Source organism: Aeribacillus sp. SP014, assembly GCF_054055575.1.
Map to the genome: position 1 here is coordinate 3,618,866 of NZ_JBSRXI010000001.1, position 230,686 is coordinate 3,849,551.

Annotated in this window: 188 protein-coding genes, 5 pseudogenes and 2 riboswitches (1 of these 195 only partly in view); of the genes and pseudogenes, 33 read left to right on the plus strand and 160 right to left on the minus strand. The window is 37.9% G+C overall.

All coding sequences use genetic code 11. The features are described from left to right. Together ACVIJU_RS17785 and ACVIJU_RS17790 are read right to left on the minus strand one after the other, a co-directional pair. Positions 1-2,068, minus strand: a pseudogene (locus ACVIJU_RS17785) (hydantoinase/oxoprolinase family protein) (it extends 81 nt beyond the left edge of the window). 552 nt (positions 2,069-2,620) lie between these two features. Continuing rightward, positions 2,621-3,502 (minus strand): LysR family transcriptional regulator, encoded by an 882-nt coding sequence (locus ACVIJU_RS17790; protein ID WP_063389239.1) that lies wholly within the window; start codon positions 3,500-3,502, stop codon positions 2,621-2,623. A gap of 116 nt (positions 3,503-3,618) precedes the next feature. Here ACVIJU_RS17790 and ACVIJU_RS17795 point away from each other — a divergent pair, with 116 nt between their 5' ends. Genes ACVIJU_RS17795 through ACVIJU_RS17805 form a run of 3 tightly spaced genes read left to right on the plus strand, consistent with a single transcriptional unit; the run spans position 3,619 to position 6,167 of the window. Then, positions 3,619-4,314, plus strand: a complete 696-nt coding sequence (locus ACVIJU_RS17795; protein ID WP_094245162.1) for a CoA transferase subunit A — start codon at positions 3,619-3,621, stop codon at positions 4,312-4,314. 17 nt (positions 4,315-4,331) lie between these two features. After that, positions 4,332-4,985, plus strand: a complete 654-nt coding sequence (locus tag ACVIJU_RS17800) for a 3-oxoacid CoA-transferase subunit B (RefSeq protein ID WP_456687827.1) — start codon at positions 4,332-4,334, stop codon at positions 4,983-4,985. After that, on the plus strand, positions 4,986-6,167 hold the full coding sequence (locus ACVIJU_RS17805) for an acetyl-CoA C-acetyltransferase (RefSeq protein WP_456687828.1): 1,182 nt from the start codon (positions 4,986-4,988) through the stop codon (positions 6,165-6,167). A gap of 290 nt (positions 6,168-6,457) precedes the next feature. Here ACVIJU_RS17805 and ACVIJU_RS17810 read toward each other — a convergent pair whose 3' ends face one another. The 13 genes from ACVIJU_RS17810 to ACVIJU_RS17870 all read right to left on the minus strand — a co-directional run bounded on the left by ACVIJU_RS17810 (position 6,458) and on the right by ACVIJU_RS17870 (position 22,566). Then, positions 6,458-8,107 carry a ribulokinase gene (locus ACVIJU_RS17810; protein ID WP_456687829.1) on the minus strand — a complete coding sequence of 550 codons (1,650 nt, stop codon included), beginning with the start codon at positions 8,105-8,107 and terminating at the stop codon, positions 6,458-6,460. Positions 8,108-8,132: 25 nt separating this feature from the next. Beyond that, positions 8,133-9,920, minus strand: coding sequence for an L-fucose isomerase (locus ACVIJU_RS17815; RefSeq protein ID WP_456687830.1), 1,788 nt, complete (start codon positions 9,918-9,920; stop codon positions 8,133-8,135). Between the two features lie 23 nt (positions 9,921-9,943). Beyond that, positions 9,944-11,416: a rhamnulokinase gene (locus ACVIJU_RS17820; protein WP_063389245.1), complete on the minus strand. Its 1,473-nt coding sequence runs from the start codon at positions 11,414-11,416 to the stop codon at positions 9,944-9,946. A 30-nt stretch (positions 11,417-11,446) separates the two neighbouring features. Continuing rightward, entirely contained in the window at positions 11,447-12,097 is a 651-nt protein-coding gene (locus tag ACVIJU_RS17825; protein WP_063389246.1) for a class II aldolase/adducin family protein, read from the minus strand. Between the two features lie 146 nt (positions 12,098-12,243). Next, positions 12,244-13,200 carry an ABC transporter substrate-binding protein gene (locus tag ACVIJU_RS17830; RefSeq protein WP_066246995.1) on the minus strand — a complete coding sequence of 319 codons (957 nt, stop codon included), beginning with the start codon at positions 13,198-13,200 and terminating at the stop codon, positions 12,244-12,246. A gap of 104 nt (positions 13,201-13,304) precedes the next feature. After that, positions 13,305-14,303: an ABC transporter permease gene (locus ACVIJU_RS17835; protein ID WP_063389247.1), complete on the minus strand. Its 999-nt coding sequence runs from the start codon at positions 14,301-14,303 to the stop codon at positions 13,305-13,307. Between the two features lie 66 nt (positions 14,304-14,369). After that, positions 14,370-15,875, minus strand: coding sequence for a sugar ABC transporter ATP-binding protein (locus tag ACVIJU_RS17840; RefSeq protein ID WP_066246787.1), 1,506 nt, complete (start codon positions 15,873-15,875; stop codon positions 14,370-14,372). A gap of 60 nt (positions 15,876-15,935) precedes the next feature. Next, positions 15,936-16,604 (minus strand): transaldolase family protein, encoded by a 669-nt coding sequence (locus tag ACVIJU_RS17845; protein ID WP_456687831.1) that lies wholly within the window; start codon positions 16,602-16,604, stop codon positions 15,936-15,938. 35 nt (positions 16,605-16,639) lie between these two features. Continuing rightward, the gene (gene xylB, locus ACVIJU_RS17850; RefSeq protein ID WP_456687832.1) at positions 16,640-18,184 is read right to left on the minus strand and encodes a xylulokinase; all 1,545 of its coding nucleotides are present in this window, start codon (positions 18,182-18,184) and stop codon (positions 16,640-16,642) included. A gap of 52 nt (positions 18,185-18,236) precedes the next feature. Then, positions 18,237-18,665 carry an RbsD/FucU family protein gene (locus ACVIJU_RS17855; RefSeq protein ID WP_063389250.1) on the minus strand — a complete coding sequence of 143 codons (429 nt, stop codon included), beginning with the start codon at positions 18,663-18,665 and terminating at the stop codon, positions 18,237-18,239. A gap of 126 nt (positions 18,666-18,791) precedes the next feature. Continuing rightward, positions 18,792-19,562 carry a DeoR/GlpR family DNA-binding transcription regulator gene (locus tag ACVIJU_RS17860; RefSeq protein ID WP_066246791.1) on the minus strand — a complete coding sequence of 257 codons (771 nt, stop codon included), beginning with the start codon at positions 19,560-19,562 and terminating at the stop codon, positions 18,792-18,794. Positions 19,563-19,981: 419 nt separating this feature from the next. Beyond that, positions 19,982-22,051: a bifunctional aldolase/short-chain dehydrogenase gene (locus tag ACVIJU_RS17865; RefSeq protein ID WP_066246794.1), complete on the minus strand. Its 2,070-nt coding sequence runs from the start codon at positions 22,049-22,051 to the stop codon at positions 19,982-19,984. 431 nt (positions 22,052-22,482) lie between these two features. Further along, positions 22,483-22,566 carry a putative holin-like toxin gene (locus ACVIJU_RS17870; protein WP_375338799.1) on the minus strand — a complete coding sequence of 28 codons (84 nt, stop codon included), beginning with the start codon at positions 22,564-22,566 and terminating at the stop codon, positions 22,483-22,485. Between the two features lie 205 nt (positions 22,567-22,771). Between ACVIJU_RS17870 and ACVIJU_RS17875 the strand changes: the two genes are divergently transcribed. Continuing rightward, a complete protein-coding gene (locus tag ACVIJU_RS17875) occupies positions 22,772-24,397 on the plus strand; it encodes a methyl-accepting chemotaxis protein (protein ID WP_456687833.1) in 1,626 nt (541 codons plus the stop codon). Between the two features lie 274 nt (positions 24,398-24,671). On the opposite strand, the gene ACVIJU_RS17880 is transcribed toward ACVIJU_RS17875, so the two are convergent. The 19 genes from ACVIJU_RS17880 to ACVIJU_RS17970 form a co-directional block, all read right to left on the minus strand. Next, complete coding sequence (locus ACVIJU_RS17880) at positions 24,672-25,925, minus strand: ABC transporter permease (RefSeq protein ID WP_456687834.1); 1,254 nt, start codon at positions 25,923-25,925, stop codon at positions 24,672-24,674. Then, positions 25,918-26,817: an ABC transporter ATP-binding protein gene (locus ACVIJU_RS17885; protein WP_327862558.1), complete on the minus strand. Its 900-nt coding sequence runs from the start codon at positions 26,815-26,817 to the stop codon at positions 25,918-25,920. The genes ACVIJU_RS17880 and ACVIJU_RS17885 overlap by 8 nt, the downstream gene beginning before the upstream one ends. 781 nt (positions 26,818-27,598) lie before the next feature. Continuing rightward, positions 27,599-28,117, minus strand: a complete 519-nt coding sequence (locus ACVIJU_RS17890; RefSeq protein WP_456687835.1) for a DUF7878 domain-containing protein — start codon at positions 28,115-28,117, stop codon at positions 27,599-27,601. A gap of 277 nt (positions 28,118-28,394) precedes the next feature. Beyond that, complete coding sequence (locus ACVIJU_RS17895) at positions 28,395-28,913, minus strand: DUF7878 domain-containing protein (protein ID WP_456687836.1); 519 nt, start codon at positions 28,911-28,913, stop codon at positions 28,395-28,397. Continuing rightward, positions 28,889-29,797 (minus strand): SAR2788 family putative toxin, encoded by a 909-nt coding sequence (locus ACVIJU_RS17900; RefSeq protein ID WP_456687837.1) that lies wholly within the window; start codon positions 29,795-29,797, stop codon positions 28,889-28,891. The genes ACVIJU_RS17895 and ACVIJU_RS17900 overlap by 25 nt, the downstream gene beginning before the upstream one ends. Before the next feature lie 11 nt (positions 29,798-29,808). Next, positions 29,809-30,720, minus strand: a complete 912-nt coding sequence (locus ACVIJU_RS17905) for a S8 family serine peptidase (protein ID WP_456687838.1) — start codon at positions 30,718-30,720, stop codon at positions 29,809-29,811. A gap of 361 nt (positions 30,721-31,081) precedes the next feature. Continuing rightward, positions 31,082-32,854, minus strand: a complete 1,773-nt coding sequence (gene atzF / locus ACVIJU_RS17910; RefSeq protein ID WP_456687839.1) for an allophanate hydrolase — start codon at positions 32,852-32,854, stop codon at positions 31,082-31,084. Next, on the minus strand, positions 32,851-36,489 hold the full coding sequence (gene uca / locus ACVIJU_RS17915; protein ID WP_456687840.1) for an urea carboxylase: 3,639 nt from the start codon (positions 36,487-36,489) through the stop codon (positions 32,851-32,853). Before uca ends, atzF begins: the two co-directional genes overlap by 4 nt. Before the next feature lie 43 nt (positions 36,490-36,532). Continuing rightward, entirely contained in the window at positions 36,533-37,183 is a 651-nt protein-coding gene (locus tag ACVIJU_RS17920) for an urea amidolyase associated protein UAAP2 (RefSeq protein ID WP_094245131.1), read from the minus strand. Positions 37,184-37,283: 100 nt separating this feature from the next. Next, positions 37,284-37,997 carry an urea amidolyase associated protein UAAP1 gene (locus tag ACVIJU_RS17925; protein WP_094245130.1) on the minus strand — a complete coding sequence of 238 codons (714 nt, stop codon included), beginning with the start codon at positions 37,995-37,997 and terminating at the stop codon, positions 37,284-37,286. 62 nt (positions 37,998-38,059) lie between these two features. Then, positions 38,060-38,182: riboswitch (guanidine-I (ykkC/yxkD leader) on the minus strand. Between the two features lie 136 nt (positions 38,183-38,318). Beyond that, on the minus strand, positions 38,319-40,010 hold the full coding sequence (locus ACVIJU_RS17930) for a methyl-accepting chemotaxis protein (protein ID WP_456687841.1): 1,692 nt from the start codon (positions 40,008-40,010) through the stop codon (positions 38,319-38,321). Positions 40,011-40,044: 34 nt separating this feature from the next. Beyond that, positions 40,045-40,839, minus strand: a complete 795-nt coding sequence (locus ACVIJU_RS17935; RefSeq protein ID WP_186439255.1) for an ABC transporter ATP-binding protein — start codon at positions 40,837-40,839, stop codon at positions 40,045-40,047. Continuing rightward, on the minus strand, positions 40,840-41,658 hold the full coding sequence (locus ACVIJU_RS17940) for an ABC transporter permease (RefSeq protein WP_130156694.1): 819 nt from the start codon (positions 41,656-41,658) through the stop codon (positions 40,840-40,842). Positions 41,659-41,671: 13 nt separating this feature from the next. Next, a complete protein-coding gene (locus tag ACVIJU_RS17945) occupies positions 41,672-42,697 on the minus strand; it encodes an ABC transporter substrate-binding protein (RefSeq protein ID WP_339229664.1) in 1,026 nt (341 codons plus the stop codon). A 140-nt stretch (positions 42,698-42,837) separates the two neighbouring features. Further along, positions 42,838-42,968, minus strand: a riboswitch (guanidine-I (ykkC/yxkD leader). Between the two features lie 351 nt (positions 42,969-43,319). After that, on the minus strand, positions 43,320-45,257 hold the full coding sequence (locus tag ACVIJU_RS17950; RefSeq protein ID WP_456687842.1) for a beta-glucoside-specific PTS transporter subunit IIABC: 1,938 nt from the start codon (positions 45,255-45,257) through the stop codon (positions 43,320-43,322). A 175-nt stretch (positions 45,258-45,432) separates the two neighbouring features. Beyond that, complete coding sequence (locus ACVIJU_RS17955) at positions 45,433-46,845, minus strand: glycoside hydrolase family 1 protein (protein ID WP_144598069.1); 1,413 nt, start codon at positions 46,843-46,845, stop codon at positions 45,433-45,435. A 56-nt stretch (positions 46,846-46,901) separates the two neighbouring features. Continuing rightward, entirely contained in the window at positions 46,902-48,365 is a 1,464-nt protein-coding gene (locus ACVIJU_RS17960) for a glycoside hydrolase family 1 protein (protein ID WP_063389269.1), read from the minus strand. A gap of 256 nt (positions 48,366-48,621) precedes the next feature. Beyond that, positions 48,622-49,452 carry a BglG family transcription antiterminator LicT gene (gene licT, locus ACVIJU_RS17965; RefSeq protein WP_063389270.1) on the minus strand — a complete coding sequence of 277 codons (831 nt, stop codon included), beginning with the start codon at positions 49,450-49,452 and terminating at the stop codon, positions 48,622-48,624. A 312-nt stretch (positions 49,453-49,764) separates the two neighbouring features. Then, positions 49,765-50,757: a Gfo/Idh/MocA family protein gene (locus ACVIJU_RS17970; RefSeq protein WP_063389271.1), complete on the minus strand. Its 993-nt coding sequence runs from the start codon at positions 50,755-50,757 to the stop codon at positions 49,765-49,767. Between the two features lie 604 nt (positions 50,758-51,361). Here ACVIJU_RS17970 and ACVIJU_RS17975 point away from each other — a divergent pair. Next, positions 51,362-52,540, plus strand: coding sequence for an MFS transporter (locus ACVIJU_RS17975; RefSeq protein ID WP_235600502.1), 1,179 nt, complete (start codon positions 51,362-51,364; stop codon positions 52,538-52,540). 350 nt (positions 52,541-52,890) lie between these two features. Next, positions 52,891-53,016, plus strand: a complete 126-nt coding sequence (locus tag ACVIJU_RS17980) for a hypothetical protein (RefSeq protein WP_268753486.1) — start codon at positions 52,891-52,893, stop codon at positions 53,014-53,016. 243 nt (positions 53,017-53,259) lie between these two features. Here the strand turns inward: ACVIJU_RS17980 and ACVIJU_RS17985 are convergent, their stop codons facing one another. From ACVIJU_RS17985 to ACVIJU_RS18000, 4 genes are all read right to left on the minus strand, one after another. Beyond that, on the minus strand, positions 53,260-54,699 hold the full coding sequence (locus ACVIJU_RS17985) for an NAD-dependent succinate-semialdehyde dehydrogenase (RefSeq protein ID WP_094245122.1): 1,440 nt from the start codon (positions 54,697-54,699) through the stop codon (positions 53,260-53,262). Continuing rightward, positions 54,696-56,096 carry a hypothetical protein gene (locus ACVIJU_RS17990; RefSeq protein WP_063389297.1) on the minus strand — a complete coding sequence of 467 codons (1,401 nt, stop codon included), beginning with the start codon at positions 56,094-56,096 and terminating at the stop codon, positions 54,696-54,698. The genes ACVIJU_RS17985 and ACVIJU_RS17990 overlap by 4 nt, the downstream gene beginning before the upstream one ends. A 20-nt stretch (positions 56,097-56,116) precedes the next feature. Continuing rightward, complete coding sequence (locus ACVIJU_RS17995; protein WP_063389274.1) at positions 56,117-57,262, minus strand: iron-containing alcohol dehydrogenase; 1,146 nt, start codon at positions 57,260-57,262, stop codon at positions 56,117-56,119. A gap of 238 nt (positions 57,263-57,500) precedes the next feature. Then, a complete protein-coding gene (locus ACVIJU_RS18000) occupies positions 57,501-59,093 on the minus strand; it encodes a sigma-54 interaction domain-containing protein (RefSeq protein WP_063389275.1) in 1,593 nt (530 codons plus the stop codon). Between the two features lie 679 nt (positions 59,094-59,772). Here ACVIJU_RS18000 and ACVIJU_RS18005 point away from each other — a divergent pair. Together ACVIJU_RS18005 and ACVIJU_RS18010 are read left to right on the plus strand one after the other, a co-directional pair. Next, complete coding sequence (locus ACVIJU_RS18005; protein WP_063389276.1) at positions 59,773-60,411, plus strand: Bax inhibitor-1/YccA family protein; 639 nt, start codon at positions 59,773-59,775, stop codon at positions 60,409-60,411. A gap of 416 nt (positions 60,412-60,827) precedes the next feature. Further along, positions 60,828-61,133, plus strand: a complete 306-nt coding sequence (locus ACVIJU_RS18010) for a hypothetical protein (RefSeq protein WP_339198783.1) — start codon at positions 60,828-60,830, stop codon at positions 61,131-61,133. A gap of 150 nt (positions 61,134-61,283) precedes the next feature. Here the strand turns inward: ACVIJU_RS18010 and ACVIJU_RS18015 are convergent, their stop codons facing one another. The 7 genes from ACVIJU_RS18015 to ACVIJU_RS18045 form a co-directional block, all read right to left on the minus strand. Continuing rightward, positions 61,284-62,165 carry a LysM peptidoglycan-binding domain-containing protein gene (locus ACVIJU_RS18015; RefSeq protein WP_456687843.1) on the minus strand — a complete coding sequence of 294 codons (882 nt, stop codon included), beginning with the start codon at positions 62,163-62,165 and terminating at the stop codon, positions 61,284-61,286. Between the two features lie 629 nt (positions 62,166-62,794). Continuing rightward, positions 62,795-63,505, minus strand: a complete 711-nt coding sequence (locus ACVIJU_RS18020; RefSeq protein ID WP_456687844.1) for a hypothetical protein — start codon at positions 63,503-63,505, stop codon at positions 62,795-62,797. Positions 63,506-63,518: 13 nt separating this feature from the next. Further along, a complete protein-coding gene (locus ACVIJU_RS18025; RefSeq protein WP_456687845.1) occupies positions 63,519-64,196 on the minus strand; it encodes a fluoroquinolone export ABC transporter permease subunit in 678 nt (225 codons plus the stop codon). Next, positions 64,193-65,047, minus strand: a complete 855-nt coding sequence (locus tag ACVIJU_RS18030) for an ABC transporter ATP-binding protein (RefSeq protein ID WP_327856581.1) — start codon at positions 65,045-65,047, stop codon at positions 64,193-64,195. The genes ACVIJU_RS18025 and ACVIJU_RS18030 overlap by 4 nt, the downstream gene beginning before the upstream one ends. Next, a complete protein-coding gene (locus ACVIJU_RS18035; RefSeq protein ID WP_277986846.1) occupies positions 65,044-65,649 on the minus strand; it encodes a TetR/AcrR family transcriptional regulator in 606 nt (201 codons plus the stop codon). The genes ACVIJU_RS18030 and ACVIJU_RS18035 overlap by 4 nt, the downstream gene beginning before the upstream one ends. A gap of 311 nt (positions 65,650-65,960) precedes the next feature. Then, the gene (locus ACVIJU_RS18040; protein WP_340854793.1) at positions 65,961-66,707 is read right to left on the minus strand and encodes a YkgJ family cysteine cluster protein; all 747 of its coding nucleotides are present in this window, start codon (positions 66,705-66,707) and stop codon (positions 65,961-65,963) included. A gap of 255 nt (positions 66,708-66,962) precedes the next feature. Further along, positions 66,963-67,550, minus strand: a complete 588-nt coding sequence (locus ACVIJU_RS18045) for a TetR/AcrR family transcriptional regulator (RefSeq protein WP_456687846.1) — start codon at positions 67,548-67,550, stop codon at positions 66,963-66,965. A gap of 131 nt (positions 67,551-67,681) precedes the next feature. Here ACVIJU_RS18045 and ACVIJU_RS18050 point away from each other — a divergent pair, with 131 nt between their 5' ends. Further along, positions 67,682-68,674 carry an NADPH:quinone oxidoreductase family protein gene (locus tag ACVIJU_RS18050; RefSeq protein WP_456687847.1) on the plus strand — a complete coding sequence of 331 codons (993 nt, stop codon included), beginning with the start codon at positions 67,682-67,684 and terminating at the stop codon, positions 68,672-68,674. A gap of 440 nt (positions 68,675-69,114) precedes the next feature. On the opposite strand, the gene ACVIJU_RS18055 is transcribed toward ACVIJU_RS18050, so the two are convergent. The 5 genes from ACVIJU_RS18055 to ACVIJU_RS18075 all read right to left on the minus strand — a co-directional run bounded on the left by ACVIJU_RS18055 (position 69,115) and on the right by ACVIJU_RS18075 (position 74,082). Beyond that, positions 69,115-70,455, minus strand: a complete 1,341-nt coding sequence (locus ACVIJU_RS18055) for an MFS transporter (protein WP_456687848.1) — start codon at positions 70,453-70,455, stop codon at positions 69,115-69,117. A 321-nt stretch (positions 70,456-70,776) separates the two neighbouring features. Next, complete coding sequence (locus ACVIJU_RS18060; RefSeq protein WP_456687954.1) at positions 70,777-71,664, minus strand: DUF1932 domain-containing protein; 888 nt, start codon at positions 71,662-71,664, stop codon at positions 70,777-70,779. Between the two features lie 77 nt (positions 71,665-71,741). Further along, positions 71,742-72,452, minus strand: coding sequence for a 4-carboxy-4-hydroxy-2-oxoadipate aldolase/oxaloacetate decarboxylase (locus tag ACVIJU_RS18065; protein ID WP_456687849.1), 711 nt, complete (start codon positions 72,450-72,452; stop codon positions 71,742-71,744). After that, positions 72,452-73,183: a PIG-L deacetylase family protein gene (locus ACVIJU_RS18070; protein ID WP_201108629.1), complete on the minus strand. Its 732-nt coding sequence runs from the start codon at positions 73,181-73,183 to the stop codon at positions 72,452-72,454. The genes ACVIJU_RS18065 and ACVIJU_RS18070 overlap by 1 nt, the downstream gene beginning before the upstream one ends. Next, the gene (locus ACVIJU_RS18075; RefSeq protein ID WP_063389287.1) at positions 73,180-74,082 is read right to left on the minus strand and encodes a DUF6282 family protein; all 903 of its coding nucleotides are present in this window, start codon (positions 74,080-74,082) and stop codon (positions 73,180-73,182) included. Before ACVIJU_RS18075 ends, ACVIJU_RS18070 begins: the two co-directional genes overlap by 4 nt. Before the next feature lie 281 nt (positions 74,083-74,363). On the opposite strand from ACVIJU_RS18075, the gene ACVIJU_RS18080 reads away from it, so the two are divergent. Further along, a complete protein-coding gene (locus tag ACVIJU_RS18080) occupies positions 74,364-74,798 on the plus strand; it encodes a helix-turn-helix domain-containing protein (protein ID WP_456687850.1) in 435 nt (144 codons plus the stop codon). Further along, positions 74,782-74,946 (plus strand): IS3 family transposase, encoded by a 165-nt coding sequence (locus ACVIJU_RS18085; RefSeq protein WP_327856593.1) that lies wholly within the window; start codon positions 74,782-74,784, stop codon positions 74,944-74,946. The genes ACVIJU_RS18080 and ACVIJU_RS18085 overlap by 17 nt, the downstream gene beginning before the upstream one ends. A gap of 75 nt (positions 74,947-75,021) precedes the next feature. Here the strand turns inward: ACVIJU_RS18085 and ACVIJU_RS18090 are convergent, their stop codons facing one another. Continuing rightward, positions 75,022-75,663, minus strand: coding sequence for a GntR family transcriptional regulator (locus tag ACVIJU_RS18090; protein WP_063386285.1), 642 nt, complete (start codon positions 75,661-75,663; stop codon positions 75,022-75,024). A 302-nt stretch (positions 75,664-75,965) separates the two neighbouring features. Here ACVIJU_RS18090 and ACVIJU_RS18095 point away from each other — a divergent pair, with 302 nt between their 5' ends. Next, positions 75,966-76,946 (plus strand): catechol 2,3-dioxygenase, encoded by a 981-nt coding sequence (locus ACVIJU_RS18095; protein WP_456687851.1) that lies wholly within the window; start codon positions 75,966-75,968, stop codon positions 76,944-76,946. 243 nt (positions 76,947-77,189) lie between these two features. Here ACVIJU_RS18095 and ACVIJU_RS18100 read toward each other — a convergent pair. The 19 genes and pseudogenes from ACVIJU_RS18100 to ACVIJU_RS18190 form a co-directional block, all read right to left on the minus strand. After that, positions 77,190-77,613: pseudogene (locus ACVIJU_RS18100) on the minus strand (polysaccharide biosynthesis protein); the annotation flags it as partial. Positions 77,614-77,627: 14 nt separating this feature from the next. Further along, positions 77,628-78,995 (minus strand): motility associated factor glycosyltransferase family protein, encoded by a 1,368-nt coding sequence (locus ACVIJU_RS18105; RefSeq protein WP_456687852.1) that lies wholly within the window; start codon positions 78,993-78,995, stop codon positions 77,628-77,630. Then, entirely contained in the window at positions 78,992-79,354 is a 363-nt protein-coding gene (locus ACVIJU_RS18110) for a hypothetical protein (RefSeq protein WP_063386288.1), read from the minus strand. Before ACVIJU_RS18110 ends, ACVIJU_RS18105 begins: the two co-directional genes overlap by 4 nt. A gap of 2 nt (positions 79,355-79,356) precedes the next feature. After that, positions 79,357-81,093 (minus strand): motility associated factor glycosyltransferase family protein, encoded by a 1,737-nt coding sequence (locus ACVIJU_RS18115; RefSeq protein WP_063386289.1) that lies wholly within the window; start codon positions 81,091-81,093, stop codon positions 79,357-79,359. A gap of 504 nt (positions 81,094-81,597) precedes the next feature. Beyond that, the gene (gene hag, locus ACVIJU_RS18120; protein ID WP_456687853.1) at positions 81,598-82,425 is read right to left on the minus strand and encodes a flagellin Hag; all 828 of its coding nucleotides are present in this window, start codon (positions 82,423-82,425) and stop codon (positions 81,598-81,600) included. 209 nt (positions 82,426-82,634) lie between these two features. Further along, positions 82,635-82,865: a carbon storage regulator CsrA gene (csrA, locus tag ACVIJU_RS18125; protein ID WP_063386291.1), complete on the minus strand. Its 231-nt coding sequence runs from the start codon at positions 82,863-82,865 to the stop codon at positions 82,635-82,637. 4 nt (positions 82,866-82,869) lie between these two features. Further along, positions 82,870-83,304, minus strand: a complete 435-nt coding sequence (gene fliW / locus ACVIJU_RS18130) for a flagellar assembly protein FliW (protein WP_339194229.1) — start codon at positions 83,302-83,304, stop codon at positions 82,870-82,872. A gap of 13 nt (positions 83,305-83,317) precedes the next feature. Then, a complete protein-coding gene (locus tag ACVIJU_RS18135) occupies positions 83,318-84,019 on the minus strand; it encodes a DUF6470 family protein (RefSeq protein ID WP_456687854.1) in 702 nt (233 codons plus the stop codon). Between the two features lie 188 nt (positions 84,020-84,207). Beyond that, positions 84,208-85,080: a flagellar hook-associated protein FlgL gene (flgL, locus tag ACVIJU_RS18140; protein WP_063386294.1), complete on the minus strand. Its 873-nt coding sequence runs from the start codon at positions 85,078-85,080 to the stop codon at positions 84,208-84,210. Positions 85,081-85,250: 170 nt separating this feature from the next. Next, positions 85,251-86,756: a flagellar hook-associated protein FlgK gene (flgK, locus tag ACVIJU_RS18145; RefSeq protein WP_456687855.1), complete on the minus strand. Its 1,506-nt coding sequence runs from the start codon at positions 86,754-86,756 to the stop codon at positions 85,251-85,253. A 14-nt stretch (positions 86,757-86,770) separates the two neighbouring features. Then, the gene (locus ACVIJU_RS18150; protein ID WP_066246862.1) at positions 86,771-87,250 is read right to left on the minus strand and encodes a flagellar protein FlgN; all 480 of its coding nucleotides are present in this window, start codon (positions 87,248-87,250) and stop codon (positions 86,771-86,773) included. Between the two features lie 241 nt (positions 87,251-87,491). Beyond that, positions 87,492-87,761, minus strand: coding sequence for a flagellar biosynthesis anti-sigma factor FlgM (flgM, locus tag ACVIJU_RS18155; protein ID WP_063386297.1), 270 nt, complete (start codon positions 87,759-87,761; stop codon positions 87,492-87,494). Positions 87,762-87,851: 90 nt separating this feature from the next. After that, complete coding sequence (locus tag ACVIJU_RS18160; protein ID WP_063386298.1) at positions 87,852-88,274, minus strand: TIGR03826 family flagellar region protein; 423 nt, start codon at positions 88,272-88,274, stop codon at positions 87,852-87,854. 65 nt (positions 88,275-88,339) lie between these two features. Next, positions 88,340-89,038 carry a ComF family protein gene (locus tag ACVIJU_RS18165; RefSeq protein ID WP_314736872.1) on the minus strand — a complete coding sequence of 233 codons (699 nt, stop codon included), beginning with the start codon at positions 89,036-89,038 and terminating at the stop codon, positions 88,340-88,342. After that, the gene (locus ACVIJU_RS18170; RefSeq protein WP_063386299.1) at positions 89,038-89,313 is read right to left on the minus strand and encodes a late competence development ComFB family protein; all 276 of its coding nucleotides are present in this window, start codon (positions 89,311-89,313) and stop codon (positions 89,038-89,040) included. The genes ACVIJU_RS18165 and ACVIJU_RS18170 overlap by 1 nt, the downstream gene beginning before the upstream one ends. Before the next feature lie 138 nt (positions 89,314-89,451). Continuing rightward, positions 89,452-90,828, minus strand: coding sequence for a DEAD/DEAH box helicase (locus ACVIJU_RS18175; protein ID WP_456687856.1), 1,377 nt, complete (start codon positions 90,826-90,828; stop codon positions 89,452-89,454). Between the two features lie 301 nt (positions 90,829-91,129). Continuing rightward, positions 91,130-91,969 (minus strand): DegV family protein, encoded by an 840-nt coding sequence (locus ACVIJU_RS18180; RefSeq protein ID WP_066247016.1) that lies wholly within the window; start codon positions 91,967-91,969, stop codon positions 91,130-91,132. 695 nt (positions 91,970-92,664) lie between these two features. Then, a complete protein-coding gene (locus tag ACVIJU_RS18185; protein WP_063386301.1) occupies positions 92,665-93,342 on the minus strand; it encodes a response regulator in 678 nt (225 codons plus the stop codon). A 68-nt stretch (positions 93,343-93,410) separates the two neighbouring features. Beyond that, on the minus strand, positions 93,411-94,568 hold the full coding sequence (locus ACVIJU_RS18190; RefSeq protein WP_130158076.1) for a sensor histidine kinase: 1,158 nt from the start codon (positions 94,566-94,568) through the stop codon (positions 93,411-93,413). Positions 94,569-94,739: 171 nt separating this feature from the next. Between ACVIJU_RS18190 and ACVIJU_RS18195 the strand changes: the two genes are divergently transcribed. Continuing rightward, on the plus strand, positions 94,740-95,372 hold the full coding sequence (locus tag ACVIJU_RS18195; RefSeq protein WP_327847928.1) for a YigZ family protein: 633 nt from the start codon (positions 94,740-94,742) through the stop codon (positions 95,370-95,372). Between the two features lie 21 nt (positions 95,373-95,393). Beyond that, entirely contained in the window at positions 95,394-96,380 is a 987-nt protein-coding gene (locus ACVIJU_RS18200; protein WP_063386304.1) for an LCP family protein, read from the plus strand. Between the two features lie 214 nt (positions 96,381-96,594). Here ACVIJU_RS18200 and ACVIJU_RS18205 read toward each other — a convergent pair whose 3' ends face one another. The 3 genes from ACVIJU_RS18205 to ACVIJU_RS18215 all read right to left on the minus strand — a co-directional run bounded on the left by ACVIJU_RS18205 (position 96,595) and on the right by ACVIJU_RS18215 (position 98,911). After that, positions 96,595-97,680, minus strand: a complete 1,086-nt coding sequence (locus ACVIJU_RS18205) for a glycosyltransferase family 4 protein (protein WP_327856585.1) — start codon at positions 97,678-97,680, stop codon at positions 96,595-96,597. A 108-nt stretch (positions 97,681-97,788) separates the two neighbouring features. Then, entirely contained in the window at positions 97,789-98,166 is a 378-nt protein-coding gene (locus ACVIJU_RS18210) for a glycosyltransferase (protein ID WP_456687857.1), read from the minus strand. Further along, a complete protein-coding gene (locus ACVIJU_RS18215; RefSeq protein ID WP_456687858.1) occupies positions 98,144-98,911 on the minus strand; it encodes a glycosyltransferase in 768 nt (255 codons plus the stop codon). The genes ACVIJU_RS18210 and ACVIJU_RS18215 overlap by 23 nt, the downstream gene beginning before the upstream one ends. 91 nt (positions 98,912-99,002) lie before the next feature. Here ACVIJU_RS18215 and ACVIJU_RS18220 point away from each other — a divergent pair, with 91 nt between their 5' ends. After that, positions 99,003-99,158, plus strand: coding sequence for a hypothetical protein (locus ACVIJU_RS18220; RefSeq protein ID WP_456687859.1), 156 nt, complete (start codon positions 99,003-99,005; stop codon positions 99,156-99,158). Then, on the plus strand, positions 99,133-100,227 hold the full coding sequence (locus tag ACVIJU_RS18225) for a glycosyltransferase family 4 protein (RefSeq protein ID WP_456687860.1): 1,095 nt from the start codon (positions 99,133-99,135) through the stop codon (positions 100,225-100,227). Before ACVIJU_RS18220 ends, ACVIJU_RS18225 begins: the two co-directional genes overlap by 26 nt. A 13-nt stretch (positions 100,228-100,240) precedes the next feature. On the opposite strand, the gene wecB is transcribed toward ACVIJU_RS18225, so the two are convergent. The 7 genes from wecB to ACVIJU_RS18260 all read right to left on the minus strand — a co-directional run bounded on the left by wecB (position 100,241) and on the right by ACVIJU_RS18260 (position 112,484). Continuing rightward, entirely contained in the window at positions 100,241-101,389 is a 1,149-nt protein-coding gene (gene wecB / locus ACVIJU_RS18230; protein ID WP_456687861.1) for a non-hydrolyzing UDP-N-acetylglucosamine 2-epimerase, read from the minus strand. Between the two features lie 1,251 nt (positions 101,390-102,640). Next, the gene (locus ACVIJU_RS18235) at positions 102,641-105,430 is read right to left on the minus strand and encodes a M14 family zinc carboxypeptidase (protein ID WP_456687862.1); all 2,790 of its coding nucleotides are present in this window, start codon (positions 105,428-105,430) and stop codon (positions 102,641-102,643) included. Positions 105,431-105,552: 122 nt separating this feature from the next. Continuing rightward, positions 105,553-108,312 (minus strand): glycosyltransferase family 4 protein, encoded by a 2,760-nt coding sequence (locus tag ACVIJU_RS18240; RefSeq protein ID WP_456687863.1) that lies wholly within the window; start codon positions 108,310-108,312, stop codon positions 105,553-105,555. Positions 108,313-108,408: 96 nt separating this feature from the next. Beyond that, a complete protein-coding gene (locus ACVIJU_RS18245; RefSeq protein ID WP_456687864.1) occupies positions 108,409-109,665 on the minus strand; it encodes a nucleotide sugar dehydrogenase in 1,257 nt (418 codons plus the stop codon). Positions 109,666-109,736: 71 nt separating this feature from the next. Further along, the gene (locus ACVIJU_RS18250; RefSeq protein ID WP_456687865.1) at positions 109,737-110,966 is read right to left on the minus strand and encodes a glycosyltransferase; all 1,230 of its coding nucleotides are present in this window, start codon (positions 110,964-110,966) and stop codon (positions 109,737-109,739) included. Beyond that, complete coding sequence (locus tag ACVIJU_RS18255; protein WP_063386314.1) at positions 110,963-111,697, minus strand: ABC transporter ATP-binding protein; 735 nt, start codon at positions 111,695-111,697, stop codon at positions 110,963-110,965. Before ACVIJU_RS18255 ends, ACVIJU_RS18250 begins: the two co-directional genes overlap by 4 nt. A 1-nt stretch (position 111,698) precedes the next feature. Continuing rightward, complete coding sequence (locus tag ACVIJU_RS18260; protein WP_063386315.1) at positions 111,699-112,484, minus strand: ABC transporter permease; 786 nt, start codon at positions 112,482-112,484, stop codon at positions 111,699-111,701. A gap of 328 nt (positions 112,485-112,812) precedes the next feature. On the opposite strand from ACVIJU_RS18260, the gene ACVIJU_RS18265 reads away from it, so the two are divergent. After that, a complete protein-coding gene (locus tag ACVIJU_RS18265; RefSeq protein WP_456687866.1) occupies positions 112,813-114,531 on the plus strand; it encodes an IS1182 family transposase in 1,719 nt (572 codons plus the stop codon). Between the two features lie 60 nt (positions 114,532-114,591). Here ACVIJU_RS18265 and ACVIJU_RS18270 read toward each other — a convergent pair whose 3' ends face one another. From ACVIJU_RS18270 to ACVIJU_RS18300, 7 genes are all read right to left on the minus strand, one after another. Beyond that, on the minus strand, positions 114,592-116,202 hold the full coding sequence (locus ACVIJU_RS18270; protein ID WP_456687234.1) for an IS1634 family transposase: 1,611 nt from the start codon (positions 116,200-116,202) through the stop codon (positions 114,592-114,594). A 260-nt stretch (positions 116,203-116,462) separates the two neighbouring features. Next, on the minus strand, positions 116,463-119,957 hold the full coding sequence (locus tag ACVIJU_RS18275) for a glucosaminidase domain-containing protein (protein ID WP_456687867.1): 3,495 nt from the start codon (positions 119,955-119,957) through the stop codon (positions 116,463-116,465). A gap of 296 nt (positions 119,958-120,253) precedes the next feature. Next, complete coding sequence (locus tag ACVIJU_RS18280; RefSeq protein ID WP_456687868.1) at positions 120,254-124,186, minus strand: heparinase II/III domain-containing protein; 3,933 nt, start codon at positions 124,184-124,186, stop codon at positions 120,254-120,256. Between the two features lie 331 nt (positions 124,187-124,517). Further along, entirely contained in the window at positions 124,518-125,435 is a 918-nt protein-coding gene (locus tag ACVIJU_RS18285) for an NAD-dependent epimerase/dehydratase family protein (RefSeq protein ID WP_063386316.1), read from the minus strand. A gap of 75 nt (positions 125,436-125,510) precedes the next feature. Beyond that, positions 125,511-127,637: a glycosyltransferase gene (locus tag ACVIJU_RS18290; protein WP_063386317.1), complete on the minus strand. Its 2,127-nt coding sequence runs from the start codon at positions 127,635-127,637 to the stop codon at positions 125,511-125,513. 245 nt (positions 127,638-127,882) lie between these two features. After that, a complete protein-coding gene (locus ACVIJU_RS18295; RefSeq protein WP_456687869.1) occupies positions 127,883-129,976 on the minus strand; it encodes a CgeB family protein in 2,094 nt (697 codons plus the stop codon). Positions 129,977-130,819: 843 nt separating this feature from the next. Beyond that, positions 130,820-131,614, minus strand: a complete 795-nt coding sequence (locus ACVIJU_RS18300) for an SGNH/GDSL hydrolase family protein (protein WP_456687870.1) — start codon at positions 131,612-131,614, stop codon at positions 130,820-130,822. Between the two features lie 193 nt (positions 131,615-131,807). Between ACVIJU_RS18300 and tagU the strand changes: the two genes are divergently transcribed. Continuing rightward, positions 131,808-132,758 (plus strand): polyisoprenyl-teichoic acid--peptidoglycan teichoic acid transferase TagU, encoded by a 951-nt coding sequence (gene tagU / locus ACVIJU_RS18305; protein ID WP_063386321.1) that lies wholly within the window; start codon positions 131,808-131,810, stop codon positions 132,756-132,758. Between the two features lie 100 nt (positions 132,759-132,858). Here tagU and ACVIJU_RS18310 read toward each other — a convergent pair whose 3' ends face one another. After that, positions 132,859-133,389 carry a competence protein ComK gene (locus ACVIJU_RS18310; RefSeq protein WP_063386322.1) on the minus strand — a complete coding sequence of 177 codons (531 nt, stop codon included), beginning with the start codon at positions 133,387-133,389 and terminating at the stop codon, positions 132,859-132,861. A 332-nt stretch (positions 133,390-133,721) separates the two neighbouring features. Here ACVIJU_RS18310 and ACVIJU_RS18315 point away from each other — a divergent pair, with 332 nt between their 5' ends. Then, complete coding sequence (locus ACVIJU_RS18315; RefSeq protein WP_456687955.1) at positions 133,722-134,447, plus strand: alpha/beta hydrolase; 726 nt, start codon at positions 133,722-133,724, stop codon at positions 134,445-134,447. 100 nt (positions 134,448-134,547) lie between these two features. On the opposite strand, the gene manA (ACVIJU_RS18320) is transcribed toward ACVIJU_RS18315, so the two are convergent. The 3 genes from manA (ACVIJU_RS18320) to ACVIJU_RS18330 all read right to left on the minus strand — a co-directional run bounded on the left by manA (ACVIJU_RS18320) (position 134,548) and on the right by ACVIJU_RS18330 (position 138,731). Beyond that, a complete protein-coding gene (manA, locus tag ACVIJU_RS18320) occupies positions 134,548-135,498 on the minus strand; it encodes a mannose-6-phosphate isomerase, class I (protein WP_066247027.1) in 951 nt (316 codons plus the stop codon). Positions 135,499-135,683: 185 nt separating this feature from the next. Continuing rightward, a complete protein-coding gene (locus ACVIJU_RS18325; RefSeq protein WP_311066839.1) occupies positions 135,684-136,970 on the minus strand; it encodes a dicarboxylate/amino acid:cation symporter in 1,287 nt (428 codons plus the stop codon). 711 nt (positions 136,971-137,681) lie between these two features. Then, positions 137,682-138,731, minus strand: coding sequence for a DctP family TRAP transporter solute-binding subunit (locus ACVIJU_RS18330; protein ID WP_130157764.1), 1,050 nt, complete (start codon positions 138,729-138,731; stop codon positions 137,682-137,684). Between the two features lie 133 nt (positions 138,732-138,864). Here ACVIJU_RS18330 and ACVIJU_RS18335 point away from each other — a divergent pair, with 133 nt between their 5' ends. Continuing rightward, positions 138,865-140,442 (plus strand): ATP-binding protein, encoded by a 1,578-nt coding sequence (locus tag ACVIJU_RS18335; RefSeq protein WP_130157762.1) that lies wholly within the window; start codon positions 138,865-138,867, stop codon positions 140,440-140,442. Positions 140,443-140,463: 21 nt separating this feature from the next. Continuing rightward, positions 140,464-141,156: a response regulator gene (locus tag ACVIJU_RS18340; RefSeq protein WP_257790166.1), complete on the plus strand. Its 693-nt coding sequence runs from the start codon at positions 140,464-140,466 to the stop codon at positions 141,154-141,156. Between the two features lie 615 nt (positions 141,157-141,771). Here ACVIJU_RS18340 and ACVIJU_RS18345 read toward each other — a convergent pair. The 18 genes and pseudogenes from ACVIJU_RS18345 to ACVIJU_RS18430 form a co-directional block, all read right to left on the minus strand. Continuing rightward, on the minus strand, positions 141,772-142,719 hold the full coding sequence (locus ACVIJU_RS18345; protein WP_066246910.1) for a sugar-binding transcriptional regulator: 948 nt from the start codon (positions 142,717-142,719) through the stop codon (positions 141,772-141,774). Positions 142,720-143,931: 1,212 nt separating this feature from the next. Then, a complete protein-coding gene (locus ACVIJU_RS18350) occupies positions 143,932-144,684 on the minus strand; it encodes an SDR family NAD(P)-dependent oxidoreductase (protein ID WP_066246911.1) in 753 nt (250 codons plus the stop codon). Beyond that, positions 144,681-145,376, minus strand: coding sequence for an SDR family NAD(P)-dependent oxidoreductase (locus ACVIJU_RS18355; protein ID WP_165381940.1), 696 nt, complete (start codon positions 145,374-145,376; stop codon positions 144,681-144,683). Before ACVIJU_RS18355 ends, ACVIJU_RS18350 begins: the two co-directional genes overlap by 4 nt. A 21-nt stretch (positions 145,377-145,397) precedes the next feature. Continuing rightward, complete coding sequence (locus ACVIJU_RS18360; protein ID WP_144597208.1) at positions 145,398-146,423, minus strand: zinc-dependent dehydrogenase; 1,026 nt, start codon at positions 146,421-146,423, stop codon at positions 145,398-145,400. A 14-nt stretch (positions 146,424-146,437) separates the two neighbouring features. Then, entirely contained in the window at positions 146,438-146,866 is a 429-nt protein-coding gene (locus tag ACVIJU_RS18365; protein WP_133309084.1) for a hypothetical protein, read from the minus strand. A 77-nt stretch (positions 146,867-146,943) separates the two neighbouring features. Next, positions 146,944-147,228: a PTS sugar transporter subunit IIB gene (locus tag ACVIJU_RS18370; protein WP_066246917.1), complete on the minus strand. Its 285-nt coding sequence runs from the start codon at positions 147,226-147,228 to the stop codon at positions 146,944-146,946. Between the two features lie 25 nt (positions 147,229-147,253). Further along, positions 147,254-148,639 carry a PTS galactitol transporter subunit IIC gene (locus ACVIJU_RS18375; RefSeq protein ID WP_456687871.1) on the minus strand — a complete coding sequence of 462 codons (1,386 nt, stop codon included), beginning with the start codon at positions 148,637-148,639 and terminating at the stop codon, positions 147,254-147,256. Between the two features lie 54 nt (positions 148,640-148,693). Next, positions 148,694-149,161 (minus strand): PTS sugar transporter subunit IIA, encoded by a 468-nt coding sequence (locus ACVIJU_RS18380; protein WP_144597206.1) that lies wholly within the window; start codon positions 149,159-149,161, stop codon positions 148,694-148,696. Between the two features lie 230 nt (positions 149,162-149,391). Next, positions 149,392-150,774 (minus strand): dihydrolipoyl dehydrogenase, encoded by a 1,383-nt coding sequence (gene lpdA / locus ACVIJU_RS18385; RefSeq protein ID WP_456687872.1) that lies wholly within the window; start codon positions 150,772-150,774, stop codon positions 149,392-149,394. Positions 150,775-150,788: 14 nt separating this feature from the next. After that, entirely contained in the window at positions 150,789-152,120 is a 1,332-nt protein-coding gene (locus tag ACVIJU_RS18390) for a dihydrolipoamide acetyltransferase family protein (RefSeq protein WP_340807240.1), read from the minus strand. A 16-nt stretch (positions 152,121-152,136) separates the two neighbouring features. Further along, positions 152,137-153,120 carry an alpha-ketoacid dehydrogenase subunit beta gene (locus ACVIJU_RS18395; protein WP_063386333.1) on the minus strand — a complete coding sequence of 328 codons (984 nt, stop codon included), beginning with the start codon at positions 153,118-153,120 and terminating at the stop codon, positions 152,137-152,139. A gap of 20 nt (positions 153,121-153,140) precedes the next feature. Then, positions 153,141-154,121: a pyruvate dehydrogenase (acetyl-transferring) E1 component subunit alpha gene (gene pdhA / locus ACVIJU_RS18400; protein WP_456687873.1), complete on the minus strand. Its 981-nt coding sequence runs from the start codon at positions 154,119-154,121 to the stop codon at positions 153,141-153,143. Between the two features lie 354 nt (positions 154,122-154,475). Then, on the minus strand, positions 154,476-155,399 hold the full coding sequence (locus ACVIJU_RS18405; RefSeq protein ID WP_232515658.1) for a sugar-binding transcriptional regulator: 924 nt from the start codon (positions 155,397-155,399) through the stop codon (positions 154,476-154,478). A gap of 68 nt (positions 155,400-155,467) precedes the next feature. After that, positions 155,468-155,827 carry a PTS glucitol/sorbitol transporter subunit IIA gene (locus tag ACVIJU_RS18410; protein WP_063386335.1) on the minus strand — a complete coding sequence of 120 codons (360 nt, stop codon included), beginning with the start codon at positions 155,825-155,827 and terminating at the stop codon, positions 155,468-155,470. Between the two features lie 28 nt (positions 155,828-155,855). Then, a complete protein-coding gene (srlE, locus tag ACVIJU_RS18415; RefSeq protein WP_063386336.1) occupies positions 155,856-156,890 on the minus strand; it encodes a PTS glucitol/sorbitol transporter subunit IIB in 1,035 nt (344 codons plus the stop codon). Positions 156,891-156,941: 51 nt separating this feature from the next. Continuing rightward, a pseudogene (gene srlA / locus ACVIJU_RS18420) lies at positions 156,942-157,470 on the minus strand (PTS glucitol/sorbitol transporter subunit IIC). A gap of 25 nt (positions 157,471-157,495) precedes the next feature. Continuing rightward, positions 157,496-157,921 carry a transcriptional regulator GutM gene (locus tag ACVIJU_RS18425; RefSeq protein WP_456687874.1) on the minus strand — a complete coding sequence of 142 codons (426 nt, stop codon included), beginning with the start codon at positions 157,919-157,921 and terminating at the stop codon, positions 157,496-157,498. Positions 157,922-157,957: 36 nt separating this feature from the next. Beyond that, on the minus strand, positions 157,958-159,205 hold the full coding sequence (locus tag ACVIJU_RS18430) for an NAD(P)H-dependent oxidoreductase (RefSeq protein WP_456687875.1): 1,248 nt from the start codon (positions 159,203-159,205) through the stop codon (positions 157,958-157,960). 333 nt (positions 159,206-159,538) lie between these two features. Here ACVIJU_RS18430 and ACVIJU_RS18435 point away from each other — a divergent pair, with 333 nt between their 5' ends. Further along, the gene (locus tag ACVIJU_RS18435; protein ID WP_063386339.1) at positions 159,539-159,886 is read left to right on the plus strand and encodes a hypothetical protein; all 348 of its coding nucleotides are present in this window, start codon (positions 159,539-159,541) and stop codon (positions 159,884-159,886) included. A 632-nt stretch (positions 159,887-160,518) separates the two neighbouring features. Here ACVIJU_RS18435 and manA (ACVIJU_RS18440) read toward each other — a convergent pair. From manA (ACVIJU_RS18440) to ACVIJU_RS18465, 6 genes are all read right to left on the minus strand, one after another. Continuing rightward, positions 160,519-161,466, minus strand: a complete 948-nt coding sequence (manA, locus tag ACVIJU_RS18440; RefSeq protein WP_456687876.1) for a mannose-6-phosphate isomerase, class I — start codon at positions 161,464-161,466, stop codon at positions 160,519-160,521. Between the two features lie 174 nt (positions 161,467-161,640). After that, on the minus strand, positions 161,641-162,846 hold the full coding sequence (locus ACVIJU_RS18445) for a glycerate kinase family protein (RefSeq protein WP_456687877.1): 1,206 nt from the start codon (positions 162,844-162,846) through the stop codon (positions 161,641-161,643). Between the two features lie 45 nt (positions 162,847-162,891). Next, positions 162,892-165,507, minus strand: coding sequence for a mannosylglycerate hydrolase (gene mngB, locus ACVIJU_RS18450; protein WP_456687878.1), 2,616 nt, complete (start codon positions 165,505-165,507; stop codon positions 162,892-162,894). A 62-nt stretch (positions 165,508-165,569) separates the two neighbouring features. Beyond that, a complete protein-coding gene (mngA, locus tag ACVIJU_RS18455) occupies positions 165,570-167,513 on the minus strand; it encodes a PTS 2-O-a-mannosyl-D-glycerate transporter subunit IIABC (RefSeq protein ID WP_456687879.1) in 1,944 nt (647 codons plus the stop codon). 126 nt (positions 167,514-167,639) lie between these two features. Continuing rightward, complete coding sequence (locus ACVIJU_RS18460) at positions 167,640-168,389, minus strand: MurR/RpiR family transcriptional regulator (protein ID WP_456687880.1); 750 nt, start codon at positions 168,387-168,389, stop codon at positions 167,640-167,642. A gap of 214 nt (positions 168,390-168,603) precedes the next feature. Beyond that, positions 168,604-171,033, minus strand: coding sequence for a PBP1A family penicillin-binding protein (locus tag ACVIJU_RS18465; RefSeq protein WP_456687881.1), 2,430 nt, complete (start codon positions 171,031-171,033; stop codon positions 168,604-168,606). 536 nt (positions 171,034-171,569) lie between these two features. Here ACVIJU_RS18465 and ACVIJU_RS18470 point away from each other — a divergent pair. After that, positions 171,570-172,946, plus strand: coding sequence for an amino acid permease (locus ACVIJU_RS18470; RefSeq protein ID WP_456687956.1), 1,377 nt, complete (start codon positions 171,570-171,572; stop codon positions 172,944-172,946). Between the two features lie 221 nt (positions 172,947-173,167). On the opposite strand, the gene ACVIJU_RS18475 is transcribed toward ACVIJU_RS18470, so the two are convergent. From ACVIJU_RS18475 to ACVIJU_RS18540, 14 genes are all read right to left on the minus strand, one after another. Continuing rightward, positions 173,168-173,809 carry a class D sortase gene (locus ACVIJU_RS18475; RefSeq protein WP_240326764.1) on the minus strand — a complete coding sequence of 214 codons (642 nt, stop codon included), beginning with the start codon at positions 173,807-173,809 and terminating at the stop codon, positions 173,168-173,170. 1 nt (position 173,810) lies between these two features. Beyond that, positions 173,811-175,217 (minus strand): processed acidic surface protein, encoded by a 1,407-nt coding sequence (locus ACVIJU_RS18480; RefSeq protein ID WP_066247040.1) that lies wholly within the window; start codon positions 175,215-175,217, stop codon positions 173,811-173,813. 144 nt (positions 175,218-175,361) lie between these two features. Continuing rightward, entirely contained in the window at positions 175,362-175,799 is a 438-nt protein-coding gene (mntR, locus tag ACVIJU_RS18485; protein WP_063386346.1) for a transcriptional regulator MntR, read from the minus strand. A 112-nt stretch (positions 175,800-175,911) separates the two neighbouring features. Continuing rightward, positions 175,912-176,799 carry a metal ABC transporter permease gene (locus ACVIJU_RS18490; protein ID WP_066246941.1) on the minus strand — a complete coding sequence of 296 codons (888 nt, stop codon included), beginning with the start codon at positions 176,797-176,799 and terminating at the stop codon, positions 175,912-175,914. Between the two features lie 2 nt (positions 176,800-176,801). Then, positions 176,802-177,722: a metal ABC transporter permease gene (locus ACVIJU_RS18495; protein WP_066246943.1), complete on the minus strand. Its 921-nt coding sequence runs from the start codon at positions 177,720-177,722 to the stop codon at positions 176,802-176,804. Next, positions 177,700-178,461: a metal ABC transporter ATP-binding protein gene (locus ACVIJU_RS18500; RefSeq protein WP_063386349.1), complete on the minus strand. Its 762-nt coding sequence runs from the start codon at positions 178,459-178,461 to the stop codon at positions 177,700-177,702. The genes ACVIJU_RS18495 and ACVIJU_RS18500 overlap by 23 nt, the downstream gene beginning before the upstream one ends. A gap of 1 nt (position 178,462) precedes the next feature. Then, positions 178,463-179,407: a metal ABC transporter solute-binding protein, Zn/Mn family gene (locus ACVIJU_RS18505; RefSeq protein WP_456687882.1), complete on the minus strand. Its 945-nt coding sequence runs from the start codon at positions 179,405-179,407 to the stop codon at positions 178,463-178,465. 984 nt (positions 179,408-180,391) lie between these two features. Further along, entirely contained in the window at positions 180,392-181,015 is a 624-nt protein-coding gene (locus tag ACVIJU_RS18510) for a nucleotidyltransferase family protein (protein WP_456687883.1), read from the minus strand. Between the two features lie 24 nt (positions 181,016-181,039). Further along, positions 181,040-182,305 carry a molybdopterin molybdotransferase MoeA gene (locus ACVIJU_RS18515; RefSeq protein WP_456687884.1) on the minus strand — a complete coding sequence of 422 codons (1,266 nt, stop codon included), beginning with the start codon at positions 182,303-182,305 and terminating at the stop codon, positions 181,040-181,042. 146 nt (positions 182,306-182,451) lie between these two features. Next, positions 182,452-183,474, minus strand: a complete 1,023-nt coding sequence (gene moaA, locus ACVIJU_RS18520; RefSeq protein WP_456687885.1) for a GTP 3',8-cyclase MoaA — start codon at positions 183,472-183,474, stop codon at positions 182,452-182,454. Between the two features lie 501 nt (positions 183,475-183,975). Continuing rightward, positions 183,976-185,187: a dihydrolipoamide acetyltransferase family protein gene (locus tag ACVIJU_RS18525; protein WP_456687886.1), complete on the minus strand. Its 1,212-nt coding sequence runs from the start codon at positions 185,185-185,187 to the stop codon at positions 183,976-183,978. 101 nt (positions 185,188-185,288) lie between these two features. Beyond that, positions 185,289-186,290 carry an alpha-ketoacid dehydrogenase subunit beta gene (locus tag ACVIJU_RS18530; RefSeq protein WP_339212195.1) on the minus strand — a complete coding sequence of 334 codons (1,002 nt, stop codon included), beginning with the start codon at positions 186,288-186,290 and terminating at the stop codon, positions 185,289-185,291. After that, on the minus strand, positions 186,280-187,278 hold the full coding sequence (locus ACVIJU_RS18535; RefSeq protein WP_082829359.1) for a thiamine pyrophosphate-dependent dehydrogenase E1 component subunit alpha: 999 nt from the start codon (positions 187,276-187,278) through the stop codon (positions 186,280-186,282). Before ACVIJU_RS18535 ends, ACVIJU_RS18530 begins: the two co-directional genes overlap by 11 nt. A gap of 476 nt (positions 187,279-187,754) precedes the next feature. Beyond that, the gene (locus ACVIJU_RS18540; RefSeq protein WP_456687887.1) at positions 187,755-188,255 is read right to left on the minus strand and encodes a (2Fe-2S)-binding protein; all 501 of its coding nucleotides are present in this window, start codon (positions 188,253-188,255) and stop codon (positions 187,755-187,757) included. Between the two features lie 189 nt (positions 188,256-188,444). On the opposite strand from ACVIJU_RS18540, the gene ACVIJU_RS18545 reads away from it, so the two are divergent. Next, positions 188,445-188,663: a hypothetical protein gene (locus tag ACVIJU_RS18545; protein WP_456687888.1), complete on the plus strand. Its 219-nt coding sequence runs from the start codon at positions 188,445-188,447 to the stop codon at positions 188,661-188,663. Between the two features lie 200 nt (positions 188,664-188,863). On the opposite strand, the gene ACVIJU_RS18550 is transcribed toward ACVIJU_RS18545, so the two are convergent. The 8 genes from ACVIJU_RS18550 to ACVIJU_RS18585 all read right to left on the minus strand — a co-directional run bounded on the left by ACVIJU_RS18550 (position 188,864) and on the right by ACVIJU_RS18585 (position 198,464). Beyond that, complete coding sequence (locus ACVIJU_RS18550; protein ID WP_327873641.1) at positions 188,864-189,805, minus strand: FAD binding domain-containing protein; 942 nt, start codon at positions 189,803-189,805, stop codon at positions 188,864-188,866. 20 nt (positions 189,806-189,825) lie between these two features. Next, positions 189,826-190,212: a VOC family protein gene (locus ACVIJU_RS18555; RefSeq protein WP_327873640.1), complete on the minus strand. Its 387-nt coding sequence runs from the start codon at positions 190,210-190,212 to the stop codon at positions 189,826-189,828. Then, the gene (locus ACVIJU_RS18560; protein WP_456687889.1) at positions 190,202-191,014 is read right to left on the minus strand and encodes an N-acyl homoserine lactonase family protein; all 813 of its coding nucleotides are present in this window, start codon (positions 191,012-191,014) and stop codon (positions 190,202-190,204) included. Before ACVIJU_RS18560 ends, ACVIJU_RS18555 begins: the two co-directional genes overlap by 11 nt. Next, entirely contained in the window at positions 191,001-191,159 is a 159-nt protein-coding gene (locus ACVIJU_RS18565; protein ID WP_456687890.1) for a hypothetical protein, read from the minus strand. Before ACVIJU_RS18565 ends, ACVIJU_RS18560 begins: the two co-directional genes overlap by 14 nt. Further along, positions 191,120-193,405: a xanthine dehydrogenase family protein molybdopterin-binding subunit gene (locus ACVIJU_RS18570; RefSeq protein WP_456687891.1), complete on the minus strand. Its 2,286-nt coding sequence runs from the start codon at positions 193,403-193,405 to the stop codon at positions 191,120-191,122. Before ACVIJU_RS18570 ends, ACVIJU_RS18565 begins: the two co-directional genes overlap by 40 nt. A 157-nt stretch (positions 193,406-193,562) precedes the next feature. Beyond that, entirely contained in the window at positions 193,563-194,699 is a 1,137-nt protein-coding gene (locus tag ACVIJU_RS18575; RefSeq protein ID WP_066246965.1) for an XdhC family protein, read from the minus strand. Beyond that, positions 194,689-195,495, minus strand: a complete 807-nt coding sequence (locus tag ACVIJU_RS18580; protein WP_063386360.1) for an IclR family transcriptional regulator — start codon at positions 195,493-195,495, stop codon at positions 194,689-194,691. The genes ACVIJU_RS18575 and ACVIJU_RS18580 overlap by 11 nt, the downstream gene beginning before the upstream one ends. Positions 195,496-196,508: 1,013 nt before the next feature. After that, a complete protein-coding gene (locus ACVIJU_RS18585; RefSeq protein WP_456687892.1) occupies positions 196,509-198,464 on the minus strand; it encodes an electron transport protein in 1,956 nt (651 codons plus the stop codon). 609 nt (positions 198,465-199,073) lie between these two features. Here ACVIJU_RS18585 and ACVIJU_RS18590 point away from each other — a divergent pair. Next, a complete protein-coding gene (locus ACVIJU_RS18590) occupies positions 199,074-199,976 on the plus strand; it encodes an AEC family transporter (RefSeq protein ID WP_063387889.1) in 903 nt (300 codons plus the stop codon). Between the two features lie 55 nt (positions 199,977-200,031). Here the strand turns inward: ACVIJU_RS18590 and pdxR are convergent, their stop codons facing one another. After that, positions 200,032-201,486 carry a MocR-like pyridoxine biosynthesis transcription factor PdxR gene (pdxR, locus tag ACVIJU_RS18595; RefSeq protein WP_130158426.1) on the minus strand — a complete coding sequence of 485 codons (1,455 nt, stop codon included), beginning with the start codon at positions 201,484-201,486 and terminating at the stop codon, positions 200,032-200,034. Positions 201,487-201,611: 125 nt separating this feature from the next. Between pdxR and ACVIJU_RS18600 the strand changes: the two genes are divergently transcribed. Further along, positions 201,612-202,547 (plus strand): DMT family transporter, encoded by a 936-nt coding sequence (locus ACVIJU_RS18600; RefSeq protein ID WP_130158424.1) that lies wholly within the window; start codon positions 201,612-201,614, stop codon positions 202,545-202,547. 497 nt (positions 202,548-203,044) lie between these two features. On the opposite strand, the gene ACVIJU_RS18605 is transcribed toward ACVIJU_RS18600, so the two are convergent. The 11 genes from ACVIJU_RS18605 to ACVIJU_RS18655 all read right to left on the minus strand — a co-directional run bounded on the left by ACVIJU_RS18605 (position 203,045) and on the right by ACVIJU_RS18655 (position 213,463). After that, positions 203,045-203,353, minus strand: coding sequence for a hypothetical protein (locus ACVIJU_RS18605; RefSeq protein WP_130158422.1), 309 nt, complete (start codon positions 203,351-203,353; stop codon positions 203,045-203,047). Between the two features lie 243 nt (positions 203,354-203,596). Next, the gene (locus ACVIJU_RS18610; protein WP_165381964.1) at positions 203,597-203,758 is read right to left on the minus strand and encodes a hypothetical protein; all 162 of its coding nucleotides are present in this window, start codon (positions 203,756-203,758) and stop codon (positions 203,597-203,599) included. Then, positions 203,755-204,426 (minus strand): ABC transporter ATP-binding protein, encoded by a 672-nt coding sequence (locus ACVIJU_RS18615; RefSeq protein WP_456687893.1) that lies wholly within the window; start codon positions 204,424-204,426, stop codon positions 203,755-203,757. Before ACVIJU_RS18615 ends, ACVIJU_RS18610 begins: the two co-directional genes overlap by 4 nt. A gap of 440 nt (positions 204,427-204,866) precedes the next feature. After that, positions 204,867-205,058 (minus strand): hypothetical protein, encoded by a 192-nt coding sequence (locus ACVIJU_RS18620; protein WP_456687894.1) that lies wholly within the window; start codon positions 205,056-205,058, stop codon positions 204,867-204,869. 76 nt (positions 205,059-205,134) lie between these two features. Next, entirely contained in the window at positions 205,135-206,631 is a 1,497-nt protein-coding gene (locus ACVIJU_RS18625) for a hypothetical protein (RefSeq protein WP_456687895.1), read from the minus strand. Positions 206,632-207,416: 785 nt separating this feature from the next. Next, a complete protein-coding gene (locus tag ACVIJU_RS18630; RefSeq protein WP_456687896.1) occupies positions 207,417-207,791 on the minus strand; it encodes a hypothetical protein in 375 nt (124 codons plus the stop codon). Positions 207,792-207,993: 202 nt separating this feature from the next. Then, positions 207,994-209,064 carry an ABC transporter ATP-binding protein gene (locus ACVIJU_RS18635; RefSeq protein ID WP_063387896.1) on the minus strand — a complete coding sequence of 357 codons (1,071 nt, stop codon included), beginning with the start codon at positions 209,062-209,064 and terminating at the stop codon, positions 207,994-207,996. Beyond that, on the minus strand, positions 209,061-210,803 hold the full coding sequence (locus ACVIJU_RS18640; protein WP_456687897.1) for an ABC transporter permease: 1,743 nt from the start codon (positions 210,801-210,803) through the stop codon (positions 209,061-209,063). Before ACVIJU_RS18640 ends, ACVIJU_RS18635 begins: the two co-directional genes overlap by 4 nt. A 17-nt stretch (positions 210,804-210,820) precedes the next feature. Beyond that, entirely contained in the window at positions 210,821-211,864 is a 1,044-nt protein-coding gene (locus tag ACVIJU_RS18645) for an ABC transporter substrate-binding protein (protein WP_117017240.1), read from the minus strand. Further along, complete coding sequence (surE, locus tag ACVIJU_RS18650) at positions 211,857-212,672, minus strand: 5'/3'-nucleotidase SurE (RefSeq protein WP_066248180.1); 816 nt, start codon at positions 212,670-212,672, stop codon at positions 211,857-211,859. Before surE ends, ACVIJU_RS18645 begins: the two co-directional genes overlap by 8 nt. Then, positions 212,669-213,463 (minus strand): sugar phosphate isomerase/epimerase family protein, encoded by a 795-nt coding sequence (locus ACVIJU_RS18655; RefSeq protein WP_066248178.1) that lies wholly within the window; start codon positions 213,461-213,463, stop codon positions 212,669-212,671. Before ACVIJU_RS18655 ends, surE begins: the two co-directional genes overlap by 4 nt. A gap of 795 nt (positions 213,464-214,258) precedes the next feature. On the opposite strand from ACVIJU_RS18655, the gene ACVIJU_RS18660 reads away from it, so the two are divergent. The 3 genes from ACVIJU_RS18660 to ACVIJU_RS18670 all read left to right on the plus strand — a co-directional run bounded on the left by ACVIJU_RS18660 (position 214,259) and on the right by ACVIJU_RS18670 (position 217,288). Next, on the plus strand, positions 214,259-215,464 hold the full coding sequence (locus ACVIJU_RS18660) for a methyl acetate hydrolase AcmB (RefSeq protein WP_066248177.1): 1,206 nt from the start codon (positions 214,259-214,261) through the stop codon (positions 215,462-215,464). Positions 215,465-215,816: 352 nt separating this feature from the next. Beyond that, the gene (locus ACVIJU_RS18665) at positions 215,817-216,494 is read left to right on the plus strand and encodes a helix-turn-helix domain-containing protein (protein ID WP_456687898.1); all 678 of its coding nucleotides are present in this window, start codon (positions 215,817-215,819) and stop codon (positions 216,492-216,494) included. After that, entirely contained in the window at positions 216,452-217,288 is an 837-nt protein-coding gene (locus tag ACVIJU_RS18670; protein ID WP_456687957.1) for an IS3 family transposase, read from the plus strand. The genes ACVIJU_RS18665 and ACVIJU_RS18670 overlap by 43 nt, the downstream gene beginning before the upstream one ends. Before the next feature lie 165 nt (positions 217,289-217,453). On the opposite strand, the gene ACVIJU_RS18675 is transcribed toward ACVIJU_RS18670, so the two are convergent. The 4 genes and pseudogenes from ACVIJU_RS18675 to ACVIJU_RS18690 form a co-directional block, all read right to left on the minus strand. Further along, positions 217,454-218,254, minus strand: coding sequence for an ExeA family protein (locus tag ACVIJU_RS18675; RefSeq protein ID WP_063389145.1), 801 nt, complete (start codon positions 218,252-218,254; stop codon positions 217,454-217,456). Next, a pseudogene (locus ACVIJU_RS18680) lies at positions 218,247-219,499 on the minus strand (IS481 family transposase). The gene ACVIJU_RS18675 and the pseudogene ACVIJU_RS18680 overlap by 8 nt, the downstream one beginning before the upstream one ends. A gap of 140 nt (positions 219,500-219,639) precedes the next feature. Beyond that, entirely contained in the window at positions 219,640-219,843 is a 204-nt protein-coding gene (locus tag ACVIJU_RS18685; protein WP_235600483.1) for a hypothetical protein, read from the minus strand. A gap of 87 nt (positions 219,844-219,930) precedes the next feature. Next, positions 219,931-220,203 (minus strand): annotated as a pseudogene (locus ACVIJU_RS18690) (DUF6431 domain-containing protein); the annotation flags it as partial. 137 nt (positions 220,204-220,340) lie between these two features. On the opposite strand from ACVIJU_RS18690, the gene ACVIJU_RS18695 reads away from it, so the two are divergent. Beyond that, positions 220,341-220,433, plus strand: coding sequence for an IS3 family transposase (locus ACVIJU_RS18695; RefSeq protein WP_456687899.1), 93 nt, complete (start codon positions 220,341-220,343; stop codon positions 220,431-220,433). Positions 220,434-220,752: 319 nt separating this feature from the next. Here ACVIJU_RS18695 and ACVIJU_RS18700 read toward each other — a convergent pair whose 3' ends face one another. The 7 genes from ACVIJU_RS18700 to ACVIJU_RS18730 all read right to left on the minus strand — a co-directional run bounded on the left by ACVIJU_RS18700 (position 220,753) and on the right by ACVIJU_RS18730 (position 225,624). Further along, positions 220,753-221,049 carry a hypothetical protein gene (locus tag ACVIJU_RS18700; protein ID WP_063387903.1) on the minus strand — a complete coding sequence of 99 codons (297 nt, stop codon included), beginning with the start codon at positions 221,047-221,049 and terminating at the stop codon, positions 220,753-220,755. A gap of 49 nt (positions 221,050-221,098) precedes the next feature. Next, a complete protein-coding gene (locus tag ACVIJU_RS18705; protein ID WP_456687900.1) occupies positions 221,099-221,590 on the minus strand; it encodes a stage II sporulation protein M in 492 nt (163 codons plus the stop codon). After that, positions 221,591-222,295: an ABC transporter ATP-binding protein gene (locus ACVIJU_RS18710; protein ID WP_063387905.1), complete on the minus strand. Its 705-nt coding sequence runs from the start codon at positions 222,293-222,295 to the stop codon at positions 221,591-221,593. Further along, positions 222,292-223,917, minus strand: coding sequence for a hypothetical protein (locus ACVIJU_RS18715; RefSeq protein WP_162877050.1), 1,626 nt, complete (start codon positions 223,915-223,917; stop codon positions 222,292-222,294). The genes ACVIJU_RS18710 and ACVIJU_RS18715 overlap by 4 nt, the downstream gene beginning before the upstream one ends. A 173-nt stretch (positions 223,918-224,090) precedes the next feature. After that, positions 224,091-224,432, minus strand: coding sequence for an uberolysin/carnocyclin family circular bacteriocin (locus ACVIJU_RS18720; RefSeq protein ID WP_162877051.1), 342 nt, complete (start codon positions 224,430-224,432; stop codon positions 224,091-224,093). A gap of 33 nt (positions 224,433-224,465) precedes the next feature. Continuing rightward, on the minus strand, positions 224,466-225,122 hold the full coding sequence (locus ACVIJU_RS18725) for a YIP1 family protein (protein WP_162877052.1): 657 nt from the start codon (positions 225,120-225,122) through the stop codon (positions 224,466-224,468). A 349-nt stretch (positions 225,123-225,471) separates the two neighbouring features. Next, complete coding sequence (locus tag ACVIJU_RS18730; protein WP_205419950.1) at positions 225,472-225,624, minus strand: hypothetical protein; 153 nt, start codon at positions 225,622-225,624, stop codon at positions 225,472-225,474. 141 nt (positions 225,625-225,765) lie between these two features. Here ACVIJU_RS18730 and ACVIJU_RS18735 point away from each other — a divergent pair, with 141 nt between their 5' ends. From ACVIJU_RS18735 to istB, 3 genes are all read left to right on the plus strand, one after another. Beyond that, complete coding sequence (locus tag ACVIJU_RS18735) at positions 225,766-226,497, plus strand: SAM-dependent methyltransferase (RefSeq protein WP_456687901.1); 732 nt, start codon at positions 225,766-225,768, stop codon at positions 226,495-226,497. A gap of 119 nt (positions 226,498-226,616) precedes the next feature. Next, positions 226,617-228,146 carry an IS21 family transposase gene (gene istA, locus ACVIJU_RS18740; protein ID WP_066251714.1) on the plus strand — a complete coding sequence of 510 codons (1,530 nt, stop codon included), beginning with the start codon at positions 226,617-226,619 and terminating at the stop codon, positions 228,144-228,146. Beyond that, complete coding sequence (gene istB, locus ACVIJU_RS18745) at positions 228,143-228,901, plus strand: IS21-like element helper ATPase IstB (RefSeq protein WP_066251710.1); 759 nt, start codon at positions 228,143-228,145, stop codon at positions 228,899-228,901. Before istA ends, istB begins: the two co-directional genes overlap by 4 nt. Positions 228,902-230,686 lie beyond the last annotated feature (1,785 nt).

Genomic DNA, 230,686 nt, shown 5'->3' on the forward strand with positions numbered 1-230,686 from the left:
AGATTCTAAAATTGAAAATGCACCGATTTTGTTCCCTGGCTTCAATTTTTCCATTTCCCAAATGTTTGCTTTGATCCACTCGCCCTTCCAATACACATCACGCTGGCCAAGAAACGCTTCTGACGGCGGAGTTTCTCCAGATAAAGGCTCCTCAGGAAATTTTCGGTTTTGCCACTTCAACAATACCGCGTACGATTGCTCCTGTGATGCTGTAACCGAGTTCAGGCGATTTGGCCGCTTTTGCGTAAATTCTCGCATACGTTTCTTCGAATGCTTTGACAAGCTCTTCCCAGTCGTTAATATCCTTAAACTTTTGAATCGGCGATTCAATTTCAAGGTCGTTTAACTGACCTTGGTACTGCATGCGGAAATAAAGACGGAAACTCACATCTTGTCGTTTAAAGTTATTTTTCTCAAATTCAGCTGCCACTTTTTCGATTAGTTCATCCCAAGCATCCTGCAATTCTTTACCTGCCTTCAGCTTACTGCTGTCTTCATCCCCGTTGTTTACATTGATATCAAGTGTTTTATCATAGCGGTATTCAAAGTCTGCCGCACCGCAGCCAAAAGCAGAAAATCCAGCTGCCCACGCCGGTACTAGAACATCTTCAAAGCCAAGACCTTTTGTGTAGCCGGCAGTATGAAGCGGACCGCCGCCTCCATAAGAGAAGCATACATATTGAGATGGCGAATACCCTTTTCCAAGGATCATAGATTCAAGATAATTGCGCAGTTGCGACTCAAGCAGATCGATAACACCGTATGCTGCGTCTTCAACAGATAATCCGAGCGGATCGGCGACCTGCTTCTTCAATGCTTCATAAGCTCTTTCCGGATATAGCTTAACCTCGCCGCCAAGGAAATTATCCGGGTTGATTAGTCCAAGAACAACGTGGCAGTCGGTTACTGTTACCGTTTCTATGCCGCCCTCCGGATAACAAACGCCGACTCTCGAACCTGCGCTGTCCGGTCCAAGTGTTAATGATTTGAAGTTCGGATCCACTCGCACAAAGCTGCCGGCCCCAGCTCCAACAGTATCCATGGAAACAAGCGGTAATGATAGTACAAGCCTTGCCATATCTGGGCTTGTATTAATACTCAAATCCCCTTGAGTAATAAGAGCCATATCAAAACTTGTTCCGCCGATATCCGAGCATGCAATATTGCGAATACCGAGTTGTTCACCAAGATATTTCGCGCCAACTACTCCCCCAATCGGACCTGAAACGAGCGTTCTTGCCAGTTCATTTGCACGCGTACTTATCGTTCCACCGTGGCTGGCCATGACCCGAAGATCAAATTTTGCCCCGTGATTTCTTAACATGTTATCAATTTTCGACAATGTCTCCCGAGACGGGTCTGCTGCATATGCTTCAATAATGGTTGTATTTGTGCGGTGAGACTCTTTTCTAACAGGGTAATAATCAACCGATGCAAACACAGGCACTTCTTTTCCGACTTTCTTCATGACTTCCTTTGCAATATCCCTAATTTTTCGTTCATGCTGCGGATATTTGTAAGAATGAAGCAAACTGATCACAATTGCTTCGACATCCTGTTCCAGAAGGTCCAATACTGCTGGTTCCACTTCATGTTCATAAAGTGGAATGACAACGTTTCCAAATAAATCGACTCTTTCTGTTACGCCTCTTGTCAATTCTCTCGGTACAAGTGGAGGATCGTAACGATGAGTATTCAAGTGTAAACGGTCTGAATAAGAATATCCTAGGTAAGCCTGGATCGCCCGGCCCATTCGATGGAAATCCTCCATCCCTTTATTAACGATCAGACCGACGCGGCGTCCTTTCCTTGACACGAGACGATTCAGCATCGCTGTTCCGGAGTAGACACCCGCAAGCAATTTAGGAAATTCTTCTTCTACTGTTGTGTTCCAGTAAGTTAGTGCATCCCTTGCAGAGTTGAGAAGACCAATTGATTCATCTTCAGGTGTGGATTGTGCTTTTCCGACGACAAATTCACCATTGTCGTCAATAATGAAGGTATCTGTCATCGTTCCCCCTGCATCGATAGCAAGTATTTGTGCATTGCGAGTTGTTACTGCTTCCATCCATTTCTCTCCTTTCTTTTTTCAAAAATTGATTTTGTTTTCGCTTTTTACTTTGCAACATTCGTGCCAATATTAAAAATTATCAAAAAATTAAGAAGAGAAAAGGCTTTCGAAAATTAGAGAATGGTGAAAGAGAATGATGAATTGTAGCGAATCGCTACACTGTTTCGCTACAATTTTTTCGTACAACAATACAGCTAAAAAAGAATTTGTTGCAATTCGCCAATAGAATTTTGTTGCTTGCTCCATGATATTCGACAGACAGCTTAAGCTCGATCAAGAGATTTTTTGTAAAAAAATAGACCATCTTTTAGTCTAGTAAACATAAAAATAACGACAAGGAATTTTCCAAGGGACAACAAAGACGACTTGAATGACAAAGCCACTATTGTACCGTCCTAATTTTATGATGGAAAATTTGATGAACAATAACTGCAGTTTCATTTTGTTTCAATGTAAAAAACAAGTTTGAATGTTCTCAAATTTTCACCGGAAACAGTTGATACTTTGATGAAAGTCCCCATTATCGAAACGATAAATACGTTTGAAAAATCATAATGGATTTTCTTTAAGCATTTCCAGCAATTTTTTTAAAGCAAATGAGTGATATCTGCCTTTTCTCGTAATGATGCCGAGTCTCCAAAGAAGAGGCGGATCTTTAAGCGGAACAATCGTGATGTTGGGGCTGTTCTGTTTATGAAAAATCATTTTCGGCATTAAAGTAATACCTAGTTTTGATGAAACAAGCTCAAGAATTAAATCCCATTGCGAGCTTTCATATGAAACAATTGGAGTAAAGCCTGCATTTTTACATGTGTTGATGATGTAATCGTGGAGTTTGAAGTTTTTCGAAAACAATATAAACGGTTCATCTTTTAATTCATGTACTGAAACTGTTTGTTTTTGTGCAATTGGGTGGTCACGATGAATAAACAAGACAAATTCTTCTGTAATAAACGGATGAATATGAAAAACGGATTCGTCTACAGGCAGTACAACTATGCCAATGTCAATCTCTCCTTCTTCCACTAATTGTTCGATGACCTTTGCCCCAAGCTCTATAAGTTCAAGTTTCACATTCGGATAGTTTTGATGAAACATTCTAGCAATAGAAGGAAAAAACAAAGTTCCAATGAGCGGCGGAACCCCCATCTTAATCTCTCCAGTCGCAAGATTAGAAAGTTCATCTAATAACATTTTCATTTCTTCCAACGTTTCAATCAATTTTTTTCCTTGCTGATATACAATTTGACCTGCATCTGTCAAACGGAGATGACGAGTTGACCTTTCGATCAGTTCAACATGCAGCTCAGCTTCAAGCTTTTTAACGGCTTTGCTCAATGAAGGCTGTGATAAGTAGGAATATTCAGCAGCCTTTGTAAAGCTGTTATGATTGGCAACATCAATGAAAGATTGAATATCACGAAATTCCACCATACTCCCCCCTTATTTATTCACTATTGGAATAAATTGTATTCTTTTTATCTATTTTACTTATAGATAATGGGAATGTAAACTCTTACATAAGACAAAGAAAGGAGGAGATGTTCATGAACAAAATCATGAATTCATTTTCGGAAGCGGTTTCAGACATTCAAGACGGTGCATCCATTGTTGTAGGCGGATTTGGGTTGTGCGGAATTCCAGAAAAGACTATTCAAGCTTTACGTGACAAGGGGACAAAGAATTTGACTATTTACAGCAACAATTGTGGTGTCGATGATTGGGGACTTGGTCTTCTACTCAAAAATAAACAAATCAAAAAAATGGTCGCTTCCTACGTCGGGGAAAATAAAATTTTTGAACAGCAATTTTTAAGCGGCGATTTAGAAGTAGAACTTATACCACAAGGTACTCTTGCAGAACGAATGAGAGCAGGTGGAGCAGGAATTCCGGCTTTTTATACCGCAACAGGTGTCGGAACGCCGATCGCAAAAGGAAAAGAAGAAAGAGAGTTCAACGGAAAAACATATTTGCTGGAGGAAGCCATCGTTGCAGATTTTGCTTTTGTAAAAGCGTGGAAGGCTGATACTTATGGGAATCTTGTGTATCGGAAAACAGCGCGAAATTTTAATCCGCTTGCCGCAATGGCAGGTAAAATCACCATAGCGGAAGTGGAACAAATTGTTGAACCTGGTGAACTTGATCCGGACGAAATTCACACACCATGTATTTATGTTCAACGCTTACTGGTAGGAACGAATTATGAAAAACGCATTGAGCGGAGAACAGTGGTTACTAAATAAAAGAAGGAGTGATCAGGATGTCTAACAATCGATTAAAGATTGTTAAGCGTGCGGTAAAGGAAATTGAAAACGGAATGATTGTCAATCTTGGTATCGGAATGCCAACACTTATTGCCAATGAGATTCCGTCCAATTTCAACATCTTATTACATTCAGAAAATGGGCTGCTTGGCATTGGACCTTATCCGGTTGAAGGGGAGGAAGATCCCGATTTGATTAACGCTGGTAAAGAAACGATTACTACAGTGCTCGGCGCTTCATTTTTTGACAGTGCCGAATCATTTGCAATGGTTCGTGGAGGACATATTGATCTTGCTATTTTAGGAGGTATGGAAGTTTCAGAGAACGGCGATTTAGCCAATTGGATGATTCCAGGGAAAATGGTCAAAGGTATGGGCGGAGCAATGGATCTTGTAAACGGTGCGAAACGTGTCATCGTCATTATGGAACATTTGAACAAGAGCGGGGAATCGAAAGTGAAGAAAGAATGTACACTTCCACTTACTGGAAAAGGGGTCGTCCATCGATTGATTACCGATTTAGCCGTGTTTGACTTTACAGATCAAGGGATGGTGCTGATTGAAACAATGGATGGTGTTTCAGTTGATGAAGTGATAGCAAAAACAGATGCAAAATTCACAGTTTCTCCTGAACTTTCGGAGGTGAATTAAATGGTAAAGACAGTTATTTTAGAAGGCGCGCGTACCCCGATTGGAAAATTTAACGGATCGCTTGCTCAATTAACAGCATCACAGCTTGGCGGTATTTCGATGAAAGAGGCTTTAATGCGAGCAGAAGTAAAGCCTGAAGATGTGAATGAAGTCATTTTCGGAAATGTTCTTCAGGCTGGACAGGGACAGATCCCGTCGCGCCAGGCAGCTCGTGAAGCAGGTATTCCTTGGAGCATTAAAACAGAAACAGTGAATAAAGTTTGTGCATCCGGTCTTCGCAGTGTAACAATGGCTGATCAAATCATTCGGGCAGGCGACGAAGAAGTCATTTTGGCAGGCGGCATGGAGTCAATGTCAAACGCTCCATATGCATTGAAGAACGCAAGATGGGGGTTAAGAATGGGTAATGCACAGATGATTGATTTAATGATTCATGATGGCCTGTCATGCAGTTTTACTGGTGTTCATATGGGGACGTACGGAAACAAAATTGCGAAAGAGTATGAAATATCGCGTGAAGAACAGGACAATTGGGCTGTGAGAAGCCATAAAAGAGCAATTGCAGCAATCGAAGAAGGCAAGATGGCAGAAGAGATTGCAGCGGTTGAAATTCCACAGCGTAAAGGCAGCCCGCTTGTCATTTATAAAGATGAATCACCGCGAAAAGACACAACGAAAGAGATTCTGGCAACATTACCTCCTGTATTTGACAAAGATGGAACGATTACAGCCGGCAACGCACCTGGAATTAATGATGGAGCTGCAGCGCTTGTACTGATGAGCGATGAACGGGCAAAAAGAGAAGGTAAAAACGTTCTTGCAACCATCATTGGCCATGCAGAAGTTGCGGTTGAAGCAGAAAATTTTCCAATAACACCGGGCCTTGTCATTCTTGAGCTATTGAAAAAGACGGGGAAATCTGTCGATGATATCGACTTGTTCGAAATTAATGAAGCATTCGCAGTCGTTGCACTCGCTAGTATAAAAATTGCGGGAATCGATCCGGAAAAAGTGAATGTAAATGGCGGTGCTGTTGCCCTTGGTCACCCAATCGGCGCAAGCGGCGCGCGTATTCTTTTGACACTAGCGTACGAATTACGCCGTCGCGGAGGAGGGATTGGAATCGCAGCGATCTGTTCTGGAAGCGGTCAGGGAGATGCCGTGATGATTGAAGTAAAATAAAATGGATATAATTTGAAACCTATAAACAAAAAGAGTGAATTTGACCAAACTAATTATTATATTGATTTAATAGAAACATAATCGCCATTTTGCATCAAGCTTTGATTCTATTAAAACATTTAGCATCAGTAGTTTTGTGCGCCAGTGCAAAATAAAAAAAGAAGCCTCCATAAAATCAGGCCCCATTGAAAGCAAAAAATCATAAACATCGATATATCAACGTTTCAAAACATTAAAGGGGGCATCAATAAGCCGTAAAAGCGACTTATTAGACACCCCCGTATTTTGTATTAATTTTTTATTTTTTTCATCACATTGTTCGTTCCGCGGCCGAAATAGTTTACCAATTTTTTATACTCTTCATAATACAAATTATATTTTTCTACGTGATCCTGTTTCGGATAAAAAACTTTGTCTTTTAATTTGGCCATATTTGCTGCTGCTTCTTCGATCGTATCGTATCCACCTAGTTTTGATCCTGCAGCAACAGCTCCGAACATTGCAGCTCCGATGGCTGATGTGATTTTGTTAGATGCGATCTTGATTGGTCTTGCCGTTACATCTGCATATATTTGCATGAGCATTTCATTTTGATGAGGCAGTCCGCCGCATGCAACCAATTCATTAATTTCGATTCCTGCATTCTCAAAGCTTTCAATGATCAAGCGTGTCCCGAATGCTGTTGATTCAATTAATGCACGGTAAATTTCTTCAGGTTTTGTATTCAGCGTAAGACCGACTAATAAACCTGACAAATTGGCATCAACTAACGGAGTTCTATTTCCATTATGCCAATCCAATGCCAGCAATCCTTTTGATCCTGGAGGCAATGTGCTGGCTTTTTGCTCCAAATATTGATGAATGGATAGATTTTTGGCCTCCGCTTCTCTTTCGACATAACCCGGCACAAGCTCTTTAACAAACCATGCAAAAATGTCGCCAACAGCAGCCTGGCCTGCCTCATATCCGTAGTAGCCAGGGATTATTCCATCTTCGACGACTCCGCTGATTCCTTCGACAAACTCTTCTTTTGTGCTTAACAGCATATGACAGGTGGAGGTTCCCATAACCATAACCATGCTTCCAGGTGCGGTAACTCCTGCACCTGGAACAGCAGCATGAGCATCTATAATTCCAATGGCAACCGGTGTTTTTGGTTTTAGTCCAATTTTTGCTGCAAACTCTTCCGTCAGCTCGCCAGCCTTGCTGCCGATCGGAACCACTTCACCCGACAGTTTTGTTTCATAAATATTTTCCATCAATGGATGAAGTCTTTTTAAAAATTCTTTTCTTACATAGCCTTCCTGTTTATGCCACATTCCTTTATAGCCGGCAGAACAGCTATTTCGTTTCACTTCACCGACCATCAGCGACGTCAGCCAATCAGCTGCTTCAAGGAACAATGCCGCTTCATGATAGAGCTCCTCACGATCATGTATAATTTCTAATATTTTCGGCAGCATCCATTCTGACGAAATTTTTCCACCATAACGCTTTAACCATTCTTCATTCGACTCGCTTGCTAATTGATTAATTGTATCTGCTTCTGGCTGCGCTGCATGATGTTTCCATAATTTTACCCATGCATGCGGCTCATCTTTCCATTTTTCCTGAAAACATAATGGTGTTAATTGTTCATCGACAGGCAGAATTGTACAGGATGTAAAATCAATTCCTATGCCGACGATATCATCTTTGCTCACCCCGGAATCCTCTAACACTCTCGGGATGGACGTTTCCAGCACATCTAAATAATCTTGCGGGTGCTGAAGAGCTGTACTGTTTTTCAGCTTCACCTGCTTATGAGGAAGAGTTTCCGTTATGACTCCATGTTTATATTGTGTGGAATGAGTACCAGCAACCTCACCAGTTGCAACATCTACTAAGACAACTCTTCCAGATTCAGTCCCAAAATCTACTCCGATTGCGTATTTTTTCATAAGCATCCCGTTCCTTTGTTACTTGTTATTTATAGATCGGCCCAAAGTTTTTACATGCTCTGTAATCAGCGCCTTCAAGATCTTTTGTTCCAAACATGCTCCAAGCATCTGGTCTGAATATTTTTTCCTCAGGTACATTGTGCATATTTACCGGAATGCGAAGAATGGATGCCAGCGTGATTAAATCGGCTCCAATATGACCATAGCTGATGGAACAATGGTTGGCTCCCCAGCTATTCATAACCGAGTAAACATCTTTAAATGCACCTTCTCCGGTTAGATTCGGAACAAACCAAGTGGTAGGCCAAGTTGGATCGGTCCGTTTGTCAAGCACGTCATGAACTTCTTCCGGCAAATCAACCGTATATCCTTCTGCAATTTGCAGAACAGGACCCAGCCCTTTAACAATATTTAAGCGCGAAATCGTTACAGGCATGCCGCCTTTTGTTAAAAAGTCAGTTGAATATCCGCCGCCTCTGAAGTATTCAGTTGAAGCAGGTCTAAATTGTGTTGCTTCCAAGCATTTTTTTATATCTTCATCTGTCAATTCGTAGTATGGTTTAATAACTGGTTTGCCGTCTTTTGTTTGTTCTCCTGTTCCATCCAATGCAGCCGCTCCAGAATTAATTAAATGGATGATTCCGTTTGCCGCTCTCCCTTCAAGAGTATAGCCAGTTACCCGCTTGACAGCCTCCGGACTCCAATAAGTTCTCACGTCGGCAAAAATTTGCGCCGTATTAGTTAAAAGGTAGCCGAACAACATGGAAATTCCGTTCAAGTTATCATTTTCCGTTGCAAAAATATATGGCGCTCTTTTTCCGTTCCAGTCAAAAGATGAATTTAAAATCGTTTCCATAAAATCTCCATTTGGGAAATAGTCGGTCCATTGACGCTGTCCTTGGAAACCAGCAACAATGGCGTTTCTTCCTAGAGCTTCTTCTCCATATCCCATTTCTTCTAATTTTTTATTGCCAACCATTAAGTCGCGTGCGATAAGAGCCATTTTTACGCTGATTTCCCAATCTTTTTCCTTTTGCTCTTCTGTTCTTTTAAAGCCGTCGCGATTGTTGTCCGGTCCAACTTTACAGTTTTCCTTCACCCATTTTAAGGCTCTTTCATATTCCTCTTTATCGTAAATTTCCAGTTCAATTCTGCGCACGAATTCGCTCATATCAACATATTCATTTCTCATTCCAAGATAGTTTTGGAAAAAGTCTTCTTGCACAACACTTCCTGCAATTCCCATTGATACAGATCCAATGGAGAGATAAGATTTACCCTTCATCATAGCAACAGCCAGTCCTGCTTTTGCAAAACGAATGAGCTTCTCTTTTACATCTTCAGGTATATTCGTATCTCCTGCATCTTGAACATCCTTACCGTAAATTCCAAAGGCAGGAAGTCCTTTTTGGTTATAACCTGCTAGAACCGCAGCTAAATAGACTGCGCCAGGTCTTTCTGTTCCATTGAATCCCCAAACTGCTTTCGGAATGTGAGGATCCATATCCATTGTTTCAGTTCCATAGCACCAGCATGGAGTAACAGTAATCGAAACGCCAACGCCTTCTCTTGCAAACTTTTCAGCTGCTTCTGCCGCTTCTTTTACTCCTCCAATACATGTATCTGCAATCACACATTCCACTGGCTGTCCATTATAATAAAAAACATTTTCCTCCAGTAATTTAGCTACAGCTTTTGCCATGTTCATTGTTGTTTCTTCTAATGATTCACGAACTCCTTTTCTTCTGCCGTCGATCGTCGGGCGTATTCCTATCTTTGGTAGATTTCCTACATATCGTGGATCTTTTGCCATCTTTCATTCCTCCTGTATGTTATTTATTTAATGATTGCTAGAAATGATTTATAATGTTTTTCCCAATGATCACAGTTTTCGGGTTCATATGTTTTAAAGCTAAAGGAGTTGGTAACAATTTTTCTTGCTTCTTCTAAGTCTGCAATTTCTCCAAGGGCAATTAATTGAGAAAGCATATTGCCGATTGCGCTGGCTTCCACCGGCCCTGCATAAACGGTACGCTTTGCGGCGCCAGCAATAAATCGACAAAACCATTTGTTTTGTATTCCCCCGCCTCCCATATGAATCGACCGGATGTTATGGTGGATTAAATTTTCCAGCCGTTCGATCACGAAACGGTATTGAAAAGCTAAGCTTTCCAATATACATCTCAAAAATTGCCCTTTCGTTTCCGGAATAGGCTGTAAAGTTTTTTGACAATAATCTTGAATAGCTTTCAGCATGCTTGGCGGGTTAAAAAACGATGGATCATTTGGATTTATAAAAGAACGGAACGGTTCTGCTTCTTCTATCAGCCGGCTTTCTTCTTCATAGGAGATGCCTTCGCCATTATCGTTCCATTCTTTTTTACACTGTTGAATAAACCATAAGCCGGTATTGTTTTTTTGCAAACGGAACTTCCCGTCAAATGTCCCTTCATTTGTGAAGCCCCATTCATAAGCTTCATCTGAAACAACCGGCTTTTCAACCGTCACACCGATCAGCACCCATGTTCCGCAGCTCATAAAACAGCTTGTTTGATCATTTTGAATCGGCATGGCACCTAAAGCACAAGCTGTATCGTGTCCTGGAACCGCGATGACATTGGCCGGATCGATCCCTAATTCCTTATTAATAGATGCTTTCGTTTTGGCCAAAATGCGATTCGTTTCTGCCAGAGGTGCAAAATTCACCTTATCTGCAAACAGCTTATTTAAAATCGTCTCATCCCAATCTTTTTTTTCCCAATTTAATAGTTGAGAAGTCGACGAGATTGTAAATTCATTTTTGATTTCCCCTGTAAACAAATAGGCGAACAGACTCGGTGTCATTAATATATATTTTGCCTTTTCTATTAGCTCAGGCCTTGTTTTCAAAATTGCATACAGCTGATAAAGCGTATTGATGGCAGCTGGCTCTACGCCAGTCATTTGAAAAAGTTTTTTCTTATCTATCTTCTCATGGACTTCATCCATAAAGAGAACGGTATGTGTATCCCGATAAGAATACGGGTTTTCTAATAGATCTCCTTCCTCAGAAATGAGACCGAAATCTACTCCCCATGTATCAAAACCAATTCCATCGATCCTTTTTCCATAAACCTCGACAAATTTTTTTATTCCTTTTTTCATTTCAGTAAATAAGTAGTTTAAATCCCAATGCAAATGATCTCCGATCGTGATGGGGTTATTTTGAAAACGGTGAATTTCTGTTATGTTTAATTTTTTATTTTCATATTCTCCGAGTATTAATCGACCATTCGAAGCACCCAAATCAAAAGCTAGTACTCTTTTCATGTCATACGCACTCCCGTAAAATAAGCCTGTTTATGACTTCTTCTTTAACAGACTGGCCCGATACTTTTCGGATGATAAATTTCGTAAATCTTCGCACTCTTGTTCCGTTAAAATTCTCGGAGTACCGACAGTTGAAGCGATGGTAAATACTTTTGCTGATTCTTCGGTTAACTGCATATAAAAAAATGCTTCTTTCATCGTTTTGCCGACTGTGAGCACCCCATGATTCCTCATCACAATGACATCGCTGTCATGGATGACTTCTCCAACAGCTTCTGCTAAAAGATTGGTTGTAGGAATAATATAATCTAAGTAGGAAACTTTCTTTACCATTGCAGGAAAATCGGGGAAAAGCATTGGGATATCTTTCCCTGCACTAGAGACTCCAACAGAGTAGCTAGGATGCGCATGCAACACTGCATTGATTTCTGGATTTCGCCGAAAGCATTCTAAATGCATGAGCAATTCGGAGGAAGGTTTTAAATCTCCAAAAACTTCTCCAGTGTCAATTTTTACTTTAACCCATTGATCATCTTCAATCTCCTTTAAATCAAAGCCGCTTGGTGAAATGTACATATATTCACCATCACGCATGCTAAGATTTCCACCGGCTCCAACAACTAAACCAGCATCTACAATTTTATGTGCATATTTTTTTAGTTCTCCGATTACTGCTGACATTAAATTCCACCTCTAGTATATGTTTATCATCTTGAAAACAATTTTTAAGTTTCGTTTCACCCTGTTTTTATGAGCTGGTTAATCTTTTTCCCCTTCAAGTATTTTTATAACTGGGGCTGCAAAATGCATCCCCAGCTTTCAGGTTATTATTCGTAAATGGCAGATTTAATTTCTTCATTATCAAGATTGGTTTTGTCATACCAATAGAATCCTGTGTCAATAACCTTTTCTACTTTCTCGCCATTGATTGCTTGAACAGCAGCTTTTACTGTTTCATAGCCGATACCGACCGGATTTTGTGTAATGGCTCCTGCCATTGTACCGTCTTTAATCGCTTCAATTTGCTGTTTACCAGAGTCAAAGCCGATGACAACAATTTTGCCTTGTTTATTCATTTCTTTTACTGCATTAATTACACCGATAGCTGAACCTTCGTTTGCACCATAGATCCCTTTTAAGTCAGGGTGCGCTTGGATGATTGCTTTCGCTAAGTCTGTAGATTTTAATTGGTCACCGCCGCCATATTGAATGTCGACAATTTCAATATCTGGATATTTTTCTTTTATTCTCTCAACAAATCCATCTCGGCGGTTAACACCAGTTATACTTGTTTGGTCATGAACAATTAGCGCAACTTTTCCTTTGCCTCCAATTTTTTCAGCCATTTTGTCTGCCGCTAACGCTGCAGCAGCTTTGTTATCTGTAGATGCAGTTGCCAAAGGAATATCGCTGTCAACCCCTGAGTCAAATGCAATAATCGGAATACCTTTTTCATCCGCTTCTTTTAATAAAGGAATTGATGCTTGGCTGTCTAGAGCTGCAAAACCAATTGCATCCGGCTTTTTATCAATAGCTGTTCTTAACATTTCAATTTGTTTGTCGACTTGAGATTCACTTTCTGGACCTTCAAACGTAATTTCTACGTCAAACTCTTTTGCTGCTTGTTCAGCACCTTTTTTAACAGCTTGCCAGAATTGATGCTGGAATCCTTTAGAGACAATAGCGATATAGGGTTTTCCACTGTCGCCTCCTGCGGATTCAGAGCTTCCTTCGCTCTCGTTTTTCGAGGAGCTTCCGCATGCTGACAAAATGAGCGACAACATTAAAATACCGCATAGAGTTAACAACCATTTCTTCACTGAATTTTCCCCCTTATAATTTTTTTATTTTTTAACTCTAGTTTGTAACTAGAGATAAAAAACGGAATTTAACTGCTTTTGCCTCGACGGATAATATCGATATAAACTGCAACCAAAATGACAAATCCAACAACAACTGTCTGCCATTCTTGAGGGATTGACATAATTCTCAAACCGTTTGTTAATACGCTCATAATTAGAGCCCCAATAACTGTTCCTAAAATAGTTCCTTTACCACCACTTAACGAAGTCCCTCCGATAACGACAGCTGCAATTGCTTCCAACTCATACCCGGCTCCCAAAGCAGGCTGTGCTGAATTAAGCCTTGAAGCCATTAAAACTCCTGCTATTCCTGTAAACACACCTGCAACCGTGTAAATGATGATTTTCCATTTATCCGTATTGATACCGGATAATCTTGTCGCTTCTTCATTGCTTCCAATAGAAGTTGTAAAGCGGCCAAAAATAGATTTCGTTAATAAAATTCCTGCAATAATTGCCATAATAATGAAAATTAGGACACCGTTAGGCAAATTAAATCCTGGTATAATTGAACCTAATGCAATTTCACTGAAGCTAGGTTTATCACTAAAATAAATTGGAGTTGCATCTGAAATAACAAGTGCTAATCCTTTCGCGATCATCATCATCGCCAATGTTGCAATAAATGGAGGAATTTTTAATTTTGAAACACTGAATCCGCTTATAAATCCCATTAAAGCACCAGTCAAAATTCCGCCTAAAATGCCGACTATAATTGGCAAATCCCAAAAGACGATAAATACCCCTGTCATAACAGCACATAGCGTCATTCCTGTACCAATGGAAAGGTCAATTCCTCCAGTCATAATAACAAATGTAGTTCCTAACGCCATGATTCCGATAACTGTCGTTGATAATAATATCCCGGTAATATTAGTCCAATTTAAAAAGTTATCGGAGGAAATGGTAAAAAACAGAATAAGTACAATTAAACTAGCAAATGCCAATATTTGTTGCAGTGCATTGGATTTTAATAGATTTCCACTCTTTTTTGTTTCTGTGTTAGGTGCAGTTCCTGTACTCATATTGATCCTCCTCGTTTTGTATTCCAAATCCTTTTGACATAAATGATACTTAAATCGGACTCCAATTTATGATCTAGTTCGTGTTGCATAATCCATAATCTTTTCTTGAGATGCTTCCTCGTTCGTCAACTCTCCGGTGATTCTTCCTTCACACATGACGATGATTCGATGGCTCATTCTTAATATTTCCGGTAATTCGGAAGAAATCATAATAATGGATTTTCCTTGCTGAGCCAGTTCATTTAGCAGCTGATATATTTCAGTTTTCGCTCCAACATCAATTCCGCGTGTAGGTTCATCAAAGATTAAAATGTCACAGTTTTTAGCAAGCCATTTGGCAATGACAATTTTTTGCTGGTTTCCTCCCGATAAATTCTTCGCTAGCTGTTTGATGCTTGGCGTTTTAATTTTCAGCGACTTTACATACTCTTCTGATGTTACATATCCTTTTGAGTCATTGACAAAGGTCAGCCAATTCACATAATTGCTCAGTGAAGAAATTAATATATTCGAATTCACGTCCATTTCAAGCATTAAGCCGTATCGCTTTCTGTCCTCAGACAAATAGGCAATTCCGTGTTTTACTGCATCTTCAGGCTTATTGATTTTCACTTCTTTTCCATTGATAAAAATTTGCCCTTCATCAATTTTGTCAGCACCGAAAATGGCTCTTGCTACTTCTGTGCGTCCAGCTCCCATCAAACCGGCAAAGCCCAAAATTTCTCCTTTTTTCAAAGTAAAGCTGATATTTTCTAAAAAGTTTTTGGTCGATAAGTTTTTCACTTCCAGGACTGTTTCAGCCTCTTTTGAAACCGTCGTTGTAGGACGAGATTCATCCTGGATTTGACGGCCTACCATTAACGAAATTACCTTTTTCATATCTGTATCTTTCGTATATAACGTGTCGATGTATTGACCGTCGCGCATGACTGTTATTCGATCAGAAATGACTTTCAATTCTTCCATTCTGTGTGAAATATAAATGATGCCAACACCTTTGTTTTTTAAATTTTCAATTAAATCAAATAATGTTTTAATTTCAGATTCCGTCAAAGCGGCAGTTGGTTCGTCCATCACGATAATTTTCGCATTGTAAGATAACGCTTTCGCAATCTCCACCATCTGCTGCTTTGCCACTGTTAAATCTGATACTGTTTCTTTAGGATTTAAATTAATATTGAGTTTCTCAAGCAACTCGGCTGTTTTTTCATTCAATTCCTTTTCCTTCAAAAAGAAATTAAATCCGGTGCGAGGCTCCCTGCCAATAAAAATGTTTTGGGCAACCGTTAAATCAGGCATTAAATTTAGTTCTTGGTGTATAATGCTAATGCCCATTTCCTGTGCTGCTTTCGCATTAGGAATTTCAACTTTGTTGCCTTCTAAGTAGATTTCACCTTCATCTTTTTGATAGACTCCAGACAAAATTTTCATTAAAGTCGATTTCCCAGCACCATTTTCGCCAACTAATGCTAGAACTTCCCCATAATTTAAATCCAGTCGAACTTTTGATAATGCCTTTACTCCAGGAAAACTTTTGCTTATCCCTTCCATTCTTAATAATTGAGCTGACATCCTATCACCTACTTTACGTAACTGTCATTATCCGTCCTGAATTTTTGTTCCACTTTTACATTAATAAGATTTTTCAGATTTTTTCGCGGATTGGTACTGCTTCCAATCTTTTAAAAACCCTTTTAACCCGATATTTGTAAGATCTGACGCAAACATTTTCTTAAAAATATAAAATGGCATCGTTACAGCATCTGCGCCTGATTTTGCAAGATCAACGACAACCTGCGGATTTCGGATGCTTGCTCCAATAACTTTCGTTTCCGCATGCATTTGATGAATAATTTCTTTTGCCTCTTTAATAAATTGCAGCCCGTCAATCGCATGATCATCCATTCTTCCGATGTAAGGGCTTATAAAATCCACCCCTGCTTTGGCAGCTAATACAACTTGAGGCAGTGTATAAATAAGAGTCATATTCACCTTTATGCCTTCCTGTTTCAATTGATAAGCTGCGGATAATCCTTCTTCAGTCATCGGGAGTTTAATGACAATATCTTTTCCCCATGTGGACATTTCTCTCCCTTCAAGGATCATTTCTTCAGCTGTTTCTCCTGTTACCTGGCACCAGACTTCTCCATTAATTTTGGAGGAAATATCCACAATAATTTGCCGAAACTCTCTATTTTCTCTTGAAATAATGCTTGGATTTGTTGTAATCCCTGCTAAAAAGCCATATTTTGAAGCAAATTCTATTTCTTGTTCATTTGCGGTGTCTAAATAAATGTCCATGATTTTCCCCCTTTCTCGCACAATTGTTTGTACATTTATTCAACCCCGTTCCATTGATTAAAAATCGGCTCCACTTGTTTATAAACTTGTTCAAACGCTTTCAAAGCTGTTTGATAAGATTGATGGTTGCGTTGATCTGGTTCAAATGATTCAGCTTCAACACACCAAGCTTTCGCTGCTGTCAAATCTTTCAGAAGGCCTACTCCTACACCGCCTGCAACCGCAGCGCCCATTGAGGTCGTTTCATCCAAAATTTTCGGTATACGGATGGTAACACCGAAAAGATCAGCCAGCATTTGCCGCCATATTCTGCTTTTCGCTCCGCCTCCAAACAGCCATATGTCTTGAAATGGCCGATCATAATTTTCTTGCAGAGCATCGAAAATAAGTTTTAAATTCATTGAAATCCCTTCCAAAACAGCACGAATCAAATCAGAACGTTTATGATTGATCGTTAATCCTATGAAACTGCCTTTTGCGTTTGGATTCCACCAAGGAGACCGCTCCCCCATTAAATACGGAAGAAAAATCAATTGATTGGAGCCGATTGGTGAGCTTTCAGCCTCTTCATTCATCATTTCATAAATATTCTTCGCTGCATCCGTTTTCAAAACTTCTTGAAATAGTATGTCTCTTAACCATTGAAAGGAAGTCCCTGCTGCTTGCATCGTTCCGATGGGAATATATTTATTTTCATCCAAATGGATAAAATTGAATGTCCGCATTTCTTGATCAAAAACTGGACGAGATGACGAAAATGAGATCCAGGAAGAAGAGCCAATGTAATTAAAAATATCTCCCTCATCAATCGCACCTGCACCTAATGCAGCACAGCACCCATCTGCACCGCCCATTACAACAGGTGTACCAGGCATCAGACCTGTTTCTTCCGCCGCCTTTGAATGAACTTCACCAACAACCGCTGTTGAAGGCAAAATCTCAGGCAATTTTTCATCATCAATTTGCCATAATTTTATTAATTCTTCCGACCATTCTTTCTTTTTAATATTTAATAGATTCGTGCCGCTTGCATCAGAATAGTCGGTGGCAAATTTACCCGTTAGTTTAGCAATTATATAATCTTTTGCTTGTAAATATTTAAATGTTTCTTTATGAACAGATGGTTCATTTTCTTGAATCCAATTAATTTTTGCTGCAGAATAGGATGGGGATAATCTGTTTCCAGTAATTTCATAGTGTTCTTTCATTCCTATCTTTTCTGCAATTGCTTCTGTTTTTTGCGCCGAACGCATATCAGCCCAAATAATTGCATTTCTTACAGCTTCTCCTTTATGATTGACTGGGACAGCCCCCATCATCTGGCCGCTGAACGTAATGCATGCAATTTGTTTCGGATCAATTTTTGCTTCTGCAATAAGTTGTTTTGATGCATTTGCCACGGCATCCCACCAATCATTCGGATTTTGTTCAACCCAATGCTGCTTCAAAAAAATGGTGGAATATTGATAGGTAGTATGAGCTATGATTTCACCGTCCGGCGATATTAATGTGGATTTATTTCCGCTTGTCCCAAGATCATGAGCAAGAATAAAATTTTTGCACCATATTGTCTCCACCATCCTATCGCTTCCATCTTGAACGGAAAATGTACTAGTTTCCCAATGAAATCTATTATGAAATGACACCTTTTTTTAAAATGATATTGGCATAAAGCGCACTCTCGCTCGTTGCGATAATTGCATAAGCATTTTTGGCTCTTTCATAAAAGCTGAATCTCTCCATAAATTCTATATCCCATGGTTCGGAACATTTTTTCTCCAGAAGTTTTTTATATTCGTCCCAAATGGCCGGTTTGCTTTCATTTTGGTTTACTACTTGCATGAGAGCCACCGGTTTATCCACAAAAGTATCCAACGGAAACAAATCTAAGATAGAATCCAACAGCTCAGGAACACCATGTCCGTCAGCTCGAACCAATCTTTGAGCAAAATTTGCTGCCGGAAAATTCCCGTCTGCAATGACAATTTCGTCACCATGGCCCATTTCCATCAAAATTTTTAACAGCTCAGGAGAAAGATTCTTTGGAATACCTTTTAACAACGCTTACACAACCTTTGTTTATTTTTGTTTGTTTTTATATTATCAAATATACCAAAAAAAATAAAGAGTGTTATTATAAAAAATTTTTTGTTTTTTTTGTTTTATTTTGAAACAATTTGACCCCTTTTACGATAAAGGAACGATTGTGATTTTTGTGTTTTTTCCCTCAAACTCTTTTTTATATGCTGGATGGATATTGGAATCTGTAATAATTTCGTCTACTTTCTCAATATGATTGATTAAAGCGAACGTCCGAACGCCAAACTTGCTGGAGTCAACTAGTAAAATGGTTTTATCTGCTATCTCCATCATCTGCTTTTTTATTAATGCTTGCCATTCATTCGAATCGCTGAGTCCACCTTCAAGATGCACACCTTTACAGGATAGGAAAGCTTTATTGACATGGTATGTTTCCAAAGATCGTTCTGCGAGAGGACCAATATACGATAATGATTTTGAAGAGAGCATTCCGCCGGTTGACATTACTTTAATTTGATCTTTGACACTTAATTCAATTGCTACTCTAATGGAATTTGTTATAACTGTTAGTGGTACATTTGGCAGTTCCTTTGCCATATACCATGCCGTCGAACTTGCATCTAAAACAATCTGGTCTCCTGGCTGTATGAGCTTAACTGCTTCTGCAGCGATTGCTTTTTTTTCTTTGGCATTTGTGACTTCACGTTCTAAATAGGACAATTCGAGCTGCTGGTCTCTTTCAATGCTGACCGCTCCCCCGTGGCTGCGCAGAAGCCTCCCTTCCTTTTCCAGCTTTTCTAAATCTCTTCGTATCGTCTCCTCCGTGACTGAAAACATTTTGCTAAGCTCCGATACTCGTACACTTAATTTTTTGTTAACGATTTCAACTATTTTCCTATGTCTTTCGGCTACAAGCACCTTGCACGTCCCCCCAATATGTTCAAAAGTTTTTCAATAGTTATCAGAAAATAATATACCACATTACCACAATATGTCCTAAAGATTTCAAGCACTGCCAGAAAATAATATACCACATTATAAATAAAATGAATCATTAAATCATTGTCACCAATATTTTTAGCGCATCAGGCTCAAAGCGGTTTTCTCACAGCGCATCTATTATTTTTTAAAGCGGAAAAGGTTTTTATGCCCTTTTCCGCTTTCCGAAAGCCTCCTGATGGTTAAGTCTCCGTACGTTGTTGAAGGGGGATGACCTGCTGCAATGTTTAAATCTTTCTTATTCACGAATTCGTTATAATAACCGATAACTGTTATGTGGAGAATTTTCATGAAGAGCAATGGCCAATAGGCTATTGCTCTTTTGTATTGTTGAAAGATTATCTAGTAAATGCCGCTGGAACACCGCCGTCAACTGTGATCATGCATCCTGTTGTTTTTTCAGCTTTAGAAGATGCAAAAAATGCAATCGCCTCTGCAATGTCTTCAGGATACACATTTACTAATAATGTTGTTCGTTTTTTATAATAATCTTCTAATTCATCCGGTGAAATTCCATAAGCTCTTGCACGCTCTTCACGCCACTTAGAATCCCATATTGCAGAGCCTTGAAGAACGGCATCCGGAAGAACGGAGTTTACACGTATTCCGTATTGGCCGCCTTCAGCAGCAATACATCTTGCCAAATGAGTTTCAAGCGCCTTTGCAGCACTGTAAGCAGCCGCATTCTTTCCAGCATAAATTGAATTTTTCGAGCCAACAAATACCATATTCCCGCCAATACCTTGCGCCTTCATTTGTTTAAACGCTTCGCGAGCTACTAAAAAGTATCCTGTACCAAGAACGTTCATATTTAAATTCCATTCTTGCAAAGTTGTTTCATCGAACGGACTGGATGTAGCAAGTCCAGCGTTGTTGACAATAATATCGACTCCGCCGAAGGCAAGGGCAGCTTCTTTAAAGGCAGCTTGCACTTCTTCCTCTTTTGTTACGTCCATTTTGACGGCAATTGCACGATTTTCGCCATATTTTTCGTTAATTTCTTTAGCTTTTTCCTCTGCTCCTTCGATGTTTAAATCAGCAATGACAACATGTGCGCCTTCGCTGGCTAGACGTCGGCACGTCGCACTGCCAATTCCTCCTGCACCGCCTGTGACAAAAGCCACTTTGCGCGAAAATTCTGCTTCTGGCGGAGCAAGCGTTAATTTGTAGAGCTCAAGCGGCCAATATTCTACATTATAAGACTCATTTTCGTTTAATGAGACGAACTTCCCGAGCGCATCTGTCCCTTTCATGACAGCGATGGCGCGATGATAAAGAGCTCCGCTGATCCTTGACATTTTTTCGTTTTTCCCTGTATTCACCATTCCAATACCAGGAATTAAGATTACTCTAGGGGCAGCTTCAAACATTTTGTCCCCTTCGTTTTTGTTCCGCTCAAAATAAGCTTTGTAGTCTTTTTTATAATTGGAAACTCCTTCTTTTATTTTTTCCTTTAATTGCTCTTTATTTTCTGTTTGCGGATCCCATTCGATGTATAAAGGAACCCGCTTCGTGTGAACTAAATGATCAGGGCATGCTGCGCCTATTTGAGAAAGTTCCTTTGCGTTTCGGCTGTTAACAAACTGAAGAACATCCTCTCCGTCATCCCAAGTTAAAATCATTTTTCTTTCATCGCTTACAGCACCGCGAATAACTGGCAATATTTCCGCTAGAATTTCTTTTCTTTCATCTTTGGAAAGGGCTTTATATTTTAATCCGCCAAATGCTTTTTCTTCATCGATGCGCTCTTTAATATAGTTTTCAGCTTCATTAATAATAGAAATCGTTTTTGCATAGCATTCCTCTGAAGTATCGCCCCATGTGACTAAGCCGTGTTTTTCCATCAACACTAACTCTGCATTCGGGTTGTTTTTCACGCCTTCAGCAATCATTTTGGAAAGCGTAAATCCAGGACGCACGTAAGGCACCCAAACAAATCGGTTGCCGTAAATCTCCTCAGCAATTTGCTTTCCGTTGTCCGCACAGCAAATGCTGATAATCGCATCAGGATGCGTGTGATCAACATGCTTAAACGGAAGAAATGCGTGCAGCAAAGTTTCAATCGAAGGGCGTGGATGCTTGTGATCAATCATGCAATGAGATAAATAGGCAACCATTTCTTCATCGGACATTTCATCTCGTTCTATAAGCGGGCGGATATCTTCCAATTTAAGTCCTGTAAAATTGTGTGCTTTCATTGTCGCTAAATCTGAACCGCTTCCTTTTACCCACATGACTTCAATTTCACGGCCGCGGAAATCGCTTTCAATTGTTTTCATTGAAGTATTGCCTCCGCCCCAGTTACATACAGCGCGATCAGCTCCGATTAAATTGGAACGGTAGACTAACTGTTCTAAACCTTCCGACAATTTTTTAGCTTTTTCTGAATCCCACAAACTTTTGACCATCTGTTGACCTCCATTTTTGTTTTTATTTATTTTAAATATAACATATGATTGTTTATTATTGAATATATTTTTTTATTTTTGTTTTTTTGTTTTGAATATTTTATTTATAGCTAAGATTTGAAACGTATATTGTTTACTTGTTGATTTCACGTCTATTATTTTGGGATTTTTCAATCAAGGGAAAAATAAAAGGTAAATCAACATAAAAAAAAAGGATCAAAATATGAAGGGAATATAATCAAGCAGAATCATATAGTGGCTCTCTTTTACAAGGCGAAGGGAATAATGTATAATGAAGTTGAAAAATTGCATCAACAACCAGACGACCAAAGGTGCTGCGACACCCTTGGCCCTGCAACAGACGGTTCCCTTCAAGGGGATCAGGCAGCAGGTAAAAAATAATCCACCACTGCTATCAGCTCAAGGGTGGATTATTTTTTTTGCGGATTTGACAGCATTGTAATTATAAGGCTTGAAAAACTGATTGCAAACATTAACGCTTCGAATACTGTCATCGGCACACCCCCTTTCTGTACGGGGTAAATGCCAACCACCCTTGAGTCTACCGTTCTATTGCATTTTCATTATATCAAATACTAAATTTTGAATCTATAAAAATAGAACATTTGTTCCTTTTTTACTAGAAATTAAATTTTTAGTAAATAATTATTGAAAATTCTGTAAATGGGGTATACATTTGTAGTAAGGGGAGGGAGAAGTATGAGCCGTTTAATAAAGAAAAAAGCTGCTCAACAAGCACTCAAAAAAGTCATGCATGTAAGCGATATCATTAAGAAACAGCTAGATCCTCAGCTTCCGCTAACCGAACAGCTCGACAAAATTCGAAAAACGTTCGATGAAAGGCTGGGCCAAGACGAATATTTTTTGGTCGTAGATGAAACAGGATATTCTCCGCTACATACCAATCGCCTTCGTGAAGGAAGAGTATTTTCGGATGAGGTCGGCAAAAAAGCCGCTACAACAAAAGAACCGCTTTTGCAGCTGTATATCCGTGATACAGGAGAAATTCTTGTTGATGCGAGCTGTCCGCTCGTTACAGACAGTACTGGAAAACGTTATAATATCCGGTTAGGAAGACTCATTCATCGCCCGTACTTGCAAATGAATTTTGCCATGCTATCGTTTTTGCCAAGCTTTCTTTGCCTCATGACAGCTTTATTTATGCAATTATCTTTTCGTCAAGCAATTATTTTATTTTTCGTAACTATTTGCGCCAGTGCAGTAAACAGCTTCTTTGTTTACCGCTCGTTCACCTCTAATCTTAGACAATGGTATAACGTCACTCGTACTGTATCATCAGGCAACCTTCATGTCGAAGTAGATATTGTCGGCAAACGCAATGAGTTTCATCAAATAGGTTATGAAATTAATAAAATTATTTTTGGAATCCGGTCGATTTTAGGCGAGTTTGCCAATGCCGTCAAAACTGTCAAGAAGGTCAGTCAAGATCAAAAAAAAGAAGCGAATCGCTTATCGGAAATTTTTGATGAAGTTGCTGCAACAATGGAAGTGTTCCGCAAAGGCTCCAAACAGCAGACCGATTCGTTTAAAAAAGTTAGCGAACTGGCAAATTCGATGATAGATGGTGTATCAAATATGGGATCGGAAATTGAACGTGTTGTTGAATACGCTCAATCAACGATGCGTTCAGCAGATGAAGGACAACAAATGATTGAAAAAACGGAACAGCTTATGCTAAATATTGAAAATGACACGAAAAAGGCAACTTCCCTCATCCAAATGGTATCCAAAAAAGCGGATCAAGCGATGGAAATGGCTTCTGCGATCACAGCAATTGCCAAGCAAACGAACCTTTTAGCATTAAATGCTTCCATTGAAGCAGCGAGAGCAGGTGAATCTGGAAAAGGCTTTGCGATTGTAGCTGCAGAAGTGAGCAAACTGGCAGATGATACAAATTCTTTTGCGGCTAAAATTTTATCTTCGTTGGAAGAAACGAGAAATGATTTAGCTCATGCCGTTACTGCCGTCAAAAAAAATGAAGAAAGTGTTGATCAAGCTTCCTTGTCTATATCTGGAACAAAAGAAAGCATGCAGACATTTAAGCGAATGTTTTCAGACATTCATTCTCTGTTAAAGCATAATCGAGAAAACGTCATAAACATTCGTGAAAACGGCAACAATTTAAAAGGTTTAATAGAAAATGTAAACTTAATCGCACATGATTTCACCAACACAGTCAACGAAACAACGGCAGCATTAGAGGAACATATTGAAGGGATCCATGAGCTTGCAAAGGAATCGGTTATTCTTTCCGATGCTGTCATACATCTTCAAAAAATTTTAAACCGCTTTCAATTACAATAAATGTCTTGATTGACTGGGGGTTTTCTCTTTACTATTAAAAATCACATCGTCAAGAAGCGAATATTTGCAGGAATAATCGAAAATGCAAAAGGGAGATCCCCCAACTTCGGTAGTTGAGAAAAAATACTGCGCAGAAATTGACTCATTTTCATCATTATCAAAGCTTCCAAAAAATTAAGCAGCCAAACTCCTAGTATATAGGAATCGGGCTGCTTGCTACGTTTATTATTATCTGCTCAAAATCAAAAGAAAACCATTTTGCGTAATGTCTTCTTTATTTATTTTTCGATAGCTGCAAAGCTTTTTTAATATCTTTAAGCGCATTGGATTTTCCGTACATCAATACGCCGCCTTTGTAAACTCTTGCCCCGAAGACAGCTAATATAGCAATGGATGCTATTAATAAACCGATTCCTAAAAGCGGCTCCCAAATTGGAAGATCCAGCATTCCAACCCGCAAAAACATCAGCATCGGGGTAAACGGCGGAATGTATGATGTGATCGTAACATAGGAAGCTTCCGGATTGCTCAAACCAAATATCGCTAGCATAAAGCCCGCCACAACCGTTAAAATCATCGGAGTGATCAACTGCTGAACATCTTCTATACGACTGACCAGCGAGCCTAGAAAGGCAGCCATCGTCGCATATAATAAATAGCCTAAAATAAAGAAAATGACTGCATATAGAATGGTCGACAACGACGTGTTTTGGAATCCAAAGAAAGAGAAAAATCCTCCATCCATCGATTCTAAATTCTGTTTAATGGAAACGTAGCCGACAATAAGCCATAAGGCAAGCTGCGTTAAACTCAATAGAGCAACACCTAAAATTTTCGCAAACATTTGTGTAATAGGAGGAACACTGGAAATTAAAATTTCCATCACTCTAGAAGATTTTTCTACTGCTACCTCCATCGCAATCATATTTGCATACATGATCACTGCAAAATATATTACAAATAAAAGTACATATACGAGACCTCTCGCTTGATTCAATTCTTCCACCGTTTTTGCGTTGGCATTCAACGCTTCCATTTCAAAAGATACTGGCGCATTCAGCTTCATCAGTTCCTCTTGCGTTAATTTCAATTGACCTGCTGTCCATACCATGCTCACTTGTTGGAGGGCATATTGCAAATCGTTTGGAACGGTTGAGTCTGCAAGAGACGCTGCTTTATATACCGCCATCGGCCGGTTTTCATCATTTAAAGATAAAACGAGATACCCTTTGATCTCATCATTTAATACATTCTTTTTCAGCTCTTCTTCGGAAGCATTAGTTTTTTGCAATTGAATGTCCGGATTAACTTCTTTCAATTGCTTTTTAAACGGTTCAAATAAAGAATTTGATTGATCAATGACTGCAAGGCGTTCTTTATTTTCACCAGAATTAAAAAAATCAATAATTTTTGATATGTTTCCCAAAACTAGAATAATAAGCAATGTAATAACCGTGGAAATGATAAATTGCTTCGATCTTAGTTTGGTAAAATAAGTGTGGAACAAAACAGTCCAAAAGTTATGCATAGGCCGCACCCACTTTCTCTATAAAAATATCATGTAATGAAGGCTCTTCTATTTGGAATTTGCGAATAAATCCTTTATCGACAATCTCCTGTAACAATTGTTGTGCGGTCTCTTCTCTTTCAATTTGCAATTGAATCCCTTCAACTGTTGTCTTGGCTTTTACGACACCTGGGAAATTCTTCAAGAAATTGAGATCAAAATCCGCATGAATCACGAGATTTTTTTTGCCAAAGGAACGTTTAATTTCTTTGAGCGACCCATGAACTACAGGGCTTCCCCTATGTAATATGCATAAATGTTCACATAATTCCTCGACGTGCTCCATCCGATGGCTGGAAAACACAATGGATGTACCGGCATTTTTCAAATCAATGACAGCCTCTTTCAATTGCTCAACATTGACCGGATCCAATCCGCTAAACGGTTCATCCAAGATGAGCAGCTTCGGTTTATGTATGACAGCAGCAATAAATTGAATTTTTTGCTGGTTTCCTTTCGACAGCTCTTCGACTTTTTTTTCAGCGTACTCTGGCACTTTAAACCGTTCGAGCCAATTTGCCAGCTCCTTCAGCGCATCTTTTTTGTTCATCCCTCTTAATCTGGCTAAATAGACAATCTGATCCTTTACCTTTAATTTCGGGTACAATCCCCGCTCTTCGGGCAAATATCCGATATACGGGCTCGTGCTATAATCAATTTTTTCTCCATTCCATGTAATGGTTCCTTCAGTTGGTGCCAGCAGCCCTAAAATCATGCGAAATGTTGTCGTTTTTCCGGCACCGTTTGCCCCTAAAAAACCAAACATTTCTTTTTCCGGAATGGATAAAGACAGCTTATCCACAGCGGTGAAATCGCCAAATTTTTTCGTCACTTGCTCTAGCTTCAACGTCATGTATTTTCCTCCTCTCATCTTTTAATACGGATCAAACAAGAAAAAAGTTCAGTAATCGTTTTAAAATTCTGTCTAAATCACAAGTCAAACATCGTTAGTGACAATGATGATATGAAAACTATGTTAAAAATATTTATACCACATAATTAAAACAGGAGGATGCTTCACAAAAGTTGTTCAAACTTTTGGAAGCACCTCTCCATTTAATAAATGTTGAGATGAACAAAAAGGCAGAAACCTTTTTTTAAAGGTTCACTGATTTGATTTTAGAATCCGAACTGAGGATGGATTTTGAAGAAATGCCACTGTGAAGGACAAAAATAATCTAATAAAATTTATAAACGTCCTTTATGGAGGTGATGGAATCCAAAAAAAGGAAATTGCATATACTGAATGTCCGTCATAACTTTTGAAGGACAGAATGAAAATAGCACGCATAGAAAAAGTCCTTCATAAGATTCCCGAAGGACATAAACAAGATACGAAACATAGGAAAAGAAGTTGTCCAGAAGCCAAAATCTTTTGGAAACGAAAAACATAAACATTGAATATCGAAAGGGCACCTATAAGCCGAAAAAATCGACTAATTTGACAGCCACTTTTGCCATTATGATTCGGCTTCTTTTCGGCAATAGGAACGCCATCCTCCAAAATCTGTAATATCCTCGAATCGATTGGCGATATACGCCTTCCAAAAGAAAGCCCGACACTTTGTTTCCGTTGATCAGTTTTACTGTTCCTATACTCTAAAAGATTTGTATTCCTAATTTTTTACAAAATACTAAAACCATTTCGTCTTGCCTCTCTTTTTATCGACGACAGCTAAAGCTCTAATGGGAAATTTATCAATAAACGGTTCTACTGAAATGTTATAATGTGCCTCGATATCTTTTTTTAATTGATCGCGTAATTCTGTCAATTGGTTCACTATATAATCCATCTTAAATACAGGATCAAACGGTTCCTTTCTCCAAATAGAAGTGAGTCGAGCCTTATCGTTATTGTCAAAAGGAATGATTGAAATCAACGGTTCATCTTCGTCAATTTCAAGAGTATAATAATGAAATTCCGGGATATCATATTTGCCACTTTCGATAATGGCGAGCCATCTCTCTAGGTATAAATAAAACTCCAACAATGCGATATCATCTCGGAAATAGGAGATTCCATCTACTTTTATGTCAAAATCTCCACTAACTCTAAGCACAATGGCAGCATTTTTTTTCAACTTTTTAGGAATGTAAGATTCATCAGTTGTAAATTGATAGACAAACTCTAATTGATTGGATATGCTGTCCATATTTCACCATCCCATCCCCTATTACTCTTTTGTACCTATGTTTTACCGAGTGGTTATCACTACAATGATAAATCAGCATTCTTTGTTTCTACCTCTGGATTTATAGAATTGAATCCTTTTCATTCGATTGCGTACTTGGCTTTTATCAGTAGTGTTGAATTAGCATAATTCGGACACTTTTTGAAAAAATAAATGGGGCTTCAAAAATAATAGGCAGCCCCAAGAATGTTATCAACTACAAACATTGACATAGTCTTTAACAGGTAACGTTCAATGACTAAAGCCATTTCGTCTTACCCTTTTTTTTGTCTACAACTGCTAAAGCTTTTATCGGAAATTTATCAATAAACGGTTCTACTGAAATGTTATAATGTGCCTCGATATCTTTTTTTAATTGATCGCGTAAATCTGTCAATTGGTTCACTATATAATCCATCTTAAATACAGGATCAAACGGTTCCTTTCTCCAAATAGATGTGAGTCGAGCCTTATCGTTATTGTCAAAAGGGATGATTGAAATTAACGGCTCATCCTCATGCCATTCAAGAGAATAATAATGGAATTCAGGGATGATATATTTTTTACTCTCGATAATGGCAAGCCATCTGTGTAAGTATAGATAGAATTCTAATAAAGCAACATATTCTTGACAATATGATCTTCCATCTACCTTAATTTCAAAATCTCCATCAACTCTAAGTACGATAGCGGAATCCTTTTTCCACTTTTTAGGAATGTAAGATTCATCGGTTGTAAAGTGATAGACAAACTCTAATTGATTGGATATGCTGTCCATATTTTACCATTCCACCCTACTACTATTTTAATTTTTTTCTGACCTTTTGTACCTATTACTTTACCAAGGTTGGCTATAACTACAAATGACAAATCCGCATTTTTTGTTTCTACCTCTGGATTTAAAGAATACGATGCGTTCTTAGAATTTAATCCTTCTTTAACCCAATTATTTACTTGGCTTTTACTGGTAGTATTGAATTTAGCATAGGTTCCTCCAGTGCTTTTCAAATGCTTATCTTTTACCCGAAAACTAGAAACTTTACTTTTTGCTGCTTTAACGGCTGCCTTTGCAAATGTGTTAAGAACGGCTTTAGAGCTTTTTATCGACTTAACGATAAGTTTTTTTCCAAATTTTTTTATGGCATACTTGATTCCATGTTTTGCAACTACTCCGATTATAACCGCCGGCAGAACCGAAGCTTGAGCATCAATGGTATTGATCTGGTAAGATTCTCCAGTATCTTGATCAATGAGTGTTGCAATAAAATCGGTGCCGTCAATTTCTTGCAACACTACATCAAAATGTTGAGTAATGATTTCTCCATTCTCTAACTCTATATGACCTGAAAGCGTTATTTCACCAGATTCACTATTCACAAACAATTCGGTATCAATGGATGTATCTTCATTTTCTACTTCTGTAGAAACAACCACTTCCTCGTCAGAGATTTCTGTTGCTGTCATTTCAATATCTTCTGCTAAATCTAATCCAAGTTCTTCCTCAACATCTACTTCATACTCAACACCAGTATTGTCTTCAACTAATACAGTATTTGTGTCACTTACAGGTATATTTTCATTAGATTCAGCACTAGCAAATCCCGGTAATATTGCCGATATCGATAAAGTTACTATAAGTAACTTTAATATCAGTTTTTTCATACTTTTCCTCCTTATTTTCGATGATTTAATGTTAATAATCCACATCCATATAAATCATCACAGCCACTTTCACCCAAATCTTTCGAATATTCCAATAAATCTTTATGGACTGTTTCCTTATGAATTTCTTTATTGTTTAAGAGGCTCGCAATAATGCCTGTGGCATATGCCGTTGCAAAAGAGGTACCACTTAATTCTTTTTGATGTGATAGCTTTCCAGTCTTTATAGCAACAATATCTACACCTGGAGCAACAAAATCAATTTTTCCTTTCGCCGCGTATTTATAAATTTTCATATTTTTATCGATTGCTGAAATAGACAAAACACTTTCATATTTTGCAGGGTATTCAGTATATAAACCAAGTGTATTCCCAGCTGCAGCAACTATGATAATATTATGGTTAATGGCCTTTTCTACTGCAGCACGTAATCTTGCATCATCTTTTTGAATCCCAAAACTCATATTGATAATGTCTACATTTTGGTTAACGCACCATTCAATGCCTTCCGTAATATCGTCAATATCTCCGTTCCCATTAGCATCCAGTACATTGACATCGTAAATTTCAATATTTTTAATAACTCCTTCTACATGATCTTTTTGATTAGACTGAGCCGCAATGATACTAGCAACCGCTGTACCATGTCCGTATGAATCTATTTGATTATTTTTCTCGTTGAACCTTTTTGATACTTTGACACGAGCCTTTTCTTCATCAATTCCACTATCAATAATGGCAATTTTTATAGGTGTGTCTGTTAAAGAGTTAGGATCAGCATATTCCTTCTGTATGGAGCATAGAGCCCAATTCTGATTACAATCAATTTTTTGATCATAGGATAATTGATGATTGCATGAAGCTAAGAAGATGAAGAATATTATAAAAAAAATAGTTTTCTTAATTTTTATAAATTCCCACACCTCCTAGTTATTTTTACTATATATAGTAATTTTACCAAAATTGTAATTTAAATACAATATTTTAAAATTTTATGTATTGAATCTAAATAAGAGGAAATACTATTTTTTTAAGCAATTTGGAAATGAATTGATACATTGGTATTTTCAATATTCAAGTAACCAGCAGAGGCAAAAGTCGTATTTTACGGTTTAAAAAATAAACAGAACAGAAGCATGCAGCTAACTTTCTGTCTCCTAATACACTGTACGTACACGTCGATTTTATCTAAATAGTTCAGTCACTCCATCCTGTCAATCTCTTAAAATTAGAATTTTGCGCTTGAACGTGAAAAAGCCGCCAACATGTTTGACGGCTTTTGTATTATGAATTGAGTTCTTTCAGGCAATAGGAACGCCATCCTCCAAAAGCTGTAATATCCTCCGCTTGATTGGCTATATACGCTTCACAAAGAAAGCCCGGCACTTTGTTTCCGTTAATCAGTTCTACTGTTCCTATACTTAAAGGTTCTGGAATAGATGCTGTAAAAGCACCAAATGAAGCTAATGGCATTTCCCATATCTCCAATTGAATGGAGGCGCCATTGTGGTTTGTTTTGATAAGCCCAGGTTTGGCAGGATCCGTAGGCAGCTTATACAGCCGGTAATTAGGAGCAGTTGTTGCTTCACATACGAATTTGCCGCCGAATTGATGCATTTCATTTTCGAGCGGAAACCCTCTCATATGCAAACCGCAGACGGCAACAAAAGTCGTATTTTTTTGCGGTTGAAAATTTTCTGTTGGAATCTCTCCTAAAAATTGAGAAGCAAGTCCGAATATCAATCCTTCCTGTTCTGCCAGCGAAAACATCGTCATGCCAAAAGGAACATTTGCTTCCGCATCCTCTGCCGGAATGGCGATTGCCGACAGATCCAAAAGATTACAGTGGTTGGTGTATTTTCCCATTTCGTTATTTGTGCGAATCGGATCGAGCCTAACTTGTTCGCGCGTCCAAGTACCGCCACAAGTAGGCAAAACTAATACTGCATCTTTTAACAATTTTTTCACTTTATGCTTGATTGATTGGATCCTGTGCATCGCTTGAAAAGCTGATGCTGCCGTATGATCAGGAGAAGCTCCGGAAGAAAGGACTTTTTCCGTAACGGAAAACACATCTTCTGTATTTGCTTTCACAAAATCTCCTAAATCCGCCCATCTTTCCGCCACCCAAGGACCTTCATAAAGAAGAGACGCCGCTTCGGAAAACAAATCATAATCGATATACTCAATCGGAAGACGCAAACGTTCCAATCTTTTCATCGTTTTCATCCATGCATTCCTATATCCTTCACGAAATGGGCCAAAAAACGAAAGCGGTTGTTTCGGCAAACAAATTTTGCTCGGACTTTTCGGCGATACGTTCGGGAAATAGCGTGACCAAGGATCTGTTTCATCCTCGCCGCGCACAATTCGATCAACTTCCAATGCATCCTGCAAATTGTGCGCAAAAACTGTCACACAATCAAGGCTTGCGCAAGCCGGAACTACTCCAGCGGTCGGCCAGGCTCCCCTGCTCGGCTTAAATCCGACTAAGCGATTTAAGGCTGCCGGCACTCGTCCGGACCCAGCAGTGTCCGTTCCGAGTGCAAACGCTGCATGGCCTCGTGCAACGGCCACCGCAGATCCAGAGCTTGATCCCCCGCTGATCAGTTCTTCTTTTAAGGCATTTTTCGTTTCTCCATAAGGACTTCTTGTACCGACAAGCCCAGTGGCAAACTGATCTAAATTTGTTTTTCCTAATGGGATCGCACCTGCTGCGATTAACCGCTCAACCACTGTTGCGCTTTTTTCTGGTATATAAGCATATTGGGGGCAAGCTGCAGTTGTCGGAACCCCGGCTAAATCAATGTTGTCTTTAATAGCAAATGGAATTCCCCATAATGGCAAGCTTTTCCGATCCAGTGAAGCAAGCCTGTCTAGATAAGGCTGAATTCTTTCCATTGCCGGAGGGGTAATCCATATATTCATATCCTCATCTTGTTTAACTCGATGAATGATTTCAACGACTACTTCTTCGGGAGTCAATTCATTGTTAAGGTACATCTCTCTCAACCGCGCAATCGTCAAAGGTTGAGGAAAATGTTTGACCGATTTCATTTGAGAACCTCCTCTCGTTCTTTCTGCTTTAAAATGCTGACAATCAATTGTCCTGATTGCACCTCGTCCCCTGGTTTCACGTAAACATTTACTATTTGTCCATCGCACGGGGCCAGCTGCGGAAACTCCATTTTCATGCTTTCTTCAATCATCAGAACATCGCCTTTCTTAACTTGCTGTCCAGGAGACACAAGAACTTTCCATACACTTCCAGGCATGGAAGAACGAACAACCTCAGCACCTGGAGGGATATTTTCCTCTTGCCCTTCTTTCATTGGTTCATGCTCTGATATATATTCCGCCAATCCTAGCTGCTTCCACCGTTCTCGCTCTGCTTGAAAAGCTTCCTGCTGCCGCATGCGGAAAGTTTCGGCACTATCTTTGATCGAATCCAAGAATTTTAAATATTCGCCAAGATCAAACGCTGTTTCTGTTATTTCCACTTCAAACCTTCCTCTAAGAAAATCTTCCCGCAATTGCAGCAACTGTTCCGCATCTACTGGGTAAAACTGAATTTGATCGAAAAACCGCAATAGCCAAGGTTTTCCTTGTTCAAAACTCTTCGTTGTCCGGAATTTATTCCACATTTGAATCGTCCGGCCGACAAATTGATAGCCTCCAGGACCTTCCATTCCATATATACATAAATACGAACCGCCAATTCCTACCGCATTTTCAGGCGTCCAAGTCCGGGCAGGGTTATATTTTGTTGTGACTAAACGGTGCCGAGGATCAATTGGGATGGCTACTGGAGCGCCAAGATAGACGTCACCTAATCCTAAAACAAGATATTTTGCATCAAATACAATTTTCTTTACATCATCAATGCTTTTTAAGCCATTTATGCGCCTGATGAATTCCAAATTACTCGGACACCACGGAGCATCGGAACGGACGTTTTTCTGGTAGCGTTCAATGGCCAATTGAGTAGCCGGATCATCCCAGGAAAGAGGCAGCCGAACAATACGTGAAGGGACTTTTATCGATTCCAGCGGCGGAAGCTCGCGATCAATTTCTAAAATTTTTTGACAAGCCTCGCGAACGGACATTTTCGATGGGTCAATGTGCACTTGCAAAGACCGAATGCCCGGCGTTAAATCAAGGAAAGGGATGTTGCCTTTTTGTTGTATCGCTTGCATTAAAGCATGTACTTGAAACCGATACAGCAGGTCTAAATCCATTGAACCGTACTCAATCAGCAAATTTTCGTCGCCGCTTGAACGAATCGTAATTGGAATGTTTCGAGATGTTTGTTCTTGAGCCAAAATTGAATCGTCGGCTGTAATTTTTGGATTAATGGCAGGAAGTTGAGAAGGTTGAAATCCGTACAAACTGCCATTTTCAATTTTTTGCATAAACATTTCTTGTTTTTTTCGAAGTTCCTCCGCTTCTTCCAATGACAACAAATGAAACTTGACGATATCGCCCGGATGCAATTGCCCAATTTTCCAAAACTCAGCTGAAGCCGTCGTAACTGGGCAGACAAATCCTCCTAAACTAGGTCCATCAGGTCCCAGTAAAATCGGCATATCGCCTGTTAGATCAAGCGTTCCCACTGCATAAGCGTTATCATGAATATTTGATGGATGCAAACCTGCATCTCCGCCGTCTTCTCTTGCCCATTTCGGCGCTGGGCCCATTAACCGGATGCCTGTGCGCGAACTGTTAAAATGCACTTCCCATTCTGTTTCAGTTAATTGCTGCAAATAATCCGGCTGCAAAAATTCGCTTGTACAATGAGGGCCCGGAATGACGCCTATCGTCCATTTATTCGTCATGATCGGTCTATATTCAGCTGGAAGCCCCTTCGTTTTTTTGACAACAGCCCCCCGGTTGACCAAAAGCACATCGCCAGTGCGCAAAGCGCGTCCGCCATGGCCGCCGAATCCGCCGAGCGTAAATGTGGAGGAGCTTCCTAAAACTTCAGGCATGTCAAAACCTCCTGCTACTAATAAATAAGTCCGCATTCCCCTTTTCGCTTCTCCAAATGATAATACTTGGTTCTTTTTTGCCAAAACAGGTTCATACATCGGCACGGGCTGATCGTCAAGCTTAGCCTGCATATCGGCACCTGTGATACAAAACCATATATCATCTCGAAAACGATAAGATCCCCCGCGCAATGTCATTTCAAGACCAGGGGCGCCTTCTCTGTTCCCGAGAAGTTTATTTCCAATCCGGAACGAGAGCTGGTCCATCGGACCGGAAGGCGGCACACCTACGCTCCAATATTTAATGCGTCCGGGCCAATCCTGAACAGTTGTTTGAATTCCTCCGTCCAATACTTCCAGTGCATGTTCTCTAGGTTGAAAATGGTTTAATAAACGGGTGTATACATTTCCTTTTATAAAATCCTTTTCCTTCAATAAAGCTTTCAAGTAGTGGAGATTTGTTGTAATACCGTACAATTTCGTTTCGTTTAGCGCTTGTATGAGTTTTCCGATCGCCTCTTCCCTGTTTTTTCCACGAACAATCACTTTCGCCAGCATTGGATCATAAAGAGTCGTAACCGTGATTCCGTTTCTTACCCACGTTTCCGTTCGAGCTGTTTTAGGAAATTTTGCCTCATCAATCTGTCCGGCGCTCGGCCGAAACTCATGCAAACAATCTTCCGCATAAATACGCGCTTGAATGCTATGCCCTTTCGGCTCTTTAACTAAGGAATGCAATTCATGCAGATCATCTGCTGCTTCACGTATCATCCATTCAACAAGATCGATGCCAAAGACCTCTTCTGTTACACCATGCTCCACTTGAAGTCTTGTATTCACTTCAAGAAAGTAAAAGGAGCTTGTTTCAGGATCATATAAAAACTCAACGGTGCCTGCACTCCGGTATCCAACTTCTTCCGCCAATCGGATGGCGGCTGCGAACATTTCTTTTCTGACTTCCTGGGACAAAAGAGGGGCCGGACTTTCTTCCACAACTTTTTGATTGCGGCGCTGAATAGAGCAGTCTCGTTCGCCTAAAGCTACCACTTCACCAAATCGATTTCCAAAAATTTGAACTTCTATATGGCGTGCTCTAGCGATATATTTCTCCAGGAAAACGCCTTTATTTTTAAAATTTGTTTCAGCAAGACGACGTACCGCCTCAAATGCCGAGCGCAAATGCTGTTCATTTTCGCAAACGCGCATTCCGATGCCTCCGCCTCCTGCCGTGCTTTTTAAAATAATTGGATAACCAATATGTTCAGCTTGTTTTACCGCCTCATCCAAATCGGTGATGAGGTCCGTTCCCGGCAATAAAGGAACATTGGCTTTTTTTGCAATTTCTCTGGCAGAATGCTTTAATCCGAATATCTCCATCTGTTCAGGTGAAGGTCCGATAAACGTAATTCCATTTTGTTCGCACAAGCGGGCAAAATCTGCGTTTTCACTTAAAAATCCATATCCGGGATGAATGGCATCGGCTCCTGACTCAATGGCAGCTTTTATGATTAAATTTCCATTCAAATAGCTGTCTTTGACCGGGCCTTCTCCTATTAAAATAGCTTCATCTGCTTCGTCTACATGTAAACTGTCTTGATCCGCCTTTGTATATATAGCAACCGATAGAATTCCAAGCTTGCGAAGCGTCCGTTCAATCCGGACGGCTATTGCCCCGCGATTGGCAATCAGAATTTTTTTAAACATTTTGTACTCCCCCCTGACGCATCCGTATCCTAGTTGATTCTGTTTATTTATCCCAAATCAGCACTTGTATTTTTGTTGGATTGTAAGCATTGCAAGGATTGTTTAATTGCGGGCAGTTGCTGATCAGCACCAATGTCCGCCGAAGGGATAATAATTCCACATAACTTCCGGCATAAGAGATTCCATCAGCAAATTCTAAATGACCATCTTCTGTAACCGGAACATTCATGAAGAAGTTAATATTTGGAGCCAGATCCCTTTTTGTAAAACGCTCCCCATATTTCGACAACTGCAGCATAAACGTGTCGCGGCAATTGTGCATATGTAATTTATCATGTGCATATCGGACGGTATTGCTTTGTGCTGAGCAAGCACCGCCTAATGTATCGTGCCGCCCGCATGTATCCGCTACAATCTTCAGCAATTCATTTCCTGATTCAGAACGAAGCACCGAACCTGTTGTTAAGTAAATATTTTTCTGTCCTGTAATGGTGGCTGTTACACTGTAATGATCCTCCGGATTATCTGCATCGTAAAACAATGTATCTACTGCTTGGTTTCCTTCCAAGTCGACAATTCTTAGAACTTGCCCTGGCTTTAGTTCATGCATCCAGCCTTCCCCGGCAGGGATGATTTTGTTATAGATTGCATTTTCTTCTTTTCGAGGACTTTCTACTTTTTTAATATTTTCCATGTTCCTTTCCTCCCCATATCGTATTTTTAAATCGGTATTTTCTATAATGTTGATCTTTAAAGGCATCAGCCTGGGTACTCAAACAATTTCCTGCCCAATGCTATAAAAGCGCATAATATTCCCAAGTATTTTCAAATGCCCGGCGGTTTTCAGGACGATAATTTACACAATAATCGTTCAAATCGACAGGCTCTGCCGGAAGCATTTCCATTGCCACCGGAACGGACGGATAGTTGGTTCTTGGATCAAGCGGATTTGGTGTATTAGATACAATCAGCAAAATATCCATTTCTGTTCTTAATGTTACTGTGTCATTTTTTTTGCAATGATCCAAACAATAGGTAAGGTTGCCTTTGTCGTCGGTTTTCACTTTTGAAAACAGATTGACGACAGGAGCCATGTCGCGCAGGCTGAGCCCGTTTCTTACAAGTTCCATGGCAAAGTTCTCTTCTCCGCTTCTGAGCCAGTCATTTCTTAATTCTTGATAGCTTGTTTTTCCATATTTCTCATCTGTTCCTTCCCTTGTGGTATAGCCTGAAACAGTGTCGTGCCAGCCAAGGCTGTCGCTAGTGATGCTGGCCAATACTCGGCCGTTATCGCTCATCAATACGTTTCCCTTTGTCAAGTGAAATGTGTGCTGGGCTTTTAATGTATCCGGCATGTTATACCGCTCTGAAAGATCATGTACATGATACATCATAAGTGAAAGATTGGCTCCAGACTCCAAGGCTGTAAAACGAATAAGCTTTCCTTTTCCGATTTTTCCTGACCATTTTCCTCCAGGTACGATCGTTTTGCTGAAAATTTTAGTCATCCAAAATACCTCCCTTGAGACTTTTCTTAATGATCGTTGTAAAAAAATAAAAGCCTAGGGAAATCTCCCAGGCTTTTATCCTTCCGTGTTTATAGAAAGACATCTTTTGATGCTTTCTATACGCTCTCTCTCGGACCAGACCTGCTGCAAACTTAAGCAGCAGCGGAACCCTAGACAGCTTTTTTGTTCCTATCGATCAGGAACCTTTATGAAATTTTTATTTAAGATTAATATAGAAAGGAGTGCAGCATTGTTCAATGATTTTGTTAGATAATATAACATGAAACTTACAATGAATGCTGGAAATAGATAAAAACAATGTTAAACATTAAATTCCCCGATCATGTTTCTCAGTTTTTTTGCTACATTTGAGAGATTTTCTGCCGTTGCTGTAAATTCTTCAATTGCAGCCAGTTGTTCTTCCGTTGAGGCTGCCACATTTTGTGAATGAGCTGATGACTTTTTGGCGATGTCAGCCAATTGTCCGATAGAAACAGCAACTTGATCAGCTCCTGTTGACATTTGCTGGACAGATGAGGAAACCTCTTGTATTTGACATGTTACTTTTTCAACTGATGTTAAAATTTTATGGAAAGCACGCCCAGCATCATCAACAACCCTTTTACCCTCTTTTAGATCGCTTCTTCCTTTATCGATATTCTCCACGGCAGCAGCAGCAATGGAGAGGACATGCTGTATCATTTCATTTATTTGAATCGCAGATTGTTTTGACTCTTCCGCCAAGTTTCGAACTTCCGTTGCTACAACAGTAAAACCCTTGCCTTGTTCCCCTGCACGCGCCGCCTCAATGGCAGCATTTAGAGCCAATAAATTCGTCTGCTCCGCTATATTTGCCATGACATCTGATATTTTTTTTATCTCGTCGGTAAGCTTGCCAAGTTCCTCAATCTTAATAAACGCTTCATCAACGGATTTTTGTAAAAATTCCATCTGCTTGACTGCTTTGACAATTGATTTGTTTCCTTCTTCTGCGATTTTCGATGTGGTCAAGGCCGATTCTGCTGCGAAAGAAGATGACGATGCAATTTTTTGAACTTCATTGGCAATATTATTCACCGCATGTGAGCTTTCATCCGCCATGTCCCCTTGATCACCGGCTCCGGAAGCAATGTCTTGAACTGCCATCGTGATCTGTTCTGTACTTTCCGCAAAGTTTTTAGTACCTTCAGAAAGCTCGAGTGCTGAAGCGGAAACTTCATCTGTCGTTTCCTTTATTTTTAGCATCATTTTTTGCAGGTTCTCCAGCATTCTATTAAATGCCGTCGCCAGCTTTCCAATTTCATCTTTATTCGTGATATGGATTCTAGCTGTTAAATCTCCTTTATTTCTCGCCAATTCCTCTAATTTATTTGCCATTTGCCCCAATGGCCGGGTGGTTCTTTTAGAAATAAATATTGCAATTAAAATTCCTGCAAACAGTGCTGTGATAAATACCGCTGCACCCGCCATGATTTTTTTTCTTATTAATTTTTCATCTTCCGCAATTTTCTTGGTTATCCGTTCTGTCTCAATTTGTTTGAATTCTTCCAGTTTGGAACTAAAAATAGCGCGAATATCCGCATATTCACCATGAAAAATAGCAAGCGTTTTTTGGCGGTCTTCCCCGGCCAATTCCATCATCTGCGTTTCTAATTCAACTAATTTTTGATTATTTATATTTAGATCGTGGAAAATTTTTTTCGTCCTGGAATCATCCAGCATCGGAGTCACTTCTTTAATATGTTGATCAATTTGCTTTGCAAACTGATTGTACTTTTCCCTTTCGGCCGTATTATCCGGTTCGATAATCACCCCTCTGACCGCATCTGTTAACGCAAGGTCTTCAAATTGAATCTGGTGGGCAAGCTGCAATTTTTTCATATCGGTATTTGCTAAATTAAAATAGGATTTGGAAACGTCCTGCAAAGTAGAGTAAACAATAAGAAAGGCGAGCAGGACAATTAGCAAAACGGTTCCAAAGCTAAGGAGCAGTTTGTTTCGTATCTTCATCATCAACAGCCCTTCCGATCCTTCTGTATTTTTTTTACTAATGCTTTAATAAAGAAATGATATGTTTTTTTACGTTCATAAATTTCTCTACATCCACAAGCTCCCCATCTTGAAATAATTGCAAATCCGCATCAATCTCTTCGAGAATTCTCCCCGGTCTTGCTTCCATGACATATATTCGCTGGGATAAGAATAAGGCTTCATCGATGTCGTGCGTTATAAACACAATGGTTGTTTTTTCCTTCTTCCAAATATCCAACAATAATTGCTGCATGGATTGCTTTGTTTGTGCATCAAGCGCTCCAAAAGGTTCATCCATTAATAACACTTCCGGATTATTGGCCAACGATCTTGCAATAGCCACACGTTGTTTCATGCCGCCGGACAATTCTTTGCCGTAGGAATCCGCAAATCTTTCCAGTCCTACCAGCTCTAAATATCGATCGGAAATTTCTTTACGCTCTTTTTGTTTCATTCCTTTTAGCTTGAGGCCAAACTCTATGTTTTCTCTTACTGTCAACCAAGGAAACAACGTATAAGACTGAAAGACCATACCTCGTTTCGCACTTGGTCCTTTCACTTCTTCACCGGATACTTGCACACTGCCTGATGTCGGCTCCTCCAAACCTGCCAAAATTCTCAAAATGGTCGACTTACCGCATCCCGACGGTCCAAGAATGGAAACAAATTCTTCATTTTTTACGTACAAAGAAACATTCTCCAGCGCTTGAAAGGAGCCATTATTCGTTTTATACACTTTCGACAAATTTTGAATGTTTATTTCAATCTTCTCTTGACGAAGATTTTTTTCAGCTTTGATAGCATTCAACATTTAATTTCCTCCTTCCGCCCATGGAAATAATTTTTTATTAATGTAGGCAAAGCATCTGTCAATAATAAGTCCCAACAGCCCGATAACAATGATTCCGACAAAGATGGACTCGGTATCCATGAAACGCTGCGCTTTCATAATCGAATATCCAAGACCGTTGTTTGCCGCCACCAGCTCTGCTACAACTAAATACGTCCAAGCCCATCCCATAATCAGCCGCATAGTTGTCATTAATTTCGGAAGCATTGCAGGGATGATAACCTTTGAGATGACTTGCCAGCGGTTTGCTCCAAGAGTATAGGAGGCATAAAGTAGGTCTTTATGAATCCGGTTTGTGTCATCTGCCACCATTAAAACGAGCTGAAAAAAGCTTCCGATAAAAATCACTAAAATTTTTGCTGTTTCCCCAATTCCTGCCCAAACCATAATAAGTGGAATAAAAGCGGCTGCCGGCATATACCTGATAAACTCAGAGACGGGCAAAATAACCGATTCTGCAAGCTTAAAAGTGCCAGCCAATATTCCGAGCGGAATCCCTAACAGACATGCCAGTAAAAACCCCATAAAAACTCTGTAGACGCTAATCCCGATTTCTCCCCAATACTCCGGACTTGAAAGGGCAGCAAAGAAAGAGCCCACAACAGCTGCGGGAGTCGGAAGAAATACTTCATCCACAAGTTTTAAATTGCTCAGCAAAATCCAAATGAGCAATAACAAGATAAAAGCAGTTGATACCCCAGTAAAATACCATTTTTTCGGAATATCCTCGCGTATTTTGAATAATGTCCATTGATGCCTTTTTCCTTTTTGAAGCTCCATCCATTAATCCTCCTTACTTTGCCAGTTCAATTTCCGCTTTTATAAATGAGGTGTCAACGAAGCTGCTAAAATCAGGAATGTCTTTAATAAACCCTAACTCTTTTAAAAATTCAGCATTTTTTTCAGCTGTGTAATAAAAAGATTGATAGTTATCTCCCTCTTTAAAAGCGTTCAAGCTTTCTTCAGGAGAAAACAGCTTGAATCCTTTCATCCCTACATCCAGCTCTTCTTTTGAAATTCCCGCCTCGTCCGCTATTAGTTGAATCGATTGATCGTAATTTTGCGAAAGATAGTCAACCGCATCAAACCATGCTGCTACGATTTTTTGCACGTCCTCTTTTCTCTCTTTCGCAACATCTCCTCTTACAACAAATAAGTCGGAAATCAAGCCCGGAAAATCAGCGGATGTCACCAACTTATGTCCTTTTCCCTTATTCACTGCCATGCTTAAAAAAGGCTCCCACAAACCGGCTGCATCCAATTTTCCAGCTATAAATGAATTTCCCGCATCTTGAACAGATAAGTTTGTAAATTTCACATCGGACTCCTTTAATCCCGCTTCATGCAATGCCGTGAGCAGAAAAAAGTGTTCAATCGTTCCTATTTCCGTACCGACTTTCTTCCCTTTTAAGTCTTTAACCGAGCGAATATCATTTGAAGCAACAAGCCCATCGCCGCCAAGTGAATTATCTGTAATAAATACCGCTTTTAAATCAATTCCTTTTTCTAAAGGGGAGATCGAATCAAGCAAAGCTTGGCTGTTTCCATCAATTTCTCCCGTATTTAATGCAGAAAGGGAATCAGCATATACTGGAAACCAAACCAATTCGACATCCACTCCATGTTTTTCGAAAAAACCCTTTTTTTCTACGAGATGCCATAAATACCAGCTCGGCAAGGCGCTGAAACCAATCTTAATCGGTTCTTTTTTGCTGCTATTGCCGCCAGAAGTTTCATTTGCAGATTTACTTTCGCAAGCAGCCAACAACAAGCAAAAAATGATAGAAAGAACAAGTAGTGGAAGCTTCTTTTTCTTCATGTCTTTCACCTCGGCTTTATATTTTTCATCTCTTTTTGAATTTAGGTATTTCAAAATAGTACTTAAAGAAATTCTGTTATATCCCCCTCCCCAGATTTTTAAATTTTCAGCTTTAAAAAAATAAAAGCCAGAGAGAATAGATCTCCCAGGCTTTTATCCTTCCGTGTATATAGAAGTTGCAATCAAACGCAGCTTCTATACGCTCTCTCTCGGACCAGACTTACCGGCGGTGATACAGCCTGCCAGCAACGGAACCCTAGACAGCTTTGATTTCCCACTTATTTCGGGGAACGATATTCACTTTTCATCATTCCAAGATACGCTGGCAAATGTCAGCTTTTCACCTTCTTTTTCCGGTTGACAGAGAATGAGAGATCACTACAAACTCTTTAGGGGGATTTTTTTATTTATTAAGAATTATAGTTTATATGACTATATCTGCAATAAATATGTAATATTTTCTAACATAATTTCTCGAAATATTCGCATATTACGGAAACTATTTTTACATAAAAGAATTATATTTTTTCAAAAAAACAGCATGAAAAGCTGCAAAACGTTCAAAATCTTCTTAAAAAAAGCATCTGCCCTTAATCAGCAGATGCTTTTTTCTTGTGCAAAATCATTCCGAGTCATTTATAAGCGTCAATAAAGGTTCGCCAATTTTGATTTGTTTTTCTTTCGTTTCATTTATTTCTTTGTAGTGACTAGTGTTGGTTATAACAACCGGTGTCGCCAAATCAAAGCCCGCCGACTGAATTCCATTTATGTCAAATTCAATGAGCAGCTGTCCTTTCTCTACACGGGCGCCTTGAGTTGTATGAGCAGTGAAAAATTTCCCTTCCAATTGAACGGTATTCATGCCAATATGAATCAAAATTTCCGCACCTTGATCAGATGTTATTCCAATTGCATGTTTCGTAGGAAAAAGAGTCGTTACTGTGCCGGATACAGGCGCTACTAATTTTCCTTCCGAAGGCTCAATGGCTACGCCCGCGCCGAGGGCCCCGGATGAAAATGCTGCATCCTTGATGTCTGATAACGGCTTTACTTCGCCGTTAAACGGGCTGAAAATAATTTCTTTTTTACCTAATAATTCTTCTTCCGCGTCAGCCTCAGCTGTTGCTTGTTGGGATTGCCGCTCTGCTTCTGCTGCCGATTTTTGACTGAATCCAAAAAGGAAAGTGAGGATAAAACCAAGGATAAAGGCAACGGTAATGGCAATTAAAGTGCCCCACAAACCAAACGTAATGCCTTCAGTCGGACTGATAAAGGATGGAATACCAAAAATTCCGAGACCTCCCAGCATATACATTTTTGAATCAAATACTCCTATGAGTCCTCCGCCAATTGCCGCAGCAATACAGCTGATAATAAACGGTTTTTTGAGCGGAAGCGTAACACCATAAATCGCCGGTTCTGTAACCCCGAAAACTCCGGAAATAAATGCAGGAACACTAAGCGTTTTCAATTTTTGCTGTTTCGTTTTCACCATTACGGCAAGTACAGCACCTATTTGTGCAAAAGAAGGAGCAAATGCCATCGCTAAAATAGGATCCGCTCCCATTGTGCTCATATTGTTGATGGCAATCGATACAAGCCCCCAATGAAGACCGAAAATCACAAATACTTGCCAGAACCCGCCAAGAAGCAGCCCTGCGATAATTGGCGATAAATCATTGATGGCAACTGTTAGTTGACCTAGAAGCTTTCCTGCCCAAGTTGCAATTGGCCCAATCAATAAAAATGTTAAAGGAACTATGATAATCAGTGTAAAAAAAGGAACTAAAAATGTTTTCACGACATCAGGAATAACTTTCTTAAACCAATTTTCCACCTTCGCACTAAAATAAGCAGCCAAAATAATCGGAATAACGGAAGATGAATACGTCATTAAAATGACCGGAATGCCAAGAAATGTAATATAAATAGGCGACTCAAACATCGTGCTTGAAAACAAAGTGTAAAGCGCTTTTCCGCTAGTAAGATTAGATAGTGTCGGATAAACCAATGACGCCCCGATCGCCATACCGATGAATGTGTTGCCGCCGAATTTTTTGCTGGCCGTATAACCAAGAAAGATCGGGAAGAAGTAAAATAACGAATCGCCAATTGCATATAAAATTTGATAAGTTCCTGATTTATCTGTTATCCAGCCTAGTGATGCGAAAAGAGCGGCAAAACCTTTAATCATTCCTGTTGCAGCTAGAACGCCGAGAGTTGGTGCAAAAATTCCCGAAATAATGTCAATAAAGCGGTTGAATAAATTTTTATCCTTTTTTCCCGCTTCCGTATCGACAGGCTTTGCAGCTTCAAACCCGCCAATAGCAACGACCGCCTTATATACATCAGGCACATGATTGCCGATGACAACTTGATATTGTCCGCCGCTTTTCATAACGGTGACGACTCCGTCCATGTTTTTTAACACTTCTGTGTTCGCTTTCCCTTCGTCCTTTAATTGAAAGCGCAATCTTGTAATACAGTGAACAACACTGATAACGTTTTCTTTACCGCCGACATTTTCGATAATGTCTTTAGCCAATTGCTCATATTTCATGATTGACCCTCCCAAAAATATATTTGATATATAAAAAACCTGAACCAATTTGAACGCGCACGAATAAACGCACTGTGTTGTTCAAATCAGTTCAGGTTATGCCCGGATGGTAACATTCCTTCCTGATTTTTGACAGCTTCCCGAAAAAATTATGCAATTGTCGAATTTACTCTTTCTAATCTAAATTGGCTCCATTCGATGAGATGACTTGCTTATACCAATAAAAGCTTTGTTTTCGAATTCGGCGCAAATCTTTTAAATCAAATTCATCACGGTTAACGTAAATAAAACCGTAGCGTTTGCTTATACCTTGATGCGTGCTGACGAGATCAATAGCTGACCAAGGACAAAAACCGAACACTTCAACACCGTCACTAATCGCTAATTGCATTTGTTCGATATGGTTTCTTAAAAATTCAATTCGGTATGTGTCGTTTATAACATCGCCTTCTTCCAATTGATCGATGGCGCCTAATCCATTTTCCGTAACAATCAATGGCAAATGATAGCGGTCATATATTTCTCTTAATGTTGTCCGAAACCCGACTGGATCAATTTCCCAGCCAAATTCATTTTTCTTTAAATGCGGATTGGAGGCTCCTTTATAAACTCCCGGTTCCCCAACCGTAATATGCTGATCTCCTGTTTGGTTCACATCTTCTTCATTTCCTTCGCTTGCTGCTACTGTTTGCGAAGTATAATAGTTAAAAGCAATAAAATCCGGCTTGGCATTTTGTAAAATTTCCATATCGCCTTCAAGAATTGTTGGAGTATATCCCTTTTCCTCCAAGTAAGCCCAGGCAATATTGTTATAGCGCCCATATACAGCCATATCCAAATACAGCCAATTGCGGATGGCTGCGTAATTATTGGCAGCTAAAACATCTTCAGGTTTTGAGCTTGCCGGATAAATCGTCACAATATTCGGCGCCGGTCCGATTTTTGCATCCGGCAGCATTTGATGGCATAACGCCATTGCCTTCGCCTGAGCGACAAACATATGATGATTTTGTTGATACAATTCTTTTTTTGGATTTTTTAAGTTCGGATCAACGGTCCCGATCGCTTCGCCATGAAGGATCATCATATTTTGTTCATTAATCGTCAGCCAATATTTTACCCGATCGCCAAAATGCTCGAATAATGTTTTGCAATAATTTTCATATGCATCAATCGTTGCACGATTGGACCAGCCGCCTTTTTCCTGTAATGCATAAGGCAAATCAAAATGATAAATCGTCACAATCGGTTCAATTCCATGCTTTCTGATTTCATTGATAAGTTGATCGTAGAACTCTATCCCTTTTCGATTTACCTCTCCGTCGCCATTAGGATAAATGCGTGTCCAGGCAATGGAAAAACGATATGCTTTAAAGCCCATTTCAGCAAACAGAGCAATATCTTCTTTGTAACGGTGGTAATGATCGCTGGCTACTTTAAAATCAGTTGTGCCTTCGGGGTATTTGGCCATATCGATAACGGAAGGTCCCTTTCCGTCTTCATTCCATGCGCCTTCCACTTGATAGGCTGATGTGGAACCTCCCCAAAAAAAATCGTTTGGAAAAGGCTTGCGCCGCTCGTGTTTCATGCTTACTACCTCCCATTTCATTTTTAAACAGAGTGATTTCGACATCGCAATCGTTTTTACAATTCTTCTCCATTCGTTTCGATTACTTTTTTATACCAATAGAAGCTGTCCTTCCGGAGGCGTTTCAATGTTCCGTTGCCGAAGTCATCTTGATCGACATAAATAAAACCATACCGTTTGCTCATTTCTGAGGTAGATGCGCTTACTAAGTCAATAGGCCCCCAAGTTGTATACCCCATTAATTCAACACCGTCGCCAATCGCTTCTTTCATTTGCTCAATATGTTTGCGCAAATAGTCGATTCGGTAATCGTCATGGATGCTGCCGTCTTCCTCAACCTTGTCGTAGGCCCCTAATCCGTTTTCCACTATAAATAAAGGAACTTGATAGCGGTCATACAATTTATTTAACGTAATCCGCAAGCCGACCGGATCAATTTGCCAACCCCAATCAGATGATTCAAGATAAGGGTTTTTCACACCGCCGATTAAATTGCCTGAAACTTCTTCAGCATCATCCTTCGTGCTGGCTACAAGTGTCATATAGTAGCTGAACGAAAGGAAATCCACTGTATATTGTTTTAAAATGGCATCATCGCCTGGAAGTTTTTCAATGTGAATATTATTTTCTGCAAAATAGCGTTTCATATAACTTGGGTATGCGCCGCGAACTTGAACATCTGTGAAAAATAAGTTCAGCTGATCTTCTTTTAATGCTTTAAGTACATCGTCCGGGTTGCATGTTTCCGGATATACTTCCAATCTAGCCAGCATACAGCCGATTTTTGCATCCGGAATGATTTCGTGGCATGCTTTAACAGCTAGTGCACTTGCTACAAATTGGTGGTGTACCCCTTGGAAGGCAGCTTGTTTTACATTTTCAACCCGATCGGTTAAAATGCCGCCGCCGGTGTACGGACTGAAAGTAATCATATTGATTTCATTAAATGTCAGCCAATATTTCACCTTGTTTTTATACCGTTTAAATACGGTTTCAGCGTAGTGAACAAAGAAATCTATCACCTTGCGATTCGTCCAGCCGCCGTACTTTTGCACAAGCCCGAGCGGCATTTCGTAGTGGGAAAGTGTAACAAGCGGCTCAATATTATATTTCGCCAGTTCGTCAAACACTTTGTCATAAAAGGCTAATCCTGCTTCATTTGGTTCGGTCTCATCCCCATTCGGGAAGATACGCGGCCAAGATATGGATAAACGGAATACTTTAAACCCCATTTCTGCAAATAAGGCGATGTCTTCCTTATAGCGATGATAAAAATCGATTCCGAAACGTTTCGGGAAAATTTTATCTGATGCTGCTCCGCTTAAGATTTCCTCGATTTCTGCACTTGTCACATCTAATGAATGTCCGTTTTTACCACGTTTTTCTTTTGGTACATAAGCCACCATATCGGCAGTAGAAAGACCTTTTCCATCTGCATCAAAAGCACCTTCTAATTGGTTGGCAGCAGTTGCGCCGCCCCAGAGAAAGTTTTCCGGGAATTTCGCTTCGAAATGGCCCATTGTTCATTCACCCTCTCGTTATTATTAAAAAAATTTCCAATTTTATCCTGTCGCAAAGCGCTTATACGATCAAGAAAATAAAAAAACCTAAATTGCCCGCCATAAAAATGACGAAACAATTTAGGTTTTGCCTGCATGACCAGTAACAATCCTAAATGAAATGGTTTCTATTCGGTTGTTATTTACAAATTAGCATACGCTTTCATTTCCTGTCAACAGTTCATTTAAAAATTTTTACGAGAAGCTGAGATTTTGTTTAATTACGATTCACGACTCGATCAATATGAATTGTCAAATATAGTTTTTCTTCCGAAGTTATTTCATGGCCATGCACCTTTTGAATATAATCTTTTATTTTTTTCGTGCAGGCATAAGCTTCCGGATGCTTATTTTTTACGATTTCATACAATTCATCATCGTCGCTCTTCAGCAGCATGTTGTTTATGAGCCGTTGCGCGAAAAATTTCAAGTGGGTAAGGAAACGGAAATAATTTAATGAATCCTCGTCAAGCTCAATTTTAAAATGGTATTTTACAATATTCAGTATATCTTGAATAATCTTTGTCATATTGGCGACATCCGTCATTTCTTCATTCAGCTCAGCATTGACGAAATGCATCGCAATGAAACCGGCTTCATCTTCAGGCAGTTCAATCGCCAATTTGTCTTTAATCATTTTCAGTGCTTCCAAAGCGATTTGAAATTCATCTTTATATATCCGCTTGATTTCCCAAAGTAATGGATTCACAATCTTTATCCCTTGTTTTTGCCGTTCTATGGCGAAATTAATATGGTCTGTCAGCGATATATAAATAATATCATTCAGTTTTTTGCCAAGTTTATTTTTCGCGTATTGTATCATTTCCTCCGTTACTTTTACATATTCCATCGGAACCTCGTACAATAGCGATTTAAATTTACTGGCCATATCCTGATTTTCCAATTTAAAAATCTTTTCAATTCTGTCTTCATCAACCTCATCGCCAGGTCTTTTCTTAAAGGCAATCCCTCGTCCCATGATGACCAGCTCTTGATCATCTTGTATAACGCTGATCACGTTATTATTAATCACTTTTGCGATTTTCACGCGTACCCCCTGCCTTTAGTTTGATGCTATTATACCTATATATTGCAAAATGCACTCGATATTATTTATGAAAGAAGTCCTTAATTAAGAGAATTTACGATTTATTAGGATTTGTCAATACAAAAATTCGATTGCTAAAGCAGATTTTCGTTTTTTTTCATAGTAAGAGAGTTTCAAAAAACTCCCTGCCACCATGCGTTGGGTACAGCCCGATGATAAGGGGAGGTGAATTCACTTCTGTCCAGTACGCTTTCTATTGGTCAAAATGATAAAAAATAACGGCGAGAACACATGCCCCGCCGTTTTGTCATTTTATTTGAGCGAAATCTTTTTTCCATGTTTGATCGATTCATAGCAAGCTTCGATTACAGTCATATTTTGGATCATATTTTCGCTTGTGTAGGAAGGATTTTTTCCATGCAGCACCGCATCTGAAAAATGCTCAACTTGAAGAGCGTATTGATCCGCTACAATGCTTTCGATTCTCTGTTCATTTTCTTTTTCAACAATGACTAAGCCTTCTCCTCCTTGGCGGTCAGGTCGATAGGCTCTTGGAACGCGAATAGAACCTTTCGTTCCAACCACTTCATAAACATTTGAAAAACTCACGTTAAAACTGCAGTCAAAAACGGCTTTGACTCCATTGTCAAGCTCCATATATCCGACAGCCGTCGTATCAACGCGATGAACAGGATCTATTTCAGCATCTACTCTCACTTCAGCCGGTTCGGCTTGAATAATATTTCGAATCGAATGAATACAATAGCAGCCAATATCATAAATACTGCCGCCGCCCATATCAGAATTTAAACGAATATTTTGCGAGGCAGGATCCAAATAAAACGAAAAGTTGGCTCTCATTAATTTCACATCGCCAATTTCACCTGATGCGATGATGTCTCGAACTCTTTGATGCTGTGGGTGAAATTGGTACATAAACGCTTCCATAAACTTCACATTGTTTTTTTCACAAACGGCTGCCGCTTCTTTCGCTTCCTCAGCTGTCAACGTTGCCGGCTTTTCACATAATACATGTTTTCCTGCTTCAGCTGCCTTCACAATCCATTCTTTGTGCAAATGGTTAGGCAGCGGTATGTATACAACATCGATATCTGGATCCTTTAGCAAGTCTTCATAACTTTTATAGGCTTTCGGAATATTTAGTTCATCAGCCACCCCGATCACTTTATCGGATCGGCTTGCTATCGCCGCTACAACAGCATTTTTAGATCTTTGAATCGCAGGAATCAACTGCTTTTTAGCGATTTGTGCTGTGCTTATTATTCCCCAACGAGTTTTTTTCAATTTCTAAATCCCCTCCAGATCAATTTTGAAAAAACATAATCTTGTCAATTATTTTTGAAATTCTTTTGATTTTACATTAATATTTTTTGATTTTGAAAACGCTTTTTTATATTTTACCACATTTTCTCACATCGTCCATACAACTTTTCAGCAGATTCCTCCACAAGAATTCAAAACTCTGCTGCCACTGTCACGGAACATTGTCCGCCTGCTAACTTTTTATGTTTGAAGATGTTTGTTTGTACTTGCAATATTTTTGCCAATGACCAATTGGAACAATCGTATAAATTGTTTTCCCTTGATTGTGTGAACACATCAGGGAATCGGTGCTCAAATTCCTTCAGCAGCAAATACGGCAAATCACTCGGTTGCCGAGGGAATGTAGGCTTTGACATTTGCAAGTTTTTGAAAGAGGAATGCTGCTAGATTTAAATTTTTGTTTATGATTGAATTTTTGTGTTTTTTTCGACTAGTCGGCCCTTAAAAGTGATTTCGTACAGATTATCGTTCATTGTCATTCGCCTCTACTACATTCGTTGCATTAGACAGTTTAGCTTATTAGATGTATAGTATATTTGGAAATAATGGAAAGAGGCGAGTCCAATTGGTATACATAAAAATGAACAGTCCAGAATATGTAAAGGCCAGCATAGCTCTTTTTTTCGGCGGGTTTGTCACCTTTTCCATTTTGTATACAACACAGCCTTTACTGCCTGTTTTCTCAAAAGAATTTCATATCTCTGCCGCATCAGCCAGTTTAACCGTATCGGCTTCAACCGGAACACTTGCTTTTATGATGCTGATAGCTGCTAGTTTGTCAGATGTTCTTGGAAAAAAGAAAATCATGATCATCTCGATGCTGCTTACTTCCATGCTCTCTATGTTTATTGCTATGAGCCCAAATTTTCCTTTGCTTGTTGTATTCCGAACACTGCTTGGAATTTCTTCAGCAGGCATCCCCTCTCTCGCTATGGCGTATGTAGCAGAAGAGTTTCATCCAACTGCAATTGGCAAAGTGATGGGATTGTATATAAGCGGAACAAGCATCGGCGGAATGGCCGGCCGAATAATCACTGGCTTGTTGACAGATTTTTTTTCATGGAGGACCGCTTTATTTTCCATCGGAGCGCTAGCTCTTATTTTAAGCATCGTCTTTGCTATTATTCTACCGACACCAAAGAATAGCGAAAAAAAGCCGTTTAATATAGAAGCTGTTATAAAGGCATATACTGTACACTTAAAAAATAAGCCGCTTTTATCTCTCATTTTTTTGGGCTTTTTATTTATGGGAAGCTTTGTGACATTATACAATTATATTGGCTATTTGCTGAGCGAGCCTCCTTATTCATTCAGCCAATCATTGCTTGGCTTCCTTTTCATCGTCTACATTTTCGGAAGCTTCAGCTCTGTATTTTTAGGCAAAAAAGCTGATGAACACGGCCATTCAGCCACGCTAATTTTTGCCGTCGCTTTGACTATTTCCGGAGCCATATTGACTCTTTTTCCGCCAGTATTGGTGAAAATTATCGGCATTTCACTATTTACATATGGTTTTTTCGGCTGTCATTCCATTGCCAGCGCTTGGATTGGAGAACGGGCGGATAAGAATAAAGCTCAAGCATCTTCTTTATATCTTTTATTCTATTATTTGGGATCAAGCTTAGTTGGTACATTTGGGGGCTATTTTTGGATTCATTTCCATTGGGCGGGAGTCATCTTGTTTATCGCGACTTTATTGCTATTAAGCTTACCTTTTATTCGGTATGCTGAGAAACGTCTTTAACCGTCAGAAAGTATAATAGATTAGTGCAGAAAAAAACGCTTAGCCTGTCGGAAGAGCTGAGCGTTTTTTTAAGAAAAAATTTATGGTGTTCGGATAATCGTGCAAATTCCCATAAAAATTAGAGATAGATCAGCATGTCACAAGCAGAAAATTGCATGGAATTCCTGTAAACTGTCCACTGTTTTACACAGCCCATTTCACGTAAAATCCCTCAAAAAATGCCACTTTTCAAAATAAAAATATGGCAACTTTCATCTTTAAAAAAGCTCCAGAAAATAACATCTTTTTCTATTGACTTTTACGTTGCGTAACACCTTATAGTTGCTAACGCAGAGATGTAATAGGTGACAATGAAGGTAAAAGAAGCAGGGGCTTTTCAAATAATCAAAATTTGCAAGGTGGAAGCAATGAAAATAGTCATCGAAATTACAATCGAACAATATGAAATTGTTCGATTTCTTTCAAATCTTGCTTGATATATAAAACTTGTAGCAATTGATATGTGGAACTCTTATAAACTGTCAATTGTGATAGCTAAAATTCATATTGTTAAGTCAGCAAACAAAACCTGATAGAAAATTCGGAAGGCTGTCAGTTAAAATGGATTAGTCAATGAATGAGTTTATGAAAAAGTGTTAGATTACGATTTTTCTATTGTAGCTAAAAGCATGGAAGAGGGTGTTTTTACCCTCTTTCCACACTTTTTTGGATATCCAAAATTATATTAATTGAAGAGAAACGAACTTAATTTCTAGGAATTCGTCCAGCCCGTAGTGGCTTCCTTCTCTTCCAAGGCCGCTCTCTTTCATTCCGCCAAAAGGTGCTTGGGCGACAGACGGAAGGCCGTCATTGATTCCGACAATGCCGTATTCTAGATTTTCAGAAAACCAAACAGCCTTTTTGAGAGATTGGGTGTAAACATACGCAGCCAAACCAAATGGTGTACCATTTGCACGTTGGATAACTTCTTCATCATCTGAATATGTGCTGACCGGTGCCAATGGACCAAATGTTTCTTCCTGCATGCACAACATATCATCTGTTACATCAGAGATTACAATCGGCTTCATAAAATATCCTTTGTCCATATTCACGGCAGGTCCTTCATGGAGTTTCGCGCCTTTTTCGACTGCATCTTCTAATTGATGTTGAACTTTTTTGACTGCATTTTCGTCAATAAGCGGTCCAATGTCTACCTTCTCGTCAAGGCCATTCCCTACTTGCAGCGTTAAAACAGCTTCATGAAATGCTTTTAAAAACGGCTCCTTAATTGACTCATGGACATAAATCCGGTTGGCGCATACGCACGTTTGACCGGCATTTCTGAATTTTGATTGCACAACGCCCTTTACAGCTTCTTGAATATTTGCATCTTCTGTTATGATAAAAGGTGCCAAGCCTCCAAGTTCAAGCGATACTTTTTTTACAGTATCCGCTGCTTTTCTCATTAACAGCTTTCCAACTGGAGTAGACCCTGTAAAAGTAACCTTCTTAACGCGTGAATCTTCCATCCAAACATCAACGACTTCAGCTGGTTTTTCAGTCGTTATAACATTGATGACACCTGCTGGAAAACCTGCTTCATGAGCACATTCTGCTAATAAAAGTGCTGTAAGCGGTGTTTGTTCAGCCGGTTTTATGACAACTGTGCATCCAGCTGCAAGGGCAGGGGCGACTTTCCGTGTGATCATCGCCGCCGGAAAGTTCCAAGGAGTTATGGCAGCAACGACTCCAACAGGTTGTTTTTGAACGATAATTCTCTTCGAATGAACAGATGCCGGAATCGTTTCGCCATAAATCCGTTTCGCTTCTTCTGCAAACCATTTCACAAAGCTGTTTGCATATTGTATTTCGCCTTTCGCCTCGGCGAGCGGTTTTCCCTGCTCGATTGTCATCGTCGATGCCAACACTTCCAGCCGATCATTTATGAGCTTATACCATTTTTCCAGCAATTCTGCTCGTTCATAGGCTGTCGTTTTTGACCAAGTTTTAAAAGCTTCGTGAGCTGCATCGACAGCCAGCTTTGCTTCCTTGGCGGTTCCGTTCGGCACATAACCAACTGTTTCAAAAGTGGCAGGGTTTTGAACGGCAAAATTGTCATCCAACTGAACAAATTCTCCGTTAAGATACAGCCCTTTTGTCAATGGTTGTTCTTTCATACTGCTTGAATCTCCTCTCTTTCTTTTTCTTCATTCGAGTGGTGCGTAAATATGCGGTCGTTTTCTCCGCGCAGAAAATCTTTCCCATACAGCAGGATGCATAAAAGGATGCCGGCAGCAAAAGCCATTGTTGCTCCTTTTATGACGAGGATTGCACCAACAATCCCCGCAATTCCAAGATCACGCTGGCTGCGGGACTGCATGACACCGATACGAACGCTTACATAACCTTGTACCAACAATGTCAATGCTAAAGCTACCCCAAGTATCGGTTGTACTAAACTTACTATAGGCAGCAAAAATAATCCAGTATTTGTACCCCAACGGAACGATCCTGCTCCACCGAAAAACGAATGCATCGCTTCTTTACCTTTTTTAAACCGCTCAATCACGACCACTTGCATAGCAGCCCACATCGGACCGCACATCGTAATATCAGGGCCGATCATGCTCATCAGAATGTTTCGGCCACCAAATATTAAGTGGGCGCGGTTCGGATTGTAATCAACTTTTTCATCCGTACGTATGACATCAGATTCAGAAAGGAGAGCTTTCGTTTTCAGCACATCTCCAAACACAACTAAATACGTTGCAAAAACAGCAGGGACTGCCTTCACGAAAAACGATAACGCAGGGAAGCCCAGGCCAAATACCGTATATTCCGCCCAAAGTGTGGCGAAATCTGGTTTACTGAAACCCCATTGAATGTCCGGCCATTTCGCTTCTCCAACAAGAGGCGCTACAAAAACAGCTAGCAAAATAGCAGGTAAAATCCCTAAATTCCCCAACAAAGCCCAGCCTTTGTTTTTTTGCTTTAATTTTTCGAAATGTTTAGAGAATATTAGATAAAACGCAAAGCCAATGCAAATTGTGATCGTAATCGGGAATAATTCAAACTTTCCTCCGGCTTCAAAAATCGATACGACAGCTCCAATTCCGGCACCCAGTATAATACCTGATTTAATGGCGTCAGGCACTAAACGCACCACTTTGCTGGCAAGTCCCGTTACTCCTAAAATGATGGATAAAATTCCAAGAGTCAACTGAAATGCAATGAGTGCATATATTCGGTCCTCACCTTCTGGAAATTGTTTAACAAACAAAACAATCAATGGAATCGCGGGAGTGACCCAACCTGGAATGACCGGGTCACCAAGCAGATGATGCAGTAAATATAAAAGTCCATTCAATACAACAACAGCGAGAGCCACTTCAAACGGCATCCCTAAATGATCCGCTAAAAGAGTAATAGCCCCAAGGTCTACCGCACACATGAGCAAACCCTGCACATAATCGGGCCATTCAAACCGATAATGAATAAACGGCAGCCGTATTTTAAAGGGACCTGCAGGGATATATGGCGTTTCAGCGCCGTGCGGACGATTTTTCCATTTCATGATCATGATTTTCCCTCCTATCAATAGGCAGCACGGTATATTTGTTCAATATCTTTTTTGCTTAATTTTCGAGGGTTATTGCGCAGAAGCCGCGTTTGCTTTAAAGCTTCCTCAGCCATTTCAGAAATCGCAGATTCCGGAATATTAAATTCACGCAAAGATTGTGGAATTTCCACATAGCGGCATATCCGGATCATCGCTTCAATCGCTGCATCAGCCGCTTGATCATCGTTTAGATGATCTACTTTTTCTCCTAACGCTTCTGCGATATCACGGAATCTTTCTAAACAAGATATTTTGTTCCATTTCATGACGTATGGAAGCAGCAAGGAGTTGCTTACACCGTGTGCTATATGAAAACGTCCTCCAAGAGGATAAGCGAGAGCGTGCACTGCTCCAACGCCTGCATTACCAAAAGCCAATCCCGCCATGAGACTCGCTGTAATCATCGCCTCACGTGATTCGATGTTTTCCGGGTTTGAATACGCTTTCGGTAAATGGGTGGAAATAAGTTTCATAGCACCAATTGCCAGTGCATCCGTAATCGGAGAAGCAAACTTCGAAATATATGCTTCCACAGCATGAACCAATGCATCCACTCCGCTTGCTGCTGTCACGCTAGGAGGGCACGTAATGGTCATGATCGGCGAAACAATTGCGACATCAGGTAATAAGAACGGACTGACAATCCCTTTTTTCACCTGCTCTTTCGTATCCGACAAGATTGAAATATTCGTAACTTCGGAACCTGTTCCGGCAGTTGTCGGAATGGCTATTAAAGGCAGCCCTGGTGATTCCACTAAATTAATTCCAAAGTATTCTTCAATTTTCCCCTTATTCGTCGCCATGACAGAAGCCGCTTTGGCAATATCGATAGCGCTTCCACCGCCGACAGCGATCAGCCCGTCATGATTTCCTACTTTTATCGCTTGAAGACATTGTTCGACAATTTCAATTTCCGGTTCCGGATTTACATCCGAGAATACTCCCGGCTCCATCGGCAATAAATTTTGAACCTGTTTTACTACTCCTGCTTTGATAAGTATCTTATCTGTCACGATAAGTGGATTTTTTATCCCAAGCCGCTTCACTTCTTCAGGGAGTTGATTGAGAGAATCAGTTCCTGTAATTAATTTGTTCGCCATTGAAAATGTAGATATATTCATTTTTTCCTTCCTCTCCTTTCAAACTAGCGAGAAATGAATTGATTTTCCTGGTGTCACTCAAATATCTATGCAATTTTCGTGCCAACTCGAAAATGATTTGTGTATTTTTTATAAATTTTTTAATATCCGCGAATATTTGTAACAAAATCTTCAATGTTTTTTAGATCGTTTTTTATTCATTTGCTGATGTAAATCAGGAAAAATTGATTATAAAACGAATCATATCTAGGTTTTTTGATTAGTTTTCTAATCGTATGTGAAATTTTTTCATTTTTTGTACAATGGCACTTTGGCTAATTCCTAAAAATTTCGCTGCGGCTCTAGTCGTACCATGCTTTTTAAGTGCATCGATAATGAGGGAGCGTTCAAGCTCCGCCACAGCTTCCTTTAAAGTTTTAGGCTTTGAAGCCGGGAAAATCTGTTGTATGAAAGGAGGAAGGTCGCCTACATCAATTGTGTCGTGAAAGGTAGTCACAACTAGTCTCTCAACTAAATTCGCAAGCTCCCTTATGTTCCCAGGCCATGAATAGTTTGTCAGCCACTCAATGCATTCCGGGGTCATTTTTTTATTTTCATTATATTTTTTATTAAATTCCTTCAAATACATTTCTAATAAAGGAACAATCTCTTCCTTCCGCTCCCGCAAAGGGGGAACATCAAAGGTGACAATATTCAGTCGATAATATAAATCCTCACGGAACGCCCCTTCCCTTACTAGAGATGCAAGATCTCTATGAGTTGCTGTTATGAGTCGTACATCGACTTCTCTCATTTCAGTAGATCCTACTCTCATAAACCGGTTTTCTTCTACAACCTTTAGCAGCTTAACTTGTAATTCTAACGGCAAGTCTCCAATTTCATCTAAAAATAACGTCCCGCCGTTAGCCTTTTCAAAAATGCCTATTTTCCCTTCTCTCAAGGCTCCTGTGAAAGAACCGGGTTCATAGCCAAAAAGTTCAGCTTCTACTAAATGTTCAGGAATGGCGCCGCAGTTTAATTCCATAAAAATTTTATTGCTTCGGGAGCTTCTCGAATGAATATATTTCGCAATTAAGCTTTTTCCTACGCCGGTTTCTCCCTGCAGCAAAATTTTTGCGTCAGTTTTGGCGACTTTGTTCGCAAGCTGGAAAATTGGAAAAGTAGAAGGACCGATGACAAGATTTTGAAAACCCGTTTGTTCAGGAAAAAGCGAGTTTTGCGAAATTTTTTGATACGAAAGCTTTTGACTGTCCAATTCATGCTTCAAACGAATCAGTTCTGTTATATCTCTCACACTGTTAACGACATACATCACTTCATTGGAAGAAGAAAAAACAGGTGTTGCAGATACAATAATTTTCCTCTCATTGCGAATGGTCTGTATAAGAGTGACCGGCTTTTTCGTTCGAATCGTTTCTAAAGATGCAGATTTGGAAATAATCCCTTGCTCAACCAAATGGCTCATATGCTTCCCTTTCACTTCTTCTTCTTTGATCCCCGTAATCCGTTCATAAGCTTTATTGATAAACAGCGTAATCCCTGAACCGTCTGTTATATAGACACCGTCATATAATGAGTTAAGAACGATCCGGCACAATTTGCTCTGAAAAAAAGATTGGAATTGAGAGTAAGAGATCGAATGCTGCTCAAGACTTTGTACAGGAGCATTCGTTAAAATAAAATGACGAATCGGTTTTGTTAATTCTCCTTGCTGAACGGCTCCAAATAGCGACTCAAGTGTTAAATAGCCTGCAAATTCACCGGATTCGTTAAATACTTCCACTTCATTAACGCCAATAGGAAAAATTGAAATCGCTTCCTCAACTGACATATCGGGACGAAAGCTAGTCATAAAATTCCCTCCTAATGCCACTTTGCAACTGTTTACATTGATTAGTTTTAGTATAAACGATTAGAAAAATGATTGGTTGTTTTCTGACTTAGCAAAAAGCGCAAGCACATTCCAACTTATGGAAAAAGGCGTTTTTTGCCGCTGCGGCAACGGTTTGGTTTCGAGGGCTAATCGATGGGGCCAGCGTTTCGAAAAAGTTTCCGCAGCTTAAGTTTCTAGATAAAAAATTAAAAAACGTGCAGGTTTAATTGGACGCACGCTTTTATGCAATTCAACAGATCATGACAGGAAGGCTGAACAAAGCAAAAGCAGAAATCAGCCTTTTGTGCAATTACACAGATCAAAACAGTTTCTTAAAATATTAGAACCTTTCCTTGATTCGAAAAGCATCAGCAGAAACTTGCCGCTAAATCGTGTGAATGGCTCGATTCCATTTTCCAATATTGACATTTGCAAGCTCACAATGCTTTTCTTCGAGAAAGGTCGAGTCCAGTAGAATAGTTGATTTCTAACTTCCCGCTTCTAAAGGATGCAAAAAAATGAACATTGTTTAAACAAAATCGAATTTGCAAAGACTTGAATTAAAAAAAATGAATCCTTGCATAAAGTTAATCGTAAATTATATCAAAAGCATAAAACATTAACCGTCATATCGAAGATCAAATTTGCGGGGGAAACTATGTATACACACGCTACGAATAGAAGTCAAATGCCCAGTGTTTTAAAGGCGTTTGCCGTTTCTTTGGCTATCGCCATGCTAGGAATGGCAGCGGGAATATATGTGCCGCCATCACTGTTTTTGCCTCTTGCCATAATTGAACTTGGCATGATTATTTTTGCATTCTTTTTGCGCAGAAAAAAAGCTATTTCTTATACATTTCTATATAGTTTTACGTTTATTTCAGGGATTACAGCCTATCCAATGATCTCGCATTATGTTTCAACAATCGGCGCGCACGCGGTCATTATGGCACTAGCCGCCACAACCGCTGTTTTTACTGGATTAGCTGTATATGCAACTGCAACAAAACGAGATTTCTCATTTCTTGGCGGAATGTTATTTTCTGCCCTGCTCGCTTTTCTGATCATTTATGTTCTTAATCTTTTTTGGCCGTTGAACTCAGGCGGCATGCTCGCATTTTCCTTCATAGGAGTATTAATTTTCAGCGGCTACGTATTATATGACTTTAATCGAATGAAGCATTACGGTGTTCATCCAGAAGAAGTGCCGTTAATAGCCCTAAATCTATATTTAGACTTCATCAACCTGTTCATTCAAATTTTACGAATCTTTGGCATTCTTTCTTCAAAAGATTGAAGGAGAGCTAAAAAAAGAAAGCTGCTTGCAAAAATTTCGGGTATTTAAAAATTTGTAGAACCGGCGCAATTTTTATGTCAGAGTCATCTAGTGCCGGTTCTTCTTTTCACTCGTTAGGAAAGCTTTTACGGTTCCTTTTTTTTCATTTTACTTTTGCTTGCTGCTCACCTTTTTGTCCTTGCAACAAGCCTAATATTTCAGCATGTTTGTTCTTTTTGCCCGGCGTTTCACTGCAAGCTTCAAACGCGTTTGCCCTGTACGGCTGACGGTTACGTGCAACTGAAATTTGCTGTAATCAACTCTTTTTGACAAATACCCGATTTGAGTATTTTCCAGAATTATTCCAACTTACATTTTTACCTATAATCTTTTATAATAAAAAATATAGTGAAAAGAAAGGAGGCAGCCCTTTTAGTATGGAAGACGTTGCATTAAAAACAATTTTACAGGCGCTGAAAGAGCATTCTGAGCACATTGACTCAAGATTTGATCATCTTGAAAAAAGAATGGATGGCTTAGAGGCAAGAATGGACAAATTGGAATCAAGAATGGACAAACTGGAAAACGATTTGCAATCTTTTAGAAAAAACGTGGATGAACGCTTTACACGCTTAGAGAAAAAATTGGAAGGGATTCGCGCTGAATTAACAGACGCACAAGAAACCCTCGACTTCGTGTCCAGCAAAACATTGAAGCATGAAAAAAAGCTTAGACAATTATAGCTTAAGTTCTCATCTTCCAAAAATCGCTGCAATATTTTTTCCTTTCCTTTTCACCTTCAGTTTCTGCATCTTTAGCCTTTTTGACAAAACGTAATAATCAAAAAATAAAAAGGGCACCAAAAAGAAGCTTTCGGCACCCGTATTATCTAGTTATTTAATTGTTACTTTTACTTGCTTACGTCCGAATTGGATCGCATCTTGTTCAGTAGGCATATGGATATCAATTTTTTTGCCGCGGATTGCACTGCCCGTATCAGCAGCAGTATATGTTCCGTATCCTTCTATATATACTTTGCTTCCTAACGGTATAACACTTGGATCTACAGATACAACTTTTGAGTCTTTTGTTAATACAGTTCCATTTGCTGTTTTATTTCCTACTAAAGAATATGCGGTGGCTTCCATTGTAATCGTTCCGCCAGCATCTTTCGCTCCGTTATCTTCTTGAGCTTTCGTTACAGTTTCTCTCGCTTGAACTTCTTGCTTGCTGACAGTTTGATTAGAGCTGTTTTCCTCTTTAGGTGAAGAAGACGTTGCTTCTTCTTTTTTTAAACTCTTTTCATTCTCAGCATATGTACTGGTTTTATTTGCAGATGCTGTGTTTTTATCATTCGTCGTTGTTTCTTGCTGTGCGACTGGTTTGTTCACTTTCTTTTCTACTGTACGTTCCTCTTTCGCTGCTTGATCAATTATTAAAACATCACCAGCAAAAATTAAATCGGATGTTAAGTTATTCGCAGATTTTAGTGACGAAACGGTCACACCGAATTGATCAGCAATACTGCTTAACGTATCTCCAGATTTGATTGTATATTTTATTTTTTCACTTACGACTAATTCTTGATTTGGATAAATCGTTTCAGTCGTTAAGCCGTTCCATTCTTTTATATCTGCCACTGATACATTATATTCTTTAGAGATTTCCCAAAGAGAATCACCTTGTTTTACCTTATATGTTTCAGCAGAAGCTTGACCTACTAATGGAAGCGAAGTCGCTACTGCAGCTGTAAAAGCAATGATTGTTTTTTTCATGATGAAAAATCCCTCCTTTTCCCTACAACGACAATCATAGCAATTTTATGTAACAATAGCTTTGCAAAAAGATATTAAATAGATAACAGTTGCTTTTCAAAGAAGAAAAAACTGTAAAATTTCATACTAATATTTAGGAATTTTTCAATTCAGTTACTGTTACGCCAGTGCATAATTCCTTCTCTTCTGATTGCTCAGGCAAAATATAAGCCTTGCCATATTTTCGCTTAAACCTCGCTTCACTGCTATTCCATCCAGTCCTCAAATAAATTTGGTGTTATATATGGAGGGATTTTCAGACATGAATTGATAGCTTATCATTCTTGATCTACATTGCTTGGACAGTCGATCTTTATCCAAACCGATCTATATGTCGCACGAAATAGTATAAAATCTCGAAAACCAATCGTTATACACCATTCTAGAAAAACAAGGAGACGGTGCTCAGACCAACCGACTCAGTGCCATCATCATGGATATCTCTGTAAAATAACGAAAGACATGAACCTCCATTTTTGCTAGGAGATTCATGTCTATTTCGCTTTACTCTTTCGTTTAACTATAATTAACACAATATGCCGCCTGTCCTTTAAAAATTTAATAAAGCCCACCTGAACACCTATGCTTTTTTAATGAAACAATCTGTTAAATCTTGAGAAAAGTAACCATATTAAAAGAATATGATAAGCTGTACCCCCTAACCAAAAACCCCAAAACTTGACAACACTATCTGCGGACAAAGCTAAAATCCCTTCGGAAACCCAGTACGTTGGCGCGATGAGACCAAATATGCGCCATTTGTCTGCCAAAAAATACAAGATTATTGGCGGTAGTAATATGAAATTCAACATTTTTGCCACTGCTAAGCCTTCTAATCGATTCGCGGCAAAGGCAAGAATCGCAAGCGCCATCAGCGGTGTTTCTAAAGAGCTTGTGATAAGGTGCAAAAAAACTTCCCACCGCATTAATGCTGCATCATGAAATACGATCACAAGCACAATAGACAAAACAAAATTTATCAATAATGGAAAGCCTATACGAAATGCTACATATCGCCCTTTCCCAAGCGGTGTTATCGCAAAATACGTAACAAGTGACTCATCGCGCTCCTCTAACATCATTAAACCAACCATCATTCCAACCGTGATCGGTGTTAATAATAGAAAAATGCTTAGCAAATACGGAATGTGCGGTGTGATAGAAAATGGTGCTACTGATTCAAACCAAGGCAAGCCTTTTGCGATAAATAACATAAGCAATAATGGCAAGAGAATTGCCATAAAAAATATCGGGTCGCGAAGCAGCTGCTTCCGATCAAGTGAAAGCCAAGCTCGCCACATCATTTCTCCTCCCCTACTTGTATCCAGTATGTTCATATGCCTTGTACGCTAACTGAAATGCAATCACTAACCATAGACACAGGTTTGCTGCAGCCAAAATTCCTTCAAACAGCGAAAATGGTGCCGAACTGCTCGATAGCAAACGCAGCGCAGCGGCTGTCGGTAAAACGGAAAATATCGAATGGGAAACTAAATGAAAATAAGATAACAACGGCAGCAGCAGCACAATCATAGCGAGCGATGCTTTCATTAAAAATATATTGACTGTTTTCGCTCGTACAGCTAGCGCTAAGCCGAACAACGACATAATGACAGAAATCGCATACAATCCTATGCTTCCTAACCAATTCAACCTCCCAAGGGATCCAATCAACACCACCTCACCCGATACAAATCCTAGGATGGCAAGTGTTATCGCTTTTGACCAAATATAATCTTGCAGACGAATCGAGGTGACAAATATCGGGTCCAGTACGCCCTGACTCCGTTCCAGCAACACTCCAGCACCAACAATAAAAAATCCAACAGCTGCAGGATCCATGAGAACAATAACTGGGGCCACATCATCTCGAACATCAACCGGCATCCAATGAAGGATGATGATATAAAATAGGCTGACAAATGCGTAAACGATGTAAAAACCGTGCCGGGCTTGAAAACGGAAGTCTTGCTTCATGAGCTGCCAGATCATGCGATTTCTCTCCCTGTCACTCGAACGAAAATGTCTTCTAGCGTTGCTTCTTTTGTATGCATCGTCACAATTTCTTTTTCCTGAAGCAAGCGTAGAAATGCTTTATTTTTTCCTAATCCCGCTTGAACAAACTCTGTTGTTTTCATTTCGCCATTGTCCGAATATGTTACTTGCAGAACCGGCTCGCCCATTTTCACCTTCAACGCTTGCGGTGAATCAATCAGTGCAATATCGCCGTCCACCATAAATGCAACACGATCACAAAGATTTTCTGCAAAAGCCATATCATGCGTCGTAATAATAATTGTTTTTCCCTGTTCCTTTTGTTCCCGCAAAAAGGTTTTTATTTTCGTGACGTTGACTGGATCAAGACCGGATGTTGGTTCGTCTAAAAAAACAATGAACGGGCGATGTAAAAAAGCTCGGCAAAAATTCAAACGCATTTTCATTCCCTTAGAAAAATCACCGACCCTTTGGTGCATCGCCTCATTCAATCCCACCCGTTCCAGCAATTTTTCAATATCTTCTCCATCTGAACGATAAAGTGAACGGAAAAACGTTAAATTTTCATAAGCCGTCATTTTTATATAAAAATTAGGCATTTCAAACGCAACACCAATCATTTCCGCATATTCACGCCCATATGACGACAATTCTTTTCCATTCACTTTTACACTGCCTCTATATCCTTTTAAAAGTCCGATAAGAATTTTTTGCGTCGTGCTTTTCCCCGCGCCTGACGGCCCAAGCAGCCCGAAAATTTCCCCTTCCTTGACTTCAAAGTTAAATCCCTTTAATGCCGTTTTCGCTTGTTTTGGGTATGTGTAGGTTAATTGTTTGATCTCAATCATTCCTCCACCAATCCTTTCGCCAGCCATTTCGCTTGAAGCACTAACGCTTCGGCAAACTTCTCCCCTATCTCATCGCGGTACAAAAGCTGCAAAAAGAAGCTGCGTATGACCGCGACGATTGTACGTGGGTTTTCTTTTACCATAACTCCTTCGTCTTGCCATTTTTCAATAAGAGGCACAAGTGCATCTTCATCCTCTGTCGTATGATGGTCAGCATATTCCGGCGGTAACTTCCGCATTAAAAGTTCATATTCTTTTCGATCAATCATCAAGCGCAAAATCGGTTCTTGTTCGATCAACTTTACAGCTTGTACTAACAAATCTGCCAATCGTTCTTGCGTTAACGGCTTCTCTGTCCACTCAACTAGAAGTATTTCTCTTAATTTTCGTTCCTCCATTTGAAACACTTCATAAAACAACGCTTCTTTGGAGGGGAAAAATAAATAAAACGCTCCTTGTGAAATGCCAGCAGCTTCAGTCAAAGCCGCAACAGTTGTTTTTTGTATCCCGTATTGACGAAACATTGCTTTGGCTGTTTCTAATAATGTTTGACGTATCGTTTCCTTTTCTTCCTCACGAAATTTACGTGGGCATCGAATCACCTTCTTTATGTTTATATGAATATTTTTATTTTATATTCACATAAAGTGTGAAAAAAATCAAGAAAAATATTTCTTCAAGAATGGGGCTGTCTAATAAGTCGTTTTTTCGGCTTATTGACGGCCCCTTTTATGTTTTAGAAACGTTGATATATCATCGATGTTTATGATTTTTTGTTTTCAAAAGGGATTTGACTTTCTAAGACAGCTCCTTCTGTTTTTTTACCGTATTTACTAAATTCTATTTCATTTTTTCACCAAAGCATGCAGAAAATTCTCTTAAGCTGAATTTGTCCAAAATCTGACTTCTTTTTTCAAGACTTATTGCACAGCTCTTCTTTTAACAGCTTCGGTAAATAATCGATATGAAATACATCATCTGGAAAGGTGATTCCTAAGTCTTCATCTTCATATAAAAACTCTTGAAGCACCTCATTTAATGCCGTCATATAAAATTCATGCAAAAATTCGTAGCTGAAGGTTTCCCGAGGCATTAAAGATTGCGCACACACATTCGGATGGCAATAATTTAAATACGTGCGGCACGGAGTCGGTCTGACCTCGTAAACTTTGCAAGTATTGGACGACCGATCTAAAAATGGACAGCTCACTTGTTCAGAAATGTACTTGAATTTAAATTGGGGATCTTCATGAAAATCGATGGAGCATACTTTTTCCAATTGCTCCTTGTTCGATTCAAAATAATTGAACAAATGTCCAAGAATATCCTGTTTTTGTTCTTCTGGCAGGCTTTGAATATATTGCAAAATTAATTTGGCTTCCAAGCGAGTGGTAATAATCGGAAAATAACAACAATAAGCACAGCCTTTAAAACAGGAAGGTTGTATATTCACTTTTGTTTCAATTTCTTTAATTTGGGAATCTATTAATTTTAAGAGTGCTGTAAATGTTTCTAAAATAATTTCGGAAGCACTTTCGTTTTCTGGGTTTTCTAAAATATGATCAATCGTGTCATAAAACAGCTGCTCATCCGGAATATAATGTATATTAATTGTTTCACAGATTTTCAACATGTCTTCGTAGGTTAATCGATTATCCAAAAGACTTCGACTCCTTGCAACAATGTCTTTTCAAGATCGTAAATCATCGCCTGCAAAAAATCCATCAGGTACATCTTTTAAAATTTCAGCAACCAAAATGCACCTTTAGCCGTCAAACCGCTTCCAATCAGCCGCTTTCTACAAATGATTCGATAATTTTAACATTCGTTACAGTCCCAGTCTGTCTCAAGTACATTCAGGTGCTGAGCGCTGGAATATGTCTAGTTTCAGGAGATCATACCCAAAAGACTTTCCTTATTTTAAATATTTTAAAATTAGCTCATAGCAAGTTTTCTTATAAAACTCATGAAGGTGATCTTCATCACGCATTAACCACTGAATGAGACATCCATCGATGATCGAGCGAATCATCTTGGAAGCTGTATCGACATCAATGTCAGCTGAAAACGTTCCTTCCTTTTGACCAAGAGCAACAATGTTGCGGCCGATTTTCCAGCAGTTTTCGTAAAACTTGAGATTTATTAGCCTATATTGTGGATTTCGGCTCGCTTGTGCCATAAAATCAAGGTACACTTTGTAAAATTTTTTATTCTTTTTTGGATCGATAAAAACAGAATGGATATAAGCCTCTAATTTATTTATCGCTGCTGTCTGCTTACTAACCGCTTTATACTCATGTTGATAAATGCGATCCGTCACCCATTCCAGCAAGCTTAAAAAAACGTCCTCTTTATTTTCAAAGTAATAATTCGTAACCCCTTTGCTTACACCTGCATAATCAGCAATATCCTGCAATGTTACCGTTTCGTACCCTTTATCTGAAACAGCTTGAAAAGCAGCCCTTAAAATTTGTTCTCGCCTTTCTTCTGCTTTTTTCTTCATAAAAACACCCCTCGAACTTCGGTCATAACGATATTATACATGAATTTTTGACGATAAAAATATTTTGACCGGTCAGAATAATTTTGTTATCGTAAAAGCAAGAATATGAAAAACAATAAGGGGGATGTCGAGTGGAACACTTCAAAGCGTTAGTAGTGAACAAAACAGAGACAGATTTTTCAGTGAAAGTACAAACCATTTCCATGAATGACCTTCCAGAAGGAGATGTCGTCATAAAAGTTGCTTATTCCAGTGTCAATTATAAAGATGGATTAGCTTCCATTCCCAATGGGAAAATTGTAAAATCGTATCCGTTCGTACCAGGTATCGATCTAGCCGGCACTGTTGTTTCTTCTAAAGATCCGCGCTTTAAAGAGGGAGACGAAGTTATTGCAACAAGCTATGAAATCGGCGTGTCGCATTACGGAGGCTACAGCGAATACGCCCGCATTCCTGCAGATTGGATTGTCCCTCTTCCAAAAGGATTGACGCTAAAAGAAGCTATGGCTTTAGGAACAGCTGGTTTTACGGCGGCATTGTCTGTCCATCGTTTAGAAGAAAATGGATTAACTCCTGAAAAAGGAAAAGTACTCGTTACAGGAGCAACCGGCGGAGTCGGAAGCATCGCAGTTTCCATGTTGGCAAAACGAAATTATCATGTTGTCGCAAGTACAGGCAAAGAAACTGAACATGAATATTTACACGAGCTTGGCGCAAAAGAAATCCTTTCTCGCGAAGAAGTTTGTCCAGAACAGATCCGTCCGTTAGATAAACAATATTGGGCAGCAGCCGTTGACCCTGTAGGCGGGGAAACCCTTGCCGCAATCCTTAGCAGAATTCAATACAACGGCTCTGTAGCAGTCAGTGGGCTAACTGGAGGCAGCGACGTTCCAACGACTGTCTTCCCATTTATTCTACGCGGAGTCAACCTGCTTGGCATCGATTCGGTCTATTGCCAAATGGAATTGCGAAAACAAATTTGGGAGCGAATGGCCGCTGATTTAAAACCTGATAAATTACTAGAATCTATTGCACAAGAAATCACACTCGATCAGCTTCCTGACGCATTATCGAACATTCTAAAAGGCAAGCTGCGCGGCAGAACGGTTGTAAAGCTCTCATAATACTCGCAGCTTTTTCTGGGTTTTGATTGAAAATAGTTCCCTTTTTGAAACGGGAAATCGGTATTTAAAAAATTTTTTAGTGAATTGATGACAAAAAGCTCAGCATATGCCGAGCTTTTTGTCTGTCAACAGTTCTTAAAAAAGTTTGCAGCTCATTACTAGCAACTAATCCGCAGCTTTTTTTAGATAAATTATTTCTTTTAGTTCGGTCTCAGTCTTTTTCGTACATGGTATGCAACAGAAGATTCGACCCTAGCTTTACACCTTTGTTTACAAAGTCAACTTGTTTAAAACAGCGGAATAGGTTTAATCATTTGCTGTTTTTATCCTTAACTAGAGATTGCACAAGAGACTGAATATTCAGTCTCTTGTGTGAAAAATAGGAACCATTTTTTTACCTTAGTTAAGTCCAGCTAATTGTGCAAATTTTGTATGAATGATTATTGCAATGTCAATTCTGCTTCTGATTGAATAACTGTTGGATCATCATGCTTTTTTCGAACGAGAAGCAGTGCCAAGGCTGCGCAAATGCCCGGAGCTGCAAAGGCAATAAAGCATATGCCAATCGGTGCTTTCAGAGATAAAAGCATCCCGCCCAATGTAGGGCCAACCATGCCGCCGAGACGTCCTACACCATTCGCCAATCCAACCCCTGTTGAACGCACATGTGCGGGATAATACTGGGAAACAAATGCGTTTAATAAGCTTTGGTTCCCCATCGTACAAACACCAGCAATGGCGATGAGCAAATAAAGGAAGAAAATATTGCTTTTGATCCCAAGAAGAGCAAGACACACTGCGCCGAGAATATACAAACCGGTAATTAATGCTTTCGAACCTCTGCGATCCGCCAAAATACCAATGATAATAGTTCCAAGCAATGCACCGCCGTTTAAGAAGATCGCAAATCCGAGACTGGAGATAAGCGGATAGCCTGCTGTCTCCATTAATTTAGGAAGCCAAGTATTTAGGCCATAGATCATTAACAACCCCATAAAGTAAACAATACAGAAAAGAATCGTAGGCAATGCCAGTTTGTTTTGGAAAAGCCCAATAAATGGAATTTTCTCTGTTTTCATCTCAGGTTCCTGTTCGGTTTCAATCAACTGCTTTTTATAGTCGGGGTCAATTTTTCTTAAAGTGCGCTCTAAATCATCCAGTTTGCCTTTGCGAATTAAAAATTGTGGAGACTCAGGCAAAGACTTAAGCATAAAAGGGATGATGAACAAAGGAATAACAGAAAACCATAGAACAGGTCTCCAGCCGAATGACGTAATAAATAAAACTCCGACAAGCGGTGCAAGTATACCGCCGACTTGGTTTCCGCACAATGCCAATGTAATCGCTTTATTTTTACTGGATTTAGGAATATATTCTGTAAGAAGTGAGATCACTGAAGGCAAGGCGCCGCCAAAGCCAATTCCTGCTAAAAATCTGCACCATGAAAACAATGTTGCATTATCAACAAATCCCGATATTGTTGTCGCAAGACTAAAAATGATAATAGAGATGATGATAAGCGGCTTGCGCCCGAATTTATCTGCCAAAAGGCTGAGAATGATCGAACCGAACATCATGCCAAACAATCCATAGCTGCCAATAATGCCCGCCTGGATCGGCGACAGCTCCCATTCTTTCGATAATACCAGAACTACAGTACCATAAACAACCAAATCATACCCCTCAAAGCTAATCGTGAAAAGCCCCCAAAGCAATAAAACAGTGTGAAAGCGGTTAAATTTACTTGCGTCTAAAAAATTTTTTACGGAAAGGCTTGTCATGTTCTCACTTCCTCCTTTTTTCGGTAAGATATAATAATTTAGAAAGGAAAAACTTCTTAAATGAATTTCATAGTTTTGATTACTTGTTCTTTTCAATGAAATATCGCTGAATGATTTGGTCATGGCGGAGGAGAGCGCTCCGCCACCATGGATTGCAAAAATCAAATCATGCGGGTGGACTTTTTGTGATGCTCTCGTTCATGATCTTAAAATCATCGAGGGCATCCTTCTTCCACTCTTTTGCCAAATTCCTTCCTGAAACCTACGAAAAGCTTCAATCAAAATGCTGTGTGGAGCGGAAAGTAATGGCACTATATCTCGTTAATGTTCGCTAGAATCCAATAAATCAATTAATTGGCTATAATGACTAGGAGCTTTGTTGTTCAACTTTTCCCGAACTCCGCTGTCAACAAGTAATTGCAACTTCCTTTTCACAGCTTCAGACATCGTAGCATCCACATTTAACATACCGAGTGTGTCGATTACTTCATTCATCTCGGCCACCCGCCGTTCTGCATGGATGGCCGTTCTGGTCAACAACATATTAGCAGTTTCACCTAATGGTTTTCCTGTAACGGATTGATTCAATGATTCCATAACGATTTCTTCCACCCCGTATTTTCTGCTGGATTGAATGGTTTCCAACAGAAGTGCAGAAAACCCTTTCATAAAAATGCTGCGGAACATTTTGATGGCAGAAGAACTGCCGGCTTTTTCGCTAATAAATGTAAGATTCATTCCAAACTGTGTACCGATTTTTTGGAAATCTAGTGCACCTGAACCGCTTATATACATTGGCACTTTATGTTTTTTTAATGGTACGGAATCCATGACTGCCGCATCCACAAATTTTGCTCTTGTTTCAGCAACATAATCTGCAACCTTTTCCATTACCATTGGCGAAGCGGCATTTATATCAATATAGTAATGGTCCGGTGTTAAGTACGATTTGATATCTTTTGCGATAGGTTCGGCCGCTTTTGCACTCGTAGCGCAAAAAATGTACTCCGTTTTTTCACAAAGCTCTTCCAACGACGAAGCAAGTGGAATATGCAGCTTTTCCATTCGCTCCCGGATAGCCGGTCCAAATGTCGGATGGTTAGCGTTAACATCATACGCATAAATGATTTTTATTCCTTCTTGAAGCAGCCCTTCTGAAATTAAATTAGCTGCTTCGCCAAACCCTATAAAACCTACTAATTGGTGCAGCCATGTACAATCTCCCCATCTCTTAGTCTAATAAACAATTAAAAATGTCCCATAACGGAATCCTGATATAGCTTCGCCTACGACAGCAAAGATTTTTTAAATGTCTCTTCATCCTCATAATAAATAACATTTTCCTTTTGTAACGTTTCTCTCAGATTGTAAAAATCAACGCTCAATTCGCCGTTTTCGATTTTTTCTTTTGTCCCTTTTTCTTTTTCCACTCTATTTTTGGCTGCTTCTAACGACGATTTAACATCTTCTTTCCGGATGACAACAATACCGTCGTCATCTGCCATAATTAAGTCACCAGGATTTACTTGCGTGCCGGCGCATACTGCCGGAGCGTTCACCCAGCCTCCTCTTGTTTTGGTTGTGCCTTCTGAATAAACTGCTTTCGACCATACTGGAAAACCAAGTTCACGAATTTGTTTCACATCTCGGATGCCGGCATCAATGACGACACCTTGTACACCGCGTTTCATAAGAGCTCGGACGATCAGCTCGCCAATCATTCCATGAACACCTTCACCGATTGTCGTAATCACTAATATATCACCCGGCTTGCAAACTTCGATGGCCGCATGAATCATCAAATTATCACCGGCATAGCAAATAGCTGTCACGGCAGGTCCGCAAATTAGTTTTCCTTCTTGAACAGGCTTCAGTTGATGTCCCAAGAGTCCTTGTTTACCTTGAGCCTCATAAACCGTCGACACGTCATAGTTTTTAAATTCCTCAATTAATTTCGGATCAGGCCGTTGAATATTTTGAACCACATATTTTTCCATTATATCAATTCACCGCCAACGAGCGGGAAGAATCTGCTGAAAGCTTCCGCATATTTGTATTGTTGGTTGCCAGAGCATCTTCTTGCATGATTTCCACGCAGAGCTGCTTTAGCGGCATAATATTCAATCAAGTGCTTTTGAGCTTTAAAGCAGTTCATAGCTTCATATTTTTGTTCGTACGTATCAGTAATATCAACAATCACTTCCGGTTTAAAATCGCTGATTTCCGACTGATGCGGTTCAAAGCCGAAGATTTTCGGCTGTTTAATTTTTGGAAGTTCAACGTCGCGTACACCAGCCGAAGTTGCTAATACTGAAGCTTCAAATACAAACCGAGAAACGGTTTCATGGTCAGGATTAAACGCATCCCTCGGCCCATGAGTCAAAATCACCTGCGGCTGTACTTTCCTGATTTTCTTAAGCAATTGCAGGGTGCGTTCCGGTGTGATAGTCATATGATAATCTTGATAGTCCCAGATTTCATAATCTTTAACACCTAAGCATTTGATGGCTGCCTCGATTTCGCTTCTGCGGACAGATTTTACGTTATCCAATGTTTGCCCTTCGATTTTCCATAAGTCATTGGACTCTCCTCTTGCCCCGTAGCTTAAAATAACGAGAGAAACTTTTGCTCCAGCTTTTACATATTTTGCAATGGTGCCGCCGCCTCTCCAAACAAAGTCCCCTGCATGAGCACTTACAACTAATAGATTCGTATTTTGATCAATCATATTTTTACCCCCTGTTCTTCTACCAATAATGAGGTATTAATGGTTGTCATACGCTTCACTTCTTCTTTCGTAAAACTGCCGTTATCAATTAGTTGACGAACGAATTCCAATATCCCTTCATCGGGATAAACATTTTTTTGTTGGCCTAAGTCTGTTGATAAAATGCAATGTTCAGGTCCAACATAACGGATTTCTTCAAAAACAGATTCCCAAGTCGCTTTATTTGAATATGGGGTCGTAAAACAATGTTCCATAACCGCTCCCATATCTGCTAATTCTTTTTGCTCTTCTTTTGATAGATTGATAGATGGAAAGTTAGGATGTGTAATGACAATTTTTTTTACACCCAATTTTCCTGCTTCTTTTACTAATTCATAAATTTCTTTTTTTCCTAAATGTCCGGTAGCCAAAATTAAATCGTGTTCCTTGATTACTTCCAGACAATCATACATTTCCTTTTTCAATTGATTTCCGTCAAGAATGCTTATTGTAGGCAAATGCTTCCCTTGTTCCTCCAGCTTTTGTCGCAGTTTAGCCCAGTGCGGCAGTTTTGCAGGGCTGCTCTTAGCAAAATGTTCCTGTTCGTTCGCAGAATCGAACGTAGGCATCCAAACAATTTTTGCCCCATCCCTTGCAGCCATTTCAACCGCAATCGGGTTTAATCCACCGACAGTATTATTCAAACAAATGGCCCCGATAGCATGAAAACCCGGGAAGTTTTTATTGACTAAAGATGCTCTTTCAGCTGTGCAAAAATAATGGGACTTGATGCCATAGCCTTTCATGCCGATCCGTTGGAGACGTTCTGCCATTTCAAAATCATCCAATTTACGAGGCAAAACATCCGGTCCGGTATGGACATGTAGGTCATAGGCATCTTTCAATAGCTCTTCGTACATAGAACAGCCTCTCTTTCAGAAATATTTTTAACAAAATTGTTTAACAATATTGTTGATGGTTAAAGTATATAGTATCTTTTTTCTTTCTGTCAACTCAAATTGTTTAAAAATTTAAAATTTCTATAAAACAGGCGCTCGGTTAATGAAGCAGCTTCCTACTCACAGCTACTCGCATGTGCATTATTGAATATAAAAAATGGGCTGACTTTTGCTGATATGCTCCCCTTAAGGTAGACAGATTAAAATATAAAAAATCTGTTTTACCTTAGGGGGAGTTTTCTATGTATAAGCAATATACTACAGAGTTCAAACTTGAAGTTTTACTTGCATATGAAAACCGAGAATGTACTATTCAAAAGCTTTGTAAAAGGTATCAAATTACTAAATATTCTTTAAGGCAATGGATAAATGAATTTGAGGAATTTGGAATAGAGGGTTTAGAACGTTCAAATTCTTGGAAAGGTTTTAAGGAAGCAGCTGTAAAAGATTATTTATCTGGTGAGTTCTCACAGTACGAGATTGTCAGGACATATGGTATTTCAAGTAGATCGGTACTTCAACGATGGATGAAGAAGTATAATAGCCATAGAGATTTAAAGGATACGTCGAAAGGAAAGACAAGCTCTATGACTAAAGGAAGAAAAACGACTTGCAATGAACGGATACAAATTGTGCTTTATTGTTTAGGGAACGGAAAAGATTGGGGAACGCTTTAAATGCGAGAAGTATTATTTACATAAGTATCAGACATTTGAAGAATTAGCTCTTGCGATGGATGAGTACATCCGCTTTTATAATTATGAAAGGTATCAAAAAAGATTAAACGGCCTTAGCCCCATGGAATATAGAGCTAAAGCCGCTTAGGTATATTTTTATTATTTCTACTGTCTACTTGACAGGGGGCAGTTCAAAAAAGCCAGCCCATCAAAACTATATTTTTTATATAAGAAATGAGAAATTTTCCTCAATCGTTTTACGAATATTAGAAATATGTGTGCGGATCGCCTTCTCCGCTTCATCCGCATTACGGTTTTTTAATGCGAGATAAATACTTTTGTGTTCTTTTAAAGAATTTTCCTTCCTCCCTGGTATTAGAATTGTCCGGAGATGGTATCTTAACAATTGTACTTTGATCATGTTTACCATATCCACTGCCTGTTGGTTGTCGCTAGCTTCATAAATGATTTCGTGAAATCTTTTATTCATTTTCGAATAATCTTCAAAATTTCCAGAGTTTAAATATGACTCCATTTTATTTAAAATGTCTTCCAGCTCATTCAGTCTGTCATCTGTTATTTGTTTAACAGCACTGCGTATAATCAAACTTTCTAGTAATTCCCGGATTTCAAAATAGTTCACGACTTCTTTCACAGTAAAGGATTTTACCGTTGCTCCTTTATTTTCTTCCATATCAACTAAGCATTCCTGCTCCAGCTTAAATAAAGCTTTCTTTACCGTATTTCTGCTTACACCGATTTGATTAGAGAGTTCACTTTCATTCAATTTTTGTGAAGGCAAAAACGCGCCGTTCATTATTCGTTCTTTAATGTATTCGTATGCAATATCCATTGGTCTTTTCATATTCAATCGCCTCGTAAATTATAATCAATCGCAAATATATTGTTTAACAATATTATTACACATTAAATTTGATAAATTAGTCAATACTTTACAGAAACTTTTTGAGTTGTGATCCATTGCAAGTTGTTTAAAGAAAATGGTTCAACAAGCTTACTTGATTCTCCTTCCACATGATCTATATTTCTTCCTTCATTTTACCGTCTGCAAAATAATTTATGAAAGCGCTTATTGACAAACAATTCTTAAATTTGTAGAATAAAATTGTTCAACAATTATGTTTAAAAATAAGGAGAGGGGAACAAATGAATCGACCAAAGGAACTGGATTTTGACATTGCCCACCTCGGCCATGTGGAACTGTTAACTCCAAAATTCGAGGAAAGCGCCCTTTTTTTTAAGAACATACTCGGTTTACAGGAAGTATATAGTAATAATGAATCGGTTTATTTGCGCTGTTGGGGGGATTATGAAGAGTATTCGATCAAATTGACGAAATCTGATCAGGCTGGAGTCGGCCATACAGCGCTGCGGACAATAAGTCCGGAAGCATTGGAACGAAAAGCGAAGGCGATTGAAGCCGCAGGACGAGGAATTGGCTGGATTGATGGAGATAAAGGCCACGGGAGAGCTTACCGCTTTTACGGCCCGGATGGGCATATCATGGAACTGTATTATGAATCCAGCTTTTATCAAGCTCCTGATCATTTACGGCCTACACTGAAAAATCAACCACAAAAGTTCACTGGACATGGAGCTGCGGTAAAAACATTAGATCACATCAACTATTTATCCTCAAATCCGGAAGCAGATGGAGAATTTGCAGAAAATGTCTTAGGTCTCCGTTTAACCGAGCAAATCGTCATGAATGACGGCCATAAAGCAGCTGTCTGGTATCGAGCAACTAATAAATCGTACGATCTTGTATATACCGAAGATTCAACTGGATCAAAAGGACGCCTGCACCATATCGCTTTTGCCGTCGAGAGCATGTCGGACATTGTGAGAGCAGCAAACTTTTTTATTGACCATAATGTTTATATTGAATTTGCACCAAGCAAGCACGCCATCAACCAAACATACTTTGTTTACGTTTATGAACCAGGCGGAAACCGTATTGAAGTCTGTTCCGGCGGATATCTGATTCTTGCACCAGATTGGAAGCCAATTACTTGGACTGAAGAAGAACGCAAACGCGGCCAAGCCTGGGGAAATAAAACGGTTGAAACCTTCCATACTTACGGAACTCCAATTATTGCCGAACTGGATAAAGCGGGGAAAAAATAAAATGAAAGCCCTCTGCTCCTCTTTGAAGTATTGATCTTTTTCAAGGAGGAGCGATTATTTTCAAAATATAGAAGAAATGCTTCACATTTCTCTACGCAATTCTTCCACAGTTAACTATTCAGAATTTGTATCACTTGTACATTTGAATCCATCTGGTAAAAGGTTTTTCATGTTTTAAAACTTCTTCTAAAAATCAAGAATCAAACAATATGTTTTAAACTCTAAAGTGCATCTAAAAGCTTATTTTGTAGCACCATATAAATTAATCAAAGTTGCTTCTTTATCTGTGCTTAATGCAGTCGCCCGTTTTACACAGCGGGCAAAAGCAGCCTCAATAATGTTTTGAGGTCCTTAAATATTTATTTTTACTGCTTCAAATGGGTTGGATTCACATGCTTGCACTTGCTTCAAAGCTGCTTGCTGCATACACAACTACATCACACCATCAAACGCACGATATAAACGATATCTTTGTCTCGTACATCACCAATGAAAAATTGGATTCTTCGGTCTATATATATTCTTGTACCATTTCATACTGTTTTAATTTCTCACGGCTAATACGATAACCTTTTTTACATCATATCCAAAATCCTTCGAACAAATTTTTTCCCAAAAGGCCGGTTCCCCCCGTTATTAAAATCGTTTGATTTGTTAACCATTCCATCATAAATTGCAAAACTACTGATTGCCTAAGCTTTTTATTGTTTCATCAAATGGGAATTCTGTTAGTTTTTTTGCATTTGAAACAATGTCTGAAATCGGAACAAAATGTGCCCCTTTAATTACAGCACCTTGTTCAGCTGTATTTTTTACAATAATATGCTTCGTTTCAGCAATTTTTCGTTCAAACCATTTAAGGTAAACGAATAAATTTCTAGTGGTTTTGACAACTGAACCGTTATTCGAAGGGATGGAAAAAAGTCTTTTATCTGTGGCAACACGCACTCCTGATGTTGAGTGTGCAGCATGGCTGCGATCTTTTGCATAAGCCAAATCCTGCCCTAACAAAACAATTTCAGAAAATCCCATTTTTATTAAAATATCAAAAGCTGTTGTGGCAACTGAGCCACCGGTATCAACCAATTGACAGCCATTTTGCTTGGCATACATTTCTGCTTTTGGATATCCCTTTTGAAACGCAGCAATCTTTAAACCTTTATGATATCTCACTGCTCGGTAGCAAGCAGTTGACAAATATATCAGCGGTTTTGACAAATTCAATCCTGCCAATTGTCGATAAACCTCATTTTGAGGGTCTGAGATCACAACAGCATGAGGTTCAATTCCTTTCGTTTTAAGCACTTTGTATGCTGAACCTACAGCTAAAATAAAATATTTCTTTCTTAACTCTTTCAATGCATCAACAGTCTTATCCAAAGAGGGCCCAGAAGATACTAACACTGCCTTTTTTCCCTTGAACAAGTCAAATAGTTTATCAACAGTTATATCCATATAGTTCAAATTGTTCCGGAAGTTTTTTTCCATTAAAGAAGAAAATCGATGAAAAGACATCTCTTTTATTTTGATTTCTTCTAATATATGTTTTATTGGATTGTTATTGGGCAATGCTTTGACAAATGGATTAGGAATTAACCATTTAACTTTATATTCTAACAATTCATTTAAAAGATTATTTAATTTTGTTATATTCTCCAAAAAATAAATATTTACATTAGGATGAGAAAGAATATCAGTTAAATCTAATGTCTCTAGTGCTGCTTTAAAACACGTTAAATAAGGCTCTATTACAAACACACGTTTATTTGGCTCATTTTCCAACAAAACTTTCACATGATATCCTAGTCCAAATCCAAACAAACAATAAACATTTACATTTGGATCTAATTGCGATTTTATAAATGTTTCGGCATCTCTCATTGGATTGTATTGGCTATATAAATATTGACCATTTAATATTAAAGTTGGGAGACCATTAATTTTGGATTCTTGAATACTAATTTCAATTTTATCATTTGCGGATTTTAATAATTGTTTTTTCAATTGACCATTTTTAATTGAATTCACATTTTTTTTTAATAGATTCAATGGGGATCTTCCTCTATCATGCGAAATCTTTTTTTCTTTGCTTCCTCAAAGAAGGGCTGTATTTCATATTCAAACATATCCGCCACTATGACGTAGTCCTGGCGTTCGATCCCATTATTAATTTCATCCAAAAATGGATTAATATTACTAAAATTAATATCAATTGTGTATTTGTGATTCTCCATTAACTCCACTACTTTTGTCAACCAACTTACTCCTTCACTGAATTGTACAATAAGTTGTATGGCTTCGCCAATCTTATCTTCACGTAAATAATCTGCAATCGTTTGGGATCCTGTTGCTACTCTTTCGATATAGTGATAAAAGCTTTCTTGTGTTTCTAAAACAATATTTGTCATTTTCATCCCTCGTTATTAAATACTTTAATTTTCTTTTCAATTTTTTCTTTTAAAAATTGAAAATTTGATTTAGACTCCGCTGCTGCATGCAATAATTCAGAATATAAATTTAAAGAACGTTTATATACTCTTTGATAAGTTTCTTTCTCGGATTCATTTTCTTTCGGTAAATTATTATGGTAGATTTTGATTATAATTGGTTGAGCTATTATTGACATAAATCCGTCTTTAAAATACTTTTTTAATTTCTCATCAACTTTATCTAACTCTTTTAAAATTTTTGTTGAAAAATTAGATTTCGATTTATTTCTTTTTAACAATGAAATAGCATCTTTAACAAGTCGTTCTACGTTTTCATGCTTATTAATTTCCTCCCGAACAAGTTTTAGAAATTTTTCCCAATCATCTCTCGTTTTCTCTAAACAAAACTTTTTATTAAAAGAGACAGGTATTTTATTTCTATCAACAAATTTTTCACAAAATTGTTGAAAAGATATTTGTTGATAGCCTTCAATTTTTATTCCCCCTTCTGTACAATTATAAATCCTTTCTGGGTTTTTAAAGGTTTTAAGTAGATGTTCAAAATTATTTTTCATTAACAGAAAGGGGTAATCTGTAAGAACTTGGTCTTCAAAATATCCTTTAGTATAAAACATTCCTCTTTTTTTTATAACTTCGTCATCTATTACCTTAAAGTTTTTATTGTTTTCTGCATGAGATTTATTATCTGTATAAGCTAAATCTTGGCCAATTAAAGCAATTGCACCTGTTGTGATTTTTTCAGCAATGCTTAGCGCATAAGTTGCTACAGAAGCTCCACCTAAAATCGTATCAACATCTTTATTAATTAATTTTTGGACATACTTTTCTACTTCTTTATTTGTATTAAAAACAACAGATCGACTGTTAAAATGTTCTCGTATCTTATGATGATTAGATAAGGAATAAATCATTTGAGTATTTTTTAAATTTAGATCTTCAAAGTGTTTATAGTTATTAATGCCCCCATCTATTGTAACAACAAAATCTGGTTCTATATGATGACTTAGCAAAGTATTTATTGTAGAACCAGATGAAATCAATACTATATGATTCCTAATAGATTTTAATAAAGGAATTTGTTTTGTTAATGACGGACCGCCTGAAGCAACAACAACAGGCTCCTCATAAAAATTTTTCAATTCTTTAAAAGGTATATCATTGAAGGCATAAAATAAGTTAAGTGTAAAATTCCTTTCCCAATCCCTAGAAAAATAGTTTATAGTATTTATATTTACAACTTCCATATAAATACAGTCTTTCACTATTTTTAATAAATCATGGTAATAATCTATTGCAATATGATCATAATTTGGGGAAGTTATGAAGCATATTCTTTTTCCAAAAATACCAACAAATCTTTCCAACATTTGAGAAAATAATTCTTTCTTCTCTCCAATAATCAAAATCGTTCGATTGTAGTTTTCAATATTTTCAAATTGAAAGTTAATTATTTTTTCAAAAGGGTCGACAATTATTAAAAATTCATCTTCAGTTAATTTCTCGCTTAATTCTTTAGCAAAATAACCTGCGCCTATTCCAAACAATATATGTAAAAAATTCTTTTTAAAATGCTTTTCTGCAAATCGTTTTGCTTCCTTTATCGGATCATATTTACTATGTAAATAGTAATCATTAATTTTTACAATTTTATGGCCGCTTTTCGAAATTTCTTCAACCACTTTATAATTTTTTGACATATATCACACCTCAAATATAATATCGGCGTACACATTTTTTTTTTAATATTTTTGTTGAGATGAATTTCGTAAGTTAAAACCCTTTTGGTACATGAATTTGGATTACCTTCAAAACTAAATACATAGCCAGTTATAAAATGACAAAATTAGATATATCTCTCTATGATTTATTATATGTTAAGAATTGACAAAATGAATTTTATTATTTTTATAGTTCATTTCATCTCTATATTGAGTTTTTCTTACTCAAACTACATTTTTGGATCTGACAATGTTGAGAGGATCTTTGTTTTGTTGCTTGAATTTTCTGATATGTTCATCCCATTACAATTCTAAAACTATTTTAAAATTCATTTAAATCGTTTTTTCAATTCAATACCTTGATTGGTTTCTCATAATTAAATTTTTAAAAGTAACGATAAAAGGTCTAAAAATATTCACATGTAAGCATTCCAAAAAAATAACCAGACCCGAAAAAGGGTCTGGTTATAAAAATATTTAAAATTATCGAAGCAATTGAAGAACCCCTTGAGGTACTTGATTTGCCTGAGCAAGCATTGCTTGTGCTGCTTGTGTAAGGATGTTGTTTTTCGTAAATTCCATCATTTCTTTTGCCATATCTACATCGCGGATTCGGGATTCCGCTGCTGTCAAGTTTTCTGAAGTAGCTCCCAAGTTGTTAATAGTATGTTCTAAACGGTTTTGAATTGCACCAAGTTTAGAACGTTCTGTTGATACTTGTTCAATTGCTTTATCAATAGCTGTGATAGCTTTATTTGCATTTGTAACGGTATCTACTTTAACACTAGCAATTTTTAAAGATGTTGTTCCTAATGCATTTGCATTCATAGTTCCGATTGTTACTGTAATAGATTGCCCACTATTGGCTCCAATATGGAATTTTTTACCAGAAAAAGTACCGTCTAATAGATTTTGTGTGTTAAATTCTGTATTACCTGCTATACGATTGATTTCAGAAACAAGCGCATCAATTTCATCTTGAATGGCAGTACGGTCAGCTGTTACATTCGTATCATTCGCAGCTTGTACAGCAAGCTCACGCATACGTTGAAGGATGGCATGAGTTTCTGTTAGAGCTCCTTCAGCAGTTTGAATTAAAGAAATGCCGTCTTGAGCATTTTTTTGTGCCATTTCCAAACCACGGATTTGGCCGCGCATTTTTTCAGAGATCGCAAGACCTGCTGCATCGTCGCCAGCGCGGTTGATGCGGTAGCCGGAAGAAAGTTTTTCAAGGTTTTTCGCAGTTTGTGTGTTGTTAAATGAAAGTTGGCGGTAAGTGTTTAACGCCGAGATGTTGTGGTTAATTCTCATGATTTTTTCCTCCTTGAATTGTTGTTTTCCACTTCCATGTGGTTTTGTGCGAGCAGCGTCGGCCGCCGCTGCTCTTTACATGTTTTATATCGGATTGTTTTTTTGATGTTTAATAGGGTTTAAAGAAAAAATGGGACTTTTTTAATAGAAAAATAAAATGGTTGAACATCCTTGTTTGATTACGGTTTTTACAGTTTCAAACCTCAGGTTTATTTTTTGTTGAGCTTTTCTTGAAAATGTTTTAACAGGTCAAGGTCGGTGCAGGAAGCCGCGCTGTTTTCTGTTTGAATGGCGTCATATATTTCCTTTCGGTGGACATCGATTTGTTTCGGAGCTTTAATGCCGAGTTTGACTTGATCGCCTTCGATGGCGGTGATGGTTATTTCGATGTTGTCGCCGATAATGATGGATTCGTTCAGCTTTCTTGTTAAAATGAGCACGGCTTCACACCTCCTTCTGTTCCATAAGTGGATGCTTCGTTTTATAAGTAGTGCCTGTTAAAATCACTTGCTTGGCCCGTTTGTTTTTCTGGTTGATGATGATTGGTGCAAGCAGATTGGCGGTTGTGTTTTCGAACGGGTCTTCTAACGTTAAAATTACATAGACAGCGACATCTTGTTCCGACTCGATTTCCAGCTGCTCAATCGTGGCATCGTCTAAGTCGATAGCATAGTCTTTGAAAAATAAAAAAGGAATTGTCATGACAAAAGCAAGTTCCTTTGTGTTGACCGATTGCAAAATAAAAAATGGCGATTCGGCGCCAAATGGCAAAAGCACAAATTCCTTTTCATCTAAAAACCCCGGAATTCCCGATGGAAATTGGATGATGCTGTCGCTTGCGGCTTCTATTTCGCCATGATATTTTGTCTTAAGTCTCATGTTCTCACAACCTTCATATGTTCATTTCAAAGTTTTGTCCTTTAAAGGTGAGATTGGCAAAGCCGATTTTTAACTTTTGGTATTGGGCGATTTTTATATCGACTCTGCCACGGTCGTAATGAATGATCGGCTTATTGGGAATGGCGCGAAATTCAGCTTTTTTCAGATGCCAATTAATATCAAGCTTGCTTGGTTCGTAATCAAATTTCACACTGAACAATGATGGAATCCAGCCGACATTCACTTCATACATCGGGGATTCGCTGTTTTCTTTCGCTTGATCAGCCAGCGGGCTGCCGCCGTTTTCAATTTTCATCAGTTCATCTCCTTGCTCTGCGAGGCGGGCAATACCTTCAAGCCAAGCTTGATAGCCTTCCTCAGCTATTTTTTCAATGAAACGGAACGTGTCAGCTAAATTTCGATCTTCCCACGCTTTCGTTTGATCGATTGTCAATTTTCCAGGAGTGCGGTTGATTTCCATCGCTACTTTCGCCGGCTGCAAATCGATATCCGCTTTCGGCTGTTTGATTGACTGCTTTCCAGGAGTGGTGCTAATCGCAATTTTCGCCATTTGGCTTTCCATTCTAATTTGCGGCAGGAGCATTTCTCTCACCTCGACTGACAACAAAAGTTTTAAAGCAGAAAAGAAATTCTCTTCGAAGAAACAAAAATTCAACAGACAATAATAAGCAAGTGCTTCAACTATCCTATGCAATGGAAGTTCCTTCAAGGGGCTCTCGTCAAAAATATGAATGACTAACAAGACTATACCGTTCTAATCAACGAAAAGTGGAATTTCTTCAGTAAACTATGTACCTCTTTTAGCAGTCAAAAAACATGGAACAAAAGCAAGGCATAACGATGAACAAAAAGGACCTTTATGCAGGTCCTTTCGCTCTCACATTATCGCAAAAAATCAACTAAGTTTGGCTGAATGATGCGGGCGCTGACAGCAAGCGCTGCTCTGTGCGCGCTTTCTTGCTCTTTCAAGTCGATGATGACCCGTTCAATGTCGGCATCTTCATTGTCCGACAAAATTTTAGTAGAGATTACTTCCTGTTGACCGATTCGGTTTTCCATCTGCTCGATCCGGTTGTAGCGGGCGCCAAGCTCAGCCCGTTCTGCACTGAGAGCATTAATATGGTCATCAAGCTGGCCGAGCAGGTTGTCCAGGTTCGTTGTGTCGTTGTTTTCCAAAGCATTTTGAATGTCTTGAATTGTATCAAACAATGCTTGGTTAAAGACATTGTCAGGCGTTATATTCACTTGGATTTGAATGTTTTTTGAAAGCTCGATTTTAAACGGTTCATTGTTGTTATTAACGACAGGCGGGTCACCGCTGACAGGCGCTGAGTCTGTTTTCGTTCCATTAAAAATATAGCGGCCGGCCACTTGTGTGTTGGCAACAGCAACAAGGTCGTCTTTAATTTGTTTCAATTCGCGGGCAACCGCATCACGTTCGTCTTCTGAATTTGTATCGTTTTTTGTCCGAATCAAAAGCTCGCGTATTCGTTGCAGCCCTTGGTTGGCCTGTTCTAATCCCGCTTCAGAATTTTCGATCCAAAGGTAAGCCTCTGATAAATTTCGTTTATATTGTTCAACTTCCTTTAAGTTTGTCCGATAGTACAATCCTTTCATTGCTACAACGGGATCTTGGGACGGGCGGTTGATTTTTTTTCCTGTCAACATCTGATCTTGATATTTTCCCAGCAGCTCATAGCTTTTACTTAAATGGCGGAGTGAGTTTTGCGCAAGCATCGATTGAGTGACACGCATATGCTGCACCTCTCTTTCATTAAATAAATTTTTTGTATGAATTCATAACGTGCAAATAGTACATTTCTTATATGATTTGCACTTCATCGCCTTATTTCATTTCATACATTCTGAACCCGACAATTTTTGCTTTCATTTTCCACTATGGTTATTCAACAGTCAATTTTACTTTATCTCCCGACCAGTCCCATGCCGTTTATAATTCGGTCTAAAATTTCATCTTGCAAAGTGATCATTCTTGCTGCGGCGTTGTACATATGCTGAAATTGGATCATGTTTGTCATTTCTTCGTCTAATGAAACGGAGCTGACGGATTTGCGGCGTTGTTCAACAGATGAAACTAAGGTTTCTGAATTTTCCTTCATCCGCTCCGCTTCTTGTGTCATAACAGCCATTTCGCCGATAACAGCTTCAAAATAACTTTGAAACGAAGTATTTTTTACTTCTGCAAGCTTCAGCGCATTTTGGCCGTTGCCGATTTCTCCTGTAGCAGAAGCTGCAATTCGATCGCGATTCATATCATCCGATACTTTAATGGCAGCCGCAGCGCCTTTAGGAGAGCTTAAACCTCCGAGATCAAAGAAATCGCGTTGTGTTTGAACGCCGTTGTTTATGTCCTCAAGGCTCCATCCGTTTCTGTGGACAGTGTTAAATGCGTTCGCAAAATCATATGCCATTTGATCTAAATCTGACATCATGCTAGGATAGATGCCGCGTTCAATCGTGCTGCCTATGTTCGTATAGCCGTGCGCCTCGATTAAGCCTTTTAAACTTCCATTGATGTTTAAATTTTCAACAAAATCGTCTGCCCCTATCATTCTTCCACCAACAGAAATAGATTCGATAAGACCGTTCGTCTTGGATTCATTGAGGCTAAATTGTCTTACTTTGTATCTATTTCCGTCGACAAGGGTGATTGGCGGTTCGAAGCCAGCAAGCTCGACAGTTACTTTTCCTTCGGCTACTTTCAAAGCGTTGCCTCCGCTTTCAACCGGCGTCACTTTAATATCAATATAAGAAGAAAGCTCATCCAATAATCGATCGCGCTCATCATACAAATCGTTTGGCAAATAACCATTCGGTTCTACTTCGCCGATTTGTTTGTTAATTTGGTTGATTTGCTCAAGCAAAGAGTTGATCTTCGTTGTTGCGACATCGAGTTCGTTGCGTAAATCTTTCTGATTATGCTTTAATGATTCCGCCAAATAATTGAACGTTTCTGTAACAGCTCTTCCGCGCTCAAGGACAACAGAGCGGGCACCCAAGTTGGAAGGATTGGCCGCCAAATCTTGCAGCGATTGCCAAAAGATATCCATCGTTTCGTTCAAGCCTGTCTCGTTCAGCTCGTTCATCACATCTTCCATTCTTGATAATGCGTTGAATCTAGAGCTCCAGTAGCCAAGCTTAGAATTTTCGCCGCGATATTGTACATCAAGATAGCGGTCGCGGATCCGCTGCACTGTTTGTGTATCCACCCCTGTTCCAAACTGCCCAGGGATATCAGCTCGAAAACGACCTGGTGTCGGATACGCTTGCTTTTGCACAAGGTTTACTCTCTGCCGCGAATATCCAGGTGTCTCGGCATTTGCTACATTATGTCCAATTGTATATAAAGCGCTTTGTGCGGCATACAATCCGCTTCTAGCCGCTTCCAGTCCAAAAAATGTTGATACCATTGCGAATTCCCCCGTTAAATTTTTGAATCAAACCATGAACGCCGTTTCGATTGCTTCGATTCTTGATTCGGATTCGTGTAATTCGGCGATGCTTCCTCCGGCATGAAAAGATCAAGCGTTAAATTCACAACCTGCAATGCTTGCAATGCCAGTTGTTGATTGACAAAATTCGCGTTTTTCAAATTAGCCAATACGTTTGTCAATTTTTCTTTTAGATTTATCAACCGTTCTTTATCCTCATTTTCCGCTTTTTCAATACAGGCGGAAATCGTTAAATCGTCTTCTCTTTCTAAAAAGCAAGCCGCTGCTTTGATCCGTTCCTTTTCAGCATTTTCAAGCTGCATTACATATTTCTGCTCTTCCTTTAAAAGCTGCATTAATTGATTAACATCATCTTTTTTCAGCAAATCCGTTTTTTTTACTGCCAAGTTATACAATTGTTCATGAATGATTAACTGCTTTTCTAAAACGTTAATTAAATTGGCAAGAGACACGAAAACGTCCTCCCCGCAAAATTCAATACAATCATATTTACCGATACTTCGTTCAAAACATTGACAAGATGATCCAAAGCCGGACATGAAAAATAATTTTTTGTTGTAAAGATGAAGATGCTAAAAATGCAGAAATGTACAATATAGTTGCCCAGCACATTTTCATTCTGTTCCAAATCAAAAATCGAAACAGGCTGCTTCGTACGCAACCAAATCAAAAACCGAAACGGATTGGCGCAATTTATTCTTCATTTTTTTTCTTATAAAATTGGATCATGCTTTTCGCGATCAGGTCTGGGGCGATTTTGTAAGTCCCACTTTCAATTTCTTTTTTTATCGCCTGCACTTTTTCTTGGCGCTGAAGATCAAAACCGCTCGTCTGCTGAAGCTGTTTTGCCTGCTTGGATATTTCCACTCTATCTTTTTGGACTTCCACTTTCATCTGCTTGCTGGCATCCATTTGCTTTTGATAAGGATTAACGTTTGATGACCGATAGCTGTGAATCTTCATGGACACCGCCTCCTTTCCTGCTCTAATGGAACGATTGTTTCAGCTGGAAATCTATCTCTATATTCATTATCGGATCGATAGAGGGATTTGTTAACGTTTTTCATTATTTTTCGGTTGGATAGCGTAGTATGTTTGCATCTTCTCTTTCTCCTCCTGAAACTGCTCTTCTCTTTCCATTTGCTCAATTTGAGACTGTATTTCCTTTTTGCAAGAAACACAAAGTTTTCCCTCGCGAATAAATTTGCCGCACCGTGAACAAGGATAACCAAGGTTCGGGAAGTTCGCCAGTTGAATGCGTCCTTGATGAATAAACTTCAGTATTAAGTCCTCTTCCACTCCTGTTTTTTCCACAACTTCAGTAATGGTCGATCTGCGGTTTTCCTTTTTTCTCAAAAAGTTATATACTGTTTCAAATGCCTTTTCTTCCTCTTGGTAGCAAGCATCACATATTGAACGAAGCCGCGTTTTGACAAACAAGGAACCACATTTTGGGCAGTTTGCTAATTCCCCCATAAAAATCCACCTTTCAAAAATCTTCCTATTATTATTATTTTATATCGGAAAAACGGATTTGTCATTTAGCTGCGGACAAGCGTAAATGATTCGACACTTTTCGCACCAGCGTTCATCAGCTGCTTTGCAGCTTGGCGTACCGTTGCGCCTGTTGTGTAAATGTCATCGATGATAACAATATGTTGACCATGTACTTGTTTTGGATCTGTTACAGTAAACATATTTTTCGTCTTCATTCGGTCGATCCGTGATTTTTTTGATTGTTTTGCTGCATCTGTTTTGCGCAAAGGCTCAATAATCGGAAGCTGAAGGAGCTGGGCCAATAATTTTGCTTGATTAAATCCACGTTCCAAAAGCCTTTCTTCACCTAATGGGATGGGAACGAGAATCATCGATTTGTCGAAGTGATGGCGAAATGCTTTCACAAAAGGTTCGGAAAACATCTGCACCAATATCGCATCCCCGCGGAATTTAAACCTAGCAAGCACTTCTTTCATAAATTCATTATATTGAAAAACAGAGCGGTTTTTCTTTATCACTCCATGATAGTCAGGATGTTTTTCCCAAGCCGCGCAATCAGTACAATACTCGGCTTTTTCGCTTTGCCTCCCGCACATTGGACAAATGGGGCCTGATATAACGTTTAGCTTGCTGGAGCATTCTTCGCATAAAACAGGGTCTTTTTCGAGGAAAAAAAGCCGCCTCCAAGTCAAGCGGACATCTATACTTTTAAAACAATAAAGACATCTTCCCATATTTCGCATCAAGCCTTCCTATTATCACATCGTGGGTTTTCTGAAACAATTCTTGCGCATTCTGCCAGGCTGACAAGAAGAGATGTCATTTGCTGCCGATCAAAAAATTCCGCTCTTACATATGTAATTTTATCTTCACTCGTTACATAACGGGGCTGAACTCTATTTAACACTAGAGCTAAAACATCATTGCGGCAAGTTGGGCACGTGCATTCCATATGAAATTGGTCAATATATTCATCTAGCAATTCTTCCATAATTTTTTCCAGAGCGTTTACTATCATGTCCTCACCCCAAATATATGATCTCTAATCTGTATTATATTGGATCATACTGGAAAAAGGAATTTCTTTTTTCAGCCAAAATTGAAAATATTTTCCCAACTTTACACATTCTGTATCGTTTCCTTCATTTTCTAAATACTAACGCTTTAACAAATCTTCCTTTGCCGCTTCCCGATTCATAGCAAGAATATGGTGTTTCGCTGCAATCATTTCATTTGTTTTGCCATAATGGAAAAAGATAACGGAGCCTGTTGGATTGTTCATGCTCCGTCCAACACGGCCGGATATTTGAACAAGGGCACTTTCTGTAAAAATGGTTTCTTCTGCTCCTAAAACAGCTGCATCAGTTCCAGGAACTGTTACACCCCTTTCCAAAATGGTAGTTGTGACAATGATCGGAATCCGGCCATTTCGAAATGCCCGAACCTTTTCTTTCCTTTGGGGATCTTCGGCATGTACTCCTTCAACCGCTGAATTCAATTTTTTTAGTAACGGAACGACATCATGAAGCACTTTGATTTCCGGTACAAATAGAAAAGCTTGTCTTTCCTTTTGCATTTGTTCGGCTGCCCATGTGATGATATTTTTCGGCAGCTTTCCTTTCTCCAATCTTTTTTTCCAATTGCCGCACCATTTGAATTCAGGAACAGGTAGGGGATAACCATGGTATCGAGCAGGGATTTTCACAATTTCGGAAGGCTTAAAATGCTGCTTAATTGATGAGGAGGGAGTCGCAGTTAAATAAATAAGGGAGCTGTTTCGTTTGCGTGCTTTTTCAACCGCAAATTGCAAAGCAGAATCTACAGAATATGGAAAAGCATCCACTTCGTCAAGAATCACCACGTCAAAGGCTTCTTTATACCGAAGAAGCTGATGAGTCGTTGAAATGGTAATTGGGCTCAGCTTCAAACGATCTTCGCTTCCTCCGTAAAGCACTGCCACATCGATGCTCGGAAAAATGTTTTTCAAACGCGGTCCAAGCTCCAAAACAACATCCGTACGCGGTGCAGCAATGCAAACAAATAGCCCTTTCTGCAAAGCTGTGTTTATGCCGGCAAACAGCACCTCTGTTTTTCCTGCTCCGCAAACTGCCCAAATGAGACAGTCTGTACGCTGCAAAACGGACTCCGCAATCCGGTCAGATGCTCTTTTTTGCGCCGGAGACAGTTCACCATCCCATTGCAAAAAGTTTGTTTGATCCGATTGGATCGAATGTTTTTCCTCCTTCTCGCGTCTTGGAAAACTAACAAGCTTTGAGCATTCACTTACTCGCCCCATCATGATGCAGTTCCGGCAATAATGACAAAACTTTCCGCACTTTGCACAGTCAAAGCCTGCAAATAAAAAGGGCTGATCATTTCCACATCGATTGCAATAAAAAAAACCGGATTTTTTCACAACGCCTTGTGCTATTTCAACGAAGGGGGCATTTTGAACGGCATCCATTGAAAACGGGAGCTCATTTGAAAGGAGATGTCTTCCGAGAAGATGTTTTTGAAGATCATGATCATGCATATAAAACCTCCGCTTGTACATACCATATTGTTCCTTACTATTATTTTTTACCTTATATTTTCTGAAAAATCAATATATTTATTCAATTGATCTTATTGCTTTTCGTCCGAATGAAAGATGCTAGATGAATCATTTATATCCTTCATTTCTGTAAAAAATAAAAGGTGCTTTTTGCACCTTCAGATGGTCAGACACCGTTCCATTTTTTGGTGAATCGCACCTTTTCTCGTTTTGAAGGGGAAGTTCTTTTAAGAGGATGGATACAGCCATTTATCACAATGGGTTTAACGTTTTCTTGCAATTACTTTTTATACCAGCAGAGACCCATAGCTCCCTCTCCTAAATGAGTTCCAATGACAGCGCCAAAATAGCTGATAATAAATTCAGAATTTGGATATTTACTTTCGAGCTCCTCTTTCATTTTTTTGGCATCCTCCGGTCTGTTGGCATGAATGACAGCCGCCCGCACCGGATGTTTGCTTGCAGCTTCGTCAAATAATTGATAGATACGTTGGATTGCTTTTTTGCGCGTACGAATTTTTTCATACGGCACGATCACTTTATCAACAAAATGAAGAAGAGGCTTCAGTTGCAGCAGGTTCCCTATTAAAGCTTGAGCTCCGGTTAATCGTCCGCCGCGCTGAAGATGAGAAAGATCGTCCACCATAAAATAAGCATCCATTGATTTTTTAATTTCATCAAGGCGAGCGATGATCTCTTCCGGTTTTTTCCCTTCCTTTGCCATTTTCGCTGCTTCAATTGCATAGAATCCCTGAGCCATACAGCTTATTTCCGAATCGTAAGGATATACCTTAATGCTGTCTACCATTTGACCTGCTGTGACAGCACCATTGTAAGTGCCGCTGATACCGCTTGAAAGATGAATGCTGATGACTGCATCATATTCTTTCGATAAGCTTTCAAACAACTCGACAAATTCACCAACTGGCGGCTGAGAAGTTGTAGGCAGCTCTTTCTGGCGCTTTATTTCTTCCCAAAAACTCTCTGCTGTCATATCTATCTCTTCACGATAAGACTCGTCTCCAAAAATAACGCTAAGAGGAATCATATGTATGCCATGCCTCTTTCGAACTTCTTCAGGAATGTAAGCAGTACTATCTGTTACAATCGCAATTTGCATCATGTTTTTCCTTTCCTTTTAATAATTTCATTCTCTCCTTTATAAGACTATTTTATAAAAAATGCAAGCTTTTATCATTAACTTTGCCGGATTTCCATGAAACTGCAAGAGGATGAAAAATATTTTTTAGCTGTTTCAAAGTCTTTATACTGCCATTTATGCGGATTTCGTTTTGTCGATCGGCTCATTACGATTTTCGTTGAGGTTATTCTTATGAGGTCTACACCTTTTTAAAGGATTTTTGAGCAGCTTAAACGGAGCTTTTATGTGGATTCCAATTGCGGTTACCAATTTTACTGAATTTTTTCTTGTTTCTGAGCAAACCGGCCTCTTCCCAGCGCCTGTAGTTATTTGAAGAGGCCGTTATGCTTCCTGTTGATACATTTTCACCTAAGTTGATTCTGCAAAACCGGAACGTTGAATGTAATGCTTCCTATGATTCATTCTCGTAGCTTCTGATCAAAACATTTCTCTGGTCAGGATCCGAATAGATTGACAAGTTGCCAAATGATATTATGTTTCCAGCCGTAATGAAGAAATGCAATTGAATTCATTTATCAACGCTGGACAATCAGCCAAGTCGGAAAAAACAATATAGATACACCAAGCAAAATTGGTATTTAGAAATCAATCTCACTTTCACGGTTTGACGATTCAAATCGTTCAAAATTAATCGCCATGGAAAATATGTAACTTTACTTAACTTCCACCCAGCCGTTTTTAATGGCAAGAACTACAGCTTGTGTTCGATCGTTGCAATTTAATTTTTGCAAAATGTTGCTGACATGGTTTTTCACCGTTTTTTCGCTAATGAACAGCGTTTCACCGATTCTTCTATTGCTTTTTCCATCAGCAAGCATTTGCAAAACTTCACACTCACGTCGTGTTAAAATATGAAGAGGGCGCCGGACTGTAGCTGGAATTTGTCCATTATTGGCTGATGACAGACGGCGGAACTCATTGACTAGATTGTGAGTTACTTTTGGATGTAAATAGCTTCCTCCCTCTGCCACGATTTTAACTGCTTCTACTAAAGTGTCAGCATCCATTTCCTTCAATAAATATCCTCTCGCTCCGGTCTTCAAAGCATGTATCACATAATTTTCATCATCGTGGATCGATAATATAATAACCTTCGTATCCGGATATGAATTAACCAGCTGCTTAGTAGCTTCAACGCCATTTACACCAGGCATATTAATATCCATAATGACAACATCCGGCATATAGCTTTCAACAACTGTTAAAGCTTCACTGCCGTCATAAGCTTCCGCAACCACTTCAAAATTAGGCTCAAAATCAAGAATACGTTTTATACCTTCCCGAAACAGCGCATGGTCATCTATTATGACAATTTTAACTTGATTATTCATTTACAATCCTCCCCATTATTATTTTTTCAGTGATGTATGCATGAAGTCAATCAGACCATTTCTCTATTTCATAGATTAGTAGGCAATTGAATAATAATGAACGTTCCTTTTCCGGGTGCAGAATGGACTGCCATTTTCCCATTCAACAGCTCCACTCGTTCTTTCATTCCCATTAAACCGAATGACTCCTTTTTTTCTTTAAACACTTTCTTTACATCAAAGCCTTTGCCGTCGTCTTTTATTGCAACATTTACTTGGTTTGGACGGACTTCAAATTTAACGTCAATTTGCTTTGCTTCCGCATGCTTCAAAGCGTTCGTTACAGATTCTTGAACTAACCGGAACAAGGCCACTTCAAATTTCGCCGGAAGCCGTTTTTCTTCCACATCACTGATGTTTTGAAAATTGATTTTTATGTCTTTTTCATATTCTTGAATAGTAGAAAGGTACTTTCTAAGTGTTGGAATGAGACCTAAATCATCCAAAGCCATAGGCCTTAAGTCGTATATAATGCGCCGAACCTCAGATAACGCATTTCTCACCATTATTTTCAAATTTTGAACTTCCTGAAACCCTTCTGCAGTCCCTTTTTCCCGAAAAACTCGTTCAATCAGATCAGAGCGCATCAAAACATTTGCAAGCATTTGAGCTGGTCCGTCATGTATTTCACGTGACACCCGTTTCCGTTCTTCTTCCTGCGCTTCTATAATTCTTAAGCCAAAGGCTTGTTTTTTCTTTGCATCTTCCAGCAAATCGCCAACCTGCCGCAAATCTTGGTTTAAATATTGCAGCACAACAGTAATTTGACCTACTATGACCTCTGCTCGTTCAATCATTTCTTTTAATGATAAAAGCCGGCGGTCCAATTCATCCCGCCGTTTTCTTAATTGTTTTTCTTTTTCTTGGAGCATGGCCAGTTCAATTTGAATATTTTGCGCTTTTTCATAGGCATTCAAAATATCTTGTTCTGAAAACTTGTTGAAGTTGCGGCTGACTTCCACGAGGCGCTGCCGTGCGATTTTCGATTGAATCGTCAGCTTATCGGTTTGCTCTATCACCTCACTTACTTGCTCTTTCACTTCTTCCAATTCTTCTACTATTTTCTCATACTCTGTGCGGGATTTTTCACCGATTTCAAAAATTTGATCTTTGCTTGATTGGACGGTTTCGATCATTTTATTTAAAATATCGTCTATTACAGCAGAATCTATTTTTTTGGAGTTCACAGCCTTTTCCTCCATTTTAAAAAAGTTGTTACAAAAACTTTATCAGTTCATAATTGAAGTAAAAATTTTGTCGTTTTATAATATTCTAATGTGAGTGTTTTTTTATAAAAAAAGTCGATTTTTGTCAAAAAAAGTTATGCCGTTTTGTTTCTTCTGCGGAGGTGATACACAATGCTTTCCTCCTATTATACCGTAGCTGGCTTTGGAGAGCATGAAATCGTGATTCAAAAATCACGATTTATCTGCTATATTAATCGTGCCAAAACTGAGAAAGAAGCTCAAGAGTTTATTGATACAATCAAAAAAAAACATTGGGATGCCACACATAACTGCTCCGCATATTTAATTGGAGAGCATGACCAAATTCAAAAAGCGAACGACGACGGAGAGCCAAGCGGAACAGCAGGAGTGCCGATGCTTGAAGTGTTGAAAAAGAAACAACTAAAAGACACTGTCGTTGTTGTCACCCGTTACTTCGGCGGGATTAAACTCGGCGCCGGCGGGCTGATCCGTGCATACGGAAAGGCTGTTTCAGAAGCCATTGACCACGTTGGCATCATCGAACGCAAGCTAATGAAAATTATTCGCACTACATTCGATTACAGCTTTCTCGGCAAAATCGAAAACGAATTGCGCTCGTCTGTCTATAAGCTGAAAGACATCTACTATACCGATCATGTTGAAGTTGAAACATATGTAGAGGAAGGCCAGGTTCAAAGCTTCAAAGACTGGATGACCGATCTCACCAATGGGAAATGTGTGATCCAGGAGGGGGATTTCGTTTATTTGGAGGAGAAAATCTAATTTTTTTATGGAGGAAATTATATGAAACGTCAACAATTGAAAAAAACACGAAAGAGAAAAAAGAGAAAATTATTTAAACGAATTGTGCAGCTTTTTATTTTAATTTTGTTAGTGTTTGCCGGCTACACAGGATATACATTTTGGAAAGTTTATAATTCCGCTTATGACGATTTGGATCGGGTGAAATCAAAACTGCGCGATGCGGCGGTTACGATATCGAATGACCCTGTTTCCATTTTGATTATGGGTGTTGAAGACTACTCCAGCGGCGGCAAAGGTGGGCGGTCGGACACTTTAATGGTTGCCACGTTTAATCCAAAAGATGAAACGATGAAACTGTTAAGTATTCCAAGGGATACAAGAGTTTATATAAAAGAAAAGGATAAGAAAACAAAAATTAATCATGCATATTCCTACGGTGGCAAAGAGTTGACAATCGAAACAGTCGAAGACTTTTTAAACATTCCTATTGACTATTATGTGACAGTCAATTTTGAAGGATTTAAAAATATTATAGATATTCTTGGCGGAATTGAAGTCGATGTTCCATTTGACTTTAAACAAAACAGTGACGACAGAGTCGCAGAGAAGCTTGAATTTAAAGAAGGACCGATGACTTTGGACGGTCGTCATGCTCTTGCCTACGCAAGAATGCGGCTTGAAGATCCGCGCGGAGACCTCGGAAGAAATGAAAGACAGCAGCAGGTCGTAATGGCAGTAATTGATAAACTTTCCTCTATCGGAACTATTACGAAAATTGATAAATTAACAGATGAAATCGGCGATAACGTAGAAACAAATATGAAAGTAACCGAGTTGCTAGCTTTTTACAAAAAATATTCAGATTTTAATTCTTCCAAAATCGAGCAAGTAAAATTAGAAGGCACACCAGAATATATAAATGGCGTTTCCTATTATATCGTAGACGATGAATCCCTTGCGGAGGTACAACATGATCTGCAAGATCACCTAAATTTTCAATTGAATAATAGGGCTTCCCTCGAATAAATGAAAAAAGGGACGTCCGAGAAATCTTAAATAAAGCCAGTGGAAAAAATGAGCTGTTTTTTCCACCGGCTTTTGTAATTTTTTCGATTTTTTGCTGAAAACAGTCGCCGACTATTTTAAGATGTATATTGCCGAGCCGTGCAAACGTATAAGACAGATTCCCCTAAAGGAAAAAGCTGTCAATCTTTTGACAGCTTTTTATATTTGGCAAAGGTTATGAATTATCTTTTTGCGGTTTATTTAAAGAAAATATTTTTTTCAACATATTAAGAAAAGGTTTTTGATTTTCTCCGATTAACCCAACTATCTCAGCACCGATTTGAATTATAATAATCAGCACAATCATAATGATCAACGATGCCCATAATGTCGCATGAGTAAAGAGAATCGCTGAAACGCCGAAGCATGCGCTTATTAAATAAATGATTAGCACCGATGTCCGATGACTAAATCCTAAATCAACTAAGCAATAATGCAGATGATGTTTATCAGCCATTGTAATGCTTTGCTTGTTCAAAATTCTTCTAATGATCGCAAAAATAGTATCAAATAATGGGATGGCCAGCACAATAATCGGAATGACAAAACTGAACAGCGCAACATTTTTAAACAATCCTAACATCGAAATGATCGCGACCGAATAGCCTAAAAACATTGCGCCCGTATCGCCCATAAATATTTTGGCAGGATAAAAATTATGGACAAGAAATCCTAACGTGCTGCCGATGAGAATGACAGACAGAGCAACAACAACTAAACGGCCATCCATAAATCCCATAATCATAATGCTTGTCAAGGCAATCGCTGTGACTCCTGCCGCAAGACCATCTAATCCATCTATCAAGTTAATGGCATTCGTAACGCCGACAATCCACAAAATTGTCAAAGGATAGCTAAGATATTCTTCTATGTAAACCGTTCCAACAAACGGCAATGTTACTTTATCAATCAAAAGCCCTGATGTCACGACAACGAATGCAGCCAACAATTGCCCGCATAATTTCTGTTTCGGTGTCAAAGTAAAAATATCGTCTAAAATGCCAGTAATTAAAACTATAGTAGCCCCTAAAATAATTTTTAACATGTGAGGATCATCCGGCTGCAAGTACAGAAAACCGATCACCACTGCAAAAAAAATGGCGAGCCCGCCTAAACGGGGCATAACTTTTGTGTGAACTTTTCTTCCTTCTGGATAATCCACTGCATTTATTTTTAAAGCCAATTTTTTTACAAAAGGTGTAAGCAATGCCGCAATAACGAATGTTAAAATAAAGGCTATTATATATTGGGAATAATTCATATAATCCCCCACTCATTGCAAGAAGTATTCACTTCTTTCATCATAGCAGAAATGGCGAAACTTTCAACAATATTATTTTTAAATTTTTATAACTATTTTATGACTCATTTATTTTTGAAACGATTGGTAAAAATCAAGCAGTTTATTCCCTTCACTTTTCCAATTAAAGCTTTTTAAAAATTCGTTTCTCCCTCTTTCCCTCATTTGATTTAACTGGTCCTGACCGCATTGCAAAAAGAACAGAATGGCATCCGCTATCTCTTTCGGATTTTCAGGGTCGACCGCTCTACCGCTTCCTGCTTTTTTCAGCACCCGATCATAATGCGGAAAATTTGATGCAATTGGAATAACACCGCCTGCTAAATATTCAAAAATTTTATTAGGCAAACAAACAAGATGATTCGGAACAGGCAAATAAGGAATAATCCCTATCGATGCCTTTTCTAAATATGTTTGGATTTCCTCATATGAAACCTTTCCCAGCAAATTGAATTTGGCTCTCAAGTCCATATTGACGGATTTTATCTTTTATTTCTTTCTCAAAAGATTCTGCTTCAAACCCGCCGACAAACAGCAGCTTTGCATCCATTTTTTCAGAAACGATCTTGAATGCCTCAATTAATTCCCGAATGCCTCTTATAGGTGTAATCCCGCCTAAATATAAAATAAGTTTTGGATCCTTTTGATTGATGCTGAGTTGTTCAAACATTTCAAGCAAAGGGTAGTTTTCAATTTTGCAGCTTTTATATTTTTTATATCTTTCCCCTACTTCATCTGTTGTATAGATAACCCCGGAAATAAACTGCAAAGAAATTTTCTCAATAATCTCATATGCGATTCGAACAGGAATTTTGACCCATTTTTTTAAATATTTTTTGCTCATAATCGCATTCGGATAATGCTCATGAACATCAAAAATTACAATTTTACGTGTTATAAGCCTTAACAAAACCCCTACAGGGAGCAATTCCGGATCATGAAAATGATAAACATCTGCGTTCGTTTTTATTGCTTTTTTTATAATAGAAAATGTATGTAAAAAACGTTTCCATTCTTTCTTCGGTTTATCAATCGGAATCAGTTGTATATTATCATGTTCAATTATTTTTTCCGGTTTTGGAGCAATCAGCGTAACCTCGTAGCCGGCTTTTTGCAGCGTTTTGCACTGTTTATGATAAATTCTTCCATCATAAGCATGATGGACTGTTGTTAACACGCACACTTTTGTCATATTCTCCAACCTCTTTATGCATTGTCATTTTCATAATTTTACTTTACACTATTAGATTAGCGAATTCTATTTTCATATAGAGGGAATTAACATGAAAATCATTTACATTACACAGCATTTTCCGCCTGAAATAGGCGCTGCGCCTGCTAGGGCATACGATTTAAGTTATTATTTAGGAAATTTAGGACATAACGTTACTATTATAACAGCCTTCCCTAATCATGAAACGAATTTTGGCATTTTTTAAAAAAGAAACAATGGATCATGTAAATGTTTACCGTATGTTTCGGATGAAAGATACGAAACAAAGCGCATTGCGGCGTTTAATGAATTATTTTTCTTTTACTTTTTCAAGCTTTATTGGAGGGATTTTTGTTCAAAAGCCTGACATCGTTTACGCTACTACGCCGCAGCTTTTTCAAACTTTTTCCGGATGGCTTTTAAGCAAATGGCACAGAGCCAAATTTGTTTTGGAGGTCCGCGATTTATGGGTGGATTTTGCTGAGATTCTTGGCCAATTCAAAAATAAAAAACTTTTAAACCTTGCACGGAAGTTGGAAAAATTTTTATATAAAAAGGCTGATCTCATTGTCGTTGTGACCAATGGATATAAAGACAGATTAGTATCCGAAGGAATTCCGGAAGAAAAAATTATTGTCATTCCTAACGGCGTCAATCCTGCTTTGCTTAATGACACTTATGCTAATTATAAAGATATAAAAACAGAGTACAATCTTCAAAACAAACGAGTGATATTATATTCAGGGAATATCGGCTCGGCCCAAGGACTGGAAACCGTTATTCAGGCGGCAATCAAGCTTAAAGACAATTCTGATTATATATTTTTATTCATCGGTGAAGGGGTCGAAAAAAAACGGTTAAAAGAGTTAGCTGAACAAAATCAGTTATCAAACGTTCGATTTATCGATCAAATTCCGAAAGATGAGCTTATTTCCTATTACAAAGCAGCAGATATCGGTATTGTTAGTTTAAAAAAGCATCCTCTTTTCTCTATTACGATCCCATCGAAAATGTTCGATTACCTTTCCATGTCCATTCCTGTTTTAATCGGCGTTGATGGAGAGGCGAGACAAATTATTGAAAAATTAAATGGCGGTTACTTCTTTGAACCTGAAAATGCAGACGACTTTATCCGCGCTCTATTCAACGCCTTTGAAAATGAGGCGGAATTAAAACGAATGCGGAAAAATTTGAAGGAACGGCTGCTAGCACATTACAATCGAGAAATGTTCGCAAAAAAACTATCAGATCATATTGAATTACTTCATAAAAAGAAAGAAAGAGGGAATGCTTAAAATTCCCTCTTTCTTAATATGGTTGGAAAGATTGTGGTCTTTCTTCTCTTTTGCCAAAATGATATAAAATGGCCTCTACTATGCGCTTAGAAGCATTTCCATCTCCATATGGGTTCGACGCTTTCGCCATTCGTTCATACTCCTCTTTATTTGTAAGCAGCTCTTTGGCCATTTTGTAGATGGTCTCTTCGTCCGTCCCCGCTAATTTCAATGTACCCGCTTCAATACCTTCAGGTCTTTCTGTCGTATCTCTTAACACAAGAACAGGTTTCCCTAATGAAGGCGCCTCTTCTTGTACTCCGCCGGAATCGGTTAAAATAATGTGCGAACGGGCAGCGAAATTATGGAAATCAAATACATCAAGCGGTTCAATAAGATGAATCCGATCGTCGTCTCCCAAAATTTCATTCGCTACCTCACGAACAGCAGGATTTAAATGAACCGGATACACAACTTGTACATCATTATGCTCTTGAACAATTCTTTTAATAGCTCTAAACATGTTGCGCATTGGTTCACCCAGATTTTCCCTCCGGTGGGCAGTTAGCAAAATCATCCGATCCGAACCGATTTTATCGAGAATATCGTTTTGATAAGAATCTTTAATAGTTGTTTTTAAAGCATCGATCGCTGTATTTCCAGTAACAAAAATGGAATCTTCGTTTTTATTTTCTTGAAGAAGGTTTTGTTTTGACTTTGTCGTCGGTGCAAAATGCAAATCCGCAATGATACCTGTTATTTGTCGGTTTATTTCCTCTGGGAATGGAGAATATTTATTCCATGTTCTCAGCCCAGCCTCTACATGTCCGACAGCAATTTGATTATAAAAAGCCGCAAGACTGGCAACAAATGTTGTTGTCGTATCTCCATGTACCAACACAATATCAGGCTTGACATCTTTCATAATTTGATCAAGCCCCTCAAGTGCTCTCACCGTAACGCCTGTCAATGTTTGTCGATCCTTCATAATATTGAGGTCATGATCAGGCTTAATTTCAAACAGTTCAAGAACTTGGTCCAGCATTTGCCGATGCTGAGCTGTTACCGTCACAATCGATTCTATTTCGTCCGAATATTTTTTTAGCCCCAACACTAACGGAGCCATTTTAATCGCCTCAGGTCTTGTACCAAATATGGTCATTACCCTAATCTTTCGATCCATTCTGACGTCTCCTTTTTCGTTAATATGCACCAATTACTAAATTATCATAACCACAATCATTGTACAAACGAATTTCATATTTTTCACCAAATTGCTAGAAACTGTCCAATAAGTTCCTAAAATGAAACAAATGGAGAAAACTTGCTGCTTTTCTCCACTTGTTTTGTATACTTTCGATTTTTGTTTAAAGCAGCTTGGCGGATGACTGTTACTTCACTATGTTGTGAACCAATTCCGCAATTCTAAACTCGATGTGTACCTTGGTGAGTTCCCGCAAAAGTTCTTCGGAACGACCGATTGTCCTTAATGCAACCGCATTACGAACTAATGATACTTGGACCCTGTCACGATCTATTCTCCCCTTCTCCTTCTGCTATAAAAAAATTGTAGCACATACCTTGACCGTGGTCTGTGCTACTAATCTTAATAAGTTTTTTGCTTAATATTTTTTCATAGTTAAGATAAAAACAAGCGGTTCAAAAAGTTAGGGATCGCTTCAAAGAACGTTTCAATTCCTCATAGTTAAGATAAAAACAGTTGTTACTAAACTCGATAGATTCGCGCGATCAGGTTTCAATTCCTCATAGTTAAGATAAAAACCCCAAAAAATGTTGTTAGATCAGCATTCCGATTTAAATGGTTGATTGGTTAATTTCATTTTAGCCAATGAGTAAAAATTTATCAATCCTTTGATTTGCGCGGGCTCAATGGAGATTTAAAAGAGTCGTCGATCCCCTGGGATTTTTGCACGATTGGAGGTCGACGACAAATTTTATTATTTTTAAAACAGACGTATTCAGTTTGCGGCTCGATAACTCCATCCTTTATAAATATATGTTTTTCTAGAATGCTTTTACTGCTGCTTCTGTTTTTGTGCTGAATATCCATCGGCTTTTTCCATCCCTTTTTGAACCATTTTCACATTGATCCTTTTAAGACCCAAATATCTAGGATATTTGAAAAGATTGTTTAATTTTGCGATTGTCTTCGAACCAGCTAAAAAATACACCGTCAATCTCAATTTTTTGCGTTTTTTTCAATATAACTATATCTAAGAAGTGGAAAACCTTGAAGTGTTTTTTAAAAAAGAATGTCCCTAATTACTTTTAGGACACCCTCATTGTTTGTTATCGAGTATTTCTATTTTTATATGCTTCGTCAGCTAGCATAATGCCAATGGACTGATTTTTCTTCCAAATGGATGGGAAGTAAGATATCGGAACAGGACGATTGCCAACATATGGCGCGACCTCAGGAGTAAAGGCCGGGTTTTTTCTGTGTTGATATAAACCAGTCCGTAAAACCTCCCCCGCTAGGATTATTGCTCGGTGGAACGAGACGATAACCTGTTTTTGATGCTATCATACTCGCTATTTTTCTATCTCTTACTTCATGCTGTTTTGGTGTATTAAAGTGCCAATATATTATCTCGCCAGAAGAATGATAAGAAACCGCCGTTTTAAAATTTCTGCTTAGCGTAAAGTTAACCATTGCCTTTGCTTCCGGTTCATTTAATGGTCTAGGCCCTTTGTAATTTTGAGGGGATGGTCTTCCTGTATTCCCAGCAATTCTATACCAATCTGCTGGGTATTGCCGGTTTAAATCCACTCCCCGAATGTTTGCTTTCCATGCTGCAAAATTCGTGCTGCCACCGTTTAGTTTTAATACATAGGCAGGATTTTTAGCGCTTCTGTGCCCTTTTTGTACTAATGTCACCCCATCCGGATTTACCATCGGTACAAACCAAATGGAGGCATTATTTAAAATGCTTCTTACAGGATAGCCATCAACACGTAAATTTTTTGAATATGCGTAAGCATATACATCGATCATTTCCATCAGCAAGTTTGTCGTGATATATTCTCGCGCATGATGGGAACCGTTTATCATAATTTCCGTTTTGCCTTTTCCAAGCTTCACTGCATATATGTTTCGTCCATCAACCGATTGACCGATAATTCTCTTACTAATGAGATTAGGATAAGCTTTCTCTAATTCGCTAATATCATGGACCATCTCTTCATATGTGTAAACTTGATTCGGGTTTACAAGATTTCCAGGTTTCGCCTGTTTTTTTAACGAAACTTTTACATCACTCTTATGGACGTAGCCAACCCGATTAGCAATATGGATTTTTACCCAGTTGCCATATACCCCTTCAATCGGATATTCAATATTTTTTAACAATGTTACAATAGGTACAAGTGTTTTATTTGAATTATCATAAACCACAGCATCTCGTAAAATTGTTATTTTACCATTGTTTTTTAAAGAACTTATTTGAAAGTTTGGGTGGGATAACGGAACAGTTGAAAATTTATAAACATATCCCTTTGATAAACCAAATTGAATTTCATGCCAATTGCCCTTTCCCCCAGTTCTCAAATAGGACTGACCTTTTCGTAATGAACCGACTTTCACTAGCTTCCCACTTTTTTTAATAAATACATTCAAACTATCACTTGTAACTTTAAAATACTTAGTGTTTGAAGGAAACAAAACCTTAGCATTGCTTTTATGAATAAAGCCGATTCTTCCGACATAATCAATCATCCACCAATTGCCTGCATCTTTAATTACTGGATATTCAATCCCTTTTTGTATAACCCCCAATTTTTCCAATTTTCCAGATGAATTGTCGTATACATTAGCATCTTTAGTGATTTTAATAGAATAAGAGTCAAATTTAAGGGCTTTGTTTTCATTTTTTATTGATGGAGAGCTTATACCAACTGTCGAATCATTATGAATATATCCTTGAATTTTTCCAAATTTTACGATATGCCAATTGCCTTTTGCACTAATTCTCGGATATATTTGTCCTTTTTGCAATGAACCGACTTTTGTTAGTGACTTTCCTTTTATGTATAAAGGAACATTATCATCTGTTACTTTAAAATATTTCACATTGGATGAAAATAAAAGCTCTGTTCCATCTTTGTGGATATAGCCAATTCTCCCTAAAAAATCGACCATCCACCAATCTCCTACATCACGAATGACTGGATATTCAATGCCTTTTTGAATAATCCCAAACCTTACTAGTTTTCCAGATGAATTATCATAGACAACAGCATTATTTGTAATCTTAATCGTAAACAAACTGTTTGTAAATTTTTTATTTTCATTTTTCAGGTTTGCAATAGATAATAGAGTAGATGACTTTTGGTCAACATATCCTTGAGTTTTACCGAATTTGATGACATGTATACCGTCCTTTTCACCAACTCTCGGATAAATTTCTCCTTTTTTCAAAATTGCAACCTTTATGAGCTTTCCATTTTTGTCTATATATACAGGTACATTCTCTTCTGACACTTTGAAATAGTTAGCATCAACAGCACTCATCATTTTCATTTTATTTTTTTGTTGTTCATCATTTTCTGCGTTGTAATCGGTATTCTTTATATTTTTACTTTCTTCGTTGCTTCGATTTTCAATTCCAGCGTTTTCTTCCAGATTATCAATTGATTCAGAGTTTTTTTGTATTTTATTTTCTACCTTTTGTTCCTCATTTAATTCCGAACCCATTTCATTTTCCGGTTGTGGATTCTCTTCAAAAGTGATTATTCCTTCACGATTGCCAATAATTATTTTTAACTGGTTTTCATTCTCTTCTATGAATGGAATGTTCTGATTAGGTTCTATGTATGCAATTATTTTGTTCGATGTTGGATCAGAAACTTTCACACGTTCTTTAAAACTTTTAAAATCTACTATACTGCTATTTTCGCCATTCACATTATAGTAATTTAATTGGCTTTCACTCAGTTCAAATTGATCTTGCGGCAGTTCCATTTCTTTTCCGAGCCAATCAAATACATAATTTCCGTTTTCAGTTTTTTTCACAAAAATTTCAGCATCTTTGGAAATAGTGCCTAAAATTTGATTTGTATCATCTGTGATCACAAAATCTTTTTTTAACGAAACGAGAGAAACAGCATCAGTTTTATTAGCATAAACATCGTTTAAAACTGGCTGAAAAAATAAAGAAAATATCATGATAAAGGCTAAAAATATAGAAAAATACCTTTTTGTCACAACATCTCCTCCTGAATAAAAATTGTGCCGCTTAAAAGATCATATCATTATGTTGTATCGGTATAAATAAAAAATTTTTTATCACTCAAAAAAATAATGCCCAAAACAATTGGGCAATTCATTCAACTATATATGTTTACATACTGCTTGCACAACTCTTTCCAATGGCGCTCCCGCTCTACCCATTTTCTGCTTTTTATGCCAATATGCAGATCTGCCTGAGCTTTTTTCATACATTCGTATAATGATTCAACATTCTCCGCTTCAAAGATTAATCCGGTCTCACCTTCGATCACCATTTCCTTTAAAGCAGGAATGTCGCTGACAAGCACAAGTTTTCCCATCGCCATTACTTCGTAAGGTTTTAAAGGAGTAACAAGCCGACATACTTTCGCATTAATACGCGGAAACGGAAACACATCAATAACAGAATAATATTTTTTTACTTCCTCGTGCGGCACTCTACCTACAAACGTAACGTGTTCGGCTATATCGAGTTGTTGAGCAAGTTCTTTCAATTCAGCGACTGCAGGTCCATCTCCTACTAAAAGGAAATGAAAATCTTCTCCATCCTGCTTTAATCGTTTAAGAGCCTTTAACGCAAAATCCAGTCCTTCGTATTTTGTCACAGAGCCGATGAACCCGTAAACAATTTTTCCATGCAAATCATACAAGTTCATGAGCTCCTCATCTCGCTCTTCAGGAGTAAAAACATCTGCGTCAACACCATTTGGAACGATGAAAATTTTATTTTTCTCAACTCCTAAAGAGATCAATTGTTGAGCTAAGCTTTCACTTATTGTTACAACTTTATCTGCTAATTGGCAGCAATAGATTTCATATTCTTCATGCATCCGGTAACGTTCGGAATGTTCAAATCCTTTTACTTTGCTCGCTGTCGTATCGTGCCAAAAGCCCCTTACTTCATAAACAGTAGGAATGCCGAGCTTTTTAGCTGCTTGAATAGCCGGCAAAGCATTTTGAAAATTTGACGCTGCATGTACAATTCTCGGTTTTATTTCCATCAATAAATTTGCAAACTGCTCAGCATAATGTTCGAAATACATTGTCAGCGGAACAACGTTTAAACGAATATCTTGCTGCGTGTACAGCCGATAATGTTCAATTCCATCAATGTTCTCTATTTTCGTTTTCTTCCGATTTAGGGGCCAGCCGAGTTTTGTCACGACGACCGGTTTGAGCCCAAGCTTCTTTTGATGAACGACAATTTCTCTGCTTCGAATGGTATATCCATTAACCTCAGGCATAGATTTATTTAATACGTGGACAATTTTGTCGCCTAATGCGATCTGCGGCAAATCTTTTTTCCACGTCCACTTTTCCTTCATCCGTTCTTTTTCATCTTTTGCGATCTCATAATCGTTCTTGAGTATTCGTCGAATGAAATAAGGAAGCTCTTCAAAATATTTCACACGTTCTGAAATGTTTCCCAATCGATGATGAACCCCAATCAATGTTCTTAATACAAACAGACTTCTCGGCCGCAATTGATACGCTTTATTTAGAAGCAACAATGCTTCAGCATAATACTCATGTTCATAAGCATATTTCGCCAAATAAAAAAGCATCTTCGTTTTATGATGGCTGCTATAGCCGTCGATTTCTTTAAGCAGTTCTTCTTGTTGGCGATGTTCAAGAAGCCACCTTTTTTTCACACAGTCAAATTCGAAATCGCCTGCAATAAAATGATTCATTGTTTCTAAATGCTCTTTTGCAATTGGCAATTTTCTGTTTGAATGAAACAGCTTGCGGACGAAAGTCTTTAACATTTTAATCGATAAATCGTGATCTATAGTCCTGCACCAATTCATGAAAACAGAAAAATCATCAAGTGTAACAGAATCGGTCATCATTTGTTCATATAAAGAAATAAGCTGATTGTTTTCTTTTAATGCGTTTAACAGCTCCCTGCTCAATAAATGGATATATTTTGATTCCACCGCATTTCTTAAAGAATAAAGCTCTTGTTCTGAAAGGACAGCATTTTGCAAACTTTCGATGAGCATATTTCTTAACAGTTGGGAGCGTTCACCTCTGTTGTATGCTGTCATGCACTGATGAAAAACTGTTTGGTACTTTTTTTGATCCTTCGCTTTTATCGCTTCTTTTAGAGGTAGTAAAATTTCTTCTGAATAAGGGATCGATACCCCTTTTTCCCATAACCATCGCAATACAGTTTCATACTCGTCTCCGTCTTTTTGTTGAAGCAATGCGATGACTGCCTGTGTTTGTTCCAATTCCGGAAGGTTTTCAATGGTTTGAATGGCCGTATGAATATCATAGGAGACGTGTTGGAATTCGTCTTCCCATTTCTTTCTTATATCATAAATTTCAACTATGTGCTGATAAACTTCCTCTACATTTTTATTCTGACCCCATTGTAAAAACAGTTCACATAGCTGTTTGGCTATTTCAATTTTTTCCTTGCTGTATGAGTATTTTATAAACGATAATTGCATCTCAATCGGCAAAAAATGGCGGTGTTCTGTATTTTCCAAAAGCAGCAGAAATGGTTTAGTCCTTCTTTCCAAATAGAGCAATTTCCCTTTTAATTTCACTATTTCTTCGCTTTGATCAGAAAGCTGGAAAATTTCTTTTAAAGCTTTTGAAAAAAGGGAAAGAGATTCCCAAATAAGAGCTTTTATATAGCGTTTTTCTGTATCTTTCAATTGGTTTGTCCGTTGAATCATGTTCATGTATATAAGTTGTTTATTAAATTTTTTTGCCAGTGGAATAAAATCAATTGCCGTTTGCAGAGAGTCCCCTTTTTCTAAATACAGGCGGAAAAGGCGATTTTGCACTGGCTGAGATTTTATAAATAAAGAAAAGAAAACGCCCATTTTTAAGATCCATTGTTTCATTGGTTTCATAACCTCCAGCATATAGAAGAAGAGGCTGCTCAAAGACATTTTTTCAGGAAGATTGAACTCCCCGACATGAGCCAGCCTCTTCATACATTAAAGTTTTGAACCAATTTTTAAATAATGAAGCCCAGCTTGTTCTACTTTTTCTTGATCAAGCAGGTTCCGTGTGTCATAAACAATCGGAGATTTCATCACTTTCTTGATTGCCGCAAAATCCAAATCTTTATAAGCAGAATGATCTGTTAAAATTACCAATAAATCAGCATCTTTTGCCGCTTCCTCGACCGTATCCACTTTTCCTTCTACATCTGCTTTCACGTGCGGATCATGAATGCTGAGCTTGAATCCTGCTTTTTTCAGTTCCTCAATAATCTCTAAAGAAGGACTTTCCCGCATATCATCAATATTGCCTTTAAATGCCAACCCTAATACAGCAATCTTCGGCTCTTCGATTTCCTTTACAATATTTTGAATGGTTTTCACGACAGTTTTTGGTGTATTGGAATTAATGCTGCGTGCCAGTGTAATAAGCTTAGACTGCTCAGGTGCTTTTTCAATAATGAAATACGGATCAACTGCAATACAATGTCCGCCAACACCAGGTCCCGGTTTATGAATGTTTACGCGCGGATGATAGTTTGCAAGCTCAATTGCTTCCCATACATCAAAATTCAATTTTTCAGCAATTCTAGCAAGTTCATTAGCAAAGGCAATGTTTATATCGCGATAAGTATTTTCCATTAATTTAACCATTTCCGCAGTAGTAGCATCTGTCTTATGAATTGTTCCTTTGACAAAGCGTTTATAAAGCTGTATAGTCAATTCACTTGATTTTTCATTAATACCGCCGACAATGCGATCATTTGATACAAGCTCTTCAAACAATTTGCCTGGAAGAACTCTTTCAGGTGAATGTGAAATATATAATTCTTCTCCAATAACCAAGCCTGATTTTTCTAAAATTGGAATCATCACGTTTTCAACTGTTTTTGGCGGTACAGTAGATTCAAGAATGACAAGATTCCCTTTTTCAATATACGGAAGAATCATCTCGGTTGCACTGCGGACATAATCAACATTAGCAGAACCGTCCGGATTAACCGGCGTAGGAACTGCGATTATGAATGCGTCAGCTTTTTCCGGTTTCGTGCTGACTGTAAATTGTCCAGCATCAATAACTTCAGCTAGCATTTCAGGCAATCCGGGTTCTTCAATATGAAGTTCTTTATTATTCAACATATTAACAACTTTTTCATTCACATCAACGCCGTGCACCTGCACACCATGTTTTGCAAACATTACTGCAGTTGGCAGACCGATATAACCTAGACCCATTACACACAATCTCATGAAATGTACACTCCTTTTGCACTAATAAACACCATTATATTATACCAAAAATAAAAATACACAACTATTTTTCAAAGTCTTCGATACATTTCGACAAGTTTCATTTTTTCCTTTTGCCATGAATACTTTTCTCGTTTTTGTAAACAGTTGTTTTTATAGAAATCGTAGTTTTCATAAATTTGTAACACGGCTTTAGCAATTTGTTCAGGAGTTTCTTCCGTACAAATGCCTGTTTGTTCATTTTTGACTATATAGCTTTTTCCAGGATGATCGGAAGCTATAGCAGGAATGCCTGCTAACAAGTATTCGAATATTTTGTTAGGTGTAGAAAAATAATTGTTTCGGCTTATGTTTTTATACATAACAAGTCCTGCATCAGCCTGTTTTGTATAACATAAAATATCGCTAGCAGGTACTTGTTCATGAAAAAACACCCTGTTTGCCAAACCGTTTTCCAAAACAGCCTTTTCTAGATCACTCTTGATCCGGCCATTTCCAACAAGCACTAATTTAAAATGCTCAGGCAGCAGCTCCATTGCCTTTAAAATCTCTTCCAATCCTCTGTGAGGATCAATGCCGCCTTGAAAAATTAGCAGGAAATCATTTTCTTTTAATCGGTATTTTTTTCGAAAATAGTCATCTTCTATAGCGCACGTATCTTCTTCCTTATAAATCGGTACGTTTTGAATAACCGTTACTTCCGGCAATTGACCATAATGTTTCTTAAATTCTTCGGCAACATACGGATTAACAACAATTAGTTGATCTACATCCCGCAGCAATTTTCTTTCAAGCCGATAACCGTACCAACGGTCAAGCTTGTTCCTGCCTGACATTTCATTAAACAGTTCATGAGAATCATAGACAACGTACGCTTGAAATTCTTTTGCCAGTTTTATTCCAGTTTTTAATGTATTCAAGTCATGGCAATGTATAACATCCCATTGTTGCTGCTGTTCTTTCATCCAGCTTCTGCATTTTAGGTAAAATTCATGATAAGAATATAAATCTTTTATCAATTTAATGACCGGACTTCGAATGATGCGGCTTAACGCCTTCTGTTTAACACTTAATTTTTTGCTTTCTTTCGGTTCATTGAGCAATTGCTGTTTATACTTTTTCGAACATATGCTCATTCTCTCAATTTTAATGTTTTTATGAAGAAACGGGGGCTCTGTGTTAAATTCCTTCAAACAAAGAATGAAAACTTCTTCACCTTGTTCTGCCAAACCGATGGCTTCCCGTTGAACTCTTGCATCAAAATGGATATCTTTGTAAAGAAGCATCACAATCCGCTTCATTTTTTCGCTCTTCCATTCATAAATGCATTGTATTTTGGAACAACTTCAGCAGTTAATCCGACGGCTTTTTGCTCCCCTAGGTGAATCCAGACAACTCTGTCACAAATTTTGTTGACCAAACTGGCCGAGTGAGTAACAATAATCACTGTTTTGTCTTGTTTAATTTTTTCAAGGATGGCTTTTTCACTTTTTTCTCTAAATGCTTGATCGCCAACGCCGAGAACTTCGTCAATTAATAAAATATCCGGGTCCAGCGAGATCGCAATGGAGAATGCCAGCCTTGACCGCATACCCGACGAATATGTTCTGACAGGCTCGTATACAAAATCACCTAGTTCCGAGAACTCAATAATATCATTTAGCTTGGCATCTACTTCTTCTTTTTTATGACCAAGAAGGAGACTGTTTAAATAAATATTTTCGATACCTGATAATTCACCGTCAAACCCTGCTCCGAGCGACAATAAAACAGGACGTTTTCCACGAACAATATATTCGCCTTTATCAGGGAGAATGAGGCCGCTCAAAATTTTTAGAAGAGTGCTTTTCCCTGAACCATTTCGTCCGATAACCCCTAATACCTCTCCTTTTTTTACATCAAAATTTAAGTTTTTTAAAGCCCAAAATTCCTTTTTTTCTTTTCGTTTTTTAAACAAGTCGGAAATTCTGCTTTTTTTTCCTAACGGGTAGGAAACCCATAAATTTTTTAATTCAATAATCGATGTACTCAAATCAAATCACCTTTGCATACTCATTTTCATACTTAAATAAAATCTTTAGAGCAAAATATAACAAAATAAAGCTTATCACGATTAAGCCACCTAATAAAAGCCATAATGGCTGAGAATGGTGCAGCAAAATATTCCGGTAAGATTCAATCACAGTTGTAAATGGATTTAAATAAAAAAGAGCAATCAGTCGTTTAGGAACATCCGAAATTGTAAATAATACAGGCGATACATAAAGAAGTACCCTTGCAATATACTGCATTAAATTTTTGATATCCCGCAAATAAACTCCTACATGCGCGAAAAGAATCATTAAAGGCAATAAAATGATCGCATGAATAACGGCGATTAAAGGATATAAAAGATACGTCCATTCAAAATCAATGCCGTAAACTACCAAAAACAACATTAACACAATGCTGCTTAACAGAAATTTTATACTATTTACACATAGGCGAACTAGAATAAAAACAATTTTCGGCACATATATTTGCTTGATTATGCTAGCTTTCCCGACAATCGATGACGTGGAATCAACTAAGCAGGCGGTTGTGAATTTAAGCGGAATTAACCCGGTAAATAAAATCACTAGATAATGCGGACCTCCCCGCCCTAAAATAACAACAACAAGCAAATAATAAATCATCATATAGAGAATTGGATCGATAATCCACCACAAAAATCCCATATAGGTTCTTGCCACATTCGATTTTAAATCAAAAAAAGTCAAATAACGAATCAAATCTTTATGTTCTTTAATAGATCGAATGAACTTCGCAAATACTGTCATGCAAATATCTCCTATTTCTAGAGTATTCTACACATGTAATCCAAAAAACAAACATTATTTTATCATATTTTTCAACATCTTACATTGCTTTTCCATAACAATTTTATAACAAAGGTCATAAAAGATATTATACTTAAATTTATTTCTGTTTCCAGTCAGATTTAGACCTAGTTTTTCAAATAAATCAAAAAGGGGCTGTCCAAAAAGTCAGGGTAACTGACTTTTTGGAGCCCCTCATTTTTTCACTTTTTAAAAAAAATGCACAAAAAAATCGTCCTTTCTAGTAAAATGAAGTTACCACACAACATTACAGAAAGGACGATTTTTTATGAGCAATCAAATGATTACTCGTGAAAATTATAACACACAAATGACACTTCCTCTAGATGGAAAAGAAGAAAAAACTCCTGCCAAAAGAAATTTAGCCCCTACTTTCAAACCATATGACAACCGTCAAGTTCAAATGATTTATGATATTGAATCTCTTATACCCGAACATCACGTGGCACGTGTCGTGGACGAAATGGTGGAGGCGATACCAGATAAACAATTGTTTTCTCATTATAAAGGCGGCGGCAGAAGTTCCTATCATCCCAAAATGATGCTGAAAATCATTCTGTATGCTTATTCTCAAAAGGTTTATTCCTGCCGAGGAATCGAAAAACTCGTTAAAGAAAATATTCCTGCCATGTGGCTTTCAGCGATGCAACAACCAGATTTTCGCACCATTAATGAGTTCCGAGGGGAACGGATGAAAGCTTTCATGGATGAGCTCTTTGAAGTCATGATTCTCAAATTGATAAAAGAACATTACATCACGATGGAAAACTACTTTTTGGATGGCACTAAGATCGAAGCCAATGCCAATAAGTATTCTTTTGTGTGGAAAAAATCCACTTTGAAATTCGAAGAGAAATTAAAAGAAAAAATCCAAGAAACACTAAAGCACATTCATGAATTAACCCAATTAGAAGCCGGAACAGGGCAAAAGGAAAGCGATCAACATACAGAGATCACCGAACAAAACATGGAGGAAATCGCAAAAGAAATAGAAGAAAAAGTTGAAACGCTAACGGAAGAAATCGAAAAGGAGACCGATACATCCATTCGGAAAGAGAAGCGAAAAAAACGCAGTCAATTAAAGAAATCGGTGAAACAAATTCGTGAAGATTTCCTGCCCCGAATGGCAAGATACAAGGAACAAAAGGAAATGTTCGGTGACCGTAACAGCTACTCGAAAACAGACAAAGACGCAACCTTCATGCGCATGAAAGAAGACCATATGAAAAACGGTCAGCTCAAGCCCGGATACAACGTGCAAATGGGGACAGAGAATCAGTTTATCTTGTTTTATACCATTCATCAACGACCGACCGATACACGTTGCTTTATCCCACATATGGAGAAGCTAGCCTCCAGTTCATTACCGATGCCCAAAACGGTCATTGCGGATGCAGGCTATGGTAGTGAAGAAAACTATGTATATGCAGTTGGTGATGAGAAAGAGCCCCGTTTTGAGTTTCTAATTCCTTATGGGAGCTATGTAAAAGAACAAACACGTACATACAAAAAAGACATTAAAAATGCCAAAAACTGGACCTATTGTGAAGAGGATGATTGTTTTATTTGCCCGAATGGAAGGAGAGTAACGTTTAAAAAATACCAAAACAAAAAGAATCCATCTGGCTATGAACAAAGCTTCAAAATATACGAATGTGAAGATTGTACCGATTGCCCATTGAAAGCGAAATGCACAAAAGCGAAGGGAAATCGTCAAGTTCACTGGAATCCCATCTTCGAAGAAATGAAAGCAAAGGCCAAAACAGCCCTTGAATGTGAAGAGAAAGCCGCAATCTACGCTCGACGCAAAGTCGAGGCAGAAAGTGTGTTCGGTCACATCAAGGGCAATCGGTCGTTCCGCAGATTTTCTTTGCGGGGCCTCGACAAGGTACATGTTGAGTTTGGGATTGTGGCATTAGCCCACAACATACTGAAAGTAGCCGGCATCCGCCAGCTACTTTCACTCAAGTTTGACAGAGTACACTAAAGAAAAGCCCGAAAATACTGGTGTTTTGGACTTTACCCACAACACGTACCACTACACTTGTTAGTGGCACGTGTTTTTTTCTAATACTCTAGGAGGCGCTTGTGTGACAAGTGCTTCAAATGCTAGATTTGCTTGACCTTGTAATTCTGTGCGAACGATTTGCTCTTCACCATTCACGCGTATTTTCGAGGTCTTCATCTGGCTTACATCATGCAAAATATCCTTTACACTTGTTTGGCATCCTATTTCTTTTAGCTTATAGGCCAAAAAGGATTCCATGACAAGCGCAAGGAAACAAACCATGATATGGCCTCGAATACGAGATTCCACTCGATGGTACATCGGGCGAAGTTCTAGATTCGACTTCAGGTTACGAAAGGCTTGTTCCACTCTCCACAACTCTTTATAGGCAAGTGCTGCCTCTTCATCCGTTAATGACGAGTTGGTCCGAATGGCGTACTTTCCGTCAAACTTTTCGTCATTGGATACCTTCTCTTCATCAATTTTGGCCGATGCTTTTTCTATCGTTAAAAACTTGGAATACGCACGGTTTTTGACGAGTCCAGATGGACCGAGTTCATCAAGCTTCGATTGAAGGTTTTCTAACACGACTTGACGACTCGCTCGATCACGTTCTTCAGCGTCCGGATTGTAACAGAGTACATACGTTTCGCCATCGATTTTCTTTGACTTCACTTTTAGATTCGGGAGAACCTTCTTATATGGCCCACGGATGGATAATAGCTCTTGGGCTTTCTTCGACTTTCGTAATTTGACACCCACAATATATTCCATGCCCAGTTCACGAATTTGATCTAAGTTGGCTTCACTAACCATTCCGCGGTCTCCCACTAGAATGACTTTCTGAATAGGATAGCGCTTCTTCAGATCTCCAACCACCATGCCAAATGTCTTCGTATCATGCATGTTTCCAGGGAAGACTTGATGCCCAATCGGAATCCCTGTTTTGGTCATTAATAAGCCAATCACGACTTGTTTTCGATCTCCACGATGATCTTTGGAGTAACCATAGTGAGCCAGCAGTTCGTCTGCTTCCTCTCCTTCGAAATAGGTGCTTGTCGTGTCGTAAAACACGATATCTACTTCTAATGAGGTTAAATCGGTTAAATGTCCATAAAGTTGTTCCTCAATTTTTTCTTTTTGTTCACTTAAGAAGTCTAATGCACGATAGTAGTGATGGAGTTGAATGTCTGAAAGACCTTCTGCATAAATCGTGTCGATCCATTGTTTGAAGATATAATGCTTACTATTGGGATCCATGAGACGGTTTAACACCATGGCAAAAATGGCTTCGTCATACTGAGAAGCAGCCTCGGAATCATCCATGATTTTACGTAATAGCCGACCAAGCCCTAACTTTTCCCATACCTTTCGGAACAGATAAACCGGCCCAAACTCTTTTGTCCAAAGCACGGAGACAGAAGAGGAAGAGCCTTGCCCGTGAATTCGGTCAAAGTAACGCTCTGAAAATTTGGCTAATCCCTCGATTATGTTATCGACAGAGCCATTCTCTAATAAATGTTCTAACCTCCCTAGATTACAAAGCGTTTGTTGCCGAACTTTATTGTCTACGCGAAATGTACGACATATTTGTAGATATTGACGAACAGAACCATTTTTATTTTTTTGCTTATTAATTCGAATATACATAGCACTAATAGTATAACATATATTACATATTATTGGATATACAAAAGTTATCCACATAACACTACACAATGATTATATTTTCGATAAAAAAAGTGGATAACTATTGGTATAATCACCTTTAGTTATCCACATGTAGTGAAATGGTGTCAAACTTGAGTTTCAGATAAAAATCGAAAAAATATAAAAGCAAGTGGAGAGAAACGAATTGTTTTTCTCCACTTGCTTCATTTTAGGGACTTATCGGACAGCCCCTTTTTGATTTACTTGTATTGTGGAATATCTAAAATAAAGGTATAGTGATCCATTTTTTGATATAAATTATATATATCATATACTTGATTGTATGCCCAACGGACATCAGTTGCATATTGGTGAGTACCAGGGTTAGCTGGATTCCATCTCATTTTATATAAAGTATTTTGGCCATTATGGATATAGCCCTGCCCAATAAATCTTGCTCCTCCAACTATAGCAGCTTCAGGAGTAAACCAGCCCTCTTTATACGCCCTTTCTGCACCGCATGTTTTTGCACAACCATCATAGGCTCCAATACCATACATGTTATAAACAGTTTTCCCAGGTACAGATTTTCCATCTACTTTATCAACATATATTCCATTAGCCAATTCTGAACGACCGTGACCTGTTTCTAATATCGCATGAGCGATTAAATAGATTTCATTGATAGAATATTTATTTGCTGCATCTTTGAAATATTTTCCCTTACCTTCTAAAATCCCTTCTCCTACTAAAACCTTATTTAATTCTGTAACGGAAATGTTCGCTGGTGATGATAAATCTAAAAATTGAAACTTCTGTACAGCATGATTTTTGAAGTTATTTGGATTTAGATAATATTCAACTTGTTTAGGCGGTGCCATAACCCAATAAGTTACTGGACTACGTTTATGTGCGACATATTCACCATTACTATTTAATCTCCATGTGTTGCGATAATCTATTTCATACCATGTTTCCATGTTTTTAGTAGTAGAATTGTACACTACTTCACTGCTTAAAATTTTGACTTTTTCATTATTAATTAAATAGCCGTTAGAAGTTGCTGCGTTTAATTGAGTGAATTTTGTTCCAGGACCACTTCTTATAATCCAATTGTTTCCTGAAACAATGCCATACCCATTTTGAATTGATTTAAAAGCAGTACTTAAAACATATCCATTAATTTCCGTTGATGCTATTTGAGGCGATACAGCCATTTGTTTCTGTAGAACTTCAGTAAAACTTCTAGAATAGGATGTATATTTCACATTTGTATCATCTTTTTTTACATATCCTACTCGGCCAGCATATATAATGCCCCACCAATTACCGTAATCAAAAGCAATTTGATAATGAGCACCTTCAGTAATTTCACCAAAAGGTACTAATTTTCCCTGAATTTGTTTATTGTCATAAATGGTAATTGTTTTCGTTGCTGTAAAACCGCTTTTCGAATGTGTATATTGTGTATTTTCACTTGGCAGCACGACTTTTTGGGTTGGATAATTGGTCGAGCTTTTTTGCACGTAACCGTAATAATCACTAAATTGGATTCTGTGCCAGTTCCCATAGTCGCTCACTCTTGGATAGATCTGGCCTTTCTTTAATTCTCCGACTTTTACTAGTTTTCCGGTACGGTTATCATAAACTGGAACATTGTCTTTAATAACTTCAAAATACCGATCATTTTTGTAAAATTCTGCTATAGCTTCTGATTTTTTCACATACCCTATACGATCACTGTATACAATCAGCCACCAATTTCCATAATCTGAAGCTATTTTATATTCTTTACCTTTTTCAATTACACCAAATGGAACAAGCTTTCCAGAAGAGTTATCATAAACAGTTATCTTTTGAATTGGTGTTATTTTTCTGCCATTACTTTTATAAGAAGAATTCTTATTTTTAATTAATGAACCATTGGCTGGCCGTGTCGAATCCTTTCTCACATATCCGTAATAGTCGCTGAATTGGATTCTATGCCAGTTCCCATAATCGCTTACTCTTGGATATACTTGTCCTTTTTTGAGTTCCCCAATTTTCACAAGCTTACCGGTACGGTTGTCATAAACTGGTAGATTGTCTTCTAGAACTTCAAAATACTTATCTTGCTGACTGAACGGAAGCTGAACAGCAGATTTTTGTACATACCCAATCCGGCCGCTGAATATAATTCGCCACCAGTTCCCGTAATCAGACGCAATTTTATACTCTTTTCCTTTTTCAATCGTTCCAAACGGAACAAGCTTTCCTGACGTATTGTCATAGACCGTCACATTTTCTATCGCTTTAAAACTATTACTGCTATTTTTATAACTTTTATTTTCATTTTTGATGGAAGTACCATTTGCGGGCTTTGTCTCGGATTTTTTTACGTAACCATAGTAATCACTAAACTGAATCCGATGCCAGTTCCCATAATCGCTTACTCTTGGATATACTTGTCCTTTTTTGAGTTCCCCAATTTTCACAAGCTTACCGGTACGGTTGTCATAAACTGGTAGATTGTCTTCTAGAACTTCAAAATACTTATCCTGCTGACTGAACGGAAGCTGAACAGCAGATTTTTGTACATACCCAATCCGGCCGCTGAATATAATTCGCCACCAGTTCCCGTAATCAGACGCAATTTTATACTCTTTTCCTTTTTCAATCGTTCCAAACGGAACAAGCTTTCCTGACGTATTGTCATAGACCGTCACATTTTCTATCGCTTTAAAACTTTTGCTGCTATTTTTATAACTTTTATTTTCATTTTTGATGGAAGTACCATTTGCGGGCTTTGTCTCGGATTTTTTTACGTAACCATAGTAATCACTAAACTGAATCCGATGCCAGTTCCCATAATCGCTTACTCTTGGATATACTTGGCCTTTTTTGAGTTCCCCAATTTTCACAAGCTTACCGGTACGGTTGTCATAAACAGGTAAATTGTCTTCTAGAACTTCAAAATATTTGTCATTTTTTTCGAACTTGACTGATTGTTGGGCAGCATCTAACGTTTTAGAATCGACTTGGTTTTGAGTAGCAAAAAGACGTGCTTGACCTTTTTTTGTTTCTTCATTTTCCTGTTTGAGATCAGGATTCGTTTTTTGATCGCTGGTTAATTCTTGATTTTCATTGCTTTGTTCTTTTGTTGTAGATTCCTCATTTATTTCATCTGTAACTGCTTCTTGATTTGTTCCCTTTTCTGGATCATTCGTTTGTTCTGTAGACTGAGGTCGTTCCACTGTTTCGGATAGTTGATCTTTTACTACTGTTCCTTGACGATGTCCAATAATAATATAATAGTTTTGTTCATCTTCTCCTATGACGGAGTATGACACACCTGCAGCGATCATTGCAATCGGACTGTTTTCTTGTCCATCCAACACTTCTATTTCTTTTGGAAACTCTATTACATTTGAAATTTTAAAATCTTTTGGATCAACCCAAGAAACATTGTCTACTTCCGTTAAAATCTCAACATCCTGTAAATTTACATAGGCCAAGTCGTCATTCCATTGAAAATAAACGCGGTCGTTCTCCACTTTATCAACTTGCAAAACAGTGCCTTCTAACAATTTTCCGACCACATTTTCCTTTAGCCCGTAAACATCGGTTTGTTCAACTACTCGCAAATAAAATGTTTCAGCTTCATTCGTTTGAATTTCATTACTCTCAGCTAATGCCCCTGCAGGCAAAAAGAGTGAGATCAATAGTACTAGAATTGTCAAAACGGAAAAAATGCGCCTAAAAACCAATCTCTGCATTAATTTTCTCACTCCTAATTATTGTTTAACCTAGTGGCACTCTTTAAAAAAAATATTCTACCAAATTAAACAATTTTACACTTTTTTCTAAAAATATAAACAATTTTTCGAACGCACCACTCCTTTTTATTATTAAAAAATTACACAGGATACATTATATCAAAATGCTAGAATTAAAATAAGGTTTTTCGACATATTTCTTGTAATTTTGTAAAAAATCACTATACACACCGTTTTATGCTTATTCAAAAAAAGACACCTTTTTCAAGGTGCCCATAATTTTTGTCGACTATAAATCAATGTAATATGAAGTTTGTTTTTATTTTGGCAGTATCATCATTTGTAGAAATGACTAGAGTATTAATTGGTACATTTTCCCCTTTAATTAATAATTTCCAACCTAGAGGGGGATTTTTCTGTCCTTTCACTATATTTAATTCAATTTTTGATTCACTAGTGACCTCAATAGTCGCTATTTTATTTTCATTTTTAAAAAGATAAACCTTATAAGTATTATTGTGTATTTTTTCCAGTTCAACTTCAATGCCTTCTGCCATATGCCAAAGTAATTTGTAATTATTTCTGACACTTGATTGAATCGTATCATTTACTTCAATCATTTGGTTCAATTTATCATACTGAATATCACGAATATGTTTTACATTTTTGTATCTTTCATTAACTCCTCTGACCTTAGCTTTATTTTTATCAAGTTGATAACTTTCAATATAAACTTTTTTATACTGAGAATCATGTCTCGGAAGACCTTTATCATTTACAATTAATGTGTTATGAGCAAAAGATGAATATCCGTATTCTGTAAAAGCGTTGTGATAGTCATATCCATGTGGGCCTGCTTCAACAATTATGTCCGTTCCTTTAGAATAAATCCACATATTTAAATCATCTGAATGTTTATGATATCCAGTATGATAAGCAGCAGTAAAAAGAACATATGTTGAATCAGGGCCTTTATTCCAAGAGTCTCTGAAGATTGCATATCCTGAATTTTTAAACACCATGTCTGTTTTCGGATGAGGCTTTCCCGACGCACCCTTGCTTACAGCAAATTTATAGTAATCATTACTCCACAAAGTACTTGATGGTTTAAAATTATACTCAGTATCTCCAATTGCTGGAAAAACTCCATCTGGTTTTGTTATAAATGTAGCGAAGTCTGACATCTTTTCGTATTTTTTGAAAAGATATTCTTTCATTGAAGTATCATTTATTTTGTCAAAAAGATTATAATAACTTAATAATGAACTTGCAATTATTTGGTGATATTGAGGAGAATGCTCTAAATGTACCCCTTCTTCCGAAATTATAAAGTTAAAATAATCTTTTAATCTTTGTTTAGCAAGATTTTTAAAATAATCGGATTTTTTATGTGCTTTATAATATTCACTAAAAGCAAGCAAAGCTTCATCTTGAAACATTCCATGATTCGTATTATGGGCATAAAAGGAATCCTTTGATAATAACTCTGCATGGAAAGTAATATTTGCTAATAAAATTTCTAAATCTTTTTTAGATAAAACATTTTTTGCATGGTGGTAAAAATGAATCCACTGCACAAGTCTGCGAGCAGTTGTTTCATCATGCCATGCCATTGAATTAGATGTTGTAGCATATGAATTGTTGTCAATCCAATCTTTTATTATTTCATAGCCTTTTTTTATATAAGTTTCTTTTTTAGTTACTTCATAACTTTTGATCAAATCAGAAAGAAAAAAGTGTCCGTTTAATTCACGGAGATAGGATCTCTCATTTTCATTCACTATCGGTTTATCCCAAACAATGCCATCAGGAAATGAAAATGTGCCGTAGTCCCCAATTTTATATTTATTGATTAGTATGTTGTTAGCTGATTCCAAATAATTTGATGAAGGTGAAATAAATAATTGATTAATATTTTTATAAGCTTCAATATTATCATTTTTCATATAATAATGATTTAGCGTTTTTACTTCATTTATTTCACTTACTGTAGAAGTTTCAGTTTTCTTCACATATCCTATTCTTCCCGAATAAATGATTCCCCACCAATCTCCGTACTCAAATGCTATAGGGTATGTAATCCCCGCATCAATTGTACCAAAAGGTACATTTTTACCATTTACCTTTTCTTTATTATCATAAATTGTTACTTTTCTTATCGTTGCAAACTGGCTTTTCGAATGTGTATATTGTGTATTTTCACTTGGCAGTACGACTTTTTTAGTTGGATAATTGGTCGAGCTTTTTTGCACGTAACCGTAATAATCACTAAATTGGATTCTGTGCCAGTTCCCATAGTCGCTCACTCTTGGATAGATCTGGCCTTTCTTTAATTCTCCGACTTTTACTAGTTTTCCGGTACGGTTATCGTAAACAGCCACATTGTCTTTTATAACTTCAAAATACTTATCACTGCTAAAAAACTCTGCGATGGCATCTGATTTATTTACATATCCAATTCTTCCACTATAAACAATCTGCCACCAATTACCATAGTCAGATGTTACTTTATATACTTTTCCTTTTTCGATCGCTCCAAATGGTACAAGTTTTCCAGAGCTATTATCATAAACAGTTATCTTTTGAATTGGTGTTATTTTTCTGCCATTACTTTTATAAGAAGAATTTTTATTTTTTATTGATGAACCGTTGGCTGACCGTGTCGAATCCTTTCTCACATATCCGTAATAGTCGCTGAATTGGATTCTGTACCAGTTCCCATAGTCGCTTACAGTTGGGTACACTTGGCCTTTTTTGAGTTCCCCAATTTTCACAAGCTTACCTGTACGGTTATCATAAACTGGTAGATTGTCTTCTAGAACTTCAAAATACTTATCCTGCTGACTGAACGGAAGCTGAACAGCAGATTTTTGTACATACCCAATCCGGCCGCTGAATATAATTCGCCACCAGTTCCCGTAATCAGACGCAATTTTATACTCTTTTCCTTTTTCAATCGTTCCAAACGGAACAAGCTTTCCTGACGTATTGTCATAGACCGTCACATTTTCTATCGCTTTAAAACTATTACTGCTATTTTTATAACTTTTATTTTCATTTTTGATGGAAGTACCATTTGCGGGCTTTGTCTCGGATTTTTTTACGTAACCATAGTAATCACTAAACTGAATCCGATGCCAGTTCCCATAATCGCTTACTCTTGGATATACTTGTCCTTTTTTGAGTTCCCCAATTTTCACAAGCTTACCGGTACGGTTGTCATAAACTGGTAGATTGTCTTCTAGAACTTCAAAATACTTATCCTGCTGACTGAACGGAAGCTGAACAGCAGATTTTTGTACATACCCAATCCGGCCGCTGAATATAATTCGCCACCAGTTCCCGTAATCAGACGCAATTTTATACTCTTTTCCTTTTTCAATCGTTCCAAACGGAACAAGCTTTCCTGACGTATTGTCATAGACCGTCACATTTTCTATCGCTTTAAAACTTTTGCTGCTATTTTTATAACTTTTATTTTCATTTTTGATGGAAGTACCATTTGCGGGCTTTGTCTCGGATTTTTTTACGTAACCATAGTAATCACTAAACTGAATCCGATGCCAGTTCCCATAATCGCTTACTCTTGGATATACTTGTCCTTTTTTGAGTTCTCCAATTTTCACAAGTTTACCGGTACGGTTGTCATAAACAGGTAAATTGTCTTCTAGAACTTCAAAATATTTGTCATTTTTTTCGAACTTGACTGATTGTTGGGCAGCATCTAACGTTTTAGAATCGACTTGGTTTTGAGTAGCAAAAAGACGTGCTTGACCTTTTTTTGTTTCTTCATTTTCCTGTTTGAGATCAGGATTCGTTTTTTGATCGCTGGTTAATTCTTGATTTTCATTGCTTTGTTCTTTTGTTGTAGATTCCTCATTTATTTCATCTGTAACTGCTTCTTGATTTGTTCCCTTTTCTGGATCATTCGTTTGTTCTGTAGACTGAGGTCGTTCCACTGTTTCGGATAGTTGATCTTTTACTACTGTTCCTTGACGATGTCCAATAATAATATAGTAGTTTTGTTCATCTTCTCCTATGACGGAGTATGACACACCTGCAGCGATCATTGCAATCGGACTGTTTTTCAAACGATCTTGACCATCCAGCACTTCTATTTCTTTGGGAAACTCTATTACATTTGAAATTTTAAAATCTTTTGGATCAACCCATGAAACATTGTCTACTTCCGTTAAAATCTCAACATCCTGTAAATTTACATAGGCCAAGTCGTCATTCCATTGAAAATAAACGCGGTTGTTCTCCACTTTTTCAACCTGCAAAACAGCGCCTTCTAACAATTTCCCGATCACATCGTCCTTCATCTCGTAAACATCGGTTTGTTCAACTACTCGCAAATAAAATGTTTCTACTTCATCCGTTTGAATTCCATTACTCTCCGCTAATGCCCTTGCAGGTAAAAAGAATGAGATCAATAGTACCAGAACGATCAAAACTGAAAACACACGTCTAAAAATCAATCTCTGCATAATATCACCCCCATATTTTTTATTTTATTCCAAAAATATGAAATTGAAAATATACAATATAAAATAGTTTTTAATATATCGTCAATGTCATCTTTAATCCATCATATAATGAAATTTTCGGCTTCCACATTAGATACTGATTGGCCTTGTCATTAGATAATAAACTATCTCTAATATCACCGACCCGTGGTGAATCAAAAATAGGTTTTAAATTTTTTCCAGAAATATCATTCATTATTGATAATAATTTATTAATAGAAATTTGCTCATTTGAAGAGATGTTATAGATTCCACTAACATTTGAATATATAGCTGCAATATTTGCTTCTGCTACATCATCAACAAAAATAAAATCTCTTGTTTGATTCCCATCCCCATAAATAATAGGTCTTTCATTATTTTTTAAGCATTCATTAAATATCGAAACAACTCCTCCTTCGCCCTTAGCTGTTTGTTTTGGTCCGAAAACATTCGAATATCTAAGAATAATATAACTTAAACCGTATAAATCATGAGCAAGATCCAAATATTTCTCTATTGTTAATTTAGAAAGTCCGTACGGGGAAGAAGGAACAGTATTATGAGATTCAGTTATAGGCAGTTCATTTGGATGTCCATAAACTGCAGCTGAAGAAGCAAAAATAAATTTCTTGACTTTATATTTTATAGCTAAATCAATTAAATTAATCGAACCTAAAATATTTATTTTTGCATCTGTTTTAATATTTTCAACAGAAAAGGCAACGCTTGTCTGTGCAGCTTGATGTATAACATAATCGTATTGAAATTTAGAAAATAGATCCTCTAAATCATTATGCAATATGTCAATATGAAAAAATTCAACTTGATCTAAGGGAATATTAGAAATATTTCCAGTACTTAAATCATCTATAACATGAACTTCAAAATCCTTTTCTAGGAGCTTTTTCACAATTCTAGATCCAATGAATCCACACCCTCCAGTAACTAATACTTTCTGTTTTTTCATACCAATTTCTCCTCCAGTAATAGCGAAAGATATTTAAAATAAAATTTATCAATTTCATACATTTTTTTAATTTAATTAATTCAAATCACCAAATAATAAATCATTAAAGGCATTAATTCTCGATTCCCTTGAATATTTCCTTGGAAAATTTTTGATATCAAAATTTTTTACCTTTTCCTCATAATTTTCTATTAAATCTACTGCTTCATCAACACTTTTAACAATAAACTGTTCAGGATATACTGTGTCGGCTCCTGGCCAATTGAAAACAATCGGAATTGCACCACTAGCCATACCTTCCATTGGTGAAACGTGAGAACCTTCTATATCACTTGTCGATAGTATAAATTTTATTTTTTGTAACCATTCATCAACGTCATTACCATGAGGATCAAAAATAACATTTTCTTTCCAATTTGAATTTTCGATCCTATTAAAAACTTCTTCATAGTATCTTCTCTCTTGTTCTCTAGCCATTAACCAAGGAAGTTCATTAGGCAATTTGCTTTTAATAAATAATTTATATTCATTATCTTTAATCCATAACTTTTCAAAAATATCTAGGGCTCTGTCCAATCTTTTAAGTTTAGGTAAAATGCCAATAATCCCCAAGTTTTTATCAATTTTATCTAATTTAGGCTTATCAAATCTTTTATAATCAATCATATTTTCGATAATTATCATTTTTTCTCTTGGAACTCTCTTTTTCTTATTAAATTCTTCAAATAAATATGGTGTTATCACGATAACTTTATCTACATTACAAAAATTGACTTCTTCAAGATAATTTGTATCGAGTTCTTGTCTGTGTAGCCTAATAAAGAGTTTTTGTCCTCTTAGTTTATTTTGAGAATAAAACACAGAATTCCCTAAACCCCACTCACAAAAAATTATATCAGCTTCTCTTAAATATTTTTCACTTTGCTCTATGTTGTGAGTATTATGACCTTCCCACTTATCAATAAGTACATTTATATTCTTGTTTTCCTTACACCAGTCAATGTACCAATTCAAAAACTTAAAATCATGACCAGCAAATAAAATCGTCAATTTATCATTATTGTATTTCCACAATTCACTTAAAATTTTTTTACTAACTAAACTGATCTGATAAGCTTTGCTTGCTTCATAACATTTTCTTGCAGCTTCTTGATAAATTCTTTCATCATTGAAACACAATACAATTTTGTTTTTTAATTCTTCTTCGTTATTTGCAAATAATGGATAATCTGATCCCAGCAATTTTTCATATTGTTTCGTTCTTCTAAGTAAAACTGGCTTCCCATTTATCCCATATTCTAAGACTTTTGTAGATAACTCTAGACTATTATCATTATCTATTTCTTCAGATCTATATGCATATCCAATGTCTGAATCTTTTATCAGATTTAATGAATCTCTTCTACTAAGAGCTCCAAACCATTGAATTCCTTCAGTATCATTAAAAATTTGCTTTATTTCATCTTTTTTATCAATAAGCTCACCTTGAAATTTATCCCCTGCTATATTTAAAGTAATGGCAGGATCATATTTTTTTACTTGTTTATAAACATTAATTAACTCCTCTATCATCCATTCCTTTGCAAATTTCCCTGCATAAACAATAGAATAGTTATTTAATTCGAATTTTGGTGGGTTAAGAGAATCCTCCACAGTTGGTGGTAATTCAATAAATTTTTCCCCACTTACATTAAGCAATTTTTTTAAGTAATTTCCCATTTCCTTTGTCTGAACAAATATATTTGGAAATGTGGTATAAACCTCTCTAAAAAAATTAATTTCTTCTTCTGCTATCTTTGTTTCATCATGTGTAAAATCTGTTATATATGGGATTTGTTTTTTTACAAAAGATTTTTTTAATGATTCAGCTGTTAAATCTTTTCCTCTTGTTATGATTAAATCATAGTTTTCAATATTATCTAGTAATTCTATAATATTAGTAGCATCCCCTACATTCATTTTATGTTTATCATTGAAATTCCAGTTTGAAAACCTATTATATGGATTTATAAATACGATATTATTTTTCTTTTTAATATTGGAAATGACCTCTTTACGCTTTACAGGAGTTTTCAACAAAATTGTTAAATCTACTCTGTCATCGATAGTAAGTAAATTGGCCAAAGATGTTAACCAAATTGCTGATCCATCTACTATATTTAAATTTTGATCTCCGTATAGTAAAATTTTCAGCCGTTTCACTTTTGCTCCTCCTTGAGTTCACATTTATAATGCTTTGTATGCTTTTATTAAACTAGAACATTTTTAATACTTGGGTTCACAAAAAAATACTTAATTATAAATTAATCCCTATTATTATTCGAATATTTGGTAAGGCATGCTTTATATGACAATCACCTAAAAATTGGTTTGTCATAGATAAGCATGCCTATCTTTAAATAAATACTATTTTTGGGTTAATATTTAAAGTTATAGCTATTTTGAGATTAGATAGAACTGTTTTTTTCTCCTATCTTAAAATTAAATTTATCAGAACTGTAAATTTTTGCACCATATTTTTTAAATAACTCAGAAATTACATACTCCCTGTTATATAATATATCTTTTATGTTGTAAAATTTAGCTATATCTGTTTTAAACAAGGCGGTATCCGGTATTACATAATCAACATATTGGTATTCGTAATTTTCAACTTCATAACTATCTTTAAATAAAACTCTTTTACCTATTATATCTGCTCCTGAATAAATACTTGCATACATAAGATCTTCTATATAATATTTTCCATAACTATTATTTGTATCCATTATTGTAAAATAGTCGGTTGAAATAATATCACTTATTGATTCATAGTTAAAAACATAGTCATGAATCATAGTTGTGATAACTGAATTGTTATATTTATTTAATAACTGTTCATATCCTTCAAATTTTCGAATAAATATTAATAGTTTTTTATTTTCGTAACTTTGTTCTTCAAACACTGCAAGAGCTTCATTAAATTCCGATAAGGAACTTACAGGAATTACTAAAGTAATACTTTGATTATTGTCATCATATTCTATGTTTAAAAGATCCAAAATAAATTTTATTCTATGAAAATAAGTATGTTTCCGGTAAACTGAACGAATTCCCTCCATGGACAACTCACGATATTTTTTTTCATTATTTAATATTTCTTCTATATTTTTAATTAATTCCTCTTTATCTTCAGACATCAATACAACATTCTTGAATGTCTTTTTTATACCTATCGAATAACTACTTATTATAGGTGTTCCACACGCCAAACCTTCAAACACTCTTCGAGAAAACATAGTTGGAGAATATTTTACACTATTTACATTTAAAATTAATTTATATTCTTTATAGGCTATATCAATATCTTTATACTTCAAAGTCCCAACAATATTGTCTTGAAACTGTTCAGGAAATTGGAAATGAGAGTTTCCATTTTTATTTCTTTCATAGTTTCGATCGTAAATATCTAATCCAAATTTTTTAGTCACGGAAAGCATCATATCCATATCACGTCTTCTGTCTTCATGACGATTGGCATAATATGAGCCAGCAAATGAAATATTATTTCTTTTTTGTTTATTTGCAGAGGTTGGATTATGATGGGCAGGATTTGCCGCAAATTGCATTGCATAAACTCTACTATGCCCAACATAATTTCTATATTTTGGAATCATATTTGCATCAGTGGTAAGCACATAATCAAACAGTTTTGCAGTTTCTATAAATTTTTCGAAATGAATAGGGTCTTCTTTATTCCAAAATACTGTTGGAATGCCACAATTTTTACAAAATTTTATTAACCTTTTTAATTTTAAATTATTTTGATTATTATTGTATTTACCGACTTGATACTCCCAAGAACCAAAGTTTCCTCGCCATGCTGACTCCACTAATAAAAAATCAGGTTTATTTTCCGTTAAAACTTCTCTCCAATTATCAGGTGAAAAAGGAATAAGAGAAATTATATCAGAAAAACAAGACATACTAAATTCATCTAATATACAAGCAACTTTTATTTCATTTATCTTTCTTGCTTTCGATTTCATTTTCTTGGAGAAATTTTTAAAAATATAATCCTCTACTATTTCAACATTCGTTATTTTTACTGTTCCTTTTCCAAAAAGGCGAATAGCAACTCTTAAGTATTTTGATTTTGGGTTAATAACTACTTCAACCTCTTTATTTAGTGGAATTTTATGAGTATTTATTCTAGTAAAATTATCATATTCAATTAGGTAGATGAGTGCTTTCACACTAGAAGTTGTTCTGCCTGAAATTTTTACAAGAAAGTTGTTTTTTAACATAATTCTTTTACTATTTGACGGAATAAAATTGTAGTTTTTATTTTTTTCCAAAAAACTAAAATAGGACAATCCGTTTCCTGTTTTATTTATCACCAATTCATTTTCTTTAAGATATATTTGAGCTCCATTTTTTTTATAATTCCAATTTTCGATTTTAAAGAATTCTGTTTTAAAATTTGGCATAATGTCTGTTAAATTTTTTCTATAGTTATTAAGTATTTTCCTTACAAAAAGATTTCTTGCTTTAGCTATCAAATTAATCCACCCTTTGATCCTGTAAATTTTATAGCATTAAAGCCTGTATATGATATTCATTAGTAAAAATATCCTACTAATTTCAAAACAATAGCACAAAACGTTAACTAAAGTTCCCTATATAAAGTATCTTTATCTTCACTAACATCACTGTTCCAATATACCATATATCATACATTTAAGATAAAAATTTTCTATTCCTATTAAAATTATTATTTAATCCAGCTAATATTGATATATTAAGGGAGAATGCACATAAAATTTAATTTCTCCTTTTATTATTTTACTTATGCAAATAATTTGATAATGTTGATTTCCTAGAACCTTTTAGAAATACAACCCCTATAGCTTCACCTCTTATATATTCAAATGAATTTTCACTGCACAAAAAAATTTTCAAAAAAACATTTTTGAATTTTTCTTGTTGTTGAATAATATACATTATTAAATTCAAAGTTTTTTCATTTAAAAAAATATATTTCTTATAAAGAATCAACAAAGTATTTTCTTATTTCACCTGAATTTTGATCGAAAGTATAAAAATCGATACACTGTCTGGTTAATAAAAAAAATTGTTATTAAAAATCTCTAACTCTATTTTACTGACAGATTGTCTTCTAAATACTTTACTTTTTCGACACCCCAATTATACTTTTTGAATATATTTCTGCAATTCCCATTATAAAGCTTTTTTAATTAATTTTTTGATTTTATCCCTATTCTAAATAATATCAATATAATAAAGTAAACACTCCAATAATTATTTCCCAGAAAATTTTCGTTTTTCCGCGTGTTTTGACGGCAAACAGCAAATTTTCCACATGGGAAAAGGAGAATGGACGATCATTGTCCGTCCTTTGCGACAAAATATTTAATTAAATACTCTCCCCATACCTGGTTTCCTTTTTCGCTCGGTTTGGATCGGTCTTCTGTAACGTATTGCTTCAATTGCTCGTCTTCCTTATCCGGCCAATTTTCCCAATGGTTTAAATATGTAAAATGGTTTTCTTCGGCATATTGTTTGAGCGCATCTACTTCCTTAGGATAAAATTTTGCACCAAAGAGCGGGTGTGCAGGCTGCAGCATAATCGATACGTCAGGATTTGCTTCTTGAATTTTCCGCAAGATGTCCGTAATGTTGCTTAGAGTATTGTCAATGCCGACAACGCCGTTATCATTCAAAATAAACGGCTCGAAAAGGAGGATGTCAGGCTTTTTGTCTGCAATTTTTTTATATAATTTTTTATTCAATACACTATGCGTTGTCTCCTCGGCATCGGAAACAATCGAGATGTTAAAGAGCTCATCTCCATATGCAGAAAGAAGCTCCTTTTTCAGTTTTTCCGGCCACCCATTTTGATCGGAAGGAACTGATTCAGATCCCCAAATTACAAAGTTCAATTGTTTCTCTTCTTTTAATGCTGTTTTGATTTTTTTCTGAACATCCTCCGGTAAATTTTTGGCGTAGTCCTCTCGTGTATCATTTTGTTTACTATTGTCTTCCTTTTTATTTTCTGCAGATGATTCCACAGAAGCAGCTGTCGGTTTTGAAATTTTCTGTTTCCAATAAAAATGGCCGACAATAATTGATGCTATACATAAAACGACAACATTACTAACAATAATCCTTTTTTTCACAGATAATCCTCCAAACGACAAATTTCTCACTTTATTATAGCGGAAAATGCCCTGCCGTTCCATGCTGTCAATTCATTTTTTCAAGCGGTGCTGACAAGTGTATACGAAAATATTTTCCTCACAAATATATTGTCTTAATAGAATTGGAAACTTATAATCAGATTAGATAAATTTAGTAATGAGGGATGAAATTATGAGATCAGATAGACAGAGAAAAAAGAGAAAGAAATGGCTCTGGATTTTGTTATCAGTCATTGGAGTTTTCATTATTGCCACGGGATCCTATGCCTTTTACATTTGGAACAAAGCACAATCGACCATTGCCAACATTCAAGAAAACATCGGGCGGGATAAATCAGACAAACGCGATCAGAAAGTCAACTTTAAAAATCGCGATCCTATTTCCATATTGCTGATGGGTGTTGATGAAAGAAAAGGAGACCGAGGACGGTCTGATTCGCTCATTTTGATGACAGTCAATCCAAAAGAACAGTCAATGGAAATGGTCAGCATTCCCCGCGATACAAGAACAGAAATTGTCGGAAAAGGCATTCAAGACAAAATTAACCACGCCTACGCTTTCGGCGGAACAGAAATGGCTATTAAAACGGTTGAAAATTTCTTAGATGTGCCGGTTGATTATTTTGTCAAAGTGAATATGGAAAGCTTTCGCGATATTGTCGATGCAGTCGGCGGTGTGACGGTTGAAAATGATTTAGATTTCACTTACGAGGGCTACCATTTTGAAAAAGGAACCATTCACTTGGATGGCAAAAAAGCTCTTGCGTATTCAAGAATGCGATATGATGATCCAAGGGGCGATTTCGGCCGCCAGGAAAGGCAGCGGCAAATTATTGAGGCGGTTATTGAAAAAGGAGCAAGCATTACATCCATTACAAAATTTGGAGAAATGTTTAAAGTCATTGAAAACAATGTAAAAACAAATCTTACATTTGATGAAATGTGGGCAATTCAAGAAAATTACAAAGATGCCCGAAAAAATGTCATTCAGCATCAAATAAAAGGGAGCGGAAAAAAAATTAACGGCATTTACTACTATATTGTGCCTGAAGATGAACGTCTTTCCCTTTCCAACGAGCTGAAAAAACATTTGGAATTAAAGAAGGAAACCGCTGAAAAATAAAAAATAGTGCGGCAGTTCACCATTCGATCGCATTTTTATAAGAACTGCCGCCATTCCCTATAATAAAAAATCCCCGCAAGCCTAGAATAATTTAGCAGCATTATGATTTTCGTTTACAATCATAACAAGATGGCTTCTCATATAAAATAAAGGAATGGTATTCCTTCCCCTCATTGATCCTTCTCTTATATGTATCATTGATATGAGACGCACTTTTCATTTTGTTGTAAATGATACTCATATGCTTCTCCACTACTACTTTCTCATGATTGATTAAAACGATTGTTGAATGCTTTCCTTTTGAAACGACATGTCGAATAGCCGAATGCGCAATCCATTGGCAGTCTAAATGCTCCATTGATTTAGTAGGGAAAAAACAAAGATCGAGGACAGGAATGCATACAGGAAGCATACGTTGGTGCGGCAGAATTTTCTTAGCTGCGTCTATGATGCCTTTAAGAGACACACCGTAATAGCTGCAGCTCTCTGCCAAAAGGTCTTTCGGCCTCTCTTTCACAAGATACTTTTCATACTTCTCAATAACAATTGTCCAACATTCTCCATACTTATTAAAATAAGGAAGCAATGCTAGCGTGTCACAAGTTAAAATATAATTTTTGACCTGCTCCACTCTTTCACCCCTTTTTCTTCACTATTTGACAATCCTTGCATGACATTAGACTTTTTTACTAGTTCTTTCGATGTATATTATACACGAATTTCAAGAAAATTTGGTAAATTTCTAAACTTTTTTGTAAAAAAAGAAAAAAATTCCATGATAAAACCAAAAAATTAGTATAATATTATCATTACGAGGTGAACTTATCGTGAGAAAAAAATCGACGATGGGGCGAATGGCATCTATTTTTTTATTTACGTTTTTTCTTTTAAGCGTTTTTTTTTATTACGTGGCGCTCGAAGCATGTCGATTCAAACGACTCTTTTGCAAGCATTGAACCTCAAATTCCGACCATCTTTGTCCATGGCTATAAAGGAACAATGCGCTCGTTCCAACATATGCTGTATCGTTTTGAATATGATTACCGCTGGGGAACAAAATCAATGGTCATTCGAGTTGACCGCATGGGCATTGTCCATATTTCCGGAACAATCCCACAAAACTTAAAAAATCCTTTTATACAAATTGTTTTTGAGGAAAACCGCACAAGTATTGAGGAAACGGCAAATTCTCTGAAAAAGGCAATGCGCTTATTAAAAGAAAACTATTCGGTAGACGAGCTATACATTGTGGCTCATTCGATGGGAGGACTCGTTTCGACAAAATATATCGAGGACACGAACAACTTGAAGGATTACCCGATTGTCCGCAAAATGGTGGTCATAGGCAGCCCGTTTCAAGGAATAGAACAGGAATCTTACCATAAGCTGAATACAGGTAAAGCAATCATTGATTTAAAGCCAGATTCTCATGCTTTACTAGAAATATTGAACAACCGGGATCAATTTTCTAAAAAAACGAAAGTTCTCAATATCGCAGGGATCAATCCCGAGTATAAAGACAGTGATGGAGTTGTCTCCATCCAGAGCGCTCTCAGCGCTAGAAATATTGTTCCGTTAGAAAATTATCATGAAATCATTGTTAAAGATAAACTTGCCACACACAGCGGTCTTCATGAGCATCCGAAAGTGGACAAGTATATCGGCGAATTTCTATGGGGGTACAATTGAGTTGGGGAAAGTATTTCTTCAACCGAATGACCTTTTTTCAATAAAAACCCCGATTCTTCTCCCTCCTTTAAAAGGAGAAAGAAGAGTCGGGATAAATGTTTTATACATGAGATACAATGAGAACACATTTTCCTTTTATTGCGAAATCGCCTGTTTGGTTCGGCAAAATAAAATGAGCCCCTTTTTTTAGTGTGTATGAACGGCCATCATGAGTAAGCTCCCCGTCTCCCTCAATCACGCTTGCAAGAAGGAACGGATGATTTTGAACAAACTTCCCTTCGCCGTCAATCTCCCATTTGTAAACTGAAAAAAATTCGTTTTTGATAAATGTGGTAATCGTTGCTCCTTCCTTTACTTCCACAGAACGTTCAATCGTGTAATCTTTATGAGGAACAGTCGCCACCTCTATCGCTTGTTTCAAATGCAATTCTCTTTTATTTCCGTTTGCATCTACACGGTCGTAATCATACACTCTGTAAGTCGTATCAGAACTTTGCTGCGTTTCAAGGATGAGCGTTCCTTTGCAGATGGCGTGGATGGTGCCGCTCGGAACATAAAAGAAGTCGCCCGGTTTTATTTTTACTCTTCTCAGCAATTGATCCCATTTTCCGCTTTGAATCATGGATACGAGCTCTTCTTTCGTTTTGGCATGATGACCGTAAATGATTTCCGCATTTTCTGAGCAGTCAATGATATACCAGCACTCCGTTTTTCCTAATTCACCATTTTCGTGCTTTTTTGCATATTCATCATCTGGATGCACTTGCACGGACAAATCGTTGTTTGCATCAAGAATTTTCGTTAAGAGAGGAAATCGATCCCCTTTTATTCCGCCGAACAATTCTCGATGGTTGTCCCATAATTCACCCAATGTTTTTCCTTTAAACTTTCCTTCTGCTACAATGCTTTGACCATGCGGATGGGCAGAAATCGCCCAGCATTCTCCTGTTGTCTCCGTTGGAATTTTGTAATGAAAATGAGTGCGAAGGTTTGTTCCACCCCAAATTCGATCTTTAAAAACAGGCTTTAAAAAAATTGGAGACTGCACCACCTTGTTCCACTCCCTTTCTGCAATAATTTCCCCATTATTTATATTAAGCAGTTCTTGAAATTTTTTCACCTTTTTTCATTTTTTATACAGAGCTCGCTGAAGAGAAACCTTCAATATCAAAACAGAAAAGGATGCCGAATTCTATCAACATCCTTTTCTTTTTGATTTGTTATCAAATTTTCGAATCACTGTTCGTTAGCATATACAGTGCCAGTCGCCTGACTGGAAATCTGCTCTTCTTGAGAAGCTTTTTCCGGATGAAACTCTCCTTCCATTTTTGACACAACAACTGTTGCGACACCGTTTCCAATTAAATTCGTAATCGCACGGGCTTCTGACATAAATCGGTCAACACCGATGAGAAGTGCAATTCCTTCAACCGGAACCATTGGAAATGCAGCCAAAGTAGCGGCTAATGTAATAAATCCGGATCCAGTCACACCAGCAGCGCCCTTTGAAGTCAGCATTAAAATTCCAAGTAGAGTCAGTTCTTGCCAAATGGTTAAATCGATCCCATATGCCTGTGCAATAAAGATAGCCGCCATTGACAAATAAATCGACGTTCCATCAAGATTAAAAGAATACCCAGTCGGAACAACAAGACCAACAACAGACTTAGAACATCCGTACTTCTCAAGCTTTTCCATCAATTTTGGCAATGCGGATTCAGAGGAGGAAGTTCCTAACACAAGCAATATTTCTTCCTTTATATATGCGATAAATTTTAAAATGCTGAACCCGTAAAATTTTGTGATCAGTCCCAACACGATCACGATAAATAAGAACATCGTCATGTAGACAGAGGCCATTAATTTTCCTAAAGACACAAGCGATCCCAGACCGAAATTTCCGATTGTATAGGCCATTGCACCAAAAGCTGCAATCGGTGAAATTTTCATAACCATATTTACGATGCCAAAAAAGATATTTGTCAATTGTTCAAACAAATTCATAACAGGTTTTGCTTTTTCCCCTAGTCTTGCCGCTGCTAATCCGAAAAGGACTGCGAAGAATAAAATCGGCAAGAGTTCTCCGTTTGCGAGCGCTCCCACTGCATTTTCTGGCACAATGCTCATGATAAAGTCTAAAGCACCATGACTTGTTTCCTCTGCTTGTTTCGTATATTGAGAAATATCGCTTCCTTGCACACTATCGGTGTTAAAGCCCTCACCTGGCTTCATAATGTTTACGACAAAGATCCCGATAGCAAGAGCAATCGTCGTAACAATTTCAAAATAGATCAGAGCTTTCCCGCCGATCCTGCCTACTTTTTTCAGATCACCCATCGATCCGATGCCGATGACAACGGTGAAAAATACAATTGGTGCAATCACCATTTTCACTAGTTTAATAAAAATATCTGCCAAAATCTTTAATTTCGCCCCGAACTCAGGGAATAAAAATCCAACTGTAATCCCTAAAATGATACCGATAATAACTTGTACAGTCAGGTTTTTAAAGTTTATTCGCATCTATCTCTCTCCTTTCCCCTTTGATAACGTTTTCAAACATCCGTACATTTATGTTAATAGAATGTTCAAAAAGTTTTAATATTATGGTTTTATTAATCTTTTTGTTCTTTTTGGTCTCAAAATTAATTTGAATGGCCAAAAATGAGAAAGGATCAGCACCTCCCTAGTCATTCTGGGAAACAGAAGCAGAAACTCTTAATAGATTCATTTTTGCTTTTCAACTACTCCCGCTTAAAGTCTAACGAGCTTGTCACTCCAAAGAAACGTAAACGGCTTGTTCTCCTTCCTTAACAGAGCTGGTTAACTACTGCCCAACGACTCTCATGCTTCAGTCGTAACTCCAACGATGACCATTTTCATAACCGATTGTCCATTTGTAACCCCAAAAAAATCAAAACACAACGGGCGATAAACCATGAGATCGAGTTTCTTAGAATCATTCATTCGTTTCAAATAGTTACTGCCGATAAGCTGAAAGGTTTTATTTCAGCCATTCCTGTAAAGAAAGTTCAGCCGCTGTGATGTCCATGTACTTTATCTTACATCTTTCCACCGAATGCTCGTTGGACTATTTCTTGTGGTGTATCATGCGTAAAAATGGTTGAGAGCGGCGAATATAACACCTCACTGAACAAATTTTTTCTCTCAAATTCCATAAAAAAAGACTGCCGCCTCGCGGACAGTCCATTTTTTGCTGAAACAATGGCTAGTTCAGCTTGCTGCATTTCTTATTTCTTCTAATAGCTTTCCATATTTCGCTTCATATTCTTGGTAAAGCGGCACAAATCGTTCCTGCCATTTCTTTCGCTCTTTTTCCGTTAACGTATGAATATGTATATTTGGATTTTGCCTCATTTCTTCAAGCTGTCTTATATTTTGCTGTTTTGATTGCTTCATATTCCAAGCTGTCGTTTCTTCTATTGCTTCCATAATTTGTTTTTGAACGTCTTTAGGTAGCTGATTCCAAAATGTTTCATTGACCATTACGACATATCCTAAATAACCGTGATTGCTAATTGTTACATACGGATGAAATTGATAAAATCTTTTTGAATAAATATTCGAAATTGTGTTTTCTTGTCCGTCAAACGCTTCCTCTTCTAATGATTCATAAACTTGATCAAATGAGAGGGCAATCGGTTCCGCTCCTAACATGTTAAATTGTTTTTTTATGACTTTATTAGGCATGATCCGAAATCTTTGGTCTTTGAAATCATCCGGATTCTTCATAAACATTTGACTATTTACCATTTGTTTGAATCCATTTCCCCAAAAAGCCAGTCCTTTAAATCCTTTCGGTTCTAACATACTGAGCAGCTCTTCGCCAATTTTTCCTGTTAAAACCCTTTCAACATTATCATCGTTTTGAAAAATAAACGGTAAATCTAACACTTCCCATTCCGGAACCAATTCTGCCACGTTTGAATAGGAAGGAGCAATCATTTGCACTTTGCCTTTTCTTAAAGCTTCTATTTCATCTTTATCTGAATATAATGAACCGTTTGGAAACACAATCACTTTTACTCGGCCCTTCGTCTTTTCCTCGACCAAATCTGCAAACCTTTGTGCAGCCAAGCCTTTTGGCGTATCCTCCGCCACTACATGGCTGAAATAGATTTTAATTTGCTCTTTTAGCCCCTCTTGCTCATCATCGTAAACCGGTGGATCATTTTGAGATTGTATAATGATATTATAGGAAAATAACGCAAAGGCTAACCCGGCACATACTATAGCCAAATACCTCACGATTTTTTTCTTCATGATTCATCACACCATTTGTTTTTGATCATTTTAACATAAATTATACCAAGCATGCTCTTTCTCTAAAGTAAAGGAAAGCAAATCTGTGATAAAATAAAGCAAGTATGAACGTTTAGCTAAAAGAGGTTGCCTTATGAAGCGATTACCAATCATATGGAAAATAACAGGTTTAATTTTTATTATTGTCTTTTTATCGCTTTTTTTCGGAGGATTATTTATTGTAAACGAATATTTAAACCAAAAAGAAGAAGAGCTTAAACAGCAATCTATATTAGCTGCGAGGACGGTTGCGGCGCTGCCTGAAGTCAGAAACGGGCTCAATGGAAGCTTGAAAGATCGCCAGCTGATTCCTTCGATGATTGAACGTCTTCAAATCATTAACGGAACAGAATATATTGTTGTGCTCGATATGGATCGTACCCGCCTTTCCCATCCGGTCAAATCGTTAATCGGAACAAAATCGGAAGGAGAAGATGAAGGTCCTGCCTTTGCCGAACACACATATACGTCAAAAGCAAATGGAGAAATCGGCACTGTTATCCGCGCCTTTGTACCTGTCATGAATAAAGAACATAAACAAGTTGGAGTCGTCATCGCAGCCTATAAGCTTCCAAGCTTATATGAGCTGCTTGCAAATTTAAAATCGCAAATTTTTTCGATTTCTTTTCTTGTCTTACTATTAGGCGGTTTGGGGGCCTGGCTCCTGGCAAGACATATAAAAAAGCAGATGTTTCACTTGGAGCCTTTTGAAATAGCTAAAATGCTAGTTGAACGAACTGAAACATTTAATGCTATGCACGAAGGAGTCATTGCCATTGATAAAAATGAACGTATAACTATTTTTAATGACCGTGCCAAACAAATGATGGGCATTGAAGGAGATGTGATCGGAAAGCCGATTCGCGACGTTATTTCCGACACCCGACTCCCGGAAATATTAGTAATTGACCGTCCTATTTATAACAAAGAATTGCAGGTAAGGAATCTAAGCATTTTAAGCAATCGCATCCCGATCAGAGTGAATAACGAAACGGTCGGAGCTGTCGCCATTTTCCAGGATCGAACTGAAATCAAAAAGCTTGCGGAAGAATTAACCGGAGTGAAAGCTTTTGTCCACGCGCTTCGTGTTCAAAATCATGAACATATGAACAAATTGCACACGATAGCAGGTCTCATTCAGCTTGGACATAAAGAAAAAGCGTTAGAATATGTATTCAAAATAACGGAAGAGCAAGAAGAGCTGACAAACTTTTTAACTGAACATATTAAAGATGAAAGCATATCGGGCCTTTTACTCAGCAAAATCAGCCGGGGCAAAGAGCTCGGAATTAAAGTAGTCATTGACAGAAACAGCCATTTGGAGCGATTTCCAAAAAATATCGATCATAACGACCTGGTGATCATCATTGGGAATTTAATTGAAAATGCTTTTGATGCCTTTCAAGAGTCGACTGATCCTGACAAAGAAATATTCGTCAGCATCGATCAAAATAAAGAAATTTGCACGATATTAGTTGAAGATAACGGTCCTGGCATAGACGATTCTGTATTACCGAACATTTTTGAAAAGGGTTTTTCCACAAAAAACAAGCAAAATCATGGAATAGGCTTATATCTGGTCAAACAAATTGTTGACCGAGCAAACGGTCACATTCATGTTGAGTCGCAAAAAGGTATGGGAACTACATTTATCATCACATTTGATATGTAAAAAACAAAGGGGGCAAAAAATTTGAACAAAAAAATTAGTGTATTGTTGATTGAAGATGATCCCATGGTTCAAGAGGTGAATAAACAATTTATCCAAAAAGTCGACGGCTTTACTGTGATTGGAATCGCAGGGAACGGAAAAGAAGGCATAGAGCTTGTTCGAGAATTGAAACCTGAACTAGTTATTATAGATATTTACATGCCTAATCAGGATGGATTAGAAACGCTTAAGCAAATCCGGTCAGAGGGTCATTCCGTAGATGTCATTGCGATTACCGCTGCGAGAGATATGGAAACTGTTCGCCGTGTCCTGCAAAACGGCGCTTTTGACTACATTATGAAACCGTTTAAATTTGAACGGCTCCAACAATCATTAAAAAACTATTTGCTTTATCATAGCCAGCTGAAGGAAAAAGAAAAATTAACGCAAAAAGATGTAGACACTATGTTGTTAAACAATAAATTCAAGAACAAGCCAGAGGATCCAGACCTGCCTAAAGGGTTGAACCAAGTAACACTTGATAAGATCATCCGTTTCCTCCAAAATCAAAAAGAACCGATTTCCGCTGAAGAAGTTGCGGAAGGAATCGGTATTGCACGCGTTACTGCACGAAGATATTTAGACTACCTGGCGAAAATCAAAAAAGTCTCAATCCATGTTCAGTATGGCAGCATCGGAAGACCTGTCAATCGATATATGTTTCATTCTGATTAAGCTTGGCTAGAGGTGAAAAACAAACGAAAAAATCATTGAGCTGGACCACTTTTCTCATTTTTATATTGCTAGGACAAATAAATGCTATGTTGGCTTTATCAGGGGAACAGTCATTGCACGTTGAATACTAATGGTGTCAATTTTCTCTTATCGGACATTTTGCTTTTTCAATCGGGACACAGAAAGGCTTTCGAACCCACATTATGAGTTCTCAATAACAACGATTATTCTAGAAACAAGTTCAGAATTTTCCGCCGACTTTGCCTTTCAATGCGTTGAATTTTCAACTTTTGCTCCTCCTCCCTTGCTTTCCTTCAACCTATTGTCCGCTCTTTATCTGTTCCTTTGCCATTACCATTTTCAACTTTGCTTTTAAATTTTTTACCCCACTTTTTTAGTGGAATAACTGCCTTGTAATGATCCGTTACAAAATGCCCCATGCTAAACAAAGACGCGTGATTTTTTTAAGTAAGCGTCGACGTTTTAAATCGGCAAAATATTTCAGCAAAATCAAAAAAAACTCCAACTTCAAAACTTAATGATTTGAGAGTTGGAGCATAGTATTTTTATTTAATTTTTCTATAAATCGGCCCATGGGATTGAATTAACAGGGTATTACCAGTTTTCAACAATTGCTGCAGCAGTCTGTTCATCGATAATTAAAACATTTATAAATCCACCGTTTAATGCAGCTTTTATACTTTCAAGTTTGTGTATCCCTTCAACAACAGCAATTACTTGATTAATTTTTTTCAGTTCTGTTAAAGTAACGCCAATTACTTTGTTCGTAAAAGAGTCGATAATAACATTTCCAAAATCATCAAAAAAACGAAATCCGATATCTCCGACTACACCGAGCTTGCGTAAATAATTTAAATCTTCATCACTCAAATAACCTAACTTCCGCAATGTAGATGACCTATGCGGGTTACCAATTCCGATGACTGCTATATCGACATTTCGTCCTTCTTCAAGCACTGCTTCTATATCCTGCATTGCTAATAATCTTTCTTTTAATTCTTCTGTCTCTACAATCGCAGGAGCGTATAAATAAGAGCATGTACAATTTAACTTTTTTGCCAGTTCATATGCCAGTTGATTTGCATGAATTTCAACGTATTTTCTTCCCATACCACCTTCGAGCGGAACTATATGTATATCTTCATTACGTACATATGGAAATTCCTTTACAAGTTCGGCAAGTGTAGTTCCCCAGGAAATTCCGAGACGTTTTACGTTTTTTAAATTTTTAGAAAGATAATAAGCACCTGCTCGTCCTACTGCACTCTTTACCAAATCAGGAGTTAAACCTACAGAAGGAACAACAACTGCATCCTTTAAATTAAAATATTTTTCCAGCTTCTGTTCCAATTCAACTGTATGGATACTCTCATCTTTTATATATATTTCAATAATTCCTGCTTCTTTTGCCTTTTGTATCATTTTCGAAACAATCGGTCTAGACACGCCAATCTTTTTGGCAATTTGCTCTTGTGTCCATCCTTCTGTGTAATATAAAGTCGCTATCTTGACAAGTTGTCTCCTTTCTTCCCACGTTAACATTTCTTCACCTCTTTATTTAACCATCAGCATTGTTAAAAATAACTTATATTAACTAACCTTTGACTTAAATTAATCTTATTCCTCAAGTTGTTATATTCAAAAAATTTTGTAATATTTTTAAATATATGGAAAATACATGGTCTTTAATCAGTATAAAAAATCCTTATAATTAGAATTTCTAATTATAAGGATAATTCCCATGGATAAGGATAACACAAAAAACACAACAAATGAACTAATAAGTAAAATGAATAAGCAAGAATTTTCTGAGTTGTTCAATTTGATTCATCAAACACGTTAAGAAACTAACGGCCTTAAGTTTCTACACTTGAGTTAGATAGCCTAAATGAAAAGCATACGAAAGATCTAAAATGGGGAATGGTGAAAGTTGTTGCCAGAGCTGAGAAGGACTATTTCTGCAAGAAAAAAAGCAGAGTGTGGAGTCAACATTAAAAATTTGCAATAATATAACTCAACGATTCAGTTATAAAAGGCTTGACATGGAGCCGCTGCAGCTTAATTCTTCCAACAATCACCAGTTAAAACAGTTAAACTTTTATTGCCTTCCTCCATGTAAAGCCCAGTGTATATCACTGCATAAGCACTTTATTCCTCTCCACACTTTTATATTGAAATAAACAAAGGACTTTTCCTTTATTCAATTTCTTTAATCAAAAAGGTCAAACACAAAAAAGAATCCGCCATGTTTTAACAACAATTTAACGAAGGTGAACTGGGACCATCTAGACTATTTAACTATCATTCCCCTTGTTTCCATATAAATTCTTATTAATCTTTTTTATTATTGTATTTGATAATTGAATTTTGAGCCACTCCGATTACATACTTGTGAGTCACTTCGAAATTGGCAAATGGTAAATCTGGAGTGTCTTGACATGGAGCCTCCAGAGGCATGATTTCACTCGAAACGCGACACATCAAAGTGTTTCGATAGGCAACAAGCCTATCATGCCTCTCACTCCATATCAAGATGGTGTTTTTCGATGGAAATGGAGTGGTTCACGTTTTCATGAGCGAAGTGGCTCAATTTTATGTGAGCAAAAACAATTATGAACGAAAAACACATATAGCTATTGTTTTTTGAACATAAAGTTGCCCCAATACAATATTGACCATTATTTTTAAGATGAAAAAATGGTTCTTGTAAAGCTCAAGAAATAGATGATCAAGTTCAAAACTAATCAAGTGAACTTAACCGCTTTTTGGTCTAAATGTTCTCCCGCCATCTGCAATAATGATTTGTCCATGAATATATGCTGATTCTTCATTAGACAAAAAATTAGTGAGATTTGAAATATCAGAAGGTTTACCTAGTCTGCCTATCGGAATTTCTTTTTTTAGAGTATTTTTGGATCCCTCTGAAGGATACAAGCGGTCAAGCATGTCCGATTCAATTACACGAGGAGCAATCACATTTATGTTAATTCCTTCTTTACCTAGCTCTCCTACTAAAGATCTCATAAATCCAAAAGCACCACCTTTTGAAGCAGCATAATGGATACCTCCGCCTGAACCGGTTATGGCAGAACCAGATCCAATGATTATAATACTACCCCCATTTTTATTTTTCATTAATGGCAACACTGCTTTTGTACTGAAAAAAAGTCCATGTAAATTTACAGCTATTGTTTTTTTCCACGATGCCCAATCAATATTCAAAAAAGAAACTTGTTTCGTAATCCCTGCAGAATAAACAAAAATATCAATCGAATTTAAAGTTTCTTTAACTTTTGTCATCATATTTTGAACGCTTTCCCAGTTCGATACATCTACTTCGAAACTAAAAATGTCATTTGGTCTTCCGCTTTCATTGATTAGTTGATCAAGTGCTTTTTTATTAATATCAGCTACTGCTACTTTTTTTCCCCTCCCGGCAAAGTCTAAAACAATCTGTTTTCCAATGCCCGCCGCTCCTCCAATTACCAATACATTCTCTCTATTCAATGAATATTTTCCTCCTCTCCAAGGAAAATTATTTCGCCTTTTAAATGTGTTGCATATGGAGAGCATAAAAACAAAACTGTGTTTGCAACTGCTTTACTGAGAGAAGACAATGATGTTGATGTTTGAACGATATCAGGAGAAATGCTATTTACACGTATTCCAAATTCACGGAATTCCCTAGACAATCCTTTAGTCATTGAATTTAATGCGCTTTTCGACGCTGCATAATGGGGGCCGATTTCACCGGTGACTGCCGCAGTTGCTGAAATGTTAATAATGTTTCCCTCCCCAATTCTTAGCATGTGTGGAATCACTTCCTTGCTGCATAAGAACGGAATATCAAGGTTGAACTCCAACGTTTCAATCCAATCATTAGGATCTAAATCCTCAATTGTTTCTTTTGACAAAACATGAATATTATTGATTAAAATGTCAATTTTTCCACTATTCTTTGCAATTTTTGAAATAACTTTTTGAACCTCTTCTAGTTTCCTTAAGTCGCCTGAGATGACCTTTGCTGTTCCGCCGAGTGAGGAGATTTCTTTAGAAATTTGCTCAATTTTGTCCTCCTCGTTAAAATGATGAATCCATACCTCAGCGCCAGATAAAGCAAGTGCTAAACATATCTCTTTCCCAAAAATAAAATTACTTCCAACCACGATCGCAACTTTATTTTTTAACTTTATTTCCAAAGGATTTTTCACCACCATTTATTACGATTTAATCAATACTTTTAGGACATTCTCTTTAGTACTGTGTGCACATTGAATGGCTTCATTCAGCTGTGATAAATGGAAACGATGTGTGATCATCTTATCCGCTTCTACAACACCCATCTTAAGTAGTTGTAATGCTTTATCGTAATTATATGGATTGGATGAATAGGAGCCAACAAGTTTAATTTCGTCTTGAAAAAACCTATCCGCCCGTAATGGGACAAGGTCCCTCTTAAACGGAGCAAATACTAATATTGTCCCACCTTTGCCTACACATTCCATTGCTTCCGTCAACAGATGATTAACACCAGCTGAAATAATAACTACATCTGCCCCTTGGCCATCTGTTATTTCCATTATTCTGTCCCTCACATGTTCATTCTTGCTATTTATGATATAGTCCGCACCAAATTCTAATGATTTGTTTAACCGAAATGGGTTAATATCACTTACGATTACTCTGTCAGCTAAGAAATATTTTGCCAATTGAATTTGAATGCACCCTATTTGACCTGCCCCCATTATAAAAACTGTATCTCCAGGATTTAATGCAATGGACTCAAATCCATGCAAACAACAAGCAACTGGTTCTACAAAAGCTCCTGTTTCAAAGCTCATAGCAGATGGCAATTTTCCCATTGTATGTTTTACATGAACAGCAGAGACTCGAATATATTCTGAAAAACCACCAGGATCTAGATTTGTTGCTTTAAACTGAGTACATAAACTGTAATTTCCTCTATTACAATAATGACAGGTGAAGCATGGTACATGATGGGCAACAAAAACACGATCTCCTTCTTCAAATTGTGTAACATTTTTACCAACTTGTACAATTTCCCCTGCTACTTCATGCCCTAATACTGTATTAGGCGGTACAGTTCTATCGACTACTTTATGAATATCAGTTCCACATACACCACATATCTTCATTTTTAATAGAATTTCATTTTCACCTATTTGAGGAATTGGTCTTTCTTCATACCTTATATCCTCCCTATCATAAAAGACAGCAGCTTTCATATTGATCTCCTCCACTAAAGTACGCGAGCACCTCTATTTATTAATTCACTTAATAATTCAGAGTAACCGTCCATTTTATATGAAATCCAATATCTTCCGCCAAATATTCGCGGGTTACCTATGCGAATGTATATTTGGCCAGCAAAATCATATTTTTTTATTTTCATTTCATTTTTAACTTCACTCCAATCATATTTATGCTGTCTGCCAAATCCTTCAAATAAAATTCCTTCTTTCGTTACCGTGATAGAAGAAGGAAATTGTAAACCAATAACGGAGGATAATATTAAAAAAGGCATAACAACGATTAATAGTTTATATAATTCATTATGTTCATCAATAAGATAGCCATATATCCCATAACCAAACAAACCAACCATTAAAATCAAAGGAACAAAATTTTTACTGCAAACCATCCATTTACTATACCTATACTTTTTCATAACAACCTCCGAATTGAAAGAAGAGTTAGATTTCTTTTTTAAGGAATTTGAAATCTAACTCTTTTTCCTGATACATGTTACTTGTTTAAATATTCAATAATTTTGTTAATATCATCATCAATCCCAACACCCGTTAAAAAAGAGACAGTCTGAATAACTGGCACATCCCCAACATTACTTACTGGTGTTGTCGTAACGATTACATCAGCATTTTCAGCTTTTACAGGCACTTCTGCAGCCTTGCATTGTTCAACAGCTACATTGAATCCTTTATTTTTTAAAACTTCTTCAATCTTTTTGGCAACTACAGTAGAAGTGGCAACAGCTGTTCCGCAACATACTAAAATTTTTTTCTGTGCCAAATTTATTCCTCCCTCATATTTTTTGCTATTCTATATTTTTATTATTCTCTTCCAAGATTCCCATTTCCTTTGCGAATTGCTTTTTGATATCATTTTTCACCCAATACCAAATCAACCCATATAGTACTGCGCATATAATTGCAGCAATAAAATAAGGATTTGTTGGGTCCAGTAAACGAACGATGATCCAAGGAACAACATGAGATCCTAAATCAATACCAGAAATCAACGAAGCTCCCTCAGGAAAATCAAAACCTACTGCTCTTCCCATTGTTGTTGCCAATTCCGCTAAATTCGTTGCTATAAAAAGAACAATCATGATCGTAATGATAGCATTAATTAATCCCCTAACAATATTTCCTCTAGCTGCTGCTACAGCCCAAATGACGGTAAAAGGCAGAACTGCTAAATCTGTAAATGGTAACATTTGATTGTATGGAAGAATCACGGCCAAAAGAATCGTTATAGGAACCATAATTAAAGCAACAGCCATATTTGCTGGATTACCAATTACAATAGCAGCATCTAATCCAATATATACGTTTTTTCCAGGAAATTTTTTATTAATGTAATCTCTTGCGCCTTCAGAGATAGGGATCAGCCCTTCCATAAGGAGGGATACCATCCGAGGCAAAAGAACTAACACAGCTGCCATTTGTACGCCAAGTGTTAAAATTCCCTTTAAATCGTAGCCTCCAAGGATACTAATTAGCATTCCTAAAATTAGCCCCATCATCAACGGTTCCCCAAATATTCCAAATCTTTTACTTAAAGTTTCAGGATCTGCATGAATTTTGTTAATTCCCGGTATTTTGTCCAATATTCTATTTGTTGCGTAAGTGATTGGGGCAAAATTGACCGTTTCCGAGTGTGCTAAAGACACGCCTTTTAAGCCAAAATGGTGTTCAACAGCTGGTGCTGTCCAGTCGGCTAGTTTTAATGTAATCGCAGAAACCACTAAACCTACAAACAATGCAAGTATCATATTGTCATAAGCATAATAAGTAACAGAAGCTGCAAAAATTAAATGCCAAAAGTTCCAAATATCAACATTTAAAGTTTTAGTAAAATTAATCGACAATAAAATAACATTTAAAATTAGTACTAAAGGAATCATAAGTGGAGCGACTGGAGTACCAAATGAAATAGCTGCACCTATCGGCCAGCCAACATCTAAAATTCCCAACTCCAAACCAAGTTTTTTGACCATTGCCTCTGTAGCTGGACCTAATGAATTAGTTAAAAGAGTAATGACAAGGTTTACTCCAACAAAACCAATTCCAATTGTCAAAGCAGCCCGAAATGATTTTTTAAATCCTTGTTTTAAAATCAATCCGAAAATTGTCATTATGATAGGCAACATGATGGATGGTCCTAAATCAAGAATAAAATCAACAGCTTGTTTAATCATTTCACCCACCCCCTGTAATAAATAAGGTATTTAAAACGCTTACATTTTAAAATATTATAAATTGAATTTATTATCTAATATTTTGTATATTTCAGCTTTTTCCCTAGCATTTTTTAATTTAAACATTTCATCATTATTTTGAAACATTTCCATCAATTTTTCTAACATTGTTAACTGCTTACTAGGATCTTTAATTGCTAGTATAAAAACTATTTCTACTTCTACAGATTGAGATGGATTTCCCATCATTTGAAAAGTCACAGGTTCACGAAGAACTGCAACACCAACAGTTGGAATGTTAACATGTTCGGGATCCGTATGTGGAATCGCTACCCCCATATTTTCAAGAGGTAAACCAGTAGAATATACTTTTTCCCTACTTAAAACAGCTTTAAGAAACGATTCCTTCACATAATTCTTTTTTTTCATTTTTTCAAACATATAAGTAATTACATCTTCATTCGTTTTCTTGTCGACATCCAAGCAAATGATATCTTCATCTAGATGTACAAACTTCTCCATAAAACCATCTCCCTATTTCTTTATAAGGAAAGACAATCATTTGGAACATTCTCATCCCCTTTCCAAAAGTTCTTTAATATTACATTTGTTAATAATATTTTAAATTGTTAGAATTATCGAGTCAATACTTTTTAATTAAATTAGAAAAAATAAGAGCTTATTTACAAATTTGTTTTACTAAATGTTAATTAGTATAACAATTGTAAATAAGCCCTTTTTACATCATGCTATTATTTTTTACTTTTGTCTATAATGTTTCTTGCTACGTCAAAAAACGATTCAGATATGGTTGGGTGAGGATGGATCATATTGGTCAGTTCTTCTACAGTGCCTTCCAGGGATATGAAAGAGGAAGCTTCTGAAATCATTTCGGTCACGTGAGGGCCAACCATTGTGACTCCAATTATTTCTCCATATTTTTCATCATACACTATTTTTATAAATCCTGATGTGTCGCCAGAAACAAGCGCTTTTCCATTTCCGGCAAGATCAAATCTTTCAGCCTTTACTTGCAGCCCTTTGCGCTCGGCCTCCTCTTCTGTCAAGCCAACACTAGCTACTTCTGGAAGTGTAAAAATGCACCTGGGAACAACTTTTTCATCCATTTTCCGTTCACAGCCTGCTGCGTTCGATGCGGCAACAATTCCTTCCATATATGCCGCATGCGCCAGCAGATATCCTCCTATGACATCACCGACAGCATAAATATTCGGATAGCTCGTTTCCATTTTTTCGTTCACTTTAATAAAAGGCCCGTTTTGTTCTAGCTTTAATGCCTGAACGGCAGATAAATTAGGTTTTCTTCCAACGCTTACTAAAAGCGCCTCCCCTTCTACCGATACCGATTCGCCTTTTTCATTCAGACATTCGACAATGGTTTTGTCTCCGTTTTGTTTCACGCTTGTTACTTTCGCATCTGTTAAAATTTGGACTCCTTTTTTCTGCAGCGATTTAGCAAGCGCTTTGGAGGCGTCAGCATCTTCAGTTGGAATAATCCGTCCGGCCATTTCAATGATCGTTACATTTGTTTTTAGACTGGAAAAAATAGTCGCTAACTCCACCCCAATGACTCCGCCGCCAATTATGGTTAGGGAGCTTGGTATTTTTTCAATATCAAAAATGGTATCGCTTGTATAAAAAGACGCAGAGTCCAGTCCATCTATTGGGGGAACGGAAGGAGATGAACCGGTTGCCACAATAATTTTGTCTGTTTGAACACGTTCCTCTTTTTTATCCGAAACTACTTTTACAATATTTCCTTCTTCTACAAAGCCTTCTGCCTCATATACATCAATTTTTCCTTGCTTTAACAAAAACATAACACCGTTTCTGAGACGGGAGATGACTTCGTCTTTGCGCTTTTTCATTTTGTCTAATGAAATCGTGATGTTGTCCGTTTGAATTCCCCATTCTCTTGATAATTCAATTACCTCAATAATTTCAGCGTTTTTCAACCATGTTTTGGAAGGGATGCAGCCTCTATTTAAACATGTGCCGCCTAAAAAATCTTTTTCGACTAGCATTACTTTTTTTCCAAACCGAGCTGCATGAAGTGCTGCCATGTAGCCTCCTGGTCCACCGCCAATTACTGCAATATCATACGATTTTGTCAAATTGAGCCCCCTCCTTATAAGATCATTTCATACGGGTTTTCAAGAATGCGTTTTACTTCAGCCAAAAATTCTGCAGCAGGTGCTCCATCTATTACACGGTGATCAAAAGACAGGCTGGCTGTCATCATCGGCCGAATGACGATTTCCCCGTTGACTACTACAGGTTTTTCTTGGGTTCTACCAACACCTAAAATGGCTATTTCCGGCTGATTAATAATCGGTGTAAATACATCTATCGGATACATGCCGAGATTGCTGATCGTAAAGGTAGAGCCTTTAAGCTCGTCAGGCCGGAGTTTTTGTTCCCTTGCACGTTTGCTTAAATCTTTTGCTTCTGCACAAATAGCGGCCAATCCTTTCTGCTCAACTTGTTTAATTACCGGCACCATTAAACCGTCTTTTACCGCAACTGCCACTCCAACATTAACTTCATTTTTATAAATGATTTCATCATGCTCCAAATGAACATTCACTTCAGGGAATCGTGATAAAGCTGTACCGACTGCTTTGATAATAATGTCTGTATAAGTTAAACGGAATCCAGTTTGTTTTTCGACAACCGGAAGAAGCGCTGTTCTCATTTCGATTGCTTTTGTCATATCAATATCGCTGGCCAATGTAACATGTGGAGCAGTAAATGCGCTTTGCACCATTCTGTCGGCAACCACTTTCCGCAATCCGGATAGTTTCTTCCGGACTTCAGGCTGCTGAGCTTTCTGACTTGATGCTTGAATGGCGTTGATAACATCCTGTTTCATCACCTTGCCTCCTGCACCTGAGCCCTGAAGCGCCTTCAAGTCTATATTCTCATGCTCTGCAATTTTTCTTGCTAGCGGCGATGCTTTCGGTTGTGCCTTTTCTGTTTCTAAATATTGCTTCACATCTTTAAGGTGTATGCGTCCTTTTGGCCCGCTTCCTACAATGTTTCGAAGATCCACTTGCGCTTCTTTTGCTAAACGTCTTGCGGCAGGTGTGGCTCGTACTTTACCATTCTTATTGCTTTTTACTTCGACAGCGTCTTCGTTTGTTTCAGACTGTTCAGTCTTTTCACCGGATTGTTCGTTTGATTCCTCTGATAAAGCCGGCGGCTCGTCAGGAACCTTTTCCCCCGGTTCGCCGATATATCCGATCACTTGATTGACCGGAATTTGGTCATCCGGTTGGAAATATTTTTTCAACAATATTCCTCTGTCATATGCCTCAACTTCAATATTGATTTTATCGGTCATTATCTCAAATAACGGTTCGCCGATATCAACGGATTCTCCTTCTTCTTTAAACCATTGAAGGAGTGTGCCGACTTCCATCGTACTGCTCAGCTTCGGCATAAAAATTTCTTTTGCCATCGGTTCTCCCCCCTTTTTATTTAAATTGAACCGTTTCTTTTACTGCTTTTATAATATCCGGTACTTGCGGGACAGCTGCTTTTTCTAGATTCGGATTATAAGGAATAGGGACAGGTAGCCCGCCAAGACGTTTGATTGGGGCATCGAGATAATCGAAGGCCTCGCTCTCTGCAATGACACTAGCGATTTCACCGCCATATCCTCCGCGTTTTACAGCTTCATGGACGACTACAACTCTACCTGTCTTTTTCACAGATTCGACGATCGTTTCTTCATCCAGCGGGACAAGTGTTCTTGGATCGACAATTTCGACGTCAATTCCTTCTTTTTCAAGCTCTTTTGCCGCTTCTAATGCTTTATGCACCATAATCGCTGTTGCAACAATCGTCACATCTTTACCTTCCCGTTTAATATCCGCTTTTCCTAATGGAATCGAGTATTGTTCTTCTGGAACGTGGCTTTTTGTTTTGTAAAGGAGTTTGTGTTCGTAGAAAATAACTGGATTATCATCGTCAATCGCTGCTTTTAATAATCCTTTTGCATCGTAAGCTGTTGACGGCTGTACGACTTTCAGCCCCGGAATGTGCGCCATCCAAGCTTCTAAACTTTGAGAATGCTGGGCAGCTGCGCCTGTACCTGATCCGGCAGGAGTTCTTACAACCATCGGAACTTTCCCCTTACCTCCGAACATGTATCGGAGCTTTGCAGCTTGGTTCACAAGCTGATCCATAGCGATTGTGATGAAATCTGAAAATTGAAGCTCCAAAATCGGCCGCATGCCTGTCAGCGCTGATCCGACAGCCGCACCTGCAATGGCCGCTTCAGAAATTGGCGTATTTCTCACGCGTTCCGGACCAAATTCCTCGATCATCCCCCGCGTGACACCAAATGCACCGCCGTAAACCCCGATATCCTCGCCTAATATATAAACATCTTCATTTTTTCTCATTTCTTGACTCATTGCTTCTCGAACTGCTTCTAAATAAGTGATCTCTCTCATCGCTTTTCCCCTCCCTAAATTTACGCATAAACGTCTTCAAGCAATGTATCAACAGACGGTTCTGGACTGTTTTCCGCAAATTTAACAGCGTCTTCAATTTCCTGGAAAGCTTCTTCTCTCAGCTGTTCAGCCTTTTCTTCTGTTAATACTCCTTTGTCCATCAAGTACTCTTTAAACCGTTTGATCGGATCTTTTTTTCTCCACTCTTGCTCTTCTTCACGAGTGCGGTATTTTTTTGCATCGCTTTTTGAGTGACCTTTCCATCGATATGTTTTTGCTTCAATCAGCACAGGGCCCTTCCCTGATCTGGCATGTTCAACAGCTTCATAAACTGTATTCATCACTTCAAGCATGTCGTTTCCATCGATTACTTTGCCTGGAATACCGTAAGCCTGTGCACGATCTGCTATATTTTCAATATTGAACATTTCTTTTACAGACCCGCTCATTCCGTATTGATTGTTCTCGCAAATGAACACAACTGGAAGATCCCAAATGGAAGCAAGGTTTAATGATTCATGGAAGCTTCCTTCATTTGCTGCACCATCTCCGAAGAAGCACAATACAACATACCCCTCATTTTTCATCTTTGAAGTTAATGCCGCACCGACTGCCAAAGGAATGCCTCCGCCAACAATTCCGTTTGCCCCTAGGTTTCCTTTCTCTACATCTGCAATGTGCATGGAACCGCCTTTCCCTTTACAGTATCCGGTCACTTTGCCAAACAGTTCGGCCATCATTCTATCGACTGTTGCACCTTTAGCAATGCAATGGCCGTGACCCCTGTGCGTGCTGGTAATTTTATCTTTCTCTTGCAAAACGGCAATTGATCCTGCTGCTGTTGCTTCTTGTCCTACACAAAGGTGAGTCGTTCCATGAATCATCCCTTTTGCAAAAAATTGGTCGACTTTTTCATCAAAATATCGAATCAGCCACATTTGTTTATACAATTCAACTAATCTTTCATCCGTTATAAATGCTGGAAGTGCATGATTACTCATTTCTTCCACCTCTCCTTTACATTTGTTCTTTATAGTTACTTTTGTAATAAATATAGAGTTTTTTCCGAAAATAGTCAAGGAATATCTATATAAGCTTATTTATTGGAGTCTTTCAAAATAGTGGAAGTACTCAAGCTTCTTTCTTTTGTTTGGTAAACTAAAGATAATCGAGGGGCTGCAACCATGTTTTATGCAAAAAAATGGCTGCCAATTTGTAGTTATGGCAGCTCAGCTCTTTTAGACAAAATAGAAAACATACGAAATCAAGCAGAGAAAAACGGTTTATTGTTTTTTACTTGATTTATTTTGGGACTTATCAAACACCATCTTACACATATGATTAATTTTTTTAGGTCAAAGCATTTCCGCTGTTTTTTCATCTGTAATTAACACATTTATTAACTTCCCTTTTAAAACGGCTTTGATCGCATCGACTTTTTCCAGTCCTGCTGCCACTCCAATCACAAACGGAATTTCTTTTAATTTTTCAATATTAAAAGAAATGATTTTATCATTCCAAATATTTGAAGGGGCGCTTCCGTTTTCATCGATAAACTTATAGCAAATATCACCAACAGCATCGAGTTCATTAAAATATTGTCTATATTTTTTTCCCAGCTCTGATCTCGTAATGGTTGAGTGTTTAGGTGAACCGCCGATTCCTACAAGGATGATATCCGCTTTTTCGGCAAGGTTAAAAATGCTTTGTATAGATGTTTGGGTCATAAACAATTCCTTATCTTTTTTGCTGTCAGCCATCACAGGGGCATGGAGAAGCTTATAATTTGCCTTCAATTTTTCAGCAAACATCGAAACAAGAACATTGGCATGTATATCTACCCGTTCATCCCCCATTCCTCCTACAATCGGAACAAAGGTCGTGGAGGAATAATTAAGGTTAGCTGGCATCTGCTTCGCAACAGAAAGCAATGTCGTGCCAGAAGAAACCCCGACAATTTGTCCGTCTTTCAATATCCTTAATAAATATTTGCTCGCATATTCCCCGATATTTTCCAAATCCGGTCCGTTTCCTAGATTCGGAACGCAAATGACTTCCCGAAGTCCATATTTTTTTTCAATTCTTGCTTCTATATTCATGAGAGGATGATGGGAGCCGTCATGAATTTTAATTTCAACAATTCCCAATTCTCTTGCTTTTGATAAATATTTTGAGATCAGCGACCGGCTTACACCGAACACTTTTGCAATTTCTGATTGAGTAGCTCCTTCCGCATAATACATATGAGAAATTTTCACAAGCAGCCTTCTATCTTCCAATAATTCCCCACTTCTTTCTATAAAATCTAGGTTCGTATTAAATTATAATGGTAACAGAAAGAAAATTGTTATTTTTCAAAGCGAATTTCTTTTCCAACTTCTATATGTGGGAATGTAAAAGGCTCGACAAAAACAGCTCCTGGAAGCACATGTTCATTTGGTTTGGAAAAATAGATCGAAATATGGCCTAATTCCTTTAAATTTTTGTTTGCTGCCGAGCCGACTGCTGTGATGAAATATTCTTGATCGCCCCATATAATTTTTCCGCCCTCAACAAGCGGCTCATCCGACACATCGCCTTCAAATTCATGAATAACAGATACTTCTCTAAGCTCTTGAGGAGCATTAGGTCCAAAGAGAATTAAAACTTTTTCTTCTTCAAATGATGGGACTAGAGTACCGATTTCACGAATAATCGTTTTCGACATCTTATGATCCTCCTTGAAATCCTATTCATTATTGATACATGCCGATGCTTGCGGCATATGCGATTAAAACTGCAAGAACTCCTGTGATTAAACGGCTGTACAATACAGCTGGCACACCGTATTGAATCGTTTCTGGCTTCGCTTCTCCAAGAGACAAACCGACAGGGACAAAATCCGCACCCACTTGGCCATTAATGGCAAATAGAGCCGGCAAAGCAAATTGAGGTGGAATGTTGCCCGCTGCAATTTGGCTTCCAATTAATACCCCAATGACTTGCGCAATAACAGCTCCAGGACCTAACACCGGTGACAGAATCGGGATTGTACATACGATAACGATGACGATCAATCCCCATAAAGAACTGGCAAGAGGAGAAAGAGTATTAGCGATCAAATCACCGATTCCCGTATAATTAATTATACCTATTAACATACTAACAAAAGCCATAAATGGAATAATATTTTTAATCAGCATATCAACAGAATCGCGTCCCGCCTGATAAAAAGTACCAGTTACTTTTCCTATTCCTCTTGAAAACTTCATTAATATATTTTCATTGTTTTCACGGTGTTCCTTTTTTACTTGTTCGTATTGAGCTTTAAATGCTTCCTTATCATTCACATTGAATTTTGGACTGTCTTCTTGCTGCTCCGTTTCCGAAGCATCCGTCTGAATGTTTTGTTCTTCTGCTTCGTCCGCAAGATAAATATCCTTCACAGTAACACCCGATACAAAAATATCTTCTGTAATGTGTTTCGCCAATGGACCAGAAGGTGAAGAAGGAAGAATATCTACGGTCGGGATTCTTTTCATTGGATACAAACCAATTCTGGCTGTTCCGCCGCAGTCAATCACGACACACATCATTTCATCTTCCGGAACTGAATTTTTAAAACCATCTACAGCTTCAGTGCCTGTTAATTCTGCTATTCTCGCTGCTACAGGATGGATGCCGCCGCCTGTAATGGATACAACTTTTTGTTTCTTTCCTTTCGGTTCAATGCGCAAGCCTTTTCCCCAGCCGCCAGAACCTTTTGCAACAAAAACAGCTCGTTTTGACATATGTTCTCCTCCTCTTTAAAATTTGAACTCGCTTTCATCTTTGTCCAAAATTTAAGATTTCGCTTCCATTCTGCGTGCCAAAAATTTTGTTATATATTCCGTAATAATTCCCCGCAATAAAATAACTACGATCCCTACGAGAAAATAACGAACAGCAAGCTCTGACATAGAATAGCCCGCTTCTTTTATTCCGTTGGCAATTCCTAAATAGACAAATAATTCTCCTGCGTTTGCATACGGGAACAACGCCGTCACCGGATGAACAAACCGATACAGCTGAATCATAAAACGCCGGCTTTTGTTTTTCTGGCAAAAAGCGTCCAAACGTATAACACATCGGGTTTGTTAACAGCAATACTGATAATATCGGCATGACAGTATATCGTAACAGCATATACTTCGAAGCAAATTGTATCGCTCTATTAACCCGCTCTTCACCAATAAATTTAATAACTGCATAAGTAAATGTAAGCAAAACAACCAAAGTCGGGATAATGCCTGTAAACATACCCATAAACGTTTCTCCGCCAGCCTGGAACATTCCGATAAAATGTTCACCAATCCATTTCAACCATTCCATCTTTCACTTCTCCTTTCAGTGCATTTTATATTGAAAGCTTTTTCTTTGAAATGGAAACGATAGCATTTTCGGCCGCCATTGATAAAGCCGCCAAAAATGAAGGGATTTGCCTCTTCCTTCCTGCAGCATTTTCTGTGAATTCATGGTGATCATCCAAAATTTTGGCTACATGATGGCCAATGTATTTTTCATATTTTTTAAACTTTGAGAAAACTGAAATACCTTTTAGAATATAGCAATCTTCTATAACATAATCTTTGTTCACTACAATCATTGCCATAGCGCCGGAACTAAATTTTCGCCGATTCATGCCTGAGTACAAAAAATACCCTTCTTTACCCTTGTAATGGCTTACAATTTTGTCGACATATTTTTTATAATGTCTGACTTGTATAATTGTCGCCACATATTGAACTAGCAAAATCATGGTTAAAATGACAGCAAGCTTCAAAAAGAATCACCCCCTTTGTGCCGCATAAATACTTGTTTAGTTAGAAAATAGATGATCTTGAAGAGATCTTAATTTCCAAACGGTTGTGGCTGGATCTAGCTCAACATTATCTAATGTTAAAAATTGACCTTGTTTAATGGAACGTTTTGCAACAATGTTTCCACTGATTAAACCGATTGGGATGTGTGAATTTTTCTTCATCTCTTGATGAGTTTCAAGCACGCCTCTTACTGAGTAGCCGCCGATGCCATCAATGGCTTCTCCTGCTTGAATATCGCGCTTGGCAACAGCGACTGTTTCTGAAACTGGCGCCCCTAATGGATGAATCGATGTATCGTGTTGCAATACTGCTTTTGCAATCGTAATAGGAGTTTCTAAACTTGCTAGATGATAAGGCCGGTAAAGAACGTAATGAGGGCCTTTGCCAACTTTCAAATATCTTAATTCTGCATCTACAGGTTCTAATTCGCTTTTCACAATGACAAACACACCCGGTGCTAATCCGTTTACATATTCAACTACTCCGAATTGACTTAAAACACCGCCGTTTTCTTGTAAATTCAACTTGTCGGCAACCGTTTCCAAATTTGCTTCCACGCCGTGCATACCAACTTTATCTGGAATGAGACCTGTAGCGTTGCTTAATAAATTCATTTCAGCCATTGTTTTTGTGCCGTCTTGGAACGCTGCAAGCATATGGGCGCTCATATGTTTTTGAGCAGCTTCTTCCTTGCATGTATCCGGATTGGCGTTTGGTATGAACGGGTTGTTTTTCCCTTTCCCAGCAACAAGCACTTCAAGACCCATTGTCTTCGCAAACTCATACAGTTCAAGCGTTGCTGCCGGTTCATCTCCCGCAGATCCTGTATAAACTAATCCGGCTGATGTAAACAAATTGTGCATAATTGATCCGATTGTAATATCTACTTCAACGTTAAGCAGCACTAAATGTTTTCTAGATCTTAATGCTTCCAGTGAAATGTTTGCACCAACTTCAGGAACCCCTGTAGCATCTACAATGACTTCTACTTCATCAGATTGAATCACTTTTCGGTAATCACTGCTGACAAGAACAGGATGTTTTTTCGTTAATTTCGATTGATAATAGCTGCTGGCTCTTTCTGCCGCTTCAATATTGACATCACAAATCCCTCTGACTTCCATGCCAGGTATGCGTGAGATTTGGGAAATCAGACCGAATCCCATTTGCCCTGCACCAACAACACCTACTTTAATTGGCTGGCCGTCACGTTCCCGTGAAAGCAATTCTTGATAAATAGACATGTTTCCAGCTCCTTCTAGGCAATTTTTTGTCGTATGTGCATGTACTCTGTAACATTTGTTACGACTTATAACATTTGTTAATCGTTTGTAATCCTTATTATATTCCAGATGTTTAAAAAGTCAATAAATTCTTGAAAGTATTTTTCAAACTTTTTATACTTTGAAATACATATTAAAATTTGGTTATAATGATTTAAATCGTTGAAGATGTTTTATCAATTGTTGGCGTTTAGAAACATTTTTATAGAAGGAAATGAATGCAGCTTTGAATAATATACTTAGTGTAGAGAAGGATTTTGGAGAATTCATCCTTCATAAAAAGAGGTGAAGAACGTGGAAATTAAAGAAATGGAAGCAACGTTATTTTGTATTCATTGCAATGAGGAACAAGATCACATCATTACTTACATTAACGATAAAATTTCAAGGATAGAATGTGCAAACTGCCATCACACAGTTGAAATAAAAATTGATTTATTAAACGAATTTTATCATGAGGTGTATGAAAAAATTGTTCATAAACCGGCTGAGATTACAGAGGAATACCGGAATGACCTCAGTAAATTTTTGCTTTCCCTTCCGATCCGGATCATAAAAAAGCCTTACAGCATTTATAAATATATGAAGCAGACACGAGATGTTTTCAAAACATTTAAAGAGAAGCAAAAACGGAAGAAATAGCTGAAGCTTCTGGAGATTTTGTTAATAATATCAAAATGAAAGCTGCGATTCTGACGGGTGAACATAAAATGAAAGTGATGAAACAAGTGTCATATAGCATTCGCAGCTTCCATCATCTCAGAAATAAAGTGTTATTGCTCACTGATCCAACTTTTATACATACAAAAAACAGGGGCACTTCGCATCAAGTGCACCCCAATTAAAAATAGGCCGAAATAAGAAAGTAATTTTTAATGTTTGTTGTGCCTTCATCATTCGTGTGATTGATTATGTTACCTTACTTTATAAGGAATGATTATTAATGAAGCATATTTTTTATGTGAGACTAGTTTTTTTGTAACTGGAAGTTTTATGTTATTTATGCATCGATTAGTGGCTGAAGCAGCGAGATTTAGTCTAGGTATTGAGAAAACTCTTCATTTTAATCTTACACTATATATTCCGTCTATAGTATTTATAATTTTTGGAATAGTCATGATGATTAGTGTTATGATATACAGATCTATTAAAGAAAGAAATATGACCCGTTAAACACCAATAAATGACATAGAGCCTTAAATAAAAGGGGGCCCCAGATATTTGGACACCCTTTGTTTGAGCTGCTTCCTCTCACTTCTATATGACCATAAATTCTATGGATGTGACACAATTGCTTCCAGCATTCCTTCGATCGTAAAATCTCCCGTTCCACTCGGCATAATCAAATGATCGCCTTTTTTGATTTTATATGTTTCTTCGCCTACTGTCAGCTTTCCATCCCCTTGTATAATACTAATCAATAAAAATTGTTTATCGTGTGTAAAGTCCGTTTTCTCTTTAATTTCCCATTTATAAACCGTAAAATATTTTCCTTTAACAAAGGTTGTGATCGTACCCCCTTCCCTCTTTTCAATTACTGGCTCAAAAGAAGAGCTTTTATGGGGAACAGCTATGACGTCAATCGCTTTGTCTACATGCAATTCTCTTGTATTTCCGTTTTGATCTTTTCGATCATAATCGTATAGTCGATACGTTGTATCAGAGCTTTGCTGTGTTTCTAAAACAATCGTCCCTTCGCATAACGCATGAATTGTTCCGCTCGGCACATAAAAAAAGTCGCCGGGCTTTACAGGGATGCGCTTTAATAGACGGTTCCACTCTCCGTTTTCAATGAGCGAAACGAGCTCTTCTTTCGTTTTCGCATGATGACCGAAAACAATCTCTGCATTTTTTTTACAATCAAGGATATACCAGCATTCCGTTTTGCCGAGTTCCCCGTTTTCATATTGATTTGCGTATTCATCATCAGGATGGACTTGCACCGATAAATCGGCATTTGCATCGAGAATTTTGGTGAGAAGCGGAAAAACAGGGGAAGGATGATTTCCGAATAGTTCACGGTGTTGTTCCCATAGCTCCCCAACGTTTTTTCCTCGAAATGGACCGTTTTTCACAACACTCTGGCCGTTAGGATGGCCGGAAATCGCCCAGCATTCACCAGTATGTTTAGATGGAATATCATAGCCAAACAAATCTTTTAAAGCAGTCCCGCCCCAAATGCGTTCTTGAAAGACAGGCTGTAGAAATAACGGTTGGTTCATAAGAGGCCCCCTTTACTAAACTTTATGTTTCTTTTTCCTGACGCTTTGCAGCAAATTAAGAGCTGGCATCAACGCGGCTGCCACAACCCTGAATTATTTATTCTTCCTGACGCTTTGCAGCAATTAAGACCTCTTCTGATATTCGCCTTCATCTGGGAAAGAACGAATTATCAGTTAGTTACAATAAATTTTTCTCGAGTTTACCAAAAGTCTCATCACTTGTTCAGCTGTTACTTCCAGCTGCTTCGTTGTGATCTCTTCAAGCATGGCTTCATCAAGTGTCCGGCACTGTGTTTGAATGGAAAAAACAGCATCGAGATGTTCATTTATCCTTTCTAACTCTGTGTCGATACGGCCAGCCAGACCAATAACAGCTTTCCGATGATGCTTAGCATATTTCGCGACTGTAACAGGAACCTTTCCTAATAATGATTGTTGGTCTATACTGCCTTCACCAGTTATCACAAGATCTGCCCATCGAATTTTGTCCTTTAATCCTGTTAACTCCATGATGATTTCAGCACCTGACGCCATTTTTGCGTTCAGACATGCTGCCATGGCACCGCCAAGTCCGCCTGCTGCTCCTGCACCTGGGATTTCTTGAACATCAATCCCCGTTTCTTTATATAAAATATTGGCAAACCTCTCTAAACCTTTGTCCAGTTCAACAATCTCAGCATCACTTGCTCCCTTTTGCCTCGCAAATATATGTGCAGCACCAGACGGTCCATAAAAAGGATTTAATACATCATTCGCAATGGTAAATTTACATTCTGCAATTTCCGATAATACTTTTTGTGTTGACATAGCTGCAGTGTTTAAAAGAGGGTTGGCCTCTTTTCCGATTAAGTTGCCATTTTCGTCGAAAAACTGCCAACCCAGCGCCTGTAGCATTCCGATTCCGCCATCATTGGTCGCACTTCCTCCCAATGAAAGGATAAAATGACGATATCCACGTTTAATTGCATCTTTGATCTGCTCTCCTAAACCGAATGTATTCGTCTTCATTGGGGTCCGTCTCTCTTCTGGAATCAGTGTCAATCCGCAGCTTGAGGCGCTTTCGATAAACACATGATCTGTCCCATTGTAAGGGAAAATAACATATTCAGCTGATACAGAATCCATTAAAGGACCTTTCACATTTACATGTACTTTTTTTCCGCCTAGTGTATAAAGAATGGCTTCTGCTGATCCCTCCCCTCCGTCTGCCATTGGGGAGACCACGACCTCTCTATCCGGGCAAACTCGAAGAATGCCATTTTTGATTGCTTCTCCTGCCTGAAGTGAACTTACTGAACCTTTAAAAGAATCAACTGCTATGACGATTTTGATACGCGACACTCCAATCTTCTGATCCTTTTTCTTATCAGATAAACTCATACGGAAACTCTTTTTATCGTTCAATAGATTTCGAGTATTCCATTGTCATTTAAAAAGCACCGTTATTACTTGATTCGGCTTTATTTTTGTTTCAATCTTGCGGCTGTCTGCTACTTCTAATAATTCCAGCGGTTTTTCATTTAAATTCGCTTTATAAGCTTCTTTCAAAATACCATTTATTTCAAATGAAGCCGTTTTTGGTTTGTCTGTCGGATTATAGAATCGCAAAACAAGCTGGTCATCTTTTTCAGCTTTTTTCAAAGTACTTAACACAACTTCTGGAGACGATTCTTTTAGCAAACTGAATTTTACAGGTGTTTTAATATCCGCTTTATTTAGTTTCATGGCGTCATACGGAATTTTGTTATACACATGAATCGGTGTTAAGTATTCCTTAGCCATACGTCCGACATTTACTTCTAAAGCAGATCCCTGATGGGTCGTAATAGCAAAATCTAAAGTAAGCTTTCCGATCATTTGAGAATCAGGGGTAGGCAGCTTGATTCCTGAAGGCCTGCCTGGTCTTCTAAGCAATTCTTCTTTACCAAGTAAGCCAACACTTCTAAATAAAGTAATCGCAATCGTGTCGTAGTTTTTGCCAACAATTTCATATTCTCTTGTACTGTTTGTTAAAACGCTCATTCCATATTCTTCATTTGATAATCCAACAAAGCTCAGCATCGGATAAATCGGGTCTGGACGCTCGTCCCAATTTTCCTTTTCCCAAACATCCATTGCCTGATCATATACAGCACGTTTAATAAATCCAAATTGATTGTCACAAATTGAAAATAGAGATGCGATACCCGTTGGAATAAGAACCCTCAATCGATGATCTCTCGCATGGTTATCAATTTCAAACTTTACTTCAATTATTGGTTTATGATTAGGAATAGTTAACTCAATATGGATATCTACAAAACTATCTGCATTTTTTTCTTTTCTCTTCTCTAAATTTTCAGGAACAGCCAATCTATATTGAATGTCAATTTTACCTGCAAATTGGTTTTGAGTTATATTAATTGCTGCATCAACATGATCGCTATAGATCAGCTCTTCATTCGGCAATGGTGAATAATCGTATTCATCACCATCGTCTCCTCCGTTTTCAAGTAAAAGTACATTATGGAACGTTTTATTTAAATGCTTATCGTAAATATTTATCGTACCGTTTGGATTCACACTTATTTCGTAAAAGTCCGTACAAATACGATCTTGAGCGCGAAATGAATTACTTAATTCCTTATTATCTTCTACGACAAAATAAGTTTTATAACCTAACGAAGGTATTCGATCTCTTAATTGGACAGTATATTTTATAAATGGTTCGTAGTTTCCGTAATGGACAATTTGACGATCAATTAAACCAGGATCCATTATTTCACTATTTAAAACTTCAAACTTGATTTCTTTTGCATCTTCATTAATTAACTTAAAAGACTTATATTTTGTAATTACGCTTGCTGTAATCACTTCATCGCGGTCATAAGGAAGTAAATTGAATGCAGTTAGTCGATCGAAATTCCAGTCAGTATCCATTGAATCAACAATTTTTCGTTTATAAAACTGGATCAATTGATCGATTTTTTCTTCCGCAATGAAGAAACGGCTGCAAATTTCTTGATGAACCTTATCAGAGCAGCAACAGCCAATACTGTCATGAGCGTGATTTTTCATGATTTCCTTCCATATGAGTTCAATTAACCCATGATGGTATTCAAAGCCTAAGCTGTAGGCAAGAGATGCGAGCGGTTCTAAAATGTTTGTTAATTTATTTTCAATTCTTGTATTAGCTGACTTAATATCCATGCGAGTAGAATAAATACTTCGGTGAACACGCATATACTTCCCGTCTAAAAATTCACCTTTTAAAGTCGGCAAATCACTGTTTTTTTCTAATTCTGCAAAAACATTCTCATATTTACTTAAGAAAAACTCACGATCTGGATATAACCTTCTAAGTTTTTCGATAATAGTAAAAATGTTTTTTTGAATCGGCATTTGATCATGTCCGTTCGGAAGAATAATATGCTCCGTCGTTGCTCCCTTATCCAACACGGCAAAATATTTATTGATCCGTTCTTGAAGCTTCTGTTCATCCTCAGGTAAATATTTACCGATCGCATACCCTAAAGGAAATAACTGGACAAGTACTTTAGAACCTTCATCAGATTCCCAATAAAACTCTGTCTTGTCTGTTCCATGCCGTTCAGAAGCACCGCGCCAGAAAATAGAATATTTAATATCAAATCCTCTTAAGATTTGCGGGATTTGCGAAGATTGTCCAAATGAATCTGGAAGATAACCAATTTTCATATAATCCCCAAATTCTTCACAATCCTTAATTCCATATAATAAATTCCGTACAATGGATTCTCCGCCAACAACCATTTCATCTGTTTGTGTATACCAAGGGCCTATAATCAGTTTCCCTTCTTGCACAAGCTTTTTGATTCTCTCTTTATTCTCCGGTTTAACTGCAAAATAGTCTTCCAAAACAGCTGTTTGCCCATCCAGAACATAGTAGGGGTACTCTGGATGATTTTCTAGCATATCTAAAATTTCTTCCATATTATTAACTAGTAAGATTCTCGATTCTTCTGTTGAAAAGTACCATTCTCTGTCCCAATGCATATGTGGAACGATATGAACTTTTTTCATGGTGTCCTCCGATCAATTAAATATTTTGTAGTAGAACTCGTTGCTTCCACGCCTTAAGCGGCTTATGCAGCTTGCGGTGAATGTTGATTATGCTTTTCTTTTTTTAATTTGTTTTTACGCGTGACTATTAATAAACACATCGATACAAACGCACCAAGAAGTGCAGCTCCTAACCATATACCTGCTCCTATCAACAACGGTTTCCCTTGCAGCAGCGCAAGCGAGAAGATTCCAGCACCAGGTACATTGAGTCCAATTTGATAAAAGGAAACAATCGCACCAGTAATAGCTGATCCAACCATAAGGGATGGAATCACGCGAAGCGGGTCTTTCATTGCAAACGGAATCGCTCCTTCTGTAATACCTGCAAGCACTAATAGCCATGTTTGCTTTCCGACTTCTTTTTCTTCTTTATCAAAATATTTTTTAGCAACAATCGTCGCAGCTGTTATTGAAAAACCAGAAACCATTTTCACAGATGCAAAGGCAGCATATGGAACAAAGTTGCCGCTGGCCATAGCTCCAATACAGAATGTATAGGCAGCTTTATTGACTGGGCCGCCGAGATCGAAAGATACCATTGCCCCTAGAATAGCTCCTAAAAGAATGGCGTTTGTACCCGACATACCCTCTAACCAGCTGATTAAGCCCTGATTTAAAAATGCCAGTGGTTTTCCAACAACAAACAGCATAATTGAACCGACAACAAGTGTTCCAACTACCGGATACAGCCAGAAGCTGATAAACCCGGCAAATGTTCCTCTAGGTTTAACAGTTTCTTTTAAATATTTAAGGAAATAACCGGCTAAAATACCTCCGAGCATACCGCCCAGAAAACCGCTGCCAATTAAATTTGCAGCTACGCCTGCCGCAAACCCCGGCCCCAATGCCGGCTTATCCGCAATCGAGTAGGCCATATATGCCGCAAGAATTGGAACCATTAAAGTCCCTAATAATGTTCCGCCCAACTGTCTTAACAGCCAAAGCCATGACCCTTCTGTATCATAAACTTCCTGAAGACCAAAAGCCTGGGAGATCAATACAGCAGCTGCCAGAGTCATACCTCCAGCGACAATAACCGGAATGATGTAAGAAATTCCTGTTAAGATGGAATCCTTTATTTCAGTTTTAAAGCTTTTTTTCTCGTTTTCTTCTGTCCCATGTGAAGAGTTAACCGAACCAGCATATTCCTTTTTCTCGACATTTTCAGATTTCTCTAATGCTTGCGTGATAATCGCTTTTGCATTTTTCAGCGGTGCGGCCACAGAGGTTTTCACTTTGGGAAGATGACTGTATCTTTCTTCATTTTTTACCGCCACATCAGTCGCAAAAATAACAGCATCGGCTTTTCTTAATAACTGTGTAGTATGGCGGTCTTCAATGCCGTTCGCTCCTTGCTTTTCAACGAAAATATCAACTCCAAGCTCTTTACCTGCATTTACTAACGCCTCTGCCGCCATATAAGTATGGGCAATGCCAGCCGGACAAGCGGTAACTGCTAAAATTGTTTTATTCATTTTATTGGCTGCTTCAGCATTTTCTTCTTGAAATTGATGATCTAAATGATAAAATAACTCATAATTGGTTTTCGATTTCAATAAACGGTTTTTGTACTCTTCATTTGATAACCTTTTCACAAGTTCTGATAATAACGACAGGTGTGTTGAACCGCTTTCATTTTCAGGAATAGCAAGCAATACAACCAAAGTCACTTCATTATTTGGATCAATGCTTTCCCAGTTAATGATCGGTTTTTTAAGAGTTGCAACGGCAAATGCTGCTTCTTTTACTGCTGCCGACTTACCATGCGGAATCGCCAGTCCGCCTTCAAAGCCTGTCGGGGATAAACTCTCTCTTTCCATGACAGCCTGGTAAAAATCTTTTTCCGAATACAGCTTCCCTGCTTCATATAATTTTTTAATTAAAAAATTGATAACTTCATCTTTCGAAGCAAAGGATTGATTCGTACTAATTAAATCAGGTGATGTCGCAGATACTAATTGCATAAAATCAATCTCCTTTACTTATCAATTGCTGTAACTTTAGCCTTATCGTAGCATAAAAAAAAAAGAAGAAGAGATTTCTTCTTATTTTTACACAGTTATTCTTTAATAGAGCGCTTTCATGTGTATTTATACACATCCGCACGTTTCTTTCCAGAAGTATTCTGACAAAGTACGCAAAACAATCATTGGAGATGTTTTATCAGTGACATTGTAGCCGTTCAGCAATTTCTTAGGAGCATGACAATATAGATTGACATCTGCTAATTTCTGAAGAGAATTACGATAAAAATGAGTAAGCGATATGACACAAATTGATTTCATCTTGCCTAGCTCTGCCATTTCCAACACTTGAGGAGTTTCTCCTGATAAACTAATAAGGAAAAGAATATCTCCACTTTTAAGCCGGTTGATCCCATGCCTGATTTCGTGAGGATGAATAGAATAATCGGATTGTTTTCCGGCAACCTTCAAGTTTTTGACCATCATTTCACAAAAAATCACTGAATCTCCTACACCAAAAAATAAAATATTTTTTGCTTCACGTAACAACCTTGTTACAAGTTTAATCTTATCCATATCCATTAAATCAAACGTTTTTTGTACAGTTGTATATAAGCTGTTTTCTACCATATCCTGTTCTTTTAGCTCTGTATGCAATTCTTCCTTAAGACTGTTTTTAAGATGTGAATACCCATCATATCCTAGTTTTTTGCAGAGTCTTGTAATGGTATTTGGAACTGTATATAAAGACGCAGCAAGTGATTGAATAGACATCGTAACAACAAGCTTTTTATTATTCACAATATATTCGATGATTTGATCATCTGTATCATTCAACTTATATTCAAATTTTTGAGCACGCTCTTCTAAGAACATTCTGAAAATCACCTCTACAAATCTTTGCTGACACAGATCCGATTGCTCTAATTATATCAAATTTGAAGTCGATAAAAGCGTATACAATTGCTGCAAGCTATATGTTTTTTCCTAAATGAACACAAACTTTCTCATCTCTACAAAAAAAATAGTAGCACAAACCATGGCCGTGGTCTGCACTACTATTGTTAGTATGTTTTTTCAGCCCTTTTGTTTATGGACTGCCGTTATCCGTTGATTGCTTTTCAGATTGTGATTTTCCGTTCGGATTGGTTGTGCCAGTTCCTTTTCCTGGACCATTATTACTGCTTGATCCGCTGCCATTCCCGTTGCTATTCGAGCCGCCGTTTCCGTTATTATTTGATCCGTCAGTTCCGTTATTTCCTCCTGATGGTTTTTGGCCGTTTCCTTGGTCGCTGCCGTTGTTAGCTGGCGGTTGTGGCTGCGGCTGTTCATTGGCAGGAGGCTGATTTGGCTGCTCTATTTCTTTATTATCTTCAGGCTGCTCTTTGTTGTCCTCAGAATTTTCTTGCTGCTCTTTATCCATGTCATTTTGATTGTTCTCTTCTTTTGGCTCCTGATTTTCCTCTTCTTGTTTTTGCTCCTGTTCATTATCTTTTACTTGATCCTGTTTTTGATCCTCTTTTTTATCCTTTTCTTTTGGTTTTGGAATTGCTGGGATTGGAGTTCCCCTTACAAATAATTCAGTTCGGCCGCCAACCACTCTTTCGACGACACTGTCCGGTTTTTCAAAATCAGGTGTTTCTATTTTTTCAGAAACGTGAGACATGATTTCTTTAAAAATAAGTCTTGAAATCTTCGCCTTCTCGTTTGTCACATACGTTTCCTGAGTCGTCTGGTCGTATCCCGTCCAAACCGCAGCCGCATAACGAGTCGTGTAGCCGACAAACCAGGCATCAGATGTTCCATCTCCTCGTATATTTTCCGGCAAGTTGGTTGTTCCTGTTTTTCCTGCTAGTGGAAGTCCTGGGATGTTCGCCAGTCGCCCTGTTCCTTCTTTCACGACGGTTTTCAACATATCGGTCATCATGTAGGCGGTATAGTCGCTCATCGCCTTCACCGGTTTGGAAGAAAGATCGATTTCTTTACCGTTTGGATAGACGACTTTCCTTACCGTAAAAGGCTTATGATAAACGCCCTCATTTCCAAAAGCGGCATACGCCCCAGCCAATTGAAGCGGGGACACACCTTTATTAAAGCCTCCGATCGCATATGAAGGATAGATCTGATCGAGCGGGATTCCGAGTTTTTCCGCAAATTCTTTTGCCCGGTCTTCCCCTACCTCCAAAAATGCTTTTACAGCCGGTATATTGTAAGACCATTGTAACGCTTTTCGCATCGATATACTGCCGCGATATTGACCGTCCCAGTTTTTGATTTCTTTGCCATGGATGGTGAGCGGCTCGTCAATGAACTGTTTATATGTAGACCATTTGAAATGTTCGATTCCCGGGCCGTAATCCAAGATCGGCTTAATCGTCGAACCTGGCTGTCTTTTCGTTTGGGTTGCGTAGTTAAAACCTCTTTGTACTTCTTGATCTGAGTTGCGGTTTCCGCCAATTGCCCTGACGGCGCCAGTCTGTGTATCAAGTAGCACGACTCCTGCCCGGAACTGATCGTCTGGATAATAAATGTATTGATCAGTTGTCAGCACTTTTTCTGTAAATTTTTGAGCATCCGGATCAAGGGTTGTATAAATTTTTAAACCGCCCGTATAGATATCCTTTTCCGATATTCCGGCATCAACAATATCTTTGATGACTTGATCGATAAACGCTTGATATTTCGGCCCTTCTTTTTTCTTCTTTAATAATTTCTCAACCGGGATCGCTTTCGCATCTTGCTCTTCTTTTTCGGTAATAAAGCCATACTTCCTCATTAACGACAATACTATATTTCTTCTTTTTTCAGCTAAATCCGGATTTTTAAATGGATCGTATTCGCTCGGTCTTTGCGGCAGCCCCGCCAACAGCGCCGCTTCACTAATCGTCAGCTTTTTCACGGATTTGTTAAAATATGTTTCTGCCGCTGTCGCAACCCCGTATGCTCCTTGACCGAAATACACTTTATTTAAATACATTTCAAGAATTTCTTCTTTTGAGTAGCGTCGTTCCAACTGAACAGCCAAGTAAGCTTCTTGTATTTTTCGCTTGAGCGTTTTTTCAGGCGTTAAGAATGAATTTTTGACTACCTGCTGGGTAATCGTACTTCCGCCTTCAGCGCCGAATCCTTCTTTTACATTCGCAACGGTTGCACCTGCGATTCGTTTAAAATCGATTCCATTATGCTCAAAAAACCGCACATCTTCTGTTGCGATAAACGCATTTTGTACATTTTTCGGTATATTTTCGATTTTGATGATTTTCCGATGTTCGCTTCCTGAAATATCTCGCACTTTTTCATTATACATATCATAAACGGTTGAGGATAACGGATCTTTCAGTAATTTCGGGTCTAGTGCAGGGGCGCTTATAATGTAAGACAATACCACGATACCGCCCGCAGTCATCATTACGATAATCGCAAGAATAAAGGCTGTCATGATTTTTATGAGCGGAGATTTTTTAGAAGCTGATTTCTTTTTTTGACGTTTCTCCATACGCGTCTGATATTGATCTCCCATTTCCGTCTCCTCCTAACCTGTATAGAAGGTAATCTATAAATAATACACGATTAAGATTATACGGATGACGAGAAGATTTTTGTGGTGGAATTTGTCGGCAACAGACAATTTTTTTTACAAAAAAAATTATAACATTTATTTGAACTACTCTTAAAATAAAACACTTTTTAGAATAGTACCCCTGTTTTGAAAAAGATTTGCGAACCTTCATAACATTCCTCTTCATTTAGGAAGTGTTTTATCGAACAGATCGTAATAAGTTCCTACTAAATAGAGGAAGAATCGACCTTATCTTTGCTCCGTAAATATCTTCGAGGTTCAAGAGTATTGCTATTTACCATAAATTGTAACAGTTTTATAGCAATGAGTTTTTTCATTATTCTTTGATGAATCGAAAGAATATTATATACTAGAAACATATTTATTTTTTTACTTAAACGCAGAAAAGCGTAAAACCTGAAAAGCGATTAAGTAAAAAAGTATGCTGCCAGTTATTCTAGTATATTTTTCATAATGGACAGAAAGGCATGAACACCATGGAAAAAGATCAAACATTAAAAAAAGGGTTATTACCTCGACATGTTCAGTTTATTGCGCTAGCAGGCATGATTGGAACAGGAATTTTTAAAGGGAGCTCAGATACATTAAATATTGCCGGCCCAAGTGTTGTAATAGCTTACTTATTAGGAGGCCTTTTATTATTTATTGTCATGACGGCACTGGCTGAGATGGCGATTGTTTATCCGAACTTAAACGTTCAGCATCTTGTTTATAAAGCTTTTGGCTTCCATATATCCTTTATTGTAGGATGGCTTTATTGGATCAATTGGATTGTTGTCACCGTTGTTGAAATTTTAGCAGCAGGAAGCTTTCTGAAATATTGGTTTCCAACCGTACCGTTATGGCTTTTAAGTCTCCTTTGTATGGTTTTAATCATTGGAATGAATTTGTTTCAAGTAAAGTACTATGGTGAAATTGAGTTTTGGTTTGCAGGAATTAAAATTTTCGCATTAATCGCTTTCATTTTATTAGGCTTTGGCATTTTGTTTGGAATTATTCCGAGCAATATTGATGATCCTTTTTCTAACTATACGGCACACGGCGGGTTCTTTCCTTATGGAATTGGAGGAATGTTAAGCGCCTTTTTAGTCGTCATGTTTTCATACGGCGGGGCTGAGTTAATCGGTGTTGCGGTCACAGAAACAAAAGATGCAGAAAAGGTTTTGCCAAAAGTCATTAAAGGAACGATGTGGAGAGTTATTCTCTTTTATATGCTTCCTATTCTTATTATTTGTGGTTTAATGCCGTGGAATCAAGTGACAGGGGAAAACAGTCCATTTGTCCAAGTATTGAGCATCACAGGGCTTCCTGGAGCCGCTCATATTATGAATTTTGTCCTTATTACTGCTGTTTTATCAGCGGCGAACTCAGGGATTTACGCAACTTCCAGAACATTATATTCCATGGCTCAAAGCGGTGAAGCGCCAAAAAGATTTTTAAAGATTTCCAAACAAGGAATACCGATCAACTGTATTACCGTTACGGCTATCTGTATTTTATTTGGGGTATTTTTAGCTTATATGACTCCAGACCGAGTCATCAGCTATTTAATGACGATACCTGGTTTTACGATTATTTTATTATGGACAAGCATTTGTCTGGCTCAGCTAAAGCTTCGTTCTCAGTATAAGGAGAAACCATATTTCCAAGTAAAATGGTTCCCATACACAACGATAGTAGCCACCGTTTCATTATTGGTCATCTTTTTCTCTTTTATCTTTAATAAGAAAAATATGATCGGTTCTACTGTTTGCCTTGTCATCTTAGCACTGCTCACCATATTTTCTTTTATGAATAAAAACAGAAAAGAACAAAGTGATAAAAATAACAAGGATATGGTAGAAAGTCCGTAAAATAAGGACATTAAAAGACTCATTCGTAACTCTGTCAAAAAAAATGCAGTGTCTTGAAAGATGCACATGATAACAAATTTTAGGGGGGAAACCTTCCCCTGTCAGACAGTCGATTATAAACAGCTTTAGCCCTTTAGAACACAGGGCTAAAGCCGTTTTTATGATAGTTTTCCCACCGGAAGACAGGAATAGGAAACATTATGATAGGTCAAGATAACAGATTATTTTTTCAACTTCTCGGAAACAAGATATGCTACGAGCACGTATCGTTCCGGCGCGGAGCCGATAAAATGAAACGGATAACATGTACTGACAGTTAACGTAGCCCTCGGTTTCGGAACGATCACGGTCCGGTCGTCTTTATCAACGATCCGAACCTTATAGATTTTATAAGTAAATTCTCCAGCTGAAGTTGTGACGATTAACTCGTCTCCTTTTCCTACTTCCCCCAGCCTACGAAACACGGTGTCGCGATGACCGGAAAGAACCGAATTGTCTGCCTCTCCTGGCAATACGCTTCCTGCAAAATGACCGACCCCTTTTTCAAGCTCTTCTTCGTTCGTTCCATGGTATATCGGAAGTACTGCATTTAGTTTTGGAATAAACAGCTCTCCTATTTGCTCCCCAATTTTAGGTCGTGTCGGATATAAAACCTTTTCTGCCTTCATATTTTTTTCTGGGGCCGGCTGTGCAGCTTCCGCCTTCTGTTTCGTTTCAGAATGGGTCTCAGGCAGTAGCATTCCTTTGAAAAGTTTATAGCTGTTTGCGGCTGAAAACCATAGGCCGGCTAATATAATCATTGATGCAAAGAAAAGAAGAAACAACCGCTTGTTTCGGCTGCTTCTTTTTGTAGTTTCCAGCATATTAAACCTTCCTTGCTTGCCTAAAAATTAAAAATCCCGCTAAAACAATGAACAATCCTACAATAGCATTCATGCCATAGCCGGAATCTGTTTTCGGCAATTTTGCACCTTTTACTGTTTTATGCTCATTGTCCTTTACAGCTTTTAGCTTTTTTTCTATTTTTTGCGAAACGTTTTTCTCTTGTTTCACACTTTTGGCTTCTTGAGCGCCGTGACGAATCGTTTGCCCAGTTCGATGTAACGTATCTGAATCAACGATTTCTCCGGTAATGAGGAGATCAGCCAAAAATTCTCCACTTTCACTGTATATGTTGATTTTCAATTTTGCATTGATCAATTCTTTCAAGTTAAATAGATCAAACAGCGAAAGCTCCTTTTCAGACCCATCTTTTACAAGGGAAAATGTAACTTTAATTTTAAAAATACGTTGAAAATCTTTAAAAATCGAAATTAACTCCTCGATTTGGCTCTTTGTAAGCTCTGTCGCTTCATCAAACCCTTCAAAAGCCATCATCCGATCCGCCAAGTCCAACAAAGCTATAATTGTCTCTTCTTTCATAAGATGCTCTTCAATTGATCGCAAATGGTTCTTTAACCGCTCGATTTCTTCTTTTGTCAATCCGTATTCCTGCTCAAAAACCGTTAATAAATCGTAAAGGAGCTCGTCTTCTACACCAGCATCCCATTCTTCACTTAAAAATGTTATAACATCCTCTTCCAAATCATCTAGAAAAACGTAATCCTCCAATTTTTTTCCGTGTTCTTGAAGCAGCTGGCGCAACTCCTTTTCATTTAAATCATATTCATCATAAATATAGGATAAATTGCTTAAATCCTTTTTAATAACTTCTCCTAAAAATCTTTCTAAACTTTTAACGGTTTTAAAGTCTTCCAGTTTTCTCTCATATAAACTCAAAGATCTATTAATATGGTCAATCGTCACAGGAAATCCTCTAATACTACTAATTTTCGCCAAATAGTCTTGCAAATTTTTATCAAAATTTGGATCACGCTCTATGTAAAGCATGACGGCATCATACAAATTTTCTACAAACACATACTCATCTAGATCTTCACCGTGTTCTTGAAGCAGCTGGCGCAAACTGGCTTCATTTAAATTAAATTCGTCATATATTTCGGTTAAATTGCTTAAATCTTTTTGAATGACCTCTCCTAAAAAATCACGAAGTTCTTCAACAGAATCAAAATTTTCGATCTTTTCTTCATATTGAGCTAACGAAAATTCGATATGTTCTCTTGTAACTTTGAAACCTCTTTGTTTACTTACTTCCTCTAAATATTGATTCAGTTCTTTCTCAAAAGATGCTTGTTGTGCAGCTGATGACGGCTTTGGCATCACTCCTATCCACAAAATAAAAGCTAGTAATATGAATCCCCATTTTTTCATCATAATCCTCTTTTCCTCTTTTTTTATATCTCTTGAGAAAATTATAAATAGGAATAACGAATCAATCAACAAAATTTTTACAATTTTTACAAAAATTTTTACATGCACAAAAAAAGCGACTTCTAAATTAGAAGTCGTTTAATGTTAGAAGTCGTTTTCTTCATTTTCTTCATTCAAATTTTGCAATTGCTGCAATTCTATGATTCGACTTTTATCTTTTTCAAAAAATTGAATCAGATCCCCTATTCGGTCAATAGCATCCCAGCTCAAATGGTGCTCAATTCCTTCCACGTCGCGATAGATGTTTTCTTCTTTAACGCCAATAATCCGCAAAAATTGCTCTAACAGATCATGTCGGTAGACGAGGCGTTTTCCGATTTTTTTTCCTTTCGGCGTTAAGACGAACCCTCTATATTTTTCGTAAACTAAGTAGTCATCCTTGTCGAGCTTCTGCACCATTTTTGTAACGGAAGAAGGGTGTACAGATAACGCTTCTGCTATATCTGACACTCTCGCATAGCCTTTATTTTCAATTAGCAAATATATTTGTTCAATATAGTCTTCCATACTCGGGGTTGGCATTGGTTATCCTCCATTAATATCTTCATCATACAAAGTTTACTATATAAAAGCACCATAAGACAAGCGTATGGAGGAGATCAACCGTTATGAAAGACAATTTAATAGCCGATTTTCATCCTGTCTTTTTTACAGTTTTATGCAATCGCAAATATCTCGCAATCCATCCATGTTTCGGAGAAAACAAAAAGCTTATGAAAAACACTAATCCTGTGGCAAATGCCATTGAGCCAGAAATAGAAGTGTCGACCCAAGCTGCTATATAATAGCCCGCTACAGCAGATATTACGCCAAATAATCCGCTTAATACTAGCATAATAGAAAGTCTATCTGTCCAAAGATATGCCGAGGCAGCTGGAGTAATTAACATCGCAACGACCATAATTGCGCCGACCGCATCAAAAGAAGCAACTGTCGTGATCGATACTAAGCATAAGAATACATAATGCATGAGTAAAACAGGAATCCCTAAGCTGGCAGCAAGCGCAGGATCAAATGAAGTGATTTTCCATTCTTTATAAAAAGCGACAAGAACAAATAAAACAACAAACAAAACGAGAGCCAGCAATGCTGTAGCCTTCGGAACCTCGCCAATTAGAGGAAGTGAAATTTTATTCCAAGGTATAAAGGTGATTTCCCCCATTAAAGCATGTTGAACATCTAAATGTGCATTTCCTACAGAAGTCGCTATTAAAATAACGCCAATAGCAAACATCGTCGTAAACACAATTCCTATTGCTGCATCTTGCTGAACGTCTAAAGAATGAAGCCATTGCACTAAAAAAGCTGTCAATAGTCCTGCAAATATAGCACCAATGAGCATATGAGTTCCGCTTAATTCACGTGTAATAATAAAAGCGATGACAATTCCTAACAGAACCGTATGACTAATTGCATCAGCCATCATCGCCATTTTCCTGAGTATCAGAAATACACCTATTAAGCCGCAGGACAGCCCTACTAAAGAAGCAGTTACGATAATCCACATAGCATGATAAGTCATGGTTATTCTACCCCTTTTGTTCTTAAGGCCTTACTGGTATGAATATTCACTAATCTTTTTTGCATTTTCAATTGTAAATACTTGACCAGAATCCCTTTCTCTTTGCCAAAGAAAAGCGATAAGAAAAACAGCGCGGACGCCACAATGACGATAAAAGGTCCTGTAGGCCATCCTCTTCCCAATGCACTGATGAATGTTCCTAATGCTCCAGCCGCTCCCCCAAACAGAGCTGATATGATAATCATCCGTTGAAAAGACTGTGTCCAATAGCGGGCACTTACTGACGGGATAATCAGCAGGGCGGCAATTAAAATAACTCCTACAGCTTGAATCCCGATGACAATCGTTGTGACAAGAATCGTTGTATATAATCCGTTCATCCATTTAAGTGACAGTCCTAATCCTTTTGCAAATTCCGGATCGAAAAGATATATTTTCCATTCTTTAAATGCAATGAATACAATCAAAATAACCGCCAAAGCTAGGATTAACATTGTAGTGACATCTGATCTGACCATCGAGGCGGCCTGACCGAAAATAAAACTGTCCAAACCGCTCTGATTTCCGCCTGACGTCCGATTCACAACTGTCAGGAGCATGATTCCTAAGCCAAAAAAAATAGACAGCACCATTCCCATCGCCGTATCTGCCGAAATTCTAGTTGATGAACGTATCCATTGGATAAATGATGCTCCAATTAAAGCGCTGATGGATGCTCCAATGATCATGACAAATAAGTTTTTTTCTCCAAGTAGAAGAAAGGCGATCACAACACCGGGCAATGCTGCATGAGCTAAGGCATCGCTCATTAAGCTTTGCCGCTTCCAATAGGCTAAACAGCCCATTGTTCCAGCAGCAATCCCAAAAATCATCGTGCTAAATAACACCCATTGTGTGTTGCTATTTAATAGGATTGTGAACATGAAGACTCTCCTCTCTCAACCAGCGCAAGTCTCCTCCATAAGTTCGCGAAATATTTTCTCTAGTAAAAATTTGCTTCGTTTTTCCGTACTGAATGACGGTGCGATTTAATAAAAGAACATGGTCAAAATAATCTTCTACTGTTTGCAAATCATGGTGCACGACCATGACCGTTTTTCCTAAAGCTTTTAATTCTTTCAGCAATGTCATAATAGCGCGTTCTGTTGCTGCATCAACACCAGCCAGCGGTTCGTCCATAAAATACAAGTCGGCATTTTGCACTAATGCGCGTGCTAAAAACACACGCTGCTGTTGACCGCCAGAAAGCTGGCTTATCTGACGGTCAGCGTAATCAGCCATCCCTAATTTTTCCAAGGCCTCGAATGCTTTTTGTTTATGCAATCGGGATGGCCGCTTCAGCCATCCGATTTGCCCATATAGTCCCATAGTGACAACATCCAATGCGTTTGTTGGAAAGTCCCAATCAACCGAACCTCGCTGTGGTACATAACCGATCCTTTTTTGGACCTTGTTGAATGGCAATCCGAAAAATTTCACTGATCCCGTTAAGGAAGGGTGAAGATTTAATATTGTTTTTAAAAGCGTCGACTTTCCAGCACCGTTCGGACCGACGATTCCCACTAACGAACCAGCCTGCACTACAAAATTCACATCGAAGAGCACTGTATTTTTTCGATAGGAAGCGGACAGATTCTCTACTTGAAGCACTGCTTCAGCCATGCTATTTTCCTCCTTCGCTTAATGCTTCATAAATCGTATTGATATTATGGCGATACATTCCTATATAAGTTCCTTCTTCTGTTCCTTCCTCACCCATTGCATCAGAGTAAAGCTCCCCGCCTAATGTAACGTTAATTCCTTCACTTTTCGCTCCTTCTATGACAGCCTTGATCGATTTTTCATTAATACTTGATTCGATAAATACGGCAGGAACTTTGTACTTTTTAATAATGTCAATCGTATCTTGAATATCTGTAACACCGATTTCGGAATCAGTGCTAAGTCCTTGAAGACCAACTACTTTAATGCCGTGCATTCGTCCGAAATATCCGAAAGCATCATGCGCTGTGACAAGAACTCTTTGACTTTCTGGAATGTCCGCAAGCTTTTCGGCTTCTTTTTTCAAATCAGCTAATCTAGCAAAATATTTCTTTTTATTTTCTTCAAAATAATCTGCGTCTTCCGGAGAGAATTCTTTTAATTGTTCAACCGCAGCATCCAATGCTTGCTGCCAAAGGTCCAGATCAAACCAAATATGAGGATCAACTACCCCTTTTTCATCCTTTAAAAGAGATTCTTCAGGAATGGTTTCACCGACTGCAAGAACAGGTTTTGATTCAGAGATCTTTTCAAATATTTCAACCATGTTCGCTTCCAAATGCAATCCGTTGTAAAAAATGATATCTGCTTCTTCAAGAGTTTCCATATCACTTTGAGTAGCCTTATACAAATGAGGGTCTACAGACGGCCCCATTAAACTTTTGACATTTAAACGATCTCCGCCGATTACAGACAACGGCTCGCCAATTTGTGCAATCGTTGTGACGACATTAATTTTTCCATCTTTTGATCGTTTGGATGCTTCTTGTCCAGAACTACATGCGCTTAACACCAGCAAGGCACTAATTAAGAATAAGCACCCCATTTTTTTCATAAAATTTTTCATTTTTTCGCACTCTCCTTTTATTTTTATGAATTGCTTTGATTTTTAAGTCAGCCCATCTCTCTAGTTTATTGGTGAACGATTTCTATTAAATATCGACAACCATTCTGGCAAATTGTGAATTCAGGAATCAAACATTGTCCGTTTTTTATAGAAAACTCCTATATGTAACCTCAATTTGTTTTTATTCCTGAGAAGAAACAAAACTAAAAAAACGCAATCAATGAATAAATGCCAAAACACTTGCAGACATGAATTTCATTTCGCTAGTTGATTTGTTGCGGCTTCGCCATTCAGCTTACCGTTTGGCTTAATACTTTACAGAAAGTTGCCGGCTTCATGTTGCACAAATAGGAAATTTTTTCATTCACCTTCTTTTTTACCATAGTTATAAATATTGCCTTAGGGCAAACTTTATGTTAAAAAAAAATTCCTTCACACATATTTATTTTATTGAGTTTAAATTTTGTTGTTATTACATATATTTTTCCTTAATGCAAATTTAATACCATTTTTGAGAAACTGTCAAGTATAAACTATCTGAATAAACGGGAGAAATTAAAACGAAATGGAAGAACCGCATTCGTACTCAGCGGTGCAAAGAGATGAGGACCACTCGCACAAGTGTCCTAATGAATGATGATCAAGGAAGGATTTGCTTGTTATTTCTAATACCGGATAACTAAGATACAATTTTCTCTACAATCATAAAGAGCCTTATTAAGATACGAATTATATATAGACCCGGGGCAGACTTTATCTTCTAGTGTTACGCCTGCAACTTATTAAGATACGAATTATATATAGACCCCATCAGAGCTGTTTGTTTATCGATTTCAATATGGGACTCCTGCAATAAATTTTCTAAAGTCTCGGTCAATCTTGTTGAACCGGGAAATTCTTGATTGAATAAAACCACGCACTTCTTCAAGTACAACGACCGTTACACAAATTTAAAAAGGGACAACAATGAATCTATTGTTATCCCTATTTTTGTTTAATATATTTTGGCGCAATCCTTTTTAGTTTGAGCAGATCCTCTGTGGTGTCAATATCAAATCCCCATTCTGAATTTTCAAACGGTACAGCCATTAAGCTGGAATAATGTTTTTGGACAATTGATTTTCCTCCCTCATCACCTTGAATTTGCTCAAATTCATCAAATAATTCAGCATCAAACAATACAGGGTGTCCAAGCACATTATTATACTTAGGGCGGAAAATGCGGACACCTTCTTTTCGATATTGATCATAAGTTTCTAGTAATTCAGTTATAACTATTGGAGGTACAAAGGGCTGGTCTGCCAAAAATACGAAGACTGCATCCGTTCGTCCCTTTAAAGCCTGAATCCCTGCTTTAAGAGAGGAAGCCATGCCGGATTCATAATCCCGATTCTCAATGATTTCTATTTCTGTTAAATCAGATGTGTGTTTGCGCAGCTCTTCAATATGTTTGCCGCCGACCAATACAATTGGTTTTAAGCCAGCTGCGGTAGCGGTGTTCACAGAGTAGCGAAATAATGGCTTCCCACCTAGAGATAATAACAGCTTTGGTTTTCCCATCCGTTTTGACATTCCGGCTGCTAAAATAATTGCTCCAACCTTTTTCAAACCATCTCTCCCCCAGACTCATTGTCACTGTCTCAATTCCTCAACCGCACCCAGCAAATACACTTCCGCTTTCTCACCTGCATTAAATCCTTTTCCCCCAGGCACTTTAACGAGACAATTGCTTTCCAGAAAGCTGGACAGAACATTAGAAGCTTGTTTCTTTGATATTTTCACTCTTAGTTCACCGGTTGGGGAAACGTACGTTAATCCTCGTAAAAACCGGGTGTGAAGCATTTGCTTCCCTTCAATTGCCTCGTCACATACAACCGTTACCCGTTTCGGCAGCGGATCCTTAGAACCGCTCATATAGCGTATAGCAGGCAGCACATAAAGATGTGCATTGACGTAAGACGAAGCTGGATTTCCTGCCAAAGCAAAAATCGGCTTATCCTGCCATACTCCGCACAAAACTGGCATTCCAGGGCGAGCTAATGTTTTCCAGAATATCACTTTCGCATTAATTTTTTCAAATACCTTTCCAAGGAAGTCATATTCGCCCATGGACACGCCTCCGCTTGTTACTAAAATGTCCACCTGCTGTAGAATCTCTAGCATCTTTTTTTCTAGCTCTTCTACTTTGTCCGGGGCAATCCCGAAATAAACCGGTTCACCTCCTGCTTGACTCACTTGACCGGCCAGCATTACGCCGTTACTGTCACGAAGCTTTCCAGGGACGATCGGCTCATCTACGTTTAATAATTCACTTCCCGTTGAAAGAATACCAACCTTAGGCTTCGCATAAACCGCAACAGATGCAATCCCGAATGTAGCGAGCAGACCCAGTTCAATTGGTCCTAAAAGCGTCCCTTGTGTGAGGACGTCCTTCCCTTCTTCAACATCTTGTCCCTTTTTGGCAATAGCATCGCCAATTTTAACCGATTGATAAACCAAAACGCTTTCGCTATCTTCCATTGCATTCTCAGTTTTCTCTACCATAACGACTGCGTTTGCACCTTCGGGGATAGGTGCTCCCGTCATAATGCGGCTGGCCGTACCTTGGGTAATTTTTTGTTGAGGTAAATATCCAGCGGGAATCTCTTCCAAAACCTTCAGCTTTACCGGGTCAGAAGCGCTGGCATTGATCACATCCTCCGCACGCAGAGCGTAACCGTCTACAGTGGAACGGTCAAACATAGGGACATCGTGATCTGCCCTTACCGTTTCCGCTAGATAGTACCCAAGAGCTTTAGACAGAGGTATGGTCATAACCGGAAGGGGACGTATCACAGAGAGAATAAGACGTTGTGCTTCTTCAAATGGTATAGGGGAAGAATTCGGGATATATAACATGCAATCACCACCTGTATATTTTGAAATGATCCTGCGCCTTTCATTAGTTGAAAAATACGTTCTTTTGTCCCTTCAATCGACCGACAATTTCGTTGTTATCATAGCGATTAGCTGAAATATATGTTCTTTTCTCCCCCCGCTCTGTTTTATCCTCCAATATAGTACATCTCTATCTTCTTTTTGTTCGGCATCGTTGTATTGTTAAATCTTTCTTCAGAGTAACGATCAGCTCGACGGCTCCAAACATCCTGAATGAGATTCCTAATTTCTTCATCCTTTGCCCCGCTGCGGAGCTGCGCCCGCAAATCTGTCCCTTGCGAGGCAAATAGACAGGTGTAAAGATTGCCGTCCGCTGAGAGTCGAGCTCTTGTGCACGTGGAACAAAAAGAGTCCGTTACGGAAGAAATAATGCCTATTTCCTCATTTGTGCCGCGATAGCGATAACGAGAGGCTACTTCTCCAAAATAATTGGACGGGATTGGTTCTAACGGCATTTCAACGTTCACACGTTCGAAAATTTCTTGCTTAGATACCACTTGTGTAAGATTCCAGCCGTTGCTATTTCCTACATCCATAAATTCAATAAAGCGTAAAACATGTCCGGTCCCGCGGAAGTGACGCGCCATGGGCACAATGTCCTGATCATTGATCCCCTTTTGTACAACCATATTCACTTTCACCTTCATACCTGCCTTTGCGGCCGCTTCAATCCCTTCAAGAACTGTTTTGACGTCACAGCGGCCGCCGTTCATTTGGCGAAAAACTTTATCATCTAAGCTGTCCAAACTAACGTTGACACGGTGAAGACCAGCGTCCTTTAACGCTTTCGCATGTTTGGCAAGAAGAGAACCGTTCGTAGTCAAAGCAATGTCAGAAATACCCTCTATAGAACCGAGCATTTCAATTAACTTCGGCAGCTCTTTGCGCAGCAACGGCTCTCCCCCTGATAGGCGAATTTTCTCGACGCCAAGTGAGGCAAAAATGCGAGCCAGTCGAGTTATTTCCTCAAAACTGAGCAACTGATCATTTTTGAGAAATTGAAAATAAGGACCAAAAATCTCCGCTGGCATACAATAGCGGCAGCGAAAATTACACCGATCAGTAACTGAAATGCGCAAATCACGGAGAGGACGCTGAAGGGTATCGGTTATTTTGTTCATATTGCCCATTTTTACACTCTCCTATCATGCTAACATTATTTTGGAGAAAAAGCTTCTCATGAAAATTTCAAGTTGTTCCGAATTTTTGAAACTTTTTGATACAGGCGTTGATGAATCAGTTCTCACTTGTTTTTTAGTTACCGCCTAAAAATATAAATGGCGGAGGATGGAGAAGACTCCATCTAAAACTCCGTCATTTGTTTCAATTTTTCAAGCAAGCTTATTTTCAAAAATGAGTGATACTCTAGTACTGACTCCGGTATGCTCATAAAACCTGCTGCCCTTGGTTTATAAAAAGGAGATGGCCGGAAATCCTATTATATGTTTCTATCAAGTTGAAAATTATGTCTAGTCATTCTAAATCTTCAGACAATATTTTCGGTGTGCACCTGCTCCTGCTCCTCAGATCAGAGTCAAAGATAGCTTGATTAAAAGCTTTGCTTAATGTCCTTCTCAGAAAAATTGTTTTAATGTTCGAATGCTCATCATGGCAACTTCCTAATGATTTCATTATTTTACTGTTGAAAAGATATTCCATTGACCTGATTGCAACTGATCACATAATTGAGCGAGAAATCTTCCACCGTAGGCGCCATCAATTGTACGATGATCAAATGAAGCATTTAATGTGATCATCGGCTTTATCAAAGTTTCATGACGATTCGTTAAAACAGGCTGTTCTATTATATTTCCAACTGCTAAGATGCCGGTTTCAGGAGGATTTACGATTGCCACAAACTCGTCAACTCCAACTGAGCCAAGATTGGAAATTGTGAAAGTTCCTCCACGCATTTCTTCAGGCTTCAATAAGCCTTTTCTCGCTTTTTCAACCAATTCTGTTCTTTTTTCTGCAATCTCGATTAAGGACAATTGATCTGCCTGATGGATGACGGGAACAACTAAACCGTCATCAATAGCAACCGCTAGACCAATATTAATATCTTCATGCTCCAAAATATAAGGATCTCCTTCAGAATCTATGAATGAGGCATTTACCCTCGGGAATTTCTTCAATGTTAAAGCCACCGCCTGTATGAGAAAATCATTAAATGATAAACGAACGCCTGCCGAATGTTCAATGCTTGAAACTACTGCCTGCCGCAATTGCACAATGGATGATACATCGACTCTTTTCTTGATTTGGAATTGAGGAACATTCATAAAGCTTGCGGTCATTCGCTGCGCAATCGTTTTTCTCATACTTGTAAGGTTAACCCTTTTCCCTTTAGCATGTATCGATGCTATGACTTTATTTTCTGTTTTAACACTTTGATTCACTACATTTGCAGCTGCTTCCGCCACATCTTTCAGAATCACTCTTCCCCTTGGTCCCGAGCCTTTAATTTTGGTTAGATCTACTCCGCGCTGCTTTGCAAGTCTTCTAGCTGCTGGAGAAACTCGGATTCTTTCAGTCTTTCCTGGTGAGATGTTCTCTTCTTTTACAGGATTATGATCGGAGCTGCCTTTTTGTTCGGTGGAATGTTTACCATTCGATACATATGCAAGAACAGTTCCTACTGGTACAGTTTCACCTTCATCCACAACAATTTCTTCTAACGTTCCCTCTACTTCTGATTCAACCTCAAGACTGGATTTTTCAGTTTCTACAATTAAAATTGGGTCATCTATTTTAATGGTATCACCAATTTTGACCTCCCATGAAACTATACGAGCCTCTTCCATTGATGAATCCAATTTAGGAAGTACAATTTCCTGCCGCACCTTTTTTCCTCCTTCGTCATAACACATAGATAGCATCTTTTTGTGTATATAAATTGCAATTATTTATCAAAATGCTTTCAAATAATTGTTGTACTGTGCCATTACACTGTTTCCATTTGTAAATACAAAGATTTTTTTACTCCTTGAATGATATCTTTCGTTTGTGGGAGCATTTCTTTTTCTAAATTTAAGTTATATGGAACAGGAACATCTTCCGCCCCCACTCGTTGTACCGGTGCATCCAGATCATCAAAAGCCTCCTCTTGAATTCTGGCAGCAATTTCAGCTCCCCAGCCGTAAGAACGAGTCGCTTCATGCACAACAACTACTCGGTTCGTCTTTTTTACTGACTCCTTAACTGTTTCTATATCTAGAGGAACAAGAGTACGCAAATCAATTACTTCAGCATCGATTCCTTCTTTTTCTAATTCTTTTGCAGCTTCAAGCGAAAACTGTACCATTCTTGACAGCGTAACAATCGTAACATCCTTTCCAGACCTTTTAATATCCGCCTTTCCTAAAGGAATCGTGTATTCCTCTTCCGGAACTTCTCCTTTTTGAGAGTAAAGCATTTTATGTTCAATAAATATGACCGGACTTCCTTCCCGGATGGATGCTTTCAATAATCCTTTCGCATCATAAGGGGTAGAAGGTGCAACGACTTTGAGCCCCGGAATATGTGCAAATAATGTTTCAAGGCTTTGCGAGTGCTGGGCGCCATTTCCTCTTCCCCCGCCGCCTTGTGTACGTATTACCATTGGAACGCTCGTTTGTCCTCCAGACATATAGGCCATTTTCGCTGCCTGATTAATAATTTGATCCATCGCTACTAGCGAAAAATCAATCCACATAATCTCAATGATCGGCTTTAACCCCGTCATCGCTGCCCCAACTCCTGCTCCGATAAATCCGGTTTCAGAGATAGGTGTATCGATGACTCGTTCTTTTCCGAATTCATCAAACAAACCTTTTGTCACCTTAAAAACGCCGCCATATGAACCAATATCTTCCCCTAAAAGGATTACTCTATCATCTAATGCCATTTCTTCTTTAAGAGCTTCATTGATTGCTTGGGCATAACTGATGATTCTATTAGTAGACATCATTAAAGATCTCCTCCATTTCAGGTTCTTCAGATTTCATCGCACGTTCATATGCAATGTCAATTTCTTGTATGACTTGTTGTTGTATTTCATCTAATTCTTTTTCGTTCAATACATTTTGTTTTAAGCATACATCCCGAAAATATCTGATCGGTTCTTTTTGTCTCCATTCCTCCACTTCTTCTTTTGTTCGGTACGTCTCCGCATCACCGATCATATGTCCTAACAATCTATAAGTTTTGGCTTCTATAAAGGTAGGCCCTTCACCTGAACGCGCCCGTTCCACAGCTTGTTTTGCAACCTCATATACAGCTCGCAAATCATTTCCATTCACGATGATCGACGGAATGCGATAGGCCAGTCCTCTTTCTGCTAAATGCTCATTTAATACAGCATTTTTAATTGGCGTCATTTCTGAATATAGATTGTTTTCGCAAACGAAAACGACCGGCAGTTTATAGATCGCAGCCAAATTTAGAGCTTCATGAAATGCTCCTTGGTTTGTCGCCCCATCTCCGAAAAACGCAACAGAAACTTGATTCTTTTTCAACGTTTTGATGGATAAACCTGCTCCGACAGCAATTGGAATACCTGCACCGACGATACCATTCGCTACTAATATTCCAAGCTCTTGAGATGTAATATGCATAGGGCCCCCTTTTCCTTTGCAATAGCCTGTCTTCTTCCCTAAAATTTCGGAAAATAATTGAAAAGGATCGGCCCCTTTTGCTAATGCTTGACCACGCCCCCGATACGTAATGGAAATATAATCGTCTTTTTTCAAATTCATACAAACTCCAGCTGCTACAGCTTCTTGGCCAATAGATGAGTGAAGTGATCCACCCATGAGTCCTTTTTTGTAAATTTGAATGCTTTTTTCTTCAAATACACGTATCGTGTTCATAATCCGCCATGCTTGTATGAACCAGTTTTTATCCCAATTGAAATTGTTTTCATTTAAGTGGTATGTTTGAAGCAGCTCTTGCATTTCCATAAACCTCCTTGTATTCCATCACCATACAGATATGCTTTTGCTAGAATCTTGATTTTATTATGGTTAAAGTCAATTACGAACATAGATAGGCTTTAAGAATGAGTCACAATCTCATCTAAAGCAGAGGCGATTTTCCTAGTCGTTTGAAAAACTACGGGGCTGTCCAAAAGGTCAGGGTTAACTGACTTTTTGGAGCCCCTTCATTTTAGGAACTTATCAGAACCATTTTTCCTATCTTGTTTATATCCTTCAGAAGGCTTATGAAGGACTTTTCTTATGCTCTCTTTCTGAATTAGGTTCTTCAAAAGTTTTATAACGGACATTCAGCACATACAATTGCTTCTTGTTAGATTTCATTGCCTCTATGAGAACATGTACAAATTTGATTCCATTATTTTTGTCCTTCACAGTAGTATTTCTCCCAAATCCTTCATTTTAGGAACTCATCAGAACAGCCCCTGATTATTTATTTAACCAGCCAATTCCGATTGTTTTAATTTTTCTGCAGCTGCTTTTACCGATTTAATAATTCCTTGATATCCTGTACAACGGCACAAATTACCGGACAACGCTTCACGAATTTCTTCATCGGATGGATCAGGATTTTCTTTTAAAAATTCGTAAACAGATATCACAAATCCTGGAGTACAGAACCCGCACTGCAAACCATGATTTTCCCAAAAAGCCTCCTGAATCGGATGAAGGTGATCAGGCGTTCCTATTCCTTCAATGGTGGTAATGGAGCGATTATCTGCTTGAACCGCTAACAGCAAACAGGAACGGACTGCCTGACCGTCCACCAATATCGTACAAGCGCCGCACACCCCCTGTTCACAACCAACATGTGTTCCCGTTAAACCTAATTCTCTCCGGAGAAAGTCACTTAGTAATGTCCGAACATTCACTTCACGCTCATATACCGTTCCATTGACAGTGACCGTGATTTTTTTGTGAGTAGTTTTATCTATCATGTAAATTCCTCCCCCTACTTTTCATTATTTATTTATTGTTTCCTCACATTTTCTTTAAAACTTTTCAAACCCCGCACAAATGCTATATATTGAAGAAATATGGGTAAAGGGATGTTTTCTTATCTATGAGGAAGTGAAACATCCCGTTATAACCCCCTTGAATTTACATTTGTCTCATGGTCGCTTCTATTGGAACCATTCGGTGTAACCGCGAGTGAAGGCGAACATGTTCTCCGTACACTTACAAAAATTCGTCTGTATTCCGAATTAAAGCCGCAGCGATCGGTGGTGACAGCATTCGTAAAAAGAAGACCGCCGGCTCTCGGTATGATCAAGCCTTTTATAGCGGTCATTTTGTCTGATTCAACACCTACAAATGACCTTTCTTCAATGGTTCAAAGTCAATGATTGAATTTTCGAAAATGAAACGAGCAGCGATCATCTCGAGCTCTTTTCGGAAAAGATGAATGCAGGTAATGACTGTTACTAGTGTCATTTGCTTAATTTTTTCATCGAGTTATAATACAAGTGAGTCCTCTTTGGTTTTTTCGTTAGGGAAACGGCCTCAAACCCTTATCAAAACCAAGGGGACTTTTTATTTTTCTTCATTACTGAAATGTTCCTTTAATTTGTTGGTATGCCTTTTGTAAAGCCCGAATACTCAATACGGATGACGCTTCTTTTCGATACTCAGCACTGGAAATTTCAGAAACACGGCGTCCCATAATTCTCGAAAGCTGCAATGTATAGCCAGCTTTTGCATCTGCTTCAGGATCTGGATTGACTTCATTCTTTATATCGTTTGCTAGTTGATCAAGAATTTCCTGAGTAAATGGTTTCCCAATCAATTGTGAAACAGATTGCACTTTGTAAGGGACACCTTGAGGGCTGACATTCCCTAAAGCTACCTGAGCATCTTTCACCGTGTCATCTTCATTTAACTGAAGAGTCGCCGCTGCTGAAACAATGGGAATATGTCCATGTCTTCTTGTTACTTCCAAAAATCCATATCCCGTCTCTTTTGTTAATTTTGGGAATATGATTTCGACAATGATTTCATTTTGTTTCACTGCTGTTTTAAAGTGGCTGACGAAAAACTCTTCTCCGGAAAGTACGCGTTTGCCATCAGGACCGGCAATGACAAACTGAGCATTTAACACACGAGCAACGACTCCGTATTCAGCGCCTGGCGGATTTTGTCTCAGGCTTCCTCCTATCGTACCTCGATTGCGGATCTGGAAATGCGCAATATGAGTAACGGCTTCCTGAAGCAAAGGACAATTTCGTTTTACAATTTCAGACTTTTCAACGGTGCGGTGTCTTGTTAATGCCCCGATTTTAATGGCATCACCCGTTTCTTCAATATAATCAAGATCTGTGATCCCATTTATATCAACCAGACATGAAGGACGTGCCTGCCTTAAATTCATTTCCTGCATCAGACTTTGTCCTCCAGCGATGATGACTGTATTGTCTCCGTACTTTTCGAGTGCGGTTATCGCTTCATTTACACTTTTAACAGCCACATATTCAAATGGAACTGGTTTCATTCATTCTTCCCCCTAACCTATCATTTTCCGGAAGATAACGCTTTCAAAGAATCATTACCTTCGTAAGATACAAATACAATTCGAAAATCTCCAATTTTTGCAATCATATGTTCCATTTCTCCCACTGTAAAGTGCGCGAGAATCTCACCTCCAGCTTCCAAAACAGCAGGATGAACGTCTTGTATGTTCTCCACACGAAGGTGAAAGCTTCTCAATGATTCTTTCTCTAAATCTGTCTCTTCTAAAAGTTCAATTCCTAACGGAGAAAAAGCTACTTTTATCACGGAATCGTTTATTTGCACATTTTGCCGCTGAAAAGTTGTTCCGAAGAGCCTCGAAAAAAATTTGATCGATTGATCGATGTCTTTTACCTGCAATGCCACTCGTTCAATTCCTTTAATTTTCATGAACTGACGTCCCTTCTTTTAGTCCGTTCCTATATTTTTTTACTACTTCATAATCATGACTAGGAAGAACAATATCAGCCTCATTCTTAATTCGAATCATCGCTCGATAGGTAGCCTCTAAATCGTAAATTAATCCAGGTGGAATTTCTTGATTAATATTTAATTCAACATTTCTGGCAATGTCTCCAAGAATAACTGCGGTGCCGAATTCAGTTTGGACATATACTGCTTGGCTGCCTGGCGTATGAGTGTTTTGGAATAAGACACATTTCACCCCAGGAGCTATTTCTGTATCCCCTTCGATCAAATGAACTTGAGGCCACAATGGGTCAATTAATTCTGCAATGTCTTTTCTGTCATAAAATAACGCCCCTCCCCCGATTTTCAGCTGCGAAGATACCATTGGTGCCGCAGCAGCCTGCAATTCAGTGCGTTGGACGATGAATTTTGCATTCGGAAATTCGGTGCATCCTCCTGCATGATCATAATGGAGGTGAGTTAGAATTACCTTTTTTATCTCTTCAGCTGTAAAGCCATGGTTCTTCAATTGGGTGCGAAGGCTCCATTCAGGTTTTGTCCGATGAGGACCTAAGCCATGAACGGTCTGGCAGCGTTCAGCATCTCGAAAACCGGTGTCCACTAAAATTGGCTCTTCATTAAATGTCGGAACTAAAAGCCAAGCTAAAATCGGCACCGTTACCATCGATTTGTCGCGGCTCAGCGACCAAAATGTATCTAATACCTTTGATACATCTGCTTCTCCAAGCACCAAAGGGTATATTTCCCAATTATGATTTGACATTTTGCATTTCCCCTTGCTTAATCCATTCTAAAACTCGTTCAGGAGTAATTGGTAAATCTTTTACAATTACACCAAAAGGTGATAAAGCGTCTTCTACCGCATTCGCTACTGCTGCTGGAGACGGAATCGTTCCGCCTTCTCCCATTCCTTTCCTTTTGTACCAAGCGGTGTAAAAGGTGATGGGGATTGCATGTGAATGGTTTCGATGTCTGATACATCCATTGCAGTTGGACATAAGTAATGCTGAAAATCAGGGTTTGTCATTAATCCGTTGCTGTCATATGCAAGGTCTTCTAACAGCACGCCGCCAATTCCATGTGCGATGCCGCCGGCAATTTGTCCATCTGCAATCATAGGATTGATAATTGTGCCGCAATCATGGGAAACAACGAATTTGTCTACTTTCACAAGCCCGGTTTTAATGTCAACCTCTACTAGAGCAACAAAGACTCCTGTCGGATGTGTCGTATAAAGATTGACTCGCCCGTGTTCATCAGGCTCCCACTTCACTACTTTACTCGTCCATGTATAGGTTGCTTCTAAATTACAATCTATTCCTTCCGGCACTGTCGCATAAGGTCCCGGCCATAGATAAACTTTATTGCCGATTTCTTTTAAACTGATGGCTGCTTCCGGATTTGTCGTCCCTTTAACCCTTACTGTTCCATTTGCCATTTCAAGATTTTCCGGATCTTCCTTAAGCAGATAACCGGCAATTTTTAAAAGCTTCTCCTTTAACATCTTGGCAGCTTCATATACGGCAGAAACAGTATACGTTGCACCTCTGGAAGAAAATGGACCTAATCCGTACGGCGTAATATCCGTATCTCCATAAACAAATCGAATATCGTCTATATCTACATCCATAACTTGTGAAACAACTTGTGGAATCGTTGTTTCAACCCCTTGACCTATGTTCTGATGGCTGGTTAATACTTGGAAATGTCCTTCAGGCGTCATTCGTACAGTTGCTGCCTGATAACCATTAAATATGCCATTAAAGACAGCAGCGCCAGACGGCTCAAGCATAGCGGCGATTCCAAGTCCAATGTACTTGCCTTGTTTACGAAGCTCTAATTGTTTCTTTTTAAAGTTTTGATAATCGATTTTATCCATTACGAGATCCATAAGTTTATCAAAATCTCCGCTATCATAAAGCGGCCCAGAAATTTGTTGATAAGGAAATTCGTCTTTCTTTATAAAGTTGCGCCGTCTTAATTCTTCTGGTGATATACCAAGTTTTCGAGCTGCTATATCCATCATCCGCTCAATAGGATAATTGGCAATATCCTTTCCATATCCGCGGTGCGCACCATAAGGCGCTTTATTTGAAACGACCCCAATGATTTCTACGTCATAAACAGGCACTTTATATGGACCTGGAAAATAAGCACCTGCAACCGATAAAGCAGGGGTTCCCGGTGCATGGCAAGTTCCATCAACCCCAATATTTCCAATCAGCTTCGCTTGAAGTCCTGTGATGCGAAAATCTTTGTCGAACCCAATTTTCACCGTGCAAGTATAGTCTCTAGAATGAACTCCAGTTAGAATATTCTCTACTCTGTCTTCCGTCCATTTAACCGGCTTGCCAAGCATGCGCGCCATGATACAAGCAATGATTTCTGCATTTGCCTGCAATTTTGTGCCATAACCGCCGCCAACATCCGGGGCAATAACTCGTATATTATGCTCAGGCATTTGCAATGTCTGGGCAATCAGCGTGCGTACTTGAGAAGGTGCCTGTGTCGAGCATGTAACTGTCATCTTTTTAGATCCAGGATTATATTCGGCAATACATACACGAGACTCCATCGGAGTTCCGGTGTAGCGGTTGTGTGTAATGGTTTCTTCAAAGACATATTCCGAATTGGCAAATGCATCGTCTATATCGCCGATAGTGGTTCTCGATTCTAATTGTTTATTATCTCCCCATTCTTCATAAAGAAGCGCCTTTGGCTCCAGTGCATCTTCAATCGTCACAACAGCTGGTAAAACCTCATATTCTACTTCAATAAGATCGACTGCATCTTCAGCAATATATCGGTCTTCGGCAGCAATAACGGCCACTGGCTCACCGACATAGCGAACCTTTTTATAGGCAATCGCATACACTTCTGGTACTTTGTTAAATATATTGATCGTCGGTGCAAGTGGTCCTGAATATTGAAGTGCCTCTTCTCCCGTTAGAACAGCTACTACTCCAGGCAGTTTTTTCGCTTTGCTTGCATCAATATTTACAATACGTGCATGAGCATGAGGACTCCGTACAATGGCCAAATGTAACATGCCTGGTTTTTCAATATCATCGGTAAATTGTCCATTACCAGTCAAAAGTCTTATGTCTTCTTTACGCTTCAAACTTACACCTAAACCTTTTTTTACAGTAACCATTTTTTCGCCTCCTCTGTTTTTTTATTTCTTAATTATTTTTTGATTAGGATCATTTGTCCTTGTAATCCTTGTAATCACCTCCTTAAAGAGGGATAACTATATTTTGAATATTGGGAATATTAGGAATATTAAAATGATCATTTTATTTATGAGCTGCTCATGATACTAACTGACGGTCTTTTTTCTCACGCAAAAATCCGCCCGCACGCTTGTTTCGAAAAGCAATGATCTCAGCAAGAATACTTAACGCTATTTCCTGAGGAGACTCCGAACCAATATCTAATCCAACAGGATTAAATATGTGATCATATTGGTCAATGTCGTCTATTTGAAGAGCTTTAAATATTTTTTGGCATCTAGAACGCGGACCTAAAATCCCAATATACCTTGCATCCGTATGAAGTATATGTTTCAGAACATTTATATCTCGTTCCAAATGATGGTTCATAATGACCACATACGATTTGGAACTGACTTTTACCTTTTCGGGAATTGAGCTTGCATCTGCTAAAATTCTTTTCGCACCTGGAAAACGAGCTTCTGTTAGATAGGCTGATCTTGGATCGACTACGGTTGTATTAAATCCTAATCTAACACTAAACTCTGCTAAAGGAATGGCATCATGACCCGCACCAAAAATGATTAATTCAATCGGAGGAATATTTACATCAAAAAATACATCGACTTTTTCTCCGTTTGATAAGGTGAATGTTTTTGTTTCCGATTTTGGATTTGTACTTTGTAATAGATTTTTCGAAAAATCGCAGACGAATTGATGTAATTCATTATTGTCCAGCTTACCTACCGTTTGATAGTTTTCAGAAACAAAAATTTGCTTCTGTCCGGAATGTGAACGGAGTAAGTCTAAAGTGGTTGCTAAAACACCCATTTTTTCTTCTTTTACACAAGAAAGCCAAGCTGTCAATGGATTCTTTGAAAAATCTTCAATCGAGCGATCTAATTTTAATTCATCAAAATTGATTTTTTCAATATAGATATCAACAGTACCAGGACATCCTAGCCCCAGCCCCCAGACGAGATCTTCATCCATATCATAACGCCTTAGCACAGGTTTTCCATTCTCTATAACCTGCTTAGCAGCTTCGGCAACATCGGGTTCAAGGCAGCCGCCAGAAATTAAGCCGGTTGTGTTACCGCTTTCATCAATTAGCATTTTGGCCCCTTCTCGTTTATAGGCCGATCCTTTTACACGAACGACTGTCGCTATCGCCGCTTTATTCATTTTATTTCCATTCTCCAAAATTTGGTCTACAATACTTTTGTTATCGTTCAACTGTCTCTCCCCCTATTTTCGGAACGTATCCCAACATTCTGGAAACTTGAAATGCTGCTTCTTTTAATTGCGATGTAAAATCATTTTGATTTTCTCTCATTCTCGTTGTTGGACCGCCTAATCCGATTGAGCCGGCCATATTTCCAGTAAAATTAAAGATAGGTACGGCATAGCAAGTTAATCCTATTTCAATTTCTTCCCTGTCAATCGCATAACCGTTTCTTTTAATCTCAAGTAATTCTTTCCGAAGTTTATGAGCATCTGTAATGGTGTTCTCTGTATATTTTTTCATCCCTTTTTCCTCTAAAATTTTTTCGACTTCCTCCCATGTGAAAGTGGAAAGAATCGCTTTTCCGACCGCTGTGCAATGAACAGGTCTTCTCATCCCAAGCTGAGCTGTCGTTCGAATGGACTGCGTCCCCTCTTTTTTGTAAAGATAAACAATTTCTCCGTTGTAGTAGCCAGCCAAAAATGCAGTTTCTCCCGTTTTCTCCGCCAATTTTGTCAAATAGGGGGCAGCGATATCGACAACTTCAATATTATTCAATCCCGAAACACCGATTTGTACCGTTTTCCAGCCAACATAGTATCTTTCAGTATTTGCATCTAAATGAATATAATCACAATGCTTTAACGTTTCGATCAGCCGATAAATGGTAGTTTTCGGCATATCCAACTCTTTCACTAAATCAGCTAATGAAATACCGCCATTTGCAAAAGCAACCTTCTCAAGAACAGTGAGTGCTTTTATAACTGTTGAATTGATCTGTCTATCTGAGGGCTTAGGATTGACCATGAATATTTCTCCTCCTATGATACCGCTCACAAATCAAATTTGGAACGTTGTTTCAATTTTAATAATAAAAAAGACCTTTTTTTATGTCAATATAATTTTTATTATTTTCTATAAATTCTAAATGAAGTTACTATTATTAAATTTCTTGCTTAATTCAGGCAACCAACCATTAGGAGAAATGAGTACGTCAAATTGTGCAGGATCAAATAGAATATTCAAAGGACAATTCCATTCTAGTCGATACCGATTTTCCGATCATAGGTTTTCAGTAGTTGCTTACTATACGAGTAAAATCAAAGGCTCTGAAACATATGATCAGTAATCTATAATCTCTCAATCTATAAAAGATTAAATTATTTTAAAACTTTCGGGGGGTCGATTTTTTAAAAAACTGTCACTGCAAATGGTATCATTCAATAAATACGAGAAGGTAAATATAAACACGAAACGTTGTACAGTAAACAAACAGCGAGTTAGCTTCTAATCATAAACTACCTTCATGAAAACACATAAGTTCTGCCTCTAAAAAGAGCGATAGGTGAAATCTTAAAAAATTTGTCTACTTCATTGACTAATATCATTTCTGTTTTTTTGACACATTGCAGATGTGGCCATCATTTAACTTATTAAGCTGAGGTGCTTTATCTGTTGGGATCTCAACAGATATCCCGCGAAGTTCTCATCATTTCTCAGGAACATTTTTCATAAAGATTTCTGTTTTCTTTTTCTCTATGATCATGTTATTGATCGAAAAAGTATGTAATTTTGAAACGATCTAAGAGCATATTCTATGTGGCGATATTATCTTTTTCAACGGAACCATAAATACATAATTTTAAATTTCTGATTTTCCCGTTATATGCAATATCTGTACAAACTTATTGGAATTTAATCAAATAAGAGTCCTAAAGGGAAAGAACACTGATTTAAAGTCATTGCCCCCAATGGTTTTCTAATACAATTTTTATCGATAAAAAAGGAACAGGCATAGCTCATAATACCCTGTTCCAGTTTTACTTATTTTTTTGAATCGCCGTTAACGAAAGTAAATATTTGATCAAAGCATCTTGCTCTGATTTTGTGAACCCTGTTGATTCATCAACCCAATATTCATGTCCGATGCCTTTAATGTGCAAATCTTGGAGCTGCTGGGATGTAAGATTTGCTTTAATCACTTTGTCACGGAGGCTTTTATCAACAAGCGCCCGAAGACTGTTTGCAGGATCTGGTGTAATTCCTTTTAAAATAGTCCCTGTTACACCAATTTCCTGATCGATATCGTTCCCGACTGCCACACTGCCGTCATGCAAATAAGGAGCTGTCCAATACAACCCGATAAGACTTGGAACTTTGTATCCACCTGGCGAGTCTCCTAATGCAAAGGCTAATTTCAACTGATCACGATTAAGATGTTCAGTTGGCACTTTTAATACAGTCGGTTTTTTTGGAAGAGGAACAGGAGTTTCAGGTGAGTATAATAAAGATTCCCCCATGACCTTTCCGTATTTTTTTAACGCTTTCGCCCTTGAAGGTTCGGTTCCAATTTCCTTAACAGAGATCACTTGATTGTTTGTTAATGTACTTCCTGCATGACAGGTAATACAGTTTGCTTTCGCAAACACTTTTTTCCCCTGTTCTATGGCAGCTCGTTCAATCTTCATGTTTGGCTTAGGAGGCTGGAGCGTATTTTGCCAAGCCGCAACACCGTTATTTTGTTCGTTGAATTTGTAGCCCGGACTGCTGACAATTAATCCGTCCGGTGCTGTTAATGAAACTTTCGGAAATTGCGGCGGGGCAACAAGCTGATTAATGCCTGGAACATCAGGTGTGGGATCAACAGTTTGAAAAAACTTGGAAGGCTTTACACCGCTCTTGGGATTATAGCGGAAATTAGGATTTGCAGCGTTTTGCAAAATAGTCCCTAAATATACTTCTTTGTCAATCCCAAAAAGGTCTTTGCTGATTTCCGATTGTGACAGAGTATCTGCGTTTTGGGCATGAACATTGTTGCTAAACGCTGACAACCCCCGAAACGAACCGGCTGCTGCAAACCCGCTCCATCCATACGGATGATCTCCTAATGTAAAAGAATCCGGAATATCAGTAGGATTGCTAATTAAATCAATAGATGAATCGAAATGACCCCTTGGCCATTTTTGAAAGGTTTCATCAACAGCTTTTTCTAAAGATTCCGGATCCGGCAATGCTTCTTTTGTACCTTTTGTAGTTGTAACAGAACGATCTGTTCCTTTTAAATAATCTTTGATACTGGCAATATTTCCATGAGTAAAATAAGCGCTTGAGTTCGTTGCCAAAGCTAACAAAAGACCAAGATTTAAATCGTTGTTCGGTGCTCCTTCAATAACTTGTTTCGTATTTTGATCAACTGTTGCATGGCAAGCAGCACAGCTAATCCCGACTCTTATTTTTCCTTTTGAAAACGTTACCGGCATCCCAAGCGGAACATATGTACCTTTTACAACATCTATTCCTGTATCAATTTTTTCGCCTTTTTTGTATCTTTTCCCTCCAATTGTTATATCATCTGCCAATTCGACACGTAAGTTTGTTGTTCCTTCTCCTTTTAAAGCCATGATCGCCTTTGCAATATTACCGATCGTAAATGGACCGTCGATAATTCCCATAATATCTGTTAAAAAAACTTCATTCCCGAATGTTTCTTCATAAAATGTGTCCCTCCCGATTTTTAGAAGATGATGATTGATGGTCACCGCTCCATTTTTTGGTGAAAGCTCTGTTTTATCTTCTGTTTTGATAAGATTTGTTGATTTTTCACTTGCTATTTGCTTACCCCAAAGATCAAAACCGCTAAATTTATTTGGAACATATGGCATGACTTTTTCATTTTTAGGTTTATATCCATATCGAAAATCAACCGTAAAGAACGAGAACATTCCGATGCACAAAAGAACTAACAATACGGCCATAAACCATTTCTTAAAGGTCATGTTTTTGTTCTGCCCTCCTTCCGACTGCAATGACTATTCATAATATCTCTAGGAAAAGGCACAATTATACTGAAGATCCTTTTATATAGAAAATAATTCAGTGGACAAAAAAATTCTTAGAGATGGAAAATATCATGCAGTTTGTTCTAGAAATTTTCCCCATCCACTTTTCAAGGACATAAAATAATAAGAGTATGATAAAGTTCCGTTAAAAAAATAAAGTTGTTTTCTCATTTTCCTTAACAATATAACTTTTACATTTTATTCGGATTTCTTCTGTGAATCTTTAAATTTATTAAATTTGTTGCTAATAACTGGGCTTTTGCTTTATTATTTGAAATGGATGTTGCTTATACCAATTTAATACAGTGGTCTCAACAATTGGGCTTTCAAATGTTTTGGGTATTTTTGGAAGAATGGTATTTTATCCTTTTGTGTAAGAAGAATATGGACGGAACAGGCTAGGTGGCAGCCGATTTGAACTTTGCAACTATCTAAAAAAGAATTGGCGTGCTTTCATATTTCAGCTTTAACTTTACGTGATAAAGCATTGGGCATCTGCTCAATGCTCTATTGTTTGTTCATTTTACGCAGAGTGGTGAAAAGGTTATGGAATTTGTTCTGATTGTATTGCCGGCTTTTATCATTTTTGCAGTCGGATATGTAGGGCAAAAAACAATTGGCTTTGACATTAAATCTATTTCGGTCATGACGACATACTTAATGTATCCGTTTCTTGTCTTCCGGACATTTTATACAAACAAAATTACACTTGATTATTTTTATATTCTTATATTTTGCTTGCTTTTATGTTTCATATTAATGGTTATCGTAAAAATTGTAAGTAAATTAAAAAAATTGCCGCAATCGATAGAGTCTGCCATGATGTTATCAGCTGTTTTCATGAATAGCGGCAACTATGGGGCCCCAATTATATTGTTTGTTTTTGGTCAAACTGCTTTTGATTATGCAGTCATCATGATGGTTATCCAGTCCTTTTTAATGAATACGATCGGTCTTTACTACGCTGCCATTGGCAGCAAAGAAGACAGCAGCATAAAAAGCGCCCTTATGAAAATAGTGAAAATGCCCGTTTTATACGGTTCAGCTGCCGGCATTTTGCTTCAAATCCTGCATGTTCCGGTGCCTGATTTCATCATGCAGCCTGTCGGTTTGATTGCCGATGCAACGATTCCGACCATTATGGTCATTCTCGGAATGCAGCTCGCCAACATCCAGCTAAAAAGTGTAAAAGCTGGCGACGTCGCTTCCATCTTTATCATTCGCATGATCATATCGCCTATTATTTCAATTGGTATTATTCTTTGTCTTCCGCTTGAAGACTTGCTTGCAAAAATTTTAATCATTCTTGCATCTATGCCTACTGCAGCCAACACGACAATGTTTGCTGTTCAATTTCAAACAGAACCAGATTTAGTTTCATTCAGCACATTAACCACGACGCTGGCCAGCATTGCTACAGTGCCGCTCTTGCTTGCGCTGCTCTCTTAAAAAAGAAACTAGCGAGCAGCATTACATGAACGGCAGCTCAAATGCGTCAAATGTGTCACATCTCTTTTTTATAATTTGCCATCATATTTTGCAAAATGTCCACCAGCTTTTCGATACCGACTTGCAAATCATGCTCGCTCAAATAAGAATAGCTGATGCGAATATAATGTTGTTTCGGTTCATGAAGAAAACAGGCGCTTCCGGGCAAATAAGAAATCTTATTTTTCCGAGCTGCTTCTTGCAATTTTATTGGCTGAATCACGGATGGAAGTTTAATCCAGGCATTCAATCCGCCTTTTGGTTTATAAATCATTACTTCCTCTAAATTTTTGAATGCGTCAAGAACCGTATTCCTTCTTAATTCAAGCGCAATTTTTAGTTTTTCCATATGATTTTTCATCCGCTCCGTTCGCAAAATGGGAAGCAGCGCTTTTTGCGGTAAGAGCGGGCTTCCGATATCCATCGTCGCTTTCGTGCCGTACAGCCAGTCGAATAAAACCCCATCCACAATGACAGCCGCAATGCGAATGCCTGGCGCAGTTGTTTTGCTAAATCCTTTAAGGTAAATGACGTGACCGTTTTTATCAAAGAATTTTATTGGCTTTGGCACCGTAATATTGTCAAATGAAACTTCGCTGAATGAATCGTCTTCTAAAATTAAAAAATGGTACATTTCTGCTAGTTCTACCAATTGCTTGCGGCTCTTTTCCGGCATGCATGTTCCAGTAGGATTTTGAAAGGTTGGGTTTACATATAATAGTTTTGGTTGATGCACCTGCAATTTATCCTCCAATTCATCTACTTTCAGTCCCTCTTCATCTACTCCAATCGATACGACTTGAAATCCTTTATTGACAAAAACATCAATGGCCGCACCATAACAAGGGCTTTCAACCATCACAACATCCCCTGGACTTAACAAAGTTTGCGCCACTAAGTCAATTCCTTGCTGTGCACCGCTTGTAATGATCATTTTGTCGTGTTTAACAGATAAGTGATGGAAGTTAAATAAGTAATTGGCAATTTCATACCTTAATTCTTCATCTCCTTCAATAGGACCATATGTCGACAACACAAGGGGATGCTGCTCCAATATTTTTTTCATTTCTTGAACAAGGAAGTGAGATGGAAGCAGCCTTGGATAAACGACTGCTTGGGAAAAGTCATAAATCTCTTTTTCACGATAGGCGAGATATTGTGATCTTGTTCCATTCATCTTCATCTGATGCTGCCAGCCGAAAGATTCAGAGTGCTTTTCATATGATTTTTTCTTTCCTGCTGCAACAAAAACACCTTTACCTTGCTGAATCTGTATATATCCTTTCAATTCCAGCAGTTTGTAGGCTTTTTGCACCGTCAGCAAGCTTACATTAAGTTCATTTGCTAACGATCTTAAAGAAGGAAGCCTTTCACCGTGAAGAAGCATGCCCGATTGAATCCGTTCTTCGATTTGCCTGCTAATTTGTTCATAATATGGGGTGCCTAATTTTTTATTAACCGATAATTGCATTGTCTCCCCTCCCATTACATAAAAGACAAAAGATAAAAGCGCATAACTGTTATACAGTGCATTGTACTGTTATATACCGTTGTCGTTATAATATCAAAAAACTTAACAAAAAGGAGTTATTCTTCGTGGTTATTTTGAATTACTGTTTTATATGCTTAATTTTTGGAACAACTTTTTTAGCTATCAAAATCGGAATTGAAGCAGGGGCACCGCCGTTTTTTTCAGCGGGAATGCGTTTTTTTGCCGCTGGGGTGATTATGATGGCCGTCTTTAAAATGCGGAACTATCGATTGAAAACCGTTTTATTTTCCTCTTCGCTCGTGTTTAACGGTTTTTGCTTAACTTTTATCACTTTTGCTTCATTATATTGGGCTGAGCAATTCATCCCGTCCGGACTAGCTGCTGTATTATCTGCAACAGGCCCGATGATGGTGCTGCTCCATCAGGCAAGAGAGAATAAACAACCGATCAAAAAAGAACAATTAGCAGGGATGGCAGCTGCTTTAATAGGCGTCTTTTTGATCTCTTCACCGGGGTTCTCTTTGTCTGTCTCCGGCATGTGGGTTTTGGCTTGCTTTATGATCATATTAAGCGAGTGGTTTTATGGACTTGGGACAGTTCGGGCAAAAATGTTTACAAGCAAACATCCGGATATCTCGCCGTTTCTTTCAAATGCCGTACAAATGTTTTACGGCGGCATTTTCTTATTAGCTGTATCCTTTTTAACGGGCGAACAAGGCAAATGGCTGCTGCTGGCAAGCTATGAAACGGTGTTATCACTGCTCTATTTAATCATCATCGGCTCCATCGTCGGCCACGGGCTGTATTATTGGCTTGTTTCAAAAACAAATCCGGTTTTTCCGTCAACTTGGCTTTACATTTCGCCTCTTGTCGCGCTAATCGCCGGCTACATAATATTAAATGAAATCATGAAACCCATTACGCTGATCGGCGTCTTCTTGATTTTATTTGGTGTATTTTTAACTAATCGATCAACTTTTTATGAGTATTGGAAAAAGGGAGCGTTGTTTCACAGGACCGCTTCAAAAAATTTTGATTGAAAACTCTGGAATATTTTAAAAAAAGCCGTTAAATCCCTGCGACAAAAACTTTCAGTGTGCCATTTCATCCATAGCGATTTAAAAAAATGAGGCCAGCTTGCCTCTCTCATTCAGAGGACAAGCTGGCCGGATTCTTTTGCACAGCTCTCTTAATATGTTTTAAATTTACCCATTACTTGATTTTTTTCAGATCGGCCACGTTGCGGCAAATGAAAGAACGACGACTTATCTATGTGTAAAGTGGGCTATTTTCAACAATAAAAAAGCTTGCAGAGAAAAAATACTTCTTTCTCCGCAAGCTGATAGGAAAGGAGAGTTCTTTTTAACCCCTCTTCAATCCATTAATTTTTTCTAAAAAAGTCAGTAAACGCGTTGAAAATTTCAAATCCTTGATAAGACAATAAAGAGAGAGCTGTAATTGAAAAAAATGCTGTCAATAACATACGTAACCAAATCATGGTACTCATCCTCCTTTGAATGATTTGTTTATGATTCATTCAAGCAGGTGAGACCACATAATTCGATTCGTAAAAGACGGGATTCAGCAAAAACCGTCTTTTGAAAGATTGCACAAAGCAATAGCAGAAATAAGTGGTGCTTAACGCTATAAAAATGTAACTGGCAATATCAAACCAAGAGTCTTTTCCTATATCTGGTCCATCAATCGGAGCAAAATTTTCTGCCAAATGATCGATGGTGCTAATTTCGTGTACAGCATTTATAGTTTGACTGGAACGATCACTGGAAATGTATAAACAGGTAATACTTATAAAAATAAAAATTGTCAGGGCAACGATTTTTTTCATGTATTCACGCCCCTTTAACATCTTTTCTTCATTATATACTTGGTTTTAATATTTTAAAACAAAAATGTTTTTCTGTCTTCCCCTCTGTTTAATTATTTAACAAACAATTTCTTTTCCTCGATGCTGCCATTTGCTTTAGTTCAGTAAGATTTCACTGTTGAATCCGGGAGGCAATCCGCAGTGCCTTCAAAAAACTTCACCTGTTTCTGTACGAATTTCCGAAATGCTGTCTGTCGGCAGGTTTTATTTTTTGAGACTTATTAAACGAATCAGTGAGGAGACCAAAAAAGCAGCAGCAACGGCTAGAAGAATTTTTCCGACAAGCAATGCTGTTATTTTCAGCACAAATACTGCCAAAATCATGACTAAACTGATTGCGATCATAATGTGAGAATAAGTTTTCATATGAGGTTCATCTCCTTTAGCTGTCTGTTTTCAAGCAGAAAAAATCGGCTGCCTAATTCGGCATAAATATATCGCTGGTGACTTGTAAATAAAATGCATTGTTCCTTGAACGCTTCTTTCAGCATCATGATCGACTGCTTTTGTGAGGCCTCGTCTAATGAAGTAAAAGGTTCATCCAAAATAATCAACTCAGGTGATCTTGCTAACATACTAATAAGGAATAGTTTATATTTCATGCCTAGAGAGTAATGTTTGACCGGCTTTTGCAAAGCATGTGTTAGATCAAACTGTTCACAAAGCTCTTGGAATCTTTCTTCATATGCAGCTCTTTTTTCTTTTTTGATCCTCCAAAGTGAAAGAATAAGCTCCTTATTTTCAAATCCAGTTAATGCATCATAAACAAGTGGTTTATCAGGAATATAGGCCATTGCTTCTTTAAAACGATCTGTTCCAGGCTTATACTGTTCATTAAATAAAATGTTGCCTGTATCCGGTTGGATTAATCCCGCTATTAGCCTTAGCAAAGTTGATTTACCGCTGCCATTTTTTCCGATGATACATGCTCGGTCTCCTGCATGTAATTGAAAGGAAACATTTTCCAGAAATGCTCCTTTTTCTGCAGTTTGTTCATACTGAAAAGCCAGTTGCGAAACTTGAAGCTTAACCATTAGAAATCCTCCAATAATCAACAAACAGTTTATAATCCAATAAAGCGAGACAATACGCCACAGCCCCTATTCTGCTTCCTTTTAGCGTAAGAAACTATTCCGTAATAAAGCAGAAATATCAAGATAAAGGGATAAGTACTTATGATTGAAAAAATTAATAGTTCCGGTATTTTCAAGCACTGTGTGAGAAAAAGGTAAGCCCTACATGACAGCGGTCATATAAGTTGTGATTTCCCTATGAGAATTGTCGTAAAACAAAGTGACTGCGGTCATCTTCCATCAAGTCAACGAACCAATTCCAAACATTGATAGCTCTCTAACATAAAAATAACTACGAAAGAAAAATTGTTTCCTAGTTGTAAATTTGGAATGCGCTCATTGCGAGTATATGGCAGCGAGTTCAAAAACAAGAAATAAATCAGTCCCAGCGAGGCAATCACTTATTCAGTAATAGAAAGGATTTTAACTTTTTCAACATGGTCAATTCCTTTTTTCATTGTATTCTTACAAACAATTAGGCAAATGGCTGAAACTATCATAAAATATAGAACAGATATGTAGTTGACAGCACCTGCCGCTTCCCTCAATACACCAATAAATAGTGATGCGAGCAAGTAATAAATAAAAGGCATGACGAGAAAGTTCCTCATAAAAGCTTGGCCGTTATTTACTATGCTTTCCTCTTCTTCAGTTGTTCCAATCTCGTATTCATGAATAAAATGGAACTTGGTGATAAATTGGAAACAAGTATAATTGAATAAATGGAAAAATGAAAAAAGAGATAGTTATTCCAATAAAAGGAATGATCATCCTGAGATCAGCTATTTGGAAATACGTAAGAATCATTATATTCCCTATCGTCAAAAAGAAAGATGGAATTAAATATAGGCAATAAAACAATTTCAATTTTGCCCAAAAGAATTCAGTTAACGAAAAAAATGATAGTTGGTACATCCATATGTTTCTTTTTTCGGTGCTAAAAGAAAAGAAAGAAGGAGTCAACATTCTCATTTCCATTGCTTGGTTAGCTAAAACCATCAAGTTCAATGTAAATAATAGCTGTATTTGGAGAGCCGTGTTTCCTGTCGCTGACATACATGCAGTAAAGAACCCTATATAAAAAAATGCTTCGTAAGATAAGACCATATAATTAAAAAATTCTTTTGAGAGCAGCCATCTTTTTTCACGTATGATTTGTAGATCTTTATAAATCAGTGCATTCTTCGGCAAAAAAATAGAACGTACCCAATGCAGCAGCTGTAGATAGAAGTGAAAAAAGTCACGAAATCTCTTAATCTCTCCATGATCTTCAGTTGGAATCATTTTAACAGGCAAGGAAAGTACGCCAACTAGAAGGAAAATCAGAGGCCCTAACATCCATGGAGTCCCAATAAAATGTTCAGTCTGCAAATATAAAGAGCCGTCTGAAAATAAACTCTTTTGAAAGGAGTTTATTTTATTCCCATATAGATTGATCAGCTGCTGAGATAGATTGACCCAAGCTGTATCTTCAGCTGCAGCCAAAAAGGATGGAAAATTATCCTTAAATGTTTTGAAAATAGGGACTAGAAGACCTGACACAAGAACGCGCCCCAGCATAAAAAAAGCAGTTGAGACAGCGGCGAAAAATACAAAACGGACCCACCCTATTTTTTTTACTACAATGTTATGAATATAGGCACCTGCAAGTTTATTGCTCGTCATAAACAACAGAGCGCCCAGCAGCAAAATATTCAACTGCTTCATCCAGAATAAAGCATCTAATGATTCCGCAATTCGTGATTGAAATAAAATATAAACAAAAAATAGGCTGGAATTTGTAAAAATGCTCCATACCAGCTCTAAAGCAATAAATGTGATATGTATTGATTTGAACGAGACTGGAGCAGCCTGAATAAGATCCATAAACGGTGGAATATGAGTTCTTCGATAAGCTCCGGCTCCCTTAAAAATTGAATAAAGAAGAAAAAAGACAATGAAACCACTCTCCCATTGCTGGCGATATTGCTGGGAGTATAGCCATTTGTACAAAACGGATACGATGACGAAGGCAAGCAAAATATCAAGAATAAAAGAAAACATCATATACTGTTTTGAACTAAGTTTTCTTAAAAAGGGCGCTTTTTTAATAATGAATTCGATGACAGCAGAATATTGCTGCTGCATTCTAACCGATAGCATAAGTGATAATAGTTTTATTAACATTCTCTCACCTGTATTTCAAAGTATGAAAATTCTTCATCGAAAAATAGTTTGACTTTCAAGCCGATAATCACTTTTCTTGATTTCCTTCTTTAGATATTAACGAATTGCTTCTTAACCTGCTGCAGCGCTCAATGAACGTCCGTCTGAACCAACTGCTGTTGGAATAGAAACGAGTGCAGTAATAGCTCCGCCAGCTTCAACAACATTTAAGACAACCGCCGCTACACTTTCACGATCTGCAGCTGGAAACGCTGAAGAGAGTGAGCACAGTGCAAACGTTAAATTGCCGACTGCTAAAGCACTAAAAGAAAAGACAGCTTGTTTTATTTCTTTTAGCCATTAACAGTAAATTACTTACTAAAATACTTTTTATTACCATCTAAGTTTAAGATATATTCAGACCACTATCAATACATCTTTGTAAATTTTATTCACAAAACTTTCACTCAAGTTTTTAAATTTTTTACAACACTCTAACCCAACAGATCAGGCAAGTATGAACTTCTATCCTGCTTGGCTTGGTAGGGATCTTATTACTATCGCAGATGATTTTGTAGTCATGGAAGGGTATCATTCCGCTTACGAGGCAGCATTATATCTGATAGGAAATAATGAAGGACAAAAATCTTTTTATTTATTATATGTCTTTGCATTATAGATCAAAAAATGCCTCTATATAACTTTATTAAGACAAAAGTAGAGCCGATTCTTTAATAGACAGACTCTAAAGTAAATTCATTCAAATTTCGTCTTAACAACTTATACAAAAACAAATTTTCCACAATTTAAGAGATATTCTTCCTTTTTCTAGAGATTTCATATTCTGAAGAAACATCTTTGGATAAGATGTTATTTATTTCTCCGATCAAATCATTTCCTAGCTCCTGAAATTTTTCCCAATCGATATTTTGATACTGAACACGATTCGTTAGTTGGTTAAATACATCATGATAACGAGAAATAAAGAGAGATAATTCATCTTCATTGTTTTCAGCTGTTTCTTCATTTTGTTGTCCTGTATTCGTTGAAGAAAGATTCGCTTCATTACTCTTCCCATTACTAGCTTCATTAGTTGACTCTTGATCTTTTTGCCTGACATTTTCTTCACTGTTTAAAAAATAAAAAACAGATAGACTGACAAGCAGAAATAAACCGCACAACTATAACACTACTACTTTTTTTGAATTCATGTCTTCCACCCTATTCCATTTTTTGATCTATTGTAAATATATAAAATTTTAAATCTATAAGAAATGACAAAAAAAGCACCCATCTCATTTGAGAGGTACTTGCAAACAGATTAGACCAAACTTAATCTCCATCAAGACAATCAAGTTTACACAGAACTTTGAATCTTTTATGTTATACAAGAACTGCTTCTTTTTTTATTACAGTATTTTGAAGAACGAGATTGACCGGATCTCCAACTTGAAAGCGGGAAGTATGTTGAATCAATTCATGTACCGTCCATTCTTCTTCACCTACTTGTACGATGTAATACATTTCTTTTCCTTGATATTGAACAAATTTTACCACCCCATGCGAAGAACCTTCTTTTGCTTTAGACAGCGCCCATTGATCCGGACGGACAGGATATAGACCCTTTTTTTTCAAATTAATAGATACTCCTATATCCGGCCATTTTTCATTAGGAAATGGCTTCGGAATAAACATTTTTTCCTCCCATTTACCTTGAATTAAATTGCATTTGCCTACAAAAGTTGCAACAAATTCTGTCTCCGGCCTTGTAAAAATCATTTCCGGCCGGTCAATTTGTTCAATTTTCCCATGATTCATTACGACAATTCGATCTGCCATCGCAAATGCTTCGCTTTGATCATGGGTAACATATACAATGGAAGCATTTGTGTGACGATGAATGTGTTGAATTTCCTTTCTCATTTCCATTCGAAGTTCAGCATCTAAAGCACTGAGAGGCTCATCCATTAATAAAAGACCTGGTTCTGGCGCAATTGCACGTGCTAAAGACACCCGCTGTTTTTGTCCGCCGGAAAGTTCATGAGGATATCGTTGGGCTAGCGACTCTAACCCAACCATTCGTAAAACATTTTTCACTCTCTCCTCCCTCTGCTCCTTATCAGCCTTTGGAGCAAACGAATGATGCATTAAAGGAAATTGAACATGCTCATATACTGTCATATGCGGCCATAAGGCAAACGATTGAAAAACCATCCCTATGTTCCTTTTTTCCGGCGGGAGGACGGCTTCCGCTGAAGCAACAACAGTATCATTTATCGTAATGGTTCCGCTTGTCGGTTTCATAAAACCGGCCAGTAATTTTAATAATGTAGTCTTTCCACAACCAGAAGGTCCCAAAATGGCGATAAATTCTCCATCCTTGATTGTTAAATCAATGGAATGCAAAGCTGTGACATCCCCATATGATTTTGAAATCCCATCAAGCCGAATCATTTTGTTTTCAACACCTTTCGTCTCCAAACTTTTTCAAGGCTGATAAACAAAAAACTGCCGAACAAAATTCCTAAAACAATTAAACTTGAAAATGCTGTGGAATAAGTGGTATATCCAGCCTGTTCGTAGTTAAAAATAACAACTCCCACCGTTTCGGCTCCTGTAGACCATAGAAGGCTGGAAACTGTCAGTTCGGTCAAAGAGGTTAAAAAGACCAACAAGGCTCCGCCAATGATACCCGGCAAAAGAAGCGGCATGAGAATTCGCCGCCATTTGACCAAAGGTTTAGCCCCTGACGTACGAGCAGCTTCTTCAATGGAAGGCTCTACCTGTGTCAGCGCCGTGTAGCTTCCCCTAACCTGTAAAATGATAAATCTTGTAATATAGGCAATAATTAAAATCCAAATGGAGCCGTAGATACCCGGGTTCCATCCTGGCAACGGCTGCATCCATGAAAAGATCATACTGAGAGCAAAGACAGTCCCCGGCAGTGCGTAAGGTATCGTTACAAACAGCTCCACTAACTTTGTCCATCTATTTGGTGATTTATAGCGAAAATACGCAATGGCCGTTCCGACAATCAATGAGACAATTGTCGTTAAGATCGCAAGCTTCATGCTGTTGCTGATCGCTGACATTGTTTTTGGATCAGAGAATAGAATGTATCGATAGTTTTCTAGTGATAAATTTTCTAATTGAAAAGGGAGCCCGTAAGCTTTTATTAATGATGTCGTACCCATTGAAACGAACGGAACGAAACTCGTAAACAACAAAAATGCCCAAACGGCTATTTCGATCAAACGCTTCCAAGTCAAAGATAAATGAATGCGAGGTTCTTTATCCCGTTTGACCGTTTCAATTACACGGCTTCGCCTTAAAAGAAGCCATTGAATAGACAGTCCGATTAAAGCAATTGCTCCCAACAAAATCGATAGAACGGCCGCTCTTGCAAAGGCAGCCGGTCCAAATCCGACGACTTCTTCGTAAATATACGTACTTAGCACCCGAATGTTTGCCGGGATACCTAAAAAAGCAGGGATCCCAAAGTTATCAAGATTTGATAAAAAAGCGAGCATTCCGCCGCTGCAAATCCCGGGCAATGCTAGCGGAAGGATGACCTTACGAATAATAGTTCCTCTTTTAGCACCGCATGTTTGTGCCGCTTGCTCAAGCTCCAGAGGAATTTTTCTAAACACTTCCACCGTTAGTAAATAAACAAGCGGATAATGAGACAAACCTAAAATAAAAATGATTCCACCTATGCTATACAAGTTTGGCAGCTTCCAATCTCTTGGAAGCATATGAAGAACAGCTGCAATTGGTCCATTGCCGCTAAAAAACTGAACCCATGCAAGTGTTGTAATGTATGAAGGAATAATAAACGGAAGAAAGATAAACAGCTGCATCCATTTTTTCCCGCTAATGTTTAAATAGGCGATAACCCATGCCATCGCAATCCCTAAAATAAGTGAAACCAAAGTAGAACCGATGACGATATAAAGCGTATTTTTCACAGTGATCCATGTTTGTTCTTCTTTCAGCACTTCTGAGTAATTCGAAAGTGAGACGGCACCCTCTTCTGTTAAACTTAATAAGATAAGGCGAAAAACGGGAACTATAAAAAATAAAATAATCAGTAAAAACCCGAAACCCATCCACAAGTTTTTCAATGGGAAGAAACGAGAAAACGAGGACGTGCTCCTCGTCATCCCTTTTGTTTGCTCTTTACCAGGAAACATCGTCCTCTCTCCTTTAATTATTGTTGACCAAATATTTCACCAAATTTTGCTTTATCTTCTTCACGAGATTGATAAAGCTCAGATATGTCTGCATTCAGTACGTTCAACTCATCAATCGTTTTTAATCCCTCTGGAGCATTAACGTCTTGGCGAATCGGTGTATATCCAAGTTCAGCTGCTAATTTTTGTCCTTCTTCTGATAAAACGAAATCTACGAAAGCTTTAGCTGCTTCTTCATTTTTTGTATCCTTCATAATACCGATCGGTTCAGTAATGACAGGAACGCCTTCTTTCGGATAGATGAATTCTACAGGGGAACCTTCTTTTTTGGCGCGCGCAGCGAGATAATCAACAACGATTCCGTATGGCTTTTCCCCTGAAGCAACCGATTTTAACACACCGCCATTCCCTTTCGTAACAGCCATTCCGTTTTCTTTTAAACGCTTGAAGAAATCCCATCCTAAATCGTTTTGTCTTGTAAACACTCCAAGATTGTATGCAGCTGCTCCTGAATAAAACGGGCTTGGCATAATTGCTTTTCCTTTTGCGTCGCTTTCCGTCAATACATTCCAGCTATCAGGTATGTTTTGCACACTATTTGTGTTCACTGCAAGAACAGTTGCCATCACTTTTGTGCCTGTGTACATGTCGTCGCTGTCAATAAACTGACCCGGAATTTGTTCTGCTTCTTTTGATTTGTAAGAAAGTAAAAGATCGTCATTTTTTAAACTTTCAAACGTTACAGCGTCTGCAACAAGCAAAACATCTGCTTGAATGTTTCCAGCTTCTTTTTCAGCTTGTAATTTTGCAATCACTTCTTCCGTTCCTGACCGGAAAGTATTGACTTTTACATCAGGATATTTTTCATTAAAAGCTGTCACTAATCTTTGAGCATCTTCATCAGGCTGTGAAGTATAGAAATTAAGTTCCCCTGAGACTTCCTTCTTTTGTTCTGACTGCGTTTCTACATCATTGCTTGATGAGGCATTATTGCTGCTGCCACAGGCAGCTAATACAAAAAGTAATGTGAATATAGTGAAAGCGGACAACCATTTACGCATTGGAATGTTCCTCCTTACCCTCTTTTAAGAAATTTAAAGAGCATTTTCGAAACCAGCGTTCAATCTGTTCCATTTTCCGTTTGTGATGAACGGGAAACTCCACAGGTGAAACGGTGATATAACCTTCCTTTAGCTTTAAATAATCACTGTTTTCGTTAAGGTTTACTAATTGGTTTAATTCATCCTTTAACCAAAAATATACTTGACCGTGCGGATCGTTTAGCCCTACGTATCGATAACGGGAAACTGTCAAATCTAAAGGAACTACCTCAACACCTTTACAAAGATAAATCGGAATATTCGGTAAATTAATGTTTAAGAAAACTCCTTTAGGAATTCGGTTTTGTAAAATAATTTCAACCGCTTTATACAAAAGCTGTTTTGTTTTTAAATAATTTACCTTCGCTTCATCAAATTCGTTCAACGATACTGATACGGCTGGAACGTTGTAAAGAGAAGCCTCAACCGCCCCTGCCAATGTACCAGAGTAATATAAATCCCTTCCTAAATTCGGACCAAGATTAATACCTGAAAACAAAATATCAGGCGGAGTCTTTAACAGTACTTCCATCCCAAGTTTGACGCAATCGGCCGGAGTACCGTTTACGGCCCATGCCCCTTTCGTTCCAGAGAATATTTCCACAGGTTTCACTTTTAATGGTGTTCTGAGAGTAATGGAATGGCCGACTGCGCTTCGTTCTTGGTCAGGACAAACGACATAAACTTCACCAAAATGCTGAAGAACTTCTACAAGTGCTTCGACTCCTGGCGCAAAAATTCCGTCATCGTTTGTAACTAAAATTCTCAACGGACGACCTCCTTCAATCGATTTCCGTTCCGTTTTATATACAGTACATTTTTCTTTAACACCATCAAATCTTTTGAAGCATCAAACCCTTCAATAATTACTGGAATATTCTCGATAGTTAAAAATTTGTTTAATATTTCTTCTCCGATATCACCGTCACCTAACGGTAAATGAAGAATTTCTTTTGTTGCATCACTAATATGAATTTTGTTTACCTCCGGCATTTCATTCCAGATAGAAAAAATGTCTGCGTGTAATGGAATGTGGGCGACATCAAATGTCGTTTGAATTTGCGGGAAAAAAGGTACAATCACTTTTTTTACGGCGGCTGGTTTAATAATAAACTCTTTCGCCTTCCATTCCATCATTTCTAACGATAACGTGAGTCCTTCTTGTCTAGCTTTTCGATCAAGTTCTTCCATTGATTCGAACAAAAGCTCTTCATGGATAGAAACGTCTGAATCCGCAAGAGTCAGCTTTCCTGGATGAAATGTAATATTATCAGCCCCAATTTGTGAAGCCAGCTCAATAGATCGAATAATTTCATGAACGGACTGCTTGCGAATGCCATTATTTAGAGAGCTTAAGTTTAAATCCCAGCTTGCTGCGTGCATCGTCAGTTGCATGTTTGTTTCTTCTTTGACCTGCCGGATTCGTTTAGGCATGCTTTCATATTTCCACACATGCTCTGCCCAAACCTCAACACCGACAAATTTTAACTCTTTTGCCAGCCTAATCACTTCCTCAACCGGAAATGCCCATGCAAGTGTAGAAGCAAAGCGTATATTCATCGAACTGATTTCCTCCTTTCTTATTTTTTAATGAAATGGAGAGATTCATTTTTACATTGCCGATTAGAGAAAGATTTCGTGAGTTAAGTCCATGAAAATCACTTCCTCCTGAATCAACAATTGATTCTGACAAGCAATTGGAATATGTATGTCCACTTCCTTTTCATCTATCTTAAGTTTAGAAAAGATTTGTTAAGGAACACTTAAAGGCGGTTTGAACTTTTGTAAACATTCTGTAAATGAAAAAATAAAAATAAGAAATGAAAAAGCGGCTTCAAATCGCAATTATGCATCATTCCCAACTTAGAATGTAAATTGTTTGTAAATTTTTTACGATTTATTCATATTCTTTGCTAAATACACTCTTTTTTGTTTAGATATCACATGTGTTGTCATATTATAAAAATCATTGCGGACGTGATATTTTCCGAGTTTACTAGCAGTTTCCCACACAGATGAAAAAATTCAGTTTGTTTTTCCAAATGAGATTGATCCCGGAAATAATCGCAAAATATTTTATATGCCCCCTTTTGAGGACGCTAAAGGACATTTCGTTCAATGCGAAAATCCTTGCCGACAGTGGAATCTAAAAATTCTCTGCCTCTTCGGTTGTAGTACTTGAACTTAGCCTTCAATGCTGAATTCGCTGCTGATACAACTTCAAAAAAGACAATGAAAAAGCGCTCAACACAATAAAATTTGACAGGCTCTGTTTGAGCGTGATATAGTTTGTTTTGAAAATACAGAAAATTATTTAAATAATTAAAATTGTAAGCGCTTAAAGGGGGTAAAGAGATGACAAGACAAGCAGTAAAGGATGCTCTCAAGGAAACTCTTGACAAGGTGTTGGATACCGCTGTAGGCAGGGCTGGAGGAGCCCCTGGTGTAGTTGCAATGGTAACTGACCGGGACGGAAACATCTATGAGGGGGCAGCCGGTGTACGCGATCTCGGAAAGAAAACACCGATGACCACCGATACAGTGTTCGCTCTTTTTTCGACCACGAAGGCCATCACCGGTACGGCATTGATGAAATTGGTCGAGGAAGGAAAAGTCAGTCTCGACGATCCGGTCAAGAAGTATGTACCTGAGATTGCCGAGATTCCAGTTCTCGAAGGGTTTGACAAAGACGGGCAGCCAAAACTAAGGGAAGCAAAAACCGACGTTACGATCAACATGTTGATGCTTCACACTGCCGGCTTCGGCTACGAGTTCTTCAGTCATGAAGATCGAAAATACCGTGAAGCAAAGGGAGTACCTTCCATTCTCACTAGTACATTTGATTCTGTAAAGAGCGTGCTTCTATTCGAGCCAGGTGAACGCTGGAACTATGGCGTCAACATCGACTGGGTTGGTAAAGTTGTTGAAGCCGTATCCGGTAAACGACTGGGCGAAGTGATGGCAGAGCGTATTTTTGCCCCACTCGGCATGTCCGACATCGGTTTCACGTTATCACCTTCGATGATGGAACGCCGCGCAACCATCCACAGCCGCAGTCAGGATGGTCAACTCACACCAAAACCTGAGCTTATTCTCCCGCAATCTCCAGAAATGGATATGGGAGGACATGGTTTGTATGCGAGCATTGGCGAATACACGAAGTTTATCCGAATGATTCTGAATGACGGTGCGGGTGTACTCAAACCAGAAACAGTCGCGCAAATGTCTCAAAACGGACTTGGGGAATTGAAGAGCGGCGGATGGATTTCGTCCGATCCAACGCTGGCTAATGACGGCGAGTTCTACCCCGGCGTACAAAAGTCGTGGTCTTATACATTCCAGGTAAACGATGAACCTACCCCTACAGGTCGTCCAGCAGGCCAATTGATGTGGTCGGGATTGGCTAACCTGTTTTACTGGATTGATCACAAAAACGGGATTGGCGGATATTGGGCTACGCAAATATTTCCGTTCCAAGATGTGGGTTCATACTTAGGCTTCCTCGAATTCGAGTCAGCAGTCTATAGTACGTTGAAACGGTTCGGTCAGATTACGACTTGATCTAGGGAATGGAGACTATACAGATGACTCCCCCGCTTACTCCGTATAATGTCACAAAGTGCGGATGGATGATCATATAAAGTATTTTCTTTCTAACATACACTTCAGCGGCGGAAGCCATAGCTTAAGAGCTTGTTAGAAATATATTCGATAGCGCTTTCTTTAAGAATCCTTTTATGCACTACATTTATCAATATCAATCATTGAATATCGGAGATTTTCCGGGCCAATCTTTTTGCCTATCCAGCAAACTGAAACAAATTTTTAAGGGGCTGTCTAATAATGATATGCTCCCCTTAAGGTAGACAGATTAAAATATAAAAAATCTGTTTTACCTTAGGGGGAGTTTTCTATGTATAAGCAATATACTACAGAGTTCAAACTTGAAGTTTTACTTGCATATGAAAACCGAGAATGTACTATTCAAGAGCTTTGTAAAAGGTATCAAATTACTAAATATTCTTTAAGGCAATGGATAAATGAATTTGAGGAATTTGGAATAGAGGGTTTAGAACGTTCAAATTCTTGGAAAGGTTATACCAAAGAACTTAAGGAAGCAGCTGTAAAAGATTATTTATCTGGTGAGTTCTCACAGTACGAGATTGTCAGGACATATGGTATTTCAAGTAGATCGGTACTTCAACGATGGATGAAGAAGTATAATAGCCATAGAGATTTAAAGGATACGTCGAAAGGAAAGACAAGCTCTATGACTAAAGGAAGAAAAACGACTTGGAATGAACGGATACAAATTGTGCTTGATTGTTTAGGGAACGGAAAAGATTATAAAAAAACAGCAGAGACTTATGAAGTTTCTTATCAACAAGTATATCAATGGGTGAAGAAGTATGAAAATGGTAAAGAAGAAGCGCTGAAAGACAAACGAGGAAGAAAAAAAGAAGAAGAAGAGTTATCTCCAGAAGAAAAAATGAAACTGGAGATGAAAAAGTTAGAAAGAGAAAATGAACGCTTACGTGCGGAGAATCTATTTTTAAAAAAGTTAGAGGAAATCGAAAGGAGGCGAAAGTAAACCAAACCCGTTTTGAAGACAAGTATATCGCAATCCGGGAACTTCATGAGAAAGAAAACCTAAGCATAATCTTATTATGTGAAATCGCCGGTATTTCACGAGCTGCTTACTATAAGTGGTTAAAACGTTTGCCTTCCTCCCGAGAACTTCAGAATGAAGAAATCGTAAAAGAGATGAAAGTTCTCCATGAGAAAGTTGACGGCATCTATGGTTACCGTCGAATGACTTTGAATATAAATCGAAAGCTTGGTCAGAACTTCAATCATAAACGAATTTATAGACTGATGAAAGTTGCCGGTATACAATCTGTTATTCGAAAAAAGAAGAAATCTTATAAACGATCTACTCCTCAACATGTTGCAGAAAATATATTGAATCGTGAATTCACAGCGGAAAAGCCAAATGAAAAATGGGTAACTGATGTCACAGAATTAAAATATGGTTCATCAAAGAAAGCCTATTTAAGTGCTATTCTTGATCTATATGATGGATCAATTGTGAGCTATGTTTTAGGACATTCCAATCATCATCATCTTGTATTCAAAACGTTGGATCAAGCCACCACACTTTTAAAAGGAGAGCATCCACTTATTCATAGTGACCGTGGGTTCCAATATACCTCTCATGGTTTTAAACGTAGGATAGACCAAGCAGGGATGACACAAAGTATGTCAAGAGTAGGCAGATGTATTGATAATGGGCCAATGGAATCTTTTTGGGGAACGCTCAAATGCGAGAAGTATTATTTACATAAGTATCAGACATTTGAAGAATTAGCTCTTGCTGTAAATTAGCACACTATTTTAGAACCACTTTTTTCAAATTATTTTGGACTAAAATCGGAAATACCTCGCAAAATGTTTGCGAATTCTCTCCGATTTTGCACGCTTTTTCCGATTGTTTGCGCACTATTTCAGACGAGAATCGTAAAACCAAAAGGAGCCGTTCGGCCCCTTTCATTATGCCCCTGTTTCCTCCACCGCCATTCGAACAATTTCTTCGTCAATCACGTCTTTTTTTAGCTGGTAGCCGTATAAAAGGCAGGTAGTCGTTAACGTATTGATGACTCGTGGCCATCCTTGCGACTGTAGGGCAATTGCCTCTAGAGCCGCAGGGGTAAAAATCGAGTGTTTTACCCCTGCTTGCTTCATTCGCTGCTCAATGTACGCTGCCACTTCTTCTTTGGAGAGTGTCCCCATCCGATATCGCATGATGATTCGTTGCTGAAGCGGACGATGGTGATTCAAGCGCAGTCGTATCTGTAAGTGCGGCAGCCCTGCCAAAATCAACACGAACGGATTCGTTGAATCCATGTGAAAATTAAACAGAATGGCGATATCCTGCAAAAACGCATCTTTCGCTAGATGCATTTCATCAAGCAGAATCACAGGGGTGATTCGACGTTCATGATACATTCGTTCAATTCCTTGTTGAATTTGGTAAAACAAGTCCACCTTGCGGTATTTCGGCTCCTCGCCTAACCCTAAGGCTAGTCCTCGATAAAAATCCATCACACCACCCGTTGATAACGGGAAATACACCACGTGATACAACGAAGGATGTAACGATTCTTTGAACGTCCGAAGGGCGAACGTTTTCCCCACCCCCGGCTCTCCTGTCAGTAGACCGATTCCTTTCGTTCGTTTCACGTAATCCAATGCATGTAATGCCTCTTCGTAAGAAGACCCTCGATATGCTTCAGACGGACTTGTGTCTTTCGAAAACGGCTCTCGAGAAAGGGAGTAGAACGTTTTATACATCCGTTCCTTCCTCCTTTCCTAGTCCCGTAAATGGCGATCGATGGCGTTTCACGTGGGCATTATCGTGCAGACGCACCAGCGTCGCTTTCGCTGCTTCTTTGCCGTCTTCGTATACATACACCCCTTGCTCATCATACCGAATTTCCACTGATTGTCCGATAAACCGAGGTGGAACCTCATACAGCTGTTTGTTTAACGTAATCGTCCCATCGGCTTTCACTTTGCGAAACTCTCGCTTCAAAAAGACCGTATCCAGCCAAGTCGCATCCTCCACGAATGATACTACGTGCACTTGCGATTGAGAAACACTTCATGCGGCGTTTTTCCGTCTAACGACGCATGGGGCTTCCGGTGGTAGTCTTTTTCGAGCCACTTCCAGAAGCGTTCGTTCAGCTCTTGAAGCGACGTAGCCGGTTTCATCTCCAACAACGGGGAAAACCGAGTTTGCACCGTCTTAAAAAATCGCTCGATTTTCCCTTTGCTCTGTGGATCATATGGCTGCGTATGAATGAGCGTGATCCCTAATTCTGCGCAAGCATATTGTAGTGTCTCCGATCGATAAATTTTGCCGTTGTCCGAATAAATTCGTTTCGGCTTCCCGTACCGAAGCAGCGCTTCTTTGGTCACGATCCGCAACCCGTCAAATTTCTCGGAAGAGAAAAACTGAGCGTACGGTACGACCCGCGAACAGTCATCGATGTAGGCAATCAAAAATGTTTTTTGCGCTTTTCCATTCTCTCGTATCATTGGACCATGGGACAAATCCCCTTGCCATAACTCATTGACTCGATCGTACGCAAACCGTTTTCGTTCAGGAATCGGTAAAATTTCTTTCCCCACGAGGTTGTATTTTTTGCACAATCGATATATAGTAAAGTAAGATACAAGTTGTTTTTCGATTTCCCCCTGCTCAATAAGGTGTTGGTAAAACACCGTCACGGGCATGTGGGGAAGTTTTTTTCTTAGGGTTAAAATATGATCTTCGTCTTCAGGTGACAGCCTTCGGGAATGACCACGGTCTGACCGTCGTTTTGGCTTCAGCGCCTCAAAGCCCCCTTTTTTGTACTGCGTGCACCAATCTAGAATCGTCTTCGCTGCGATCCGTTTCTCTCCATAGTGCGGAACCCAATGCATGCGCGTTGACACCTCCTTCAGGTACGATGTCCGATCCACCTGCCCATTGACTAACGGTGCGATCAATCCATACCGAAATAGGGCGATTTCTTGTCTCACCGATTCGTCCATCAGGGTTTCCTCCTTCTTCGATTTTGCGGAAGAACCAACAGGTTCGTCCTGCCTTCATCATAACCCATCACTTTCCACTCGTCGACGCAAAAGGTTTGTGGAATCGATTGCTTTTGGAAATAGATCCAAAAAGAAACAAATTAGGCACCGAATCTATTCGCTAAAAAATGGGTAGATTGTTCATTCCACATCGCTTGGATGAGTTTTTCCAAACAGACCTCCTCCATTTTTTGAATCCACTCCTGTGCTTGAACGAGTGGTTCATCGGACAACCCAAGAATTCGCTTCCCTTTGGTTTGAAAAAACCAACGAAGCCACGGTAAGTTGGAGAGTAGTCGACGCATATAAAAATAGACTCCTTGTCGGGTAGGAAAGAACCTTGACGAACGTGTCCCCTTGTCTAAGAGAAACGAGAGGCGCTCGTTGATACATGGGAGGATCGTCCAAATCGTGTATTGGAAATAAGGGAAGAGAAACGTGGGAAGCACCGTAACCGTCTTTTGGCATATCGTGCATCGATAACGAGCAATCCAAATCCGATAGGCTTCTTGTCCCATTAATGCATTTCGTTCATAATAGCCGTGACGGTAAAGGGTTCGCTTGACTTGGCAATGTGGACAACGATGGATCGACGGAAAAGCATTCTGTTTTCCTAAGTCCGCATAGGTTTGCACATCGATTCCAAAGTCGTACAATCGAATCACGGTCTCGTTCTCCCCCTCCGAAACAATTTACTAAAAATTTAGCACACTCTTTCAGAAAAGGGGAGAAGAACATCCCGAAGGAATTTGCAAAAAAGAAGGCTTTTTATGCGGAGATAAAATGATAATTTACACTTGCGATGGATGAGTACATCCGCTTTTATAATTATGAAAGGTATCAAAAAAGATTAAACGGCCTTAGCCCCATGGAATATAGAGCTAAAGCCGCTTAGGTATATTTTTATTATTTCTACTGTCTACTTGACAGGGGGCAGTTCATAAGTCGATTTTCCGGCTTATAGACGCCCCTTTAATGTTTTAGAAACGTTGATATATCAACGCTTATGATGCTTCGATTTCAGTGGATTTTGACTTGCTGGACAGCCCCTGTTTGTGCTTCGAACAGCCTTTATTGTCTTTTACATTATGGCTGCGGCGAAATCTGTCAGAAATGTATATTTCTATCAAAATCACGAATTAGACTTCAATATATTAGATGAAATGAAAATTTGTGAGCATCATAAGATACAATCTTTACAAACTTTCGTAAATTCAACCTTGGAACCACCATATCGTAACAATAGTTAGAAATAAAAGATATATGAATGATATAATTCGGAAGAGCCTTTTTTTATTTTTAAACGGCGGCTTCCACATTATGACGATAATGGCAGGAGCAAACAGAGTGATTAAAATGAGTTTTATCTCAATAAATGCTATACATAAAGCTAATAATATGGAAACGTAAAAAACGGGTATAAACCATGTGCTTTTTTCATTTTCTTCATCATCTGACCCATTATTCGAATCATTCAGTAATTTTTCTAAGTTTAGTTTTTCCCATAGCATATGCTTTACACCTCCTCATGAAAGTTGGGCCATTAAATATGGAGTGATCTTAGCCTCTACAACTGCAGCGATAAATGTCAAAATGATCATTAGAAAAAAGAATGTAAAGATGTCCCTTTAAAAAAACGGAATTTGATTCTCCCCTAATTTTGGCAATGACCGCATCAATCAGTTTAAACCCAATAGAACCCGCAATAATCATAGCAGGAATCTCAAATATACCATGTGGAACTAGGGCTGTTACAATATAAATTAGATCGTTCCCATGTTGAAGACTGTGCATGATAGATACACCAACTAAAAAACCATTGACTAGTAATAAAGCAGCAGTAAAAATTCCAAACGTAAATATAGTAAAGCTTATGAAAACATCCGCAAGTACGTTATGTATAAAATAATCAAATATAGTACGCCCAACATTTGGTTCCTGTCTTTCTACAGGTAAGATATTGCTAAAAAAAGTACCCATGATAATTCCAATCACGTATATTATAAACGCTACTGATAAAACCCGCTTATTTCGCAGTAGAACGTTTTTCATTTAACCAATCTCTTCCATATCGTTAATAATCATATTTTCGAAATTTATTATGTTTTTCATGTTCGTGTATTCCTTTAATATTTCCCCATTGATTAAAACTCCTACACGATCGCATAGATTTTGAGCAACATGCACTAAATGAGTAGACATGAAAATAATTTTTCCACTATCTGCGTATTCCCTTAAAAACTTTTTCATAAACATTGTTGTCGGAGGATCAAATGAGCTTAGCGGCTCATCTAGTAAAAGCACATCCGGTTCATGAATGATAGCACCGGCAACAGACAGCTTATGCTTCATACCAAAGGAAAGAGTTGAAATCATTTCATTTTCCTTATCTTTTAGTGAAAAATTTTTTAACAACATTTGAATACGGTCAGTTTTTTGCGAATCGGGTACTTGCTGCAGATCAGCTATAAAATCTAAATATTCCTTTGGAGTAAGATAATTGTAAATAAAAGGTGTGTCCGGCACATAACCAATATATTGTAAAAATTCGGATCGATCATCATCAATTGTCTTACCATCAATAAATATTTTTCCAGAGTCTGGAGTGACCAATCCGATTATACATTTAAGCAAAGTGGACTTCCCAGCACCGTTTGGCCCTAATAATCCATATATTTCTCCTCTTTTTAATGTAATATTAATTGATTTTAATACATCATACTCCTTATACCTTTTCGAAACATCTTTTATAATCATCTGCTCATCTCCCAATGAGAAGTACCGACTCGTTTAATCCAAAAGTAAAAGAATATAAAAAAGCTTATGAATAGCAAGAAAGAACCTAAGATTGCCAACACATTAAAAAGAATGCTGCTGATGTAGTTTTTCCAGTAAAGAACCCCTAACAGTCCATATATTTCTAAATTTAATATTAAAACAATTCCAAGAATCGTGTGTTCAAAAACAGAAGCTTTAACGGAAGAGCCAACATCTTCAATATGTTCCCAATCCAGACGCGGATACAAAAACGTTCCAATAATTTGAGCACTGCTGATGATAATAGCGGTAGTATTTACAAGGACAAATATCATAATGACAGTACTTAGTTTCAGATGAAATAACGAGACAACACATATAAATAAAACGTTCATGACAATCAAAATAGGAATAACATGTAAAATCGCCTTGCTTACGACTAACTGGTTCAAAGAAGAGCCTGACCCTTTATATAAAAGCAAGTTCTCCCTTTCAGCATCAGCTGATGTAATCCCTAATAATCCGTCTCCTAAAAACGAGACATTTAATGAAACTGCAAAGATGATCGGATATATTACGAAAAGAGCCGGGAATTCAAACCAATTTTGCATCATTCCTAACCCGAACAATATTCCGATTTCGGAAGCCAGCATATAGATAGATAAATAAAACCTCTTTTTTATTAAAAAATTCGCTCGAGTGAAAGCGATGAAATCTTTTTTCATAACCGCCAAAACTTTCCTTGATAAAAGCTTTTTTAGTTTTCTATCAATAAAGTTATGAAAAGATCTGTTTTTTATTATTTTGACATTTGTTTTTTCATTGGAAAGCTGCGACATATCTTTTACGTCTAAATATTTATTTACAATAAGAAACGAAATATAAATTAGAATGATTCCAATAATTAACAACAATGGTTGATAATAGATAAAGTAATCTACTTCCATTAGTGTATTAAATAACCAATTAGTAGGCAGCACATAACCAGTCAAAATCACATCAAGATTGAATCTAGAAATAGAATGAATGATTGATTCTATAAAGTTTTCCTCATAAAAGTAGCTAAAGCCTAACCAGCCAAATACAGTCGTAGACAGAAATGATAGCAGCATAACAAAAACAAAAGAAAGTACACTTTTCACAGCTGACTGAAAAACAACATGCAAAAACTTTGAATATATTATGTATAATCCTGAAGAATAAAAACTGATGACCCCAATTAAAAAAAGAACATAAAATGGAAAAGATACAAATAACAATAGCCTAGAAGTTATTGATTCTTCTGCAAAATTTAAAACGTAGAACAGGATTGGATATAAAAAGAAAAGAGTCGAAAACAGTGACTTGAAAATGATTTGCGTAAAAAATCTTACCAATAATATATCATTTGGATCTGTTTTCACGGAGTATAGTAAGAGAAAATCTTCCGGATAGACAAACCTTTGCAAAATATCATGAGAAGAACGAAGATTGCTGATTAAATTCCATAATACTAGCAAATTGACTAACAAAACAGCTGCTTGAGAAAAATAAGGAATGATTAGTTCTACTAAATGATATAGGATAAAATTGTATACTCCAAAAATGAAAACAAATAAAACTAGTAATATTTTTTGATTCAATAAATTTTCCCCAAACGGAAAGAAAAAAAGAAATCTATTGACATAGCGTCTAAAATTTAACTTGAAATTCGAATAAAATAGATTAGACTTTAACATACTGCCCCCTGAATTTAAAATCTAGGGCGATGGCAAAAACTTATTTCGCCATCACCTGAATTACCTTTTATCTTTGTTTACCATTTTGCTGCATACTCTTTTCCTTTTTTCTTAGCTAAGTATTTGGCAGTTTGAACCATTCCGGCTGTGATTAAGCCCACTCCACCAATAATAGCCGCAATTAGACTAATAGCAGTAAGTACATCTGATGTAACAAGAATTACACCAATAACTGCATAAGCTGTTCTTTCGCTAATTCTTAAGTTCGTAGCAAGATCAAGTAGAAAACCGTCGCTAATACCTTGTGTTGATACTGCTGTCACAACAGATTCAGTAGTTCCCATAAAATAGGTCCATGCTGCTAGAGCCATTAAAAATGCTACAATGCCAATTAATTTCTTATTATATGCTTGTATCATTTTCTCACCTCCTTTCAAGTCAAGCATAAATATTCAAATTAAATTAAATAACATGACGGTTGAAAGACCTAATAAAAATAGCAATGAAATAATCATGATTGATTTCATATAAGACAATTTATGTGATTCTTTTAAGGCAATACATCCCAAAATGCTTGACCACCAAAAAAATGGATCTATCAAAAGGTTAGTTAACAAAGAAAAACTAGATTTATTAAGAGAATCTATATAGGAAAAAGAAAAATCACTTCCAATCGTAACAGCGAATAATGTTAATATAATGAATTTTATTCCTAAAGGTATCATTGCGAGTATATAATTCTGGAAAAACTGTCTTGCTGTACTTTTTCCACCAAACAGAATACTTGTGATATGTAATATATAAAAACTTGTAAAAATAGTTGCCACTATTTGAACAGTTCCTAGCAACAATAAAATAACTAATATTAAAATGTTGAATTTTTCCGAAAATTTCAGATCATATTCCTGAAAAACTGATGCAACGATATTGGTGATCGTAGGAGAAATAGATATAAAAAAACATAAAGAAATTAACAAAATAAATGCAAATACCAACCACGCAATTTTATGACTATCTTTTCGAGAGTTAACGATATGAAAAAAATTATTCGGTGAAAAAATATAAAAGTATGCTAAATTTATATAATTTAATTCTTTTGCTTTCCCCATATTTCCACCTTTTATGAAATTTTTAAATTTATTTACATAATTTATAAATAATAACATATTCTGTATTCATTATATATTTAGCCTTCACAATTTTCAAGTAAAATTTTACATTTTGATAGCAAGGATTTGATAAATTGGAAAATAAAAATATAAAATTCAAATTTATAGCATTCGTTTTACATTATACATTAATGAAATTGTCAAGTATTTTGGAATTTTATTGATAAACACGTTAAAAAGCTTACGGCCTATATGTTTTTTCAGTTGATGATTGTTGCTCAATTGAATGAACCCTTATCCGCAAATTTTCTGGCTATTAATAATACTTATAAGAACAATGGATCATACGTTAAATCGTCTTATAATAAGGATTATCGAATATCGGCAAAGGTTTCATCAAATACTCTAAGCCAGGCTGCCGTTTTTGATACTGCAGCAGAAAAGTGATAGGAATTTGTAGACACTTTGTTTCGCTGCCGTAATAAGGATACATCTGAATCATGTCAATTTCCTCCTAGATTTTCATTCAACAAATAAGATATTCGCCTAAAGTTCCGGCAGGGGGCAAGGAAGTTCCATTGTTTGGCTTTTTTTGATATATTTTTCATGTAGTTTAGATTAGTATGAGGAAAGGTGAGCAGAGATGAGCAAAGTGAAAACAAAAAACAAATGGGATTTAAATCACATTGTCTTTATCGGCAGAATTCGGGATGAATACATGCGAATGTTTGACCTTGCCGAAGAGGAATTAGTGGGCCAAAAAGTTCTTGATTGCCCAGCAGGTGCGTGCTCGTTTACGGTCGCATCCAACCAACTCGGATTAGATGTTACAGCATGTGATATTGCTTATTCTTTTCCGATTGACCAATTGGAGGAAAAAGGAATACAAGATATTGCTGTCACTATGCAGAATATGAAAAAATCCGAAATTCAACAGAATTTCCTATGGGATTATTTCAAATCCGTTGAAGAATTGGAGCAGGCAAGAACTAAAGCATTAACGGAATGCATTGTAGATATGAAAAAGAACAAAAGCCGCTATGTTCCTGCAGTTTTGCCCTCATTGCCTTTTGCTGATCATCAATTCGATATGACGCTTTCAGCCAACTTTTTATTTCTTTATGAAGATCAATTGGATTATGATTTCCATTTACAAACAATAAAAGAGTTTATACGTGTAACCAAAACGGAAATAAGAATGTTTCCAACAACCAATTTGGCATGCAAAAGATATCACTATATGGATCAACTGATTCAGGACATAAAAGATTTAGGATGGTTTGCTGAAGAAATAAAAGTACCGTATGAATTTCAAAAAAACACGAATACGATGTTAAAATTAATAAAAAAAGGTCGCTTGTATTTGATAATTTAAAATTGAGCCACTTTTGAAGGGTTCGATCACATAAAAAATGAGCCACCTGATTTCCAATTTTCATTACCTCCCTTATGATTGAAAGTGCCTAAACTTTTCATCAGAGGGAGAGAAAAAGGATGATCAAGATGGCTCAATTTCATCATATCAAATTCTTGCATGAGGTAGAAGGGCTATCCCAACGACAAATTGCTCAAAAATTAGGGATTTCAAGAAATACCGTAAGCAAATATCTAAAACAGAATGAGGCTCCAACCACCATTCATCGGCAGAAAAACTATCATGGAAAGGAGTATTCCGATGAAACGAAGCGAGTCTTGCCCATTATTGATCAATGGCTCGAAGACGATCTAAAACGTTGGGGAAAACAACGTCATACCGCTGCCAGAATTTATCGAAGATTGGTCGATGAGTACGATTTCAAAGGATCTGAGTCCAACATCCGTAAGGTTGTAGCCAAACGTAAGAAGAAGCTACAGGAAGTCTTTATTCCCCTTGACTTTCAACTCGGCCACCAATTCCAATTCGACTGGGGAGAGGCGGATATTATTCTACAGGGTCGAACACAACGAATTTACCTCTTTTGTATGCAACTTTCGGCAAGTCGAATGCGATTTGTACGAGCATACCTGCATGAGAAACAGGAGGCTTTCTTAGATGGCTTTGTCCATGCGTTTGAATTCTTTGGAGGAGTACCTACCGAAGGGGTATTTGATAATTTAAAAACAGCCGTAGTAAAAATACTCCAAGGGAGAGATCGTCTCGAACAGGATGCTTTTCTAGCCTTACAATCCCACTATTTGTTTAAGGCAGAGTTTTGTAATATTCGTTCCGGGAATGAAAAAGGACGAGTGGAAGGGACGGTCGGATACGTAAGAAGAAACGTCTTCGTTCCGCTTCCGGACGTACAATCGCTGGAGGAATTAAACGCTTATCTATTGGACTGGTGTTTGAGAGAGGCGGAAGAAAAAACCGTTCCGTTCACTAAAGAAACGGTTGCGCAAATGTGGGCGAAAGAAAAGGAGTATCTACACCCACTCCCTGAAAAGAAGTTTGAAGCTTGCCGATTAGTCTCTTGTCAGGTGAATAAGACCTCTTTAATTACAGTGGAGACCAATCAGTATTCTGTCCCTTGTAGTTATGTAGGTCAAGCTGTATGGGCAAAAATATTTGTCGATCATGTGATCGTTGTGGCTCAAAATCAAGTGATCGCTGAACATCCTCGTTCTTACGAACGGAACCAGATGATCACCAATCTAGATCATTATCTGGAGGCATTATTAAAAAAACCGCGAGCGATTCGGGATGCCCATGCATTTCAATCATCTGACCTTCCGGATGTATTTAGGCGTTTTCACCGAAAAATGAGGGAACAAGAAGGAGCCGCGGGCGACCGTAAATTTATCCGACTCCTTCTCCTTCATCGAGAGATCGGGATGGAAAAATTGACACAAGCATTACGAGAAGCTGAACAAGCGCAGGTCTATCGGTATGAAGTCGTCCATGAAATCATTCAAAGACTGACGAATAACTACTTGCAGGTCCAAGATCTATCTAAGGAGAAAACGCCTGTAAATCTACTAGACTATAAAATTCAAAAGGCAAACGTAGCTCAATACGGACAATTAACGGGAGGTCAGATGAAATGACAACAGAAATCCTTTTAGACCATATCACGAAGCAATTGAGAATGCCTACAATTGCGAAACAATATCGCTCTCTCGCAAGAGAGGCAGAAGAAAGAAATCTACGGTATGAAGAATACTTATTGGCACTATTAGAAGCAGAAGTGCAGGCAAGAGAGGAAAATCAAAGACAGCGAAGGCTCAAACAAGCTGCCTTTCCCATCCACAAAACTTTAGACACCTATGATTTTACTTTCATGCCGAGCTTAAATCGAAATCGATTTCTCACACTCGCAAAAGGTGAGTTTGTAGAGAGAAAAGAGAATATTATTTTTCTAGGGAATAGTGGCACAGGGAAAACCCATTTGGCCATTGGGCTTGGAATCGCCATGATCCAAAATGGCTACAAAACCAAATTCATTACTGCTTCCGAGTTAGTGGAAGAGTTGCTTATTGCTAAAGAAGAGCACAAACTTGGTGCGTTTGAGAAGAAGTGGCTCAAATATGATGTGATCATCGTAGATGAACTGGGATATATCCCCTTTTCCAAAACAGGAGCAGAGCTATTATTTCAGTTCTTTTCCAATCGCTATGAACGTGCAAGTGTCATCATTACAACAAATCTTGAATTTGTAGAATGGACGAACATTTTTGGGGATGAAAAGATGACAGCAGCGTTGCTTGATCGGCTCACTCACCGTTCGCACATTCTTCTTCTAAACGGAGAATCTTATCGATTCCGTCAAAGTATGAAACAGAGGGAAAATGGGGAGTGGTAGCCAGGTGCGCGAAGCGTTTGGATGAGTTGCCCCTAGGGGCAACTCATCCAAACACCCACCTTCTCCCATTTATGGGAACTCTGATTCTAAAAGTGGCTCACTTTTGAAGTGATCGCTCTGGCTCAATTTATTATTGACAAAAACAGTCGCTGACAACTTTTTAGGCTGAACCGGGCAAAACAAGATGATGAGCAAAACTATCTGTTGGTTCCTATACTATTTTTTAAAATCCAATAATAAACAAATTGTATTTTAAAATTGACGGGGTGTCCAAATAGAATATTTTGGGCACCTTTCTTCATAATGACTATGCTAAATAAATAGTGTTGACGGCAAAAATAAAAAAGACTTCTTTTCAGATTTTTTCAAGTTTTCGTTTAAGAAGTTAATTCTTATTACATATTGTTTTTTTAAATCTGATCCAATATGTATCTCTTATTTTTGGTCCTAGTAAAACATCTAATGAGAATGGTAGATATTTCGATAAAAAATGTCTTTGATTCTTATTTTTATAAAGGACAAGAGAAAATATTGTTACACTACTTAAATATATATGAAATTTAGTTAAAAAACGTTGAAATTGTAAAAAATGAATATTTTTGTATAATTTATCCATATTTTTAATATAATAAAATTGTAACAAGAAATAAAAAATCGTTAGGAGTGAAAAACTATGCAACTTATTGAAACTATTCTTAACATTATACAATCTCTTCTTGGCAGGCTTATCTAATCTGTATGAATGGTTGCGAGAAACAATATAAATGACTAAAAAGACTGTCGGCAATTCGTTGACGGTCTTTTTAGTTTGATTGAAAGAATCATCATATTTACCAAAGCAATCATCCCCATCGGATGTCCAAGGTTTTAGTTATACAATCCATTAAATAGTATAATCTTTTTCAGTTATTGCCTTGAAAATTGAATCAAGATCTTGCAATTGTCCTTTAAACATAATGAGAAAGAGAAAAACCCTAAATATTGCAAATGAATAATATACTGAATTAAGATTTGCCATAAATCAGTAATTCTGGAATACTCCTTTAATATATTTCCCCCACCTTTCTTAAAAGCAAAAAATTGGTCAAGTCCTAATGTTTGTGTTAAAGCCGACTCTCAGTTCAGCAAACTTATGCCTCCGGATATAGAACCGATTTATGTCCACTTCTTTTTACACAAATTCCTAGACTTCATATTGTTTAAGTCACTACCCTTACTTTCAACAGTCACTGGCTCAAAATTTTTATTCTTTAGTGTGTGGACATTTTTTTATGCCGGACGTTCCGATATATCACCGTTTATAGAGGAAGGGATAAAGCAGTTTAGACTATTTGTATGGCATACCGACACATAAACACATAAAACAGAATGAGCGGAAAGCTCCCAATTTTTCTGAAAAAGAAATCCGTTTTGAAAAAAACTAAGAGCTTGCCATATTAAATTTTTGCTTTCCGCATCCACTTGAAAAATTGAAAAATGCCTAAAGACCATTTTGTATATTTTTTTATCGTTTTCTTAAATCTGTTTATTGACATTATAGATTGATATTTGTTTGATTTTAAAAGTCAATCTTAGAGGAATCGGGCTAAAAATTTACAATTTAGATATAATGAATAGGAACCCCTTATAACAAATTAATATAAGTAAAAGGATACCGTTCAAAATTTTCTATATCAAAGACATTTCCTTTATTCATATGTTCCGTGCTCAATATTCGACACGTTTTTTTAAAGATCCATATAAAAAAAGATAAAACCGTATGCCTTTGTATATTTATCTGTTTAC

What these genes read in the sequence shown, in the direction of transcription:
- ACVIJU_RS18335 (WP_130157762.1), top strand. Translation starts at nt 138,865, where the DNA reads ATGAAGCGATTACCAATCATATGGAAAATAACAGGTTTAATTTTTATT.
- ACVIJU_RS18240 (WP_456687863.1), bottom strand. Translation starts at nt 108,312, where the DNA reads ATGAAACAATGGATCTTAAAAATGGGCGTTTTCTTTTCTTTATTTATA.
- ACVIJU_RS18505 (WP_456687882.1), bottom strand. Translation starts at nt 179,407, where the DNA reads ATGAAAAATTTTATGAAAAAAATGGGGTGCTTATTCTTAATTAGTGCC.
- manA (WP_456687876.1), bottom strand. Translation starts at nt 161,466, where the DNA reads ATGAACCAACCGTTATTTCTACAGCCTGTCTTTCAAGAACGCATTTGG.
- ACVIJU_RS18460 (WP_456687880.1), bottom strand. Translation starts at nt 168,389, where the DNA reads ATGTTCTTAGAAGAGCGTGCTCAAAAATTTGAATATAAGTTGAATGAT.
- ACVIJU_RS18605 (WP_130158422.1), bottom strand. Translation starts at nt 203,353, where the DNA reads ATGAAAAAAATCGTTGCCCTGACAATTTTTATTTTTATAAGTATTACC.
- ACVIJU_RS18185 (WP_063386301.1), bottom strand. Translation starts at nt 93,342, where the DNA reads ATGAATAATCAAGTTAAAATTGTCATAATAGATGACCATGCGCTGTTT.
- ACVIJU_RS18560 (WP_456687889.1), bottom strand. Translation starts at nt 191,014, where the DNA reads ATGTCAAATCATAATTGGGAAATATACCCTTTGGTGCTTGGAGAAGCA.
- ACVIJU_RS17985 (WP_094245122.1), bottom strand. Translation starts at nt 54,699, where the DNA reads ATGAAAGAACAACCATTGACAAAAGGGCTGTATCTTAACGGAGAATTT.
- istB (WP_066251710.1), top strand. Translation starts at nt 228,143, where the DNA reads ATGACAACAGAAATCCTTTTAGACCATATCACGAAGCAATTGAGAATG.
- ACVIJU_RS18395 (WP_063386333.1), bottom strand. Translation starts at nt 153,120, where the DNA reads ATGAGAGAGATCACTTATTTAGAAGCAGTTCGAGAAGCAATGAGTCAA.
- ACVIJU_RS18710 (WP_063387905.1), bottom strand. Translation starts at nt 222,295, where the DNA reads ATGATTATAAAAGATGTTTCGAAAAGGTATAAGGAGTATGATGTATTA.
- ACVIJU_RS18570 (WP_456687891.1), bottom strand. Translation starts at nt 193,405, where the DNA reads ATGGTTACTGTAAAAAAAGGTTTAGGTGTAAGTTTGAAGCGTAAAGAA.
- ACVIJU_RS18620 (WP_456687894.1), bottom strand. Translation starts at nt 205,058, where the DNA reads ATGCCTTTTATTTATTACTTGCTCGCATCACTATTTATTGGTGTATTG.
- ACVIJU_RS17810 (WP_456687829.1), bottom strand. Translation starts at nt 8,107, where the DNA reads ATGAAAAAATACGCAATCGGAGTAGATTTTGGGACTGAATCTGGAAGA.
- ACVIJU_RS18720 (WP_162877051.1), bottom strand. Translation starts at nt 224,432, where the DNA reads ATGATACAAGCATATAATAAGAAATTAATTGGCATTGTAGCATTTTTA.
- ACVIJU_RS18115 (WP_063386289.1), bottom strand. Translation starts at nt 81,093, where the DNA reads ATGTCAAAAAATTATAAAGTGGTTGAAGAAATTTCGAAAAGCGGCCAT.
- ACVIJU_RS18735 (WP_456687901.1), top strand. Translation starts at nt 225,766, where the DNA reads ATGAGCAAAGTGAAAACAAAAAACAAATGGGATTTAAATCACATTGTC.
- mntR (WP_063386346.1), bottom strand. Translation starts at nt 175,799, where the DNA reads ATGCCAACCCCGAGTATGGAAGACTATATTGAACAAATATATTTGCTA.
- ACVIJU_RS17815 (WP_456687830.1), bottom strand. Translation starts at nt 9,920, where the DNA reads ATGGCAAAAGATCCACGATATGTAGGAAATCTACCAAAGATAGGAATA.
- pdxR (WP_130158426.1), bottom strand. Translation starts at nt 201,486, where the DNA reads ATGCAATTATCGGTTAATAAAAAATTAGGCACCCCATATTATGAACAA.
- ACVIJU_RS18285 (WP_063386316.1), bottom strand. Translation starts at nt 125,435, where the DNA reads ATGAAAAAACAGAAAGTATTAGTTACTGGAGGGTGTGGATTCATTGGA.
- ACVIJU_RS17870 (WP_375338799.1), bottom strand. Translation starts at nt 22,566, where the DNA reads ATGACAGTATTCGAAGCGTTAATGTTTGCAATCAGTTTTTCAAGCCTT.
- ACVIJU_RS18165 (WP_314736872.1), bottom strand. Translation starts at nt 89,038, where the DNA reads ATGCGAAATATGGGAAGATGTCTTTATTGTTTTAAAAGTATAGATGTC.
- ACVIJU_RS18170 (WP_063386299.1), bottom strand. Translation starts at nt 89,313, where the DNA reads ATGATAGTAAACGCTCTGGAAAAAATTATGGAAGAATTGCTAGATGAA.
- ACVIJU_RS17955 (WP_144598069.1), bottom strand. Translation starts at nt 46,845, where the DNA reads ATGAAACACGAGCGGCGCAAGCCTTTTCCAAACGATTTTTTTTGGGGA.
- ACVIJU_RS18495 (WP_066246943.1), bottom strand. Translation starts at nt 177,722, where the DNA reads ATGTTCACAATCCTATTAAATAGCAACACACAATGGGTGTTATTTAGC.
- ACVIJU_RS18360 (WP_144597208.1), bottom strand. Translation starts at nt 146,423, where the DNA reads ATGAAAGCTGCTGTCTTTTATGATAGGGAGGATATAAGGTATGAAGAA.
- ACVIJU_RS18655 (WP_066248178.1), bottom strand. Translation starts at nt 213,463, where the DNA reads ATGAATATACGCTTTGCTTCTACACTTGCATGGGCATTTCCGGTTGAG.
- ACVIJU_RS18195 (WP_327847928.1), top strand. Translation starts at nt 94,740, where the DNA reads ATGCTTTCCTCCTATTATACCGTAGCTGGCTTTGGAGAGCATGAAATC.
- ACVIJU_RS18725 (WP_162877052.1), bottom strand. Translation starts at nt 225,122, where the DNA reads ATGGGGAAAGCAAAAGAATTAAATTATATAAATTTAGCATACTTTTAT.
- ACVIJU_RS18215 (WP_456687858.1), bottom strand. Translation starts at nt 98,911, where the DNA reads ATGACAAAAGTGTGCGTGTTAACAACAGTCCATCATGCTTATGATGGA.
- ACVIJU_RS17795 (WP_094245162.1), top strand. Translation starts at nt 3,619, where the DNA reads ATGAACAAAATCATGAATTCATTTTCGGAAGCGGTTTCAGACATTCAA.
- ACVIJU_RS18580 (WP_063386360.1), bottom strand. Translation starts at nt 195,495, where the DNA reads ATGGTCAATCCTAAGCCCTCAGATAGACAGATCAATTCAACAGTTATA.
- mngB (WP_456687878.1), bottom strand. Translation starts at nt 165,507, where the DNA reads ATGAAAAAAGTTCATATCGTTCCACATATGCATTGGGACAGAGAATGG.
- ACVIJU_RS18565 (WP_456687890.1), bottom strand. Translation starts at nt 191,159, where the DNA reads ATGGGAGAAGGCGGAACGATTCCGTCTCCAGCAGCAGTAGCGAATGCG.
- ACVIJU_RS17890 (WP_456687835.1), bottom strand. Translation starts at nt 28,117, where the DNA reads ATGGACAGCATATCCAATCAATTAGAGTTTGTCTATCAATTTACAACT.
- ACVIJU_RS18515 (WP_456687884.1), bottom strand. Translation starts at nt 182,305, where the DNA reads ATGTTATATATCCCGAATTCTTCCCCTATACCATTTGAAGAAGCACAA.
- ACVIJU_RS17820 (WP_063389245.1), bottom strand. Translation starts at nt 11,416, where the DNA reads ATGAAAAGAGTACTAGCTTTTGATTTGGGTGCTTCGAATGGTCGATTA.
- atzF (WP_456687839.1), bottom strand. Translation starts at nt 32,854, where the DNA reads ATGAAATCGGTCAAACATTTTCCTCAACCTTTGACGATTGCGCGGTTG.
- ACVIJU_RS17925 (WP_094245130.1), bottom strand. Translation starts at nt 37,997, where the DNA reads ATGACTAAAATTTTCAGCAAAACGATCGTACCTGGAGGAAAATGGTCA.
- ACVIJU_RS17995 (WP_063389274.1), bottom strand. Translation starts at nt 57,262, where the DNA reads ATGAATATATCTACATTTTCAATGGCGAACAAATTAATTACAGGAACT.
- ACVIJU_RS17935 (WP_186439255.1), bottom strand. Translation starts at nt 40,839, where the DNA reads ATGTTGAATGCTATCAAAGCTGAAAAAAATCTTCGTCAAGAGAAGATT.
- istA (WP_066251714.1), top strand. Translation starts at nt 226,617, where the DNA reads ATGATCAAGATGGCTCAATTTCATCATATCAAATTCTTGCATGAGGTA.
- ACVIJU_RS17930 (WP_456687841.1), bottom strand. Translation starts at nt 40,010, where the DNA reads ATGATGAAGATACGAAACAAACTGCTCCTTAGCTTTGGAACCGTTTTG.
- ACVIJU_RS17940 (WP_130156694.1), bottom strand. Translation starts at nt 41,658, where the DNA reads ATGGAGCTTCAAAAAGGAAAAAGGCATCAATGGACATTATTCAAAATA.
- ACVIJU_RS18695 (WP_456687899.1), top strand. Translation starts at nt 220,341, where the DNA reads ATGGATGAGTACATCCGCTTTTATAATTATGAAAGGTATCAAAAAAGA.
- ACVIJU_RS18010 (WP_339198783.1), top strand. Translation starts at nt 60,828, where the DNA reads ATGGAAGACGTTGCATTAAAAACAATTTTACAGGCGCTGAAAGAGCAT.
- ACVIJU_RS18070 (WP_201108629.1), bottom strand. Translation starts at nt 73,183, where the DNA reads ATGATTGATCAAAATACGAATCTATTAGTTGTAAGTGCTCATGCAGGG.
- wecB (WP_456687861.1), bottom strand. Translation starts at nt 101,389, where the DNA reads ATGGATCGAAAGATTAGGGTAATGACCATATTTGGTACAAGACCTGAG.
- ACVIJU_RS17865 (WP_066246794.1), bottom strand. Translation starts at nt 22,051, where the DNA reads ATGGTCAAAAGTTTGTGGGATTCAGAAAAAGCTAAAAAATTGTCGGAA.
- ACVIJU_RS17805 (WP_456687828.1), top strand. Translation starts at nt 4,986, where the DNA reads ATGGTAAAGACAGTTATTTTAGAAGGCGCGCGTACCCCGATTGGAAAA.
- fliW (WP_339194229.1), bottom strand. Translation starts at nt 83,304, where the DNA reads ATGAGACTTAAGACAAAATATCATGGCGAAATAGAAGCCGCAAGCGAC.
- ACVIJU_RS18705 (WP_456687900.1), bottom strand. Translation starts at nt 221,590, where the DNA reads ATGAAAAACGTTCTACTGCGAAATAAGCGGGTTTTATCAGTAGCGTTT.
- ACVIJU_RS17875 (WP_456687833.1), top strand. Translation starts at nt 22,772, where the DNA reads ATGAGCCGTTTAATAAAGAAAAAAGCTGCTCAACAAGCACTCAAAAAA.
- moaA (WP_456687885.1), bottom strand. Translation starts at nt 183,474, where the DNA reads ATGGGCAATATGAACAAAATAACCGATACCCTTCAGCGTCCTCTCCGT.
- ACVIJU_RS18110 (WP_063386288.1), bottom strand. Translation starts at nt 79,354, where the DNA reads ATGACAAATATTGTTTTAGAAACACAAGAAAGCTTTTATCACTATATC.
- ACVIJU_RS18180 (WP_066247016.1), bottom strand. Translation starts at nt 91,969, where the DNA reads ATGCAAATTGCGATTGTAACAGATAGTACTGCTTACATTCCTGAAGAA.
- ACVIJU_RS17990 (WP_063389297.1), bottom strand. Translation starts at nt 56,096, where the DNA reads ATGAAATGGAAAAATCGTCCGCACGGCGCTGAAACGCCATATATCCCT.
- ACVIJU_RS17895 (WP_456687836.1), bottom strand. Translation starts at nt 28,913, where the DNA reads ATGGACAGCATATCCAATCAATTAGAGTTTGTCTATCACTTTACAACC.
- ACVIJU_RS17960 (WP_063389269.1), bottom strand. Translation starts at nt 48,365, where the DNA reads ATGGGCCATTTCGAAGCGAAATTCCCGGAAAACTTTCTCTGGGGCGGC.
- uca (WP_456687840.1), bottom strand. Translation starts at nt 36,489, where the DNA reads ATGTTTAAAAAAATTCTGATTGCCAATCGCGGGGCAATAGCCGTCCGG.
- ACVIJU_RS17840 (WP_066246787.1), bottom strand. Translation starts at nt 15,875, where the DNA reads ATGTCAGCTCAATTATTAAGAATGGAAGGGATAAGCAAAAGTTTTCCT.
- ACVIJU_RS18265 (WP_456687866.1), top strand. Translation starts at nt 112,813, where the DNA reads ATGAGCAATCAAATGATTACTCGTGAAAATTATAACACACAAATGACA.
- ACVIJU_RS18610 (WP_165381964.1), bottom strand. Translation starts at nt 203,758, where the DNA reads ATGAAAACTTATTCTCACATTATGATCGCAATCAGTTTAGTCATGATT.
- ACVIJU_RS18005 (WP_063389276.1), top strand. Translation starts at nt 59,773, where the DNA reads ATGTATACACACGCTACGAATAGAAGTCAAATGCCCAGTGTTTTAAAG.
- mngA (WP_456687879.1), bottom strand. Translation starts at nt 167,513, where the DNA reads ATGCAATTAGTATCTGCGACATCACCTGATTTAATTAGTACGAATCAA.
- pdhA (WP_456687873.1), bottom strand. Translation starts at nt 154,121, where the DNA reads ATGAGTAATCATGCACTTCCAGCATTTATAACGGATGAAAGATTAGTT.
- ACVIJU_RS18345 (WP_066246910.1), bottom strand. Translation starts at nt 142,719, where the DNA reads ATGTTAACGTGGGAAGAAAGGAGACAACTTGTCAAGATAGCGACTTTA.
- ACVIJU_RS18365 (WP_133309084.1), bottom strand. Translation starts at nt 146,866, where the DNA reads ATGAAAAAGTATAGGTATAGTAAATGGATGGTTTGCAGTAAAAATTTT.
- ACVIJU_RS18270 (WP_456687234.1), bottom strand. Translation starts at nt 116,202, where the DNA reads ATGTATATTCGAATTAATAAGCAAAAAAATAAAAATGGTTCTGTTCGT.
- ACVIJU_RS18030 (WP_327856581.1), bottom strand. Translation starts at nt 65,047, where the DNA reads ATGATTGAGATCAAACAATTAACCTACACATACCCAAAACAAGCGAAA.
- ACVIJU_RS18090 (WP_063386285.1), bottom strand. Translation starts at nt 75,663, where the DNA reads ATGAAAAGACCAATGGATATTGCATACGAATACATTAAAGAACGAATA.
- ACVIJU_RS18160 (WP_063386298.1), bottom strand. Translation starts at nt 88,274, where the DNA reads ATGGGGGAATTAGCAAACTGCCCAAAATGTGGTTCCTTGTTTGTCAAA.
- ACVIJU_RS18490 (WP_066246941.1), bottom strand. Translation starts at nt 176,799, where the DNA reads ATGACTTATCATGCTATGTGGATTATCGTAACTGCTTCTTTAGTAGGG.
- ACVIJU_RS18675 (WP_063389145.1), bottom strand. Translation starts at nt 218,254, where the DNA reads ATGTATAAAACGTTCTACTCCCTTTCTCGAGAGCCGTTTTCGAAAGAC.
- ACVIJU_RS17835 (WP_063389247.1), bottom strand. Translation starts at nt 14,303, where the DNA reads ATGAGTACAGGAACTGCACCTAACACAGAAACAAAAAAGAGTGGAAAT.
- flgM (WP_063386297.1), bottom strand. Translation starts at nt 87,761, where the DNA reads ATGAAGATTCACAGCTATCGGTCATCAAACGTTAATCCTTATCAAAAG.
- ACVIJU_RS18640 (WP_456687897.1), bottom strand. Translation starts at nt 210,803, where the DNA reads ATGTTTCCTGGTAAAGAGCAAACAAAAGGGATGACGAGGAGCACGTCC.
- ACVIJU_RS18685 (WP_235600483.1), bottom strand. Translation starts at nt 219,843, where the DNA reads ATGCGTCGACTACTCTCCAACTTACCGTGGCTTCGTTGGTTTTTTCAA.
- ACVIJU_RS17945 (WP_339229664.1), bottom strand. Translation starts at nt 42,697, where the DNA reads ATGAAGAAAAAGAAGCTTCCACTACTTGTTCTTTCTATCATTTTTTGC.
- ACVIJU_RS18095 (WP_456687851.1), top strand. Translation starts at nt 75,966, where the DNA reads ATGAATCGACCAAAGGAACTGGATTTTGACATTGCCCACCTCGGCCAT.
- ACVIJU_RS18410 (WP_063386335.1), bottom strand. Translation starts at nt 155,827, where the DNA reads ATGTCGAAAACGATTATTCGTGAAATCGGTACTCTAGTCCCATCATTT.
- ACVIJU_RS17825 (WP_063389246.1), bottom strand. Translation starts at nt 12,097, where the DNA reads ATGTCAGCAGTAATCGGAGAACTAAAAAAATATGCACATAAAATTGTA.
- ACVIJU_RS18430 (WP_456687875.1), bottom strand. Translation starts at nt 159,205, where the DNA reads ATGTCTATTTATCAAGAATTGCTTTCACGGGAACGTGACGGCCAGCCA.
- ACVIJU_RS18555 (WP_327873640.1), bottom strand. Translation starts at nt 190,212, where the DNA reads ATGAAAATTAAAGGAATTGAACGAGTGGCATTGCAGGTAAAAGACATC.
- ACVIJU_RS18535 (WP_082829359.1), bottom strand. Translation starts at nt 187,278, where the DNA reads ATGCAAGAGCTGCTTCAAACATACCACTTAAATGAAAACAATTTCAAT.
- ACVIJU_RS18045 (WP_456687846.1), bottom strand. Translation starts at nt 67,550, where the DNA reads ATGAAGAAAAAAGCAGAAGAAAGGCGAGAACAAATTTTAAGGGCTGCT.
- ACVIJU_RS17885 (WP_327862558.1), bottom strand. Translation starts at nt 26,817, where the DNA reads ATGACGTTGAAGCTAGAGCAAGTGACGAAAAAATTTGGCGATTTCACC.
- ACVIJU_RS17845 (WP_456687831.1), bottom strand. Translation starts at nt 16,604, where the DNA reads ATGGACATTTATTTAGACACCGCAAATGAACAAGAAATAGAATTTGCT.
- ACVIJU_RS18065 (WP_456687849.1), bottom strand. Translation starts at nt 72,452, where the DNA reads ATGGAAAAATATGTGGTTCAAAATATTCAACGGCCTGATCCGAAATTA.
- ACVIJU_RS17830 (WP_066246995.1), bottom strand. Translation starts at nt 13,200, where the DNA reads ATGTTGTCGCTCATTTTGTCAGCATGCGGAAGCTCCTCGAAAAACGAG.
- ACVIJU_RS18700 (WP_063387903.1), bottom strand. Translation starts at nt 221,049, where the DNA reads ATGCTATGGGAAAAACTAAACTTAGAAAAATTACTGAATGATTCGAAT.
- flgK (WP_456687855.1), bottom strand. Translation starts at nt 86,756, where the DNA reads ATGGTATCAACATTTTTTGGACTGGAAGCGGCTAGAAGCGGATTGTAT.
- ACVIJU_RS18330 (WP_130157764.1), bottom strand. Translation starts at nt 138,731, where the DNA reads ATGAAGAAAAAAATCGTGAGGTATTTGGCTATAGTATGTGCCGGGTTA.
- hag (WP_456687853.1), bottom strand. Translation starts at nt 82,425, where the DNA reads ATGAGAATTAACCACAACATCTCGGCGTTAAACACTTACCGCCAACTT.
- ACVIJU_RS18250 (WP_456687865.1), bottom strand. Translation starts at nt 110,966, where the DNA reads ATGAAGCGGATTGTGATGCTTCTTTACAAAGATATCCATTTTGATGCA.
- srlE (WP_063386336.1), bottom strand. Translation starts at nt 156,890, where the DNA reads ATGTCAAAACGAGCTGTTTTTGTTGCAAAAGGTTCTGGCGGCTGGGGA.
- ACVIJU_RS18625 (WP_456687895.1), bottom strand. Translation starts at nt 206,631, where the DNA reads ATGTTAATAAAACTATTATCACTTATGCTATCGGTTAGAATGCAGCAG.
- ACVIJU_RS18480 (WP_066247040.1), bottom strand. Translation starts at nt 175,217, where the DNA reads ATGAAAAAATGGGGATTCATATTACTAGCTTTTATTTTGTGGATAGGA.
- ACVIJU_RS18080 (WP_456687850.1), top strand. Translation starts at nt 74,364, where the DNA reads ATGTATAAGCAATATACTACAGAGTTCAAACTTGAAGTTTTACTTGCA.
- ACVIJU_RS17920 (WP_094245131.1), bottom strand. Translation starts at nt 37,183, where the DNA reads ATGGAAAATATTAAAAAAGTAGAAAGTCCTCGAAAAGAAGAAAATGCA.
- ACVIJU_RS18530 (WP_339212195.1), bottom strand. Translation starts at nt 186,290, where the DNA reads ATGTCTACTAATAGAATCATCAGTTATGCCCAAGCAATCAATGAAGCT.
- ACVIJU_RS18550 (WP_327873641.1), bottom strand. Translation starts at nt 189,805, where the DNA reads ATGAAACCAGTTCCATTTGAATATGTGGCTGTTAAAAGTGTAAATGAA.
- ACVIJU_RS18660 (WP_066248177.1), top strand. Translation starts at nt 214,259, where the DNA reads ATGACAAGACAAGCAGTAAAGGATGCTCTCAAGGAAACTCTTGACAAG.
- ACVIJU_RS18055 (WP_456687848.1), bottom strand. Translation starts at nt 70,455, where the DNA reads ATGACAAGCCTTTCCGTAAAAAATTTTTTAGACGCAAGTAAATTTAAC.
- ACVIJU_RS18465 (WP_456687881.1), bottom strand. Translation starts at nt 171,033, where the DNA reads ATGGGAGATCAATATCAGACGCGTATGGAGAAACGTCAAAAAAAGAAA.
- ACVIJU_RS18015 (WP_456687843.1), bottom strand. Translation starts at nt 62,165, where the DNA reads ATGAAAAAAACAATCATTGCTTTTACAGCTGCAGTAGCGACTTCGCTT.
- ACVIJU_RS18590 (WP_063387889.1), top strand. Translation starts at nt 199,074, where the DNA reads ATGGAATTTGTTCTGATTGTATTGCCGGCTTTTATCATTTTTGCAGTC.
- ACVIJU_RS18075 (WP_063389287.1), bottom strand. Translation starts at nt 74,082, where the DNA reads ATGTACGAAGAGCTATTGAAAGATGCCTATGACCTACATGTCCATACC.
- ACVIJU_RS18470 (WP_456687956.1), top strand. Translation starts at nt 171,570, where the DNA reads ATGGAAAAAGATCAAACATTAAAAAAAGGGTTATTACCTCGACATGTT.
- ACVIJU_RS18380 (WP_144597206.1), bottom strand. Translation starts at nt 149,161, where the DNA reads ATGGAGAAGTTTGTACATCTAGATGAAGATATCATTTGCTTGGATGTC.
- ACVIJU_RS17980 (WP_268753486.1), top strand. Translation starts at nt 52,891, where the DNA reads ATGAAGGTAAAAGAAGCAGGGGCTTTTCAAATAATCAAAATTTGCAAG.
- ACVIJU_RS18635 (WP_063387896.1), bottom strand. Translation starts at nt 209,064, where the DNA reads ATGATTCGGCTTGATGGGATTTCAAAATCATATGGGGATGTCACAGCT.
- ACVIJU_RS18390 (WP_340807240.1), bottom strand. Translation starts at nt 152,120, where the DNA reads ATGGCAAAAGAAATTTTTATGCCGAAGCTGAGCAGTACGATGGAAGTC.
- tagU (WP_063386321.1), top strand. Translation starts at nt 131,808, where the DNA reads ATGAGATCAGATAGACAGAGAAAAAAGAGAAAGAAATGGCTCTGGATT.
- ACVIJU_RS18260 (WP_063386315.1), bottom strand. Translation starts at nt 112,484, where the DNA reads ATGACAGTATTTGCGAAGTTCATTCGATCTATTAAAGAACATAAAGAT.
- ACVIJU_RS18220 (WP_456687859.1), top strand. Translation starts at nt 99,003, where the DNA reads ATGAAAATCATTTACATTACACAGCATTTTCCGCCTGAAATAGGCGCT.
- ACVIJU_RS18615 (WP_456687893.1), bottom strand. Translation starts at nt 204,426, where the DNA reads ATGGTTAAGCTTCAAGTTTCGCAACTGGCTTTTCAGTATGAACAAACT.
- ACVIJU_RS17950 (WP_456687842.1), bottom strand. Translation starts at nt 45,257, where the DNA reads ATGAAATATGAGCAATTGGCTAAAGACATTATCGAAAATGTCGGCGGT.
- ACVIJU_RS18205 (WP_327856585.1), bottom strand. Translation starts at nt 97,680, where the DNA reads ATGAATTATTCCCAATATATAATAGCCTTTATTTTAACATTCGTTATT.
- ACVIJU_RS18645 (WP_117017240.1), bottom strand. Translation starts at nt 211,864, where the DNA reads ATGCGTAAATGGTTGTCCGCTTTCACTATATTCACATTACTTTTTGTA.
- ACVIJU_RS18665 (WP_456687898.1), top strand. Translation starts at nt 215,817, where the DNA reads ATGTATAAGCAATATACTACAGAGTTCAAACTTGAAGTTTTACTTGCA.
- flgL (WP_063386294.1), bottom strand. Translation starts at nt 85,080, where the DNA reads ATGCGTGTCACTCAATCGATGCTTGCGCAAAACTCACTCCGCCATTTA.
- ACVIJU_RS18475 (WP_240326764.1), bottom strand. Translation starts at nt 173,809, where the DNA reads ATGCTGGAAACTACAAAAAGAAGCAGCCGAAACAAGCGGTTGTTTCTT.
- ACVIJU_RS18025 (WP_456687845.1), bottom strand. Translation starts at nt 64,196, where the DNA reads ATGATCTGGCAGCTCATGAAGCAAGACTTCCGTTTTCAAGCCCGGCAC.
- ACVIJU_RS18585 (WP_456687892.1), bottom strand. Translation starts at nt 198,464, where the DNA reads ATGACCTTTAAGAAATGGTTTATGGCCGTATTGTTAGTTCTTTTGTGC.
- ACVIJU_RS17880 (WP_456687834.1), bottom strand. Translation starts at nt 25,925, where the DNA reads ATGCATAACTTTTGGACTGTTTTGTTCCACACTTATTTTACCAAACTA.
- ACVIJU_RS18275 (WP_456687867.1), bottom strand. Translation starts at nt 119,957, where the DNA reads ATGCAGAGATTGGTTTTTAGGCGCATTTTTTCCGTTTTGACAATTCTA.
- ACVIJU_RS18020 (WP_456687844.1), bottom strand. Translation starts at nt 63,505, where the DNA reads ATGTGGCGAGCTTGGCTTTCACTTGATCGGAAGCAGCTGCTTCGCGAC.
- ACVIJU_RS18375 (WP_456687871.1), bottom strand. Translation starts at nt 148,639, where the DNA reads ATGATTAAACAAGCTGTTGATTTTATTCTTGATTTAGGACCATCCATC.
- ACVIJU_RS18200 (WP_063386304.1), top strand. Translation starts at nt 95,394, where the DNA reads ATGAAACGTCAACAATTGAAAAAAACACGAAAGAGAAAAAAGAGAAAA.
- ACVIJU_RS18175 (WP_456687856.1), bottom strand. Translation starts at nt 90,828, where the DNA reads ATGCATGATCATGATCTTCAAAAACATCTTCTCGGAAGACATCTCCTT.
- ACVIJU_RS18730 (WP_205419950.1), bottom strand. Translation starts at nt 225,624, where the DNA reads ATGATTCAGATGTATCCTTATTACGGCAGCGAAACAAAGTGTCTACAA.
- ACVIJU_RS18500 (WP_063386349.1), bottom strand. Translation starts at nt 178,461, where the DNA reads ATGGCTGAAGCAGTGCTTCAAGTAGAGAATCTGTCCGCTTCCTATCGA.
- ACVIJU_RS17900 (WP_456687837.1), bottom strand. Translation starts at nt 29,797, where the DNA reads ATGAAAAAACTGATATTAAAGTTACTTATAGTAACTTTATCGATATCG.
- ACVIJU_RS18325 (WP_311066839.1), bottom strand. Translation starts at nt 136,970, where the DNA reads ATGCGAATAAACTTTAAAAACCTGACTGTACAAGTTATTATCGGTATC.
- ACVIJU_RS18540 (WP_456687887.1), bottom strand. Translation starts at nt 188,255, where the DNA reads ATGATAGATAAAACTACTCACAAAAAAATCACGGTCACTGTCAATGGA.
- ACVIJU_RS18225 (WP_456687860.1), top strand. Translation starts at nt 99,133, where the DNA reads ATGAAACGAATTTTGGCATTTTTTAAAAAAGAAACAATGGATCATGTA.
- ACVIJU_RS17800 (WP_456687827.1), top strand. Translation starts at nt 4,332, where the DNA reads ATGTCTAACAATCGATTAAAGATTGTTAAGCGTGCGGTAAAGGAAATT.
- ACVIJU_RS18245 (WP_456687864.1), bottom strand. Translation starts at nt 109,665, where the DNA reads ATGAGATTGTGTGTAATGGGTCTAGGTTATATCGGTCTGCCAACTGCA.
- xylB (WP_456687832.1), bottom strand. Translation starts at nt 18,184, where the DNA reads ATGGTGGAGACAATATGGTGCAAAAATTTTATTCTTGCTCATGATCTT.
- ACVIJU_RS18445 (WP_456687877.1), bottom strand. Translation starts at nt 162,846, where the DNA reads ATGAGTTTATCTGATAAGAAAAAGGATCAGAAGATTGGAGTGTCGCGT.
- ACVIJU_RS18000 (WP_063389275.1), bottom strand. Translation starts at nt 59,093, where the DNA reads ATGACTAGCTTTCGTCCCGATATGTCAGTTGAGGAAGCGATTTCAATT.